This window comes from Nocardioides sp. WJ219 (genome assembly GCF_058559815.1).
The window spans coordinates 1-226206 of record NZ_JBZUJV010000001.1 but is presented as its reverse complement, the minus strand read 5'-3'; the positions used below and the strand labels follow the sequence as shown (position 1 = coordinate 226206).

General features: G+C 73.7%; 213 protein-coding genes, 4 tRNA genes and 1 other RNA gene (1 of these 218 only partly in view). 115 read left to right on the top strand and 103 right to left on the bottom strand.

The genetic code is table 11. The features are described 5' to 3' along the window. Positions 1–298 carry the end of an SDR family oxidoreductase gene (locus AC4MBH_RS01090; RefSeq protein ID WP_491792479.1) on the top strand. 413 nt of this gene lie to the left of the window's left edge, so the window shows 298 of its 711 coding nt (coding positions 414–711); its start codon lies beyond the left edge, outside the window; it ends in the stop codon at positions 296–298. A 10-nt stretch (positions 299–308) separates the two neighbouring features. Here the strand turns inward: AC4MBH_RS01090 and AC4MBH_RS01085 are convergent, their stop codons facing one another. Next, positions 309–842 (bottom strand): cysteine dioxygenase, encoded by a 534-nt coding sequence (locus AC4MBH_RS01085; protein WP_491792478.1) that lies wholly within the window; start codon positions 840–842, stop codon positions 309–311. Beyond that, positions 839–1738, bottom strand: coding sequence for an amidohydrolase family protein (locus tag AC4MBH_RS01080; protein ID WP_491792477.1), 900 nt, complete (start codon positions 1736–1738; stop codon positions 839–841). Before AC4MBH_RS01080 ends, AC4MBH_RS01085 begins: the two co-directional genes overlap by 4 nt. A gap of 59 nt (positions 1739–1797) precedes the next feature. Between AC4MBH_RS01080 and AC4MBH_RS01075 the strand changes: the two genes are divergently transcribed. After that, positions 1798–2568 carry a hypothetical protein gene (locus AC4MBH_RS01075; RefSeq protein ID WP_491792476.1) on the top strand — a complete coding sequence of 257 codons (771 nt, stop codon included), beginning with the start codon at positions 1798–1800 and terminating at the stop codon, positions 2566–2568. A 13-nt stretch (positions 2569–2581) separates the two neighbouring features. Here AC4MBH_RS01075 and AC4MBH_RS01070 read toward each other — a convergent pair whose 3' ends face one another. From AC4MBH_RS01070 to AC4MBH_RS01050, 5 genes are read right to left on the bottom strand one after another with little or no spacing between them, the layout of a single operon-like run. Next, entirely contained in the window at positions 2582–3592 is a 1011-nt protein-coding gene (locus AC4MBH_RS01070; RefSeq protein WP_491792475.1) for a M48 family metallopeptidase, read from the bottom strand. Positions 3593–3633: 41 nt separating this feature from the next. Beyond that, the gene (locus AC4MBH_RS01065) at positions 3634–4686 is read right to left on the bottom strand and encodes a sulfate/molybdate ABC transporter ATP-binding protein (RefSeq protein WP_491792474.1); all 1053 of its coding nucleotides are present in this window, start codon (positions 4684–4686) and stop codon (positions 3634–3636) included. Then, positions 4683–5465 carry an ABC transporter permease gene (locus AC4MBH_RS01060; protein ID WP_491792473.1) on the bottom strand — a complete coding sequence of 261 codons (783 nt, stop codon included), beginning with the start codon at positions 5463–5465 and terminating at the stop codon, positions 4683–4685. The genes AC4MBH_RS01065 and AC4MBH_RS01060 overlap by 4 nt, the downstream gene beginning before the upstream one ends. Further along, a complete protein-coding gene (modA, locus tag AC4MBH_RS01055) occupies positions 5465–6205 on the bottom strand; it encodes a molybdate ABC transporter substrate-binding protein (protein ID WP_491792472.1) in 741 nt (246 codons plus the stop codon). Before modA ends, AC4MBH_RS01060 begins: the two co-directional genes overlap by 1 nt. A gap of 14 nt (positions 6206–6219) precedes the next feature. Next, on the bottom strand, positions 6220–6615 hold the full coding sequence (locus tag AC4MBH_RS01050; RefSeq protein ID WP_491792471.1) for a TOBE domain-containing protein: 396 nt from the start codon (positions 6613–6615) through the stop codon (positions 6220–6222). A gap of 165 nt (positions 6616–6780) precedes the next feature. Here AC4MBH_RS01050 and AC4MBH_RS01045 point away from each other — a divergent pair, with 165 nt between their 5' ends. The 7 genes from AC4MBH_RS01045 (at position 6781) to AC4MBH_RS01015 (ending at position 15004) form a co-directional block, all read left to right on the top strand. Then, positions 6781–7905 (top strand): heme/hemin ABC transporter substrate-binding protein, encoded by a 1125-nt coding sequence (locus AC4MBH_RS01045; RefSeq protein ID WP_491792470.1) that lies wholly within the window; start codon positions 6781–6783, stop codon positions 7903–7905. Further along, entirely contained in the window at positions 7905–8999 is a 1095-nt protein-coding gene (locus AC4MBH_RS01040; protein ID WP_491792469.1) for a FecCD family ABC transporter permease, read from the top strand. Before AC4MBH_RS01045 ends, AC4MBH_RS01040 begins: the two co-directional genes overlap by 1 nt. Next, positions 8996–9796: a heme ABC transporter ATP-binding protein gene (locus AC4MBH_RS01035; RefSeq protein WP_491792468.1), complete on the top strand. Its 801-nt coding sequence runs from the start codon at positions 8996–8998 to the stop codon at positions 9794–9796. Before AC4MBH_RS01040 ends, AC4MBH_RS01035 begins: the two co-directional genes overlap by 4 nt. Beyond that, positions 9793–10959 carry a hypothetical protein gene (locus AC4MBH_RS01030; protein ID WP_491792467.1) on the top strand — a complete coding sequence of 389 codons (1167 nt, stop codon included), beginning with the start codon at positions 9793–9795 and terminating at the stop codon, positions 10957–10959. Before AC4MBH_RS01035 ends, AC4MBH_RS01030 begins: the two co-directional genes overlap by 4 nt. Then, positions 10956–12320 (top strand): hypothetical protein, encoded by a 1365-nt coding sequence (locus AC4MBH_RS01025; RefSeq protein WP_491792466.1) that lies wholly within the window; start codon positions 10956–10958, stop codon positions 12318–12320. Before AC4MBH_RS01030 ends, AC4MBH_RS01025 begins: the two co-directional genes overlap by 4 nt. Continuing rightward, entirely contained in the window at positions 12317–14239 is a 1923-nt protein-coding gene (locus tag AC4MBH_RS01020) for an Ig-like domain repeat protein (protein WP_491792465.1), read from the top strand. Before AC4MBH_RS01025 ends, AC4MBH_RS01020 begins: the two co-directional genes overlap by 4 nt. Positions 14240–14323: 84 nt before the next feature. Beyond that, on the top strand, positions 14324–15004 hold the full coding sequence (locus tag AC4MBH_RS01015) for a biliverdin-producing heme oxygenase (RefSeq protein ID WP_491792464.1): 681 nt from the start codon (positions 14324–14326) through the stop codon (positions 15002–15004). A gap of 16 nt (positions 15005–15020) precedes the next feature. Here AC4MBH_RS01015 and AC4MBH_RS01010 read toward each other — a convergent pair whose 3' ends face one another. Then, the gene (locus AC4MBH_RS01010; protein ID WP_491792463.1) at positions 15021–15398 is read right to left on the bottom strand and encodes a response regulator transcription factor; all 378 of its coding nucleotides are present in this window, start codon (positions 15396–15398) and stop codon (positions 15021–15023) included. Positions 15399–15557: 159 nt separating this feature from the next. On the opposite strand from AC4MBH_RS01010, the gene AC4MBH_RS01005 reads away from it, so the two are divergent. Next, a complete protein-coding gene (locus AC4MBH_RS01005; protein ID WP_491792462.1) occupies positions 15558–16313 on the top strand; it encodes a TetR/AcrR family transcriptional regulator C-terminal domain-containing protein in 756 nt (251 codons plus the stop codon). Here the strand turns inward: AC4MBH_RS01005 and AC4MBH_RS01000 are convergent. After that, complete coding sequence (locus AC4MBH_RS01000) at positions 16310–16543, bottom strand: hypothetical protein (protein ID WP_491792461.1); 234 nt, start codon at positions 16541–16543, stop codon at positions 16310–16312. The two genes, AC4MBH_RS01005 and AC4MBH_RS01000, sit on opposite strands and share 4 nt — an antisense overlap. Positions 16544–16776: 233 nt before the next feature. On the opposite strand from AC4MBH_RS01000, the gene AC4MBH_RS00995 reads away from it, so the two are divergent. The 6 genes from AC4MBH_RS00995 to AC4MBH_RS00970 all read left to right on the top strand — a co-directional run bounded on the left by AC4MBH_RS00995 (position 16777) and on the right by AC4MBH_RS00970 (position 21478). Beyond that, complete coding sequence (locus AC4MBH_RS00995) at positions 16777–18123, top strand: AAA family ATPase (protein ID WP_491792460.1); 1347 nt, start codon at positions 16777–16779, stop codon at positions 18121–18123. Between the two features lie 190 nt (positions 18124–18313). Then, positions 18314–18745 (top strand): hypothetical protein, encoded by a 432-nt coding sequence (locus AC4MBH_RS00990; protein ID WP_491792459.1) that lies wholly within the window; start codon positions 18314–18316, stop codon positions 18743–18745. After that, positions 18742–19077: a winged helix-turn-helix domain-containing protein gene (locus tag AC4MBH_RS00985; protein WP_491792458.1), complete on the top strand. Its 336-nt coding sequence runs from the start codon at positions 18742–18744 to the stop codon at positions 19075–19077. The genes AC4MBH_RS00990 and AC4MBH_RS00985 overlap by 4 nt, the downstream gene beginning before the upstream one ends. Beyond that, positions 19074–19568 (top strand): hypothetical protein, encoded by a 495-nt coding sequence (locus AC4MBH_RS00980; RefSeq protein ID WP_491792457.1) that lies wholly within the window; start codon positions 19074–19076, stop codon positions 19566–19568. The genes AC4MBH_RS00985 and AC4MBH_RS00980 overlap by 4 nt, the downstream gene beginning before the upstream one ends. A 184-nt stretch (positions 19569–19752) precedes the next feature. Then, positions 19753–20721 (top strand): glycoside hydrolase family 16 protein, encoded by a 969-nt coding sequence (locus AC4MBH_RS00975; protein WP_491792456.1) that lies wholly within the window; start codon positions 19753–19755, stop codon positions 20719–20721. 88 nt (positions 20722–20809) lie between these two features. After that, positions 20810–21478 carry a Type 1 glutamine amidotransferase-like domain-containing protein gene (locus AC4MBH_RS00970; RefSeq protein ID WP_491792455.1) on the top strand — a complete coding sequence of 223 codons (669 nt, stop codon included), beginning with the start codon at positions 20810–20812 and terminating at the stop codon, positions 21476–21478. 190 nt (positions 21479–21668) lie between these two features. Here AC4MBH_RS00970 and AC4MBH_RS00965 read toward each other — a convergent pair whose 3' ends face one another. The 3 genes from AC4MBH_RS00965 to hutH are packed head-to-tail and all read right to left on the bottom strand — an operon-like array spanning position 21669 to position 25602. Further along, positions 21669–22364 (bottom strand): GNAT family N-acetyltransferase, encoded by a 696-nt coding sequence (locus AC4MBH_RS00965; protein ID WP_491792454.1) that lies wholly within the window; start codon positions 22362–22364, stop codon positions 21669–21671. Positions 22365–22372: 8 nt separating this feature from the next. Beyond that, positions 22373–24040 (bottom strand): urocanate hydratase, encoded by a 1668-nt coding sequence (gene hutU / locus AC4MBH_RS00960; protein ID WP_491792453.1) that lies wholly within the window; start codon positions 24038–24040, stop codon positions 22373–22375. Continuing rightward, positions 24037–25602, bottom strand: coding sequence for a histidine ammonia-lyase (gene hutH / locus AC4MBH_RS00955; RefSeq protein ID WP_491792452.1), 1566 nt, complete (start codon positions 25600–25602; stop codon positions 24037–24039). The genes hutU and hutH overlap by 4 nt, the downstream gene beginning before the upstream one ends. Before the next feature lie 200 nt (positions 25603–25802). Between hutH and AC4MBH_RS00950 the strand changes: the two genes are divergently transcribed. The 4 genes from AC4MBH_RS00950 to AC4MBH_RS00935 all read left to right on the top strand — a co-directional run bounded on the left by AC4MBH_RS00950 (position 25803) and on the right by AC4MBH_RS00935 (position 33996). After that, positions 25803–27107: a choice-of-anchor P family protein gene (locus tag AC4MBH_RS00950; RefSeq protein WP_491792451.1), complete on the top strand. Its 1305-nt coding sequence runs from the start codon at positions 25803–25805 to the stop codon at positions 27105–27107. Between the two features lie 199 nt (positions 27108–27306). Continuing rightward, a complete protein-coding gene (locus AC4MBH_RS00945) occupies positions 27307–29859 on the top strand; it encodes a hypothetical protein (RefSeq protein WP_491792450.1) in 2553 nt (850 codons plus the stop codon). A gap of 113 nt (positions 29860–29972) precedes the next feature. Then, complete coding sequence (locus tag AC4MBH_RS00940; RefSeq protein WP_491792449.1) at positions 29973–33338, top strand: (Fe-S)-binding protein; 3366 nt, start codon at positions 29973–29975, stop codon at positions 33336–33338. Positions 33339–33402: 64 nt separating this feature from the next. After that, on the top strand, positions 33403–33996 hold the full coding sequence (locus AC4MBH_RS00935) for a hypothetical protein (RefSeq protein ID WP_491792448.1): 594 nt from the start codon (positions 33403–33405) through the stop codon (positions 33994–33996). A gap of 184 nt (positions 33997–34180) precedes the next feature. On the opposite strand, the gene AC4MBH_RS00930 is transcribed toward AC4MBH_RS00935, so the two are convergent. Together AC4MBH_RS00930 and AC4MBH_RS00925 are read right to left on the bottom strand one after the other, a co-directional pair. Beyond that, a complete protein-coding gene (locus tag AC4MBH_RS00930; protein WP_491792447.1) occupies positions 34181–34450 on the bottom strand; it encodes a hypothetical protein in 270 nt (89 codons plus the stop codon). Between the two features lie 13 nt (positions 34451–34463). Then, positions 34464–36179: a sodium:solute symporter family protein gene (locus AC4MBH_RS00925; protein ID WP_491793052.1), complete on the bottom strand. Its 1716-nt coding sequence runs from the start codon at positions 36177–36179 to the stop codon at positions 34464–34466. Positions 36180–36302: 123 nt separating this feature from the next. Between AC4MBH_RS00925 and AC4MBH_RS00920 the strand changes: the two genes are divergently transcribed. The 6 genes from AC4MBH_RS00920 to AC4MBH_RS00895 all read left to right on the top strand — a co-directional run bounded on the left by AC4MBH_RS00920 (position 36303) and on the right by AC4MBH_RS00895 (position 39614). Next, positions 36303–36647 (top strand): sigma factor, encoded by a 345-nt coding sequence (locus AC4MBH_RS00920; RefSeq protein WP_491792446.1) that lies wholly within the window; start codon positions 36303–36305, stop codon positions 36645–36647. After that, positions 36644–36811 (top strand): sigma factor-like helix-turn-helix DNA-binding protein, encoded by a 168-nt coding sequence (locus AC4MBH_RS00915; protein WP_491792445.1) that lies wholly within the window; start codon positions 36644–36646, stop codon positions 36809–36811. Before AC4MBH_RS00920 ends, AC4MBH_RS00915 begins: the two co-directional genes overlap by 4 nt. Beyond that, positions 36808–37875, top strand: coding sequence for a PASTA domain-containing protein (locus AC4MBH_RS00910; protein ID WP_491792444.1), 1068 nt, complete (start codon positions 36808–36810; stop codon positions 37873–37875). Before AC4MBH_RS00915 ends, AC4MBH_RS00910 begins: the two co-directional genes overlap by 4 nt. A gap of 70 nt (positions 37876–37945) precedes the next feature. Continuing rightward, on the top strand, positions 37946–38500 hold the full coding sequence (locus AC4MBH_RS00905) for a toxin-antitoxin system HicB family antitoxin (protein WP_491792443.1): 555 nt from the start codon (positions 37946–37948) through the stop codon (positions 38498–38500). 90 nt (positions 38501–38590) lie between these two features. Then, positions 38591–39415 (top strand): DUF4097 family beta strand repeat-containing protein, encoded by an 825-nt coding sequence (locus tag AC4MBH_RS00900; RefSeq protein WP_491792442.1) that lies wholly within the window; start codon positions 38591–38593, stop codon positions 39413–39415. A gap of 28 nt (positions 39416–39443) precedes the next feature. Next, a complete protein-coding gene (locus AC4MBH_RS00895; protein WP_491792441.1) occupies positions 39444–39614 on the top strand; it encodes a hypothetical protein in 171 nt (56 codons plus the stop codon). A 3-nt stretch (positions 39615–39617) separates the two neighbouring features. On the opposite strand, the gene AC4MBH_RS00890 is transcribed toward AC4MBH_RS00895, so the two are convergent. The 4 genes from AC4MBH_RS00890 to AC4MBH_RS00875 all read right to left on the bottom strand — a co-directional run bounded on the left by AC4MBH_RS00890 (position 39618) and on the right by AC4MBH_RS00875 (position 42341). Beyond that, a complete protein-coding gene (locus AC4MBH_RS00890; RefSeq protein WP_491792440.1) occupies positions 39618–40559 on the bottom strand; it encodes a siderophore-interacting protein in 942 nt (313 codons plus the stop codon). Between the two features lie 95 nt (positions 40560–40654). Further along, complete coding sequence (gene dcd / locus AC4MBH_RS00885) at positions 40655–41230, bottom strand: dCTP deaminase (protein ID WP_491792439.1); 576 nt, start codon at positions 41228–41230, stop codon at positions 40655–40657. Positions 41231–41286: 56 nt separating this feature from the next. After that, positions 41287–41724 carry a MarR family winged helix-turn-helix transcriptional regulator gene (locus AC4MBH_RS00880; RefSeq protein WP_491792438.1) on the bottom strand — a complete coding sequence of 146 codons (438 nt, stop codon included), beginning with the start codon at positions 41722–41724 and terminating at the stop codon, positions 41287–41289. Continuing rightward, positions 41721–42341 (bottom strand): DJ-1/PfpI family protein, encoded by a 621-nt coding sequence (locus AC4MBH_RS00875; RefSeq protein ID WP_491792437.1) that lies wholly within the window; start codon positions 42339–42341, stop codon positions 41721–41723. Before AC4MBH_RS00875 ends, AC4MBH_RS00880 begins: the two co-directional genes overlap by 4 nt. A gap of 51 nt (positions 42342–42392) precedes the next feature. Between AC4MBH_RS00875 and AC4MBH_RS00870 the strand changes: the two genes are divergently transcribed. Both AC4MBH_RS00870 and AC4MBH_RS00865 read left to right on the top strand, forming a co-directional pair. Then, on the top strand, positions 42393–43148 hold the full coding sequence (locus AC4MBH_RS00870) for an SGNH/GDSL hydrolase family protein (protein ID WP_491792436.1): 756 nt from the start codon (positions 42393–42395) through the stop codon (positions 43146–43148). 13 nt (positions 43149–43161) lie between these two features. After that, positions 43162–43237: transfer RNA gene (locus AC4MBH_RS00865), tRNA-Gly, on the top strand. A gap of 118 nt (positions 43238–43355) precedes the next feature. On the opposite strand, the gene AC4MBH_RS00860 is transcribed toward AC4MBH_RS00865, so the two are convergent. Beyond that, the gene (locus tag AC4MBH_RS00860) at positions 43356–43997 is read right to left on the bottom strand and encodes a sulfotransferase family protein (protein WP_491792435.1); all 642 of its coding nucleotides are present in this window, start codon (positions 43995–43997) and stop codon (positions 43356–43358) included. A 434-nt stretch (positions 43998–44431) separates the two neighbouring features. Here AC4MBH_RS00860 and AC4MBH_RS00855 point away from each other — a divergent pair, with 434 nt between their 5' ends. Next, positions 44432–45235, top strand: a complete 804-nt coding sequence (locus AC4MBH_RS00855) for a glycosyltransferase family 61 protein (RefSeq protein WP_491792434.1) — start codon at positions 44432–44434, stop codon at positions 45233–45235. 53 nt (positions 45236–45288) lie between these two features. Here AC4MBH_RS00855 and AC4MBH_RS00850 read toward each other — a convergent pair whose 3' ends face one another. Beyond that, positions 45289–46083, bottom strand: coding sequence for a class I SAM-dependent methyltransferase (locus AC4MBH_RS00850; RefSeq protein ID WP_491792433.1), 795 nt, complete (start codon positions 46081–46083; stop codon positions 45289–45291). Positions 46084–46243: 160 nt separating this feature from the next. Between AC4MBH_RS00850 and AC4MBH_RS00845 the strand changes: the two genes are divergently transcribed. Together AC4MBH_RS00845 and AC4MBH_RS00840 are read left to right on the top strand one after the other, a co-directional pair. Then, positions 46244–46951 (top strand): hypothetical protein, encoded by a 708-nt coding sequence (locus AC4MBH_RS00845; RefSeq protein WP_491792432.1) that lies wholly within the window; start codon positions 46244–46246, stop codon positions 46949–46951. A gap of 46 nt (positions 46952–46997) precedes the next feature. Continuing rightward, complete coding sequence (locus tag AC4MBH_RS00840; protein ID WP_491792431.1) at positions 46998–47654, top strand: DUF2461 domain-containing protein; 657 nt, start codon at positions 46998–47000, stop codon at positions 47652–47654. Here the strand turns inward: AC4MBH_RS00840 and AC4MBH_RS00835 are convergent. Both AC4MBH_RS00835 and AC4MBH_RS00830 read right to left on the bottom strand, forming a co-directional pair. Next, the gene (locus AC4MBH_RS00835; RefSeq protein WP_491792430.1) at positions 47641–48975 is read right to left on the bottom strand and encodes a hypothetical protein; all 1335 of its coding nucleotides are present in this window, start codon (positions 48973–48975) and stop codon (positions 47641–47643) included. The genes AC4MBH_RS00840 and AC4MBH_RS00835 overlap by 14 nt on opposite strands. Beyond that, the gene (locus AC4MBH_RS00830) at positions 48968–49504 is read right to left on the bottom strand and encodes a SigE family RNA polymerase sigma factor (protein ID WP_491792429.1); all 537 of its coding nucleotides are present in this window, start codon (positions 49502–49504) and stop codon (positions 48968–48970) included. Before AC4MBH_RS00830 ends, AC4MBH_RS00835 begins: the two co-directional genes overlap by 8 nt. Before the next feature lie 126 nt (positions 49505–49630). On the opposite strand from AC4MBH_RS00830, the gene AC4MBH_RS00825 reads away from it, so the two are divergent. After that, positions 49631–50083 (top strand): nuclear transport factor 2 family protein, encoded by a 453-nt coding sequence (locus AC4MBH_RS00825; protein ID WP_491792428.1) that lies wholly within the window; start codon positions 49631–49633, stop codon positions 50081–50083. Positions 50084–50129: 46 nt separating this feature from the next. Beyond that, entirely contained in the window at positions 50130–50939 is an 810-nt protein-coding gene (locus tag AC4MBH_RS00820) for a coiled-coil domain-containing protein (protein WP_491792427.1), read from the top strand. A 509-nt stretch (positions 50940–51448) separates the two neighbouring features. Here AC4MBH_RS00820 and AC4MBH_RS00815 read toward each other — a convergent pair. After that, positions 51449–51907 (bottom strand): RrF2 family transcriptional regulator, encoded by a 459-nt coding sequence (locus tag AC4MBH_RS00815; RefSeq protein WP_491792426.1) that lies wholly within the window; start codon positions 51905–51907, stop codon positions 51449–51451. A gap of 140 nt (positions 51908–52047) precedes the next feature. Here AC4MBH_RS00815 and AC4MBH_RS00810 point away from each other — a divergent pair, with 140 nt between their 5' ends. The 6 genes from AC4MBH_RS00810 to AC4MBH_RS00785 all read left to right on the top strand — a co-directional run bounded on the left by AC4MBH_RS00810 (position 52048) and on the right by AC4MBH_RS00785 (position 60113). Continuing rightward, entirely contained in the window at positions 52048–53769 is a 1722-nt protein-coding gene (locus tag AC4MBH_RS00810; RefSeq protein WP_491792425.1) for a PHA/PHB synthase family protein, read from the top strand. Next, complete coding sequence (gene phaZ, locus AC4MBH_RS00805; RefSeq protein WP_491792424.1) at positions 53759–54610, top strand: poly(3-hydroxyalkanoate) depolymerase; 852 nt, start codon at positions 53759–53761, stop codon at positions 54608–54610. The genes AC4MBH_RS00810 and phaZ overlap by 11 nt, the downstream gene beginning before the upstream one ends. Next, the gene (locus AC4MBH_RS00800; RefSeq protein ID WP_491792423.1) at positions 54607–55800 is read left to right on the top strand and encodes an acyl-CoA dehydrogenase family protein; all 1194 of its coding nucleotides are present in this window, start codon (positions 54607–54609) and stop codon (positions 55798–55800) included. The genes phaZ and AC4MBH_RS00800 overlap by 4 nt, the downstream gene beginning before the upstream one ends. 112 nt (positions 55801–55912) lie before the next feature. Further along, entirely contained in the window at positions 55913–57787 is a 1875-nt protein-coding gene (locus AC4MBH_RS00795; RefSeq protein WP_491792422.1) for an acyl-CoA dehydrogenase, read from the top strand. Between the two features lie 129 nt (positions 57788–57916). Further along, a complete protein-coding gene (locus AC4MBH_RS00790) occupies positions 57917–58423 on the top strand; it encodes a SigE family RNA polymerase sigma factor (RefSeq protein ID WP_491792421.1) in 507 nt (168 codons plus the stop codon). Next, the gene (locus AC4MBH_RS00785) at positions 58416–60113 is read left to right on the top strand and encodes a hypothetical protein (protein WP_491792420.1); all 1698 of its coding nucleotides are present in this window, start codon (positions 58416–58418) and stop codon (positions 60111–60113) included. Before AC4MBH_RS00790 ends, AC4MBH_RS00785 begins: the two co-directional genes overlap by 8 nt. A 13-nt stretch (positions 60114–60126) precedes the next feature. On the opposite strand, the gene AC4MBH_RS00780 is transcribed toward AC4MBH_RS00785, so the two are convergent. Next, positions 60127–61002, bottom strand: a complete 876-nt coding sequence (locus tag AC4MBH_RS00780; protein WP_491792419.1) for a LysR family transcriptional regulator ArgP — start codon at positions 61000–61002, stop codon at positions 60127–60129. Between the two features lie 70 nt (positions 61003–61072). On the opposite strand from AC4MBH_RS00780, the gene AC4MBH_RS00775 reads away from it, so the two are divergent. The 6 genes from AC4MBH_RS00775 (at position 61073) to pgm (ending at position 66963) form a co-directional block, all read left to right on the top strand. Beyond that, complete coding sequence (locus AC4MBH_RS00775; RefSeq protein ID WP_491792418.1) at positions 61073–61672, top strand: LysE/ArgO family amino acid transporter; 600 nt, start codon at positions 61073–61075, stop codon at positions 61670–61672. A gap of 29 nt (positions 61673–61701) precedes the next feature. Beyond that, positions 61702–62289 (top strand): DUF3824 domain-containing protein, encoded by a 588-nt coding sequence (locus AC4MBH_RS00770; protein WP_491792417.1) that lies wholly within the window; start codon positions 61702–61704, stop codon positions 62287–62289. Positions 62290–62326: 37 nt separating this feature from the next. Beyond that, on the top strand, positions 62327–63142 hold the full coding sequence (locus AC4MBH_RS00765) for a maleylpyruvate isomerase family mycothiol-dependent enzyme (protein WP_491792416.1): 816 nt from the start codon (positions 62327–62329) through the stop codon (positions 63140–63142). Further along, entirely contained in the window at positions 63139–64080 is a 942-nt protein-coding gene (locus tag AC4MBH_RS00760; RefSeq protein WP_491792415.1) for an oxidoreductase, read from the top strand. Before AC4MBH_RS00765 ends, AC4MBH_RS00760 begins: the two co-directional genes overlap by 4 nt. A gap of 41 nt (positions 64081–64121) precedes the next feature. Continuing rightward, complete coding sequence (locus tag AC4MBH_RS00755) at positions 64122–65141, top strand: LLM class flavin-dependent oxidoreductase (protein ID WP_491792414.1); 1020 nt, start codon at positions 64122–64124, stop codon at positions 65139–65141. 163 nt (positions 65142–65304) lie between these two features. Beyond that, positions 65305–66963 carry a phosphoglucomutase (alpha-D-glucose-1,6-bisphosphate-dependent) gene (pgm, locus tag AC4MBH_RS00750; protein WP_491792413.1) on the top strand — a complete coding sequence of 553 codons (1659 nt, stop codon included), beginning with the start codon at positions 65305–65307 and terminating at the stop codon, positions 66961–66963. On the opposite strand, the gene AC4MBH_RS00745 is transcribed toward pgm, so the two are convergent. Next, on the bottom strand, positions 66960–68804 hold the full coding sequence (locus tag AC4MBH_RS00745) for an FtsX-like permease family protein (RefSeq protein WP_491792412.1): 1845 nt from the start codon (positions 68802–68804) through the stop codon (positions 66960–66962). The genes pgm and AC4MBH_RS00745 overlap by 4 nt on opposite strands. Continuing rightward, a complete protein-coding gene (locus AC4MBH_RS00740) occupies positions 68801–69568 on the bottom strand; it encodes an ABC transporter ATP-binding protein (protein ID WP_491792411.1) in 768 nt (255 codons plus the stop codon). Before AC4MBH_RS00740 ends, AC4MBH_RS00745 begins: the two co-directional genes overlap by 4 nt. Positions 69569–69676: 108 nt before the next feature. Here AC4MBH_RS00740 and AC4MBH_RS00735 point away from each other — a divergent pair, with 108 nt between their 5' ends. Further along, on the top strand, positions 69677–70939 hold the full coding sequence (locus AC4MBH_RS00735; protein WP_491792410.1) for a sensor histidine kinase: 1263 nt from the start codon (positions 69677–69679) through the stop codon (positions 70937–70939). Further along, positions 70939–71610 carry a response regulator gene (locus tag AC4MBH_RS00730; protein WP_491793051.1) on the top strand — a complete coding sequence of 224 codons (672 nt, stop codon included), beginning with the start codon at positions 70939–70941 and terminating at the stop codon, positions 71608–71610. The genes AC4MBH_RS00735 and AC4MBH_RS00730 overlap by 1 nt, the downstream gene beginning before the upstream one ends. A 17-nt stretch (positions 71611–71627) precedes the next feature. On the opposite strand, the gene AC4MBH_RS00725 is transcribed toward AC4MBH_RS00730, so the two are convergent. Both AC4MBH_RS00725 and AC4MBH_RS00720 read right to left on the bottom strand, forming a co-directional pair. Continuing rightward, positions 71628–72869 carry a fatty acid desaturase family protein gene (locus tag AC4MBH_RS00725; RefSeq protein WP_491792409.1) on the bottom strand — a complete coding sequence of 414 codons (1242 nt, stop codon included), beginning with the start codon at positions 72867–72869 and terminating at the stop codon, positions 71628–71630. A 10-nt stretch (positions 72870–72879) separates the two neighbouring features. Continuing rightward, a complete protein-coding gene (locus AC4MBH_RS00720) occupies positions 72880–73992 on the bottom strand; it encodes a ferredoxin reductase (RefSeq protein WP_491792408.1) in 1113 nt (370 codons plus the stop codon). Positions 73993–74079: 87 nt separating this feature from the next. On the opposite strand from AC4MBH_RS00720, the gene AC4MBH_RS00715 reads away from it, so the two are divergent. The 3 genes from AC4MBH_RS00715 to AC4MBH_RS00705 are packed head-to-tail and all read left to right on the top strand — an operon-like array spanning position 74080 to position 77143. Further along, on the top strand, positions 74080–75303 hold the full coding sequence (locus AC4MBH_RS00715) for a PucR-like N-terminal domain-containing protein (RefSeq protein ID WP_491792406.1): 1224 nt from the start codon (positions 74080–74082) through the stop codon (positions 75301–75303). Next, positions 75300–76193: an SGNH/GDSL hydrolase family protein gene (locus tag AC4MBH_RS00710; protein WP_491792405.1), complete on the top strand. Its 894-nt coding sequence runs from the start codon at positions 75300–75302 to the stop codon at positions 76191–76193. Before AC4MBH_RS00715 ends, AC4MBH_RS00710 begins: the two co-directional genes overlap by 4 nt. 29 nt (positions 76194–76222) lie before the next feature. Continuing rightward, entirely contained in the window at positions 76223–77143 is a 921-nt protein-coding gene (locus tag AC4MBH_RS00705; RefSeq protein ID WP_491792404.1) for an SGNH/GDSL hydrolase family protein, read from the top strand. Positions 77144–77227: 84 nt separating this feature from the next. Here AC4MBH_RS00705 and AC4MBH_RS00700 read toward each other — a convergent pair whose 3' ends face one another. After that, complete coding sequence (locus AC4MBH_RS00700) at positions 77228–77431, bottom strand: cold-shock protein (protein ID WP_134738871.1); 204 nt, start codon at positions 77429–77431, stop codon at positions 77228–77230. A gap of 348 nt (positions 77432–77779) precedes the next feature. Here AC4MBH_RS00700 and AC4MBH_RS00695 point away from each other — a divergent pair, with 348 nt between their 5' ends. Further along, a complete protein-coding gene (locus tag AC4MBH_RS00695; RefSeq protein ID WP_491792403.1) occupies positions 77780–81691 on the top strand; it encodes an Ig-like domain repeat protein in 3912 nt (1303 codons plus the stop codon). Positions 81692–81767: 76 nt separating this feature from the next. Here the strand turns inward: AC4MBH_RS00695 and AC4MBH_RS00690 are convergent, their stop codons facing one another. The 3 genes from AC4MBH_RS00690 to AC4MBH_RS00680 all read right to left on the bottom strand — a co-directional run bounded on the left by AC4MBH_RS00690 (position 81768) and on the right by AC4MBH_RS00680 (position 85054). Next, on the bottom strand, positions 81768–82973 hold the full coding sequence (locus AC4MBH_RS00690) for a PASTA domain-containing protein (protein ID WP_491792402.1): 1206 nt from the start codon (positions 82971–82973) through the stop codon (positions 81768–81770). Beyond that, positions 82970–83476: a SigE family RNA polymerase sigma factor gene (locus tag AC4MBH_RS00685; RefSeq protein WP_491792401.1), complete on the bottom strand. Its 507-nt coding sequence runs from the start codon at positions 83474–83476 to the stop codon at positions 82970–82972. The genes AC4MBH_RS00690 and AC4MBH_RS00685 overlap by 4 nt, the downstream gene beginning before the upstream one ends. Before the next feature lie 72 nt (positions 83477–83548). Continuing rightward, a complete protein-coding gene (locus tag AC4MBH_RS00680) occupies positions 83549–85054 on the bottom strand; it encodes an amidohydrolase (RefSeq protein WP_491792400.1) in 1506 nt (501 codons plus the stop codon). A gap of 50 nt (positions 85055–85104) precedes the next feature. Here AC4MBH_RS00680 and AC4MBH_RS00675 point away from each other — a divergent pair, with 50 nt between their 5' ends. Continuing rightward, the gene (locus tag AC4MBH_RS00675; RefSeq protein WP_491792399.1) at positions 85105–85791 is read left to right on the top strand and encodes a hypothetical protein; all 687 of its coding nucleotides are present in this window, start codon (positions 85105–85107) and stop codon (positions 85789–85791) included. 25 nt (positions 85792–85816) lie between these two features. Here AC4MBH_RS00675 and AC4MBH_RS00670 read toward each other — a convergent pair whose 3' ends face one another. Next, entirely contained in the window at positions 85817–87349 is a 1533-nt protein-coding gene (locus AC4MBH_RS00670) for a serine/threonine-protein kinase (protein ID WP_491792398.1), read from the bottom strand. 41 nt (positions 87350–87390) lie between these two features. On the opposite strand from AC4MBH_RS00670, the gene AC4MBH_RS00665 reads away from it, so the two are divergent. From AC4MBH_RS00665 to acs, 5 genes are all read left to right on the top strand, one after another. Next, positions 87391–87984, top strand: a complete 594-nt coding sequence (locus AC4MBH_RS00665; RefSeq protein ID WP_491792397.1) for an RNA polymerase sigma factor — start codon at positions 87391–87393, stop codon at positions 87982–87984. Continuing rightward, positions 87981–89474 carry a M1 family metallopeptidase gene (locus AC4MBH_RS00660; protein WP_491792396.1) on the top strand — a complete coding sequence of 498 codons (1494 nt, stop codon included), beginning with the start codon at positions 87981–87983 and terminating at the stop codon, positions 89472–89474. The genes AC4MBH_RS00665 and AC4MBH_RS00660 overlap by 4 nt, the downstream gene beginning before the upstream one ends. A 904-nt stretch (positions 89475–90378) precedes the next feature. Beyond that, the gene (locus AC4MBH_RS00655; RefSeq protein WP_491792395.1) at positions 90379–90702 is read left to right on the top strand and encodes a DUF485 domain-containing protein; all 324 of its coding nucleotides are present in this window, start codon (positions 90379–90381) and stop codon (positions 90700–90702) included. Beyond that, positions 90702–92321 (top strand): monocarboxylic acid transporter, encoded by a 1620-nt coding sequence (locus tag AC4MBH_RS00650; RefSeq protein ID WP_491792394.1) that lies wholly within the window; start codon positions 90702–90704, stop codon positions 92319–92321. Before AC4MBH_RS00655 ends, AC4MBH_RS00650 begins: the two co-directional genes overlap by 1 nt. Before the next feature lie 133 nt (positions 92322–92454). Next, the gene (gene acs, locus AC4MBH_RS00645; protein WP_491792393.1) at positions 92455–94443 is read left to right on the top strand and encodes an acetate--CoA ligase; all 1989 of its coding nucleotides are present in this window, start codon (positions 92455–92457) and stop codon (positions 94441–94443) included. A gap of 35 nt (positions 94444–94478) precedes the next feature. On the opposite strand, the gene AC4MBH_RS00640 is transcribed toward acs, so the two are convergent. Both AC4MBH_RS00640 and AC4MBH_RS00635 read right to left on the bottom strand, forming a co-directional pair. Continuing rightward, a complete protein-coding gene (locus AC4MBH_RS00640; protein ID WP_491792392.1) occupies positions 94479–95612 on the bottom strand; it encodes an alpha/beta hydrolase in 1134 nt (377 codons plus the stop codon). 50 nt (positions 95613–95662) lie between these two features. Further along, positions 95663–96715, bottom strand: coding sequence for a WD40/YVTN/BNR-like repeat-containing protein (locus tag AC4MBH_RS00635; protein ID WP_491792391.1), 1053 nt, complete (start codon positions 96713–96715; stop codon positions 95663–95665). A 171-nt stretch (positions 96716–96886) separates the two neighbouring features. Between AC4MBH_RS00635 and nhaA the strand changes: the two genes are divergently transcribed. Continuing rightward, positions 96887–98182, top strand: coding sequence for a Na+/H+ antiporter NhaA (nhaA, locus tag AC4MBH_RS00630; protein ID WP_491792390.1), 1296 nt, complete (start codon positions 96887–96889; stop codon positions 98180–98182). A gap of 53 nt (positions 98183–98235) precedes the next feature. Beyond that, positions 98236–98688 carry a phage holin family protein gene (locus AC4MBH_RS00625; protein ID WP_491792389.1) on the top strand — a complete coding sequence of 151 codons (453 nt, stop codon included), beginning with the start codon at positions 98236–98238 and terminating at the stop codon, positions 98686–98688. Between the two features lie 19 nt (positions 98689–98707). On the opposite strand, the gene AC4MBH_RS00620 is transcribed toward AC4MBH_RS00625, so the two are convergent. From AC4MBH_RS00620 to nth, 4 genes are read right to left on the bottom strand one after another with little or no spacing between them, the layout of a single operon-like run. Next, complete coding sequence (locus tag AC4MBH_RS00620; RefSeq protein WP_491792388.1) at positions 98708–99907, bottom strand: MarP family serine protease; 1200 nt, start codon at positions 99905–99907, stop codon at positions 98708–98710. After that, entirely contained in the window at positions 99904–100632 is a 729-nt protein-coding gene (locus tag AC4MBH_RS00615) for an NUDIX hydrolase (protein ID WP_491792387.1), read from the bottom strand. Before AC4MBH_RS00615 ends, AC4MBH_RS00620 begins: the two co-directional genes overlap by 4 nt. Continuing rightward, complete coding sequence (locus AC4MBH_RS00610; protein WP_491792386.1) at positions 100629–101222, bottom strand: TlpA family protein disulfide reductase; 594 nt, start codon at positions 101220–101222, stop codon at positions 100629–100631. The genes AC4MBH_RS00615 and AC4MBH_RS00610 overlap by 4 nt, the downstream gene beginning before the upstream one ends. After that, a complete protein-coding gene (gene nth / locus AC4MBH_RS00605) occupies positions 101219–101875 on the bottom strand; it encodes an endonuclease III (RefSeq protein WP_491793050.1) in 657 nt (218 codons plus the stop codon). Before nth ends, AC4MBH_RS00610 begins: the two co-directional genes overlap by 4 nt. Positions 101876–102102: 227 nt before the next feature. Between nth and AC4MBH_RS00600 the strand changes: the two genes are divergently transcribed. Continuing rightward, entirely contained in the window at positions 102103–102780 is a 678-nt protein-coding gene (locus AC4MBH_RS00600; RefSeq protein ID WP_491792385.1) for a Crp/Fnr family transcriptional regulator, read from the top strand. A gap of 307 nt (positions 102781–103087) precedes the next feature. Here the strand turns inward: AC4MBH_RS00600 and AC4MBH_RS00595 are convergent, their stop codons facing one another. From AC4MBH_RS00595 to sp36, 5 genes are all read right to left on the bottom strand, one after another. Next, positions 103088–104002, bottom strand: a complete 915-nt coding sequence (locus tag AC4MBH_RS00595) for an endonuclease domain-containing protein (RefSeq protein WP_491792384.1) — start codon at positions 104000–104002, stop codon at positions 103088–103090. Positions 104003–104252: 250 nt separating this feature from the next. After that, entirely contained in the window at positions 104253–105074 is an 822-nt protein-coding gene (locus tag AC4MBH_RS00590) for an MBL fold metallo-hydrolase (protein WP_491792383.1), read from the bottom strand. Then, positions 105071–105943, bottom strand: coding sequence for an NUDIX hydrolase (locus AC4MBH_RS00585; protein ID WP_491792382.1), 873 nt, complete (start codon positions 105941–105943; stop codon positions 105071–105073). Before AC4MBH_RS00585 ends, AC4MBH_RS00590 begins: the two co-directional genes overlap by 4 nt. Positions 105944–105947: 4 nt before the next feature. Next, positions 105948–106427 carry a RidA family protein gene (locus AC4MBH_RS00580; RefSeq protein WP_491792381.1) on the bottom strand — a complete coding sequence of 160 codons (480 nt, stop codon included), beginning with the start codon at positions 106425–106427 and terminating at the stop codon, positions 105948–105950. Next, positions 106427–106582 (bottom strand): Sp36 family protein, encoded by a 156-nt coding sequence (sp36, locus tag AC4MBH_RS00575; RefSeq protein ID WP_491792380.1) that lies wholly within the window; start codon positions 106580–106582, stop codon positions 106427–106429. The genes AC4MBH_RS00580 and sp36 overlap by 1 nt, the downstream gene beginning before the upstream one ends. Positions 106583–106652: 70 nt before the next feature. On the opposite strand from sp36, the gene AC4MBH_RS00570 reads away from it, so the two are divergent. The 4 genes from AC4MBH_RS00570 (at position 106653) to AC4MBH_RS00555 (ending at position 111773) form a co-directional block, all read left to right on the top strand. After that, entirely contained in the window at positions 106653–107798 is a 1146-nt protein-coding gene (locus AC4MBH_RS00570; RefSeq protein ID WP_491792379.1) for a sensor histidine kinase, read from the top strand. Continuing rightward, positions 107795–108493 carry a response regulator gene (locus AC4MBH_RS00565; protein WP_491792378.1) on the top strand — a complete coding sequence of 233 codons (699 nt, stop codon included), beginning with the start codon at positions 107795–107797 and terminating at the stop codon, positions 108491–108493. Before AC4MBH_RS00570 ends, AC4MBH_RS00565 begins: the two co-directional genes overlap by 4 nt. Before the next feature lie 83 nt (positions 108494–108576). After that, positions 108577–109389 carry an ABC transporter ATP-binding protein gene (locus AC4MBH_RS00560; protein WP_491792377.1) on the top strand — a complete coding sequence of 271 codons (813 nt, stop codon included), beginning with the start codon at positions 108577–108579 and terminating at the stop codon, positions 109387–109389. Then, complete coding sequence (locus tag AC4MBH_RS00555) at positions 109386–111773, top strand: ABC transporter permease (RefSeq protein WP_491792376.1); 2388 nt, start codon at positions 109386–109388, stop codon at positions 111771–111773. The genes AC4MBH_RS00560 and AC4MBH_RS00555 overlap by 4 nt, the downstream gene beginning before the upstream one ends. Here AC4MBH_RS00555 and AC4MBH_RS00550 read toward each other — a convergent pair. Further along, positions 111742–113247 (bottom strand): amino acid permease, encoded by a 1506-nt coding sequence (locus tag AC4MBH_RS00550; RefSeq protein WP_491792375.1) that lies wholly within the window; start codon positions 113245–113247, stop codon positions 111742–111744. The two genes, AC4MBH_RS00555 and AC4MBH_RS00550, sit on opposite strands and share 32 nt — an antisense overlap. Positions 113248–113393: 146 nt before the next feature. Between AC4MBH_RS00550 and AC4MBH_RS00545 the strand changes: the two genes are divergently transcribed. After that, positions 113394–113732, top strand: a complete 339-nt coding sequence (locus AC4MBH_RS00545) for a TfoX/Sxy family protein (RefSeq protein WP_491792374.1) — start codon at positions 113394–113396, stop codon at positions 113730–113732. A 149-nt stretch (positions 113733–113881) separates the two neighbouring features. Here AC4MBH_RS00545 and AC4MBH_RS00540 read toward each other — a convergent pair whose 3' ends face one another. The 3 genes from AC4MBH_RS00540 to AC4MBH_RS00530 are packed head-to-tail and all read right to left on the bottom strand — an operon-like array spanning position 113882 to position 115921. Further along, positions 113882–114493: a dihydrofolate reductase family protein gene (locus AC4MBH_RS00540; RefSeq protein WP_491792373.1), complete on the bottom strand. Its 612-nt coding sequence runs from the start codon at positions 114491–114493 to the stop codon at positions 113882–113884. Positions 114494–114533: 40 nt separating this feature from the next. Then, complete coding sequence (locus tag AC4MBH_RS00535; protein WP_491792372.1) at positions 114534–115166, bottom strand: CoA transferase subunit B; 633 nt, start codon at positions 115164–115166, stop codon at positions 114534–114536. Beyond that, a complete protein-coding gene (locus AC4MBH_RS00530) occupies positions 115163–115921 on the bottom strand; it encodes a CoA transferase subunit A (RefSeq protein ID WP_491792371.1) in 759 nt (252 codons plus the stop codon). The genes AC4MBH_RS00535 and AC4MBH_RS00530 overlap by 4 nt, the downstream gene beginning before the upstream one ends. Before the next feature lie 56 nt (positions 115922–115977). Here AC4MBH_RS00530 and bagA point away from each other — a divergent pair, with 56 nt between their 5' ends. Then, the gene (gene bagA, locus AC4MBH_RS00525; protein ID WP_491792370.1) at positions 115978–116961 is read left to right on the top strand and encodes an ATPase BagA; all 984 of its coding nucleotides are present in this window, start codon (positions 115978–115980) and stop codon (positions 116959–116961) included. Between the two features lie 70 nt (positions 116962–117031). Next, on the top strand, positions 117032–118204 hold the full coding sequence (gene bagB / locus AC4MBH_RS00520) for an ATPase BagB (protein ID WP_491792369.1): 1173 nt from the start codon (positions 117032–117034) through the stop codon (positions 118202–118204). A 50-nt stretch (positions 118205–118254) separates the two neighbouring features. Here the strand turns inward: bagB and AC4MBH_RS00515 are convergent, their stop codons facing one another. Continuing rightward, entirely contained in the window at positions 118255–118551 is a 297-nt protein-coding gene (locus tag AC4MBH_RS00515; RefSeq protein ID WP_491792368.1) for a WhiB family transcriptional regulator, read from the bottom strand. A gap of 221 nt (positions 118552–118772) precedes the next feature. On the opposite strand from AC4MBH_RS00515, the gene AC4MBH_RS00510 reads away from it, so the two are divergent. After that, positions 118773–120935 carry a transglycosylase domain-containing protein gene (locus AC4MBH_RS00510; RefSeq protein WP_491792367.1) on the top strand — a complete coding sequence of 721 codons (2163 nt, stop codon included), beginning with the start codon at positions 118773–118775 and terminating at the stop codon, positions 120933–120935. Between the two features lie 18 nt (positions 120936–120953). Here the strand turns inward: AC4MBH_RS00510 and AC4MBH_RS00505 are convergent, their stop codons facing one another. Then, positions 120954–121418 (bottom strand): GatB/YqeY domain-containing protein, encoded by a 465-nt coding sequence (locus AC4MBH_RS00505; protein ID WP_491792366.1) that lies wholly within the window; start codon positions 121416–121418, stop codon positions 120954–120956. Positions 121419–121435: 17 nt separating this feature from the next. On the opposite strand from AC4MBH_RS00505, the gene AC4MBH_RS00500 reads away from it, so the two are divergent. The 3 genes from AC4MBH_RS00500 (at position 121436) to AC4MBH_RS00490 (ending at position 123389) form a co-directional block, all read left to right on the top strand. Then, complete coding sequence (locus AC4MBH_RS00500; RefSeq protein WP_491792365.1) at positions 121436–122356, top strand: metallophosphoesterase; 921 nt, start codon at positions 121436–121438, stop codon at positions 122354–122356. Between the two features lie 73 nt (positions 122357–122429). Beyond that, a tRNA-Pro gene (locus AC4MBH_RS00495) sits at positions 122430–122503 on the top strand. Between the two features lie 82 nt (positions 122504–122585). Further along, a complete protein-coding gene (locus tag AC4MBH_RS00490; protein WP_491792364.1) occupies positions 122586–123389 on the top strand; it encodes a hypothetical protein in 804 nt (267 codons plus the stop codon). 125 nt (positions 123390–123514) lie between these two features. Here AC4MBH_RS00490 and AC4MBH_RS00485 read toward each other — a convergent pair whose 3' ends face one another. The 7 genes from AC4MBH_RS00485 to ffs form a co-directional block, all read right to left on the bottom strand. Further along, complete coding sequence (locus AC4MBH_RS00485; protein ID WP_491792363.1) at positions 123515–124552, bottom strand: aspartate-semialdehyde dehydrogenase; 1038 nt, start codon at positions 124550–124552, stop codon at positions 123515–123517. 1 nt (position 124553) lies between these two features. Further along, positions 124554–125846, bottom strand: a complete 1293-nt coding sequence (locus AC4MBH_RS00480) for an aspartate kinase (RefSeq protein ID WP_491792362.1) — start codon at positions 125844–125846, stop codon at positions 124554–124556. Between the two features lie 91 nt (positions 125847–125937). Beyond that, entirely contained in the window at positions 125938–126525 is a 588-nt protein-coding gene (locus AC4MBH_RS00475; protein WP_491792361.1) for a DUF5063 domain-containing protein, read from the bottom strand. A gap of 20 nt (positions 126526–126545) precedes the next feature. Then, entirely contained in the window at positions 126546–127142 is a 597-nt protein-coding gene (gene recR, locus AC4MBH_RS00470) for a recombination mediator RecR (protein WP_491792360.1), read from the bottom strand. A gap of 27 nt (positions 127143–127169) precedes the next feature. Beyond that, the gene (locus AC4MBH_RS00465; RefSeq protein WP_491792359.1) at positions 127170–127541 is read right to left on the bottom strand and encodes a YbaB/EbfC family nucleoid-associated protein; all 372 of its coding nucleotides are present in this window, start codon (positions 127539–127541) and stop codon (positions 127170–127172) included. Positions 127542–127575: 34 nt separating this feature from the next. After that, positions 127576–129690, bottom strand: a complete 2115-nt coding sequence (locus AC4MBH_RS00460) for a DNA polymerase III subunit gamma and tau (RefSeq protein WP_491792358.1) — start codon at positions 129688–129690, stop codon at positions 127576–127578. Positions 129691–129784: 94 nt separating this feature from the next. After that, an RNA gene (ffs, locus tag AC4MBH_RS00455) (signal recognition particle sRNA small type) lies at positions 129785–129875 on the bottom strand. A gap of 55 nt (positions 129876–129930) precedes the next feature. On the opposite strand from ffs, the gene AC4MBH_RS00450 reads away from it, so the two are divergent. The 3 genes from AC4MBH_RS00450 to AC4MBH_RS00440 all read left to right on the top strand — a co-directional run bounded on the left by AC4MBH_RS00450 (position 129931) and on the right by AC4MBH_RS00440 (position 131605). Beyond that, positions 129931–130019, top strand: a tRNA-Ser gene (locus AC4MBH_RS00450). Between the two features lie 315 nt (positions 130020–130334). Next, complete coding sequence (locus AC4MBH_RS00445) at positions 130335–130820, top strand: hypothetical protein (RefSeq protein WP_491792357.1); 486 nt, start codon at positions 130335–130337, stop codon at positions 130818–130820. A 59-nt stretch (positions 130821–130879) separates the two neighbouring features. Further along, positions 130880–131605, top strand: a complete 726-nt coding sequence (locus AC4MBH_RS00440; RefSeq protein WP_491792356.1) for a GAF domain-containing protein — start codon at positions 130880–130882, stop codon at positions 131603–131605. Positions 131606–131626: 21 nt separating this feature from the next. On the opposite strand, the gene AC4MBH_RS00435 is transcribed toward AC4MBH_RS00440, so the two are convergent. Both AC4MBH_RS00435 and AC4MBH_RS00430 read right to left on the bottom strand, forming a co-directional pair. Next, on the bottom strand, positions 131627–132970 hold the full coding sequence (locus tag AC4MBH_RS00435) for an MFS transporter (protein ID WP_491792355.1): 1344 nt from the start codon (positions 132968–132970) through the stop codon (positions 131627–131629). Further along, entirely contained in the window at positions 132963–133952 is a 990-nt protein-coding gene (locus AC4MBH_RS00430; RefSeq protein WP_491792354.1) for a zinc-binding dehydrogenase, read from the bottom strand. Before AC4MBH_RS00430 ends, AC4MBH_RS00435 begins: the two co-directional genes overlap by 8 nt. A gap of 85 nt (positions 133953–134037) precedes the next feature. On the opposite strand from AC4MBH_RS00430, the gene soxR reads away from it, so the two are divergent. Further along, positions 134038–134475 (top strand): redox-sensitive transcriptional activator SoxR, encoded by a 438-nt coding sequence (gene soxR / locus AC4MBH_RS00425; protein ID WP_491792353.1) that lies wholly within the window; start codon positions 134038–134040, stop codon positions 134473–134475. A gap of 24 nt (positions 134476–134499) precedes the next feature. Here soxR and AC4MBH_RS00420 read toward each other — a convergent pair whose 3' ends face one another. Beyond that, positions 134500–134979 (bottom strand): MarR family transcriptional regulator, encoded by a 480-nt coding sequence (locus AC4MBH_RS00420; protein WP_491792352.1) that lies wholly within the window; start codon positions 134977–134979, stop codon positions 134500–134502. A gap of 83 nt (positions 134980–135062) precedes the next feature. On the opposite strand from AC4MBH_RS00420, the gene AC4MBH_RS00415 reads away from it, so the two are divergent. Continuing rightward, a complete protein-coding gene (locus AC4MBH_RS00415) occupies positions 135063–135992 on the top strand; it encodes an alpha/beta fold hydrolase (protein ID WP_491792351.1) in 930 nt (309 codons plus the stop codon). On the opposite strand, the gene AC4MBH_RS00410 is transcribed toward AC4MBH_RS00415, so the two are convergent. Further along, on the bottom strand, positions 135955–136485 hold the full coding sequence (locus AC4MBH_RS00410; protein ID WP_491792350.1) for a cupin domain-containing protein: 531 nt from the start codon (positions 136483–136485) through the stop codon (positions 135955–135957). The two genes, AC4MBH_RS00415 and AC4MBH_RS00410, sit on opposite strands and share 38 nt — an antisense overlap. A 121-nt stretch (positions 136486–136606) precedes the next feature. Here AC4MBH_RS00410 and AC4MBH_RS00405 point away from each other — a divergent pair, with 121 nt between their 5' ends. The 4 genes from AC4MBH_RS00405 to AC4MBH_RS00390 all read left to right on the top strand — a co-directional run bounded on the left by AC4MBH_RS00405 (position 136607) and on the right by AC4MBH_RS00390 (position 139911). Continuing rightward, complete coding sequence (locus AC4MBH_RS00405) at positions 136607–137089, top strand: MarR family winged helix-turn-helix transcriptional regulator (RefSeq protein WP_491792349.1); 483 nt, start codon at positions 136607–136609, stop codon at positions 137087–137089. An 82-nt stretch (positions 137090–137171) separates the two neighbouring features. Next, complete coding sequence (locus AC4MBH_RS00400; protein ID WP_491792348.1) at positions 137172–137942, top strand: SDR family oxidoreductase; 771 nt, start codon at positions 137172–137174, stop codon at positions 137940–137942. A 38-nt stretch (positions 137943–137980) separates the two neighbouring features. Then, positions 137981–138778 carry an alpha/beta fold hydrolase gene (locus tag AC4MBH_RS00395; RefSeq protein WP_491792347.1) on the top strand — a complete coding sequence of 266 codons (798 nt, stop codon included), beginning with the start codon at positions 137981–137983 and terminating at the stop codon, positions 138776–138778. Next, positions 138775–139911 (top strand): PP2C family protein-serine/threonine phosphatase, encoded by a 1137-nt coding sequence (locus AC4MBH_RS00390; RefSeq protein ID WP_491792346.1) that lies wholly within the window; start codon positions 138775–138777, stop codon positions 139909–139911. The genes AC4MBH_RS00395 and AC4MBH_RS00390 overlap by 4 nt, the downstream gene beginning before the upstream one ends. A 17-nt stretch (positions 139912–139928) precedes the next feature. Here the strand turns inward: AC4MBH_RS00390 and AC4MBH_RS00385 are convergent, their stop codons facing one another. Continuing rightward, entirely contained in the window at positions 139929–140237 is a 309-nt protein-coding gene (locus tag AC4MBH_RS00385; protein WP_491792345.1) for an STAS domain-containing protein, read from the bottom strand. Positions 140238–140379: 142 nt separating this feature from the next. On the opposite strand from AC4MBH_RS00385, the gene AC4MBH_RS00380 reads away from it, so the two are divergent. The 7 genes from AC4MBH_RS00380 to AC4MBH_RS00350 all read left to right on the top strand — a co-directional run bounded on the left by AC4MBH_RS00380 (position 140380) and on the right by AC4MBH_RS00350 (position 146431). Continuing rightward, positions 140380–141870 carry an ATP-binding protein gene (locus AC4MBH_RS00380; RefSeq protein WP_491792344.1) on the top strand — a complete coding sequence of 497 codons (1491 nt, stop codon included), beginning with the start codon at positions 140380–140382 and terminating at the stop codon, positions 141868–141870. Positions 141871–142015: 145 nt separating this feature from the next. After that, a complete protein-coding gene (locus AC4MBH_RS00375; protein WP_491792343.1) occupies positions 142016–142384 on the top strand; it encodes a hypothetical protein in 369 nt (122 codons plus the stop codon). A 139-nt stretch (positions 142385–142523) separates the two neighbouring features. After that, positions 142524–143510 carry a sensor histidine kinase gene (locus tag AC4MBH_RS00370; RefSeq protein ID WP_491792342.1) on the top strand — a complete coding sequence of 329 codons (987 nt, stop codon included), beginning with the start codon at positions 142524–142526 and terminating at the stop codon, positions 143508–143510. Next, entirely contained in the window at positions 143489–144187 is a 699-nt protein-coding gene (locus AC4MBH_RS00365; RefSeq protein ID WP_491792341.1) for a response regulator transcription factor, read from the top strand. The genes AC4MBH_RS00370 and AC4MBH_RS00365 overlap by 22 nt, the downstream gene beginning before the upstream one ends. 76 nt (positions 144188–144263) lie before the next feature. After that, positions 144264–144713, top strand: coding sequence for a UDP-N-acetylglucosamine--LPS N-acetylglucosamine transferase (locus AC4MBH_RS00360; RefSeq protein ID WP_491792340.1), 450 nt, complete (start codon positions 144264–144266; stop codon positions 144711–144713). Then, positions 144710–145228: a glycosyltransferase gene (locus tag AC4MBH_RS00355; protein WP_491792339.1), complete on the top strand. Its 519-nt coding sequence runs from the start codon at positions 144710–144712 to the stop codon at positions 145226–145228. The genes AC4MBH_RS00360 and AC4MBH_RS00355 overlap by 4 nt, the downstream gene beginning before the upstream one ends. 12 nt (positions 145229–145240) lie before the next feature. Further along, positions 145241–146431, top strand: a complete 1191-nt coding sequence (locus AC4MBH_RS00350; protein WP_491792338.1) for a sugar transferase — start codon at positions 145241–145243, stop codon at positions 146429–146431. 454 nt (positions 146432–146885) lie between these two features. On the opposite strand, the gene AC4MBH_RS00345 is transcribed toward AC4MBH_RS00350, so the two are convergent. Both AC4MBH_RS00345 and AC4MBH_RS00340 read right to left on the bottom strand, forming a co-directional pair. Beyond that, a complete protein-coding gene (locus tag AC4MBH_RS00345) occupies positions 146886–147785 on the bottom strand; it encodes a hypothetical protein (protein ID WP_491792337.1) in 900 nt (299 codons plus the stop codon). Positions 147786–147799: 14 nt separating this feature from the next. Beyond that, a complete protein-coding gene (locus AC4MBH_RS00340; RefSeq protein ID WP_491792336.1) occupies positions 147800–150361 on the bottom strand; it encodes a hypothetical protein in 2562 nt (853 codons plus the stop codon). 188 nt (positions 150362–150549) lie between these two features. Between AC4MBH_RS00340 and AC4MBH_RS00335 the strand changes: the two genes are divergently transcribed. Continuing rightward, on the top strand, positions 150550–152505 hold the full coding sequence (locus AC4MBH_RS00335) for a YveK family protein (protein ID WP_491792335.1): 1956 nt from the start codon (positions 150550–150552) through the stop codon (positions 152503–152505). Then, positions 152502–153437: a glycosyltransferase family 2 protein gene (locus AC4MBH_RS00330; protein WP_491792334.1), complete on the top strand. Its 936-nt coding sequence runs from the start codon at positions 152502–152504 to the stop codon at positions 153435–153437. The genes AC4MBH_RS00335 and AC4MBH_RS00330 overlap by 4 nt, the downstream gene beginning before the upstream one ends. Before the next feature lie 22 nt (positions 153438–153459). Here AC4MBH_RS00330 and AC4MBH_RS00325 read toward each other — a convergent pair whose 3' ends face one another. Genes AC4MBH_RS00325 through AC4MBH_RS00310 form a run of 4 tightly spaced genes read right to left on the bottom strand, consistent with a single transcriptional unit; the run spans position 153460 to position 160056 of the window. Next, entirely contained in the window at positions 153460–154707 is a 1248-nt protein-coding gene (locus AC4MBH_RS00325; RefSeq protein WP_491792333.1) for a hypothetical protein, read from the bottom strand. Further along, positions 154701–156092: a class I SAM-dependent methyltransferase gene (locus tag AC4MBH_RS00320; protein ID WP_491792332.1), complete on the bottom strand. Its 1392-nt coding sequence runs from the start codon at positions 156090–156092 to the stop codon at positions 154701–154703. Before AC4MBH_RS00320 ends, AC4MBH_RS00325 begins: the two co-directional genes overlap by 7 nt. Further along, positions 156092–158560 (bottom strand): oligosaccharide flippase family protein, encoded by a 2469-nt coding sequence (locus tag AC4MBH_RS00315; protein ID WP_491792331.1) that lies wholly within the window; start codon positions 158558–158560, stop codon positions 156092–156094. Before AC4MBH_RS00315 ends, AC4MBH_RS00320 begins: the two co-directional genes overlap by 1 nt. After that, the gene (locus AC4MBH_RS00310; protein WP_491792330.1) at positions 158557–160056 is read right to left on the bottom strand and encodes a hypothetical protein; all 1500 of its coding nucleotides are present in this window, start codon (positions 160054–160056) and stop codon (positions 158557–158559) included. The genes AC4MBH_RS00315 and AC4MBH_RS00310 overlap by 4 nt, the downstream gene beginning before the upstream one ends. A gap of 311 nt (positions 160057–160367) precedes the next feature. Between AC4MBH_RS00310 and AC4MBH_RS00305 the strand changes: the two genes are divergently transcribed. Further along, positions 160368–161144: an AfsR/SARP family transcriptional regulator gene (locus AC4MBH_RS00305; RefSeq protein WP_491792329.1), complete on the top strand. Its 777-nt coding sequence runs from the start codon at positions 160368–160370 to the stop codon at positions 161142–161144. A gap of 27 nt (positions 161145–161171) precedes the next feature. Here AC4MBH_RS00305 and AC4MBH_RS00300 read toward each other — a convergent pair whose 3' ends face one another. The 5 genes from AC4MBH_RS00300 to AC4MBH_RS00280 form a co-directional block, all read right to left on the bottom strand. Beyond that, a complete protein-coding gene (locus tag AC4MBH_RS00300) occupies positions 161172–162644 on the bottom strand; it encodes a type VII secretion protein EccB (protein ID WP_491792328.1) in 1473 nt (490 codons plus the stop codon). A 6-nt stretch (positions 162645–162650) separates the two neighbouring features. Further along, positions 162651–164024, bottom strand: a complete 1374-nt coding sequence (gene eccD, locus AC4MBH_RS00295; RefSeq protein ID WP_491792327.1) for a type VII secretion integral membrane protein EccD — start codon at positions 164022–164024, stop codon at positions 162651–162653. Positions 164025–164129: 105 nt separating this feature from the next. Then, entirely contained in the window at positions 164130–164423 is a 294-nt protein-coding gene (locus AC4MBH_RS00290) for a WXG100 family type VII secretion target (protein WP_491792326.1), read from the bottom strand. A 14-nt stretch (positions 164424–164437) separates the two neighbouring features. Continuing rightward, positions 164438–164746: a WXG100 family type VII secretion target gene (locus tag AC4MBH_RS00285; RefSeq protein WP_491792325.1), complete on the bottom strand. Its 309-nt coding sequence runs from the start codon at positions 164744–164746 to the stop codon at positions 164438–164440. Positions 164747–164833: 87 nt separating this feature from the next. Continuing rightward, positions 164834–166213, bottom strand: a complete 1380-nt coding sequence (locus tag AC4MBH_RS00280) for an EsaB/YukD family protein (RefSeq protein ID WP_491792324.1) — start codon at positions 166211–166213, stop codon at positions 164834–164836. Positions 166214–166380: 167 nt separating this feature from the next. Here AC4MBH_RS00280 and eccCa point away from each other — a divergent pair, with 167 nt between their 5' ends. Next, complete coding sequence (gene eccCa, locus AC4MBH_RS00275; RefSeq protein ID WP_491792323.1) at positions 166381–170403, top strand: type VII secretion protein EccCa; 4023 nt, start codon at positions 166381–166383, stop codon at positions 170401–170403. A gap of 22 nt (positions 170404–170425) precedes the next feature. On the opposite strand, the gene AC4MBH_RS00270 is transcribed toward eccCa, so the two are convergent. Beyond that, positions 170426–170890, bottom strand: a complete 465-nt coding sequence (locus AC4MBH_RS00270; RefSeq protein WP_491792322.1) for a nuclear transport factor 2 family protein — start codon at positions 170888–170890, stop codon at positions 170426–170428. A gap of 91 nt (positions 170891–170981) precedes the next feature. Between AC4MBH_RS00270 and AC4MBH_RS00265 the strand changes: the two genes are divergently transcribed. After that, complete coding sequence (locus AC4MBH_RS00265) at positions 170982–171158, top strand: hypothetical protein (protein WP_491792321.1); 177 nt, start codon at positions 170982–170984, stop codon at positions 171156–171158. Positions 171159–171167: 9 nt separating this feature from the next. On the opposite strand, the gene AC4MBH_RS00260 is transcribed toward AC4MBH_RS00265, so the two are convergent. Next, positions 171168–172760 carry a helicase HerA-like domain-containing protein gene (locus tag AC4MBH_RS00260; protein ID WP_491792320.1) on the bottom strand — a complete coding sequence of 531 codons (1593 nt, stop codon included), beginning with the start codon at positions 172758–172760 and terminating at the stop codon, positions 171168–171170. A 48-nt stretch (positions 172761–172808) separates the two neighbouring features. Between AC4MBH_RS00260 and AC4MBH_RS00255 the strand changes: the two genes are divergently transcribed. Both AC4MBH_RS00255 and AC4MBH_RS00250 read left to right on the top strand, forming a co-directional pair. Further along, complete coding sequence (locus AC4MBH_RS00255; RefSeq protein ID WP_491792319.1) at positions 172809–173117, top strand: type II toxin-antitoxin system VapB family antitoxin; 309 nt, start codon at positions 172809–172811, stop codon at positions 173115–173117. Further along, on the top strand, positions 173114–173632 hold the full coding sequence (locus AC4MBH_RS00250) for a LytR C-terminal domain-containing protein (RefSeq protein WP_491792318.1): 519 nt from the start codon (positions 173114–173116) through the stop codon (positions 173630–173632). Before AC4MBH_RS00255 ends, AC4MBH_RS00250 begins: the two co-directional genes overlap by 4 nt. Before the next feature lie 12 nt (positions 173633–173644). Here AC4MBH_RS00250 and AC4MBH_RS00245 read toward each other — a convergent pair whose 3' ends face one another. Further along, positions 173645–175138 (bottom strand): potassium/proton antiporter, encoded by a 1494-nt coding sequence (locus AC4MBH_RS00245; protein WP_491792317.1) that lies wholly within the window; start codon positions 175136–175138, stop codon positions 173645–173647. 111 nt (positions 175139–175249) lie between these two features. On the opposite strand from AC4MBH_RS00245, the gene AC4MBH_RS00240 reads away from it, so the two are divergent. After that, positions 175250–175681: an SRPBCC family protein gene (locus tag AC4MBH_RS00240; RefSeq protein WP_491792316.1), complete on the top strand. Its 432-nt coding sequence runs from the start codon at positions 175250–175252 to the stop codon at positions 175679–175681. Here the strand turns inward: AC4MBH_RS00240 and AC4MBH_RS00235 are convergent. After that, entirely contained in the window at positions 175678–176154 is a 477-nt protein-coding gene (locus AC4MBH_RS00235; RefSeq protein WP_491792315.1) for an NUDIX domain-containing protein, read from the bottom strand. The two genes, AC4MBH_RS00240 and AC4MBH_RS00235, sit on opposite strands and share 4 nt — an antisense overlap. A 72-nt stretch (positions 176155–176226) precedes the next feature. Between AC4MBH_RS00235 and AC4MBH_RS00230 the strand changes: the two genes are divergently transcribed. Both AC4MBH_RS00230 and AC4MBH_RS00225 read left to right on the top strand, forming a co-directional pair. Beyond that, positions 176227–177693, top strand: coding sequence for an FAD-binding protein (locus AC4MBH_RS00230; RefSeq protein WP_491792314.1), 1467 nt, complete (start codon positions 176227–176229; stop codon positions 177691–177693). Between the two features lie 81 nt (positions 177694–177774). Next, on the top strand, positions 177775–178941 hold the full coding sequence (locus tag AC4MBH_RS00225; RefSeq protein WP_491792313.1) for an aminotransferase class I/II-fold pyridoxal phosphate-dependent enzyme: 1167 nt from the start codon (positions 177775–177777) through the stop codon (positions 178939–178941). 16 nt (positions 178942–178957) lie between these two features. Here the strand turns inward: AC4MBH_RS00225 and AC4MBH_RS00220 are convergent, their stop codons facing one another. Beyond that, positions 178958–180271, bottom strand: a complete 1314-nt coding sequence (locus AC4MBH_RS00220) for a YncE family protein (RefSeq protein ID WP_491792312.1) — start codon at positions 180269–180271, stop codon at positions 178958–178960. Between the two features lie 105 nt (positions 180272–180376). On the opposite strand from AC4MBH_RS00220, the gene AC4MBH_RS00215 reads away from it, so the two are divergent. Genes AC4MBH_RS00215 through AC4MBH_RS00205 form a run of 3 tightly spaced genes read left to right on the top strand, consistent with a single transcriptional unit; the run spans position 180377 to position 183136 of the window. Further along, complete coding sequence (locus AC4MBH_RS00215) at positions 180377–180841, top strand: hypothetical protein (RefSeq protein WP_491792311.1); 465 nt, start codon at positions 180377–180379, stop codon at positions 180839–180841. Positions 180842–180860: 19 nt separating this feature from the next. Next, a complete protein-coding gene (locus AC4MBH_RS00210; protein WP_491792310.1) occupies positions 180861–181781 on the top strand; it encodes a hypothetical protein in 921 nt (306 codons plus the stop codon). After that, positions 181778–183136: a hypothetical protein gene (locus tag AC4MBH_RS00205; RefSeq protein ID WP_491792309.1), complete on the top strand. Its 1359-nt coding sequence runs from the start codon at positions 181778–181780 to the stop codon at positions 183134–183136. Before AC4MBH_RS00210 ends, AC4MBH_RS00205 begins: the two co-directional genes overlap by 4 nt. Positions 183137–183148: 12 nt before the next feature. Here AC4MBH_RS00205 and vanX read toward each other — a convergent pair whose 3' ends face one another. From vanX to AC4MBH_RS00190, 3 genes are read right to left on the bottom strand one after another with little or no spacing between them, the layout of a single operon-like run. Beyond that, the gene (gene vanX / locus AC4MBH_RS00200) at positions 183149–183757 is read right to left on the bottom strand and encodes a D-Ala-D-Ala dipeptidase VanX (RefSeq protein ID WP_491792308.1); all 609 of its coding nucleotides are present in this window, start codon (positions 183755–183757) and stop codon (positions 183149–183151) included. Next, complete coding sequence (vanA, locus tag AC4MBH_RS00195) at positions 183754–184794, bottom strand: D-alanine--(R)-lactate ligase (protein ID WP_491792307.1); 1041 nt, start codon at positions 184792–184794, stop codon at positions 183754–183756. Before vanA ends, vanX begins: the two co-directional genes overlap by 4 nt. Before the next feature lies 1 nt (position 184795). Beyond that, the gene (locus tag AC4MBH_RS00190) at positions 184796–185830 is read right to left on the bottom strand and encodes an NAD(P)-dependent oxidoreductase (protein ID WP_491792306.1); all 1035 of its coding nucleotides are present in this window, start codon (positions 185828–185830) and stop codon (positions 184796–184798) included. Between the two features lie 87 nt (positions 185831–185917). On the opposite strand from AC4MBH_RS00190, the gene AC4MBH_RS00185 reads away from it, so the two are divergent. Genes AC4MBH_RS00185 through mltG form a run of 3 tightly spaced genes read left to right on the top strand, consistent with a single transcriptional unit; the run spans position 185918 to position 188863 of the window. Further along, complete coding sequence (locus AC4MBH_RS00185) at positions 185918–186613, top strand: response regulator transcription factor (protein WP_491792305.1); 696 nt, start codon at positions 185918–185920, stop codon at positions 186611–186613. A gap of 10 nt (positions 186614–186623) precedes the next feature. Next, positions 186624–187718: a sensor histidine kinase gene (locus tag AC4MBH_RS00180; protein ID WP_491792304.1), complete on the top strand. Its 1095-nt coding sequence runs from the start codon at positions 186624–186626 to the stop codon at positions 187716–187718. Next, positions 187715–188863, top strand: coding sequence for an endolytic transglycosylase MltG (mltG, locus tag AC4MBH_RS00175; protein WP_491792303.1), 1149 nt, complete (start codon positions 187715–187717; stop codon positions 188861–188863). Before AC4MBH_RS00180 ends, mltG begins: the two co-directional genes overlap by 4 nt. 33 nt (positions 188864–188896) lie before the next feature. On the opposite strand, the gene AC4MBH_RS00170 is transcribed toward mltG, so the two are convergent. From AC4MBH_RS00170 to AC4MBH_RS00160, 3 genes are all read right to left on the bottom strand, one after another. Next, positions 188897–190294, bottom strand: a complete 1398-nt coding sequence (locus AC4MBH_RS00170; protein ID WP_491792302.1) for a vWA domain-containing protein — start codon at positions 190292–190294, stop codon at positions 188897–188899. Next, the gene (locus tag AC4MBH_RS00165) at positions 190291–191160 is read right to left on the bottom strand and encodes an AAA family ATPase (RefSeq protein WP_491792301.1); all 870 of its coding nucleotides are present in this window, start codon (positions 191158–191160) and stop codon (positions 190291–190293) included. The genes AC4MBH_RS00170 and AC4MBH_RS00165 overlap by 4 nt, the downstream gene beginning before the upstream one ends. 203 nt (positions 191161–191363) lie before the next feature. Beyond that, complete coding sequence (locus tag AC4MBH_RS00160) at positions 191364–192242, bottom strand: alpha/beta fold hydrolase (RefSeq protein WP_491792300.1); 879 nt, start codon at positions 192240–192242, stop codon at positions 191364–191366. A 90-nt stretch (positions 192243–192332) separates the two neighbouring features. On the opposite strand from AC4MBH_RS00160, the gene AC4MBH_RS00155 reads away from it, so the two are divergent. After that, a complete protein-coding gene (locus AC4MBH_RS00155; protein WP_491792299.1) occupies positions 192333–192860 on the top strand; it encodes a CGNR zinc finger domain-containing protein in 528 nt (175 codons plus the stop codon). On the opposite strand, the gene AC4MBH_RS00150 is transcribed toward AC4MBH_RS00155, so the two are convergent. Next, a complete protein-coding gene (locus AC4MBH_RS00150; RefSeq protein WP_491792298.1) occupies positions 192841–194664 on the bottom strand; it encodes a hypothetical protein in 1824 nt (607 codons plus the stop codon). The genes AC4MBH_RS00155 and AC4MBH_RS00150 overlap by 20 nt on opposite strands. A gap of 225 nt (positions 194665–194889) precedes the next feature. On the opposite strand from AC4MBH_RS00150, the gene AC4MBH_RS00145 reads away from it, so the two are divergent. Further along, positions 194890–196299 carry a DUF222 domain-containing protein gene (locus AC4MBH_RS00145; RefSeq protein WP_491792297.1) on the top strand — a complete coding sequence of 470 codons (1410 nt, stop codon included), beginning with the start codon at positions 194890–194892 and terminating at the stop codon, positions 196297–196299. Here AC4MBH_RS00145 and AC4MBH_RS00140 read toward each other — a convergent pair. From AC4MBH_RS00140 to AC4MBH_RS00130, 3 genes are read right to left on the bottom strand one after another with little or no spacing between them, the layout of a single operon-like run. Next, positions 196193–196837 (bottom strand): response regulator, encoded by a 645-nt coding sequence (locus tag AC4MBH_RS00140; protein WP_491792296.1) that lies wholly within the window; start codon positions 196835–196837, stop codon positions 196193–196195. The two genes, AC4MBH_RS00145 and AC4MBH_RS00140, sit on opposite strands and share 107 nt — an antisense overlap. Beyond that, the gene (locus AC4MBH_RS00135) at positions 196834–198006 is read right to left on the bottom strand and encodes a sensor histidine kinase (protein WP_491792295.1); all 1173 of its coding nucleotides are present in this window, start codon (positions 198004–198006) and stop codon (positions 196834–196836) included. Before AC4MBH_RS00135 ends, AC4MBH_RS00140 begins: the two co-directional genes overlap by 4 nt. Positions 198007–198036: 30 nt before the next feature. Continuing rightward, positions 198037–200127, bottom strand: a complete 2091-nt coding sequence (locus AC4MBH_RS00130) for an MMPL family transporter (protein ID WP_491792294.1) — start codon at positions 200125–200127, stop codon at positions 198037–198039. Between the two features lie 232 nt (positions 200128–200359). Here AC4MBH_RS00130 and AC4MBH_RS00125 point away from each other — a divergent pair, with 232 nt between their 5' ends. After that, the gene (locus tag AC4MBH_RS00125; RefSeq protein WP_491792293.1) at positions 200360–200800 is read left to right on the top strand and encodes a VOC family protein; all 441 of its coding nucleotides are present in this window, start codon (positions 200360–200362) and stop codon (positions 200798–200800) included. Between the two features lie 19 nt (positions 200801–200819). On the opposite strand, the gene AC4MBH_RS00120 is transcribed toward AC4MBH_RS00125, so the two are convergent. Next, positions 200820–201419: a helix-turn-helix domain-containing protein gene (locus AC4MBH_RS00120; protein ID WP_491792292.1), complete on the bottom strand. Its 600-nt coding sequence runs from the start codon at positions 201417–201419 to the stop codon at positions 200820–200822. Positions 201420–201539: 120 nt separating this feature from the next. On the opposite strand from AC4MBH_RS00120, the gene AC4MBH_RS00115 reads away from it, so the two are divergent. Both AC4MBH_RS00115 and AC4MBH_RS00110 read left to right on the top strand, forming a co-directional pair. Further along, the gene (locus tag AC4MBH_RS00115; protein WP_491792291.1) at positions 201540–202178 is read left to right on the top strand and encodes an SAM-dependent methyltransferase; all 639 of its coding nucleotides are present in this window, start codon (positions 201540–201542) and stop codon (positions 202176–202178) included. A 5-nt stretch (positions 202179–202183) separates the two neighbouring features. Continuing rightward, positions 202184–203743 (top strand): MFS transporter, encoded by a 1560-nt coding sequence (locus AC4MBH_RS00110; protein WP_491792290.1) that lies wholly within the window; start codon positions 202184–202186, stop codon positions 203741–203743. A gap of 93 nt (positions 203744–203836) precedes the next feature. Here the strand turns inward: AC4MBH_RS00110 and AC4MBH_RS00105 are convergent. Next, positions 203837–203926: transfer RNA gene (locus AC4MBH_RS00105), tRNA-Ser, on the bottom strand. 71 nt (positions 203927–203997) lie between these two features. On the opposite strand from AC4MBH_RS00105, the gene AC4MBH_RS00100 reads away from it, so the two are divergent. Continuing rightward, entirely contained in the window at positions 203998–204357 is a 360-nt protein-coding gene (locus AC4MBH_RS00100) for a VOC family protein (RefSeq protein ID WP_491792289.1), read from the top strand. Here the strand turns inward: AC4MBH_RS00100 and AC4MBH_RS00095 are convergent. From AC4MBH_RS00095 to AC4MBH_RS00085, 3 genes are read right to left on the bottom strand one after another with little or no spacing between them, the layout of a single operon-like run. Further along, positions 204354–204911, bottom strand: coding sequence for a TIGR03086 family metal-binding protein (locus tag AC4MBH_RS00095; protein WP_491792288.1), 558 nt, complete (start codon positions 204909–204911; stop codon positions 204354–204356). The two genes, AC4MBH_RS00100 and AC4MBH_RS00095, sit on opposite strands and share 4 nt — an antisense overlap. Before the next feature lie 31 nt (positions 204912–204942). Continuing rightward, positions 204943–205374, bottom strand: a complete 432-nt coding sequence (gene tadA / locus AC4MBH_RS00090; RefSeq protein WP_491792287.1) for a tRNA adenosine(34) deaminase TadA — start codon at positions 205372–205374, stop codon at positions 204943–204945. A gap of 20 nt (positions 205375–205394) precedes the next feature. Then, a complete protein-coding gene (locus tag AC4MBH_RS00085; protein WP_491792286.1) occupies positions 205395–205892 on the bottom strand; it encodes a tRNA adenosine deaminase-associated protein in 498 nt (165 codons plus the stop codon). Between the two features lie 68 nt (positions 205893–205960). Between AC4MBH_RS00085 and upp the strand changes: the two genes are divergently transcribed. After that, positions 205961–206602 carry a uracil phosphoribosyltransferase gene (gene upp / locus AC4MBH_RS00080; RefSeq protein WP_491792285.1) on the top strand — a complete coding sequence of 214 codons (642 nt, stop codon included), beginning with the start codon at positions 205961–205963 and terminating at the stop codon, positions 206600–206602. A gap of 26 nt (positions 206603–206628) precedes the next feature. Here the strand turns inward: upp and AC4MBH_RS00075 are convergent, their stop codons facing one another. The 8 genes from AC4MBH_RS00075 to AC4MBH_RS00040 are packed head-to-tail and all read right to left on the bottom strand — an operon-like array spanning position 206629 to position 214272. Then, positions 206629–207060, bottom strand: a complete 432-nt coding sequence (locus AC4MBH_RS00075; RefSeq protein ID WP_491792284.1) for an organic hydroperoxide resistance protein — start codon at positions 207058–207060, stop codon at positions 206629–206631. A 57-nt stretch (positions 207061–207117) separates the two neighbouring features. Beyond that, entirely contained in the window at positions 207118–208506 is a 1389-nt protein-coding gene (locus AC4MBH_RS00070) for an NAD(P)(+) transhydrogenase (Re/Si-specific) subunit beta (protein ID WP_491792283.1), read from the bottom strand. Then, positions 208506–208814 carry an NAD(P) transhydrogenase subunit alpha part 2 gene (locus AC4MBH_RS00065; protein WP_491792282.1) on the bottom strand — a complete coding sequence of 103 codons (309 nt, stop codon included), beginning with the start codon at positions 208812–208814 and terminating at the stop codon, positions 208506–208508. The genes AC4MBH_RS00070 and AC4MBH_RS00065 overlap by 1 nt, the downstream gene beginning before the upstream one ends. Next, positions 208811–209953 carry an NAD(P) transhydrogenase subunit alpha gene (locus AC4MBH_RS00060; RefSeq protein WP_491792281.1) on the bottom strand — a complete coding sequence of 381 codons (1143 nt, stop codon included), beginning with the start codon at positions 209951–209953 and terminating at the stop codon, positions 208811–208813. The genes AC4MBH_RS00065 and AC4MBH_RS00060 overlap by 4 nt, the downstream gene beginning before the upstream one ends. Before the next feature lie 30 nt (positions 209954–209983). After that, positions 209984–210553 (bottom strand): RNA 2',3'-cyclic phosphodiesterase, encoded by a 570-nt coding sequence (thpR, locus tag AC4MBH_RS00055; protein WP_491793049.1) that lies wholly within the window; start codon positions 210551–210553, stop codon positions 209984–209986. 11 nt (positions 210554–210564) lie between these two features. Continuing rightward, the gene (locus AC4MBH_RS00050) at positions 210565–211263 is read right to left on the bottom strand and encodes a hypothetical protein (protein ID WP_491792280.1); all 699 of its coding nucleotides are present in this window, start codon (positions 211261–211263) and stop codon (positions 210565–210567) included. A 28-nt stretch (positions 211264–211291) separates the two neighbouring features. Further along, positions 211292–212437, bottom strand: coding sequence for an acyl-CoA dehydrogenase family protein (locus AC4MBH_RS00045; RefSeq protein WP_491792279.1), 1146 nt, complete (start codon positions 212435–212437; stop codon positions 211292–211294). Between the two features lie 41 nt (positions 212438–212478). After that, entirely contained in the window at positions 212479–214272 is a 1794-nt protein-coding gene (locus AC4MBH_RS00040; RefSeq protein WP_491792278.1) for a serine/threonine-protein kinase, read from the bottom strand. 114 nt (positions 214273–214386) lie between these two features. On the opposite strand from AC4MBH_RS00040, the gene glgX reads away from it, so the two are divergent. The 4 genes from glgX to AC4MBH_RS00020 all read left to right on the top strand — a co-directional run bounded on the left by glgX (position 214387) and on the right by AC4MBH_RS00020 (position 222163). Then, entirely contained in the window at positions 214387–216594 is a 2208-nt protein-coding gene (gene glgX, locus AC4MBH_RS00035; protein WP_491792277.1) for a glycogen debranching protein GlgX, read from the top strand. A gap of 2 nt (positions 216595–216596) precedes the next feature. Next, the gene (treY, locus tag AC4MBH_RS00030; RefSeq protein ID WP_491792276.1) at positions 216597–218831 is read left to right on the top strand and encodes a malto-oligosyltrehalose synthase; all 2235 of its coding nucleotides are present in this window, start codon (positions 216597–216599) and stop codon (positions 218829–218831) included. Between the two features lies 1 nt (position 218832). Continuing rightward, on the top strand, positions 218833–220584 hold the full coding sequence (gene treZ / locus AC4MBH_RS00025) for a malto-oligosyltrehalose trehalohydrolase (RefSeq protein ID WP_491792275.1): 1752 nt from the start codon (positions 218833–218835) through the stop codon (positions 220582–220584). 85 nt (positions 220585–220669) lie between these two features. Then, a complete protein-coding gene (locus AC4MBH_RS00020; RefSeq protein ID WP_491792274.1) occupies positions 220670–222163 on the top strand; it encodes a sulfatase-like hydrolase/transferase in 1494 nt (497 codons plus the stop codon). Between the two features lie 20 nt (positions 222164–222183). Here AC4MBH_RS00020 and AC4MBH_RS00015 read toward each other — a convergent pair whose 3' ends face one another. Both AC4MBH_RS00015 and AC4MBH_RS00010 read right to left on the bottom strand, forming a co-directional pair. Further along, positions 222184–222579, bottom strand: coding sequence for a PLDc N-terminal domain-containing protein (locus AC4MBH_RS00015; RefSeq protein ID WP_491792273.1), 396 nt, complete (start codon positions 222577–222579; stop codon positions 222184–222186). Between the two features lie 90 nt (positions 222580–222669). Further along, positions 222670–224895 carry an MMPL family transporter gene (locus tag AC4MBH_RS00010; protein ID WP_491792272.1) on the bottom strand — a complete coding sequence of 742 codons (2226 nt, stop codon included), beginning with the start codon at positions 224893–224895 and terminating at the stop codon, positions 222670–222672. Positions 224896–224988: 93 nt separating this feature from the next. Between AC4MBH_RS00010 and AC4MBH_RS00005 the strand changes: the two genes are divergently transcribed. Next, positions 224989–226191, top strand: coding sequence for an IS30 family transposase (locus AC4MBH_RS00005; RefSeq protein ID WP_491793048.1), 1203 nt, complete (start codon positions 224989–224991; stop codon positions 226189–226191). Positions 226192–226206: the final 15 nt, after the last annotated feature.

Sequence of the window (226206 nt, the reverse complement as noted above, 5' to 3'; positions counted from 1 at the left end):
CGCCGACGCGGCCCTGCGCGAGAGCGGCCTCGACTGGACGATCGTGCGCCCGGGCCGGCTCACCCACGACCCCGCCGCCGGCCGGGTGCTCCTCGGCACCGAGGAGGAGGTCCCGCACGACGACCCGGCCCGGTCGAGCGACCCCGACAACGCCAACGGTGACGTCACCCGCGCCGACGTGGCCGCGGTCGTGGCCGCGGTGCTCGACGCCGACCACACGATCGGCGTGCAGACCGTGGTGGTCGGCGGTGACGTGCCGGTCGCCGAGGCGGTCGCGGCGCTGCGCCCGGCCGGCTAGGACCCGCGGCCTAGATCGGGCGCAGCTCGTCGGCGTAGGACACCGAGAAGCGGCGCATCACGCCGCTGTCGGAGATCGCGTACTGGCCCATCCGCCACAGCGGCGGCGAGTAGGCGTGGATCGACACCGACCCGTCGACCGCGCCGCCCATCCGGTGGATGTGGTCGGGCCCGAACGCGATCGTGCGGCCCTCGCGGACCGTCTTGACCACCGGCGTGCCGCCGAGCCGCGGGCGGCTCTCGGTGACCGCGCCGCGGGTCACCGCGACCGCACCCGAGGACGTGTCGTGGTCGTGCCACCCCGTGTCGTCCTCGAGGTTCCAGCACAGCAGCCAGACGTCGACGTCGGCGTCGCGGTAGAGCGAGACGTAGTGGCGGCCCTCGGCGTCGTGGCGCACGTGGCGCTCCCAGAGGTCGGGGCGCGCCGCGAGCTCGCGGACCCAGGTGCGCAGCTCGCGCGACGTCAGCTCGCGCCCGGGCAGGGCGGGCAGGTCGTCGGCGTCGAGGACGCACGCCGCAGGGGAAGGTACGGCTGCCGTGGTCATCGGGCTCCTCCGTTCAGCAGGTGGTGGGGGTTGGAGACGAACAGGGCGTGGGAGAAGGCCTCCCCCAGCCCGGGGTCGCGCGGTACGGCGTGGGGCCGGTCGGAGCCGTGCACGATCGGGTCGACGCCGACGACGCGCACCACCGCGTCGACGGCGCGCTGGCCGTAGGACGAGGTGTCGTAGTAGACGTGCCGGTCGACGGCACCGAAGGTGCCGCCCCGCGCAGCGAGCCGCTCATGGTGCAGCGGCGCCAGGCCGGCGAGCGCCACGAACGCGACGCGCAGGTCGGGCAGCAGCGACCGCCCGGCCACGTGCCAGGCGAACCACGCGGCCGTCAGCTGGGCGGTGTACGACGTCAGCGCCGGCCACCACCCGGGCACGTCGTCCGCGGCGGCGGGGGCCGGGCCCGGGTGCACCAGCACCGGCCGGTCGGCGGCCTCGACGACCGCCAGCACCGGCGCCAGCCGCTCCAGCGCGGCGGGGTCGAGCAGCGCGGTGGCGGGGACCTGCAGCCCGCACACCGTCGGGGCCGCGAGCAGGCGTCGCAGGTCGTCGAGGTCGGGCTCGACGACGTTGACCGCGGCCCACAACCCGTGCCCGGGTCCGACCTCGAGGGCCAGCGCGTGCCAGGCGTCCAGCAGCGGCGCCGCCTCCTCGGGCGGCAGCGACTCGATGCCCAGCGGGCTCGAGAGCGAGAGCAGCGTCAGGTCGATGTCGTCGCCGGCGTCGATGGCGCGCCGCTCGGCCAGGACGTGGTCGGCGGGCACCAGCGCACTGTCGGGCTCCCCGTCGAGGAGCAGCCGGTCGCCGACGATGCGGGGGCCGCGTGACCGGCGCCGCAGCGCCTCGACGAGCGCGTCCGGCCACACGTGCTGGTGGACGTCGACGCGGGGCATACTGGAGACTATAACTCTATCGAGTTAGTTCGGTTACCGGCGCCAGTAGCGTGTCGGGCATGCCGTCCACCCTCGCCTGCATCGGCCTCGACGTCGCCGGCCTCGACGAGCTCAACGCACACCTGTCCGCGATGCCGGCCGAGGTCGCGGGCCGCGTCGACGGCGTCGAGTCGATCCGCTACGGCGACGCCAGCGGGGCGCGCGTCGTCGTCACGATCGACGCCGAGGGCGAGACGCTCGACCTCGTCCCGTCGTACGACGCCCGCCCCGGCGCGCTGCTGGCCGACCTCGGACCGCACGGGCGGGTCACCGCGGCCGACGTGCTCGACGACGACCAGGCGCTCGCCACCCGGATGGCCGCCGACCTCGAGCAGCGTCCGCACCTGACCACGACGGTGTCCGGCCCGCTGCGTGCGTCGGTCGTCGCGCTGGGTCTGGAGATGTCGGTGCTCGCCGACGAGGCGGCGTTCCGGGAGTCGCCCGTCAGCGTGCTCGGCGAGCCCGAGCCGGGTGCCGAGCCGACCAGGTTCGCGGCGCAGTCGTTCCTGTCCTACGGGCTGTTCGGCGACCCGGCGGACGCCGAGCCGACTGCCTACCTGGCCGGCACGGTCCTCGAGGCGGCCACGCACACCCACGGCGTGACCGGCCAGCCCTTCCACGTCGTGCGCGCGCAGACCGCCGGCTTCGTCGTCACCACCTGCCTGCCGGGCTCGACCCACGCCACGACCCCCGAGCCCGGCAACGTCGTCGCCGGGTCGTGCTACCTCGTCGCCGACGTGCCGACGCTGTGGGTCGTCGAGCCGCAGCGCCGGCGGCGGCGCCGGCGCTGACTCCGACGGCCCCCTACTCCCCCTTGCGGAACCGGTCGTCGAGCCACAGCTTCATGCTGCCCGCGACGCCGGCGACGTCGTGGACCAGCTTGCCGAGCGCGTCCTGGGAGGACTCGAACGCGCTGGAGTAGGACTTCGCAGCCTCCTTGGCCGCGTCGGTGACGCCGGCGTCGTCGTCGTCGGCGCGGCGCGGGTAGGCGCCGCCGAGGATGGCGGCGTACTCACCGGAGTCGACCCAGCGCCGCAGCTCGGCGGCGCGGACGACGGCGAAGGGGTGGGTGGTCTTCTCGACCAGCATCAGCTTGAGCACGGAGTCGCGCAGGTCGCCGCTCTCGAGGTACTCCTGGCCCTGGGCCATGAACGTCGCCAGGTCGAGCTCACCCATCAGCCCGCCGCTGGCCAGCTGCATGTGGGCGCGGATCGCGGCGGCGGGTTCCTGGGTGGCCAGCAGGCCGGCCCGGTCGGCGGAGAGCTCCGACTTGCGCGACCACTCGTAGAGCGCCGCGATGATCGCGCGGATGCCGAGGCCGCCGAGCGGGATGGTGTTGAGGACGCCGGTCAGGTTGATCAGGCGGTGCAGGAGCGTGCGGTAGACGGCGTGGCCGCTGAGCGCGTGACCGAGCTCGTGCCCGATCACGAACCGCAGCTCGTCCTCGGCGAGCAGGTCGACCAGGGCGGAGTTAAGGACGATGATCGGCTTGTCGAGGCCGATGGTGACCGCGTTGAGGGTCGGGTCGGAGCGCACGAACAGCTCGGGCACCTCGTCGGCGTCGAGCACCCGGGCGGCGTCGCGCAACAGGAAGTGCAGCGTCGGGAACTGCCGCTCGTCGACGCGCACGGCGGTGCCCAGGTAGAGCAGCCGGGTGGTGCGCTCGTTGACGAGGCCCGAGATCGCCTTGAGCACCGTGTCGAAGCCCTTGAGCCGGCGCAGCGCGACGAGCGCGCCGCGGTCGGCCGGGTGCTCCCACGCGCGGGAGCTGATGCCGGTGAGGGTGGCCCGCGAGCGGGACGGCTGGGTGGTCACGCGGTCACTGTAGGCAGGCCCGTCCACCTCGGACCGTCGCGTCAGGCCCGGTAGACGTCGACCTCGGTGGCCTTGACGCTGAGGAACACCGCCAGCCCCGGCACCAGGTCGAGCTCGGCCGCCGCCTCGGGCGTGACGTCGGCGGCGAGCTCGCCGGCCCGCACCCGCACCAGGTCGCCCAGCAGCTCGACCGAGGTCACCGTCACCGGGACGACGTTGCGCGGGCTGCCGTGCGGCTCGTCGCGGTAGACCGCGACCGCCGAGGGGCGGAACACCGCGATCGCCGGGTCACCGTCGTCGACCCGGCCGCCCCCGGGCCGGCCGCCCAGCGACGTGCCGTCGGCGAGGACGACGCCGTGACCGCGCCACCGCCCGGAGACCAGGTTGAGCCCGGCCAGCCGGGCGGCGAACGCGCTGCGCGGCCGGGTCAGCACCTCGCGGCTCGGGCCCTCCTCGACGACCCGGCCGCCGTCGAGGACCACCACCCGGTCGGCCAGCAGCAGCGCGTCGAGCACGTCGTGGGTCACCAGCAGGCAGGTGCGCCCGGCCAGCACCGTGCGGAGCGTCTGCCGCAGCTCGGGCATGACCGCCACGTCGAGCGCCGCCATCGGCTCGTCGAGCAGCAGCAGCTCGGGGTCGGCGGCCAGCGCCCGCGCCACCGCCGCCCGCTGCGCCTGCCCGCCGGAGAGCTGCCCCGGTCGCCGCGACGCCAGGTCGCCGACGCCGACCTCGTCGAGCCAGCCCTGCGCGGCCCGGCGGGCGGCTCCCCGCGACGACCCCGCGCTGCGGGGCCCGAACGCGACGTTGTCGAGCGCGCTCAGGTGCGGGAAGAGCAGCGGCTCCTGCGCCAGCAGCGCCACCCGCCGGCGGTGCGGGGCCACGTCGACCCGCCGCCCCTCGTCGTACGACGCCAGCACGCGTCCGGCGAGCTCGACCCGGCCGCGGGTCGGGCGCAGCAGCCCGGCCACGACGGAGAGCACGGTCGACTTGCCCGCGCCGTTGGGGCCGAGCAGCGCGATCGTCTCGCCCTCGGCGACCTCGAGCGCCACCTCGACGTCGCGCCCGGCGACCTGCACGTCGACGACCAACGTCATCGCACGCTCCGACCCGGGCGCGCGAACCCGATCACCAGCACGGCGACCACGACGAGCACCAGCGCCAGCGCGATGGCGGCGTCGGGGTCGGTCTCGCGCTGGAGGTAGATCTCCAGCGGCAACGTCCGGGTGACGCCCTCCTGGCTGCCGGCGAAGGTGACGGTGGCGCCGAACTCGCCGAGCGACCGGGCGAAGGCGAGCACCGCCCCCGAGACCAGACCCGGCAGCGCGAGCGGGAGGGTGACCCGCCACAGCACCGTCGTGGGCCGGGCCCCGAGCGAGGCGGCCACCACCTCGTAGCGCTCCCCCGCCGTGCGCAGCGCCCCCTCGAGGCTGACCACGAGGAACGGCAGCGCCACGAACACCTGGGCCATCACCACCGCCAGCGTCGAGAACGACACCTCCTCGCCGACCACCTCGAAGGTGCGACCGACCAGGCCCCGCTTGCCGAACGTGTAGAGCAGGGCCAGCCCGCCGACGACCGGTGGCAGCACGAGCGGCAGCAGCACCAGCGAGCGCAGCACCCCCTGACCGGGGAAGCCGGTGCGGGCCAGCACCAGCGCCATCGGGACGCCCACGAGCACGCACGCCACCGTGCTCGCCGCCGACGTGCGCAGGCTCAGCCCGAGCGCCGCGCGGGACGACTCGGAGGTGACCAGCCCCCAGAAGTCCGTCCACTCGACCTGGACGACGATCGCGACCAGGGGCAGCAGCACGAACAGTGCGCCGACCGCGGCCGGGACGACGATCCACCGCGGCAGGCCGACCGAGCGCTCCACTACGGCGTCCCGAACCCTGCGTCGGCGAGGATCCCGCGCCCGGTCGCGGACAGCACGAGGTCGACGAACTCCTGGGCGAGGTCGGGGTCGGCGGCGTCGTCGAGGGTGGCGATCGGGTAGCGGTTGACCACGTCGGCCGCCTCCGGGACGTCGATGACGAGCACGTCGTCACCGGCGGCGAGCGCGTCGGTGACGTAGACCAGGCCGGCGTCGGCCTGGCCGGAGGTCACCTTGCCCAGCACGTCGGCGACCGACTGCTCCTCGCTGACGGGTGCGAGCTCGATCCCGGCCGCCTCGGCGACGCCCCGGGCCGCGGCACCGCACGGCACCTCCGGGGCGCAGACCACGAGGTCGATGTCGCCGGCGAGGTCGTCGATGCCCTCGATGCCGGCCGGGTTGTCGGGCGGCGTGACGACCTGCAGGGTGTTGGTGGCGAAGACCTGCGGGTCGCCGCCGAGGTCGTCGCCCGAGAGCTCGGCCATCGTGCGCTCGTCGGCGGTGGCGAGGACGTCGGCGTCGGCGCCGTCCTGGACCTGGGTGACGAGGTCGGACGAGCCGCCGAGGACCAGCTCGACCTCCACGCCCTCGTGCTGCTCCTCGAACTCCGCGGCGAGCTCCTCGAACGTCGCCCGCAGCGAGGCGGCCGCGAAGACCGTGACGGTCGTGTCGTCGTCGCCCCCGCAGGCGGTGAGCGCGGGGGCGAGGACGACGAGCAGGGCGACGGGGAGCAGGACGCGCACGGGGGCCTTCCGGGTCAGGGGGTCTCGACGACGACGTTGGTCGACTTGACCGACGCCACGATCCGCGAGCCGGGCGCGAGCCCCAGCTCGTCGGCGGCCTCGCTGCTCATCAGCGACACCAGCCGGTAGGGCCCGCAGATCATGTCGACCTGCGCCATCACGGCGTCCTTCTTGACCGCGACCACGATGCCGGCCAGGCGGTTGCGGGCGCTGACGTGGGAGGCGCGGGTGCCGTCGCGGTCGGGCTCGTCCGCGAGCGACCGCGCGAGCGCGGCCAGGTCGGTGCCGGCGACCTCGGTACGGCCGGACGCCGTGGACGCGGCCACGCGTCCGGAGTCGATCCAGCGCCGCAGGGTGTCGTCGCTGATGCCCAGCAGCGCCGCGGCCTCCACGATCCGGTACGTCGTCACCGGCCCATCATGCCGCAACTGCGGCTGGAATGCGCCGATTCTTCCGCACCTGCGTCTCTGCCGGATGCGCGCTCCACCGTCGCCGAGACTTATTAGGTTAGGCACACCTTATTTAGGTTAGTCTCACCTTGCTCACGCCGACTGCCTCCGAAGGACGACCCACCCATGCCCCGACGCCCGCGCCACCCCGCCGCCCCGGCCGCGGCCACGGCCGTCTTCCTCGCGCTCGTCGCGCTGGTCGTCTCCGGCTGCGGCCCGGTCGTCGGCGCGGACGACGCACGCAGCGACGACCGGCCCGTGACGGTCGTGCCGCGGCTGGCCGACGTCACGCCGCTCGACGACCCCCGCGCGTGGGAGGGCGTCGTCGACGTCAACCTGCCCGACGCGCAGATCGAGCCCGTCGAGGACGACCCCCGGCCGAGCCTGCCGGCGACCGTCACCGACGCGCAGGGCGAGCGGGTCACGGTCACCGACACCAGCCGCGTCCTCGCCCTCGACATCTACGGCACCCTGGCGCACACCGTCTTCGAGCTCGGTCTCGGCGACCACGTGGTCGGCCGCGACGTCTCGGCGTCCTTCCCCGAGATCGCCGACCGGCCCCTGGTGACCCAGAACGGTCACGAGCTCGACGCCGAGGCGATCCTCGCCCTCGACCCGACCGTCGTGCTCACCGACACCTCCCTGGGCCCCTACGACGTCCTCCTGCAGCTCAAGGACGCCGGCATCCCGGTCGTGGTCACCGACTCCCACCGCGGCCTCGACAACATCGCCTCCCTCACCCGGCTCGTGGCCGACGCCCTCGGCGTCCCCGAGGCCGGCCGCGAGCTCGGCGCCCGGCTGGAGGCCGAGGCCACCGAGGCGGCCGCACAGATCGCCGAGGTGGCGCCGTCCGACGTCACCGGCAGGCTGCGCACCGTCTTCCTCTACGTCCGCGGGCAGGCCGGCGTCTACTACATGTTCGGCGAGGGGTCCGGCGCCGACTCGTTGATCGAGGCGGCCGGCGGCTACGACGTCGCCGCCGAGATCGGCTGGAAGGGCATGAAGCCGGTCACCGACGAGGCGCTGATCGACGCTGCGCCCGACGTCCTGCTGATGATGAGCAAGGGTCTGGAGTCGGTCGGCGGTGTCGACGGCCTGCTCGAGCGGTTCCCCGCCCTGGGCAACACGCCCGCCGGCGAGCACGAGCGGATCATCGCCATGGACGACGACCAGGTGCTCGGCTTCGGTCCGCGCACCGCCGACGTCCTCAACGCGCTGGCCGTGGCGCTGTACGCACCGGACGCGCTCTGATGGTCGACCTGGCCCCGGGCACCTCGGTGCGGACGCTCCCGGCCCCCGTCGAGCGGACCCGCTCGGTGCGCACGCCGCTGTTCCTCGCGGCCCTGGGCATCGGCCTGGTCCTGGCCGCGCTCGCCGCGGCCGGGTCGGGTCAGCTGGCCGTCCCGTTCGACCAGGTGGTCGGGTCGGTGCTGCACCGGCTCGGCCTCGACCTCGGCACCATGCCCACCCACCCGCGCGGCGACGCCACCTTGTGGTCGGTCCGCTTCCCCCGCGTGGCGATGGCGGTCGTCGTCGGCGCCGCCCTCGCCGTGGCCGGCTCGCTGATGCAGGGCGTGTTCGGCAACCCGCTGGCCGAGCCCAGCGTGGTCGGCGTCTCGGCCGGCGCGGCCGTGGCCGCGGCCGCCTCCATCGTCTTCGCCTGGACCTTCGCCGGCGACTGGACCATCGCCGTCTGCGCGTTCGTGGGCGGCCTGGTCACCACGCTGGTCGTCTACGCGCTCTCCCGCGCCGACGGCCGGACCGAGGTCGTCACCCTCGTGCTCACCGGCATCGCGGTCAACGCGGTCGCCGGCGCCGCACTCGCCTTCTTGATGTTCGCCGGCGACACCCAGGCGCGCGAGCAGATCGTCTTCTGGCAGCTCGGCAGCCTCAACGGCAGCCGCTGGCAGTACGTGTCGGTCGTGGCGCCGCTGGCCGCGGTCGGCATCGTGGCGGCGCTCCTCAGCGCCCGCAGGCTCGACCTCCTGGCCCTCGGCGAGCGTCCGGCCCGCCACCTCGGGGTCGACGTCGAGCGGCTGCGCGTCGTCCTCATCGTCGTGGTCGCCCTGCTGACCGCCGCCGCGGTGAGCTTCTGCGGCATCGTCGCGTTCGTCGGGCTCGTCGTCCCCCACCTGGTGCGGATGGTGACCGGTCCGGCCCACCGGGTCCTGCTGCCGGCCTCGATGCTGGCCGGCGCCCTGGTCCTCGTCGTCGCCGACACCGCGGCGCGCTCCTTCGTCGCCAACGCCGACCTGCCGCTGGGCATGCTCACCTCGCTGGTCGGCGGACCGTTCTTCTTCTGGATGCTGCGCCGCACCCGGCGCTCGGCGGGGGGCTGGGCATGAGCGGCCGGGCCCCGGTCACGGCGCGCGGCGTCGTCGTCCGGTTCGGGACGACGACCGTCCTCGACGGCGTCGACCTCGACGTGCGGCACGGCGAGGTGCTCGCGCTGGTCGGCCCCAACGGCGCCGGCAAGTCGACCCTGCTCGCCGTCCTGGCCGGCGACCTGGCGCCGGACGCCGGCACGGTCGAGGTCCTCGGTCGGCCGCTCGCCGCGTGGCGGCTGCGCGACCTCGCCCGCGAGCGGGCGGTGCTCACCCAGGAGCACCGGATCGCCTTCCCGTTCCCGGTCGCGGAGGTCGTGCGGATGGGGCGCGCGCCCTGGCGCAACCGGCCGGAGGAGGACCACGACGACGAGGTGGTCGCCGCGTCGATGGCCGTCACCGAGGTCACCCACCTGGCCGACCGCGCGTTCGGCGTGCTCTCGGGCGGGGAGAAGGGCCGGGCGTCGTACGCGCGCGTGCTCACCCAGGCCACCGGCATCCAGCTCCTCGACGAGCCCACCGCCGCGCTCGACCTGGGGCACCAGGAGGCCGTGCTGGCCCGGGCCCGCGCCCGCGCCGACGCCGGCGACGCGGTCGTCGTCGTCCTGCACGACCTCAGCCTCGCCGCCGCCTGGTCCGACCGCATCGTGCTCCTGCACCGGGGCCGGGTCGCGGCGGAGGGGTCGCCCGCCGACGTCCTGCGGGCCGGCCTGCTGAGCGAGGTCTACGAGCACCCCGTCGAGGTGCTGCCCCACCCGGCCACCGGAGCGCTGCTCGTCCTGGCCGACCGCCGTACCGTGGCGGAGGCGAGCCCGTGATGCGCCGGCTCGTCGTCCTCGCCGTCGCCCTCGCCGTCGTCCTGGGGGCCGCGTCGACCGCCCCCGCCGCGGCCGACTCGACCGTCGAGGTCTCCAACGACCGGGGCGGCGCGCAGGCCGACGTCACCTATCGGACGGCGTTGACGATCCGGGGCAGCGGCTTCCAGGTCGTGCGCGGTGGGTTCGGCGGCGTCTACGTGATGTTCGGCTGGGTCCGCGACCCCGGCGGCGGGGCGTGGCGACCCTCGCGCGGCGGGCTGACCGGGCAGGACTACCGCTACATCCCCGACGCCGAGAGCACCGCGGACAGCCAGGGCTACCTCCGGTTCGTCGCCTTCCCCGGCAGCTCCACCGCCGGCGAGGCCGCGGCGGTGCTCTCGCCGTCGGGCGGCTTCACCGTCGACCTGACGATCCCCGGGCCGGTCTTCCAGAGCGTCGACCGCGACGGCGACGTCGCCGAGGTCGACTGCCGCGAGGTCACCTGCGGCGTCATCACGGTCGGCGCCCACGGCGTCGCGAACGCCGCCAACGAGTCCTTCACCCCGGTCCGCTTCGGCGACGTCTACGGCGCCGAGCCACCGCCGGCGGCCGGCCCCGCGGCCCCCGTCGAGCCGACCACCACGACACCCCCCACCGCGGCCGACCCGACCACGGCGGACGTCGGCACGCAGGCGACCCGCCCGGCGGGCCGCAGCGGCCCGGCACCGAGGACCGGGCTCGCCGTCGACCGCGCCACCGCGGTCGCGGGGCGCGCCCTGACCTTCTCGGCACGCGGCTTCACCCCCGGTGAGCAGGTGGTCGCGGTCCTCGACGACGGCATGGCCGCCCTGGGGCCGATGGTCGCCGGCGCCGGCGGCGAGGTCGCCGGCGTCCTGCAGCTGCCGCTCGAGACCCCCGTGGGCACCCACGCACTGCGGCTGACCGGCGCCGCCTCGGGCACCGAGCTGGAGCAGCGGTTCCCCGTCGCCGCGGGCCCGGCCGCCGCCACCCGTCCTGCCGCCGGGACCACGACGTCCGACGAGACGCCGGCGGCGACGCTCTTCCTCGGCGCGAGCGTCCTGGTGCTCCTGGTCGCGGCCCTCGGGTACGCCCGGGCGGCCCGGCGCCGCCGACGCCGGACGACCCCCGTCACGGGCGCGGTCACCCCGGTGGTGGCGCCGTGAACCGACGACGGCACGCCCTGGTCGGCGCCACGCTGACCGCCGCGGCGGCGTTCGCCCTGCCGGTGACCGCGCTCGGCGCCACCCCCGCGGCCACGTCACCGGCCACGTCACCGGCCACGTCACCGGCCACGTCACCGGCCGCGGACCCCACCACCCCGGCGGCAGGGGCCTTCGAGGTCACCGACGCCCAGCTGCGCTGGGGCCTCAACGACGAGAGCAACAACCGGGCGTTCGCCCCCGGCACCGTCAACTTCCTCTCCGCCGGCACGGTGCCCGACCCCGGACGCGGCGGCCAGACGGTGCGCGACGGCGTGTGGCAGGGCACCCGCACCCGCGCCTGGTGGGCCGAGCGGGGCGACGTCCGGATCGAGAAGCGGCGGCCCGACGGCGACCACGCCCTCGCCACCTTCGCCGGCCTGTCCACCACCGTCGACGGCGCACCGATGTCGGGCACCAACGGCCCGTTCTCGGGTCACCAGGTCGTCGTCGACGGCGGCACGGGCGAGGTCGACGCCGACGCGGGCACGGCGACGATCCGCTGGAAGGGGTCCTTCACGGTCCTCTACTACTCCGGCATGAACTTCTTCACCGTCAGCGATCCCGTGCTCAGCGTGACCCGCTCGCGGGCCACCCTGCGGGCCACCCTCGGCGGCTACGCGACGTCGATGGAGGACCAGACCCAGTGGTCCGCGGTGCGACCGGCGACCGTCGTCCTGGCCTCCCTGCCCCGGCCCGACCTGTCGTCCCCCGGCGGGTTCTCCTCGCAGCCGCACTACCGCGGCGTCCGCCACGACGCGCCGGCCGGCGGCGTCGACCAGGTCCGCACCGGGTCCTCCTGGGGCGCGTTCCCGGCCGACTTCCTCGCCTTCCAGCACCGGCTGGGGTCGGCCGCCTACTGGTACTCCAGCGGCGGCTCGGCCGACGCCCACAAGGTCCCGAGCCCCCTCACCGTCAGCTACGAGGCCGGCGACCCGATCGCCGTCCCCGACGAACCGGACCCGGAGTCACCCCCGGAGCCCACCGAGGTGCCCACCACCACGGAGAACCCGCCACCCCCTCCCCCGGTCCCGACCCAGCCACCGGCCCAGCCGCCGGCCCCGCCGCTGCCGGCTGTCGACCCGCCCGCGCCGCCGCCCGACCCGGCCCGGGACGTCCCGCCGCCGGCAGCCCCCGCGGCCACCCCGCTCACGACGGCCGTCGGCGCCGTCCCCACCGTCCACGCCCTGGCCTCGTCACCGACGACGTCGGGTCCGGATCCCGGTCCGTCACCGCCCGCCTGGCAGTGGTGGCTCGGGAGCGCGCTGCTGCTCGGGGCAGCCGCACTCACCCTGCTCAGCATCCGCTCGAAAGGAACCCCATGAACCGCCCACTCCGCCGAGGCGCCGCCGCCCTGACGTCACTCGCCGTGGCGACAGCCGGTCTCGCCCTCGGCGTCTCCACCGCCGCTCCAGCCCAGGCCGCCGAGGTGGCCGTCACCGACGCGACCTTCACCTGGGACCTCAACAACGAGGCCACCAGCGGTGCCTTCGCCCCCGGCACCTGGAACCTGATGTCCGCTGGCCGGATCGGCGACCCGGGGACGGGCGGCCAGACCCTCGCCGGACCCAACGGCGCCACCTGGCTCAACGGCGCGCCCGCCGGGTGGTCCGCGACGACGGGCAACGTCACCGTCGAGGACCTCCAGCCCGGCGGCGGCCACGCGCCGGCCACCTTCGCCGGCACCCGCACCAACACCCTCGGCGCCAACGCCAACACCAGCGGGGTGCGCGGCGAGACCCGTCTCGTGTTCTCCGAGGGCACCGGGACGGTCGACGCCGCGGCCGGCACCGCCGAGATCTCGTGGGACGGCGACGCGACGCTGCTCTTCTACTCCGGCATGACGTTCTTCTACCTCTCCGACCCCGAGCTGACCGTCGCCGCCGACGGCGGGGGCACGGTCACCGCCACGGTCGGCGGGTACGCCACCTCGATGGACGACCCCGACGCCTGGGAGGCGCTGCCCGAGACCGAGGTCACGGTCGCCACGCTGTCCGACGTCGACGTCACCGAGACCGGCATCGCCACCACCCCGGCGTACCGCGGGGTCACCTACACGGCGCCGTCGTCCGCGGTGCCCCAGACGACCACGGGTGCCAGCTGGGGCGCCTTCCCCCAGTCGTTCGTCGACTTCCAGCAGACCGTCGGCCAGGGTTCCTACTGGTACTCCAGCGGTGGCGCGGCCGACGCCCGCAAGGTCGCGAACCCGCTCGCGGTCGACTACGACGCGAGCCCCGAGCCCGCCGTGCCGCAGGTGACGGTCAGCGACACCGACCTCCTGCCGAGCGGGTCCTACGAGGTCGAGGTGGAGGGCACCGGGTTCGACCCGGCAGCCGTCACCGGGACCCGTCCTCCGCTGCTCGGGCGATCTGGTGGCACCTACGTCGTGTTCGGCAAGTTCGCCGAGGGATGGCGGCCCTCCCAGGGCGCGCCCGGGGCCTCGCGCAAGAACACCAGCCAGCGGTGGGCCGTGCGGGCCGAGGACATGACCACCGTCGGGGGCGAGGCCGCCGGCGCCGTCGAGCTGACCCCCGAGGGCACCTTCAGCACGACCCTCACCATCGACAAGTCCGCCATCGACGCCGCCGCGACGGACCCGTCCCTGGTCAACTACGGCGTCTACACCTACCCGGGCAGCGGTGCGGTCAACGCCGCGTTCGAGACGTACACCCCGATCACCTTCACCCCGGCCAGCCCCGCGCTGACGATCACGGCGCCCGCCACGAGGTTCGGCCAGGCCTCCACGGCGGTCGTCCGGGTCGCCAACGACGGCGCCGACGGCACCGTGACGCTCCAGCGGGGGTCGACCACCATCGGCACCGAGCCCCTGACCGGAGGCGCCGCGACGTTCGGGCTCGGCAAGCCCGGCGCGGGCGCCCACCTGCTGACCGCGACCTACTCCGGCTCGGTCAACGTCGCGGCCGGCAGCGGCAGCGCGACCCTGAGGGTCGGCAAGGCCACCAGCAGGACGGTCCTCCGGGTGCCCGGTAAGCCGACCCGCACCAAGGCGGGTCGCGCCGAGGTCACCGTGTCCTCGCCGACCACTGCCCCCACCGGCAGGGCCCGGATCCAGGTCACGAAGGGGGCCAAGGTGGTCCGCACGATCACGGCGGCGCTGCAGCGGGGCCGGGCCACGGTGCGGCTGCCGCGGCTCGCCGCGGGCGCCTACCGGGTGGTCGCCACCTACCCCGGCAACGCCAACGTGGCGGCGTCGGTCTCGAGGTCCCGCCTCACCGTCCGCTGAGCACGTCCTCCCAGCACCCCGGACGCCGGTCGCACCGGCCGGCGTCCGGGCACCCCACCCGCCACTCGCCCCACCAGGAGATCCATGACCATCGTCGACGACGCCCCGGCGTCCGTGAGCCTCGCGACCGCCATGCGCGAGGGCTCCAAGGTCGAGCACGAGGCGGCCGAGGGCTCCTCGTTCATGACCGAGCTGCTCGACGGCCGGCTCGACCGGGCCGGCTACGCCGCCTACCTGCTGCGCCTGCGGGTCGTCTACGCGGCGCTGGAGGAGGCGGTGCGCACCCACGCGAGCGACCCCGCGGTCGCCGCCGTCCACGACCCGGCCCTCGAGCGGCTGGCCCGCATCGACGCCGACCTGGCGCACTGGGCCCCCGGGGTCGTCGAGCAGGAGGTCCGCTCCCCTGCGGCCGCGGCGTACCGGGAGCGCATCCTCGCCGCCGGAGAGCAGGCCGCGGAAGGGTGGGGCGGGGCGCTGGTGGCGCACCACTACACGCGCTACCTCGGCGACCTCTCCGGCGGCCAGGCCATCGGTCGCATCCTCGACCGGACCTTCGGGCTCGACGGCGCAGGGGTCTCCTTCTACGCGTTCCCGGAGATCCCGAAACCCAAGCCCTACAAGGACCGCTACCGCTCCCGGCTCGACGCCCTGGGTCTCGGCGCGGACGACGTGGACCGCGTGGTCGCCGAGGTGAAGGTCGTCTTCAACCTCAACCAGGCCCTCTTCGTCGAGCTCGGTGAGCGGCTCCCCGAGTACCGCCGCTGACGAACGGGCCCGCCGTTCAGTCCGACCTGGGGTCCGAGCCGGCGTCCGACCCGGCGTCCGGGCCGTGGGCGCCGCCGTTGCCGCCGTTGCCGGCCAGGGCGTCGTCGTCGACGATCACGGTGACCCCCGGGATGTTCAGCAGCCCGTGCTGCACCGCCCAGATCACCGCCTGCGATCGGCTCCGCGCCCCGATCTTGCGGTAGAGCTGCCGGATGTAGGTCTTGACCGTGTTCACGCCGATGAACAGGCGCTCGGCGATCTCGTGGTTGTTGCAGCCGGCGGCGACCAGCTCGAGCACCGCGCGCTCACGGTCGCTCAGGTCCTCCACGCGACCTCTCATCGCCAGGCGGACCGGCGTGGGATCACGGTAGGGCGGCCCCTCGGTGCTTGTCATGGGATGCGCCTTCCGGTCTCGGGGTTTACAACATAAACCTGCCACCTCCCGGACGCCGCATCAAGGCGGCCGGGGCGGGAGGTGTCGGCCGGACCGGTGCTCGCCTACAGTCGGGGGCAACGACTTCCAGCGCCGCACGCCGGCACGATTCGAGGTGACGTGGTCGACCAGGCCGAGGCAGGGACGCTCGACGTCGACGCCGCGGTCGTCCGCGGCGAGCAGCCGCCCTCCAGGCGGGAGCCGCTCGACCGGGAGCGCATCGTGCGGGCCGCCGTGGCGTTCATCGACCGCGAGGGTCTGGCGACCCTGACGATGCGTCGTCTCGGCCAGGAGCTCGACGTCGAGGCGATGGCGCTCTACCGCTACGTGCCCGGGCGGGAGGACCTGCTCGACGCCGTCGCCGGGTTCGTCATCGAGGAGATGCAGGACGACGACGACGTGCACGACCACCCGCACGACGGCTGGCAGGACTTCCTCCAGCGCCTCGCGCACGGCGTACGACGGGTCGCGCTGCGCCACCCCAAGGTCTTCCCCCTCGTCGCGTCTCGGCCCCCCGAGGCGCCGTGGCTGCGGCCGCCGCTGCGCAGTCTCGACTGGGTCGAGACGTTCCTGGCCGGGCTCGAGGCCGACGGGTTCTCCGACGAGGCAGCGGTCGCGGCCTACCGCAGCTTCACCAGCTTCCTGCTCGGCCACCTGCTGCTCGAGGTCGCCAGCCACGGCGCCGACCTCGGACCGCTCGACGTGATCGAGGACGCGGAGGAGCCGCCGGCCCGCGAGCTGCGCGCCGAGTACGCCCACGTGACGCGGATGCGCGGACTGCTCACCGAGGACCACTCGTCCAGCGAGTTCGAGGAGGCCCTCGAGGAGCTGCTCAACCGACTGGCGCTGATGCTCCAGCTCGACGCGCGGCGCTAGGAGACCTCGGTCGCCACCTCGGGCCGACCCGGGGCCGCTGCCACCACCTCACCGGTGAGCCCGTCGATCCGCTGGGTCCCGCCGGCCGACGAGCGCAGGGCGTTCAGGGCGATGGCCCGACGGTCGAACGACTCCGTCTCGTCGTGGGGCCCCGTCCCGGCGAGGATCCCGCGGCGAGCGTGCCCGGCGCGCCGGGCCGACCACGCCCGCCGACGGCCCACGCCGCGCACCGCGCCACCCGTCCGCGCAGGCCGAGGCGATGCTGTCCGTCGTCCCGGGGATCAGGTCGGGCCACGGCGACGGCCGGCGTCGCGTGGGTGCGTGGGCCGCCGGAACCCGGTCGCCGCAGGTCGCCGGCCGGGATAGCGTCACGGCCGTGACCGAGGATCGGGGACCAGGGCTGTCGGACGTCGTGCGCGTGGGTCGGATGATCGTCGATCGCTGGGTGCGCCAGGCGCGTGCCATGGACCGGCCCAGCGTGCGCTCGATGGTGGCCGAGCACCTGGGGCGGGCGCCGGACGACCTTCCGGTGGTCGAGGACACGTGGCCGCCGTACGAGCACGTGAACGTCCAGCGCGCCCTGGATGCGTGGTTGGCCGAGCCCGGGCGCGAGCACGTGATGGTGGGGCTGACCGGCTACCGGCACCGCGGCGACTTCGGCCTGGCCGACCTGGTGGCCGACGACACCGAGATGGCGATGCACGGCCCGCGTCCGGGGAACCTGACCCGGGTCAGCCGCGCGGCCGGGCCCGGGGACGAGACCATCGACTGCCTGCGCGCCGCGCTCGTGCTGGTGACGGAGGGCCGGCGGCGGCTCGCGGTGCTGTTCCGCGGCCCCGACCGCGACGCCGACAGCGAGGGCGTCCGGGTCGAGGTCATCTCCACCGACGCCCGTGACGGTCGCCGGCTGACCGAGCAGCTGCGGACCAAGGCACTGGAGCTCAACGTCTACCGCGGCCAGGTCGTCTCCTTCGGCCACTCGATGTTCGGTGAGCGGTCCTCGCTGCTGCGCTTCCAGGAGCGCCCCCGGGTCGCTGCGGCCGACGTCATCCTGCCGACCGACACCTTCGACGACATCCGCCGCCAGGTGGTGGGGGTGGCCCGCAACCGCGACCGGTTGCGGGCCGCCCGGCAGCACCTCAAGCGCGGCCTCCTCCTGTACGGGCCGCCGGGGGCCGGCAAGACGCACACCGTCCGCTACCTCATCAGCGAGCTGACCGACACGACCATCGTCGAGCTGACCGGTGAGTCGCTCGGGCTGCTGCGCGAGGCCTGCTCCATCGCCCGCGCCCTCCAACCCGCGCTCGTCGTGGTGGAGGACGTCGACCTCATCGCCGAGCAACGTGACCACTACGGCGGCGAGACGCCGATGCTGTTCACCCTGCTCAACGAGATGGACGGGCTCGCCGAGGACGCCGACGTCGTCTTCCTGCTCACCACCAACCGCGCCGACCTCCTCGAGCCGGCGCTCGCCGCGCGGCCCGGACGCGTCGACCAGGCCGTGGAGGTCCGCCTGCCGGACGCCGAGGGCCGGCGCCGCCTGCTCGAGCTGTACCGCGGTGGGCTGGACCTCGACACCAGCCGCGCCGAGGAGGTGGTGGCCGCCACCGACGGCGTGACCGCCAGCTTCCTCAAGGAGCTGCTGCGCCGCGCCGCCGTGCTCGCCGCCGACCGCACCCCGGACGGCGAACCCGCGGACGCCCTCCACGTCAGCGCCGACGACCTCGAGCACGCCCTCGCCGAGCTGCTGGACACCCGCAACGCGATGACGCGGGCGGTCCTGGGAGCCGGCGCCGACCAGGCGACCTGAACGAGCCCGGGTGGAGGCGGCACCGCCACGAGGGTCGTGGTCCGGCTCAGGGATCCCAGTGGTCGACCAAGCCGGCGGCGTGCAGCGACTGCGTGATGCTGCCGTGCACGGCGACTCCAGGCATGGACATCGACACCCGGACGAAGGTACTTTCCTCATCGGAAAGTACTTCTCAGAGATCGGGACGGCGATGGACCTGACGCGACGCGACGCCGCGGCCTTGTTGGACGACGCAGCGGCGGTCGGGACGGCCGTACGCGCCAGGGCACCGCAGGAGCGTCCCCTCTACGTCGCGACGGGTCTCACGATCCTCCTCCTCGGCCTGGCCGTCGACCTCAACGGCGTGGGTGGGTTCGCCGGCGCCGTGGGGGCGATCCTCGTGCTGGTCGCCCTCGCCGTCACGGTGGCCACCCACGTCCCCTACCTGCGCCGGTACCAACGCGTACGGGCACGCAGCACCCCGGTCCGTGTCGAGTGGGCACTCGGGCTCTGGGCGGCCGCCGCCGTGATCGGCCTCGGCACCGTGCTCGACCCGACCCTCGACCTCGCCTTCACCGTCGGCGGCATCGTCGGCGCGGCGCCCTTCCTGTCCTGGGCCCGGCAGCTCCGGGACAGCGCATGACCACGCACCCGCGGGTCCGTCTCGACGACCTGGTCCACCAGCCGGTGCGCTTCTCCCTCCTGGCCGGTCTGGCCCAGGCAGACGAGCTCGAGTTCCGGTTCCTCCGCGACACCCTGGGGATCAGCGACTCCCTCCTGTCACGCCAGGCCTCGACCCTGGAACAGGCCGGGTACGTCGCCATCCGCAAGGGCCACGTCGGCAAGTGGCCCCGCACCTGGCTCAGCCTCACCCCGCAGGGCCGGACCGCCTTCCACGACCACCTCGACACGCTGCGCGAGATCGTCGGACCCGCGACCGCGACGGTCGACGCAGCCGAGGAGTCCACCCGATGACGCGGACGATCGCCGTGACCCAGACCGGCCTCACCGGCTCGTCGCTGGACCTGCAGGAGGCCGGCACACCCGAGGGCCGGATCGTGTTCAGCGGCCTCCTCAGGCGTTCGGCGCAGCTGGACCTCGGGCACCAACGGCTCACGTTCACGACGCTGGGCCTGTGGGGACGCACCGTGCGGGCCGACTCCCCTGGCGGCACCGTGGGCGAGCTCCGCCGGGCCGGCACCCGGGGCAGGGGGACCGCCGAGGTCCACGGGCGGCACTACCGCCTCACCACCAGCGGCGTGCTCCGGCGTCGCTACCACTGGGCCGCCGCCGACGACACCGAAGTACTGAGCCTGAGGCTGGGCGGCGTCCTCAGGACGACCGGCGCGATCGAGGTCTCCGACGTCGCCGTCCCCGACGACGTGGCCGTGCTGATCGGGCTCGGGCTGGTCGCTCGCCGCGCCTCGGAGGGCGACTCCGCCGGCGGGGCGGCCGGGGCAGGCTGACAGGACCACCCCGGTCCTGGACGGGTCAGGGCGAGGCGTCGCCTGCGTCGAGCCGGGTTGCCCCCGAGCCCTAGGGTTGCCCTCGACGTGGGACGTGACCCGCGGTCGGATCAGGCACCGCAGCGCCGCGTCACGCCCCGAGCTCCTCGGGCCGCGGCGTGCCGCCAACCGAACGGGAGAGACCATGACGCGCGTCCGCAGCACCGAGCGACGCCGAGCGAACCGCAGGACCGCCGCCGTCCTCACCGCGCTGGCCGCGGTCGCCGTGACCGCAGCCGGCGCCGGCGCGGTGCACGTGACCGCGTCCGAGCCCCCGACGGCGAAGACGGTCGCCAGCCCGGCGAGCGAACCGTTCTGGGCCGACGAGTTCACCGGGCGCTCCGGCACCCGCCCGGACGCCGGCACGTGGCACAGCGAGGTCGGCAACCGGCGCCAGCAGGGCTGGTGGAACAACGAGCTGCAGTACTACACCGCCCGGGCCGCGAACTCGGCGCTGAACGGGTCGGGCAAGCTGGTGATCAGCGCCAAGCGGGCGGGACGTCGTACGCACCTGCCGTGCTGGCCACGCGGCCGGTGTGCCTACACCTCGGCCCGGCTCACCACCGAGGGGACGGTGTCGCTGACCTACGGGCGCGTGGACGTCCGCGCCCAGATCCCCACCGGCAGGGGCCTGCTCCCGGCGATCTGGATGCTGGGCAACAACGGCCGGGTCTGGCCCAAGCAGGGCGAGATCGACATCGTCGAGGTCGTCGGCGGCGAGCCCCGCACCGCCTACGGCACGGCACACGGGCCGACCTACTTCAACGAGGACGGACTCGGCGGCACCGTCGACCTCGGCGGCCGCGCGAGCAGGCGTTTCCACCTCTACTCCGTGGTCAAGGAGCCGAGGCGGATCACCTGGCTGGTCGACGACGAGCCCTACTTCACCCTCACGCCACGGGACCTCCCCTCGAAGCGGGACTGGGTCTTCGAGCAGGACATGCACCTGCTGATGAACGTCGCCGTCGGCGGTGACTGGCCCGGCAGGCCGGGCCGGGCCACCAGGTTCCCCGCCGCGATGAAGATCGACTACGTCCGGATGTACGGCCAGGGCGTCGTCGACGGCGTCACGGTCCGGAGCCCTGACCAGGACGGCCGACCCGTCGGTCGATGAGTTCCTCCTGGTCGCCCGGTCTGGATCCACGTCCACCCGGGCTCCGGACGCTCGCTGCGCGTCAGGAGCGTCATCCTGAGGAGGCAGTGTGCGGCTTCTGCTCACGTCCGCCGGCGTCACGAACCCGAGCATCCGCGACGCGCTGACCGACCTCCTGGGCAGCCCGATCGGCGACTCCCGCGCCCTCTGCATCCCCACGGCGCAGTACGGGCATCCCGCGCTCACTCCCGAGGGGGCGTGGAGCTTCATCAGCGGTCAGTCCCCCCTCCCGATGTGCGGGCTGGGGTGGCGGTCCGTGGGGGTCCTGGAGCTCACCGCGCTGCCCAGCATCGCGGAGGAGCGCTGGGTCCCCTGGGTCCGGGAGGCAGACGTCCTGCTGGTGGCCGGCGGTGACGCCCTCTACCTGTGCCACTGGATGCGGGAGTCGGGGTTGGCGGAGCTGGTGCCGTCGCTGCGCGACACGGTCTGGGTGGGGCTGAGCGCCGGCAGCATGGTGCTGACCCCGCGGATCGGGCAGGGGTTCGTCGAGTGGGAGTCGCCCACCGGTGACGACCAGGCGCTGGGCGTCGTCGACTTCTCGATCTTCCCGCACCTGGCACCCGAGGGCCTACCGGGGAACACCATGGCCGAGGCGGAGCGATGGGCGGCCGCCATCCCGCACCCGGGATACGCGATCGACGACGAGACCGCGATCCGGGTGGTCGACGGAGCCGTCGACGTCGTCTCCGAGGGCAGCTGGCGGCTGTTCCCCGCCTGACCCCGCGAGGTCGTCGTGGCGATCCTCGGAGCACCGACACCTCGTCGTGCTCATCCGCCCGCACAGGACGGCACCGTCAGCCGTGCTCTCCCCACGGCCTCTCCGTCAGGAGCCGTTGCTGTCCCCAGCAGAAGCGGGACTCGGCGATGAAGTCCTCGACCCCGTCGGAGAAGACGTCCGGGCAGCGTCGCTAGGAGCCAGTGGGGTCGCGGTGGATCCCCAGGAACCGGCGCAGGACGTCGGCCCCCTCGACCGAGACCGGGCCGTCGGGGCGGACGAACGTAGCGGGCGTCACGACGACGCGCTGCTCGTCCACCCCGACCTTGCCCTGCCTGGTGTGCTGCACGATCCGGCGACGGCCGTTGTCGACGTACCCGGCCTTGCGGCTGACCGCTGCCGACGCGTGGTTGCCGACGATGAAGCCCGACTCGCACTGGACGGCGCCGAGCTCGTCGAACGCGAACCCGACCGCGAGCTGCCGCATCAGCGTGCCGGTCCCCCTCCCCTGGTGGGCTCTCCCCAGCCACGAGCCCGTCAGGACGACGCGCGTCTGGGCGAAGTCCTTCGCGTGCAGGTCCTGCACCCCGACGAGCTCGCCGTCGCGACGGACCACCAGGGCGAGGCGCCACTCGTCGGGTGTGAAGGTCGATCGCTGCGTCCACCACCACCTCAGCGACGTCGTCGGGAACCCGTCGGGCGAACCGGGTGCGAAGGGCTCCTGGTGCCACGCACTGAGGAACGGCATCGGCAGGTCCGAGCCCTCGATGCCGTCGCGGACGAGCTCGACGAGGGCGGGGAGGTCGTCGTCGCGAAGGACCCTGAGCTCCACGGGGCCACCGCGGATCCGCAGCGCGAACGGCGGGAACACGTCCTCCAGGGTGAGCACGCGCCTCCTCACCCCTCCCGCATCGGCACCCGGACGTCGCGCTCGTCGGCCACCTCGACCGCGCGGTCGTAGCCGGCGTCGACGTGACGGATGACGCCCATGCCGGGGTCGTTGGTCAGCACCCGCGCGAGCTTCTCCGCGGCCAGCGCGGTGCCGTCGGCGACGCAGACCTGTCCGGCGTGCAGCGACCGGCCGATGCCGACGCCTCCGCCGTGGTGGAAGGAGACCCACGTCGCGCCGGAGGCGGTGTTGACGAGCGCGTTCAGCAGCGCCCAGTCGGCGATCGCGTCGGAGCCGTCGAGCATCGCCTCGGTCTCGCGGTACGGCGACGCGACCGAGCCGCAGTCGAGGTGGTCGCGCCCGATCACCACCGGCGCCGAGAGCTCGCCGGAGGCGACCATCTCGTTGAACCGCAGGCCCGCGCGGTGCCGCTCGCCGTAGCCCAGCCAACAGATCCGGGCCGGCAGGCCCTGGAACGCCACGCGCTCGCCGGCCATGGTGATCCAGCGGCGCAGCCGCTCGTCATCGGGGAACAGCTCGAGGACCGCCCGGTCGGTGGCAGCAATGTCGGCCGGGTCGCCGCTGAGCGCGGCCCACCGGAACGGCCCGCGACCCTCGCAGAACTGCGGCCGGATGTACGCCGGCACGAACCCCGGGAACTCGAACGCCCGGTCGTAGCCGCCCTTGCGCGCCTCGTCGCGGATCGAGTTGCCGTAGTCGAAGACCTCGGCGCCGCGGTCCTGGAACTCCACCATGGCCCGCACGTGCGCGGCCATCGACGCCTGCGCGTCCTTGGTGAACCCGCCGGGGTCACGGTCGGCCGCGGCGTGCCAGTCGTCGACGGAGACGCCGACGGGCAGGTAGGACAGCGGGTCGTGCGCCGAGGTCTGGTCGGTGACGACGTCGATCGGGGCGCCCTGCTCGAGCAGCAGCGGGAACACCTCGGCGGCGTTGCCCAGCAGACCGATCGACAGGGGCCGCCGCTCGTCGCGCGCGGCGACCGCCCGGCGTACGGCGTCGTCGACGGAGTCGGCCTGCTCGTCGAGGTAGCGGTGCTCGATGCGGCGGGTGATGCGCTCCTGGTCGACGTCGACGCAGATGCAGACGCCGTCGTTCATGGTCACCGCGAGCGGCTGGGCGCCACCCATGCCGCCGAGCCCGGCGGTCAGGGTGATCGTCCCGGCCAGCGTGCCGCCGAAGCGCTTGTCGGCCACCGCCGCGAACGTCTCGTAGGTGCCCTGGAGGATGCCCTGGGTGCCGATGTAGATCCACGACCCCGCGGTCATCTGGCCGTACATCGTCAGCCCGAGGTCCTCGAGCCGCCGGAACTCCTCCCAGTTGGCCCAGTCGCCGACCAGGTTGGAGTTGGCGATCAGCACCCGCGGCGCCCAGGTGTGGGTGCGCATCACGCCCACCGGGCGGCCCGACTGCACCAGCATCGTCTCGTCGTCGGCGAGGGTGGTCAGCGTGCGCACCAGGGCGTCGTACGACGGCCAGTCGCGCGCCGCCTTGCCGGTGCCGCCGTAGACGACGAGGTCCTCGGGACGCTCGGCGTTGTCGGGGTCGAGGTTGTTCATCAGCATCCGCAGTGGGGCCTCGGTCTGCCACGACCGGGCCGTGAGGTCGCTGCCGCGTGCAGCGCGGATCGGCAGGCGAGGGTTGGCTTCGTGGGTCACTGGAGCTCTCCGATCTGGGTTTCGACGGCGGCGACGACGGCGCCGTCGGCGACGAGGTTCACGACGGCCTCGATCTCGGGGGCGAGGTGGCGGTCGGGACCGGGGCCGGCCACCCCGGCGCCGCGCAGGAGGGAGACGACCGCGGCCGTCGCCGGCGACGGCGAGAGCGGTGCTCTCAGCTCGAGGGCACGGGCGCCGGCGAGCACCTCGACCGCGACGACCCGGGTCAGCCCGTCCACGGCGCGACGCAGCTTGCGTGCGGCCGACCAGCCCATCGACACGTGGTCCTCCTGCATCGCGCTGGACGGGATCGAGTCGACCGACGCCGGCACCGCGAGCCGCTTGAGCTCCGAGACGATCGCGGCCTGCGTGTACTGCGCGATCATCAGCCCGCTGTCGACGCCGGGGTCGTGGGCGAGGAACGGGGGGAGGCCGTGGTTGCGGGCCTTGTCGAGGAACCGGTCGGTACGCCGTTCGCTCATCGAGGCGACGTCGGCCGCGGCGATCGCCAGGAAGTCGAGCACGTAGCCGACCGGGGCGCCGTGGAAGTTGCCGTTGGACTCGACCTGATCGCCCAGCACCACCGGGTTGTCGACCGCCGAGGCCAGCTCGCGGCCCGCGACCGTGGCGGCGTGCTCGACGGTGTCACGCGCCGCGCCGTGCACCTGCGGCGCGCAGCGCAGCGAGTAGGCGTCCTGCACCCGGTTGCAGTCGGGACCGCGGTGCGACGCGACGACCCCCGACCCGGCCAGGATGCGAGCCAGGTTGGCCGCCGAGGCCGCCTGCCCGGGATGGGGCCGCAGCGCCTGGAGCCCGGCCGCGAAGACCCGGTCGGTGCCGAGCAGCCCCTCGACCGACATCGCGGCGGCGACGTCGGCGGTGCGCAGCAGCAGCCGCAGGTCCTGCAACGCCAGCACCAGCATGCCGAGCATGCCGTCGGTGCCGTTGATCAGCGCGAGGCCCTCCTTGGCGGCGAGCTCGACCGGACGCAGGCCCGCGGCGGCGAGCGCCGTACCGGCCTCGACCAGCGCGCCGTCGGCGTCGCGCACCGGCCCCTCCCCGATCAGCGCCAGGGCACAGTGCGACAGCGGGGCCAGGTCACCGGAGCAGCCGAGCGACCCGTGCTCGTGGACCACCGGCGTGATGCCGTGCGACAGCAGGGCGGCCAGCAGCTCGGCGGTCTCGCGGCGTACACCGGTGTGGCCGGTCGCCAGCGTCGAGAGCCGCAGCAGCATCAGCGCCCGCACCACCTCGCGCTCCACCTCCGGCCCGGAACCGGCGGCGTGCGAGCGCACCAGCGACCGCTGCAGCTGGGCGCGCTGCTCGGGCGGGATGTGCCGGGTGGCGAGCGCGCCGAACCCGGTGGAGACGCCGTACGTCGGCGTCGGCCCGGCGGCCAGCGCCTCGACGACCGCGCGCGACCGGTCGATCGCGGCGAGCGCGTCGGGCCCGAGCTCGACCGCGGCGCCGTACCTCGCGACGGCGAGCAGGTCGGCGGGATCGACCGGTCCGGTGCCCACGACGACGGTCGTCGGTGGGGTGGTCGGGGGTGAGGTTGCCATGGGTCCATCCAACGCCGCGGGCACGCCGCGGGCCACCGCGGGCTTCGCTGGGTCGTGACCAGACCACGACTAGACCACCACAAGACAACTGCATCGGGCTCGCGCACGCGGGGTACTCCCCCCCACAGCATTCCGCTGCAACCCCCACCGCACACCGCTTCACCCCCCAGGAGCGCCTCTCCCCCGAAGGAGCCCCCACCATGCGCCGCACACTCCCCGTACTCCCCGCAGCGACCGCAGCGATCGCTGCTGCCGTCCTCTGCCTCAGCTCGTTGCCCGCTGCTGTTGCCGCCCCCACCGGCCCCGCCGACCGTCTCGCCGCCGCGGCCCCCGCCCCCGCGGCCAAGGTGCGCACCAAGTTCGCGCTCGCGGGTGCCGCCTACGGCACCCGGGTCGAGGGCGGCCAGCTGCCCGCCAACTCCGACGACACCGCCTACCAGCGGATCGGCTGCACCAACTTCGCCGGCGACAACCGCGTCAACTACGTGGCCGACCAGACCCTCCCCGGCCTCGGCAAGGTCGAGGGTGTCCGCTCCCGGGTCTGGACCGAGCGGCGCGGCGGCACCGTCTCGTCCTACGCGAGGCACTCGATCGCCAAGCTGACGATCGGCCTGCCGAGCCTCGGTGCGCTGGAGGTCACCGGCATCAAGTCGGAGAGCCGCGCGTTCAACCGCAACGGCAGGTTCGGCACCGCCGTCGACAACGAGATCGCCCGGATCACGCTGCGGGCCGCGGGCGTGCCCGCCCGGACGCTGGCCATCCCGGCTCCCGGCGAGACCCTGACGATCCCCGGGCTCCTGACGCTCTCGCTCGGCAAGAGCCGGAGGTCGGTCACCGGCAGCTCGGCCCGGATCGAGGCCAACGTCATCGACGTCAAGGTGCTCCCGCTCGGCACGCGTGCCCGGGTCGCCCGGACCTTCGCGCAGATCCAGGGCGGCATCCGCCAGGGCGTCTTCAAGGGCTACGCGGCCGGCCTGGAGGCCCGCGGCCTCGACGACAACCTCAAGATCGGCCGCAACCCGCTCGCGATCGTCCCGTGCCGCGGCAACGACGCCAAGCTCAAGAACACCGCCGGCGTCGACCTCGGCGACCTCGGCGCCGTGAGCGGTCTCGCGGCCGGCCACCGGACCAGCAACCGCCCGCGCGTGGCCACGGGCACCGCCGCCGGCCGCGTCGCCGGTGTCGAGCTCTTCGACGGCCGGATCAAGATCGAGGGCATCATCGGCGTCGCCACCGTCAAGCGCGACCGCGGGCGGCTCACCCGCAGCACCAAGGGCAGCACGGTCCTCGACATCACCCTCGACGGGCGCAAGCTGTCGTTCCCGGCGCTCGGCAAGATCACCATCCCCGGCCTGGTCGAGCTCGACGACCGCGTCGTCAAGCGCACCGCCAACGGCCTGCGCGTGATCGGCCTGCGGATCAAGGTCCTCGACGGCACCGGTGCCGTCGTCGACCTCGGCGTGGCCGAGCTCGGCATCCGTCCCGGGGTCCCCGCCGGCCGCTGACCCCTGCGACACCCCACGCTGACCCGTCGTACATGTACGACGGGTCAGCGCGTTTTCGACGTCGACCCGTCGTACCTGTACGACGGGTCGGCGCTTTCCCCACCTCTCGTGATCCGGCCCGGAGGGCGTCGGCGAGTCCTACGATGACCCGACGGCGGCCGCTGCGGTCCTCGTCTGCTCTCCCTCCGAGGTGGAACGCATGGACACCCAGACACCCCTCCGTCGCGTGGTGGCGGCGCTCGCCGTCGCCGTGGCCGTCGTCGTGACCGCCCTGGCGCTGCCGTCCTCCGCCGGCCGCCAGACGGCGTCCCTGCGCGAGGCCCACGAACAGGCCAAGGCCGAGGCCGGGGTCCCCCACACCGACCCGCCCGGCACCCCCGTCCACACCCACGACCCGCGCTACCAGAACGCCCTGGCCCGCAGCGGTGAGCGCGGCAAGGAGACCCGCGACCCCACGACCGCGGCGCAGGCCCGCGCCGCGGCCGCGTACGTCGCCTCCGAGCGCCGGCTGCCCGACCCCCGGCTGACCACGGTGCCGCCCGTCCAGACCCGGCGCGACGTCCCCCAGGACCGCTACGCCATGGCCGGCGGGTGCTACGTGCTCAGCCCGGCACCGGGCCGCTTCGTCCGGCGTACCGGTGCGGGCGTCCGGGTCGCCGCGGTCGGCACCCGCAGGGCGACGCGGTTCCGCTTCCAGGCCACCCGGCTCGGGTCCTACCTCCTCTACTCCCACGGCCGCACGTTCCTCGCCGGCAGCGACGGCCTCGGGGTCGACGCCGACCCCAGCCCCGACGCCGAGTGGACCGTGCGCCGCACCCGCGCGGGGTTCGTCCTCGGCCTGCGCGGCGGCCGCTACCTGCAGGTCCGCGGCTCGGCGGTGGGTCTCGGCGCCCGGCCCACGGCGTTCGCGCTGCGCCGCGTCGACCCCTGCGTGTCCTTCCCCGAGTCCCAGATCGACATCGGCGGCAACCCGCACGCCGGCGTGACCTCCTTCCAGGAGGTCCGCGGGTACGTCGACGCCCACACCCACGGGATGGCCTTCGAGTTCCTCGGCGGCCGGGCCCACTGCGGCCGCCCCTGGCACGAGTACGGCGTCGAGGCCGCGCTCGTCGACTGTCCCGACCACACCGTCACCGGCGGCAACGGCGCGCTGCTCGAGTCGGTCCTCTCCGGCTCACCGAGCCACGACCCCGTCGGCTGGCCGACGTTCAAGGACTGGCCCGCACCCGACTCGCTGACCCACGAGGGCACCTACTACCGCTGGATGGAGCGCGCCTGGCGCGGCGGCCAGCGCCTGTTCGTCAACCTGCTGGTCGAGAACAACAAGCTCTGCGAGATCTACCCGCTGAAGAAGAACAGCTGCGACGACATGGACTCCATCCGGCTGCAGGCCCGCCGGATGTATGAGTTCCAGAACTACATCGACGCCCAGTTCGGCGGGCCCGGCAAGGGCTTCTACCGGATCGTCCGCTCGCCGTTCGAGGCCCGCCGGGTGATCAACCAGGGCAAGCTCGCCGTGGTCATGGGCATCGAGACGAGCGTGCCCTTCGGCTGCACGTTCAAGGCGGTGCTCGGCTCCGACGTCCCCGCCTGCACCGCGGCCGACATCACCCGCCAGATCGACCAGATGCACCGCCTGGGCGTGCGGCAGATGGAGCTGGTCAACAAGTTCGACAACGCCCTCGGCGGCGTCGCGGGCGACGAGGGCCCGACAGGGGTGGCCATCAACGCCGCCAACTTCCTCGAGACCGGCACCTTCTGGGACATGCGCACCTGCTCGCCCGCCACCACCGAGAGCTCCGACCGCAACCAGGTCGCGCTGCCGGGCGGCGCCCCCGGCCAGGACGCCATCTTCGGCGCGATCGGACAGCTCTTCGGCGGGCTGCTCCCGGCCACGCCGCTCTACCCGCCGCCCAACCACTGCAACGCCCGCGGCCTGACGTCGCTCGGCGCGCACACCATCCGCGCCCTGGTGCGGCGCGACATGCTCTTCGACCCCGACCACCTCAGCGTCAAGGCCCGCCGCGCCGCGCTTGACGTCATCGAGCGGCTCGACCACCCGGGCGTGCTCTCGAGCCACTCGTGGTCGACCCCCGACGCCTACCCCCGCATCTACCGGGCGGGTGGCTTCATCGCCCCGTACGCCGGCGACTCCACGGGCTTCGTCGACAAGTGGCGCCGCCACATCGGCTGGGCCGACCCCCGCTACTACTGGGGCATCGGCTTCGGGGCCGACATCAACGGCCTCGGCGCGCAGGGCGCCCCCCGCGGCGTCGGCGTGCGCAACCCGGTGACCTACCCGTTCCGCGGACTCAACGGCATCAGCGTGCGCAAGCAGCGCGCCGGGAGACGGGTCTACGACATCAACCGTGACGGGGTCGCCCAGTACGGCCTGTACCCCGACTGGGTCCAGGACCTCACCAAGGTCGCCGGCGCCACCCGACCGGCCGACGGCCCGGCGATCCGCGACGACATGGCGCGGGGGGCCGAGGCCTACCTGCAGATGTGGGAGCGCGCCACCGGCATCGCCCCGGACTCCTGCCGCAACCCCGGCCTGCGCAAGAACGTCGGCCAGGTCTCCCGCCTCGTCCGCCGCGGGATGAGCACCACCCAGGTGATGCGTGCCGTGGGCCAGCCGTTCCGCCGGCTCGGACGCGACTACGGCGTCTGCGCGAAGGCTCCTGGCCGTCCCCGGGTGCTGGTGACGATCACGTTCACCCCCCAGGGTCGGGTGGCCGCGGTCCGCGCGTAGTTACCAGCCAGTAGGATCCTTCTCACGCCGGGAACCCGGCGTCCCTGCGCGGTGCGGCCCCTAGGCTGCGACCTGCCCGTGCCGCGCGGGCCGTGCCAGTTGGGAGTGCCGTCGTGCATCAGCTAGACCTCTGGGTCCGCCTCGTCGCCCTGCTCATGACGATCGTCGGGCTCGCCCTCGCCGGCAAGCGGATCGTGTTCCTGTTCCGCCTGATCACCGCCGGCGAACCCGCCCCCGACCGGATCAAGGGCGTGACCAGCCGGCTCGGCCTCGCGCTCAAGACCCAGCTGGTCGAGGTGGTCGGCCAGAAGAAGCTGCTCAAGTGGTCGGTGCCCGGCGCCGCCCACGCCTCGGTCTTCTACGCCTTCATCATCCTGGGCACGGTCTACCTCGAGGCGTTCGGCATCCTGATCTCCGGCAACGCCGCCTGGCACATCCCGGTCGTCGGCACGTGGGACGTCATCGGCTTCGCCCAGGACACCATCGCGCTGCTGGCGCTGCTCGGGATCCTCGCCTTCTGGCAGATCCGGATGAAGAACTCGCCCAACAAGCTCGGCCGCGACTCGCGGTTCTTCCGGTCCAAGCTCTTCGGCGCCTACCTGGTGCTGTTCTTGATCTTCAACGTCGTCTGGACGATGTTCTTCTTCCGGGGCGCCGCGGCGGCGATGGGAAACCTCCCCTACGGCAACGGCGCCTACGCCTCGCAGGGGGTCGGCAAGCTCCTCGACGGGTTCGGCGAGGGCACCCTCGAGCTGCTCGAGGGCATCGGCCTGCTGCTGCACATCGCCGTGATGTTCGTGTTCCTGGTCGAGGTGGTCAACTCCAAGCACCTGCACGTCTTCATCGCCCCGATCAACGTGCTGTTCGGACGACGTCCGGTCGCCCTCGGCGCGGTCAAGAACCTCATCGCCGACGGCAAGGTGCTGACCCTCGACGACATCGACGACGTCGACGAGGACACCAAGCTCGGCGTCGGCAGCGTCGAGGACTTCACCTGGAAGGGCACCCTCGACCTCGCGACCTGCACCGAGTGCGGTCGCTGCCAGAGCCAGTGCCCGGCGTGGAACACCGAGAAGCCGCTGTCGCCCAAGCTGCTGATCATGGCGCTCCGCGACGCGTCGTACGCCCGGGGTCCGCACACCATCGCCTCCGATGACAAGCGCGCGGCGCTGCTCGAGGGCAACGACACCCTGGTCAAGGAGCTCGACCGCCCGCTGGTCGGCGACACCGGCGACGACTGGTTCTACATGCCCGAGAACGGGTCGGCCGTGATCGACCCGGACGTGCTGTGGTCGTGCGTCAACTGCGGTGCCTGCGTGGAGCAGTGCCCGGTCGACATCGAGCACGTCGACCACATCGTCGACATGCGCCGCTACCAGGTCCTGGTCGAGAACAACTTCCCGGCCGAGCTCAACCAGCTCTTCAAGGGCATGGAGAACAAGGGCAACCCCTGGAACATGTCGGCCTCCGCCCGGATGGACTGGGCCAAGGACCTGCCGTTCGAGGTCAAGGTCGTCGGCGAGGACCTCGAGTCGCTCGAATCGGTCGACTGGCTGTTCTGGGTCGGCTGCGCCGGCGCCTACGAGGACCGCGCCAAGAAGACCACCCGCGCGGTGGCCGAGCTGCTCGACATCGCGGGCGTCTCCTTCGGCGTGCTCGGCAACAACGAGACCTGCACCGGTGACTCCGCCCGCCGGGCCGGCAACGAGTTCGTCTTCCAGGGCCTCGCCCAGCAGAACATCGAGGTGTTCAAGGAGTTCAAGGTCAAGAAGGTCGTCTCGACCTGCGCCCACTGCTTCAACACGCTCAAGAACGAGTACCGCGACTTCGGCATCGAGCTCGAGGTCGTCCACCACACCCAGCTGCTCAACCGCCTGGTGCGCGACGGCAAGCTGACGCCGGTCGCCGACGGCGCCGGTGCGCACCAGCGCTCGATCACCTACCACGACCCGTGCTTCATCGGCCGCCACAACGGCGTCTACTCGCCGCCGCGCGAGCTGCTGCAGGTGCTGCCCGGGGCGTCGTACGTCGAGATGGAGCGCAACTCCGAGCGGTCCTTCTGCTGCGGCGCCGGTGGTGCCCGGATGTGGATGGAGGAGACGCTCGGGTCGCGGATCAACGAGAACCGCACCGCCGAGGCGGTCGGCACCGGTGCCGACCAGATCGCGGTCGGCTGCCCGTTCTGCCGGGTGATGCTCTCCGACGGGCTCACCTCGATGCAGTCCGACGGCGGTGCCCGCGAGGAGGTCGAGGTCCTCGACGTCGCCCAGATGCTGCTGGCCTCGGTCAAGGGCGAGCAGGCCACCAAGCTCGCCCCCGGTGCCGGCGGCCAGAACGGGCAGTCCGCGCAGTCCGTGGCGACCAAGGCCGAGCCCGAGGCCGGCGACGTGACGATCACCGAGGACACCGTGGTCGCCACCGAGGACGCCGGTCCGGCGGCGAAGGCGTCGGGCGGCAGCTCGTTGTTCGACACCCCCACCGACAGCGCCGAGACCACCGCCGAGGACAAGACCCCGGCCGAGGAGGCCCAGGCCGCCAAGCCGGCCTCGAAGGGCGGGTCGCTGTTCGACCTGAGCGACGCCGGGGACGACGAGCCCGAGACCGAGCCCGCCAAGCCCGCCGCGAAGGCATCGAGCGGTTCGCTGTTCGACCTCGGCGGCGACGAGCCCGAGGCCGAGCCGACCGAGCCCGCCAAGCCCGCGGCGAAGGCATCCAGCGGTTCGCTGTTCGACCTCGGCGGCGACGAGCCCGAGGCCGAGCCCGCGAAGCCTGCTGCCGAGACCGAGACGAAGACCGAGACGAAGACCGAGACGCCGGCGAAGCCGGCGACCGACCTCGGCTCCGGCGGCTCGCTCTTCGACATCGGTGGTAACGAGCCGGAGCCGGAGCCCCAGCCCGCACCGACGGCCGCGGCGCCGGTCGAGACCGCGCCCGAGCCGCGGGCCGTGGCGCCGGCGGCGAAGCCCACCGTCGACCTGGGTTCCGGTGGTTCGCTGTTCGACATCGCGGCGCCCGAGCCCGAGCCCGAGCCCGAGCCGGCGGCTGCGGCCCCGGAGCCGACCCCCGAGCCGACCGCTCCGGAGCCCGAGCCGGCGCCGGAGGCAGCGGCGGCGGTGGAGCCCGCGCCGTCGGCTGCCCCGTCGGCCGAGATCCCGCAGGGCGGTTCGCTGTTCGACATCCCGGCCCCCGAGCCGGCGGCAGCGGCACCCCGGACGAGCGTCAGCACGCCCGAGCCCACCGAGCCGGAGGACACGGCCACCGAGACGTCGTCCAGCGACGAGGGCGCGCCCGGCACCCTGTCCGGCGGCGCCGCGGTCAGCGCGGCGGCCACCGCCGCGGCGGCCGACGACACCGAGCCCGATGCGTCCGAGTCCGAGGCCGCCGCGGAGGAGTCCGACCCGAAGCCGCAGGCCAGCGGTCCGGCCCACCAGCCGCGCACCGACGTGGAGATCGGCGGAGGCTCGCTCTTCGACCTCTGAGCCACCCGCACCGCACGTGGGCCGTCCCGGTCAACCCGGGGCGGCCCTCGTGCGTCGTCCGGGCATGACCCGGATCGCGCTGCTGCTGGCCACCCTCGCCCTGACGGCGTGCTCGACGCCGTCGCCCCCGAGCCCCCAGCGCTCCCCCGCCGCCAGCGCGTCGCCGAGCAGCGGGGCGCCCACGCCCCGTCCCATCCCCTCTGTCGAGCCGCCACGCCTGGTCGGCGTGCACGGGTTGCCCGAGGCGCAGCGCCGCGCGGCCGAGTCGTTCGTGGGGTTGGCCCGCGGCGGGCCGCCGCCGACGGCGTCGCGCCGGGTCCTGCTGCTCGTCGGCCACGAGGTGGTGGCGGTCGTGCGTCGGCACGCCGTCGGTGACCACAGGCGCTGGCGGGTCTGTCCCGCGGCGGGCACCTACGCCGGATGGATGTGCCCGTTCGACCTGCTCCGGCCGTTCGCCAGCGGACGGGTCACCCTCGGCACCGCCCCGCCCCGGCACCCCTGCCTCGCACCCGGTCCTCCGCTCCCGGCCGGCCTGGCCGGTCTGCGCGCGGTGACGCTGACCCGGGGCAGCACCTGCGTCGACCACGTCGCGGTCCGGCTGTTCCTCGACGACGCCGGCCGCATCGTCGCGGCCGACCTCCAGGCGTCCGAGCCGTGAGCCGTCGATGTTGCGCCGGCGCCGGGTCCTCGGACGTCGCGAGGTACCCGGGCGCCACGACCGGCCGCGGGGGTTCGGGGGGTCGTCCTGACGGTTCGCGGGCGAAGTTCTGCCCGCGGAGCGCGGGTTTCCCCGGTGCACCGGGGATCCATGCACCGGCCGCCCCACCACCGACCCCGAGCCGTCAGTGCTTCGGCGGCGGCAGGTCCTCGGGCGTCGCGACGTGCTCGGGCACCACGACCGGACGCAGCCGCGACCACAGCAGGAACCCGCCACCCACCAGGAGCAGCGCGAGCCCGGCCCAGAGGTTGGCGTTGACGCCCGTCGTCTTCGCCCCGCCCTCGTCGCCGGAGACCAGGCGGGTCACCAGCAGGATGACGCCGTACAGCGCGAGCAGCGCCCCGATCACGTTGCGGATGTCGAGCGCGCCGGCGGTGTGCTTCTTCTCGGCCATGTCTTCCTCCAGGTCAGAACACGAAGTTGAGCACGACGACCAACGCGAGCGCGATGCCGGCGAGCGGGAGCGTGCGGCGGTACCACGGGTAGCCGGCCTCGTGGGGGTCGACCAGGTCCTCGCGGGGCGTCTCGGAGTAGACGAGGCCCTTGAGCTCCGAGACCGGCTTGGGCGTGCCGGCCAACGAGACGACGATGCTGAGCACGATGTCGACGACGAACGCCGCACCCGCGGCCACGAACGAGGCGCCCTGGCCCTCGAGCGGCAGCACGCCGAGGCTGGCGGAGCCGAAGGCGTCCTCGCTGAGGAAGGCCACCAGCACCGCCGACAGGGTGCCGGCGACGAGGCCGACCCAGCCGGCGGTCGCGGTCATCCGCTTCCAGAACATGCCGAGGATGAACGTCGCGAACAGCGGTGCGTTGAAGAAGCCGAACAGGGTCTGGAGGTAGTCCATGATGTTGGAGAAGTTGGACGCCAGGCCGGCGGTGAAGATCGCGATGACCGTCGCCCCCACGGTCGCGAGCCGGCCGACCTTGAGGTAGTAGCCGTCCTCGCGGTCCTTGACGGCGTAGGACTGCCACAGGTCGTAGCTGAAGACCGTGTTGAACGCCGAGATGTTGGCGGCCATGCCGGCCATGAACGCCGCCATCAGGCCGGCGATCGCGATGCCGAGCAGACCGTTGGGCAGCACGTCGCGCATCAGGTAGAGCAGCGAGTCGTTGAACTCGACGTCCGCTCCGGTCGGGTCCTTGACGCTGCCGCCGCCCTTGACCTTGGCGATCTCGGCGACGAGGACGGCGGCGATCATGCCGGGCACGATCGTGATGAACGGGACGAAGATCTTGGGGAAGGCACCGATGATCGGGGTCTTGCGCGCCGAGGAGATCGAGTCGGAGGCCATCGCGCGCTGGACCTCGACGAAGTTCGTCGTCCAGTAGCCGAACGACAGCACGAAGCCGAGACCGAAGACGATCCCGATCACCGACAGCAGGTCGGAGTCGAAGCCGGTCAGGTTGGAGCCGGGCCAGCTGTTGAGCTGGGCGTCGGCCGCGGCCTGGTCGGGCGAGGCCTCGGTGATCTTGTCCTTGAGGCCGTTCCAGCCACCGACCTCGTTGAGCCCGATCAGGGTCAGCGGCAGCAGCGCGGCCACGATCACGAAGAACTGCAGCACCTCGTTGTAGATCGCGGCGCTCAGGCCGCCGAGGGTGATGTAGGCCAGCACGACCACCGCGGCCACGACCAGCGAGACCCACAGCTGCCACCCGAGCAGCGCCTCGATGATGCTGGCGAGCAGGTAGAGGTTGATGCCCGCGATGAGCAGCTGGGCGACGGCGAACGAGATCGCGTTGACCAGGTGGGCCGGCTTGCCGAACCGGCGGAGCATGAACTCCGGGACCGAGCGCACCTTGGAGCCGTAGTAGAACGGCATCATCACGACGCCGAGGAAGAGCATCGCCGGGATCGCGCCGATCCAGAAGTAGTGCACGGTCGGCAGGCCGTACTCCGCGCCGTTGGCCGACATCCCCATGATCTCGACGGCCCCGAGGTTGGCCGAGACGAACGCGAGCCCGGTGACCCACGCCGGCAGCGAGCGCCCGGAGAGGAAGAAGTCCACCGAGTCGCTCACCTGACGCCGCGCGAGCAGCCCGATGCCGAGGACGAAGGCGAAGTAGAGCGCGACGATCAGGTAGTCGACGACGTTGGCGTCGATGATCGTGTCCGCGGCCAGGGGCGGGGGTACGGCGACCATGGGATGTCCTCCCGAGCAGGAATGAAGCCTCCCGAACCTAGGACCTCGTCCTAGCGGTGCTCTCCACCCGTTAGGTCGTGGCCGAGCGGTGGGAACCGATGCATGCCCCGATCGGTCGAGGAGGGTGAGGAGGTGGCCGTGGACTTCGACCAGTACGTCGCCGCACGCCGAGCACGGCTGGTACGCACCGCCGTGCTCCTCGGCTGTCCGGTCGCCGACGCCGAGGACGTCGTCCAGGTGGCCCTCCTGCGTTGCTACCGGTCGTGGACGCGTGTGGTGCGGGCCGACCGGCCCGACGCCTACGTGCACCGCGTCCTGGTCAACGTGCTCTCCGACGCCCGGGCCCGCCGGTGGACGGGCGAGCGGCCGACGGCCGACCTCTCCGAGGAGGCACGCAGGTCGACCTCGCGCTCGGCCTGGCCGTGCGCCAGGCGCTCGCCTCGATGACCCCGGACCACCGCCAGGTGCTGGTGCTGCGGTTCTACGCCGACCTCTCCGAGCGCGACACCGCTACGGCGCTCGGCGTGGCCCCCGGCACCGTCAAGAGCCGGACGTCGCGGGCACTCGCCGCGCTCGGCGCCAGCCACCACCTCCAGGACGTGACCCCGTGAACGAGACCCAGGCCCGCCGACTGCTCGACGCTGCGGCCGAGACCATCGAGGTCGGCCCGTCCGGACCGCTCCGCGACGTCGCCGGCCGACGCCGTCGGTGGCTGCGTCCGACGGCCGCGGCCGCGGTCGCCGCGGTCGCCGCCACGGTCACGGTCGCGTCCACGGGGAGCGACGACGGTCCGGTCGCGCCGGCGACGAGCACGACGGCGGCCCGTGGACCCACCTCGGGCGCCTGGCCGCTGCCGGGCGTCGCGGGCCTCCGCGAGGCCCAGGCCCGCGACCTCCTCGAGGGCAGGGGCTACCAGGTGCGCGCCGAGGGTACCGGCTTCGTCGGCTGCGGGCTCCGTGACGGCGACGCCTTCGCCACCACCCCCGCCGTGGGCACGGTGGTCGACCCCGGGGCGACGGTGACGCTCCGGGTGGCCGGCGACCGGGTCAGCCGTCGGGGCAGCTCGCTCGGCACCCTGGACTGCGTCGCCGACCACCAGGAGCTGCCCTACCGGCTGCTGGCCTTCGCCCGTGGGGCCGGGCCCGCGCTGTCGGTCGCCGGCGAGGTCGTCCTCGAGACCCCGGCAGGGCGCACCACCATCTCCGCGGCCGAGGCCGCCGACCCGAGGGCGTGGCAGGTCTGCCGCGACGACGTGTGCCGTCGTCCGCTCGACGCGCTCGTGGCGCTCGAGGACCTCCTCGGCCGCACCGGCACCCTGGGTCTGACCGACGGCGCACCCGGTTGGTCCGACCGTTGTGCGCGCCGCCTGGAGCGACCCGGTCCGCCGTTCGTCCTCGGCACGCCGCCGCAGACCCGCCGAGATCCCCGCTCGTGCGGCGTGGTCGACGTCTACCTCGACGAGGACCGGCGGATCACCGCCGTCGAGCTGGCCGACGGTCCGCCTGCCGCGGCAGCGCCCGACGTCCGCGGCGCGGCGGTCGGCGTCGCGTCGGAGGCGCTGCGCCTGACCGGGGCCGACGTCGTCGTGCAGCGCGACGACACGTGCACCGGGGACGTCGTGGTCGCCCAACGCGCCTCGGCCACGACGACGGTGCTCACCGCCTGCACCGGGTGACACCACTCGGCGTCAATGGTGACGTCAACGCGCCTTGACGTGACACCACGATGATGTCATCGTGGTGCGCATGGACCTCACCCCCTACGTCGACCACCTGCGCCGCGACCTGCTCGCGGCCGCCGACGGGGCGGGCGACGAGCTGCGGGCGGCTGCCGAGCGGCTCGGGTTCGCCCTCGACCCGGCCGCCCGGCTGGCCCTGATGGAGGCGATCAGCCAGGCCTGCTCGGAGATCACCGCCGAGATGCCCGCCGGCGGCGTCGACGTCCGGCTCGACGGCCGCGAGCTCGCGTTCGTCGTCGACCAGCCCGTCGCCGGCCCGCCTGCCCCGCCCGCTCCCCCGGCCCCGCCGCTGCCGCCGTCCCCGCCCGACGACGTCGACGACGGCGGCACCGCCCGGATCACCCTGCGGCTGCCCGAGGCCGTCAAGGGCAAGGCCGAGGACGCCGCCGCGGCCGCCGGCCAGTCGCTGAACACGTGGCTGGTCAACGTGGTGCGCGGCGCGACCCGCGGGTCGGGCGAGGCCGCCATCAACGTCGACATCGACCTGTCCAACCTGCCGTTCTTCGGCGGCCCCAACCCCTTCCCCAGCCGCGGCCAGCGCCGGATGACCGGCTGGATCTGACCGACCCGCACCACCCCACTCCCTCCACCCGGGACCGGCGCCAGGCCGGCCCCGCGGACGAGCACACCCACCACCACCTCGAGGAGCGCCATGACCGACCACCAGTTCGAGACCCACGAGCCGATCGAGCTCTACGTCGAGAACGGCAAGGGCCTCGTGGAGGTCCGCGCCGTCGACACCACCGAGAGCCGGGTCGAGCTCCACGGCCCCGACGCCGAGGAGACCCAGGTCGAGCTCGACGGCCGCACCCTGCGCGTGGTCGCCCCCAAGCACCGCGGCGGGTTCCTCGGCGGCGAGCGGCGACTGGAGGTCGTCGTCACGCTGCCCACCGGCAGCGACCTGGTGACCAAGGTCGGCAGCGCCGACGTGCGCACCACCGGCCGGGTCGGCAACGTCCAGGTGCGCAGCGGGTCGGGCGACGCCTCGTTCGAGACCCTCGGCGGCGCCTCGCTGGTCGAGACCGGGTCGGGTGACGTCACCGTCGAGCGCGCCGAGCAGCAGCTGCGGGTCAAGAGCGGGTCGGGCGACGTCGTGGTCCGCACCGCGCTCGCCGCGGTCTCGGTCTCGACCGGGTCGGGCGACGTCCAGATCGACGACGCCGGCGGCCCCACCGCCGTCAAGACCGGCTCGGGCGACCTGCGCATCGGGCACGCCCACGCCGACGTCGGGCTGACGACCGGCGACGGGGACCTCCGGATCGAGTCCGTCTCGGCCGGCCGCGTGCAGGTCAAGGCCGCCTCGGGCGACGTCCGCGTCGGCGTGCCGGCCGGCGTCCCGGTGTGGACCGACATCACGACGGTCTCGGGCCACATCCACTCCACCCTCGAGGGCGTCGGGGAGCCGGAGCCCGGCGCCGACTACGTCGAGCTGCTGGCCAAGACGCTCAGCGGCGACATCGTCCTTACCCAGCACTGACCGACAGACATCGCGAAGGAGCACCACCATGAACGACGCCAACGAGCTGCTCGCCTACGAGCTGCGCCGCAACCGCTCCGCGCCGACCCTCAACCGCGCGACCCGCCACCGCACCGCCCTGGCGACCGCCCGCCGACGCGACCGGCGGCAGCGGCTGGCCGACCGGGTCCGCTCGGTCGCCGACCGGCTGGAGGCCTGAGGGTCAGGACCTCATCGCGACGCCGAGGCGCCAGTAGCCCATGAACGCGACCTGGTGACGGTCGATGCCGAGGTCCTTGACCAGGGCCCGCCGCAGGCCGGTGACCACCTTGGACTCCCCGGCGATCCAGGCGTACAGCCCGTCGACGTCGTGGCCCACCGGACGGTAGGGCGCCTCGACGTCCTCCCCCGACGAGGAGTAGGCCGGGGTCTCCCACAGGTCGGGGTCGACCTCGTCGTCGTCGACGCGGATCGGCGCGGGCCGGGTGCCGAGGTGCTCCAGGACCGCCGCCTGCATCGCCTCCCCGCGCGGCGCACCGTCACGCGGCAGCCACCGCACCTGCATGCCGGCCGGGTGCTGCAGCGGCAGCACGTCGCCGGAGACCGGGACCTCGAGGAACGCCGTGCCCTGCGCGTCGGGGTCGAGCTGCTCGAGGATCGCCGAGATGGCCGGCACGGCGGTCTCGTCGCCCACCAGCAGCAGCGTCCGGGCGTCGTCCGGGACGAACTCGATGCCGCCGTAGGGCACACCGGCGCGCGGCGCCATCATCAGCAGCCGGTCACCGACCGCGGCGGTCGCACCCCAGGAGCCTCCCGGCCCGCAGTCGCCCTCGTGGACGATGAGGTCGACCACGACCCGGGTCTGCTCGCCCGCGCCGCGGACGGTGCGGATCGTGTAGGTGCGCATGTGCCCGCGCTCCTCGACCGGCCGGTCGAGCCAGGTGCCGAACCACGACTCGTCGACGCCCTCGAGCGACGGCAGCGAGCAGCCCTCGTGCGGGAAGATCAGCTTGATCCGCTGGTCGTAGAACCGCCCCTCGACGCCGAGGTCCTTCAGCGCGGGCGAGGCGAGCTCGACCCGCACGAAGCTCGGCGAGAGCCGCTCGACGCTCACGCACTCGACCTCCTCCAGCAGCAGGGGCAGGCCGGCGGTGGTGCTGGTCATCGGTGTCCTTCGGGCTGAGGTCAGGCTTACTTAGGCTGACCTTACCTCGCGGGGACGTGTCGGGTTACCCGGTGCACCGGGGAAACCTGCACCCGCTAGATCGGCGTCCGGTGGAAGCTCTGGTACGACCGCGACGGCGTCGGCCCCCGCTGGCCCTGGTAGCGCGAGCCGTACTTGGCCGAGCCGTAGGGGTGCTCCGACGGCGAGGAGAGCCGGAAGAAGCAGAACTGCCCGATCTTCATGCCGGGGTAGAGCTTGATCGGGAGCGTCGCGACGTTGGCCAGCTCGAGCGTGACGTGGCCGGAGAAGCCGGGGTCGACGAAGCCGGCGGTGGCGTGGGTGAGCAGGCCGAGCCGGCCCAGCGACGACTTGCCCTCGACCCGGGCGGCGATGTCGTCGGGCAGCGAGACCACCTCGTACGTCGACCCCAGCACGAACTCGCCGGGGTGCAGGATGAACGGCTCGTCACCCTCGGGCTCGACCACCCGGGTCAGGTCGGACTGGTCGGCGGCGGGGTCGATGTGCGGGTAGCGGTGGTTCTCGAAGACCCGGAAGAACCGGTCGAGCCGTACGTCGATCGACGACGGCTGCAGCATGCCGGGGTCCCAGGGCTCGAGCGCGACCCGTCCTGCGTCGATCTCGGACAGGATGTCGCGGTCTGACAGCAGCACGCACGCACCCTACCGGCGCGGTGGCACACCGCCGGTCGGATGCCCGCGGGCGGCCACTACGACAGCCGGTCCATCACCTCGGCCAGCTCGGTGAGCGCGGCGACGACCTCCCGCGCCCGGTCGGCGCCCAGCTCGGCGACCAGCCGTTCCGCGGCCACCCGGTGCGCCGGGTCGATGCGGCGTACGGCGTCGAGGCCGGCCGGCGTGACGACGACCAGCTTGGCGCGCGCGTGCGCGGGGTTGTCGGCGTACTCGGCGAGTCCGCGGTCGACGAGCAGGTCGGCGATGCGCTGGACGCTCTGCCTGGTCAGCCCCATCGCCCGGGCGATGCCCGAGACCGGCAGCGGCTCGGCCAGCACCGCGCCGAGCACCTGCCACCACGCGGCGGTGAGGCCGGCCGGGCGGGCGAGGTCCTCGGCGAGGGCCAGGAAGCGGCCGTTGAGCCGGAACGACGTCAGCGCCGCCGTCGCCAGCACCTCCTGCTCGGGCGTCACGCGGGCTCGAGCTCGAAGTACCCCGCCGGGTCGCGGTCGGCGAAGAGCTTGGTCCACGAGGCCAGCACGGCGTCGTCGTGCGAGCCGAGCCGCGCGAAGACCGCGGCTGCGAAGTGCACCGGGGCCACCGAGGAGGCCGTGACCAGGTCGCCGTCGACGACGACCGGCTCGGCGACGTAGTGCCCGGCGCCGGCGTACCCCGACGAGGCGAGGTAGCCGGGGTCGTTGCTCGTGTGGGGGCGGGCGTCGAGCAGGCCGCCCGCCGCGAGCGCGTACGTCGCCCCGCAGATCGCGGCGACCGGCGTGCCGGCCAGGAGGAACCGGCGCGCGGCGCCGACGAAGCCGTCGAGCTCGCCCGACTCCCAGGTCGCGGCGCCCGGCAGCACGAGCATCGCGCTGGCGGCCGGGTCGAGGTCGGCGAGGGCGAGGTCGGGCTGCACGGTGAGCCCGCCCATCGTGGTGATCGGGGTGCGGTCGAGACCGACGGTCGCGACGGCGTACGCGCCGGGGTGGCGCTGGTAGGCGCCGTTGCGGAGGTAGGCGGTGAGGTAGCCGATCTCCCAGTCGGCGAGCGTGTCCGGGACGGCGACGTGGACGGTGTGGTCGGTACTGATCATGACAGGAGACTGTCATGAATGACAGTGTCCTGTCAATGGAACCATGGGCGCGTGACCCACCCCTACCGCCGCTTCGTCGCCCTCGGCGACTCCTTCACCGAGGGCGTCGGCGATCCCGACCCGACCCGGCCCCACGGCGTCCGCGGGTGGGCCGACCGCGTCGCGGAGGTGCTCGGGCGCGACGTGCCCGACTTCGGCTACGCCAACCTGGCGATCCGCGGACGCAAGCTGCGGGGCGTCGTCGACGAGCAGGTCGGTCCGGCCGTCGCGCTCCAGCCCGACCTGGTCACCGTCTACGCCGGCGCCAACGACATCCTGCGCCCGCAGGTCGACCTCGACGACCTGGTCGCGGCGTACGACGTAGCCCTGGGCGAGCTGGCCGCCACCGGCGCGCGGCTGCTCGTCTGGACCGCGTTCGACCCCGGCGGCTCGGCGACGTACCGGCTGCTGCGCGGCCGGTTCGCGCTCTACAACGAGCTGGTGCGCGAGAGCGCCGACCGGCACGGTGCGGACGTCGTCGACTTCTGGCGGATGCGGGAGTACCGCGACTGGGGCTACTGGGACCCCGACCGCATGCACATGGGCCCGGCCGGCCACCAGCACATGGCCGCCGCCGTCCTCGACCTGCTCGACGTGCCCCACGACCTCGAGCCCGTCGTGCTCGCCGACCCGGCCCCGACGACGGTGCGCGACCACCTCACCTGGGCGCGCACCTCCGCCGCCCCGTGGGTGCACCGCCGCCTCACCGGCCGCTCCTCCGGCGACGGCCTCGACCCGCGCCACCCGACGTACCTGCACCTGGGCTAGCATCTGCCCCACTGCGGATGTAGCTCAGTTGGTAGAGCGCGACCTTCCCAAGGTCGATGTCGCGAGTTCGAGTCTCGTCATCCGCTCCACGGGGTCCAGGTCAGCGACCCCCACCCACGCACCCTCACCAGAGCGCGACACTCCCTCGAGTTCGAGTCGCGAGCTCGAGTCGCGAGCTCGCGTCTCGTCACCCGCTCCATCAGCTCGTCAGAACGTGTAGTGCAGCGCGTCGACGCTGCGGGCGAACAGGTCGCCCACCTTGCGTCGTCCCGCGTCGTCGTACATCTCGCGGTAGTGGACCTGCGAGGGACGGACACCGCTCTTGGCTCGCGGCAGCTCCGGCGTGCCCGGCAACCCCAGGAGGGACCAGACCTCCGCGATGTCGCTCTCCAGGTTCTCGTACCTCAGCACGCGATCGACGGCGACCTTGCCGTGGATGTGCCACGTGCCGTAGTTCTCGATGGCCAGCTTGACGACCTCGGGCCCGTTCAGGAAGTCCTCGAACGACTCGTGACGTCCACCCAGCCGGTTGACCCAGTAGAACAGTGACACCACCGCGTCCCACGGGTTCCGCTCGACGACGAACCGGTAGTAGGACCAGAAGACCTCCGGCCCCGTGGCGCGGAGACACCGCCGCGCGCCGGAGTGCTGCTGCACGGGGACCACCAGCGGCGGGGAGCCGTTGTTCTGACGACCTCGTCCCCCCAGCTCGACACGTCTCCGCTCGTCGGTCGCGCCCATGCCCGTGATCACGTCGTCGGGTCCACACCAGCGCGACAGCGCCATCTCGATGCTGGAACCGGCCGTCTTCTTCGTCTTGAGGAAGATGAAGCGATGCTGATGGCTCACGATCATCTCGCAGAACTCCTCATCGGTCGGCTGACCGGACCCTAGGGGTCCCGCCAGGAGGTTGGCGACTTCCGACATCGCGCGCGTCCCCGGCGGATTCCCGCTCCGACGCCACGTGGGCCGCACCCGGACCGGGTCAGCGCGAGCCGCGGCGGCAGCGAGGTGCGCGGCGCCCTTCGTCGCCCGCCGAGGGCGCTGCATAGAGTTCGGCCATGAGCTGGGCCGTGCCGTCGTCCCCGGGGGCCGCCCCACCCGCTCCCCTCCAGCGGCTCGTGGTGGAGGACGCAGTGCTGACGCGCTGCGAGCGCGGTCGTCTGCACCTCCACGAAGGTGCCCCTGGTCCTCGGCGGTGGATGACGGGGGCCGTGCACGACGCCTCGGGGCGCCTCGTCGAGGCGTCCGTGCGAGGTTGGGCGGGCGATCGTGCTGCGCCCGTGGCGGTCGATCCCGCCGAGATCGCGCTACCCCGTCAGCCGCAGCTGCTCGAGGGCGACTGGCGCTACGCAGGCAACTGGACCGACCACTTCGGACACTTCTTCCTCGAGGTGCTGACGACCCTGTGGGGCGAGGTCGATCCGCGTGGACGACTGCTGCTCCACGCCACCACCCGCGCCAGCGGCCAACGAAGGCGCCCGCTCCGACAGGTCGAGCTGACCACCTGGCAACGGGACCTCCTCCGTCTCGCGGGTCTCGCCGACCCCGAGGTGCTGGTCGTCCGTGGCAGACCGGCGCGTGCCGAGCGACTCCTCGTGCCAGCACGACCGGTCCTGCTGAAGTCGTGGGCGGCCCCGGAGGCCGTCGAGGTCTGGAACCGCGTGTCCGAGGCCGTGGGCGAACGCGGGGACGCAGCACGTGTCTTCCTGTCGCGCTCGGCGTTCAACCAGTCCGACCAGAGGACACACCGACGCATCCGGAGCGAGGCGGGGTGGGACGCCGCGCTGGACGCCGTGTTCTCGAAGGCCGGCTTCAGCGTCGTGCACCCCGAGCGCCTGCCCATCCACGAGCAGATCGCCATCGTGCGCGGCGCCCGAGTAGTCGCAGGCTCCAGCGGTTCCGCACTTCACCTGTCGGCGTTCGCCCCACCGGGCACCCGGGTCATGGAGATCGGGGACGAACGATCCCCCGACGGCCCGATGGCGGCCCAGCGAGTGATCGACGCGGCCTGCGGACACCTGTCCACGTTCGTCCCCCACCGCGACAAGAAGGCACTCAAGCACGCCCTCGCCCACCTGGGGTGAGTCCCCCGGCACGAGCCGACGTCGCTGGGCAACCTCGGCGGCGCCGGTCCTGGTCAGGTGGCCTGGTGGGGTCGGAGGTACCGTCCGTTCGGCTTGTTGAACGTCGTGCAGTGCTGCGCGAAGGCGCGGCTCAGCTCCGCGCTGTAGTGCTCGTCCATTACTGCTTGCACCTTGGCGACCACGTCCTCGGGGATCTTGCGGGTCAACGTCCAGGGCAGGGCGAGGGCGTCGAGCGCGATCTGCTCGATCCGGTCGGCCGGCAGGTCGAGCGAGACCGCGAAGAGGTTGCCGCCCCCGGAGGTGAACACCTCGCGGTGGGACTCCGGGAACTGGTCGAAGAGGAACTTCGGACCCACCCCGCGCCCGTTCGGCTGCCGCCGGAACAGGGTGAGGTCGTCCTGCAGGACCAGTCGCGGGCCGGACAGCACGACGTTGACACACAGGGTGTCGATGAGGGGCCACGGGTGCACGTGACCACCGTCGACGAGCGCCATGTCGAAGGTGCTGCCCGACGCCACCACGTCTGCCGACGTCCACCCGGTCCGGCGCTCGACGGCAACCTTCCCGCCCGGGTAGGCCAGGGGGATCACGAAGCCGGCCTCCTTGGTGGGGTCGGCGTAGAAGTGGTCCAGGAGGTCCACGGTCAGCAGCCGATCGCCACCGTGCTCCTCCAGCATGTGCGCGATGACCGCGGCTGACAGGCCTGAGGCCGTCCCGATCTCGAGGAACGACCTCGGCCTGTGGGTCGCCACGAGCTTCTCGATCGAGACGAGGTCCTCGACGGACATGGTCCCGAAACCGGGCTGCCGATGAGCGTCACGGATGCTGGCGATGTTGTCTCGGTCCACCGCCAGACCTTAACCACCACGGGTCCGCGGACGTCGCCGTCGGGCACCCTGTCGCACTTAGGCAGCGAGCACGAGCCCCGATCTCGGGTTGGTCCACGACGCTCTCGGTCACCGGCCCGGACGACCGTGGGGTGCGGGGCGGCGGGCCCATACTGACGACGTGAGCGAGCAGGACCCCTCGAGCGGTACTCCGCCGTACGTCCGCCCGGCGCCAGACCCGCGGCCGGTGCGGAGACGCACCGGACTGCTCCTCGGGATCGCCGCCGCGCTGCTGGTCGCCGCCGTCGTCGCCGTCACCCTTGCCGTGACCTCGGGCGACGACGACCGGGACGACGGCCCGGAGGCGGCGCGCAGCGAGACCCCCGCCAGCGCTGCCGGGAGGACCGGCAGCACGGCTGGGTCCGAGCGGGACAGGGTCATCGGGGACGGCTACACGTTCGAGCGGCCCAGCGGCGAGTGGACGAACACCACGCTGGAGGCGCGAGGGCCGGATGCCCTGACCCTTGATCTGGCCCTCGCGCTCGGCCCCTCCCACGAGCAGGCCAAGGGCCACATCATCGTCACGGCGCACAGCGCCCGCGGGGCCGACTCGGCGGCGGAGCTCGAGGAGACGTGGAGACGGAGCATGCGCAGCCCCGACGGCGGATCTTCGACCCCGACCGAGGAGATCACCATCGACGGCGAACGAGCGATCGGAGCGCGCATCGATGGCCGGGTCGACGCTGCCGGCGACCCGCTCGTCCTGCTCGCGTACCTCGCGGTGCACACCGGCGGTCAGTACACGATCATCGGGTCGTTCAGGGCGCGCGACGACGTGACCGAGGGCGACTTCCGGAAGGTGCTCGCGAGCTGGCGCTGGAACGCCTGAGCAGCCCGGACCGACCCGGACCCACCCCCGACCGTAGGGTCGGGACGTGCAGTTCCAAGGCTTCCCCGTCGCCGCGCTCGACTTCTACGACGACCTCGAGCTCGACAACACCAAGGCGTTCTGGGACGCGCACAAGACCGTCTACGACGAGGCCGTCAAGGCACCCTTCGTCGCCCTGTGCGCCGCGCTCGAGCCGGAGTTCGGGCCGGCCAAGATCTTCCGGCCCTACCGCGACGTCCGGTTCGCCAAGGACAAGACGCCGTACAAGACGCACCAGGGCGCGTTCGTCGCGAGCGGCCCGTCCATGGGCTGGTACGTCGAGCTCTCACCGCGGGGGGTGCGCGTCGGCGGCGGGTTCTACGAGGCGTCGGGCGCCCGCCTCGGCGCCATCCGCGACGCCGTCGCCGACGACAAGACCGGGCCTGCCCTGCGCCGCCTGCTGACCAGGCTCGGGAAGGCCGGCTTCGAGATCGGCGGCGAGCAGCTCAAGACGACGCCCCGCGGGTACGACGCCGACCACCCGCGGATCGACCTCCTGCGGCACAAGCAGGTCATCGCCAGCCGCAGCTACGGGTTCGAGAAGGTCATCCACACCCCGGCCGTCCAGACGCTGGTCCGCGACGACTGGCGCGCGCTGAAGCCACTGGTGACGTGGCTCCAGCGCGCGGTCGCCGGCGTGCCGGAGGACCTCAGGATCCGTTGAACCACACGGGGTCGAGCGCGATCTCCCTCAGCTGCGCGACGCCCAGCACCGGGTCCTCGCCCACCGTGGGCACGCCGTCCTCGTCGGGGGCGTTGTAGGCCGTGAGGCTGACCTGGCCGCCGTCGGGCCGGAACAGCGTGACCTCCAGGCTGACGATGTCGTCAGGGCTCTTGCCGCGCGGGTCGTCCTCGTAGGACGAGGCCCCGACCCAGGAGCCGTCCGGCAGCTCCTCGCAGCTGATGGTCATGGTGCTGCAGGTCTCGAGATCCTCCTGCGTCACCCGTTCCTCGGGCTGGGCCTCACCGCTGACCAGCGCCGTGACGCGCCCGCCGTCCCACACCACCGCACCGCCCTGGTAGAAGCCCCGCGGGCCCCAGTGGGCCGTCAGCGGCACCTCGACGACACCCCGGGAGGAGCGCATCCGCGAGACGTCGGCGGGCCACACGGTCGGCGACCCGACGTCGCCCGCGGGCAGCAGCGAGGTCAGCACGTCGGCCATGTCGTCGCGCTCGACGTCGGTCCACGGGTCGTTGTAGGTGTGGACGTCGACCTCGGTCGACGCACCGACACCCTCCGGACTGGTGAACCAGACGCGGCTGGTCGCGATCTCCTCGAGCCGGTCGACGGAGATCGGGGGCTCGGGTGTGACGAGCGGCGCCTCCTTGCCCTCGGCGGCGTTGTAGGACTGCGCGGTGACGACGTAGCCGTTCACCCACGCCGAGACGCTCTGCGAGGTGACCCCGTCGTGGTGCGCGGGTCCGTGGGTCAGGATCTGGACGCCCTCGCTGATCGTGCAGGTCGCCTCCGTGGACTCGCGGTCCTGGGCGGGGCACTCGGCGAGCGCGTCGGCGCGCTCGGCGACGAACGTGGTCAGCGTGCCGTCGACGAGGAAGTGCGCGACCCGGTGCGTCGCCTCGTCCACGAGGGGGTACGACGGGTCCTGCTTCAACGGTCCGACCGTCGCCTCCGGCAGGAGGTCGGCGAACGTGGCCGGCACGTCGGCGGCGGCGACGGCGAGGTCGGCCGACGCGACCCCGGCGGGACCCGAGACCTCGGGCGCGGACGACGGGGGATCGGACGTCGCCGCGTCCCCGGCGAAGGTGGGCTCGTTGCCGGGACCGCCTCCCGACGGCCAGGTGGTCACGCTCGCCGCGGCGCCGACGACGCCGACCACGGCGACCGCGGCGAGCGTGGTCCGGGCCCGACGGCGGCGTACGGCGCGACCGCGGGCGACGCCGTCGCGCACGAGTCGGTCGACGTCGGCCGGCAGCTCGTCGGTGGCGTCGCGCAGCAGGCGCGAGGCCGAGGAGTGGTCAGTCATGGGTGGTGCCTCTCTCGGGGTGGACGGTGAGCGAGACGTCGAGCAGCGGCCGCAGCCGGTCGAGGGCGCGCATCGAGCGGTTGCGCACCGCTCCCGGCGAGACCCCCATGCGCTGGGCGGTCTCGTCGACGCTGAGGTCCTCGAGGTAGCGCAGCACCAGCACGACGCGGTCGGCCGGGGCGAGCCCCTCGAGCGCGTCGAGCAGCGCCATCCGCGTCTCGGCGCCGACCGTGCCGTCGCCGACGGGACGGTCGGGCAGGTCGGCGTACGGTCGCTCGCTGCTGCTGCGCCGGCGGCGGTTGCTCAGGAACGTGCGCGTCAGCGCCGTCTGGGCGTAGGCCACCGGGTCGTCGATGCGGCTGCGCAACGGTGCGTGCCACCGGACGTAGACCTTGGCCAGGGTGTCCTGGACCAGGTCCTCGGCGAGGTGGGTGTCACCGCACAGCAGCCAGGCCGAGCGCAGCAGCACGGGAGTCCGCGCCCGTGCGAACTCCTCGAACTCCCCGGGCTGCAGCCCCTGCTTCGACATCTCACTCCTGGTTCGGTCGGCGTCACCCCCAAGGACGCCGGTCGGGCCGGACACGTCACACGCCGGTACCGGATTTCTCGCACTTGGAACTAGAACGCGTTCCAATTTCGACCGTACGATGCCTCCATGATCACCTCCGACGCCGTCACCTGGCTCGCGGCCGACGACCCGCACCCCGCACGGACGGCGAGCCAGCGGTCCTACTCCGCCGTCGCCAAGGGTGACCTGGCCGAGTGGCTCACGGTGTACGCCGAGGACGCCGTGCTCGAGGACCCGGTGGGCCCGTCGATGTTCGACCCCGAGGGCCGCGGCCACCACGGCCACGCCGGCATCGCGGCGTTCTGGGAGCAGGCGATCGCCCCCATCGCGACGTTCGCGTTCACGATCACCGAGTCGTTCGCCAACCCGGGCAGCAACACCTGCGCCAACCTCGGCAGCATCCGGACGTCGTTCGCCGACGGCTCGTCCACCGTCACCGACCTGGTCATGGTCTACGTCGTCGACGACGATGGCCGGGTGCGGTCGATGCGGGCGTTCTGGGAGCCCGAGCGCACGATGGCATCGTTCACCCAGGCCTGACGCTCCCGTCACCACCCGCTCACCTCCGCGTGCCACCGTGGAGGGCGTGCCGCGCCGCGCCTACCTCCACGTCGGACTCGACGACGGGTCGGGCGACGTCCTCCCCACCGCCCTGACCTCCCACTCCCACGCACTGCTCGACCTGCACGTGCGTGGCGCCGGGGATCCCGCCGCGACCTTCCGCGCGGCGCTCGACGTCCTCGGCGTCCACGACGAGTGGGGCTACGCCCGTGACGAGGTCGCCGGCGCCTGGGACGAGCTGGTGCGCCGGGCGCGCGCCGGACGCGACACGATCGTGGTGAGCCAGTCGCTGCTGGCCCGGGCGGACGCCGGGCGGGCGCGCGCGGTCGTCGACTCGCTCGACGGCTTCGACGTGCACGCGGTGGTCACCGCCCGCGCCCCCGACGCCTGGGTGCGAGCCGGTGACCCCGGGCGCGACCTCACCGAGGTGCTGCCCCGCTGGGCCGGCGCGGTCGGGGCGGCCGACCGGGTCCACGTGCTGCTCGGCGACCCCGCCAGCACCTGGCGGGCCCTGGGCCGGGTGGCCGACTTCGGCACCAAGTCCCTGCGCGTCCCCGACCCGCACGGCCCGCCCCCGCTGCCCACCGACCCCAGCCTCGCCGCGGCCTGGCGCGAGCTGCTCGGCTGCTCGTCGTACGACGTCGTCGGCGACGTCACCGCCCTCGACCCCACCCCGCTCCCCGACGACCCCCTCACCACCGCCGGCCGCGCCCTGACCGAGTCCCGGCACGAGGTCGAGCGCCTCCGCCACCGCAACGAGGAGCTCGAGCAGCGCCTCGCCAAGGTCGAGCGCAAGCGCCGCAAGCTGAAGCGCCGGCTGTCGGAGCTGTCGTAGCGCTCGCGGCGTGGTCTCGAGACGGTTCCTAGCGGAACCTCCTCGACCAGCGTGGGTCACCCAGGTGCGCCAGCCTCGCCGGGTCTCGCCCGGCTCGACCAGCGTGGGTCGCCCAGGTGCCCAGCCTCGCCGGTGGTCTCGAGACGGTTCCTAGCGGAACCTCCTCGACCAGCGTGGGTCACCCAGGTGCGCACCTGACAGGAGCTCTCGCAGCGTGGGTCGCCCAGGTGCCCAGCCTCGCCGGTGGTCTCGAGACGGTTCCTAGCGGAACCTCCTCGACCAGCGTCGGTTACCCAGAGCGTCAGCCTCGCCGGCGCTCGCCCGGCTCGACCAGCGTCAGCGAGCGAAGGTGCCGAGCCGTAGGCCGCCAGACCACCGGAGCCACCGCAGACGCCAACCGCGGCGCGGCAGCGCGGCGGGCCGGCGTGACGCGGCCGACGACAACCGCAACCACGAGCGAACGCCACCGGCCGCGACACGGCAGGGCCCGACGCGCTCGCGCCATCCAGCTAGTGCGGCTGCCAGGCGTCCTCGTCAGCGGTCCGGGAGGTGACGGCCTTGGGGAGCTTGCCGTCGGAGAGCTGCTGGATGGAGACCTGCTCGAAGACCTCGCGCAGGGAGCGGCGGGCGGCGATCCAGACGTGCTGGAGGACGTCGGCCTTCTCGTTGTAGCTGACGGACTCGGGGCGCAGGCCGTAGACGGAGACGAGGGGGCCGTCGACGGCGCGGATGACGTCGGCGACGGAGACGTCGGAGGCGGCGCGGCCCATCCGCCAGCCGCCGGACTGGCCCCGCTGCGACATCACGATGCCGGCGCGGCGGAGGTCGGCGAGGATGGCCTGGAGGAAGCCGTGCGGGATCTCCTGCAGCCGGCCGAGCTCCTCGGCGCTGACCGCCTTGCCGTCCCCGCGGTCTGCCATCTCGATGAGAGCCCGCAGGGCGTAGTCGGACTTGGCGGAAACTCGCATGAGGCCAGTGTGTCAGATATGTCGCCTCGGACACTGGACCAACGCGACCCCGGCGGCCGCCCCGGTTTGTCACCCCGTGGCACGGTGGCTGTGGCGGCCGTCACACCCGGTCGTCCCGCCCGCGCCCTCTCGGAGCCACCATGCCTGACGCGCACGACGCCGACCACGACTCCGACCACGACGGGCCATCGGCGGCCTCCGCGGCCTCGGCGCCGCTCGACCTGCTGCTGGCCGACGCCGCCAGCAGTCCGCTGCGCCGCTTCCTCCCGGGCATGTCCGGGGTCCGGTTCGCCGGGCGCCTGGCCCGGCACCCCGGCACCGTGGCGCGTCGTACGGCGTCGCTCACCGCCGAGCTCGGACGCGTCGTGGTGGGCCGGTCGGACCTGGCGCCGCACCCCAAGGACCGGCGGTTCGCCGACGACGGCTGGAGCAAGAACCCGTTCCTGCGACGCACCCTCCAGGGCTACCTGGCCACCGGGGAGGCGGCGCGGGGCGTCGTGGCGGACGCCGGGCTGGGTTGGGGCGACGGCCAGCGGATCGAGTTCATCGTCGACAACCTGGTCGAGGCCTCCGCGCCGAGCAACAACCCGCTGCTCAACCCCAAGGTCCTCAAGCGGATCGTGGACACCGGGGGCGGCAACCTGGTCGAGGGCGGCCGTCGCTTCGTGCGTGACTTCGCCACGGCCCCGCGGGTGCCGTCGATGGTCGAGCCGGACGCGTTCACCGTCGGCGAGGACCTCGCGATCACCCCCGGCGCCGTCGTGCACCGCACCGACGTCTTCGAGCTGATCCAGTACACGCCGCAGACCCCCCGGGTCCGCACGGTGCCGTTGCTGATCGTGCCGCCGACCATCAACAAGTACTACGTCATCGACCTCGCCCCGCAGCGCAGCCTGGTCGAGCACCTGGTGGGTCAGGGCCAGCAGGTCTACTGCATCTCGTGGCGCAACCCCGACAAGCGGCACGCCGACTGGGACCTGGACACCTACGCCGCCGCGATCCTCGAGGCCATGGGCGTCGCTCAGGACATCTCGCGTCAGGAGCAGGTCGCCCTGCTCGGCATCTGCTCCGGCGGCATGATCGCGGCGATGACGCTCGCCCACCTCGCCGCGACCGGCGGCCTCGAGCAGGTGGCGGCGTTCAGCCTCGCGGTCACGGTGCTCGACCAGGAGCACGCCGGGCTCCCGAGCGCGCTGCTGTCCCACAAGGCGGCGGCCGCCTCGACCCGCGCGTCGGCCGAGAAGGGCTACCTCGACGGTCGTGCGCTCGCCGAGGTCTTCGCCTGGCTGCGTCCCAACGACCTGATCTGGAACTACTGGGTCAACAACTACCTGCTGGGCCACGCCCCCAAGGCGTTCGACATCCTCTACTGGAACGCCGACCCGGTGCGGATGACGGCAGCGATGCACCGCGACTTCATGGACCTGGCGATCCGCAACGCCCTCCCCCAACCGGGCGCCGCCACCGTCCTCGGCACCGAGGTCGACCTGGGCGCGGTCGACACCGACAGCTACGTCGTCGCCGGCATCGCCGACCACCTGTGCGCCTGGGAGTCCTGCTACCGCACCACCCAGCTGCTGGGTGGCCGATCACGCTTCGTGCTCTCCACCAGCGGCCACATCGCCGCCATGGTCAACCCGCCCGGCAACGCGAAGGCGAGCTACCAGACCGCGCCCGACAACCCGCCGGACCCGGCCGCGTGGCTGGCGTCGGCCACGAAGAGCTCCGGCAGCTGGTGGGACGACTACGCCGCCTGGCTCGCCGACCGCACCGGGCCCGAGCGCGGCCGGCCGCGTCGTCTGGGATCCGCGCGGCACGAGCCGCTGTGCGACGCACCGGGCACCTACGTCCATGACCGGTGAGCCCGACCGGTTGCGCACCGTCGTCGTACGACGCATCCCCGTGCGCGTCTCGGTGCGGCCCGCGAGCGGCGCTCTCGCCGCCGACCCGCCCCTGCTGCTGTGCAACGGGATCGGCGCCTCGCTCGAGGCGCTGCAGCCGCTGGTCGACGCGCTCGACCCGGGACGCGGGGTGGTCCGGTTCGACGTGCCCGGCGTGGGCGGCTCGCCGCTGCCGCCGTCCCCCTACACGATGCCCGGCCTGGCCTCGTGGCTCGCCGCCGTGATGACGACGCTCGGCCACGGCACCTTCGACGTCCTGGGCCTGTCCTGGGGCGGTGGCGTGGCCCAGCAGCTGGCCTTCCAGTCCCGTCGCCGCGTACGCCGCGTGGTGCTGGTCGCCACGGGCACCGGGTCGCTGATGGTGCCGGCCCGGCCCGACGTGCTCGGGATCATGCTCACCCCGCGCCGCCACCGTGATCCCGACTACGCCGCCCGGGTCGCCGCGAGGATCTACGGCGGCTCGATGCGCACCGACCCCGCCCGCGGTGCCCGGCTGCTGCACGCGACCACCAGGTCCGGTCCCAAGCGCGGCTACTACTACCAGCTCCTCGCCGGCGCGGGCTGGTCGAGCCTGCCCGGGCTGCCGTTCCTGCGCCAGCCGGTGCTGGTGCTGGCCGGCGACGACGACCCGATCATCCCGCTCGTCAACGCCAGGGTGATCACGCGCCTCGTCCCCGACGCGACACTGCACGTGTACCAGGGCGGCCACCTCGGCGTACTCACCGAGAGCGACGAGCTCGCCCCCGTCATCGAGTCCTTCCTCTCCGCCGAGACCCGCCCGACCGCCCAGGAGCCCGCATGAGCACCGACACCGACCCCGACGAGACGCCGTTCTCCGACTTCCTCGGCATCGAGCTGCTCCTGGAGGAGCAGGACCGCGCGCTGCTGAGCCGGGTCCGGGCCTTCATGACCCGCGAGGTCGAGCCGGTGATCAACGACTACTGGACCCGCGCCGCGTTCCCGCACGACCTGCTGCCCGGCCTGGCCGGCCTGGGCATCGCCGGACTGACGTACGACGGCCCGGGGTGCCCGGCCCGCGGCGCCCTGGTCAACGGGCTGGTCGCCATGGAGATGAGCCGCGTCGACTCCTCGATCGGCACCTTCGTCGGGGTGCACGGCGGGTTGGCGATGGGCTCGATCATGCTCTGCGGCTCGGAGGAGCAGCGCGAGCGCTGGCTGCCGGCGATGGCACGGATGGAGCTGATCGGGGCCTTCGGGCTCACCGAGCCCGAGACCGGGTCGGCGATCTCGCAGGGGATGACCACCACGGCCCGCCGCGACGGCGACGCGTGGGTGCTCAACGGGCGCAAGAAGTGGATCGGCAACGCCACCTTCGCCGACCTGGTCGTCATCTGGGCTCGCGACGAGGACGACGGCCAGGTCAAGGGCTTCGTCGTCCCGGGCGACGCCGCGGGGTTCACGGCGACCAAGCAGGAGGACAAGATCGCCCTGCGGGTCGTCCAGAACGCCGAGATCGACCTGGTCGACGTCCGGGTGCCCGAGGCCGACCGCCTGCAGCGTGCCGACAGCTTCAAGGACACCGCGCGGGTGCTCCGCGTGACCCGGATGGACGTCGCCTGGCAGGCCGCCGGCTGCGCCCGCGGCGCGTTCGAGCACGCGCTGCGCTACACCAAGCAGCGTCAGCAGTTCGGCCGCCCGATCGCGTCGTTCCAGCTGGTGCAGGACCTGCTGGTCAAGATGCTCGCCAACGTCACGGCGTCCACGACGATGAACGCCCGTGCCTCGCAGCTGCAGGACGCGGGCCGGCTGCGCGAGGAGCACGCGTCGCTCTGCAAGGCCCACAGCACCGTGCGGATGCGCGAGACCGTCGGGTGGGCACGTGAGGTCCTGGGCGGCAACGGCATCCTGCTCGAGCACCACGTCGGCCGGTTCGTGGCCGACGCCGAGGCCATCTACTCCTACGAGGGCACCCGCGAGATCAACACCCTCATCGTCGGGCGGGCGATCACCGGGGAGAGCGCCTTCGTGTGACCAATGCCGTGTTGCCTCGGCGGGCCGGCCCCCTTACCATTAAGTTACTGGTCGGTAGTGTCGCTTCGCGAGACACCGGGCCTCGAGAACACCGACGAGATCAAGGACCGCCGTGAGCCACTACAAGTCCAACCTGCGCGACATCGAGTTCAACCTCTTCGAGGTGCTCGGTCGCGACGAGATCCTGGGCACCGGCCCGTTCACCGACATCGACGCCGAGTCGGCGCGCTCGATCCTCGGCGAGGTCGAGCGCCTCTCCCGCGAGGACCTCGCCGCGTCGTACGAGGACAGCGACCTCAACCCGCCGGTCTTCGACCCGGCCACCCACACCGCGCCGCTGCCCGAGTCGTTCAAGAAGAGCTACCAGGCCTGGATGGACGCCGAGTTCTGGCGCCTGCAGATCAACGAGGACCTCGGCGGCACGCCGGCGCCCTCGTCGCTGGTGTGGGCCACCGCCGAGATGGTGCTCGGCGCCAACGCCCCGGTGTGGATGTACGCCGCCGGCCCGGCGTTCGCGCAGGTCGTCCACCGCAACGGCAACGAGCGCGACCAGCGCATCGCCCAGATCATGGTCGAGCGGCAGTGGGGCTGCACGATGGTGCTCACCGAGCCCGACGCCGGCTCCGACGTCGGCGCCGGCCGCTCCCGGGCCACGCTCAACGACGACGGCTCGTGGAACATCGAGGGCGTCAAGCGCTTCATCACCTCGGCCGAGCACGACATGAGCGAGAACATCATGCACCTGGTGCTCGCCCGCCCCGTGGGCATCGAGGGCGTGGGCGGTCCGGGCACCAAGGGCCTCTCCCTGTTCCTGGTGCCCCACCACCACTTCGACCACGAGACCGGCGAGCTGACCGGCGAGCGCAACGGCGTCTACGTCACCAACGTCGAGCACAAGATGGGCATCAAGGTCTCCAACACCTGCGAGGTGACGTTCGGCGACACCTCCGTCGGCGGCGGCGAGCCGGCCAGGGGCTGGCTGCTCGGCGAGGTCCACCACGGCATCGCGCAGATGTTCCAGGTCATCGAGAACGCCCGGATGATGGTGGGCACGAAGGCGATCGCGACGCTGTCGACCGGCTACCTCAACGCCCTCGAGTACGCCAAGGAGCGCCAGCAGGGTGCCGACCTGACCCAGTCGGGCGACAAGACCGCGCCGCGCGTCACCATCACCCACCACCCCGACGTCCGCCGCTCGCTGATGGTGCAGAAGTCCTTCGCCGAGGCGATGCGCTCGCTGGTCCTCTACACCGCCACCTGGCAGGACGAGATCCAGCTCGCCGAGCACGCCGGCGAGGCGCAGAGCGAGCGGACCAGGCTCGCCAACGCCGTCAACGACCTGCTGCTCCCCATCGTCAAGGGCTACGGCTCCGAGCGCTCCTGGGTGCTGCTCGGCACCGAGTCGCTGCAGACCTTCGGCGGCTCGGGCTTCCTGCAGGAGTACCCGCTCGAGCAGTACGTGCGCGACGCCAAGATCGACACCCTCTACGAGGGCACGACCGCGATCCAGGGTCAGGACTTCTTCTTCCGCAAGATCGTCAAGGACCAGGGCAAGGCCCTCGGCCTGATCGCCGGCGAGATCCAGCAGTTCATCGACTCCGAGGCCGGCAACGGCCGGCTGAAGACCGAGCGCGCCCTGCTCGCCACCGCGCTCGAGGACGCCAACGCCCTGGTCGGCCACATGATCAACGACCTCATGTCGGCCCAGGAGGAGATCCGCAACATCTACAAGGTCGGCCTCAACACCAGCCGCCTGCTGATGGTGCTCGGCGACGTCGTGTGCGCCTGGCTGCTGCTGCGCGGCGCCGAGGTGGCGCTGACCAGGCTCGGCGGCGAGGTCTCCGCCAAGGACAAGGCGTTCTACGAGGGCAAGGTCGCCGCGGCCCAGTTCTTCGCGCTGCACAACCTGCCGAAGATCTCCGCCGAGCGCGCCATCGCCGAGGCCACCGACCTCGCGCTGATGGACCTCGACGAGTCCGCTTTCTGATCCACCCCCACGCTGACCCGTCGTACGTGTACGGCGGGTCAGCGTCGTTTTTCGCCTCGCTGACAACCCTCGGACGCTCCCGACCGCTTTGTGACAGCGGGAGGGAGCGTGACGGTGGAGGCTGTGCGGGTGCGCGACGAACCGGCCGAGCGGGTCGACGGCTTCGACGCGTTCGTGCACGCCCGCGGCGACGCCCTGTGGCGCTCCGCCTGGCTGCTGACCGGTGACGCCCAGCTGGCCGAGGACCTCGTGCAGACCGCGCTCGCCAAGTGCTACCGCGCCTACGACCGGGTCGGCCCGAGCGGGTTCGAGGCCTACGTGCGGCGCACCCTGTTCACGACGTACGTCGCGTGGTGGCGGCGCAGGTGGAACGGCGAGCGTCCGGCCGCATCGCTGCCGGAGCCGGCCGTCGCCGTGGGGGACCCGGGCCTGCGCCACGACCTGCTGGCCGCCCTGGCAAGGCTGCCGCGGGGCCAGCGGGCGGTCCTCGTGCTGCGCTACTTCGAGGACCTCACCGAGCGCCAGACCGCTGACCTGCTCGGCATCTCGGTCGGCACCGTCAAGAGCCAGGCGTCCCGCGGCCTGACCTCCCTCCGCGACTCACCGCTGCTGCGACCGGAGGATCTCGATGACTGACGAGGACGCCTGGCGCGAGACCTTCGCCGACGTCGTGCCGGCCCCGCCGCCCACGCCCGATCGCGCCGCGGGTGCCCGCGCCCGCGCGCAGCGCTCGCGCCGGCGGCGTACGGCCGGAACGGTGCTGGCCGCCGCGGCCGCGGTGGCCGCCGTCGCGGTGGTGCCCGGCTTCGTGGGCGGTGAGGGCGGCGTGCCCGGGCCACACTCCCCGTCGAGCCCGGCGGGCCGCGCCGCCGAGCCGGTCTGCCCGGCCGTGCGGGTCGACGTCGCGCAGGACGGACCCACCGAGGTCGGCGACGACGTGGTCGGCGCCCGGCTCTGCTCGGGACCGGCGTCCGGGTTCGTCGCGCCCGACGTGGTCATCGGCGCCAGCGACGCGGCCGACCTCGCCGAGCAGGTCGACCGCCTCGACCCGCTCCCTGTCGGGATTGTGTGCACGCAGGAGGCCCCCCGCCCGTACGTGATCGTCTTCGCCCTCGCGGACGGCTCGGCGCAGACCGTGCACGGCGACACCAGCGGTTGCGCCGTCGTCACCGTCGGCGGCCTCGAGCGGCGAGGGGCCGACGCGCTCCTCGAGACCACCCTCGCCACGGCGCGGGGCTCCGAGGCCAGGTCGGCGGATCCCACCTGCCCCGTCGACAGCCGGGCCGACGCGCTCACCGGGCCGCCCGAGGTCGCGGCCGGGGCGGTCGTCGCGCGGCTCTGCCAGGGTCCGGGCCTCCCGGTCCACGCCCCCCTCGACGCGCTGAGGACCGACGTCGACGACCTCGTCGCGCTGGTCAACGGCGCCCCGGTGCGCGAGGGCACGAGCTGTCTGCGCGACGGCGGCCTGGGGTACTCCCTCGTCCTCGGCTACCCCGGCGGCGCCACGCAGACCGTCACCGGCGAGCTGCGCGGGTGCCGCGCGCTCACGGTCGGCGGCGTCATGCGGGAGGACCCCCAGCGGGTGCTCGATGCCTACGTCGACCTGCTCCGCGCGCAGCGCGAGCCGCTCGACGTCCTCCACGACGCCCCCACGCCCACGTGCCCCGGCGACGAGGAGGGCGAGTCGGTCGTCGGCGAGGTCACCGAGATGACCGACGCCGTCCTCTGCGTCCAGTACGAGCCCGACCGGCCCCGACCCGACCGGTCGGTGCCGGTCAGCCCCGAGGAGCTGCAGGTGCTGCTCGCCGACCTCGACCGGGAGGGCAGCCGCGACCGGCCGATGGGCGGCTGCGGCTTCCCCCCGGCGATCTCCCTCATCGGCACCACCGCGTGGGGCGACCGGGTGGTCCTGCGCGACTACTGCGGCACCTGGGTCGTCGGCGACACCTTCGTGCCGCGCAGCACCGAGGCCCACCAGGTCCTCGAGCGGCTCCAGGACGAGGCCGGTGGCGACCCGCCGCCCCGGGTGAGCGCCGAGACCTCCCCCGAGGCGCTGGTGCCGGCGTACGTCGACCTGCACCACCTCGGCCTGCACGACGAGGCGCGCGCCCTGTGGCTCGATCCCGACGACGCCGGCATCGCCCCGCCCGGCACGCGGGTCCGGTTCGAGCTCCTCGACGCCGTGGCCGTCGAGGTCGAGGCCTGGCGCGACGCCGCGGCGGTGACGGGCACCTACCGGGAGGGCGAGGGCGCGGCCCGGGAGGTCACTTTCGTCGTGGTGCGCGACTCGTCGGACGAGCCCTACCGGATCCTGCGCCTCGCGTGAGGACCGCCCGGGCTCAGCGCGGCCGCTGCAGCACCCGGGCGTCCGCACGCACGGCCTCGCTCAGCCGCGCCAGCGTCGGGGAGTCGAGCCGCCACCGCTGCCAGAACAGCGGTACGTCGACGTGGTCACGTGCCGACAGGAGCACGAGCGCACCCGAGGCCAGGTCGGGGTCGAGCTGGGGGGAGGGCAGCAGCCCCCAGCCGAGGCCGAGGCGGACCGCCTCGTGGAAGTCGGCGGACGTCGGCACCCGGTGCACGGCGGGCGGCGGCCCGAGGCCCCGGGCCACCAGCAGGTCGTGCTGGAGCGCGTCCTTGTCGTTGAAGACGACCACCGGCATCCGCGCCCAGTCGTAGCCGCGTCCCTGCCGCCACCGGTCGGCGAAGCCGGGCGTCGCGGCCGGCCGGTAGCGCATCGACCCGAGCGGCTCGACGGAGCAGCCCTGCACCGCGACCGGGTCGGAGGTGACCGCTGCCAGCACGTCGCCCCGCCGGAGCAGGTCGGCCGACCAGGCCTGGTCCTCGACGTGCAGGCGCAGCGTGACGCCGTCCCAGGCGGCCACCTGGGCCAGCACGCCACGGAACCAGGTCGCCAGCGAGTCGGCGTTGACGGCGACCGGGAGGTCGAGCACCGCGCGGGTGGCGACGTCGAGCTCGGCGCTCGCCTCGTCGCGCACCAGCGCCCACTGCCGCGCCAGCCGGACCAGCCGCTCGCCCGCCGGGGTCGGCACGCACGGGGTCGACCGGCGTACGAGCACCTGCCCGGCGGCCGACTCCAGGGCACGGATGCGCTGGCTCACCGCACTGGTGGTCACGTGCAGGTGCCGCGCGGCGGCCTCGAAGGTGCCGTGCTCCACGATCGCGGCGAGGGCGGCGAGCTGGTCGGGCTGCATGAAGCAATGCTAAACGCTGTGCAGATAGTTGCGCTGGCCTGAACCCCACCGAGGCGCCTACCGTCGTCCCGTGCTCACCTCCGCCGCCGCCGGCCTGCTCACCGGCCTCACCCTGATCATCGCGATCGGCGCCCAGAACGCCTTCGTGCTGCGCCAGGGGCTCGCCCGTCGGCACGTCGGTCCGGTGGTCGCGGTGTGCGCGATCAGCGACCTGGTGCTCATCGTCGGCGGCGTCGCGGGCATCGGCACGATCATCGAGCGCGCCGGGTGGGTGATCGACGTCGTGCGGTGGGTCGGCGTCGCGTTCCTGGCCTGGTACGGCGTCATGGCGCTGCTGCGGGCGCGTCGCGCCGAGTCGCTGCAGGCGGCCACCGGTGACTCCGCGACCCTCGGCCGGGCGCTGCGGACGGCGTTCGCCCTCACCTGGCTCAACCCGCACGTCTACCTCGACACCGTGCTGCTGCTCGGCTCGATCGCCAGCACCCACGACTCGCGCTGGTGGTTCGCAGCGGGTGCCGGGGCCGGCAGCATCATCTGGTTCACCGGCCTGGGCTACGGCGCCCGGCTGGCCCACCGCGCCCTCTCGACCCCCCGCGCCTGGCGGGTGCTCGACGTCGTGATCGGGCTGACCATGCTGGCGATCGCGACGGGCCTGGCACTCGGGGGTTGAGCCGCGCCTCGGGAGGCAACAATGCGCACATGTCGCAGCAACCGCCGTACGGCTCCGAGGACCCGAAGCAGCACCCCTCCCAGCCCTACCAGCCCTACACGCCGTACTCACCGGGTGGCTACCCCAACCCCTACCAGGCCTACCCGCAACGGCAGGACCACACGACGCGCAACGTCCTGCTCGCCGTCGGGGGCACCATCCTCCTCGTGTGCGGCGGGATCCTCGCGTTCTTCGTCTGGGGCGTCTCCAACATCGACAGCTCGTTCGACAACGACTACCCCGGCTCGGAGGACGACCCGCTCACGGTCGCCGAGGGCGCGGCGTTCGAGATCCGCGGCTTCGACTACGACGAGGGCTGGACGGTCACGACGGCCCCCGACGGGAGCGTCGAGATCACCGGCGTCCGCGCCACCAACAACCGGGACGACGAGGACTCCGAGTCGACCAGCGTGAGCTTCCGCTTGTACCAGGGCAACGAGCAGCTGGCGACCGTCGACTGCCGGGGCGGGGTGCGCGTGGCGCACGGCCGGAGCGTGACCCTCGAGTGCTCCACCTACGACGAGGACGTCACCGGGTTCGACGAGATCGAGGTCTACGACTCGTCCTGGTCGGAGTGACGCCACCGCTCCCCGCCACCGCCCTAGAGTCACCCGCATGACCGACGCGGAGAGACTGGCGGGCTACGTCGAGACCTGGTGGCAGGCGGTGCAGGACCTGGTCGCGGTGCTCGAGCAGGTGCCCGACGCGCAGTGGGCGTCCCCCACCGACCTGCCGGGCTGGGACGTCCGGGCGTGCGCCGCCCACACCGCCCACCTGGAGGGCGTGCTGGCCGGCAACCCGGAGGAGACGGCCGAGGTCGGCGAGCCGGCGCACGTCACCGGCCTGATGGGGCTCTACACCGAGATCGGGGTGCACAACCGCCGCGACCACTCCCCCGCCCAGATCGTCGCCGAGATCCGGGAGGTCACCACGAGGCGCCACGAGCAGCTGGTCGCCGACCCGCCCACCGACCCGGCCGGCCGGCCCCCGGTCATCTTCGGCGGGGTCCCGTGGACGTGGGAGGTGCTGCTGCGCAACCGCCCCCTCGACGTCTGGATGCACGAGCAGGACGTACGCCGCGCCGTCGGGCTGCCCGGCGGCCTCGACTCGCGTCCCGCCCGGCACACCGCCGACTACCTCACCGAGAGCTTCGGCTTCGTGGTGGCCAAGAAGGCCGGCGCCCCCGCCGGCACCACGGCCGTCCTCGACGTCGCGGGCAGCCCGACCCTCGCGTTCTCGGTCAACGACGCCGGGCGCGGCGAGCGGCTCCCCGACGTCCCGGCCGACCCGACGCTCACCGTGCGCACCGACCGCGAGTCGTTCGTGCTGCTCGCCGGCGGCCGTCGTACGCCGCCACCGGGGTCGGTGGTCGTCGAGGGCGACACCGCCCTGGGTGAGCGCGTCGTCGCGGCGATGGCGACCACGCCGTGACCGCCCCGGTCGACCCCTGGACCGTGGCCGACATCCCCGACCAGGCCGGGCGGACCGCCGTCGTCACCGGTCCCTCGATCGGCGGGCTCGGCCACCACACCGCGCTCGAGCTCGCGCGCCGAGGCGCACGGGTGGTCCTGGCCGGACGCACCGTGGCCAAGCTCGACGAGACGACCGAGGCGATCACGGCCGAGGTGCCGGCCGCGCAGGTCGAGCAGCTCGTCGTCGACCTCTCCGACCTCGACTCGGTCCGCAGCGCGGGCGCGGCCGCCGCCCGCCTGGGCGCGATCGACGTCCTGGTCAACAACGCCGGCGTGATGGGCACCGCGCGGCGTCGCACCACCGACGGTCTCGACCTGCAGCTGGCCACCAACCACTTCGGCCCCTTCCTACTGACCGGCCTGCTGCTGCCCCAGCTCGTCACGAGCGGCGCGGCCACCGTGGTCACGGTGTCGTCGGTCTACCACCGCTACGCCGGCCGCGCGCCGCTCGGCGACCCGACCGCCGCCGGGCGCGGGCCCTACCGGAAGTGGCGGGTCTACGGCCAGTCCAAGCTGGCCAACCTGCTGTTCACCCTCGAGCTCGACCGCCGGTGCCGCGAGGCCGGCGTACCGGTCAAGGCGCTGGCGGCGCACCCCGGCTTCGCCGGCACCCACCTCGCGGCCAACGGCCAGTACGGCCGCTCCTCCGGCGGCGTCGCCTCGGTGCTCGACGCCGGGATCAGGGCCGTGTCGCAGCCCGCGGCCCACGGCGCCTGGCCGAGCCTGATGGCGGCGACGGCCGACCTGCCCGGTGGCTCGCTGGTGGGCCCCAGCGGGCCCGGCGAGATGGGCGGACTGCCGCAGGTCACCACCGGCACCCGCGCCTCCCGCGACCCGGACGCCGCCCGGGCGCTGTGGGAGCTGAGCGAGCGGACCACCGGCATCTCCTACCCCTGACCGCCGGGAATGGTTGATCCGTCAACTAGGTTGGGAGGGTCATGAAGAAGATCGGGTTCCTCAACTTCGGCCACTGGACTCCCTCGCCGCACTCCCAGGTGCGCACGGCGTCCGACGCGCTGCTCCAGTCGATCGACCTCGCGGTCGCGGCGGAGGAGCTCGGCGTCGACGGCGCCTACTACCGGGTGCACCACTTCGCCCGCCAGCTCGCCTCGCCGTTCCCGCTGCTGGCGGCGATCGGTGCCCGGACCAGCCGGATCGAGATCGGCACCGGCGTCATCGACATGCGCTACGAGAACCCGCTCTACATGGCCGAGACCGCCGGCGCGGCCGACCTGATCTCGGGCGGACGGCTGCAGCTCGGCATCAGCCGCGGGTCACCGGAGCAGGTCATCGACGGCTACCGCTACTTCGGCTACCAGCCCGCCGAGGGCACCGACCACGCCGACATGGCCCGCGAGCACACCCGGGTGCTGCTCGAGGCGCTGCGCGGCGAGGGCTTCGCCGAGCCCAACCCGCGGCCGATGTTCCCCAACCCGCCGGGCCTGCTGCGGCTCGAGCCGCAGTCCCCAGGCCTGCGCGAGCGGATCTGGTGGGGCGCCGGCACCCGCGCGACCGCCGAGTGGACCGCCGAGCAGGGCATGAACCTGATGAGCTCGACCCTGCTCGGCGAGGACACCGGCGTGCCGTTCCACCAGCTGCAGGCCGAGCAGATCGCGAGGTTCCGCTCCGCGTGGACCGCCGCGGGTCACGACCGGGAGCCGCGGGTCTCGGTCAGCCGCAGCGTCTTCCCGATCGTCAACGACCTCGACCGCGCCTACTTCGGCGGCGAGTCGCGCAGCCAGGACCAGGTGGGGATCATCGACGGCGGCACCGCCCGCTTCGGCAAGACCTACGCCGGCGAGCCCGACCAGCTCGTCGCCGCCCTCGCCGAGGACGAGGCCATCGCCGTCGCCGACACCCTCCTGCTCACCATCCCCAACCAGCTCGGCGTCGACTACAACGCGCACGTGCTGGAGTCGGTGGTCGAGCACGTCGCGCCGGCGCTGGGTTGGCGCTGAGCGTGGGGCGGTGGTCTCGAGACGGTTCCTAGCGGAACCTCCTCGACCACCGTGGCTGACGGTGGTCGAGGGAGGCGCGCCAGCGCCTGTCTCGAGACCACGCGGCCCTCACGGGGGCGAGGTCGTGCCGACACCGTGACCCGGAGGTGGTTCGATGGCGGCCATGGCCGACCCCCGCGCTGGACAGCCCGCCGACCCCGCCGACCTGGTCGACGTCGCCCACCTGGTGACGGCGTACTACACTGGCGTCCCCGATCCGGGGGGCGAGGACTGGGTCGACCAACAGGTCGCGTTCGGCACCAGCGGCCACCGCGGCTCGTCGTTGCGCACGTCGTTCAACGAGACCCACATCCTCGCCACCACCCAGGCGATCTGTGACTACCGCGCGCAGCAGGGCTACGACGGGCCGCTGTTCATCGGCCGCGACACCCACGGGCTCTCCGAGCCGGCCTGGGCGACGGCGCTGGAGGTGCTGGCGGCCAACGACGTGACGGTGCTGGTCGACTCGCGCGACGCCTACACCCCGACCCCGGCGGTCTCGCACGCGATCATCCGGGCCAACGCCGGGAAGACCTCCGGGCTGGCCGACGGGATCGTGGTGACGCCGTCACACAACCCGCCGGCCGACGGCGGCTTCAAGTACAACCCGCCCCACGGCGGGCCCGCCGACTCCGACGCGACGTCGGTGATCGCCGCGCGGGCCAACGAGCTCATCCGCGCGGGGCTCGACGGCGTGCGCCGCACGCCGTTCACGCGCGCCCGTCGGGCTGCGGAGTCCTACGACTTCCTCGGCTCCTACGTCGACGACCTCCCGTCGGTGGTCGACCTCGCCGCGATCAGGGACGCCGGGGTGCGGATCGGCGCCGACCCGCTGGGCGGGGCGTCGGTGCACTACTGGGGCGAGATCGCCGACCGGCACGGGATCGACCTGACCGTGGTCAACCCGCTGGTCGACGCGACCTGGCGCTTCATGACGCTCGACTGGGACGGCAAGATCCGGATGGACTGCTCCTCCCCCGACGCGATGGCCTCGCTGGTGGCCCGGCGCACCGAGTTCGACATCGCCACCGGCAACGACGCCGACGCCGACCGGCACGGCATCGTCACCCCCGACGCGGGGCTGATGAACCCCAACCACTTCCTGGCCGTCGCGATCCAGTACCTGTTCGGCGGCGCCCGTCCCGGGTGGCCGGCCGGCGCCCGGATCGGCAAGACCCTGGTCTCGTCGTCGATGATCGACCGGGTCGCCGCCGGCCTCGGCACCCCGATGGTCGAGGTGCCGGTCGGGTTCAAGTGGTTCGTCCCCGGCCTGATCGACGGGTCGTTCGGGTTCGGCGGCGAGGAGTCGGCCGGCGCGTCGTTCCTGCGCACCGACGGCTCCACCTGGACCACCGACAAGGACGGCCTGCTGCTCTGCCTGCTCGCCTCGGAGGTCCTGGCCATGACCGGCCGGACGCCGAGCGAGCACTACGCCGACCTGGTCGCCCAGCACGGCGAGCCGGCGTACGCCCGGATCGACGCGCCGGCCACCCGCGAGCAGAAGGCGGCGCTGGCCGCCCTGTCCGCCGACGCCGTCACCGCCACCTCCCTCGCCGGCGAGCCGGTCACGGCCAAGCTCACCGAGGCCCCCGGCAACGGCGCCCGCATCGGCGGGCTCAAGGTCACCACGGAGTCCGCGTGGTTCGCCGCCCGTCCCTCCGGCACCGAGGACGTCTACAAGATCTACGCCGAGTCGTTCCGCGGCCCGGACCACCTCGCCGAGGTGCAGGACGCCGCCCGCGAGGTCGTCGGCGCCGCCCTCGCCGCCGGCCAGGACGGCTAGGCACCCGCGGGGGCGACAGCCCGGCGCGACCCGACCAGGGCGGCCACCAGCGTGAGCGCCACGCAGGTCGCGACGATCGCGCCGAGCGGCAGCCAGGGCACGGTGAACGGCTGCTCGGCCACGTCGGCCGAGGTGGCCGACCGGACCGTCCAGCCGACCACGGCGGTGATCGCACCGCCGACGAGCAGCGCCGCGGCACCCACCAACCCGGCCTCCCACAGCGCCATGCGCCGCAGCTGCTCGCGGCTCGCGCCCAGCAGTGCGACCGTGCGCAGCTGGGCGCGGCGTTGGGACGCCCCGACGAGCACCGAGTTCACGATGGCGATCGCGGCGTACAGCCCGGCCGGGCCGAGCAGCACCCACAGCCCCAGGTCGTTGCTCGCCCGGGTCTCGGCGTCGCGCTCGTCGATCCAGGCGTCGGCCGTCAGCGCCCGGGCGTCGGTGCCGGCCAGCAGTGCCGTGAGGTCGTCGGCGCCGGGGTCGACGAAGTACGCCTCGGGCACGGTGTCGCGCAGCCCCTCGGGGACCAGGGCACGCCCGACGAGGATGTCGGCGTAGAGGTCGGGCGCGTCGGGGACGACCGCGACCACGCGGCCACCGAGCAGCCGGTCGCCGAGGTCGACGCCGGCGTCCGTCCTCCAGCTCTCGGTGACGGCGACGCCACGGTCGAGCCCGGCGAGGTCGCCGCGCACGGCGACGAGCCCGCGGGCGGGCCCGGCGGTGTCCGGGTCGACGACCTCGACGACCTCCTCGATCTGCTCCGCACCCACGGGCATCGAGACCGTGACGCGCGCGTCCACGAGCGGCAGCCCGGCCAGCCGGTCGCCGACCGCCGGGTCGCCCCCGGCGTCCACGACGTATGGCGCCGCCAGCCGCTCGCGGTCGAGGCCGACCACCCAGTCGGCGGTGAGGCTCAGGGTCAGGATCATCGACCCGGCCACGGCCGAGATCGCCAGGATCGGCGCCGCCAGCGCGACCGGCGTGCGCACCGCGGTGCGCACGTGGTCGCGGGCCAGCCGCGCGGACACGTCGCGGCCGACGAAGGGCCGGCCGAGGAGCCCGGCCAGCGCCGGGAAGATCCAGCCGCCGAGGCAGTAGAGGCCGAGCACGACGAGCTCGGGGACGAGGACGGCGCTGACCAGGGCGAACACCGGGCTGGCCTCCCGCACCACCACGAGGGCGACCGCCGAGCCACCGAGGGACACGGTGCCGACCACGAGCTGCCAGGCGCTCGGCCGGCGCCGCTCGACCCCGGCCTCGGCGAAGGCGGCCACCGGTGAGACCCGCGAGGCGCGCTTGGCCGAGCGCCGGGCGCCGAGCAGCGCGACCACGACGCCGCTCGGGGCGGCGATCGACCAGGGCAGCCAGGGTGCGGGCATCGTCAGGTCGACGGGGACCAGCCCCTGTGACCGCACGAGCGCCACGAACGCCGGTGCGGCCACCGTGCCGACCAAGCAACCGAGGACCGAGGCGACGACGGCCACGATCGCCGACTCGCCCTGCACCATCCGCCGCACCTGGCGCGGCGTGGCACCGACCAGCCGCAGCAGCCCGAGCTCGCGGCGCCGGGTGGCGACGACGAAGCCGAAGGTGCTGCCCACGACGAAGACCGCCATGAACACCGCGACCCCCGACATGATCCCGAACAGGCTGGTCAGGTCGGCCAGCGCGAGGCGCTCGGCCTCGGTCACCCGGCCCTCCTGGCTGGTGTCCTCGACCGCGACCCCGACCGTGATCGACATCGTCAGCAGCGCCACCCCGAGCGCGAGGGCGACCAGCGCCCCGACGTACGGCGGCCACGAGCTGCGGACCGTCTGGCGGCTCAGCCGCAGCATCATCATCGCTCGAGGTCGTTCATCGTGGCGGCGATGGCGGCGGCGTCGGCGCGGTCCAGCCGGCCGACGACGACGCCGTCCTCGAGGAACAGCGTGCTGTGCGCGTACGACGCCGCGAGCGGGTCGTGGGTCACCATCACCACCGTCTGGCCCCAGGTGTCGGAGGCCTCGCGGAGCAGCTCGAGCACCCTGCGACCGGACGTCCGGTCCAGCGCACCCGTCGGCTCGTCGGCGAACAGGACGTCGGGACGCAGGTGCAGGGCCCGGGCGATCGCCACGCGCTGCTGCTGGCCGCCCGACAGCTCCGGCGGCCGCCGCCGGGCCTTGTCGTCCAGGCCCACCTGGGCCAGCGCGCCCAGCACCGCGGCCCGCTCGACCCGCCGCCCCGCGAGCCGGGCCGGCAGCGCGACGTTGTCGAAGGCGGTGAGCGCGTCGAGCAGGTTGTAGGCCTGGAAGACGAACGCCATCGACGTACGTCGCAGCCGGGTGAGCTCGGCCTCCCCGAGGCGCCCGAGCGGCACGTCCCCGACGACGACCTCGCCGCGCGTGGGCCGGTCGAGACCGGCCGCGACCTGGAGCAGCGTCGACTTCCCGGAGCCGGACGGGCCCATCACGGCGGTGAAGGTGCCGCGCAGGAAGGTGTGGGTGATCCCCCGCAGCGCGTCGACGTCGCCGGCGCGCGAGCGGTAGGTGCGGGAGACCCCGTCGAGGGCGACGGCGACGGACGGGGCGGCGGGCGGGGAGGCGAGGGGCGCGACAGCGAGGTTCATGCCTTCTAGGAAACCGCCGCGCCCACTCCCGGGCACTGGCCCGCGCGCGACGTCGGGGTAGCGCGTGCGCTACCCCGGGCGTGCCTCCCAACGTCTAGCCTCGGACCCGTGGCCGTCGGCATGCAGAACGCGCCCGACGCGTGGTCGGCGCTGCGCGACCGGCCCTGGCGGTTCCTCGCCTCGTCCTGGCCCTGGCGCGCGCTGGGCTACCTCGTCACCAGCGTCCTGGTCGGGCTGCCGGTGCTGGTCGTGCTGTTCTGCACGGTCCTGGTCGGCGGGCTCACCGTCGTGGTCGTGGTCGGGGTGGTGGTGCTGGGGTCGGTGCCGCTGCTCGCCGGGCTGCTCGGCGTCCTGGAGCGGCGGCGCCTGGCCCTGGTGCAGGCGCGTCCCGCCTCCGGCCTGTCCTGGCGCGAGCGCTGGCGGGCCGGCCGCCGGCTGCCCGTGTCGTGGCCCGAGGTCGGCTACGCCTTCCTGCTCGCGGTCGTCCTCTGGCCCCTCGACCTGCTGCTGCTGATGCTCGCGCTGACGCTCCCGACGGTCCTGCTCCTGGCCCCGTGGCTGACCACCGTCGACGACCTGGCGCTGCTCGGCTGGCACGTCGGCCCGGGCCCGGAGGCCTGGCTGGCCACGCTCGTCGGGGTCGTGGCGCTGGCCGCGACGGCGTACCTCCTCACGCTCGCGGCGTCCGCCCAGGGTGCGCTGGCCCGGCTGCTGCTCGACCCGCGCGAGGCCGCGCTGACCGCGACCGTCGCCGACCTCCGGCGGTCGCGGGTCGACCTGGTCGACGCCTTCGAGACCGAGCGGCGCCGGATCGAGCGCGACCTGCACGACGGTGTCCAGCAGCGGCTCGTCGCGCTGACCATGACCCTGGGCCGGGCCGAGCTCGACGTCGCCGAGGGGCCCGGGCTGGACGCCGTCCACGACGCGCACCGCCAGGCCGAGCAGGCGCTGGAGGACCTGCGCGGCACGATCCGCGGCATCCACCCCCGGGTCCTCGTCGACCACGGGCTGGTCGCTGCGGTGCGCGAGCTCGCCGACCGCTCCGAGGTGCCGGTCTCGGTCGACGTCCGGCTCGCCGAGCGGCTGCCGCCACCGGTGGAGCAGGCGGCGTACTTCGTGGTGAGCGAGGCGCTGACCAACGTGGCGCGCCACGCACGGGCCCGGCGGGTCGGCGTGCACGGGTGGGTGCGCGAGGGGATGTTCGTGCTCACCGTGGTCGACGACGGCGTGGGCGGTGCGTCCCTCGACGGCGCCGGCACCGGCCTCGCCGGGCTCGGCGTCCGGCTCGAGGCCCTCGGTGGGCGACTGCGGGTCAGCAGCCCGCCCGGCGGACCCACCGAGGTCAGGATGGAGTGCCCGTGCAGCACGTGATGCGGCCGTTGCGGATCGTGCTGGCCGAGGACGCCGCCCTGCTCCGCGAGGGGCTGGTCGGGATCCTGGAGCGCGCCGGGCACGACGTCGTCGCCGCGGTCGAGGACGCCGAGGCGCTGCTGGCGTTCACGGCACGGCACGCCCCCGACCTGGTCGTCACCGACATCCGGATGCCCCCGACCCACACCGACGAGGGGCTGCGCGCCGCCGCCCGGATCCGCCGCGAGCAGCCGGGCACCGCGATCATGGTGCTCTCGGCGTACGTCGCCGAGGCCTACGTGCCCGAGCTGCTCGACGCGACCGCCGGGCCACTACCCGGGGAGCCGTCCGCCGGCGTCGGCTACCTGCTCAAGGACCGGGTCGGCCACGTGCGGGAGTTCCTGGCCAGCGTCGACCGGGTGGCGGCCGGCGAGACCGTCATCGACCCGGAGGTGGTCCGGCAGCTGCTCGGCCGCCGCCGCGACGACGGCCCGCTCGGCTCGCTCACCGACCGGGAGCGCGAGGTGCTGGCGCTGATGGCCGAGGGCCGCACCAACGGTTCGATCGCCGAGGTGCTCATGGTCAGCGAGGCCGCCGTGCGCAAGCACGTCGGCAGCATCTTCGCCAAGCTCCGCCTCGACCCGGCGTCGGACCGGCGGGTCTCGGCGGTGCTGGCGTACCTGCGCGGCTAGGCCTCAGGCCTCGGAGCTCAGGCGGCCTGCTCGGCCTTCTGGCGCTTCTCCAGCTGCTGCAGCCGGGCCTGGGCGGCGCGCCGGATCTTGGGCCCCTTGGTCGACATCGCCCAGAGCAGCTTGGCCTGCGCCGGGAGGTTCTTCGGCGTGGTCGTGGCCAGGAAGCCGTTGGGCAGCGAGAGGCGCACGACGCGGTGCCAGGCGCTGGCGACCTGCTGCGGCAGCGGGGCGGAGTGGTAGTTGAGCTCGTACTTGTCGAACAGGTCCTTCACCCGCGGGGCGACCTCGGCGTAGCGGCTGCTCGGCAGGTCGGGGAAGAGGTGGTGCTCGATCTGGTGGCTGAGGTTGCCGGTCATCAGGTGCATCGCCTTGGACCCGGAGATGTTGGCCGAGCCGAGCATCTGGCGCAGGTACCACTGGCCGCGGGTCTCGTCGGCCGGGATCGACTTGCGCTCGAAGGTCTCGACACCCTCGGGGAAGTGGCCGCACATGATCACCGAGTGCGACCACAGGTTGCGCACCAGGTTGGCGGTGAAGTTGGCGGCGAGCACGGGCAGGACCGCGCCGAACGGCAGGCCGAGCGCGGGGTGGACGACGTAGTCCTTGGTGGCCTGCTTGCGGATCTTGGCCAGGGTCTTGCGGGCGTTGGACTTGAACTCCTCGGAGCGCTTCTCCTTGGGCACCGAGAGGTTCTTGCCGAGCTCGAGGTCGTAGACGGCGATGCCGTACTCGAAGAAGCAGGCGTTGATGAAGTTCCACAGCGGCTGCCCGAGGTGGAAGGGGTGCCAGCGCTGGTCCTCGTCGATGCGCATGATGCCGTAGCCGAGGTCGTTGTCCTTGCCCACGATGTTGGTGTAGGTGTGGTGGACCTCGTTGTGGCTGTGCTTCCAGCCCTCGGCGGTCGAGGCGTTGTCCCACTCCCAGGTGGTCGAGTGGATCTTGGGGTCACGCATCCAGTCCCACTGGCCGTGCATCACGTTGTGCCCGATCTCCATGTTCTCGAGGATCTTGGCGACGCTGAGACCGACGGTGCCCAGCACCCACAGCGGCGGCAGCGCCGAGCCGAGGAGGACGGCGCGCGAGCCGAGCTCGAGCTTGCGCTGCACGTCGACGACCCTGCGGATGTACGCCGCGTCCTTCGCGCCGCGCGAGTCGAGCACGTCCTGGCGGATCGCGTCGAGCTCGACGCCGATCTGCTCGACGTCCTCGGGGGTGAGGTGCGCGGTCGGGTTGACGGGCTGCTTGGTGATGACAGTCATGTCGATCTCCTCAGATCTTGATCGTGCAGGGGCCGGCGGCGGCGTTGATGCAGGTCTGGATGGCGATGCCCTCGGGTCCGGTCTCGCCGGGGACGGCGACGGTGATCGCACCGTTGCGCAGGTCGCGGACGGCGCCCGCCTGGAGCGGCACGACGCAGCCGAAGCAGACGCCGATGCGGCAGCCGCTCGGCATCAGGACGCCGACGGACTCGCCGGCGTCGAGGATCGGGGTGGCGCCGTCGGCGTCGACGACCTGGCCGGAGGCGAACGACACGGTGCCGCCCTCGCCGGTCTCGCCGAGGACGACGGGCCGGAACCGCTCGGTGGTCAGCGCGAGGCCGCGCTCGGCGTGGTGGGCCTCGAGCGCGTCGAGCAGCCCGGCCGGCCCGCACGCGTAGGCGAGGCGCTCGTCGAGGTCGGGGACGATGCTGGCCAGCTCGGCGACGTCGAGCATCCCGTCGCGGTCGTCGTAGCGCTCCACGAGCCGGAGGTGCCCGGCGGCGGCGTGGGCGCGCAGCTCGTCGCGGAAGATCGCACTGTCCTTGGTGACGTTGACGTGGACGAGGGTGATGTCGGTGGCCGGGGCGGTGGCGCGGGAGTAGAGGTTGCGCAGCATCCCGATCACCGGGGTGATGCCGGAGCCGGCGGTGACCAGCAGCAGCCTGGCCGGCAGCGGGTCGGGCAGCACGAAGTCGCCCTCGGCCTGGGCGAGCTGGATCATCTGCCCCGCGCGGGCGCGGCGGACGAGGTAGCCGGAGACGACGCCGTCGGGGATCGCCTTGACCGTGATCGAGATGCAGCCGTCGGGACGCGGGCCGTGGGTCAGCGAGTAGGTGCGCCACAGCCGGACGCCGTCGACGTCGACACCGACGCGGACGTACTGGCCGGGCACGTGGCCGGCCCAGTCCTTGCCCGGCTTGACCACCAGGGTCGCGGAGTCGGCGGTCTCGGAGCGGACCTCGACGATCCGGCCGCGCAGCTCGGTGCCGGAGCGCAGCGGGTGGAAGACGTCGAGGACGTCGTCGAGGTCGAGAGGGGTGACGGCGGCATCGGCCAGGCGGCGGAGCCGCTGGCGCAGGCCACGGCGGGCTGCGGGCGCGGCGTACAACGCGGAGCTGGTCATGGGTTCCAGTATGTCGGTTCCGGGCGATAACATCCTGTCGTAAGCACGTGAAGATCCCCGTCCCATTTGTTCGCAGGAGACAAAAAGATGCCCCCTCGGCGCCACGGAGCCGCGCGACTGCCGCGACAGACGGCCGCCCACGGCGTCGTGCTGCCGGCGGCCGTGGTGACCGAGATCCGCGAGAGCCTCCCCCGGGTGGCCGACGCGGTGGTCGGCGCGATCGTCGTGGAGGTCCCCACCTACACCGAGGCCTTCGACGGCCAGATGGGCGAGACGATCCGCAGTGCCGTGCAGATCGCCTTGGGCGGGTTCCTGTCGCTGGCGAGCGGCCGCCGCGGCGCCGACCCGCGCACGCCGGCCGCCCCCGCGGTCGACGGCGCCTACCAGCTCGGGCGCGGCGAGGCCCGCAGCGGCCGGTCGACCGACGCGCTGCTGTCGGCCTACCGGATCGGCGCGCGGGTCTCGTGGCAGCAGATGGCCCAGGGCGCGGTGCGCGCCGGGCTCGACGCCGCCACGCTGGCGTCGTTCGCCGCGCTGGTCTTCGCCTACATCGACGAGCTCTCCGCGGCCAGCGTCGCCGGGCACGCCGACGAGCTGGCCACCACGGGCCGGGTGCGCCAGCGGCGGCTCGAGCGGCTCGCCCACCACCTGGTCACCGGCGCGACGGAGGAGACCGTGCGCGCCGCCGCCGAGCGCGCCGACTGGGCCGAGCCGACGACGCTGACCGCCGTGGTCGTGCCCGAGGCGCAGGTCCGGCCGCTGCTGGCCGTGGTCCCCGCCGCGACCCTGCAGGCAGCCGACCCGCCCGGCCTCGACGACGGCGTCCTGCTGCTGGTGCCCGACGCGCACGGGCGCGACCGGGCCCGGCTGCTGCGCGCCGTCGCCGAGCGCGGGGGCACCGCCGGCCCGAGCCGGCCGTGGCTGTCGGTGCGGACGTCGTACGAGCGGGCGCTGCGGGGGGCTGCCCTGGGGCTCGGCCACGACACCGAGGAGCACCTCCCGCGGCTGGTGCTCACCGCCGACCCCGAGGCACTGGCCGACCTGCGCGTCCGGGCGCTGGCGCCGCTCGCCGACCTGCGCCCCGGCACCGTCGACAAGCTCACCGAGACGCTGCGGCTCTGGCTGCTGCTGCAGGGCCGGCGCGACGACGTCGCCGCGGCGCTGTTCGTGCACCCCCAGACCGTGCGCTACCGCATGGGCCAGCTGCGCGAGGCCTACGGCGACGCGCTCGACGACCCCGAGACGGTGCTCGCCCTCGTCGTGGCGCTCGCGGTGCCGATGGACGACGCCCCCGTAGCCTCGGCCGAGTGATCCGTCGTGCCTGCGCCGCCGCTGCGCTCGCCCTCGTCCTGACCGCCTGCTCCGACGGCGACGAGCCGACGTCCGGGTCGACGTCCGAGGCCACCCCCGAGGCCACCTCCGAGGCCACCTCCGAGGCCACCTCCGGGCCGACGTCCGAGGCCACCTCCGCCCCGGAGGCCGGTGCGCAGTACGTCGCGCTCGGCGACTCCTACGCCGCCGCGCCCGGCGTCCCACCGACGTCCGCCGCCGACGGCTGCTACCGCTCCGGGGCCAACTACGCCCAGCTGCTCGCGGCGGCCGAGGACCTCACGGTCACCGACGTCACCTGCAGCGGGGCGACGTCGGAGACGGTGCTGGCCGACCAGCTCCCCTCGGTCGGTCCCGAGACCGAGCTGGTGACGCTCGGGATCGGCGGCAACGACTTCGACCTGTTCACCGACCTGCTCACCACCTGCCTCGGCGCGGCCGGTCCTGGAGGGACGCCCTGCAGCGACGGGCTCGGCCCCGAGACCCGCGAGACCCTCCCGCAGATCTCCGACAACATCGGCGAGCTCCTCGACGCGGTGGTCGAGGCCGCCCCCGGCGCACAGGTCGTCGTCGTCGGCTACCCGACACTGCTGCCGCCGTCGGGTTCCTGCCCCGACCGCGTGCCGCTGGCGCCCCGCGACTACCCGTTCGTCAACCAGGTGACCCAGGGCCTCTCCGACGCGCTGCGGGAGCAGGCCGGCGAGCGCGACCTCGAGTTCCTCGACCTGGCCGGGCCCAGCCGGGGCCACGACATCTGCTCCGACGACCCCTGGGTCAACGGGGCCGACGTCGCCCCCGACGGCACGATCCCGTTCCACCCGCTCGCGGCCGAGCAACGGGCCGTGGCCGGGATGCTCGCGGGTTTGCTGTAGGCGTCGGGCGACCTCGTACCCTGTCACCCGTGCTCGCTCGCCCCCTCGCTGCCGCGCGCCTGCTCCTGGCGTCCGCGCTGGTCGTCCTCGTCGCCGGCTGCGCCGCCGAGGCCGGGTCGGGCGAGCGTCCCGCCGAGCCGGACCGTCCCGAGGCCGTGACCGGCACCGACGACGTCGACCGCTACGTCGCGATGGGCGACTCCTACACCGCGGCGCCGCTGTTCCCGCTCGACGACGACCTGGTCATCGACGACTGCCTGCGCTCGGACCAGAACTACCCGACGCTGGTGGCCACCGAGCTCGACGTCGAGGTCGACGACGTCAGCTGCTCGGGGGCCTCGACGCGCCACGTCTTCGCGCCGCAGCGGTTCACCAGCACGACCCAGCCGCCGCAGCTCGAGGCACTGACGCCCGAGACCGACCTGGTCACTGTCGGCATCGGCGCCAACGACTTCACCTTCTTCACCCAGATGATCTTCGACTGCCTCGAGGTGGCCGACCGCGACGTGCAGGGCGCCCCGTGCCGCGAGGCCAACACCAACGCCGCCGGCCGCGACCGCCTGCACCGCCACCTCGGCAAGATCCGCGCCAACGTCCGCGAGGTCGTCGCCGCGATCGCCGATCGCGCGCCCGGTGCGCGCATCCTGCTCGTCGGCTACCCGCAGATCCTCCCGAGCGAGGGCACCTGCCGCCCCCGCCTGCCACTGGCCGTGGGCGACTACGCCTACACCCTCGACCTCAACCTCCGCCTGGCCAAGGCCGTCCGGACGGGCGGCACGGCCGCCGGCGCGGAGTACGTCGACCTCGTCGCCGCCAGCCAGGGCCACGACATCTGCGCCGAGGAGCCCTGGGTCGCCGGCATCCGCGGCAAGGACAACCGCGCCGCCGGGCTGCACCCCTACCCCGCCGAGCAGACCGCCGTCGCCGAGCTGGTGCTCGCCGCGCTCTGAGCGCGTGGGCGCGCCGGGCGTCCGGTTCGGGGCCCGGACGCACGAAGGGCCCCGACCGCAGCGCGGTCGGGGCCCTTCATCGCGTCAGGAGACGCGGACGTTCTCAGCCTGGGGACCCTTGGGGCCCTGGGCGAGGTCGAACTCGACCTTCTGGTTCTCGTCGAGCGACTTGTAGCCGCTGGTCTGGATCGCGGAGAAGTGGACGAACACGTCCTCGCCGCCGCCGTCCTGGGCGATGAAGCCGAAGCCCTTCTCAGCGTTGAACCACTTGACAGTGCCCTGAGCCATGATGTGTTCCCTTCTTAGGTTCCGGGAGCACTGTGCTCCCGGGGTGCTGAAGACATCCACCGTGCTGATGTCCAGCGAACCGAAGACCAGGAGTACGAGATACAAGCCGCGAATTTGTGCGCGGCGAGGACGACCCGAGAGCCGTCCCTTCAACAAGACCGAGCGTAGTACATCCCCGGAGGAAACGCAGTTTCGGGGGGTCATGTCCGCCCTCGGCGGCGGCTCCGGCCGCCCGGCTAGACCAGTGCGGGGAGTTTTGACGGTTCCCGAGCAAAAGTCCCGCCCCCGGCACGATGATGATCGGAAGTTCTGTGTGATCGCCGTCACTACCGCGGAAGGGCGTCCGACGTGTCCTCATCTCTGACCCAGCAGTCATCGCGAGGGAGCCGCCTCCGGCGGCTGCTCGCCGGCGGGCTGGCCGTCGCCCTCGCCACCGGGATGGCCGCCGCCACCCCGGCGTCCGGTGCCGCGGCCGCCGCTCCCGAGGAGCGCCGAGCCGCCGCCGGGACGATCTACGAGGCGGAGGACCAGGTCCTGACCGGTGTGACGGTGCAGACCGAGCACGCCGGCTACAGCGGCAGGGGCTTCGTCGGCGGGTTCGGCATGGTCGGCAACAGCGTGCTCGCCGGGGGCGTCACCGCCGAGGCGACCGGGACCCACGACCTCATCCTCCGGTACGCCAACGGCGGGGGCGGCAAGACGCTGACCCTCAAGGTCAACGGCGTCGCCCGGCAGATCACGTTGCCGGGCACCGGCGCCTGGAACGCCTACGGCATGGTCTGGGCCCCGATCGACCTGCAGGCCGGCTCCAACGTCGTCGAGCTGCGGCGCGAGGCCTCCGACACCGGCCAGCTCAACCTCGACTACCTCCGGGCCGCGCCCCTCGTCGGGGTGCGCCACGAGGCCGAGAACGCCACGCTCACGGGCGGCGCCAGCGTGGCGAGCGACCACGCGGGCTACACCGGCACCGGCTTCGTCGGCGGGCTCACCGGCCCCGGCGCGACCGCCACGTTCACGGTGAACGCCACCGAGACCGGCAACCACCCGGCCACGCTGCGCTACGCGGCCGGGCCCAACCCGTTCACCGGCCCGAAGAAGGTGACCCTCACCGTCAACGGCAAGTCCCAGCCGATCGTCCTGCCCGGGTTCACGAACTGGAAGTCCTGGGCCGACTTCCCCCTCGACCTGGCCCTGACCACCGGTCCCAACCAGGTCGCGATCAGCTACACCTCGGGTGACGACGGCAACGTCAACCTCGACCACCTCGACGTCGGCCAGCCCGCACCTCCCGTGTGCGACCCCGCGCTCGACGACGACGACGGCTTCGACGGCACCGCGCTCGACCGGTGCCGCTGGACGACCGTCCTCAACGAGGACACCACCGGCTACCGCGTGGCCGACGGCGCCCTGCGCATCGACGCCAAGCCCGGCGACCTCAGCGGCGGCGTGACGAACGCCAAGAACGTCGTCCTGCAGCCGGCCCCGGCCGGCGGCACCTGGATGACCGAGACCACCGTGTCGATCGACGGCACCGACGACTACCTCCAGGCCGGCCTCGTCGTGTTCGGCAACGCCGCCAACTTCGGCAAGGTCACGGTGATCAGGACCCCGGCCGACGGCTGGAAGGTCGAGCTGGGTCGCGTCACCAGCAACAGCCTGCAGTTCACCGGCTCCGCCACCCTGCCGGCCGACGCCCAGACCGACGTCCGCCTGCGCCTGTGGTCCCTCGGCGGGGTCCTGCGCGGGTCCTACTCCCTCGACGACGGAGCCACCTGGACCGTGGTCGGCAACGGCTACAGCACGACCGGCCTCAGCGACCCGCTCCTCGGGCTCGCCGCCTTCAACGGCACCGGCGCCGAGACCGCGCGCTTCGAGTCCTTCACCGTCGGCGACCCGGTCCTGGTCGAGCCGACCGTCACCGTGACGAGCGACCCCGCAGCGGTGCAGACCGGTGAGGGCTCGACCGTGACCGTCCAGGTCAGCGCCCCGGGCGTCACCCCGACCGGTCAGGTCACCCTGCAGGACGACGGGGTCGAGGTGGGCAGCGCCACGCTGGTCGCCGGCGCCGCGACCTTCGAGGTCGGGCCCTACACCGGTGCGGGCACCCGCGCCCTCACGGCCTCCTACGCCGGCGACACCGCGGTCACCCCCGGCACCGGCACCGGCTCGCTGACCGTCACGGCGCCGCCGGAGCCCGGCGAGTCCACCGTCGCCATCACCGCCAACCCCGGCGCCGTGCAGGTCGGCGAGACCTCGACGGTCACCGTCACGGTCCTCGCCGACGGCGTCACCCCGACCGGCGACGTCACCCTGCAGGACAACGGGGTCGACGTCGGCAGCGCCACGCTGGTCGACGGTGCCGCCACCTTCACCGTCGGGCCGTACGACGCCGCCGGCACCCGCACGCTCACCGCCACCTACGCCGGCAGCACCACCGTCGCCGCCAGCACCGGCACCGGCTCGCTGACCGTCACCCCGGCACCCGAGCCGGTCGCCTCGACGGTCACCGTGACCGCCAACCCCGGCTCGGTCCAGGTCGGCCAGACCTCGACGGTCAGCGTCTCCGTCGCCGCCCAGGGCACCACGCCCACCGGCGAGGTCACGCTGCGTGACAACGGCGAGGTCGTCGGCACCGCCAAGCCCCTGAGCAACGGCACCGCCACCTTCACCGTCGGTCCGTACACCGGGACCGGCACCCGCACCCTCACGGCCACCTACGCCGGCAGCAGCACCGTCGCCGCCGGCACCGGCACCGGCTCGCTGACCGTCACCCCGGCACCCGTCGCGTCGACGGTCACCGTGACCGCCAACCCCGGCTCGGTCCAGGTCGGCCAGACCTCGACCGTCACCGTCACCGTCGCCGCCCAGGGCACCACGCCCACCGGTGACGTCACCCTGCGTGACGGCAACCAGGTCGTCGGCGCCGCCAAGCCGCTGAGCAACGGCACGGCCACCTTCACCGTCGGGCCCTACACCGGGGCCGGCAGCCGCACCCTCACGGCCAGCTACGCCGGCAGCAGCACCGTCGCCGCCGGCACCGGCACCACCGCGCTGACCGTCACCCCGGCACCGGTCGCGTCGACCGTCACCGTCACCGCGAACCCCGGCACGATCCAGGTCGGCTACACCTCCCAGATCAGCGTCACGGTCACCGCCCAGGGCACCACCCCGACCGGCATGATCACCCTGCGCGACAACGGCGAGGTCGTCGGCACCGCTCCCCTGGTCAACGGCACCGCGCTCTTCGAGGCCGGGCCGTACACCGCGGCGGGGACCCGATCGTTGGCCGCCAGCTACGCCGGCAGCAGCACCGTCGCCGCCGGCAACGGCACCGGCACGCTGACCGTCGTCCCGGTCCCCGAGCCGGTCGCCTCGACGGTCACCGTGACCGCCAACCCCGGCTCGGTCCAGGTCGGCCAGACCTCGACCGTCACCGTCACCGTGTCCGCCCAGGGCACCACGCCCGCCGGCGAGGTGACCCTGCGCGACGACGGCGACGTCGTCGGCACCGTCCAGAACCTGGACAACGGCACCGCCACCTTCACCGTCGGGCCGTACACCAAGGCGGGCACCCGTGAGCTCACCGCCAGCTACGCCGGCAGCAGCACCGTCGCCGCCGGCAACGGCACCGCCACCCTGACCATCACGGACGTTCCCGACCCCGACCCGGTGGCCTCGACCGTCACCGTCGTGGCCGAGCCCGGCACCGTGCGGGTCGGCGACCGGACCGCGGTCACCGTCACCGTCACCGCCGAGGGCCACACGCCCACCGGTGAGGTCACGCTCTCCGACGGCGACCGGCAGTGGGTCGGCACGCTCGTCGACGGCAGCGTCACCCTGCAGGCGGGCCCCTGGGCCACGGCCGGTGGGCGCACGCTGACGGCGTCGTACACCGGCGACGACGAGGTCGCCGCCGGCACGGGCACCGCCCGTCTCGTGGTCCGGCCCCGGCCGCGTCCCGCGGTGCAGGTCGTGCCCAAGGTCGTCGACGCGGCGGCCCACCGCCGCCACGGCGTGGTCCGGATGACCTGCGGCCCCGCGGGCGTGCGGTGCGAGGGCACCGTCAAGCTCCGGGTCGGCGGTCGCCTGCTCGGCCAGGGACGCATCGCGGCCAGGGGCGGCCAGTCGCCCGTCGTCAAGATCTGGCTGACCGCGCAGGCGCGTCAGCTGCTCAAGAAGCGCCCGCAGGTGCAGGCCGACCTGACGATCGCGCTCGAGGGCGGCGACCGCAAGGTCGTCGAGGTGAGGCTCACCCGCTGACCACCTCCCACCACCGCCTCCGGCGCGCGTCGCTCACCCGCGACGCGCGCCGGAGTCGTCTGCGGGGACGGCCCCGTCAGGCCGCCACCTCCACCGTCACCGTCGCGAGGCGGAGCGGCCGACCGTCGACCTCGATGGACAGCTGGACCGTCGTGGTGCCGGGTCGGACGGCGTTCCACGAGCTGGGGTAGTTGGGACCCTCGACCCAGCCGTCGACCTCCAGCGCCCCGCCGGTGGTCGCCGTGGCGAAGGTCTGCGACCGCTTGCCGTGGGCGTAGGCCCAGAGTCGGTCACCGACCCGCAGCCGGACGGTCGGGTCGGTCCGGAGCCGTTCGTCGGACAGGTCGACCGACTCCGCCCCGCGCTCACCGGCCATGCCCAGCACGACCTCGTCGCCGGGACCCGCGGGCTCGGCGACCACGGTCACCGTCACGGTCGTGCCGGGCTCGACGACGGTGCCCGGGCTCGGGACCGCGTCGAGCACGTAGCCGGGCGGGGCCCCGCGCTGCACCTCCGTGCGCACCTCGACGTCCAGCTCGGCCGCTCGGAGCGCCCTGGCGTACGCCGCCCCCGAGCCGCCCTGCCGGGCGGACGCCAGGACCGAGAAGCCGGGGACGGCGACGTCGCGGTCGAGGAGCGCCACCCGGCCGAGGATCTCGGAGAGTGCCTGGCGTCCGCGGCTCGACTCGGCCTCGACGACGACGTCGCGCTCGGGCAGGACCAGGACCTGGCGGCACACCGCGGGCTGGAACCCGTCGGCGTCGCTGCACTCGACCGGACCCAGCAGCGCGCGCTCGCCGTCGACGTCGGTCTCGGTGTAGTCGTCACGGTCGTCGATCGGGTAGCGGGGCCGGACCTCCACCGCGCTGGTCCGGGGCGGGAAGGGGACCAGGGCCTGGCAGATCGCGCCCTGGTCGACGATCGCGGTGTCGCGCTGCGGCGTCCCGCACTGGAGCGCGTTGGTCGCCCAGCCGTCGGGCACGGCCACGACCACCTGCCCGTCCCCCACCCACCGGAAGCCCGGCGGTGGGGCGTCGGCGTCCGGGGACGGTGCCGTCGCCGTCGCGGCCGGCGGGACGCCGTCCCGGTCCGACGGGCGGGAGTCGCTCACGACCGCGACCGCCCCGGCTCCCAGGGCGACCGCGGCAGCGGCACCGACGGCAGCCCGTCGGCCCCTCCGGCGGCGGGCGGCGGTGCGGTGGATGGCGGCCAGCGGCGGTGCGCCGACGGGCTCGTCCAGCACGCGCTGGTGGAGCAGGTCGGGCAGGCGTTCCTCGGTCACGTCGTGCTCCTCAGGTCGGCGAGCTGCGGGTCGTCGGCGAGCCGCGCGAGGGCCCGGGAGAGCCGGCTCTTGACGGTGCCGGGCGCGACGTCGAGCACGGCTGCCATCTGCGTCTCGGACAGGTCGAGGTGGTAGCGCAGGACGATCGCGACCCGCTGGTCGGCCGTCAGCGCCGCCAGGGACCGGTCGACGACCTCGCGCTGGTGCACCTGCGCGGTGCCGTCGGCCGCGACGACGTCGGGCAGCTCGGCGGTGGGCTGCTCCCCGTGCCAGCGCCGTCGGCGGCTGTCGATGAAGGTGTTGACCACCATCCGGTGCACGTAGGCGTCGCGGTCGTCGGCCCGGCGGACCCGGCCCCATCGGAGCAGGCACTTGGTGAGGGCGGTCTGGACGACGTCCTCGGCCTCGTGCGGGCTGCAGCCGAGCAGGATCGCGGCGCGGACCAGCCGTGCCCAGCGCGCGACGACGAAGTCGTCGAACTCAGCGACCTGCCGACCGTCCACGGCGCACCCCCTCACTCCTGCGACGAGGTGGTCCCGACGTCCGGTTCCCGGCCCGTTGCCGCGCCGGGCGGACTACGACGCCCGGTGCACGACCCGTCCCCCGACCACCGTCAGGGCGACCGACACCCGACGCAGCGCGTCGGCGGCCTCCCGGGCCGAGGACGTGGGGGCCAGCGGGTCGGCGTCGAGCAGCGCGAGGTCGCCGACCGACCCGACGCCGACCGTCGGCTGCTCGTCGACCGAGGCGGCCAGCGCCTCCTGCGGGGTCAGGGCGTGCTCGGGGTGCCAGGCGTCGCGGTCATCGGCGCTGCGGTGCACCGCGGCCGCCATCGCGAGCCAGGGGTCCAGCGGCGACACCGGGGCGTCGGAGCCGAGCACGAGCCGGACGCCGGCGTCGAGCATCCACCGGAAGGCGAAGGACCGGTCGCCGCGGCCCGGCCAGATCAGCTCGGTCAGGTCGCGGTCGTCGAGCAGGTGGGCCGGCTGCACCGAGGCCCGCAGCCCCAGCGCGGCGATCCGGGGGACGTCGTCGCGGGCCACCAGCTGGGCGTGCTCGACCGAGCCCAGGGCGCCGGTGGTGGTGTAGGCGTCGAGGGCCGCCCCCACCGCCGCGTCGCCGATCGCGTGCGTGGCCACGTGCAGCCCCGACATGTGGGCCCGCGCGAGCAGCGCCGACAGCTCGTGCGGGGGCAGGTTGGCGGCGCCGGTGGGGTGCGCGAGGCGGTCGCCGTCGGCGTACGGCTCGCAGCACCAGGCGGTCCGCGTGTTGAGCGAGCCGTCGCTGATGATCTTCAGCGACCCCATCACCAGCCGGTCGTCGCCCTCCACGAGCGGGGCGCCGGTGCGCAGCCCGGCCGCGATCACCGACTCCAGGCGGTCGGCGTACGACGCCATCCGCACGCGCAGCAGGTCGCAGCCCGCCGCCCAGCGCGCCCGCCAGTCCTCGACGCCGCCGGAGAACTCCAGGTCGGCCAGCCCGACGACGCCCAGCGCCGCCGCGTCCTCCAGCGACGACCGGTAGGCCTCCGGCCCGTCGCCGGCCTCGCCGGTGAGCCGGGTCAGCAGCTCGTACGCCGCGAACCACTCGTTCTCGCGCACCACCTCGTCGCGCGCCCCGAGGCCGAGCCCGGCCAGCGCGGCGCTGTTGAGCCAGGCGTGATGGGCGTCGCCGGCGATGAGCACCACCGGCGTCACGCCCGAGACCTCGTCGAGCTCGGCGACGGTGACCTCGCGGGTCCAGGTGCCGGGCCGGTGTCCCCACCCGATCACGGGCCGTCCCGGCGCCTCGGCGACGCGGGCGGCGACCAGGGCGCGAGCCTCCTCGGGGGTGCGGACCGCGGCGGTGTCGACCCGCTGACGGCTCAGCGTCCACTGGCCGAGGTGGACGTGCTGGTCCCAGAGCCCGGGCACCAGCCAGCGTCCGGCCCCGGCGACCTCCTCGACGCCGTCGGGGCGCTCGACGCCGGCCCCCACGGCGGTGACCACGCCGCCGGCGACGAGCACGTCGACCGGCTCGCCGGCACCGGGCGGACCGGTCAGCGGCACGATCCGGACGTCACGCAGCAGCAGGTCCCCCACACGCCTGACCGTAGCCAAGCCGCGCGCCGCGCTGACATAGGGTCACGGCTGTGAAGGCCCGGGTCGCGCTCGCCGTGCTCGTGGCGCTCGTGCTCGGGGCCGCGGGAGGCTGGGCCGTCGCCGCGTCGCAGGACGACCCGTCCTCGTCCCGGGCGCGGTTCGACGACCCGGCCCAGGTGAGCGCGTCCGACCCGAGCCTCCCGGTCCTCGAGCTCCAGCCGGACCCGGACGACCCGGCGCTCCCGCTCGAGGTCGAGCTCGAGGAGCAGGAGCTGGTCGTGCCCGACGCCCTCGGGCGCAAGACCGCCCGCAAGGTGACGGTCCCGGCTCCCGCCGACTGGGACCGCACCTACGTCGCCCCGCTCGACGCCGACGACCCCGCCCGCTGGCAGTACCGGGTCGACGGCAACGACGAGAACAGCTTCGGGCTCCGCGTCGACGTGTTCCGCGGGCCCCCGATCACGGTCGAGCGGGCCGTCGGCTCACGGCAGTCGGCGATGCGGTCGGCACGGGTCGACGGCAACTTCGTCGACCTCGAGTTCACCAACGAGACCGCGGACGGGTTCGTCGCGACCTACGTCTCCCAGGGGTTCCAGCGGGTCTCGATGGAGAGGTTCTTCTCCGGGCCCGACCCGAGGGTCGCCTACGCCACCATCAGCGTGTACGGGCGGATGAAGGACCAGCCGGGGATGGAGGCGCTCCTGGAGGAGATGTCGATCGGGCTGCGCACCGGCTGAGTCGGAGCGGAGCGCCGGCGGCGAGTCAGCCGAGCACGCTCACGTCGAGGGTCTCGACCACCTCGGTGGCCGTCGCCTGGTCGGGGGCCCGGACCTGCACCCACAGCAACCGGCCGGCGTCGACCTGGACGATCCGCTCGACGAGCACGTCACCCCGGTCGCAGCCGGAGAAGACCACGGTCACCGTGGGACCCAGCGGGTCGTCGGGCCGGGGCCTCGGGGCGGACGCCGAGTCGCACTCCCCGTCGTGCTGGGGCACGGTGTCGGGCAGCTCGGTCCCGGGGAGCAACCCGGCGAAGATCCCCTCCCCCTCCTCGGCCCATACCTCGGAGGTCCCGACCGACAGGGCCGGGAACGACTCGCCCTGCGCGTTGGGTGGCTGCCACTCCACGACGGACTCGGTGTCCCACTCGGGCGGCACCGTCACAGCAAGCGTGCCGGTCTCGTCGGAGACGTCGACAGGCGCGGCGACCGGCTCGTCCTCGAGCCCCTCCTGCGCGAAGTAGCCCACCCCCAGTCCGACCCCGAGCGCCAGCACCACGGCCGCGGCGCCGACGAGCCGGGCCCGACGACGCGGACGCACCGGCGACAACCGGTCGCCGGTCGGCGCCTCGTCCCGCGACGTCACCGCTGGTCGCGGACCCGGCTGGGTCAGGTGCGGGTCGACCGGCAGGGCCCGGGAGCCGGCCGCGGCCGGACCGCCCCGCGTCGCCTCGATCGCGGCGGTCAGCGCCTCGACGTACGCCGTGACCGACGGCCACCGCTGCTGCCGGTCGTGGGCCAGCGCGCGGCGGACCACCTGCTCGAGGGCGTCGGGGAACTCCCGGTCGGGTGCCGACAGCGCCGCGGGCTCCGAGGGCGCGGCGGCGGCCGGCAGGCTGGCGTGCTGCCACGGCAGCCGGCCGCTGAGCAGCAGGAAGGTGAGCACCCCGAGGGAGAACTGGTCGGCCCGGGCGTCGGGCGGCTCCCCCTGCGCCTGCTCCGGCGCGACGTAGGCGGGCGTCCCGGCGATCATGGTCAGCCGCGACGACACGTCGAGGGCCTTGCCGAGGCCGAGGTCGCCGACCATCGCGCGGACGCCGTCGGGCCCGGCGCCGGGGTCGACGGTCCGGAAGAGCACGTTGGCCGGCTTGACGTCGCGGTGCAGGATGCCGCGGTCGTGCAGCGCCTGCAGACCGGCACCCACCTGCGCGACCACCTCGAGCGCCTGCGGCACGGTCACCCCGCCGCTCTCGAGCCGGTCGGCGAGGGTGCCCTGGTCGGCGTAGGCCATCACCAGGTAGGGGCGACCGTCGTCGAGCGTGCCGGCGTCGTACACCGGGACGACGTGGGGCGACTCGACCCGCCGCAGGTAGCGCCCCTCCTCGACGAACCGGGTGCGCACCTCGTGCTGCTCGGACCAGTTGTCGGCGAGCACCTTGACCGCCACCGGGGCGTCGAGGCGCTCGTCGTAGCCCAGCCAGACCGTCGCGAACCCACCGCTACCGATGCGGCGCCGCACGGCGTAGCGGCCGAGGTGGCTCGGGCCGCTCGACGGCGGCGGCGGGGAGTCGGGCACGGGTGCATTATCTTCGACCCGACCTGGGAAGGGTGGGGGGCATGGCTGTGCAGACACACGGACGGGCCGACGGCGCCGATCCCACCCCCGACGAGATCGACGACCTCGCCCGCCGCGCGCGCGACGGCGACCAGGCCGCGCTCGAGGAGGTGCTCACGGCCATCCGCCCCCGCACCCTCAACGTCTGCCGCGGGGTGCTCCCCTACACCCCCGACGCCGAGGACGCCTGCCAGGAGGCGCTGCTCAACATCGCCACCAAGATCGGCTCCTGGGGCGGCCGCGGGCGCTTCACCACCTGGACCCACGTCGTGGCCGTCAACAGCGCCCGCACGACCTACCGCCGGATGAAGAACCAGGCCACGGCGTACGACCCCACCGAGCACAACGCGCTCAGCGAGAAGCCCGACCCGCGCACCACCAGCGTCATCGCCGGCACCCGCCTCGACCTGCTCGAGGCGATGGAGACGATCGAGCGCGACCACCCGCAGTACGTCGAGCCGCTGCTGCTGCGCGACGTCTACGGCATGGCCTACGACGAGATCGCCGAGCTGGTCGGCGTCCCGCTCGGCACGATCAAGGCCCAGATCCACCACGGCCGCAAGCTCGCCCGCCCGCTGCTGCGGGGCCAGGAGTGACCCGCCGGGCCCGGCACGGGCTCGCGGGCGCGCTGCTGGTCGCAGCCGTGCTCGCCGGCTGCGGCGACGACGACCGGGGCGGGCCGGCCCCGTCGCCGTCCGAGCCGTCGTCCGAGCCGTCGTCCGAGCAGTCGTCCGGGTCGACGGCGCCGTCCGAGACCCCCGACGCGCCCGACGACCTCGACCTCGCGGTCAGCGAGCCGGTCGAGGACTCCGTCTACCCCGACGTCGGCGACCCCGGCGTCGACGCGCTGCACTACGACCTCGACCTCACCTGGGACCCCGAGACCGACACCCTGACCGGCGTCGAGACCCTGACCTTCCGCTCCACCGAGGACGACGACGGGTTCCAGCTCGACCTCGGCGAGCCGCTCGAGGTCGACAGCGTCACCGTCGACGGCGACGAGGTCGACTTCGACCACGACGGCAAGGACCTGCTCGTCGACCACCCCGTCGTCGCCGACGAGCGCTACGAGCTGGTCGTCTCCTACGCCGGCACGCCCGAGCCCGTCGCGGCGCCCACCACGCGGGGCGACTTCGGGACGGTGGGCTTCACGATCGACGCCGAGCACCAGACCTGGACGATGCAGGAACCCTTCGGCGCCCACACCTGGTACGCCGTCAACGACCAGCCCTCCGACAAGGCGCTCTACGACTTCACCCTGCACGTCCCCGCGCCGTGGACCGGGGTCGCCAACGGCGAGCAGGTCGGCGACGAGGAGGCCGACGGCGTCCACACCACGTCGTACCGCCTGGCCGAGCCGGCGGCGTCGTACCTGGTCACGCTGGCGTTCGGCGACTACGAGAAGACCGAGGACACCGGGCCCGGCGGGGTGCCGATCACCTACTGGACCTTCCGCGGCACCCCGGTCGACGCGGGCCTGCGCAGCACGCCGGCCGCGATGACGTGGCTCGAGGAGCGCCTCGGGCCCTACCCCTTCGACACCGCCGGCATCCTGCTGGTCGACTCCCAGAGCGGCATGGAGACCCAGACCATGATCACGCTCGGCACCACGTCGTACGCCACGAGCCCGGCCGTGGTGCTCCACGAGCTCGCGCACCACTGGTGGGGCGACCAGGTCACCCCGGCCGACTGGCGCGACCTGTGGATGAACGAGGGCATGGCCACCTACCTGCAGCTGCTGTGGGAGGCCGAGCAGCAGGGCGTCCCCGACGACGCCTACCTGGAGTCCTACGTCCGCTCCGAGGCCGACTACCGCGCCGAGTCCGGCCCACCGGGCGCCTACGACCCGGCGGAGTTCGCCAGCTCCAACGTCTACTACTCCGGCGCGTTCCTGTGGCACGAGCTGCGCCAGATGGTCGGCGACGACGTCTTCTGGGAGGTCGCCCGCGGCTGGCCGGCCGAGCAGGACAACCGCAGCAGCGATCGCGAGACCCTGCTGGCCTTCCTCGAGGAGACGACCGGCGAGCAGCTCGACGACTTCTACGACGCCTGGCTCCTCGGCGAGACCACACCCCCACTCTCCTGACCGCCACCCACGCAGGTCGAGGAAGGCGAGCCAGCGCCTGTCGCGAAACCCCGCGCCAGCCCACCGTCACCGACGCTGGTTGAGGAAGGCGCGCTAGCGCCTGTCTCGAAACCCCCGCAGCCAACCCACCGACGGTGAGCCCCACCCTGGTGGTTTCGAGACGGCCGCGGCCGGCCTCCTCAACCACCGTCAGCCACCCCACCCATCCCGTGGCCTGCCTCCTCAACCACCGTCGACCGCCGTCACCCACGCTGGTTGAGGAAGGCGCGCTAGCGCCTGTCTCGAAACCCCCGCAGCCAACCCACCGACGGTGAGCCCCACCCTGGTGGTTTCGAGACGGCCGTGGCCGGCCTCCTCAGCCACCGTCAGCCACCCCACCCATCCCGTGGCCGGCCTCCTCCACCACCGTCGACCGCCGTCACCCACGCTGGTTGAGGAAGGCGCGCTAGCGCCTGTCTCGAAACCCCCGCAGCCCACCCACCGGCGGTGAGCCTCACCCCTGGTGGTTTCGAGACGGCCGTGGCCGGCCTCCTCAACCACCGTCGGCCGCCGTCCCCGCGCTGGCTGGTTTCGAGACGGCCGTGGCCGGCCTCCTCAACCACCGTCGGCCACCCCACCCATCCCGTGGCCGGCCTCCTCAACCACCGTCGACCGCCGTACCCATCCCGTGGCCGGCCTCGTCGCCCAACCCACCCCATCCCGTGGCCGGGCTCCTTCGGCTGGCCCAGGGGTCGCCGTTCGTCGCTCGATTCGCACCGCTCACCGCAGCGGCGTCCCCGCCCGGCGCAGGGACGTCGTCCGGCGCTGACGGGTCGCGGGGGTCACTCCTAACGTGACGGGCGTCACGACCGACCCTCGAAAGGCGCCGACCCCGATGGCGAAAGACACCCACCCTCCGCACGACGTGGCGGCACGCCACGACCCTGTCTACGACTCCCTGCAGGCCTCGGCGGACTTCATCGAGCTCCGCCGCCGCTACCGCTCGTTCGTGCTCCCGGCCACCGCGGCGTTCCTCGCGTGGTTCCTGCTCTACGTCGTGATGTCCAACTGGGCCAACGACTTCATGGGCACCAAGGTCGTCGGCAACGTCAACGTCGCGCTGGTCTTCGGGCTGCTGCAGTTCGTGACGACGTTCCTCATCGCCTACCTCTACAGCCGCTACTCCACGGCGCGGCTCGACCCGCTCGCCGAGAAGCTCAACGCCGAGTACGAGGAGGGCAAGCGCTGATGGACGACCAGGTGCTCACCACCGTCTTGTTCCTCGCCGTCGTCGCGCTGACGATCGGCATCACCGTCCGGGCCAGCCGGACGACGTCCGGCACGTCCGACTTCTACGCCGGCGGGCGCTCGTTCTCGCCGCTGCAGAACGGTCTCGCCATCGGCGGCGACTACATGTCGGCGGCGTCGTTCCTCGGCATCTCCGGCATCATCGCGCTCTCCGGCTACGACGGCTTCCTCTACTCCATCGGCTTCCTGGTGGCCTGGCTCGTGGCCCTGCTGCTGGTCGCCGAGATGCTGCGCAACGCCGGCCGGTTCACGATGGCCGACCAGCTGGCGTTCCGGATGAAGCAGAAGCCGGTCCGGATGGCGGCGGCCACCTCGACCGTCGTGGTCTCGATCTTCTACCTGCTCGCCCAGATGGTCGGTGCCGGCACCCTGGTGGCGCTGCTCCTCGGGGTCGAGAGCCAGGCGATCAAGAACATCGTGATCTTCGGCGTCGGTGCGCTGATGATCTTCTACGTCACCGTCGGCGGCATGAAGGGCACGACCTGGGTCCAGATCGTCAAGGCCGTGCTGCTGATGACCGGGTCGGCCCTGATCGTGGTGCTGGTGCTGGCCCAGTTCGACTTCAACCTCTCGAGCCTCCTGGGCGCCGCCGCCGACAACAGCGGCAAGGGCCAGGCGTTCCTCGAGCCGGGGCTGAAGTACGGCGCCACGCTGACCAGCAAGCTCGACTTCATCAGCCTCGGCCTCGCGCTGGTGCTGGGCACCGCGGGCCTGCCGCACATCCTCATCCGCTTCTACACCGTCCCCACCGCGCGGGACGCCCGCAAGTCGGTGCTGTGGGCCATCGGCCTGATCGGCGTGTTCTACCTCTTCACGCTGGTGCTCGGCTTCGGTGCGGCCGCCCTGCTCGACACCGGCACGCTCGACAAGTCCGGCAACCTGGCCGCTCCCCGCCTCGCCGAGGAGGTCGGCGGTGGAGCCGGCTCCACCGGCGGCGCGATCCTGCTGGCGCTGATCGCGGCGGTCGCCTTCGCGACCATCCTCGCGGTGGTGGCCGGGCTGACGCTGACGTCGTCGGCCTCGGTGGCGCACGACGTCTACAACAACGTGATCAAGAAGGGGAAGGCCACCGAGAAGGAGGAGATCAAGGTGACCCGCTACGCGGCCGCCGCCATCGGGCTGGTCGCCATCCTCCTGGCGATCCCCGCCCAGAGCCTCAACATCGCCTTCCTCGTGGCGCTCGCCTTCGCGGTCGCGGCCTCGGCCAACCTGCCGACGATCGTGCTCAACATGTTCTGGCGGCGCTTCAACACCCGCGGGGCGCTCTGGAGCATCTACGGCGGCCTGATCTCGGCCGTGGGGCTGGTCATCTTCTCGCCGGTCATGTCGGGCAAGGGGGTCGACCCCGAGACGGGTGACAACCTCTCCCTGCTGCCGACCAGCATCGACATCTCGTGGTTCCCGCTGGAGAACCCCGGCCTGGTCTCGATCCCGCTCGGCTTCCTGCTCGGCATCATCGGCACGCTCTCCAAGCGTGAGCCGGCGGCCGAGGACCGCTACACCGAGCTCGAGGTCCGGGCCCTGACCGGCGCCGGGTCCGAGAAGGCTGTCGCGCACTGACCCCGCGACGTCGGCCCGTCGCTGCGGCGGCGGGCCGACGTCGTCCGTCCGGCCCGGCCGGACCCCGCCACCGGGGTCGTCAGGCCGGGCCGGTCGCCCTACTGTGAGAACGCCCCGAACCGGAGGAGACACCGTGAGCGAAGAGACCCTCTCGAACCTGTTGCAGGAGGACCGGCGCTTCGAGCCGCCGGCCGAGCTGGTCGCCGAGGCCAACCTCAAGGAGGAGGCCTACGAGCGCGCCGCGTCCGACCGCGAGGCGTTCTGGGCCGAGCAGGCCGAGCGGCTGACCTGGGCGACCAGGTGGGACCGCGTCCTGGACTGGGACGACCCGCCGTTCGCGAAGTGGTTCGTCGGCGGCCGCCTCAACGCGGCGTACAACTGCGTCGACCGGCACGTCGAGGAGGGACGCGGTGACAAGGTCGCCTTCCACTTCGTCGGCGAGCCCGTCGGCGACGAGCGGACCATCACCTACGCCGACCTCAAGGACCTCGTCTCCCAGGCGGCCAACGCGCTGACCGACCTCGGCGTCGCGACCGGTGACCGGGTGGCGATCTACATGCCGATGATCCCCGAGGCGATCGTGGCGATGCTGGCGTGCGCCCGCATCGGCGCCCCGCACACGGTGGTCTTCGGCGGGTTCTCCTCCGACGCCTTGTCCTCGCGGATCGTGGACTGCCAGGCCAAGGTGGTCGTCACGGCCGACGGCGGCTACCGGCGCGGCGCCCCGTCGGCGCTGAAGCCGGCCGTCGACGAGGCGCGCGCCAAGACCGCGGCCCAGGGCCACACGGTCGAGAAGGTGCTCGTGGTCCGGCGCACCGGCCAGGACCTCGGCGACGGCGGGTGGGACGACGCCGTCGACGTGTGGTGGCACGACGCCGTCGAGTCGGCCTCGACCGAGCACACGCCCGAGGCGTTCGACTCCGAGCACCCGCTCTACGTCATGTACACCTCCGGCACCACCGGCAAGCCCAAGGGCATCCTGCACACCACGGGCGGCTACCTGACCGGGGCGGCGTACACGCACTGGGCGGTCTTCGACCTCAAGCCCGAGACCGACGTCTACTGGTGCACCGCCGACATCGGGTGGGTCACCGGCCACTCCTACATCGTCTACGGGCCGCTGGCCAACGGCACCACGCAGGTGCTCTACGAGGGCACCCCCGACAGCCCCGAGCGGGGCCGGTGGTGGCAGGTGATCGCCGAGAAGAAGGTGTCGATCTTCTACACCGCCCCGACCGCGATCCGCTCGTTCATGAAGCAGGGCCGCGAGATCCCCGACCGCCAGGACATGTCGAGCCTGCGGATCCTCGGCTCGGTCGGTGAGCCGATCAACCCCGAGGCCTACGTCTGGTACCGCCACGTCATCGGCGGCGACCGCACCCCCGTCGTCGACACCTGGTGGCAGACCGAGACCGGGATGATCATGATCAGCCCGCTGCCCGGCGTCACCCACGGCAAGCCCGGCTCGGCGATGATCCCGATCCCCGGCATCGCCGCCGACGTGGTCACCGAGGAGGGGCAGTCGGTGCCCGACGGCTCCGGCGGCTACCTCGTGCTCACCGAGCCGTGGCCGGCGATGCTGCGCACGATCTGGGGCGACGACGAACGCTTCAGGGACACCTACTGGTCGAAGTACGCCGAGCAGGGCTGGTACTTCGCCGGCGACGGGGCCAAGAAGGACTCCGACGGCGACCTGTGGGTCCTCGGCCGCGTCGACGACGTCATGAACGTCTCGGGCCACCGGCTCTCCACCACCGAGATCGAGTCGGCCCTGGTGTCCCACCCCAAGGTCGCCGAGGCCGCCGTCGTGGGCGCCAAGGACGAGGACACCGGCCAGGCCGTCGTCGCGTTCGTGATGCTCCGCGACGAGGCCGGAGACGGTGGCGCCGACATCGTCGAGGAGCTGCGCGCCCACGTCCGCACCCAGATCGGCCCGATCGCCAAGCCGAGGCAGATCATGATCGTCCCCGAGCTGCCCAAGACCCGCTCCGGCAAGATCATGCGCCGCCTGCTCAAGGACGTCGCCGAGCACCGCGAGGTCGGCGACGTCACCACCCTGGCCGACTCCTCGGTGATGGACCTCATCTCCTCCGGCCTCGACCGGGGCAAGGGCGAGGACTGACCGGCGACGGGAGGCGGGCCGCCACCGGCCGACCCTCAGCGGAGGGCGGCGAGGAGCTGGGGGGCGGCCCAGCGGAGCGGGCGGTTGAAGTAGTGCCAGTTGTGGGAGCCGCCGACCATCACCCGAGCGCGGTAGGGGACACCGCGGGTGGTCAGCTCCTGCAGGAAGGTGCGGTGCGTCTCCCAGAGGTTGCGCTCCATGGTGCCGCTGTGGGTGCCTGACCCGCCGCTGAAGCCCGTGCCCGAGGTGATCAGGACCTTGACCCCCTTCAACCGGCCGGCCAGCCTGGCCGGGTTGTGCCGGTCCCAGTTGGCGCGGTCGAGCACCGGGTCTCCCCACACCCGTCGCGGATCGGGCCCGGCGGCGCCGAGGATCGGGGCGAGGAGCTCGGGCCCGACCGCGCGGGTGGCCATCGCGGTGGTGTCGAGGGCGCCGGAGATGCTGAGCACGACCTTGAACATGCGCGGGTGGTGGGCGGCGTAGTTGATCGCCCCGATGCCGCCCATCGAGGCACCGGCGATGCCGCGGGCGCCCTTGACGGTGCGGAAGGTCCGGTCGACCCACGGGACGACGACCTTCGTGTGGAAGGTCTCCCAGTCCCAGGTGCCGTCATGCCAGTCGGTGAACATCCCGGCGTGGCGGCCCTTGCCGCCGGCCGGCATCACCAGGATCGCGGGCCACCGCCGCGACATCGCCACGATCTCGGACTTCTCGGCCCACCCGTCGTAGGAGCTGAGGGCACCGTTGAGGAGCATCACCACCGGGTAGCGGCGACCGGCGTTGCGGGGCCGGTGGTAGCCGGTGGGCAGCAGCACCCGGACCAGGTTGCTGTTGACCTTCACCCCCGCCGGCACCGGCACCCGCCGGTTGACGCAGCGGTCGGGCGGGCACGCGTCCGCGCCGGTCTCGCGCGGCGCCCTGCTGACCGGCTGGACGCCGTTGTCGACGGACGGGATCGTCATCAGCCGCGCGTACGACGTCAGCGCCCCGACCGGGTCGCGGGCGGGGTTCACGTCGACCGTGGTGACCGGACCCTCGTCGGGACGGTCCGGCGCCGCCGACCGCACACCGGCACCGGCACCGGCGGCCGGCGGGCCGACCGACGCCGCCACCAGGCAGACGAGCGCGAGGACGGTGGCGGCGGCTGTGGCGCGGGGGTTGGGACTCACACGGACCGAACGAGCCGGGACCCGGCGGGGTTACGGCGCGGTGCGGCTCGTCAGCGGCGCAGGGCCACGACCGCGACCCGCCCGCCGCCACCGGCCGCCCAGCAGGCGTCGCCCTCGCAGTCGAGGGTGTGGAAGCCGGTGTCGGTGAGGTGGCGCCAGGTGCGGCCGCCGTCGGCCGACCAGCTGGTGCCGGCCACGTCGCCGGACTCGCCGGTGGCCAGCACGACGCCGCGCACGTGGGCCGCGTCCTCGGCGAGGTGGGTGAGGTCGCCGCCGTTGACCCACCGGTCGCGGCGCAGGTAGGCCGTGGCGTCGGTGCCGTCCGTCGGTGCCTCGAAGTCGCCGCCCACGGCCAGCGCCGTGCCGCCACGCACGAGGAGCCCGAAGACGCCGGCGGCCGGGCCGGCCGGGATCGTGGAGTCCTCGGCCTCCCAGGTCAGGCCGCGGTCGGTGGAGCTGAAGACGCGCGACCGCTCGCCGCCGGTGCCGAACCACGCCGTGCGCCCGGAGACGACCAGGCAGTCGCCGCTGGCGGCGAAGTTGGCCTCCCCCGTCGAGTCGGGCATGCCGGCGGTGGGCAGCACCCGCCAGGTGGCGCCGCCGTCGTCGGTGCGGGCGATCCGGAAGCGCCCGTCGACGGGGTCGCTCACCGCGAGCCCGGTGCGGCCGCCGGGGTAGAAGTCGAGGCAGTTGTAGAACGCCGCCGGCTCGGCGTTGCGGAACGTCTCGGTCCAGGTCGAGCCGGCGTCGGTGGTGCGGAAGACCCGTGAGTCCTCACCCGGGCCGATCGCGAGCACCACCGCCGTGCGGCGGTCGAGCACCTCGACGTCGCGCAGCGCCAGGCCCTCGGTGCCGGGCGGGGTCACGTCGAGCCAGGAGCGGCCGCCGTCGGCGGTGCGGAACACCCGGCCGGCGCCGCCGGTGACGCTGCCGCCGGTGACCCACGCCGTACGCCGGTCGAGCGCGTCGAGCCCCCGGAAGCCCTGGTCGGCGTCGACCACCGTGGTCCGGACCTCCAGGTGCCCCGGTCGGTCGGGCTGGTGGCCGGCGCCGGGCGGTGCGCCCAGCAGGGAGAGCGCGGCCCCCGCGGTCAGGGCGGTCACAGTGGTCAGGGTCCCGAGAAGTCGTCGCATGCACGGCAGCCTGCCGAGGCGGCACGGTCCCTGTCCAGGGGTCCGGAGGCGCCCGTGGTGGACCGGCCCTGGGCGGGTACCGTGTCCCGCGGTGCGCCGGGAAGTCTGGTCGGCAGTCCCGTCACCGACCCTTGGAGCACCATGTCGCTGCCCTCCCCGACCCGCCGCCTGTTCCAGCGCGGCAGCTGGCCCGAGGCGTCCCGCGTCGCCGACATCGTGCGCGCCGAGACCACCGGCGGGATGCTGCTCATCGCCGGTGCGGTGCTGGCGCTGGTGTGGGCCAACAGCCCGTGGTCGTCGTCGTACGCCGACCTGCGCGCGGTGACCGTCGGCCCCGCCGACCTGCTCGGCCTGCACCTCGACCTGAGCCTGGCCACCTGGGCGGCCGACGGCCTGCTCGCCATCTTCTTCTTCGTCGCCGGGCTCGAGCTCAAGCGCGAGTTCGTGGCCGGTGACCTGCGCGACCCCGCACGGGCCGCCCTGCCGGTGGCGGCGGCCTTCGGCGGGGTGGTCGCCCCCGCGCTGGTCTACGTGGCGTGGAACGCCGCCCTCGACGGCCGGTCGGAGGGTTGGGCGGTCCCCACCGCCACCGACATCGCCTTCGCGGTCGCCGTCCTCGCCGTCATCAGCACCCACCTCCCGGCCGGGCTGCGCACGTTCCTGCTGACCCTCGCGGTGGTCGACGACCTGATCGCCATCACCCTGATCGCCCTGTTCTTCACCAGCGACCTGAGCCCGGGTCACCTGCTCCTGGCGATGGCGCCCGTCGCGCTGTTCGGCCTCCTGGTGCGCTTCCGCATCCACCACGCGGCGCTGCTGGTCCCGCTCGCGGTGGTGGCCTGGGCGCTGGTGCACGAGTCGGGGGTGCACGCGACCGTGGCCGGCGTCCTGCTCGCGTTCACCGTGCCCGTACGCCGCCGCGACGGCGACGAGGACAAGCCCGGGCTGGCCGAGCACCTCGAGCACCTCGTCCGGCCGCTCTCGGCCGGCGTCGCCGTCCCCGTGTTCGCGTTCTTCGCCGCCGGCGTCACCGTCGGCGGGTTCGTCGGTCTGGGCGACGCCCTGTCCGACCCGGTCGCGCTCGGCGTCGTGCTGGGTCTGCTGGTGGGCAAGCCGGTGGGCATCGCCGGGTCGACGTGGCTGCTGTCGCGGTTCACCCGGGCCGACCTCGACGACGACCTGTCGTGGGTCGACGTGATCGGCATGTCCATGCTCGCCGGGATCGGGTTCACGGTCTCGCTGCTCATCGGCGAGCTCGCCTTCGGCACCGGGACCCAGGCCGAGGAGCACGTCAAGGTGGGCGTGCTCGTGGGCTCCCTGGTGTCCGCGCTGCTGGCGACCGCCGTGCTGCGCACCCGCAACCGCGAGTACCGGCGGTTGTGCGAGCTGGAGAGTGTCGACGACGACCACGACGGGATCCCCGACGTCTACCAGTAGGGTCCCTAGCGTTCGCCAGTCGTACCGCACCCCCGAGCCACGAGGACCCACCCATGGTCAACCCCGACCTCACCAAGCAGCCCGCCACCCAGGGGTCCGGGCGAGCCGTCGTGCCGCCCTCCCCCGACGAGCCGACCATCGGCCGCCTGGTCAACGACGCGACCAAGGACATCTCCACGCTGGTCAAGAAGGAGATCGAGCTCGCCAAGTCCGAGCTCAAGGTCAGCGTGAAGTTCGGCCTCACCGGCGTGGGTCTCTTCGTCGCGGCCGCGTTCCTCGCGCTGCTCGCGGTGATCATGCTGTCGGTGGCCCTGGCCTACCTGATCCACTGGAACGGCGACGGCCTCGACCTGCACTGGGCCTTCCTCATCGTCTTCGCGCTCTACGTCCTCCTCGCCGGCCTGCTCGCCTTCATCGGCGTCAAGAAGGTCAAGAAGGCCGGCCCCCCGGAGAAGGCGATGCGGCAGGGCAAGCAGATCCCCAAGGCGTTCAAGGGCCAGAAGTAGCCCGGGCCGCCCTCCCCGCTCAGCCGGCGCAGCCGCCGGTCGAGACCTCGCCGGAGGCCGACACACCGTCGGCCGCGGCGTCGGCGACCTGCTCCCAGGTCAGCGCGTAGCCGGTGTCGTCGTCGGTGACCGAGGCGGCGAAGACCACGCCGGCGACGTGGCCCTGGGTGGTCACGATGGGTCCGCCGGAGTTGCCGGGACGGACCAGGCCGCGCAGCGAGTAGACCTCGCGGATGACGCTGCCCTTGCCGTAGATGTCGGGCGACTCCAGCTGCCGCTCGTCGCGCACCCGCCCGCGCTGGACGTCGTACGGGCCGTCCTCGGGGTAGCCGAGGATCGCGACGCCGTCCTTGGCGCCGACCACGGACCGCTCCTCCTCCTCGTTGCTGTCGACGAGCGGCAGCGCGTCGCGGCCCTGGTCGTCGAGGCGGAGGACGGCGACGTCGAGGTCCGGGTTGTAGTAGACGACGTCGGCGTCGACCCGGACGTCGCCGACCTCGACCGTCGGGTCGTCGACGCCGGCGACGACGTGGGCGTTGGTCATCAACCGGTCGTCGGAGTAGAGGAAGCCGCTGCCCTCGACGCCGCGGCCGCAGCTGTTGTTGCCCAGCACCTTGAGCACGCTCCCCTCGGCGTCGGCGATGTCGGGGTCGGACAGCAGCCGTTGCGCACCCGGGCTCACCTCGCGGATCTCCTCCTCGGCGAAGGGCTGCAGGTAGCGCGGGAAGAAGCTGGTGCCGACCACGTTGTTGAAGCCCTGCAGCACGGTGGGGGCCGAGGCCGGCAGGGCGTCGTTGACCGTGCGCAGCACCGTCGACTCGCGCACCATCGCGGTCAGCGACCCGATCCGCGACCCGGTGACGGCGACCCCCAGCGCCCAGGCGACCAGCAGCACCGCGAGCGCGCTGAGCGCCGCGCCGCCGACGGCGTCGACGGCGCGCGCCGGCTGCCAGGTGATCTGGTCGCGGATCTTGCTGCCCGCGAACTGCAGCAGCGCCTGGCCGAGCGAGGCACCCACGATCACGATGAACAACGCGCCGAGCGAGACGGTGAGCGACGGGTCGGCGTCGCCGAGGATCTTCGGGGCCAGCCAGATCCCGACCAGACCACCGAGGAGGAGCCCGGTCGTCGCGAACGCGCCGGTGACGAAGCCCTGCCAGTAGCCGGACAGGGCATAGGCGAGGACGAGCAGGACCAGCAGCCAGTCGAGCAGGTTCATCGGCGGCGGCGCTCCTCGAACTCGGTGTTGGGCGGCACGTCGACGGTGGCCGGCGCGCGGCCGCCCAGCATGTACGCCGGCAGCTCGCGGCCGGGCGCGTCGGGAAGGTCCTCGATCCAGCCGAGGTACTCGAAGAGGCGGGCGACCACGCCGCCGGTGAAGCCCCAGAGGATGACGTCCTTGGCGTCGCCGATCAGGAAGCCGGGTGAGCGCCAGCCGCGCGGGCCGAGCACCGTGATCCGGTGGGCCGGGTCGCGCAGCTCGCTGATCGGCACCCGGTAGACCTCGTGGACCTCGTCGGGCGAGAGCACCGAGACCGGGCTGTCCTCGCGCCACCAGCCCAGCACGGGCACGACGGCGAAGTTGCTCGGCGGCAGCCACAGCTCGGGCAGCTCGGCGAACACCTCGACGCCCGACGGGTCGAGGCCGGTCTCCTCCTGGGCCTCGCGCAGCGCGGTCTGCTCCGGCGTCTCCCCCGGGTCGATGGTGCCGCCGGGGAAGGAGACCTGGCCGGGGTGGGAGCGCATGTGGTGGGCGCGCTCGGTGAGCAGCAGGTCGGGGCCGTGCTCGCCCTCGCCGAACAGCATCAGCACGGCGGAGCGGCGTACGCCCTCGGCGTCGTCGGGCACCATGAACCGGGTCAGGTCGTGCACGGTGATCGAGCGGGCCGCCGCCTCGACGGGCCGCAGCCAGTCGGGCAGCCCGGGGTGCTCGTCGAAGGTCACAGGTCGACCCCGAGCTCGGCCTCGACCAGGTCCTCCACCTCGGCGGCGGTCTCGACGCCGCCGGCTTCCTGGTGGACGACGTCACCGTCGGCGTCGACGAGGATGAACTGCGGGAGACCGGGCTTGATGAGCAGCTCGTCCTGGCTGTAGAGGGCGCCGCCGGGGTCGGCGACGCTCGGGTAGGTGGCGCCGCTGCGGGCCGCGAGGTCGAGCGCGGCCTCGGGATAGGTGTCCACGACGTCGATGCCGAGCACCCCGACCTGGTCGCCGTGGCGCGCGTAGAACTCCTGCAGCGCCGGCATCTCGCGGACGCACGGGCCGCAGTTGGAGGCCCACAGGTTGACCACCAGCGGGCCGGTCAGCGTGGACAGGTCGACGTCGGGGCCGCCGCCCAGGCACGGCAGGGTGAGCGAGGGCAGCTCGCCGTCGCCGTCACCGGGCGCGCAGTCCTCGATGCCGGCGTCGGCCTTGACCTCGCGCAGCTGCGGGGTGTCGACGTCGATGTCGCTCTCCCCGGGCGGCGTGGCTCCGCCGCCCTCGCAGCCGGTCAGCAGCACCAGCGCCGCGAGCGCGGCGAGCGCCTTCCTCACGCCGGGCCCTGGGTCTTGAGCAGGGCGGCGGCGACCTCGGGGTCGGTCGGGCCCTCGCCGAAGGAGGGGCACCACCGGGCCACCGGGCAGGCGCCGCACGCCGGCTTCTTGGCGTGGCAGCAGCGGCGGCCGTGCCAGATGACGTAGTGGCTGAGCATGGTCCAGTCGCGCCGGGGGAACAGCGCCCCCACGGCGTGCTCGGCCTTGACCGGGTCGGTCTCCTCGGTCCAGCCGAAGCGGCGTACGAGACGGCCGAAGTGGGTGTCGACGGTGATGCCCGGGACGCCGAAGGCGTTGCCGAGCACGACGTTGGCGGTCTTGCGGCCCACGCCGGGCAGGGAGACGAGGTCGTCAAGGCGGCCGGGGACCTCGCCGTCGAACCGCTCCACGATCGCGGCGCTCAGCTTGAGCAGCGACTCGGTCTTGGCGCGGAAGAAGCCCAGCGGGCCGACGATGCCCTCGAGGGTCTCGCGGTCGGCGGCGGCCATCGCGGCGGGGTCGGGGTAGGCGGCGAAGAGCGTCGGCCGGACGGCGTTGACCCGGCGGTCGGTCGTCTGGGCGCTCAGGACGGTGACCACGAGGAGCTCGAAGGCGTTGTCGAAGTCGAGCTCGGCGTGGGCGTCGGGGTAGGTCTCGGCCAGCACCCGGTGCATCTTGCGGGCACGGCGCACCAGCGACGTCGGGGGGCCAGCGGGCGGCACGGCGGGCGTCACGGCGGTCGGCACGCGGGTCAGCCTACGGTCCGGCGCCGACACCGCGGCGACCGGCGACGCACGACCTGGGGTGGCCGATCGGCCATTCGCTTTCTCTGTGAGGTCGCACACCCTCTAGGATTCGGCTCACGGGCGCTGCGCCCGACTCACCCCCTCCAGGAGGATCCGTGGACACCGAGGTACTCCGCCAGGCCCCGCTGTTCAGCGCGCTCGACGACGAGGCCGCCAGCGCGCTGCGCTCCTCGATGAGCGAGACGAAGCTGCGCCGCGGCGACGTGCTGTTCCACGAGGGCGACTCGGGCGACAAGCTGTACATCGTGCTCGACGGCAAGGTGAAGCTCGGCCGCACCTCCGCCGACGGTCGCGAGAACCTGCTGGCGATCCTCGGCCCGGGCTCGATGTTCGGTGAGCTCTCGCTGTTCGACCCCGGCCCCCGCTCGGCCACCGTCACCGCCGTCACCGACGCCGAGTTCGCCTCGCTGTCCCACGAAGACCTGCTGCGCTGGCTCGAGGGACGCCCCGTCGTGGCCCGCGGCCTGCTCTCCCAGCTCGCCGGCCGCCTGCGCAAGGCCAACGACGTCGTCGCCGACCTGGTCTTCTCCGATGTCCCCGGCCGCGTCGCCAAGGCCCTGCTCGACCTCGCCGACCGCTTCGGCCGCACCGCCGACGACGGCGTCCACGTCCACCACGACCTCACCCAGGAGGAGCTCGCCCAGCTGGTCGGCGCCTCCCGCGAGACGGTCAACAAGGCCCTCGCCGACTTCGCCTCCCGCGGCTGGCTCCGCCTCGAGCCCCGCTCGGTCGTGATCATGGACGTCGAGCGGCTCGCCCGCCGCGCCCGCTGAGCGCTGCGCTGGAGGACTGCTCGGCGGAGGACTGCTCGGCGAAGGACTGCTCGGCGCTGAGCCGGCGTTCTTGGGTGCCGGCGTCGCGCTGTCCTGCCGTTGCCGCGCGATCGAACGGGAACGGCAGTTTTCGTCCCGCTCGATCTGCCGTTTCCGCGCGATCGAACGGGAACGGCAGTTTTCGTCCCGCTCGACCTGCCGTTTCCGCGCGATCGAACGGGAACGGCACATTGCCACGTCCACGAACTGTCATTGCCGTTCGATCGAACGGCAATGACAGCTCCAGGGGTGACGCACGCGCCGTGAGTCAGGCGGCGAAGTGGTCGCGCCACGCAGGCGCGAGGGGTGGGACGTTTCCCCAACCCCGCAGCAGGAGCTGTCGGCGGACGCGCTCGAGGGTGCGTTCGGGTTCCTGGAAGATGCCCTTCGCCGTGACCACGATGATCCGGTAGCCCTCGTCGTCGAACTCCTCGCGCCGCTCGAGGTCGTGGTGCCACTGATCGGGGTCCTCGGCGTGTTGGCGCCCGTCGTACTCGACGATCAGCTTGATGCTGCGGTAGCAGAGATCGAAGCGGCGCCGCCAGGTCCCGTCATCGTTGTAGATGCGCAGGTTGACCTGCGGCTCGGGCAGCCCGGCGAGCACGATGAGCATCCGCAGGCGCGTCTCCATCGGCGAGTCGACGCCGTCGCGCACGTAGGAGGCTCCGATCCGAGCCCGCCCCGCGTAGTAGTCGGTACTGGCGTCGCACGCGCGTCGTATGTGCTCGGCCTTGACGCGGTACTTGCGGCAGATCGCGTCCCCCAGGATCACCAGGTCGACCAGCCCGAGGTGGCCGGCGCACTGGATGAACGTCGTGATCGGGTCGGTCGTCCGCAACCCGTCCACGACGATGACCCGGCGCTCGCGCTTGGTCACGTGAGGCTTGATCTGCGGACGGAACCGGCGGTCCTCGTGACGGCGAACGGTGACGTGGGCGAACGGGTGGTCCGGGACTGGTAGCTCGAGCAGCGCGGCCGCACTGAAGTGGCTCGCGTGGGCCGACGCGGGGTGGATCAGCAGGGCCGCCCTGATCAGCGTCTTGCGATCTACGGCGGACGCGAGGACCCAGACCCCCTTCACCACCTGGACGAACTCCTTGTGGCGCAGACGAGCAACGTCCTGACCGGCGAGTCTCATCGACCGGCGGGTGAACGGGTGCTGCGGGTTCCATGACTCCGACATGCCAGGAGGGTGCACCGCCGCGGGCCGCTGCGCGAGACCCCACGTGCGTTGTCCACAGGCGGCGGTTCGCGAGCTCGGGGGCCGACCTTGCTGTTGCCGCGCGATCGCACGGCAACGGCAGATTTCGACCGCCGAAATGTGTCGTTCCCGTTCGATCGCGCGACAACGACAGGTCCCGCCACCGGGCCGCCGACGAGCCTCCGAACAGGCCGCGCCGTCACACCAGGCGCGTTCGGGCCGGCGGCGGGTGTCAGGAGGAGTCGCGCAGGTAGGCCAGCTGGGCGCGGACGGACCACTCGGCGGCGTCCCACAGCGCCTCGTCGACGTCGGCGTAGACGATCTCGACCACGCGGCGGGGCAGCTCGTCGGCGGCGAAGCCCTCGGGGAAAGGCTGGTCGGCGAGCTGGGCCATCGCGGCGCGGACCTGGTCGAGGCGCTCGCGGCGGTGGGCGACGTAGAAGTCGAGGACGGCGCCGGCCTCGTCGACGACCGGGCCGTGCGCGGGCCAGATCGTGGTGACGTCGCCGGACGCGACGAGGGCGCGCATCCGCTCGAGGGAGTCGAGGTAGGGGCCGAGCTGGCCGTCGGGGTGGGCCACGACGGTGGTGCCGCGGCCCAGGACCATGTCGCCGGTGAGCAGCACCCGCTCGGCCGGCAGCAGGAACGAGACGGAGTCGGCGGTGTGGCCGGGGGTGGCGACGACCTGGAGCCGCAGCCCGTCGACCTCGAGCACCTCGTCGTCGACGAGCGGGTCGGCGCCCACGCAGTGGTCGGGGTCGAGCGCGCGGACGGCGCAGCCCTTGCGCTCGGCGAGCTCGGCGGCGACCTCGGAGTGGTCGACGTGGTGGTGCGTCAGCAGGACCAGCCCGACGTCGCCGGTGGTCTCGTCGAGCAGGTCGAGGTGGCCGTCCTCGACGGGCCCGGGGTCGACGACGACCGCGGTCGAGGAGCCGGGCTCGCGCAGCACCCAGGTGTTGGTGCCGTCGAGGGTCATGATGCCGGGGTTGGGCGCCAGCAGGCAGTGACCGCGCTCGCCGTGGTCGCCCCCGCGCCAGGGCTCGGGGGCGCTCATCGGCGGCGCTCCGCGACCAGCGGGCGCAGCCGGTCGGGCATCGACAGCGTGAAGCCGTCGTCGAGCGGCTCGACGTCGGGGGTGAACATCTCGGCCCGGCGCGAGGCCGCCTCGGCCAGGACGTCGGCAGGCGTCTCGAAGGTGCCGACCTCCATCGAGGTCAGGTAGGTCGGCGGCATCATCGCCAGCGCTCCGGCGTCGGCCTGGTCGGCGGCCGCGCGAGCCGGGAGCCAGACCACCGACGACGACTCGGAGGAGACGTCGCGCGTGCGCTGGCCCTCGGGCAGCGCGGCGACGAAGAACCAGGTGCGGTAGCGCTTGGGCTCGAAGACCGGGGTGAGCCAGGCGTCCCAGACGCCGAGCAGGTCGGTGCGCAGCACCAGGCCACGGCGGAGCAGGAACTCGGTCATCGACAGCGCGCGCGACTCCAGCGCGACCCGGTCGGCCTCCCAGTCCTCGGCCGTCGTGTCGGCCACGACCTCCGAGGCAGAGGGCCCGGCGAGCAGCACGCCCGACTCCTCGAACGTCTCGCGCACCGCCGTGCACACCAGCGCCCGGGCGGTCTCCTCGTCGCAGCCGAGCCGCGCGGCCCAGTCCTGTGGGGAGGGTCCGGCCCAGGCGACCTCGGTGTCGAAGTCGCGGGGGTCGACGCCGCCGCCCGGGAAGACCGCCATCCCGGCGGCGAAGTCCATCGAGACCTGGCGGCGCATGTAGTAGACCTCGGGGCCACCGCCGACCGACGACGGCCGCATCAGGACGACGGTCGCGGCGTTGCGCGGCTCGACCGGCTCGCGGGTGCCGTCGGCGTACGCGCGGGCGGTCTCGACCAGGTGCGCGGGCAGCGGTACCGGCGGCAGCGGGATCTGCACCGCGTCAGGCCCCGGCGGCGATCTCGACGACGACCTCGACCTCGACCGGCGCGTCCAGCGGCAGCACGGGCACGCCGACCGCCGACCGGGCGTGCACGCCGGCGTCGCCGAAGACCTCGCCGAGCAGCTCGGACGCGCCGTTGGCGACCCCGGGCTGGCCGGTGAAGTCGGGCGCGGACGCGACGAAGACCACGACCTTGACGACCCGCGCGACCAGCGCCAGGTCACCGACCTCGGCCCGGACCGCGGCGATCGCGTTGAGGGCGCACTGCTGCGCGCAGGCGTAGCCCTCCTCGGCGGTCACCTCGCGCCCGACCTTGCCGGTGGCAAGCAGCTCGCCGGCACGCATCGGCAGCTGGCCCGAGGTGTAGACGTGGGCGCCCGAGCGCACCGCCGGCACGTAGACGGCGACGGGCGCGGGGACCTCGGGGACCGCCAGGCCCATCGACGCGAGCCGCTCGTCGGGGGTGCTGCCCTTGGCCATCAGGCGGCCTTGGCCCGCTTGAGGAACGCGACCAGGCCACCCTGGGCGTTGGTGTGGATGGCGACCAGCTCCCAGCCGTCCTGCCCGAAGTTGTTGAGCATCAGTGCCTCGTTGTGGAGCGGGATCGGCGCCACCTGGTACTCCCAGATCGTCATGCCCGGCACCTTACCCACGTCATCCCGTGGTCTGACGTGCCGCGGGCCACGTCGCCCTACCGTGGACGTCGTGCACCCACCCGACGGCCTGCGCCAGCCGTGGCGCCTCGGAGAGCGCCAGCGGCGGTGGTTCGACGTCGCGCTCGTCGTGGTGCTGGTGCTGCCCGCGCCGTTGTACGCCATCGCCGACGCCCCCGCGGGCGTGCCCCTGGTGGTGCTGCAAGCGGTGCCGCTGCTGTGGCGGCGCACCCGGCCCGACCAGGTCTTCGCCGCGGTCGCGGCGTCGAGCGCGCTGCAGGCCGTGCTGATGGGGACCCCCATCCACACCCAGGTGGCGTTCCCGATCGCGGTCTACTCCGCCGCTCGCTTCTCGACCGCCCTCGCCGGCCTGGTGGCCCTGGCCGTGGGCGAGGTGGCCGCGGTGGTCGCCTCGCTCGACTGGATCCTCGGCTTCGACGGCGAGCTGACGCTCTCGGCCTTCTCCTCCTACTTCCTCACGATCTCGGCCTTCGTGGTCACCGCCTGGGCCCTCGGCACGCTGGGCCGCACCCGGGCGGCCTACGTCGCCGCGCTGGTCGACCGCGGCGAGCGGATCCGCCTCGACGCCGAGCAGCGGGTCGCCCTGGCCGCCGCCGCCGAGCGCGCCCGGATCGCGCGCGAGATGCACGACGTGGTCGCGCACGGCCTGACCGTGATGGTCGTGCAGGCCGACGGGGCCAGGTACGCCGCTGCGACCGACCCGGCGGTGGCCACCGAGACGCTGGAGCGGATCGCCGGCACCGGCCGCGAGGCGCTCACCGACATGCGCCAGCTGCTGGGGCTGCTACGGGCCGAGGAGGAGACCGGGCGCTCCCCGCTGCCCGGGCTGCCCGACCTGCCGGCGCTGCTCGACGGCGACGAGGTCGACGCGGACCTGGCCGGGCTCGAGCGGCCGGTGCCGACCGCGGTCGGGCTGACGGCGTACCGCGTGGTGCAGGAGGCGCTCACCAACGTCCGCCGGCACGCCGGCCCGGGCGCGCGGGCCACGGTGCGGGTCGACGTGGGCGACCGGGTGGAGCTCGAGGTCGTCGACGACGGGCGCGGTGCCGCCGCCCCGGACACCGGCGGGCACGGCCTCACCGGCATGCGCGAGCGCATCGACGTGCACGGCGGCACCCTGGTCACCGGGCCCCGCCCGGGCGGCGGCTGGGGCGTGCACGCGACCATTCCCCTGTGAGCACCTCGGCGAGCGGGCAGCCGGGCGACCCGGTGCGGGTCGTCCTGGTCGACGACCAGCAGATGGTCCGCGCGGGCTTCCGGATGCTCCTGGAGAGCCAGCCCGACCTGCGCGTCGTCGGCGAGGCCGGCGACGGCCGCGCGGCGGTCGACCTGGTGGGCCGGCTCGGCCCGGGCGGCTGCGACGTCGTGCTGATGGACGTGCGGATGCCCGTGCTCGACGGCGTGGCCGCCACCGCCGAGGTGGTCGCGCTGCCCGGGGCGCCGCGGGTGCTGGTGCTGACGACGTTCGACCTCGACGAGCACGCGTTCGCCGCGATCCGGGCCGGGGCTGCGGGCTTCCTGCTCAAGGACGCGCCTCCCCAGGACCTGCTCGCGGCCGTGCGCACCGTGCACGCCGGCGATGCCGTGGTCGCCCCCAGCACCACCCGGCGCCTGCTCGACCACCTGGCCGCCTCGGCCTCCGGCCCGGCCCGCGCCGACGCCGACGACCCGCGGCTGCGCCACCTCACCGACCGCGAGCGCGAGGTGCTCGTGCTCGTGGGCCGCGGCCTGTCCAACCACGAGATCACCGCCGAGCTCGTGGTCGCCGAGGCCACCGTGAAGACCCACGTGAGCCGGCTCCTGGCCAAGACCGGTTCGCGCGACCGCGTGCAGCTGGTGGTGCTCGCGCACGAGGTCGGCCTGGTGGGTTGAGGAGGCGTCATCCCGCCGGATGACCACCGGACCATCCCGTCGCCTGACGACCGGGAGGGTCCCGGATTCCTAGCGTGGCGGTCATGTCCACTCCCTTCCCGACCCCCGCTGTCGACCCGCTGTCCGCGACCCTGCCACCGACCACCGACAGTCCCGTCGCGCCGGCCGCGCCGGCGGCGAGCGCCCGCGGCCTGAGCCGCGTCTACGGCCGCGGCGAGCACGTCGTCCACGCCCTGCGCGAGGTCGACCTCGACCTGCCGGCCGGCCGGTTCACCGCCGTGATGGGTCCGTCGGGCTCCGGCAAGTCGACCCTGATGCACTGCCTGGCCGGCCTCGACACCCCCACCGGCGGCACCGTCACCGTGGCCGGCCGAGAGCTCGCCGGGCTCGACGACACGGCGCTGACGCTGTTCCGCCGCGAGCACCTCGGGTTCGTGTTCCAGGCGTTCAACCTGCTGCCGATGCTCACCGCCGAGCAGAACATCCTGCTCCCGCTCGAGCTCAGCGGTCGTCGCGCCGTCACCGCCGCGCGGCCGCACGTCGACACCGTCATCGACGTCCTCGGGCTGCGCGACCGGTTGCGGCACCGTCCCTCGGAGCTCTCGGGCGGCCAGCAGCAGCGGGTGGCGATCGCCCGGGCGCTGGCCTCGTCGCCGGCGATCGTGTTCGCCGACGAGCCGACCGGCAACCTCGACAGCACGGCCTCGGCCGAGGTGCTCGACTTCCTGCGCCGCTCGGTGCGCGAGCTCGGCCAGACCGTCGTGATGGTCACCCACGAGGTCGAGGCCGCGGCGTACGCCGACGACGTCGTCGTCCTCGCCGACGGCGCCGTGCGCGCCCACCTGGTCGACCCCAGCCGCGACCGCCTCGTCGACACCCTGGCCGGCCGCCGATGAGGACCGTGCTGCTCGCCTCGCTGCGCACCCACACCCGCCGCTACGTCTCGGCCGCGCTGGCGGTGGTCATCGGCGTCGCCTTCGTGATCGTGACCGCGGGTCTGTCCTCCGCCGCCCGCGAGGGGCTGACCTCCGGTGTCGGTGCGCCGTACGTCGGGGCCGACTCGGTGCTGACCGGCGTCGACGGCACCCAGGCCGACCGCCTGGTCACCGAGGCGGCCGCGCAGGGCGCGGAGGCCTCGGTGCTCGGGTGGGCGGTCGAGGCGCTGCGGCGCGACGGCGCGGTCGTCGACCGCGACGCCGACGTCGGGGCGATCACCACCGGCGACCTGCGCTGGCAGGTGCTCGTCGAGGGCGAGCTGCCCGACGCGACCGGCGAGGCGGCGATCGACTCGGCCACCGCGCGCGAGCACGACCTCGACATCGGCGACGTCCTCGAGGTCGGCGGCGGGCCCGAGGCGGTCACCGTCACCGTCAGCGCGGTCGTCGACTCGCCGTCGGCGTTCGTGTCCGGGTCGGTCTACCTCACCTGGGCCGACATGCGTGCCCTCGCCGACCGGATGTACGTCGACAGCGTCGCGTGGGCCGGGCCGGCCTCGCTGGCCCGCGAGCTCGCACCCGACGCGACGGTCGAGGACCGCGACGCCTACGTCGCCGACCTGCAGACCGAGGTGAGCAACGAGATCGACGTGCTGACCATCCTGCTGCTGCTCTTCGCCACCATCGCCCTGGTCGTCGGGGTGCTCGTCATCGCCAACACCTTCGCCATCCTCTTCGCCCAGCGCCGCCACGACCTCGCCCTGCTGCGCTGCGTCGGCGCCACCCGTCGCCAGCTGCTGCGCTCGATCCGGGCGGAGGCGCTCGTGCTCGGCCTGGTCGCGACCACGATCGGCCTGGTCGCCGGCTCGCTCGGTGCCCGCGCCGTCGTCGCGCTCGTCGTCGACCGCTGGCCCGAGAGCCGCCTGGGCGAGGCCACCGTCTCCCCCGCCTGGTACGCCGGCGGGCTCGCCGTGGGCATGCTCGTGACGCTCGCCGCGGCCTGGTTGCCGACGCGCTCGGCCACCCGTGCCGACCCGCTCTCGGCGCTGCGGCCCGACGCCGACGTCGACGCGCGGTCGTCGGCGGGCCGGGTGCGGCTCGCGCTCGGCGCGCTCCTCGTGGGCGGCGGCGTCGCGCTGCTGGCCGCCGCGGTGGCGACCGAGACCCTCCCGCCGATGCTCGCGGGCGGCGTCGCGTCGTTCGCCGGCGTGCTGGTGCTCGGGCCCTGGCTGGTCCCCGCTCTGGTGGCCGCGGTCGGCGGCCTCGTCGGCCGTGTCGGTGGGCCGCCGGTGCGGCTCGCCACCGGCAACGCCCGCCGGCACCCCAAGCGCACCGCCACGACTGCGGCGTCGCTGCTGGTCGGCGTCACCCTCACCACCGCCGTCCTCACCGGGATGGCCAGCTCCCGCGGTGCGCTCGCCGACGAGATGGACGTGCAGCACCCGGTCGACGCCGTCGTCACCACCGAGCGCCCGGTCCCGGCCGCCGCGCTCGACGACGTCCGCTCCAGCGACCAGGTGGCCGGCGCGACCCCGATGTCCGGGGTGACCGCCCGGCTCCCCGACGTCGGCGAGGTCGTCGTCCTGGCTGTCGAGGACACCTCGACGGCCCGCGACACCACCCACCTCGTGCCGCGTGAGGGGCAGGTGCTGCTCCCCTTCGACCTCGCGTCGCGACAGCGCACGACGCTGGCGGTCGGTGACCGCGACGTCCGGCTCGAGGTGCTCGGCGGCGAGGGGTTCGGCGACGCCGCCCTCGTCACCCCGGCCACCCTGGAGCGGCTGACCGACGCGCCCCAGACCCGCGGCCTGTGGGTCCGGGGCGCCGCCGACGCCGAACCCGACCTCCTCGAGGCCGACCTGCTCGCCGCCACCCAGTCCTCTGGCGGCACCGTCGAGAACGGCCTGGCCCAGCGCGCCTGGGTCGAGCAGCAGCTCGACGTCCTCACCGCGACGGTCGTGGGCCTGCTCGGCGTGGCGGTCGTCATCGCGCTCATCGGGATCGCCAACACCCTGGGGCTCTCGGTGCTCGAGCGCGGCCGCGAGCACGCGCTGCTCCGGGCCGTCGGGCTGACCCGGCGCCAGCTGCGCGCGACCCTCGCCTTCGAGTCGGTGCTGCTGTCGGTCGTCGCGACGGTCCTCGGCACCGTCCTCGGCGTGGCCTTCGGGTGGGTCGGCATCCAGGTGATGGTGCGCTCCGCGGTGGAGGACGCACCCGTCGTCCTCCCCTACGGCCAGCTGGGCATCGTCGTCGCCGTCTCGGCCGTCGCCGGGCTGCTCGCCTGCCTGCTGCCCGCGCGCCGGGCCGCCCGGGTCAGTCCCGCTTCGGGGCTCGCTCTGGACTGACGTAGCCCTCCTTGCCCAGCCGGCTGTGGCGGCGCCCGTAGAGGAAGTAGACGACCACGCCGAGCAGCATCCAGATGCCGAACCGCTCCCACGTCTCGCCGGTCAGGTTGAGCATCAGGTAGAAGCACATCAGCACGGCCAGGGTCGCGACGACCGGGGCGAGCGGGGTGCGGAACGCCCGCGGCAGGTCGGGACGCGTGCGACGGAGCACGAGCACGGCGATGCTGACCAGGATGAAGGCGAACAGGGTGCCGATGTTGACCAGGTTGGCGAGCGTCGCGAGGTCGACGAAGCCCGCCAGGGCGGCGATCGCGACACCGGCGATCAGCGTGATCCGGTGCGGGGTGCCGTACTTGGGGTGCACCCGCGCCAGGGAGGTGGGCAGCAGGCCGTCCCGCGCCATCGCGAAGGCGACGCGGCTCTGGCCGAGCATCAGGATCATCGCCACGACCACGAGCCCGATGCAGGCGCCGATCGCCACCAGGTTGCCCATCCAGCCCACCCCGGCGGCGTCGAAGGCGGTGGCGAGCGGGGCGCCGTCCTCGGGGTCGATGTCGGAGTAGCTCTGCACCCCGGTCACCACCAGGCTGACCGCGGCGTAGAGGAGGGTGACGATGGCCAGCGAGCCGAGGATGCCGATCGGTACGTCGCGCTGGGGGTTCTTGGCCTCCTCGGCCGTGGTGGCGACGATGTCGAAGCCGATGAAGGCGAAGAACACCACCGCCGCACCCGAGATCACGCCGGCGACCCCGAAGATGGCGGGCTCGATCCCGAAGATGCTGGTGATCAGCGGCAGGTCGCCGAACCCTCCCTCGGCGTCAGGCACGGGCTTCGACTCCGGGATGAACGGCGTCCAGTTGCCGACGTCGACCAGGGTGATGCCGACGACGATCACCGCCGCGACCACGACGAGCTTGATCGCGACCACGACCTGGTTGAAGCGGCTGGAGAACTTGGTGCCGATGATCAGCATCCACATCACCAGCAGCGAGATGATCACGGCGGGCAGGTCGACGAACCCGTCGGAGGCCGAGGAGATCGACGTGGGCAGCGTGACGTCGACGATCTCGAGGACCTGCTTGAGGTAGCCGGAGAAGCTCGACGCCAGCGCCGCCGACCCGATGGTGAACTCCAGCACCAGGTCCCAGCCGATGATCCAGGCCACCAGCTCGCCGAGGGTCGCGTAGCTGAACGTGTAGGCGCTGCCGGCCACCGGCACCGTGGACGCGAACTCGGCGTAGCAGAGCCCGGCCAGGGCGCACGCCAGCGCGGCGATCATGAAGCTCAGCGCGAGCGCCGGACCCGAGTTGGACGCCGCCACCGTGCCGGTGAGCACGAAGATGCCGGCGCCGATGATCACGCCGACGCCGAAGACGGTCAGGTCGAGGGCGCCGAGGTCCTTGCGCAGCTTGGTGTCGGGGTCGTCGGTGTCCTGGATCGACTGCTCGATCGACTTGGTGCGGAACAAGCTCATGACGGATGAACTTGCACCCTCGCGGCGCCGCCGTCAAACATCTCGTGGCGCGAGCTCGTGGGGAGCGAGCGCCGACACCACCGCCGTCGCTGCGGTGGACGGCACAGCCCTTCCCGACGCGACGCCGGCTGGGCCACACTCCCCCCATGGCGTACGACGAGGAGCTGGCCGCGCGGGTGCGCGACGTGCTCGAGCCAGAGGGGCCGGTCGAGGAGAAGCGGATGTTCGGCGGCCTCGGGTTCCTGGTGGGCGGGCACATGCCGGTCTGCGTCAGCGGCCAGGGCGGGCTGCTGGTGCGCCTGCCCGAGGCCGACGGCGCGGCGCTCGTGTCGGCCGACGAGGACGTCGAGTGGATGACGATTGGCGGGCGCACCGCCCGCACCTGGGTACGCGTCGCCGGCGCGGCGCTGGCCGCCGACGCCGACCTCGAGGCGTGGGTCGGGCGCGGGATGGCCGTCGTCCGGACGCTGCCGCCGAAGCGCTGACCCCGCGGCTCGACCACCCCTGACGCTGGTCGAGACGGGCGAGCGCCAGCGAGCCGAGTCGAGACCCGGCGGGGTGCGCACGCTGTGGTGGTTTCGAGACGGTTGCCAGCGCAACCTCCTCAACCAGCGGTGGTGACGGGCCGCCGCGCCTAGCGCGCAGGACGCAGGACGCAGTACCGCACGTGCGTGGCCCAGCGCGAGGTGTGCACCGAGAGCACCTCGAGGTCGAGGTCGTGCTCGAACCCGTCGAAGAGGCGCTTGCCACCGCCCAGCACGACCGGGGCCGTCGAGATGGCCAGCACGTCGACCGCGCCGGCCGCCAGGCCCTGGCGGATCAGGCTGGCGCCGCCGGAGAGGGACACGTCCGCGTCGCCGGCCACGTCGCGCGCCGCCGCGAGCGCTGCGTCGAAGCCGTCGACGAACCGGAACCCCGCGGCCGGGTCCGGCTGGTCCTCGACGCGGTGCGTCAGCACGACGAGGGGGCCGGGGAAGGGGTTGGTGCCGCCCCAGGCGCCGGCGGCGTCGTACATCCCACGGCCGCAGACGCCGCCGCCCACGTCGGCGACGAGCTCGTCGTAGTACTTCCGGTCGGCGCCCGTCATGCCGTCCGGGTCACGCGGGGAGTCGTAGGTCCACGGCCCGCCCATCACCCAGTGGTGGAGCCGCTCGCCCCCCGTGCCGAGCCCGTTGCCCGGGCCGTCGTCCGGTCCGGTGACGTAGCCGTCGACGGAGGTGGTGATCGCGGCGATGACCTTGCCCATGCCGGTGCAGACCGGCGGGGCCGGCCGGAGTCATCGAGGGTCAGTCGGCGAGCACCTCGGGCTCGGTCTTCTCGCGCACCTCGTCGAGGGTGACGCCGGGGGCGAGCTCGACGAGCCGGAGGCCGTCGGCCGTGACGTCGAGGACGCCGAGGTCGGTGATGATGCGCTCGACGACGCCGCGGCCCGTGTAGGGCAGCGAGCACTCCTCGACGATCTTGTAGGACCCGTCGCGCGCGACGTGCTCCATCAGCACGATCACCCGCTTGGCGCCGTGGACCAGGTCCATCGCGCCGCCCATCCCCTTGACCATCTTGCCGGGGATCATCCAGTTGGCGATGTCGCCGGCGCGGGAGACCTGCATCGCACCAAGGATCGCGGCGTCGATCTTGCCACCGCGGATCATCCCGAACGACGTCGCGGAGTCGAAGAACGACGCCCCGGGACGCAGCGTCACGGTCTCCTTGCCGGCGTTGATCAGGTCGGCGTCCTCCTCGCCCTCGAACGGGTAGGCGCCGGTGCCGAGGACGCCGTTCTCCGACTGCAGCACCAGCTCGACGTCGTCGGCGACGTAGTTGGGCACCAGGGTCGGCAGCCCGATCCCGAGGTTGACGTAGGACCCGTCGGTCAGCTCGGACGCCGCCCGCGCGGCCATCTCCTCGCGTGTCCAGCTCATCGGGGCCGCACCGTCCTCTTCTCGATCCGCTTGTCCGCCGCCTGCTCCGGCGTCAGCGCGACGACCCGCTGCACGAACACACCCGGGGTGTGCACGGCGTCGGGGTCGAGCTCGCCGGGCTCGACGAGGTGCTCGACCTCGGCGATCGTCGTGCGTCCGCACATCGCGGCCAGCGGGTTGAAGTTGCGCGCCGAGGCGCGGTACACGAGGTTGCCGTGCCGGTCGCCCTTCCAGGCCCGCACCAGCCCGAAGTCGGCCACGATCGCCTCCTCCAGCACGTACTCGCGGCCACCGAAGTCCCGCGTCTCCTTGGGCGGCGAGGCCACGACGACGTTGCCCTCGGCGTCGTAGCGCCACGGCAGACCGCCCTCGGCGACCTGGGTGCCACCACCGGTCGCGGTGAAGAACGCCGCGATCCCCGACCCGCCGGCCCGCATCCGCTCGGCCAGCGTGCCCTGCGGCGTCAGCTCGACCTCCAGCTCACCGGAGAGGTACTGCCGGGCGAACTCCTTGTTCTCCCCGACGTACGACGACACCATCCGCCGCAGCCGGCCGTCAGCGAGCAGCCGCCCCAGGCCCCAGCCGTCGACGCCGGCGTTGTTGGAGACCGCCTGCAGGTCACCGACCCCCGTCGCGTGCAGCGCCTCGATCAGCACCGCCGGGATGCCGCACAACCCGAAGCCGCCGACCGCGATGGTCGAGCCCGACCCGATGTCGGCGACCGCCTCGGCCGCCGACGAGACCACTTTGTCCATGGCCCGACCCTAGACGCCCCCACGAGGTGGCGAGCGATCCAATACCCTCGCTCCTCATGACCGACTGGCCGCAGGTGCGCCTGCACGTCGTCACGGGCAAGGGCGGCACCGGCAAGTCGACGGTCGCGGCGGCGCTGGCCCTGGCCCTGGCCACCCGGGGCAAGAACGTGCTGCTCTGCGAGGTCGAGGGCCGCCAGGGCATCGCCCGGATGTTCGACGTCGACCCGCTGCCGTTCGAGGAGCGCCGCCTCACCACCGGCCTGCCCGGCCCCGACGGGGAGCCGGGCGTCGTGCACGCGCTGCACGTCGACCCCGAGTCGGCGCTGCTGGAGTACCTCGCGCTCTACTACAAGCTCGGCCGCGCCGGCCGCGCGCTCGACAAGTTCGGCGTCATCGAGTTCGCCACCACGATCGCGCCGGGCGTGCGCGACGTGCTGCTGACCGGCAAGGTCTTCGAGGCCGTGCAGCGCAACAGCCGCAACAAGGGCGCGATCCAGTACGACGCCGTCGTGCTCGACGCGCCGCCCACGGGGCGGATCGTGCAGTTCCTCAACGTCAGCAACGAGCTCGCCGGCCTGGCCAAGGTGGGGCCGGTGAAGTCGCAGGCCGACACGATGATGACGCTGTTCCGCTCGCCGCGGACGGCGGTGCACCTGGTCACGGTGCTGGAGGAGATGCCCGTGCAGGAGACCAGCGACGGGATCGCCGAGCTGCGCGCGGCCGACCTGCCGGTGGGTGGCGTGGTGGTCAACCTGGTCCGGCCCCAGGACCTCACCCCCGACCAGCTCGCCACCGTCGACCCGGCGCGGGTCGCCGCCGACCTGCGCGACGCCGGCGTCGAGGCCGAACCCGACCTGGTGGCCGGCCTCACGGTCGAGGCCGCCGAGCACGCCGAGCGCCGGGCGCTCGAGGCCGGCCAGCGCGCGCTGGTCGCCGGCCTCGACGTGCCGTCGTACGAGCTGCCGCGGCTGCCGCTGGGCGTCGACCTCGGCGCCCTCTACGAGCTGGCCGCGACGCTGAGGGAGCAGGGACTGGCATGAACCGCACCCCAGGACGTCCTTCGTCTCCCCCGCTCCGCTCCTCCGCCGACCAACGCCCCGGGGACCCCGCATGAACCAACCACCCCGGGTCGGCCCGACCACCCGCACCCCCGCACCGCCGCTCGACGTCGACGCCCTCCTCGACGACCGGTCGGTCGGCATCATCGTGTGCTGCGGCTCGGGTGGGGTCGGCAAGACCACCACGTCGGCCGCACTGGCGCTGCGGGCCGCCGAGCGCGGGCGCCGGGTCGTGGTGCTCACCATCGACCCCGCCCGGCGCCTCGCCCAGGCGATGGGCATCGAGGCGCTCGACAACACCCCGCGCCCGGTCACCGACGTCGACGCCTCGGCCGGCGGCACGCTCGACGCGATGATGCTCGACATGAAGCGCACCTTCGACGAGGTGGTCGAGAGCCAGGCCAGCCCCGAGAAGGCGCGCCAGATCCTCGAGAACCCGTTCTACATCGCGCTGTCGAGCTCGTTCGCCGGCACCCAGGAGTACATGGCGATGGAGAAGCTCGGGCAGATCCACGCCGACTCGGTGGCCCCTGACGGCGACGGGCGCTACGACCTCATCGTCGTCGACACCCCGCCCTCACGCTCGGCGCTCGACTTCCTCGACGCACCGGAACGGCTCTCGAGCTTCCTCGACGGCCGGTTCATCAAGCTGATGCTCACCCCCGCGAAGGGTCCGATGCGGCTGATGGGGGCGGGCTTCTCGATCATCACCAACGCGCTGACCAAGATCCTCGGCGCCCAGGTGCTCAAGGACCTGCAGACCTTCGTGGCCGCGATCGACACCGTCTTCGGCGGGTTCCGGCAGCGGGCGACGAAGACCTACGCGCTGCTGCAGGCCCGCGGGACGGCGTTCCTGGTCATCGCCGCGCCCGAGCCCGACGCGCTGCGCGAGGCGGCGTACTTCGTCGAGCGGCTCAGCGCCGACCGGATGCCGCTGGCCGGGCTCGTGGTCAACCGCGCCGGCAAGGCACCCGAGGGCCACCTCGCGGCCGACGAGGCGATGACCGCCGCGGCCAGGCTGCGGCGCGCCGACCCGACCTCGGTGACCGCCGGGCTGCTGCGGCTGCACGCCGACCAGGTGCGGCTGGTCAAGCGCGAGGCACGGCTGCGCTCGCGGTTCGCCGCCGCCCACCCGCAGGTGCCCACAGCCGTCGTACCGGCGCTCGCCACCGACGTGCACGACCTCGACGGCCTGCGTCGGGTCGGCGACCTCCTGGCCGACTGAGCCGCCAGGACGCACGGCGGCCCGTCGTCGACGACGACGGGCCGGGGTGGTCAGGCGGTGACGGACTCGCGGGCCGCGACGGTGGCGTCCTTGCGGGCGGTCTCCAGGAGCGTGCGCCACGAGGCGGCGGGCTTGCGGCGCAGCAGCGCACGGCGCTCCCGCTCCGTCATGCCGCCCCAGACACCCCACTCGATCTGGTTGTCCAGCGCCTCGGCGAGGCACTCGGTGCGCACCGGGCACCCCTGGCACAGCGTCTTGGCCTTGTTCTGCTCCGCGCCTCGCACGAACAGCTTGTCCGGCTGCTCGGCCTTGCAGGCAGCCCGCGGCGCCCAGTCCTCAACCCACATGATGATGTCCCCATACTGTTTCCGAGATCGAGCGACATCCCCATGACGCCGTCCCTGTCCCATCTCTGAGTCCTAAAGGTAAAGATCGGCGGCGATCGGGACCAGACTCATTCGACCCAACTTCCGTAGTCCCGAATGACTAGTCCGGTCTGACTACTCCGGCCCTGGGGTCGCCCGCCGATGATTCCTGGAGGGTCCAGGGCCTCACGTACATTGGGGCGGTGTCCAGGCCCAGGTCCGAACGACCCCGACCCACCACCGTCCTCTCCCACGTCGGGGTGATGGTCGCCGTGTCCGTCGTCCTCGGTGTCGTCGTGTCCGGCCTCGCGATCCCCTTCGCCGGCGTCCTCGGCTTCGCGGCCAAGAGCACCGCCGACTCCACCGACGACCTGCCGCTCGAGCTCGAGTTCGGCGCGCTGCCGCAGAAGACCACCATCCTGGCCGGCGACGGCAGCGTGCTGGCGACGGTCTTCGACCAGAACCGGATCAACGTCTCGCTCGACCAGATCTCGCGGACCATGATCGAGGCCCTGGTCTCCATCGAGGACTACCGCTACTACGAGCACGGCGCGCTCGACGTCAAGGGCACCCTGCGCGCCCTGGTCAGCAACCTCGGGTCCGGTGGGGTCGTCCAGGGCGGCTCGTCGATCACCCAGCAGCTGGTCAAGCAGACGCTGTTCAACGCCGCCACGACCAAGAAGGAGCAGGCGGCCGTCATCGACGACACCTACGCCCGCAAGCTCAAGGAGCTGCGCTACGCGATCGCCCTGGAGAAGAAGTACTCCAAGGACCAGATCCTCGAGCAGTACCTGAACACCGTCTACTTCGGCGACGGCGCCTACGGCATCCAGGCCGCCGCCAAGCACTACTTCAACGTCAACGCCCGCCGGCTCAACCTCAACCAGTCGGCGATCCTGGCCGGTCTCGTGCAGAACCCCTCCGCGTTCGACCCCACCAACCACCCGAGCCGGGCGCTCGAGCGGCGCGACGTCGTCCTCGACCGGATGGCCGGGCTGGACGTGATCACCCAGCGCGCCGCCGACCGGGTCAAGGCCAAGCGGCTCAAGCTCGACCCGCAACCCCGCGGGAGCGGCTGCGTCTCCAGCCGCGCGCCGTTCTTCTGCAACTACGTCCTGGAGTACCTGCTCACCAAGAAGGAGCTCGGACGCAACAAGGAGGAGCGCGACCGGCTGATCAAGTCCGGCGGACTCACCATCGGGACCACCATCGACCTGACCTACCAGCAGGCCGCCGACGACGCGACCGCCGCCAACGTGCGGCCCACCGACCAGGCCATCGGAGCGCTGGCGATGGTCGAGCCCGGCACCGGCGCGGTCAAGGCACTGTCCCAGTCGCGACCGATGGGCCGCGACAAGGCCGCCGGTCAGACCTACCTCAACTACACCGTGCCGTCGCAGTACGGCGACGCCAACGGGTTCCAGGCCGGCTCGACGTTCAAGGTCTTCGTGCTGGCCGACGCGATCCAGAAGGGCACCGCGCTCAGCGACACGTTCCCCGCGCCGAACGAGCAGTTCTTCGACCAGGCCGACTTCGAGAACTGCCCCGACTCGCCCCCGTTCGGTGGCACCGGCACGCTGCCCAACTCCGTGCAGTCGGGGGGTGTGGAGAACCTCTACACCGGCACCCGCAACTCCATCAACACCTTCTTCCTCAACCTGGAGAAGGACGTCACGGGCGTCTGCGACCCGTTCAACCTGGCCAAGGCGATGGGCATCCGGCTCACCTGCCCCGAGGAGGACAGCTGCCCGAACGTCTCGCTCGAGCGGACCATCAACTGGTTCCTCGGCGTGGCCGACGTGAGCCCGCTCGAGATGGCCGAGGCCTACGCGACGTTCGCCGCGCGGGGTGAGCACTGCGAGGCCCGCCCGGTCACCACGATCAAGGACGCCAACGGCACCCTGCTCAAGGAGTACGAGCCGCGCTGCACCCAGGTGATGTCGGAGACGACGGCCGACGCGGTCAACGACATCCTCCGCGGCGTCATCGAGGGCGGTTTCGCCGCCGAGGAGGCGCTCTCGGTGCCGGCGGCCGGCAAGACCGGCACCACCGGCACCCAGTCGATCTCGCCGTCGGTGTGGTTCGTCGGCTACACACCCCAGGTGGCGACGGCGGCGGCGATCGCGGCCGCCGACGACTTCGGCAACCCGATCGGCCTCGACGGGCTGATCATCAACGGATCGTCCGTGAGCGCGTCCGGGTCGCGGCTGGCCGGGCCGATGTGGGGCGACGCCATGAAGGTCATCGACGACAACCTGGAGTACGAGGACTTCGTGCCACCGACCACCGTCGACGGCTACGGAGCCGAGTCCGTCTACGTCCCCCCGCCGCCCAGCAGCGGGGACAACGACGGCCGGCGCCGGTAGGGCCGGGGGCCGGGCGGACTAGCCGAGCTGGCGGCGTACCTCGGCGGCCACGGCGCCGCCGTCGGCGCGCCCCTTGACCTGCGGCTGGACCACGCCCATCACCTTGCCCATGGCGCGCATGCCCTCACCGGCAGCGCCGGTCTGCGCGACGGCTGCGGTCACGATCTCGGCGATCTCGGCGTCGGTGAGCTGCTCGGGCAGGTAGTGGGCGATCACCTCGGCCTCGGCGCGCTCCTTCTCGGCGCTCTCGGGCCGGCCGCCGTCGGCGAACGCGGTGGCGGCCTCGCGCCGGCGCTTGGCCTCGGACGTCAGCACGCCGACCACCTCGTCGTCGCTGAGCTCGCGCGCCGCCTTGCCGGACACCTCGGCGTTGGTGACCGCGGTCAGCACCATGCGCAGCGTGGAGGAGCGCAGGCTGTCGCGCGCCTTCATCGCCGCGGTGAGGTCGGCGCGGAGCTGCTCCTTGAGGGTCATGTGACTCATTGTGGCAGCCTGGCGCCGTGATACGGACCGGGTTTGCGACGAGGCTGCTGGGCGCCGGTGCGCTCGCCGGCGCCGGCGTGACGGCGTACGCCGCCTGCGAGGCGCGGCGCTACACGCTGCGCCGCGTCGAGGTGCCGCTGCTCCCGCCGGGCGCCCGGCCGCTGCGGGTGCTGCACCTCAGTGACCTGCACCTGACGCCCGGGCAGCGCCGCAAGCAGGACTGGGTACGCCGGCTCGGGGCGCTGCAGCCCGACCTGGTCGTCGACACCGGCGACAACCTCGCCCACCGCGACGCGGTGCCGTGGGTGGTCGACGCGCTCGGCGGGCTGCTCGACGTCCCCGGCGTGTTCGTGCACGGCTCCAACGACTACTTCGAGCCGAGCATGCGCAACCCGCTGCGCTACCTGCTCCCCGACGACGGCCGCCGGCACACCGACACCAGGCAGCTGCCGTGGCCCGAGCTGTCGCGGCAGTTCACAGACGCCGGCTGGCTCGACCTCACCAACCGCCGCGGCACGCTGACGGTCGGTGACCTGCAGCTGGCGTTCGCCGGCGTCGACGACCCGCACCTGACCTACGACCGCCTCGACGAGGTCGCGGGTCCGGCCGACGAGGCGGCCGACGTCCGGCTGGGCGTCGCGCACGCGCCGTACCTCCGGGTCCTCGACCAGTACGCCGCCGACGGCTACGACGCCGTCCTGGCCGGCCACACCCACGGCGGCCAGGTCTGCCTGCCCGACGGACGGGCGCTGACCACCAACTGCGACCTCGACCCCGCCCGCGCCCGCGGGCTGCACCGCCACCCCGCCGCCTCGAGCCCGGGTGACCCCGGCTCCGCGTGGCTGCACGTGTCGGCCGGCCTCGGGACCAATCCCTACGTCCGGCTCCGGCTGGCCTGCCGCCCCGAGGCGACGCTGCTGACCCTCGTGCCGGCCTGATACCGATTGGGGACGGCCGGACCGCCTCCGGTATGCTCCGATGCTGGTGGGCAGGCCCCGGTCGGCACACCATCGGGCTGTGGCGCAGCTTGGTAGCGCGCTTCGTTCGGGACGAAGAGGCCGCAGGTTCAAATCCTGTCAGCCCGACTCTTCACAGCAGCACGACGACCCCGGTCCGGATCCGTCCGGACCGGGGTCGCGTGCGTCCCGGCCGTGCGAAACTGCTGTCATGGCCGACGACGAGACCGAGCGCCCCAGCCTCGAGGCGCCCCAGCTCTTCCGCCGCCGCCGCAAGGCTGACCGCCGTCCCGTCGAGAAGCCCGCCGAGCCCACGAGCGAACCGGCCGCTCGACGGAGCGTCGCACCGGCCCCCGAGCCCCGCCAGCCCCCCGCGCCGGCCGCCGACACCCGCGTCTTCGAGGACTCCGGCCTCGACATCACCACTCCCCTGCCGACCGCCGACGACGCACCCGTCGAGGAGGACCGCCCCGCGCCGGCCGCCGCCCCGCGCCGCAGCCTCCGGCTCCGTCGCGGCTCGCGTCCCGCGGGCGCGACCCAGGTGCTCGACAACGACCTCGACGACGACCTCGACGACGCGCCGGCTGACGTCGACGACGAGGCCCCGGCCCGGCGTCAGCCCCGGCGCCCGTTGCCGCTGCCGTCAGGCCCCGCCGCAGCGGCACTGACCGGCGTCGTGGTCGGGCTGTCGCTGGTGGGACTGACCTGGCTCGGGTTCCGCGGCTGCGAGGCGGCCCGTGGCACCAGCTCGTGCGGCACCGGTCCCGGCATGGCCGCCCTCGTGCTCATCATGGTGCTCGCGATCGTCATCGGCGGGGTCCTGCTGTCCCGCTTCGGCGTGCCCGACCCCGGCTCGACCAGCTTCCTCGGCACCGGCCTGACCGGCGTCATCTGCCTGCTGTTCCTGGTCGAGCACCTCGACGCCTGGCCGATGGTGTTCGTCATCCCGGCCATCACCGCCCTGACGTTCCTCGGCTCCTGGTGGGTCACCACCAGGTACGTCGAGACTGACTGAATTGTCGTCCGGACGGGCGGATTGCGTCCGCCGTCGGCGACAGCGTCAGCGACGGACCGGGAGCACGGCCGACGCCGGCCGCAAGCAATACCGCCCGCCGGACGACGTGCCCGTCCGGACGACCATCAGCGCAGCAACAGCTCGGCGATCTGGACGGTGTTGAGGGCGGCGCCCTTGCGGAGGTTGTCGCCGGAGACGAACAGGGCGAGGCCGCGCTGGCCGTCGACGCCCTCGTCCTGGCGCAGGCGGCCGACGTACGACGGGTCCTGGCCGGCGGCCTGCAGCGGCGTCGGCACGTCGCTGAGCTCGACGCCGGCGGCGCCGGACAGCAGCTCCCGGGCGCGCTCGACGGGCATCGCCCGGTCGAACTCGGCGTTGATCGCCAGCGAGTGGCCGGTGAAGACGGGGACCCGCACGCAGATGCCGGAGACCCGCAGGTCGGGGATGCCGAGGATCTTGCGCGACTCGTGGCGCAGCTTCTGCTCCTCGTCGGTCTCACCGAGACCGTCGTCGACGATCGAGCCGGCCATCGGGAGCACGTTGTAGGCAATGGTGCGCACGTACTTCTGCGGCTCGGGGAACGCCACCGCGGCCCCGTCGTAGGCGAGCTCGCGGGCCTTGTCGCCCGCGGCCGAGACCTGGGTGGCCAGCTCGTCGACGCCGGCGACGCCGGAGCCCGAGACGGCCTGGTAGGTCGACACCACGAGGCGCGCCAGCCCGGCCTCGTCGTGCAGCGGCTTGAGCACCGGCATCGCGGCCATGGTGGTGCAGTTGGGGTTGGCGATGATCCGGCGGCCGCCCTCGCGCACCGCGAGGTCGATGTCGCCGGGGTTGACCTCCGAGACCACGAGCGGGATCTCCGGGTCGCGGCGGAACGCCGAGGAGTTGTCGACCACGACGACCCCGGCCTCGGCGAACGCCGGCGCCAGGGCGCGCGACGTCGTGGCCCCGGCCGAGAACAGCGCGATGTCGAGCCCGGACGGGTCGGCGGTGGCGGCGTCCTCGACGACGACCTCGCCGCCGGCGAACGGCAGCACCGTGCCGGCCGAGCGGGCGGAGGCGAAGAAGCGGACCTCGTCGGCGGGGAACGCCCGCTGCTCGAGGATCTGGCGCATGGCGACGCCCACCTGCCCGGTGGCGCCGACGATCCCGATGCTGGTCATCTCAGCGCCCCGATCCGCCGTAGACGACGGCCTCGACCTCGGTGGCGTCGAGGTCGAACGCCGTGTGGGTGGCCGCGACGGCTGCGTCGACGTCGACCTCGTCCACGATCACCGAGATCCGGATCTCGGAGGTAGAGATCATCCCCAGGTTGACGCCGGCGTCGGCGATCGCGGAGAAGAACTTGGCGGTCACGCCGGGGTGGGACCGCATCCCGGCGCCGATCAGCGAGACCTTGCCGATCTTGTCGTCGTAGAGCAACGACTCGAAGCCGATCTGCGCCTGGAGCCCGGCCAGGGCCGTCATCGCGGTCTGCCCGTCGGTGCGCGGCAGCGTGAACGAGATGTCGGTCAGGTTGGTGGCCGCGGCCGAGACGTTCTGGACGATCATGTCGAGGTTGATCTGCGCCTCGGCCAGGGCCGTGAAGATGCGCGCGGCCTCGCCGACCTTGTCGGGGACGCCGACGACGGTGATCTTGGCCTCGCTGCGGTCGTGGGCGACGCCGGCGATGATCGCTGCTTCCATGCTGCTGCCCTCCTGGGCCTGGTGGTTCTCGTCGTTGATCGACCCGCGCACGATGGTGCCGTCGAGGTGGCTGAACGACGACCGGACGTGGATCGGGATGTCGTAGCGGCGGGCGTACTCGACGCACCGCAGGTGCAGGATCTTGGCGCCGCAGGCGGCGAGCTCGAGCATCTCCTCGTAGGTGACGCTGTCGAGCTTGCGGGCCGCCGGGACGATCCGCGGGTCGGCGCTGAAGACGCCGTCGACGTCGGTGTAGATCTCGCAGACGTCGGCCTCGAGCGCGGCCGCCAGGGCGACGGCGGTGGTGTCGGTGCCACCGCGGCCCAGGGTGGTGATCTCCTTGGTGTCCTGGGAGACGCCCTGGAACCCGGCCACGATCACGATGTGGCCCTCGGCGATGGCCGACTGGATGCGTCCGGGCGTGACGTCGATGATCTTGGCCTTGCCGTGCACCGAGTCGGTGATCACGCCGGCCTGGGACCCGGTGAACGACCGGGCGCTGTAGCCGAGGTCGGAGATGGCCATGGCGACCAGCGCCATCGAGATCCGCTCACCGGAGGTGAGCAGCATGTCGAGCTCGCGCGCCGGCGGCTGCGGGCTCACGGCGCGGGCCTTGTCCAGCAGCTCGTCGGTCGTGTCGCCCATCGCGGAGACCGCGACGACGACGTCGTGGCCGGCCTTCTTGGCCTCCACGATCCGTCGGGCGACCCGCTTGATCGCGTCGGGGTCGGCGACCGACGATCCGCCGTACTTCTGCACGACAATGCCCACCGGGCTCACTCCTGGGTCGGGGATGCGTTTGCGGTGACCGATTCTACGGACGCGCGACCCTCGGCCCGGGCGGGCGACAAGGGGTGGATGCTCAGGACGGCTTGGTGGTGCTGCCGTCGAGGACCGCCGCGGCCGCCTCGATCTGGTGGAGCTCCTCGTCGTTGTCGACGTCGAGCCGGTCGTGGGCGACCACCGAGAGCAGCGCGTTCAGCGCGGCGCCGGCGAGGTTGCCCCAGTTGTTGACGTAGGAGAACTGCCACCACCACAGCGCCTCCTCGACGTGGCCGAGGCGGAAGTGCCGCAGCCCGTTCTCCAGGTCGAGGGCGATGCTGGCCAGGTCGTCGGAGAGCTGGCTGGCCACCACGTCGGGCACGTAGGGGTCGAACACGAAGGTGTAGGTGTCGACGTTGCCGAGCATCTCGGCCAGGCGCAGCCGCATGTCGTCGACGTCGGCCTCGGGGCCGACGTCGGGCTGGTACTCCGCGCGCGGCACGAAGTCGTGCTGGACGCCGAGCCGGGCGCCGGCGAGCAGCACCTGGCTGATCTCCAGGAGCAGCAGCGAGATCGCGCGACCCCCGTCGGCCTCGCGGGCGATCTCGCGCAGCGCCAGCAGGAAGCTCGACACCGAGTCGGCGATCTGCTGGGCGAAGTCCTCGGTCTCGCTGTCGGGTGGGGTCACGGTCGGGTCCTCGGTCGGGGTCACGGGGCGGCCTGCCTTCCTACGAATGCTCGTCCGAGGGTGACCTCGTCGGCGTACTCGAGGTCACCTCCCACCGGGAGTCCACTCGCCAGCCGGGTGATGCGCAACCCGAGGGGTCGCAGCTGGCGGGTGAGGTAGGTGGCGGTGGCCTCGCCCTCGAGGTTGGGGTCGGTGGCGAGGATGATCTCGCCGATCTGGTCGTCGGAGAGACGGGTCATCAGCTCGCGGATGCGCAGCTGGTCGGGCCCCACGCCGTCGATGGGCGAGATCGCGCCGCCCAGCACGTGGTAGCGGCCCTTGAACTCACGGGTGCGCTCGATGGCGACGACGTCCTTGTACTCCTCCACCACGCACAGCACCGACGGGTCGCGGCGCGGGTCGACACAGATGCGGCACTGCTCGGCCTCGGAGACGTTGAAGCAGGTGGCGCAGAACCGCACCCTCGCCTTGACCTCGATCAGGACGTCGGCGAGGCGGCGTACGTCGGTGGGGTCGGCCTGCAGCAGGTGGAAGGCGATCCGCTGGGCGCTCTTGGGACCGACACCCGGCAGCCTGCCGAGCTCGTCGATGAGGTCCTGGACGACGCCTTCGTACACGCCTCGAACACTACGGGCAGGCCCTGCTCAGAAGCCGAGCGGTCCCGGCGCGGCGCCCCCGCCACCCAGACCGGGCAGGCCGCCCGCGAGGGGGCCGAGCGCCTGGGCCGCGGCGTCGTCGGCGTTGGCCTTGGCGTCGCGGTAGGCCGCGACGATGACGTCGCCGAGGTCGGTGAGCGACTCGGGGTCGTCGCCGTCGACGACGCCGGGCCCGATCTCGACCCCGACGACCTCGCCGGTGCCGGAGACCTTGACCGTCACCCCGGCCGCGCTGCCCTCGACGATGGTGTCGGCCAGCCGCTCCTGGGCCTCCATCAGCTGGGACTGCATCGCCTGGGCCTGCTCCAGGAGGGCGTTCATGTCGAAGCCCCCGGCTCCGCCGAGCGGGTTGTCGGTCATGGTGTGGGCCTTCCGGTCGGGGTGGGTGGGACGGTCACTGGTGCGGGATCTCCTCGATCACCGTGGCGCCGAGGTGGTGGGCGAGCAGGTCGTCGGTGCCGAGCTGGTCGGAGTCGGCGTCGAGGTCGTCGGGGCTCACCTCGGCGTCGGCATCGGCCAGCGACGGGCCGGTCGGCGCCGGGGCCTCTCCGACGGGGCGGGTCTGCCGGATCGCCTCGCGGGCCGCGGCCTGCGGGGGCGCCGGCTCGGGCTCGTCGGTGGCCCACGGAGGCGGTTCGTCGGGAGGGGGCGGGGCGGCCGCCGCGGCCTCGCGTGCCGGCGCCTGCTCGGGCTCGCGGCGGGCCGGCGGAGCGTGCGCCGCCTGCGGCGGTGCGAGGTCGGGGTCGGCGCCGGGGTCGATGATCGTCTCGATGCGCCAGTCGGCGCCGATGACGTCGATGACCGCCTGCCGCACGATCTCGGGGCTGCCCCCGGCGTCGAAGGAGTCGCGGGCGCCCGCGTTGGCGAACCCCAGCGTCAGCGTGGAGCCGTCGACCGCCACGACCTGGGCGTTCTGCGAGAGGTGGATCCAGGTGATCCGGCGGCGCTGCTTGGTGGCCTCGATGATGTCGGGCCAGAGCCGGCGTACGTCGACGAGCGTGAGTCCGCCGCCGCCCACGGGGGCGGGGTCCGGCGCCGCTGCGGGTGCGGGTGCGGGCTCGGCGGGCGCGGCCGGCGCCTGGGCCGGCTCGGGCGACGGCTCGGGCTCGGGCTGGGACTCGGGCTGGGGCGCCGGCTCGGGCTGGGGCGCCGGCTCGGGCGGCGGCTCGGGTACGGACTCGGGTACGCGGGGTGGCAGCGGCGGGGCCGGTGGGGCGGCGGGGGCCGGGGCGGGGACCGCCACCGGCGGGGTGGGCGCGGGCGCCGGCTCGACCACGGCGACCGGCGCCGCGGCCTCGACGGCCACCGTGGCCGGCGCCGGCGCGGCGGACGCCGCCGGGGCGATCGAGGCGCGGCGCTCGAGGCGGTCGAGGCGGGCCTGGACGCCGTGGGTGGTGTGGTCGGCGCCCGGCAGCAGCACGCGGGCGCAGATCAGCTCGAGCAGCAGCCGGGGCGCGGTGGCGCCGCGCATGTCGGTCAGGCCGGCGGCGACGAGGTCGGCGGCCCGGCTCAGGTCGGCCCGGCCGAACCGGGCCGCCTGGGCGACCAGCCGCTCGCCCTGGTCGTCGGCGACGTCGATCAGACCGGTGGCCGGCGCGTCGGGCACCGCGGCGACGATGACGAGGTCGCGCAGCCGGCGCAGCAGGTCCTCGGTGAACCGGCGGGGGTCCTGCCCGGTCTCGATGACCTTGTCGACGACGCCGAAGACCGAGGCACCGTCGCCGGCGGCGAACGCGTCGACCACCTCGTCGAGCAGGGTGTCGGGGGTGTAGCCGAGCAGGCCGCTGGCGAGGTCGTAGGTGACGCCCTCGGGACCGGCGCCGCCGAGGAGCTGGTCGAGCACCGACAGGGTGTCGCGCGCCGAGCCGGCGCCGGCACGCACCACCAGCGGGAGCGCGGCGGGCTCGATCGAGACGCCCTCGCGCTCGCAGAGCTCGGTGAGGTAGGCCGAGAGCATCCGCGGCGGGATCAGCCGGAACGGGTAGTGGTGGGTGCGCGAGCGGATGGTCGGGATGACCTTCTCGGGCTCGGTGGTGGCGAAGATGAAGCGCAGGTGCGGCGGCGGCTCCTCGACGAGCTTGAGGAGCGCGTTGAACGCCGCCGGCGTGACCATGTGGGCCTCGTCGATGATGTAGACCTTGTAGCGGTCGCGGACCGGCGCGAAGAACGCCTTCTCGCGCAGGTCGCGGGCGTCGTCGACGCCGTTGTGGGACGCGGCGTCGATCTCGATGACGTCGATCGACCCCGACCCGCCCCGGGCCAGCTCGCGGCAGCTGTCGCACTCGCCGCACGGGTCGGCCACCGGGGCCACCGCGCAGTTGAGGGCGCGGGCCAGGATGCGCGCCGACGTCGTCTTGCCGCAGCCGCGGGGTCCGGAGAACAGGTAGGCGTGGTTGACCCGGTTGTTGCTCAGCGCCGACCGCAGCGGCTCGGTCACGTGCTCCTGCCCGATGACCTCGGCGAAGGTCTCGGGCCGGTAGCGGCGGTAGAGCGCGAGCGGTGAGTCCACGAGCCCGACCCTAACCACCGACACCGACACCGACACCCGCCTACGGCAGACCAGCCCTCCCCGAGCGCGGCCGGACGGACCGGGCCGGGGATGCAAAGGCCCCCCGCGCACCCGGCAGAGCTCACTTACCCTTGCTGCCTTCCGGCCCTGGGGGAGTTGGGCGAGGTGCCGCCACACGGGGGGTTGCCCCGAGCATAGGCGATTGGTCGCCGCGGTCTGCCGACAGGTAGTCTCCTCCGCGGAGGATTCGCCTAGTGGCCTATGGCGCTCGCTTGGAAAGCGGGTTGGGTTAACAGCCCTCAGGGGTTCGAATCCCCTATCCTCCGCCACCGCTGGCCAGCGCAGACGCCGGTTCCAGGCCCTCGGGCCCGGGACCGGCGTCCGGCCTCACGGACGATCGCGTCGCGGTGGACGGCGCCGCTGGCCGCGCCGAGCCGCGAGCAGTGCTCTCAGACGCTCGCCCGGTCCGCCGGGCAACACCACGGAAGCCGCGGGTGTCCCCCCACCGCCGGTCCCGGGCACTGCGGTCACCATGCGCACATCCTTGCCGCGGGTCCCCGGCCTGACCGTGGCCGCCTTCGAGGCCTGGTACGCCCGACCTTGGGGTGAGACGTGACCGCGATCACCGGCCGTACGGTCCCCTGATGAGGCTGCCCGTACCGGACCCCCGTGAGATCGCCAGCCTGCTGCCCCGCGCGTTGCGCCTGGTCAGCGACGCCGAGGACCTGCTGGTCACGGTCCGCGCCCTCGTCGCCCGCATCGAGACGACCCGGGTCGCCGCCGACGACGCGATCGTCCGCATCGACGCGACCGCGGCCCGAGCGGACGCGCTCGTGGTGCTGCTCGAGCCCTCGGTCGTGAGCCTGGCGCCGGTCCTGGAGAGGCTCGCCGACACCGCGAGTCCCGCCGAGGTCGACGCGCTGGTCGGGCTCCTCGACGCGATGCGCGCGCTGGTCGATCGGTTGCAGGACGACGTGCTGCCGGTCCTCGACAGCCTGTCCTCGGTCGCCCCGGACCTCGGCGACCTGCTGCTGGCGTCCCGCGAGCTCAACGAGCTGCTGGGCGGCCTGCCCGGGATGGGCCGGGTCAAGAAGCGCGTCGAGGAGGCCATGCAGGACGAGGCCAGCTGACGGGTCGCACCACCCCTCCAGCGCGGGCGCCGGCCCGTCGTCCGGGGTACCGCAGGGGCATGGAACCCATTCCCGAGACCCGGGTGGCCGTCGAGGAGCTGGCGGAGCTCACGGACGACGACGACCTGCTGGACTACCTCCACCGGTGCGCCAGCCTGGTCCGCCAGGTCGTGCCCGACTGCGTCGGCATCACCCTGGCCACCACCCACGACGGGCTCGCCTACACCCTCGTGGCCACCGACGCGGAGACCGCGGCCCTCGACGGTGCGCAGTACCTCGACGACGGCCCCTGCGTCACCGCTGCCCGCGACGGCGAGCGGCACTCCTACCACGCGGACGACCCAACCGACGAGGACCGCTGGCACCTGTTCGCCAAGGCCACCGCTGCGCGCGGCGTGGCCAGCACGCTCACCCTGCCCATCGTCGAGGGCGGCGTCGTCACCGGCACCGTCAACCTCTACGCCGCCTCCGCGCACGCCTTCGACGAGCACCACGACGCCGTGGCCCGCGTCTTCGGCGCCTGGGCTGCGGGCGCGGTCGCCAACGCCGACCTGGGGTTCGAGTCCCGCCGCGCCGCCCAGCGGGCTCCCGAGACCCTGCGCCGCAGGATGGTCGTGAGCCGTGCCGTCGACCGGCTGCTGGCGATCAGGGAGATCGCCCCGGCCGCGGCGCTCGCCCTGATCAGCGACGCCGCGCGCCGAGCCACGCTCGGCGTCGACGACATGGCCGCCCTGGTCCTGGCGGCGTACGGGACCGGGACCGGCGGCGAGACCGATGATCGCTAAGCCGGGCCCGGCGTCCGGTCCTCAGCCGGCCGACGACCCGTCGCGCAGCGGGTGCGCGAGCTCGTCGGCCGGCAGCCGGGCGGCCACCGTGGCCACGACCGCCGCCACGCCCGGCACGAGCGCAGCGATGTAGAAGGTCGTGCGCAGCCCGATGGCGCCGGAGACCGGGCCCACCAGCGCCATCGAGACCGGCATCAGGCTGATCGAGACGAAGAAGTCGAGCGAGGCGACGCGGCCCAGCAGGTGCGCGGGCACGCGACGCTGGAGCAGCGTCCCCCAGATGACCATGGGCGCGGAGAACATCACGCCCAGCACGAAGGCGGCCACGACCACCATCCAGACCGCCGTCGCGACCCCCATCACCAGGAACGGCAGGCACCCCACGCCCCACACCAGGTTCATCACGGTGAGGTAGCGCCGCGGCATCGGGAACGACGCCATGGCCAGCGAGCCCACCGCGCCGCCGATGCCGAACGCCGCGAGCACCTGGGCGTGGTCCGACGGCCCGCCGCCGAGCCGGTCCTTGACCAGGAAGGGGACCAGCACCTGGAGCGGTCCCATCATCGCCAGGATCATCACCGACGCGAAGAGCAGCGTGGCGAGCAGCCACGGCGTGCCCACCATGTAGGCGAAACCCTCGCGGATGTCGGCGAGCGCGGTCGCCACCGCCGGGCGCGGCTGGTCCGACGCGTCGGGGTCGCGGCGTACCGGCGTCCTCGGCACCGCCGTCAGGGCGAGCAGTCCCAGCGCGGCGGCGAGCGCCGCGACGCCGATCGCGGCGCTCGAGCTCGCGACACCGACGGCGACACCGGCCACCCCCGGTCCGACCGCGCTGCCGATGGTCGGGCGCACCATGCCCTCGAAGCCGTTGACCGCCATCAGGTCGGCCTGCGGCACGAGCGCCGGCAGCCAGGCGGAGTACGCCGGGTAGTAGAAGGCCGTGCCGACGCCTGCGACGAACGTGACCGCGGCCAGGTGCCACAGCCGGGTGAGGTCGGCGACGGAGAGCAGCCCGACGAGGCTCATGCAGGCGAGCTCGAGGGTCGCGACACCGAGCAGGATGGTCTTCTGGGGGACCCGGTCGGCGACCACCCCGGCCAGCAGCGCCGGCAGCAGCACCCCGACCGCGCCGGCGGTCGTCACGACCGAGAGCTGGCCCGGCCCGCCACCGATCCGGATCACCTCCCACACCAGGGCCACGACCCACACCCCGCTCGCGAAGGTGGTCAGGACCAGCGCCACGGCCAGGCGACGGTAGGCCGCGTGCCGGAACGGCGTCAGCGCCCGGGGCCACCGGCGGGTGGGCCCGCTCGACCCGGGGTCGGGCTGCGAGGGGTCCGGGTGGAGGGTCGCCTGGTCAGTCATCGCGCGCCCAGGTCTCCAGGACGACCTTGCCGAGTGCGCGCCGTCCCTCCAGGTCGGCGTGCGCCCGGGCCGCCTCGTCCAGCGGGTACGTCGTGGTCAGCGGTCGCCACTCCCCCGCGGCCACCTTGGCGAGCGCTCGCCCCGCGAGCCCGGGGATGCCGCCGGGCAGGGCCGCCATCCGGGCGCCCAGGCTCCAGCCGACGTTGATCCCGCGGGAGACCACGTCGCCGCTGTCGAAGGGGGTGGGGGCGCCGGCCGAGAAGCCGAACATCACCTGCCGCCCGCCGGGGCGCAGCAGCTCGAGCGCCGCCCGCCCCACCTCGCCGCCCACGCCGTCGTGGACGAGGGTGACGTCGCCGACCGTCTGCCTGACCCGGTCGTCCCAGCCGGCCTCCGCGTAGTCCGCCACGACCACGTCGCCGAGCGCGGCGAGCCGCGCGACCCGATCGGGTCCTCCGGCCGCGGCGACGACGGTCGCCCCGGCAGCCAGCGCCGACTGGGCGAGCAGCCAGCCCAAGCCACCGGCCGCCGACAGCACCAGCACGACGTCGTCGTGGCCGACGGGCTCCAGCTCGACGACGCCCAGCGCCGTGCGGCCGGTCCCGACGGCGGCCACGGCGTCGGGGAACGAGACCCGGTCCGGCACCGCGAAGAGCGTGCCCTCGGCGGTCACGGCCTGCTCGGCGTAGCCGCCGGGCACCATCCCGAGGTGGGCGACGACCCGCTTGCCCAGCCAGGTCGGGTCGGCGCCGTCACCGACGAGGTCGACGACGCCGGCCACCTCGCGCCCCGGGACGGTCGGGAGCTCCGGCAGGGCCATCGGCCCGCCCGGCTCCCCCCGGCGCAGCGCCGTGTCGAACAGGTGGACGCCGGCGGCCGCGACCGCGATGCGCACCTGGCCGGGGCCGGGCGTGAGGTCGGGGAGCTCGTCGAGCACCAGGTGGTCGGGTGGGCCGAAGGCGTGGAGCCGGATCGCGTGCACGGGACCAGTGGACTAGCTCAAGCGAGGTTGAGGTCAAGTGGTCCTCGCACTTGAAGCTTTCTTCAGCTTCACCAATGCTGGAGCCGTGACGCAGCTGACCATCGGACACCTCGCCGAGCGCGCGGGGGTCGCGCCGTCGGCGATCAGGTTCTACGAGGCGCGCGGGTTGATCCACTCGGTCCGCACCACCGGCAACCAGCGACGCTACGAGCCCCACACCCTGCGCCGGCTGGGCTTCATCCGCACCGCCCAGAAGATCGGGCTGAGCCTGGAGGAGATCGCCGCCGCGCTGGCGACCCTCCCCGAGAACCGCACCCCGACCAAGGCCGACTGGCACCGGCTGAGCAGGTCGTGGCGGCCCCGCCTGGACGAGCAGATCCGCCGCGTCGAGCTGCTGCGCGACCGGTTGGACGGCTGCATCGGCTGCGGCTGCCTGAGCATGAGGAGCTGCGCCCTGCTGAACCCCGGCGACGAGGCCGCCGAGCACGGCACCGGCGCCGTCTGGCTCGAACCCCGGCGGTGAGTGGCGCGGCGCCGTCCGCGACCGCTAGACCGGCTCGCCCAGGTCGCGCGCCATCCAGCCCGGGGTGTCGAGGCGGACGGGGGCGCCGCCGAGCAGTGCCGCCAGGTTGGCCTCGAGCGCCTCGAGCTCGTCCCGACCGATCTGCTGCTGCCACTGCGCGCGCAGCTCGTCGAAGATCTGCTCGCCCTGCCGCAGGACGTCGAACCCGAGCTCGGTGACCTGCAGCAGCTTGCGGCGGGCGTCGTCGGGGTCCGGGTCGCGGCGTACGTAGCGGCGCTGCTCCAGCACCGCGACGGTCTGGGCGGCCGCCTGCTTCGAGACCGCCATCCGGCGGCCGAGCTCGGAGGTGGTGCTGGCACCCGCCGCGATGGCCCGCATCGCGAAGTCGTGCACGGGGCGCACGTCGTCGTAGCCGCGCGCCGCGAGCTCCTGGGTCGCCGAGTCGACCAGGGAGCGGAACCCCCCGAGCAGCAGCAGGGCGAGGTCGGCGCCGGATCGCGACATGGGCGAAGGCTACGACGCATTGATCTCGACAAGGAACCTGTCTACAATCGACAATAACATTGTCGAAACGAACGAGGTCCACCATGCTCACCGCACCACGGGGCGCCACCATCCCGGGCGCCACCCACCACCGCGTCGAGGTCGGCGGGACGACCCTGCACCACGTCGCCGCCGGCGCGAGCGGGCCGCCCGTCCTGCTGGTGCACGGGTTCCCGGAGACCTGGTGGGCCTTCCACCGGGTCATCCCCCTGCTCGCCGCCCACCACCGGGTCCTCGCCGTCGACCTCCGCGGCTTCGGCGACTCCGACGTCGCACCCAGCGACCACGACAGCGCCCGCGCGGCCGAGGACCTGCACCACCTCGTCGCGCACCTCGGGGTCGGTCCGGTGCACCTCGTCGCGCAGGACATCAGCGGCGCGACGGCCTTCCGGCTCGCCAGCACCCACCCGCAGGACGTCGCCAGCCTGACGGCCGTCGAGATGGGCCTGGCCGGGTTCGGCCTGGAGGCGCTGGCCGACGTCACCCGGGGCGGCAGCTGGCACATCGGCGTCCTCGCCGCACCGGGCGTCCCCGAGCTGCTCCTCACCGGCCGGGAGCGGGAGCTCCTGGGCGAGCTCGTGGCTCCCCCGATGACCTCGGTCCCCGGCGCCGTCACCGACGCGGACGTCGACGAGCTCGCTCGCGGCTACTCGCGCCCGGGCGGGTGGCGGGGCGCGGCCGGCCTCTACCGGTCGATGCTCCGGGAGGGCCCCGAGATCGTGGCCCTCGCCGAGGCCCACCCCCTGCGCGTGCCCATCCTCGCCGTCGGTGCCGGCGGTGGCCCCTTCACCGCGGCCACCATGACCGCGACCGGCGCCTCCGACGTCACCTCGGTCGAGCTCCACGGCGTCGGCCACCACGTCGCGCTCGAGTCACCCGCCCGCCTGGCGGCCGCCATTGCCGACCACGTCGCCCGCGTCGATGACGGAGCCCAGGTCAGAGCAGCTCGGTCCGGTACTCCTCCGCGAGGCTGACGGCCAGCGCGCGGCGCTCGGCCTGCTCGGCGGGGGTGAGGTCCGGGGCCGGGGCGTCCCAGCCGGCGACGACGTCACCGACGCGGAGGAAGAACTCCTCCTGCCCCGCCGGGGTGCACATGCACAGCATCCGCGCAGGTGCACCCGAGGTGTTGCGGAAGAAGTGCGGGGCGTTGGCCGGGATGTTGACGGTCGAGCCCGCGGGGACCACGTGCTCGGCGCCGCGGAACGTGAACGTGATCTCGCCCTCGAGCACGGTGAACATCTCCTCGAAGTCGTGCCGGTGCGGCGGCGGCCCGCCGCCGGCGGGCACGTGCATGTCGATGAGGGTGTACCGGCCGTCGGTCTGCGCGCCGGAGACCAGCACGGCGTAGGTGTTGCCGACGAGCGAGATGAAGGTGAGGTCGTCGTCGGACGGGTCGACGACGACGAGGGATCGCGTGGGGTCGTCGTCGGGCAGCGGCGTCGAGCCGGTGGTGCCGGTGATCGTCATGGGTGCTCCTGTGGTCGGGGATTTACCTGCTCGAACAGGTAATGCCGGGAATCCATTCCCCCAGGCCCTTCCTGCCGACGAGTCCCTCGCCGCCTGCTCGGGCAGGGATAGGGTCGGGCCCATGCCCGCAGGACCAGGTCACACCCCGGCGACCGGTGCCGCCGCCGGCGGACCCGTCAGCCACGCGATCTTCCGGGTGGCGCGGCTGCACAAGATGCTCGCCGGCCAGCTCCTGCGGGAGACGGGGCTCTACCCCGGGCAGGAGCTGCTCATGATGCGGCTGTGGGACGACGGGCCCCAGCGCCAGGCCGACCTCGTCAGGACCCTCGACTCCGACGCCGCCACGATGACGCGGACGGTCCGGAGGCTGGAGCACGCCGGCTTCGTCCGCCGCTCGCCGGACCCCACCGACCGGCGTGCGTCCCTCGTCGAGGCGACGCCTGCCAGCCAGGGCCTGCGGTCCCAGGTCACCCGGATCTGGCGCGACCTCGAGTCGCTCACGGTCGGCGGGATGCCGGCCGAGGAGCGCTCGGCGACCCTGGAGGCGCTGCGACGACTCGAGGCCGTCCTCGTGGCGGCCGAGCGCCGCCGACCGGGAACCTGACCCTCCGCGACACCCTGGGTGCCGCGCACCCAGGATCCGCTCGACCTCCCTCCGGCCCGCCGCGACGTCCAGCCTGGGAGGCATGACCACCACCGACACACCCACCACCACCCCCACTACCGCCCATGACCCGAAGGTCGTCCTGGTCACCGGCGCCACCAGCGGCATCGGCGCGGCCGTCGCGCACCACCTGGCCTCGCGGGGTCACCAGGTCGTGGCGACCGGGCGACGGACCGACCGGCTCGCGTCGCTCGCGAGCGGGAGCGACGTCGCCGACGGCCCCGCCATCGACGCCCGGCCCCTCGACGTCACCGACCGGCACGCCTACGCCCGCCTCGTCTCGGACGTCGTCGCCGACCACGGTCGGCTCGACGTCCTGATCGGCAACGCCGGGGCGATGCTGCTCTCCCGGCTCGACGCCGGCCTGGTCGAGGAGTGGGACCGGATGATCGACATCAACGTCCGCGGGCTGCTGCACGGCATCGCCGCGACCCTGCCCGTCTTCCGCGACCAGGGCTCCGGGCACGTGGTCACGGTGGCCTCGATCGGGGCCCACCAGGTCTCCGAGACCGCGGGCGTCTACTGCGCCACCAAGTACGCCGCGTGGGCGCTGACCGAGGCCCTCCGGCTGGAGTCCGACCCCAGCCTGCGAGTGACCACGATCTCGCCGGGCGTCGTGGAGTCCGAGCTGGCCGCCCACATCACCGACCCGTACGCCGCCGGGCTGATGACCGGCTACCGCGCCGTGTCGATCCCGCCCGTCGCCATCGCCCGCGCCGTCGACTACGCGATCTCGCAGCCGGCCGACGTCGACGTCAACGAGATCGTGGTGCGCCCCACCGGCCAGCGCTGAGGCCGCCCGCCGGCAGCGGGGGCGCTAGCATCGCGAGCGTGTCAGCGGTCGAGCGCCATCGCATCTCGGTCTCGGGACCCGCGGGCGCCACGCCCATGCTGTTCGCCCACGGCTTCGGGTGCGACCAGTCCATGTGGCGGCTGGTGGCCCCGGCGTTCGAGCGCGACTTCCGCGTGGTGCTCTTCGACCACGTCGGGGCGGGCGGGTCCGACCTCACGGCGTACGACGCCGAGGCCTACGCCACGCTCGACCGCTACGCCCAGGACGTGCTCGACATCTGCCACGAGCTCGACCTGCGCGACGTCGTCCTCGTCGGGCACTCCGTCTCGGCCATGATCGGCGTCCTGGCGCAGGTCGCGGAGCCGGAGCGCTTCTCCCGGCTCGTGCTCCTCGGTCCCTCGGCGAGGTACATCGACGACGGCGACTACGTCGGGGGGTTCAGCGAGACCGACATCGCCGAGCTGCTCGAGCTGATGGACGGCAACAACCTGGGGTGGCAGCAGCCGCTGGCCGGGATGGTGATGCCGGGTCTCGAGCTGGACGACGAGCGGGCCGAGCTCGACGCCAGCTTCTGCCGCACGCGCCCCGACATCGCCCGGCGCTTCGCCGAGGTGACGTTCCGCGGTGACAACCGCGACGACCTCGCCCGGGTCTCGGTCCCCACGCTCGTCCTGCAGAACCGCCACGACTCCATCGCCCCCCTCCCGGCGGGCCGGTTCGTCCGCGACGCGGTGCCGGGGGCGACCATGCAGGTGCTCGAGACCAGCGGGCACTGCGCCCACCTGAGCGTCCCGGACGAGACGATCGCGGCCATCGACGCCTTCGTGCGCTCGTGACCGCCGATCCGGCCGCGCTCTACGACCACGCGCCGGCCGCCTACGTCGTCCTCGACCGCGACGACGGCCGGATCCTCGAGGTCAACCTCGAGTTCCTGCAGCTGGTACGCCGTCCGCGCGCGGAGGTGCTCGACCGCGCCCTCCCCGGCCTGCTCGCCGTCGCCGGGCGGATCTACCTCGAGACCCACCTGATGCCGATGCTCGACCTCAACGGACGCGTCGACGAGGTCGCCCTCGAGGTCGTCGCGGCCGACGGCGACCGAGTCCCGGTGCTCCTCAACGCCAACCTCGACCGCTCCGGCGCGCGCCCCGTCGTCCGGATGATCCTGTTCCGGGCCAACGAGCGACGGCGCTACGAGACCGAGCTGCTCCGCACCACGCGGGCCGCCGAGGAGGCCCGCCGGAAGGCCGTGGAGCTGGCCAGGAGCCTGCAGCGCACCCTGATCCCACCGGTGCCGCCCCGGATCCCACGCCTGGGCATCTCGGCCGTGTACCGGCCGGCCGGGGTGGGCGACGAGGTCGGCGGCGACTTCTACGACGTCTTCAACGTGGCCGCCGCGGAGTGGGTGGTCGTCCTCGGCGACGTCGCCGGCAAGGGGATCCCGGCCGCCACCGTCACCTCCTTCATCCGGCACACGGTGCGCGACCTCGCCATGCAGGTCGTCGACCCCGCCGACCTCCTGCACGCGCTGGACCGCGCCCTCAAGGCCCAGCCGACTGACAAGTTCTGCACGGTCGTGGTGCTCCGCCTCGTCGAGACCGTCGAGGGCTGGACGCTCGCCGGCGCGGCCGGCGGCCATCCCCTTCCCCTGCTCGGCACCCGCAGCGGCAGCGTGACCGAGCTCGGCGCGCCCGGGTCGTTGATCGGGATCGTCGACGACCCGCACTACGTGACCTTCCGCCACCGGTTGGCCGCCGACGAGTTCGTCACGCTCTTCACCGACGGCGTCACCGAGGCGCGGCGGGGCGACCAGTTCCTCGGTGACGAGGCGCTGCACCGGCTGGTCCGGGCCGCCGCGCACAGTCCCGGCACGCTCAGCGAGACCCTGGCCGAGGCGGCGGTGGCCTACCAGGAGGGCCTCCCCAGCGACGACATCGCGGTGCTGACGCTGCACCCGTCGATGCGGTCGTGACGCCCGGCGGCGCAGGGTCAGGCGGTGCGGTGGGGCAGCGCGCAGACCGTCAGGACCCGGCGGGCGATGGTGTCCTCGGCCGCGAGCAGCTCGACCACGTGACCGCCGGCCGAACCGTGCCGCATCGCTGCCGCGAGCACGCCGACGCCGGCGCTGGGGAGGAAGGAGACGCGGGACAGGTCGACCACGAGCGGACGCGCGTAGCCGCCGGTCCCCTTCTCGATGGCGTCGCGGAGCGAGACCGCGCCCGCCTCGTCGACCTCACCGGCGACGACCAGCGTCTGCGAGGACTCGTCGAGCTCCGCTTCGAATCGGCCTGGCTGCACGGCGTCACAGTACCGTGATCCCACCAACCCAGCGGGTGTGTCTGGCACCCACCGCACTCTGACATCGTGAACGTGGTCGCGCAGGACTCGGGGCGCGTCCACCACGGCATCCGGCGAAAGAGGCTTCGTGTACGACGATGACTTGGACGAGTCCCTCCCGGCACTGCACGACGCCGTCCTGCCGACGGCGCTCCCGGTGCTGCCGACCGTCGACCTCGCCGCCCGGTTCGGCGTGCCCGGCGACACCGGCGGCTCGACCGGCGCGTGGTTCGACGCCGTGGTCCTGCCGTCCGGACGGCTCGCCGTCGTCGTCGGCCAGGTCCCGGGCACCGGAGCCGTCCCGCCGGTCACCGCCGGTGGCCTCAACGCGGTGATCCGCACCAGCCTGCTGGGTCACGAGGACGTCGCCACGGCGCTGGGCCTGGCCGACCTGCACGCCCGGCACTCGGCCCCGGCGCGCGGCACCTCGGTGGCGCTGGGGATCATCGACCCCTCCGACGGCAGCCTGACCTACGCCACCGCGGGCCACGAGGCCCCTGTCGTGGCCGTGGCCGGCGGGGCCGCCGCGTCGCTGCCGCCGTCCGGAGGTGGCCTGCTCGGCGCCGGGGAGCGGCCGCCCGCCGGCCGGCACCCGTTGGGCACCGGCGACCTCGTCCTGTTCGGCTCACGGTCCGGGCCCGCGGCCGGCTCGTCCGACCACGAGACCGACCTGACGACGCTCGCCGACCGGGAGCGCGTGGTGGGCGACGTCGACGCCACCTGCGCCGCGATCGCCCGGCCCGTCGAGGGGGCCCTCGCCCACGGTGCCTTCACCGTCGTCGCGGCAGAGCTGCGCGCGACCCCGGTGGCCGACCTCGACGTCGAGCTCGCCCTGGACGCCGACACGGCGCGGGAGGCCCGCGGCGAGCTCGAGCGCTGGCTGGAGCAGCTCGGCGCACCGCGGATGGACACGCTCTCGCTGGTCCACGCGGCCACCGAGCTCGTGACCAACGCCGTCGAGCACGCCCACGCCGGCCCCCAGGGACCCGGGTCGTCGCACGGCACCGCGCGGCTGCGCGCCAGCTACGCCACGACCGGCGAGGTCGTCGTCGACGTCACCGACCACGGGCACTGGCGCCCCTACTCCCACGACGTCGCGCGGGGTCGTGGTCTGGCGATGGCGGCCGGGCTGGTCGACGACCTGGGCGTGACGACCGACGACCGCGGCACGCGCGCCCGGCTCCGGCAGCGGCTCTCCCGTCCCGTCGTCGTCGAGCGAGCCGATTCCCCTCGACGCCGACAGTCCGCCGACCAGCTCGAGATGAGCCACGACTACTCGGGCTCGGTCCGGATGAGCGGCAGCTTCCGGGAGGACGAGGTCGACCAGATGACCTACGCCCTGCTCCTCGCCTCGCGCGGCGGCACCCAGCCGATCACCATCGACCTTTCCGAGGTCACCGAGCTGTCCGCCGGGGGGCTCCGCCTGCTGGGCGAGCTGGTCGAGCGCTCCGCCGACGGGTCCCCGAGCCGCGGCGACGTCGTGCTGCACGCCGGCGCCGGGTCGGTCGCCCAGACCGAGCTGGAGCGGGCCGGCATCGCGCACCGCGTCACCGCGGCCGTGCACGGGCCCCGCCTGGGCTTGCGGAATCCTTGAGGATCGCGGCCCTCCGCACCCGCCGGACCACCTCGGACCGTCCCGAGGTGTCCGAGAACAGTCAAGTCCGGGAAACAGTTGTCGACCACGAGACGGCCGTAACAGTTCCGTGATCTGCTGGATCATCCTCGGACCTGGAGCCCACGTGTTGACGGACGACCTCTCTTGCAGCGAGCGCGAGCTCACCCTGCTCTCCCCGCTCGACCAGCTCGCCGCGCCGCTCCGCGTCGCGGTGACGCGGTGGCTGTGGGAGCACGACGTCGCGCCGTCCTCGCTCGCGATCGGCATCCCGGTCGAGCGCGACGACGCCCGCGGCGTGCTGGTCTGGCGTGAGCAGCAGCCCGACGGGGAGGTCACCAAGCGCTGGCGGTTCGCGGCGCACGACGGGACGTCGCCCTGGCCGGCCCCGTTCCCGGCCGAGCTGACGGCCGCCGAGCTGCGGCGACGGGCCTCCCACACCCCCGTCGGCGGCCGACCCGCCGGCCCGCAGCCGGAGCAGCGCCATACCCGCTGAATCGGCGTCTATGCATCGGGCAACACGCTGAAATCGTTGTCAACATCCGTCATTGCCCCGGATTTCACGATTGCTTGACGAAAACTTGCGTTTGGTGGACGAAGATAAGTCCACGATTCGAATCCATGGGGGGACCAGAATGCCGGACGACCACGATCGACCAGACCATCACGACCGATCACGAGAGCACCGTCCTCGGCCCGCGCCGCCCGGACGGACGCAGCGTCGGCTGGACGGGCTCGCCCTGGCCACCGGTACGGCGATCCTGGTCCTGGCGCTGGCCCTCAGCATCGGGCCGCGCCTGGTCGTCGTCGGACTCGCGGTGACGCTCGCCGGCGTCGGCATCGTCGTCCGCACCCTCGCATCGCGCCGCATCCGGGCCGAGCAGGCCGGCTTGGTCTACCTCCTCGGGGCCCGGCTGGCCACGGCCGAGGCGGCCCGGCAGCGCAACGCCGAGATCATGCACGAGCTCCGCTCGACCGTGCAGGGCGTCAGCAGCGCGTCCCGGCTGCTCACCGAGCGCAGCGACGAGCTGTCCACCGAGATCGCCGAGCGCCTGGAGTCGATGCGCCAGGCCGAGCTCGCCCGCCTGGAGCGGATGCTCGCCGCGACCGGCCCGACCAGCTCCGGCTCGGTCTCGATCGACGACGTGGTCGCTCCCCTCGTCGACTCGATCGAGCTCCGCGGCCACCACATCGTGTGGCGGCCCAGCGGCCTGACCGCGCTGGGTCGCGCCGACGAGGTGGCCGAGGTCGTCCACGTGCTGCTCGAGAACGCCGTCCGGCACGCGCCGGGCAGCCAGATCCGCCTCGCGGTCGACCGCACCGCCGACCGCGTGACCGTCACGGTCTCCGACACCGGGCCCGGGGTGCCGGCCGGGCTGCGCGACCGGGTCTTCGACCGCGGCGTGCGCTCGGCGACCTCCGTCGGGCAGGGCATCGGCCTCAACGCCGCCCTCCGCCTGGCGCGCCAGATGGACGGCGACCTGCGCCTGGCCGAGTCGCCGACGTCGGCAGGGGCCACGTTCGTCCTCGACCTGCCGCCCACGCCCACCGCGGTCCCGGCGTCGATGGACCAGTCGATGGAGCAGTCGATGGAGCAGTCGTGGCACGCTCGCTCGGCCTGACCCGCGTCGCCATCGTCGAGGACCACCAGCTCCTCGCCGAGTCCATGGAGATCGCCCTCTCCCTCGAGGGCCACGACGTGCACCGCATCCCGATGCCGTCGGGCCGCAACGCCAACGACGCCCTGCTGGCCGCGATCTTGAAGGTGCGCGCCCAGGTGGCCCTCCTCGACCTCGACCTCGGGACGGCCGGGTCGGGCGTGCCGCTGATCCGTCCGCTCGCCCGCTCGGGCGTCGCGGTCGTCGTGGTCACCAGCGAGACCGCGGAGGTCCGCCAGGGCGAGTGCCTCGACCAGGGGGCGCGGATCGTGCTCGACAAGGGCGAGCCCCTCAACACCATCCTGGCCACCGTGCGCCGCGTCAGCGAAGGACGCTCGCTCGTGCCCCCCGACGAGCGCGCCCGGCTCATCGCCCGGTTCCGCGCCGAGCACGACGACGGGCGCGTCACCCGGGCCCGGCTGGCCGAGCTCACGCCGCGCGAGCAGGAGGTCCTCGCCCACCTGATGCTCGGCCGTCCGGTCAAGGACATCTCGCACGCGTTCGTCGTCTCCGAGGCCACCGTGCGCACCCAGGTCAAGTCGATCCTCGCCAAGCTCGAGGTGAGCTCGCAGCTGGCCGCCGTGGGTGCTGCCCACCGCGCTGGCTGGCGTCCGCGGGTCGGCGACGGATCATCGATTTGAGGCATGCCCCGGCCCCTCGACCGTCCCTAGGGTGACAACACGTCGTCAAACAGGGACGGTCCAAGGGGGGAGCACGGTGAAGGTCCTACTCGTGTGCTCCTCGGGCGGCCACCTCGCCCAGCTGCTGCAGCTGGAGGACTGGTGGGTCGACCACGAGCGCCAGTGGGTCACCTTCGACACCGACGACGCCGTGAGCAAGCTGGCCGACGAGGACGTCGTCACCGCGCACCACCCGACCACCCGCAGCCTGCCCAACCTGGTCCGCAACACCGTGCTCGCCTGGCGCACGCTGCGCGCCTTCCGTCCCGACGTCGTGGTCACCACCGGCGCCGGCGTGGCGGTGCCCTTCTTCTGGTTGCGCCGCATCGTCGGCGCCCGTTCGGTCTACCTCGAGGTCTACGACCGCGTCGACAGCCGCACGCTCACCGCACGCCTGTGCCGCCCCGCGACCGACCTGTTCCTGGTCCAGTGGCCCGAGCAGCAGCGCCTGTACCCCTCCAGCGTCCTGCTGGGAGGCGTGTGGTGACCGCCGCGCCAGCCCCGCTGGTGGCGGTCTTCCTCGGTACCGACCACCACCCGTTCACCCGCCTGGTCTCGTGGGTCCAGGCGCACGCCGCCGACGGTCGCACGTCGTGGTTCCTCCAGCACGGGTCGAGCTCCCGTCCCGCCGACGTGCCCGGCGCGCCGCTGCTCGCGGCCGACGAGATGGCCGACCTGCTCGCCCGCGCCGACGCCGTGGTGACCCACGCCGGGCCCGGCCTGATGATGGACGCGATCACCGCCGGCCACCGGCCGATCGTGGTCCCGCGCCAGTCCCGCCTCGGCGAGCACGTCGACGACCACCAGGTGCGCTTCGCCCGGCGGATGGGCGAGAGCGGCGCGGTCGTCGCGGTCGACGACGTCGCCGACCTCGACGACGCCCTCGCCGTCGTCCTCCGCGAGGGGCGCACCTCCCGCGCGGTCACGGACCCGCGTCCCGCGCAACGCGCGACCGTGCAGCGCTTCGGCGCACTCGTCGACGACCTCGTGCGCGGAGCCTGAGGTGAGGACCCCGTGACGGCGACGCCCCTGGCGCCGCGGACCGGCCGGGCGCCCGGCCCCCAGCCCGCGACGACGACCACCCGGACCGCCCGGACCACCGGCGACGACCACGGCCGCGCCGCCCGCACCCCGACCGACCCGACCACCACGGTGGTCGCCCCCGACCGACCGGCCGCCCGGCGCGCCGCCCGCGCCTGGGGCACGCTCCGCCGCGCCGAGCCGCGCCGGCTGCTCGTCGTCGGCCCCCGGGCGGCGGCGCTGCGCGTCGTCCGCGAGCTCGAGGCCGGACCGACGCGTGACGTCGAGGTGGTCGCCGTCTGCCTGCCCCGCTCCGCCCCCACCGAGGGCTTCGCGGTGCCGGTGCTGAGCGGCTTCGACCGGGTCGCGGGCTCCGTCGAGCAGCACGACGTCGACGCCGTCCTCACGCTCCCCGGCCGCCAGCTCGACCCCGTCTGGGTACGCCGCCTCGGCTGGCGCCTCGAGGGCACCGGGGTCGACGTGCTCGTCGGTCCCGGGCTGCTCGACGTCCGGCCCAGCCGGACCCGGGTGCGGACCGTCGGCGACCTGTCCGTCGTCGAGGTCCGCCACGCCGACCCCAGCGGCGTCCGGCGCCTCGTCAAGAGCCTCTGGGAGCGGTGCGCCGCGGCGCTCCTGCTCGCCGTCGTCTGGCCCCTCCTGCTCGCCGTGGCGATCCTGGTCCGGCTCGACTCCCCCGGCCCCGCGCTCTTCCGGCAGGAGCGGGTCGGCCGCGACGGTCGCCGGTTCATCATCTTGAAGTTCCGCACCATGACCGTGGGCGCCGAGCAGGCCCTCGACGACCTGATCGACCACAACGACGCCGACGGGGTGCTGTTCAAGATGCGCACCGACCCCCGGGTGACCCCCCTCGGGCGGGTGCTGCGCCGCTACTCCCTCGACGAGCTGCCCCAGCTGGTCAACGTCGTCCTCGGGTCGATGTCGCTGGTCGGCCCCCGCCCCGCCCTCGCCCACGAGGTGGCCTCCTACACCGGGGTCACGCGCCGCCGGCTGGCCGTCAAGCCCGGCCTCACCGGCCTGTGGCAGGTCTCGGGACGCTCCGACCTCCCGTGGGAGCAGTCGATCCGCCTCGACGTGCAGTACGTCGACAACTGGTCGCTGCGCGGCGACCTCCGGATCCTGGCCCGCACCGCCGGCGCCGTGCTCAGCGGCCGCGGCGCCTACTGACCGACCCCCGGCGGGCCGAGGCACCCTGCGGGAGTGGTCTCGAGACGGCCGTGGCCGGCCTCCTCGACCAGCGTCGGGGACGGCAGGTGCCTACCTTGCGGGGGTCTCGACTCGCGGAGACCTCGTCCCCGCGGCTCGACCACCGACGGTGATCGGTCGTCGTACGACGGCCTGTCGGCGACCCACGCTGGTCGAGCCGGGCGAGCGCCAGCGAGCCCGAGTCGAGACCCGGCGAGCCGAGGCACCCTGCGGAATCGGTCTCGAGACGGCCGTGGCCGGCCTCTTCGACCACCGTCGGTGACGGCAAGTGCCGACCCTGCGGGGGTCTCGACTCGCGGAGACTTCGTCCCCTCGGCTCGACCACCGTCGGTGATCGGTCGTCGTACGACGGCCTGTCGGCGACCCACGCTGGTCGAGCCGAGGCACCCTGCGGGGATGGTCGAGCGGCGGCAGGTCAGCCGACGGCGACGAAGACGTTGTCGACGAGGCCGTCGAACGGGTCGGGCTCGGACTCGACGACGACGCCGTCGGTGCCGGTCTTGGCGCCGATCGTGAGCGGGGTGTCGGCCGGGACGGCGATGGGGCCCAGCGGGCCCTCCGAGATCCACGAACCGACCGGGGCCACGGCGCCGTCCGCGTCGAGGGTCGAGAGGGTGAGGGTGACGCGGGGGCCCTGACGGCCGCACACCGCGCGGTACCACTGGCCGGGCAGGATGCGCTGGTCGGCCGTGGCGGCGACGCTGCCGTCGGTGCCGACCAGGTGGCACGACGGCACGTCGCGGTCGACCTGCAGCTTGTACTGGGCGGGGGCGTCGTACAGGCCGCGCTGGACGAGGATGTCGCCGGCGTCCTGGGGCCCGGCCTCGCGGTCGACGCGGAAGTCGGCACCGAACTCGAAGGGCAGCGCCCCGGGGGATAGGCCGTCGGCGCCGGCGACGTCGACCACCACGGCGGCAGCGGGCACGGCGGTCACCTGGCCCAGGCCCCCCGCCGCGGGCGGAGCGGCGGCGGAGACGTCGAACCGGGCGGCGGTGCCGTCGAGGCCCTCCTCCCGGCGGACCCGGGCGCCGCCCGCGGTGGCGACGCTCGTGCGCACGGGCGCCGTCCCGACGCTGTCCGGCGACGCCATCACCGAGCCGTCGGGTCCGAAGGAGTCGTCGAAGTCGATCCACAGCGCGGCGGTCGCAGGGTCCGGCACGCCGTCGATGGCGGCGATGAAGCCCTCCTGCGCGCTCTCACCCGTGGTGGACGCCGCCACCGTGAGCTGCTGCGGCTCCTCGGCGGTGCACGCGGTCACTGCGGCCAGCGTCGCCAGGGACGCCAGCGCGGGGAGCAGGCGACGGCGTCGACGCACGGCGGGCACCGACCTCACGAGGTCCCGAGGACGACGCTGAGCGCGACGGAGCGCACCGCGGCCGCCGAGGTGGCCGCCGAGGCGTGCGGGCCGGCGGGGACGCCGCGCCCGGTGTCGACGAGCAGCGAGGTGAGCCGCCCGCCACCCGTGCCGGCGCCGGTGCCGCGCACGGTGGTGCCGGCAGGCGCCTGCCAGGTGACCTCGGTCGAGGTCTTGGCCACCCACTGGGTCAGCACCCAGGAGCCGGACCGGGCGGCCGTCACGGCGGGCGCCTCGTGCTGGGTGAGGGCGGAGGGCTCGACGTAGGCGGCGTGGTCGGTGACCGTGACGTCGCCGCCGCCCGTGCCGCGGTAGGCCTGGACGGAGATCTCGCCCTTGACGATGTCGGACGCCGTCGCGGTGAGCACCCGGCCGGCGTCGGCGTCGGTGGCGGTGCGGGTCCACGACCGGCCGGCGATACCGGTCAGGGCCACCGAGTCCAGCGCCGTCCAGCCGGCGGGGGCGGTGGTGGAGACGTCGGACCGGTTGAGCGCGAGGGTGAGGACCAGCGCGTCACCGGCGCGGACCGCTGCCGGCACGGTGACCTGGTGCGCCGTCGCGTTGGCCGAGGCACGCGCGCCGGCCGCGTAGGTCACCTCGGACGTCGCGGGCACCTCGGCCGGCCCGCCGCTGTAGGACTGGTAGAGGAACATCGCGCGCCCGCCCCAGGTGGCGCCGTCGACGCCGGGACCGGAGACCACCTCGGCGGCACCGGTCGGGCGGCCGCTCCGGCCGCCCCGCTCCCACGGCTGACGCCGCAGCTCGCCGGAGGTGGTGGCCCAGTAGACGTGCGTCCGGTCGACGAACATGCCGCGCGCCTGGGCGGGGTTGAGCCCGCCCGCGGGGGCGGCCTCGACCGAGTGGCGCTGGGCGCCGACGATGCCGCTGTGCGGGCTGAAGTAGCGGTAGTACAGCGTGCCGCTGTCGGAACGCGTGAAGTAGATGCGGCCGTCGTCGTAGAACATCGACGTCGCCATCCGCACGTCGGTGCGCCAGGAGCTGAGCGGGACGATCTGGTCGGCGCCGTCGACCGGGGTGGTCGCGGCGTAGGTGGTGCCGTTGAAGCCGCGGCGGTCGAAGGTGCCGTCGGTGCGACCGACGTACATCACGCCGTTGACCATGAACGCGCTGGTGACCTGGCGCCAGTCGAGGTCGCCGGTGGGTGCGGCGGCGGCCGGGGTCGGGGCGGAGCCGACCGCGAGGCGTCGCCGGGTCAGGGCGCCGGTGGAGGCTGCGGTGTAGACGTCGTTGGGCAGCACGGTGGACCGCTGCGCGGGGATCGCGGCACCGCCGGTCGGGAGCAGGGCGATGCGGCCGCGGTACTGGTAGTCCCCGATCCGGTCGGTGTCGGAGGCGACCCACAGACCGCGGTCGTTGACCAGGAAGTCGAAGACCCCGACGCCCTTGGCCCGGCCCGGGTTCCACCGCAGCGGGAGACCGTTGGTCGGGTCGAGCGCGGCGATGCCCTCGCGGGAGACCGCGCCCTCGCCGGCCCGGTCGCCGGCGAACGGGTTGTTCCACCACCGGTTGTGCCCGCCGACGTAGACCACGGTGTCGGTGATCTCCACGGCGTGCAGGGTGTCGCCGCCGGTGTAGTCGACCCACGAGGGGACGACGTCGTCACCCGTGGCGCCGGACTCGAAGCGGGCCGCGGTGTCGCAGGGGCCCGTGCTGCCGCCGTAGGCGCCGGTGGTCGTGACCACGAAGAAGCTGCCGTCCGGCGAGAAGTCGACGTCGCGCACGTAGCTGTCGAACGAGGACGAGCACGTCGGGGTGTAGAAGCGCGTGACGAGCGCGCCGGGCACGGCGGAGGCGCCACTCAGGTCGAGGGTGAGCAGCTGGCGCCGCTCGGAGCCGGCGAGGGCGGCGAAGTTGCCGACGGCGGCGAGACGGCGGCCGTCGGAGGTGATGTCGAGCTTGAGGACCTGGGTCACCCCCCGCCCCTTCAGGGTGCCGTTGACCACCAGGGACATGTACGGCGTGACCGCGCCGCTGGTCGGGTTGACCGTCGCCAGCGCGGCCTGGGCGCGGCCGCCGACGTGGGTGAACGCGCCGCCCAGCCACAGCCGTCCGTTGCTGAGCGCGGCGTCCTTGACGGCGCCGGAGACCGTGCCGGCGTTGAACGTCTCGACGACCGACCCGTCGGCGACCCGGATCCGGGCGACCCGCTGCCGGGCGACACCGCCGATCGTGGTGAACGTGCCCGTCACGTAGACGGTGGACCCGTCGCCGGCGGACAGGACCTTGGTGACCTCGCCGTTGGGGTTGGGCTGGAAGTCGGGCTTGATCTTCCCGGTCGTCTTGTCGAAGGCGAGGAGCCGCTGGCGCGACTGGGTGGCGACGTTGCCGCTGTCGTCGCGGGCCTGGGTGAAGGTGCCGCCGAGCAGGATGGTGTTGCCGACCTCGGCGATGGTCAGCACGCGGCCGTCGAGGACGTGGGGCGTGCCGGCCGCCGCGACCTCGGAGACCAGCTGCCCCGCCGGGGTGTCGGCGGCCGCCGGAGCGGCACCGGAGAGCCCGACGGACAGGGTCGTCACGACCAGGCTCGAGACCAGGGACACGAGGACAGACCGACGCATGCTGCTTCCCCCCAGGGAACGAACGAGGACCCGACGGGTCCCGGAGCTTGCAGCGTAGGAGCGCCGACACGCCCGACGAGCGGCGTCGGCGAGAGTTCACCGATCTTGGTGACGGCACGGGTGCGCCGGACCGGTTGAGTGGTTCCATGCCCCTCCCCACGGGTGCGGTCGTGCCCCGGGCGCCCGTTCCGGCCGTCCCTGCGCGGGGCAGCTCCGCGCACTGGCCGCTCACGGTGCTGCTCGCGGGGCTCCCGCTGTGGTGGGTGCTCGGCCTCGACTCGGTGCTGCCCGTGCTGCTCGCCGTACCGATGGCCGCACGGCTGCTGCGCCGGCGGGTCCGGGTGGTGCCGCGCGGCTTCGGCTGGTGGCTGCTGTTCCTGGTGTGGGTCGGGCTGGGCATCACCGTGCTGGGGGCCGACGCGCCCGGCGCCGTGCCGGGGGGCGACTCCTCGCGGCTGCTCGTCTACGGCTACCGCGCCGTGTGGTACGCCGCCTGCACGGTCGTCCTGCTGTGGGCGGCCAACGTGTCGCGGGCCGACCTCCCCGACGAGCACGTCCGTCGCCTCGTCGCCTGGCTGTTCGTGGTCGCCACGGCCGGCGGTCTCCTCGGCCTGCTCGCACCCGACTGGGAGGTGCGCTCGCTGGTGGAGGTGCTGCTGCCGGGTGACCTGGCCGGCACCCCGTTCGTCTCCTCGCTCGTGCACCCGCAGGCCGCCGACGTGCAGGAGGTGCTGGGCCGGGCGGAGCCACGACCCAAGGCGCCGTTCCCCTACACCAACACCTGGGGCAGCTGCATCGCGCTGAGCCTGGTCTCCCTGGTCGCGCTCGACCTGCGCCGGTTCCCCGCGCTGCGGGTCGGCCGGGTCGTGGTGATCGGCGCCGCCCTGGTGCCGGTCGCCTACTCCCTCAACCGCGCCCTGTGGGCCACGATCGCCGTCTTCCTGGTCGTGCTGCTCTGCCTGGCGCTGGTCCGCGGACGGACCGCGCGGGTGGTGCCCGGCGTGGTCGTGGGCGTCGTGGCCGTGGGCCTCCTCGCCGTGGGCCCGCTCGGCGGCCTGGTCCAGGACCGCCTCGACAGTCCGCACAGCAACGACCGGCGCGGCAGCCTCGCGGTCGCGACCACCGAGTCGGTCACCGAGGGCGCGCCGCTGGTCGGCTTCGGGAGCACCCGCGACGTGCAGGGTGGCTTCGGCTCCATCGCCGCGGCCGACTCCCCCGACTGCCCCGCGTGCGGGGCGCCCCCGCTGGGCACCCAGGGCCTGGGCTGGACCGTGCTGTTCGCGCACGGCTGGACCGGCCTGGCCTTCTTCCTCGCCTTCGTCCTGCTCGCGCTGGCCCGGTCGTGGCGGTGCCTGACGACCACGCAGGCGGTCGCGGCCTTCACCGTCACAGCGATCGCGCTCCAGCTGCCGTTCTACGACACCCTCGGCCTGCCGCTCTACCTGGTGATGCTGGCCGTCGGGCTCGCCGCTCGTGAGCACGCCGGCCCCGACCCCCGCCCCCGGCTGCCCGGGCCGCTGTGGCGGGTGGGCCACCGGCTCGGACGGCGCCGGGCCCTGGCCGCGGTCCTCGTCCCGGTGGGCCTCGGCACGGTGGCCGGCGCCGCCTGGCCCGCGCTCGCCGAGCCGTCCTACGCCGCCACGACCGTGGTCCAGCTCGCCCCCCGCGCCGACGCCCTGACCCCGAGCACCATCGACACCCAGGCGGCGCTGGTGCTGGGTCGGGACAATCTCGACCGCGCCGCCGTCCGCGCCGCCACCACCCCCGAGACCCTCCAGGAGTCCACCGCAGTGACCGCCCGCCCCGGCACCGACGTCCTCGACGTCACCGTGACCGCCCCCGACGCCGACTCGGCCAGGCGACGGGCCGACGCCGTCGTCGAGAGCCTCCCCCAGACCGACCCGGCCGGGGTGCCCGTCGTCCTCCGCTCCGCCGAGGTGCACCCCGTCGCCCGGCCCTGGGCCGTCGCGACCGCCTCCGGGCTCGGCCTGGGGCTGCTCGCCGGGCTCGGCCTGCTCCGGCTGCTCGACCGCCGGCCGCTGCACGGCCCGGCCCGGGCCGCCGCTCCCCAGCCGGCCGTGCTGACCGGGAGCCGCCGGTGAACGCCGTGCCGCCGGACTCCGCGACCCACCCGCCGGTCGACGTCGTCATCGCCACCCACCAGCGCCCCGAGCAGGTGCGCGAGGCCATCGCGGCCGTGCTCGCCCAGACGTACGCCGGGACGATCCGCTGCCTGGTCGTGCACGACCGCGCCGACCCCGACCCCACCCTCGTCGAGGCGCCGTCGGGTCGGCCGCAGCGCTCGGTCGACGTGCTGCGCAACCACCGCACCCCGGGCCTGGCCGGGGCCCGCAACTCCGGCATCCTGGCCGGCGCGGCCCCGCTCGTCGCGTTCTGCGACGACGACGACGTCTGGCACGCCGACAAGCTCGAGCACCAGGTCGGCCGCCTGCTCGACCGCGGCGCCTGCACCTCGGTCACCGGGATCGTGGTCGCCATCGACGACCGCCGCCACGTACGGGTGCCCCGCCAGGAGGAGATGACGGCCGAGGCGCTGCTGCGCCACCGGGTGATGGCCGCGCACCCGTCGACGGTGCTGGTCCGGCGCGACGCGCTCGACCGGATCGGGCTGGTCGACGAGGAGATCCCCGGCGGCTACGGCGAGGACTACGACTGGATCCTGCGCGCCGTCGACGCCGGCGGGCTCGACGTGGTCCCGCGGCCACTGGTCACCGTGCACTGGGGCGGGTCGCAGTTCGCCCGCGACTGGACCACCATCAACGCCGCGCTCGAGCACCTGCTCGACAAGCACCCCGGCTTCCACGACGACCCCAAGGCGCTGGCCCGGGTCCGTGGCCAGCAGGCGTTCGCCCTGGCGGCCGACGGGCAGCGCCGGGCGGGCCTGGCCGCGGCCGGGCGCACCGTGCGGGCCTCGGTCCGGGAGCCGCGGGCCTACCTGGCCCTCGCGGTCACGGCGGGCGTTCCGGCCGGCCGCATCCTCGACGCCCTCAACCGCCGGGGCCGGGGCATCTGACCCGACCCCCGTCGCCGACCGGCTAGCGCACGTCCTGGCGCGTCAGCGCGAGCCGGTCCTCGAGCACCTGCAGCATGCACAGCCCGTGCGAGGTCCCCTGCCGGCTCGGCGAGGCCTCGGCCAGCGTGAGGTAGCGGACGGTGATGGCCAGCAGGTAGAGGTCGGCCAGCAGCGACTCGAGCGAGTCATCGGTCCCGGGCAGCGCGGCCGCCACGGTCCGCGGGTGCATCCCGAAGCGGCTCGTGCTCAGGTTGACGGCGTAGTGCAGCCGGTCGAGGCCGGCGGGCACGCCCACCTCGAAGCGCTCCCAGTCCCACAGCCGCACCGGACCCCGACCCGCGGCCATGTTCCACGGCGACCAATCGCCGTGCCAGGCCGAGACCCGCAGCAGCCGGTTGCCGGCCCGGTCGCCCAGCACGGCCAGGCACTGCTCCAGCCGGTGACGCGTGGGCTCGTCACCGAGCAGCTGGGCGCCGGCGCGCTGCCGGGACCACCAGGCCAGGTTGGTCACCCGTGCGACCCCGGTGTCGAACGCCGCGGCCAGCTCGTCCATGGCGGCGACCGGCAGCCGGCGCGCGTCGTGCCGCGCCTGCCCGGGTCCGTTGGCCAGGGCGGAGACCACGAGCACCGACAGGTCGCGCCAGGTGCTCTGGTCGAGCACCCGGGGGGCCTCGAGGTGCTGCCACTCGTGCTCGGCGACCCGGTGCAGGGCCGAGCCCTCGGCGGCGACGTCGGCCACCGACCGCGGGGTGTCGCCGATCTTGGCGAAGCCGAGCACGTGGCCACGCTCGTCGAACAGCTGCAGCACCGGCTTGCGGTTGACCCGCGGGGTGCCCACGCCGAGGCTGGCGGCGACCGGCGTGCCGAGCCGCTCGGAGAGGTGGGAGAGCATCGAGTCGTGACCGGCGCCGGCCACGACGATCCGGTCGGACAGGTAGCCGCGGCTCACCCGGGCCAGGGCCGACGCGGTCCCCCGGACGATGCTGTCGCGGTAGGACGAGGCGACGCTGAACCGGCGCATCGACCGCGACGCCGCGGCGCCCGGCACCAGCGGCACCAGCAGCCGCGGGTCGCCGAAGCCGGGGACGACGGCGTAGGAGACCCGCGCGGGGTCGCGCACCGGCGCACGCGCGCCGATGCGGATCTCGCCCTCGGGGTAGAGCAGGGCCAGCGTGTCGACCAGCGCCACCAGGGCGAGCGCGCTCTCGGGCGCCACCCCGGCGGGCAGACCCGTGCCCCGGGCCGGCGCCTTCTCGGGAGTGGTCACCATCGCACGCACGCGAACAGGTGACGGCTGTAGTTGCCGGCGTAGGCGCCGACGCCGTCCTCGTCGGGCCCCAGGTCGATGATCTCGTCGAACGTCGTGTGCTCGCGCAGGAACTCCTGCACGTGCTGGTGGTCCCACTCGGGGAGGATGTCGCGGAACCACTCCTCGTTGGCCTGGCCGGTGTCGAGGAACAGCACCCGCCCCGCGGCGCGGTCGAGGAGCCGGACGAACTCGGCTCCGCCGGCCGGCCCCTCGTCGCGGACGATGTGGTGCAGCAGGCTGAAGCAGGAGACGACGTCGTAGCGGCCGGGCTCGGTGTCGCGCAGGAAGCCCTGCGCGTCGCCGGTGTGGACGTGGGTGGCATCGAGGTCGTAGACCACCGACCCCAGGAACGCGCCGAGGCCGTCGCGCTCGACCCCCTGGACCGCGAAGCCGCGCTCCCTCATCTGGGCGAGGAACCAGCCGTAGCAGCTGGCGACGTCGAGGTAGGACGGCGCCTGCACGTCGGCCGACTCGAGGTGGGCCGTGGCCGCCTTGGCCAGCCCGAGGTCGTCGAGCACCCGGTCCATCTTCTCGAGCCGGTCGGTGCACTTGCGCACGACGTGCCAGGACTTCTCGAGCTCGGGCGAGGTGACGGGCTGGTAGAGCTCGCGCTCCCCGCCGATCCAGGACATCTCGTCGAGCACGTCCTGCAGCGGCGTGCTCACCGGCACCCGGCGCACCCGGGCGCGGACGCCCACGGCGCCGGCGGCGGCGTACGCCGCGAGGCGGTGGTGGCCGTCGACGACCTGGTAGCAGTCGGAGTCACGGATCGGCGCGAGCAGCACCGGCGAGCCCGCCTTGCTCGCGTGGGGCCGCTCGGGCGCCGCCTCGGGTCCGGTCTCGGCCGCCACCTCGGCGGCCACCTCGATGCCCCAGGCCAGGAACTGGCGGGCCTGGTCGACGATCCCCTGGTCGTCGCGGGCCGCGAAGTACTGCCCCGACGTGGCGATCGCCGCTCGGGCCAGCTCGCCGTAGGACGAGCCGAGGATCTCCTCGTCGCTCAGCCGGACGTGGCGCGCCGCACGCAGCAGCTCGGCGTGGGGACCGTCGACGACCCGGCGCGACGGCCACAGGTGGTCGCCGGTGGCCTCCGCGAACTCCGCGGCCGTCATGCCGTTCTGCCCGCCGAGCAGGATGGCGCGCAGCGGCACCGAGTGCAGGCCGGGCCGCCACAGCACGGTCCTGGAGAGGGCGTGGCGCACGGGCGCCGGCATCGGCGTCCTCCGGGCGACGCCGAGGGCGCTGCCGGGCAGGCGGCGGCGCAGCTGGCGCCCCTGCCGGCGGGCGGACCGCTGCGCGGTGCGCGCCGCCGAACGCCACGAGGGTGCGGATCGCTGCAGGTTCATCATCGGACTTCCTCCTTGGCCCGCCAGGACGGCGGTTGACCGAGCACCGCCGCGAGGGCGGCGTCATGCGGTTCGTAGTGCTCCAGCAGCCGGCGCCGGAGGTCCTCCGGCACCGGGCGGGACGGACGGGCGTTCCAGGCATCGACCTGGGACGGGACGACGACAGGGAGCCCGAGCTCCTCCTGCAGCCGTACGTACTCGTGCGCCGGGTCGGCGAAGAACCGGTCGGCGTCGATGACGTGCACGCGGTCGGCGCCGAGCTCGTCGGTGAACCGACGGATCTGCTCGGCGTACTCGCCGCGCTGGACGTAGGCGTGGTGCCGGTGCTCGGCGCTGCGGTAGCCGGGCTCCTCCGCCATCAGGCGGAGCTCGCCGGCGGTGCGCACGCCCTCGGCCTCGATGGCCTCCACCAGCGGCAGGGTCTCGAAGCCACGGGCCAGCTCGTGGGCGTGGGCCGAGCGCGCGCGCTCGACCGGGTCACGCACCAGCACGACGACGTGCACGCCGGGGAGGTCCCGGGCGATGCGGCGCGCGGCCAGTGGGTGCGGCAGGTAGTAGCCGCTGACCTCGAAGGTGCGGCGCCGGCCGGACCGACCGCCCGGGCGCTTGAGCGGGAAGTGGCCGCGGTACCAGCGGGGCCCGCGGTCGTACTCGTCGTCGAAGTAGCTGGTGCCCTTGGTCAGGGTGGGCCGGACCAGCGCCGGGTGCTCGCTGAGGAGGCGGAAGAGGGTGGTGGTGCCGCAGCGCTGCGCGCCGACCACGATGATCTCGGGGGTCATCCGCCACGACGCGGTGCACCGTCCCCACAGCTGGGCCAGGGCGCGGACGCGACCCTGGGCGGGGCCCGACAGGCGTCTCCCGACGGTGCGGACGGACGGACGTGGTGACACGGGGACCTCCGGGGTGACAGGGGCGGCGACCGGCTCGCGCGACGGCGTACGACGCGACGAGGTGAGGGCCGCGGAGAGGACGTCGATCCCGAGCGGTCGGCGCAGGGCGAGCAGGGCGGCGGCGTAGGCGACGCCCGAGACGACGAGTGCCGGGACGACCAGCCCCCGGCCACCGAGGCCGCCGAGGCCGACCAGGGCGACCGGCGCGGCGCACACCACGGGCAGGGCGCCGGCGGCCCAGGCCGGGAGCCCGGCGGGCGTGGTGGAGCGCAGGTGGGGGCGGACCGAGCGCACCGTCAGCGCCGACCTGAGGACGAGCGCGATCGACCAGGCGACGGCCGCCCCGGGGATCCCCCAGCGGGGCACCAGCAGGAACAGACCGGCCAGGTCGACGGTGACCACGACGAGGGTGATCGACATGCTCACGCCGCTGCGCCCGAGCATCAGCAGCAGGGTGTCGACCGGTCCGCACGCCACCGCGCCCATCGTCGCGAGCGCCATCAGCCAGACCACGAGCTCGGCCTCGCCGGTGCGGTAGGAGTCGCCGAACAGGCCGAGGTAGGTCTGGGGCAGGCAGGCGACGACGAGCAGCGCCGGCCAGACCAGCAGGATCGCCCATGTCGTGCCGGCGCGGAACACCGTGTGCAGGGTGTCGCGGTCGTCGGCCACGAGGATGGCGGTGAACCGGGGCTGCAGCACCTGGGTGATGGCCAGGTTGACCAGCTGCCCGACGACGACGAACCGGGTGGCGACGGCGTACACGGCGGCGTGGGCGGGCGTCAGCAGGGCGGCGACGATGACGATGTCGGCCTTCTGCACCACGACCTGGGCCAGCTGCGCCACGCCGCGGGGGGCCGTGAACGACCAGAAGACCCGGGAGAGCCCGGCGTCGCCCTCCTCGTGGGTGCCGGGCGCGCGCTCGGCGACCACGCGGGCGAGCACCGCCGCGGCCACGGCGGCGCTGACGACGTAGACGCCGGCCCAGGCGGCACCGACGGTGGCGAGGCCGGCGCCGGTGAGCAGCGCCACGAGCACCGCGACGGGTTGCAGGCACGACCGCAGCAGCCGGTCGACGACGACCGTGTCGAGGATCCGACCGAAGCCGCGCGTGCCCGAGAGCAGCAGGTCGGTCCCGACCGCGCAGGGCAGGGCGACCAGCACGACGACGACGAGTGTCTCGCCGTGGCGGCCCAGGCCGAGCAGCGAGGACAGCGGCCCGGCGAGCGCCACCCCGACCACCGCCAGCAGCAGCGCGAGCGCGACGGGCGGGAGCAGCGCCACCCGCAGGAGGCGCCGCAGGTCGGCGTCGCGGCGGGACGCCTCGAGGCGGAGCATGAAGCGCCCGAGGCCGGCGTCGACGCCGAGGGTCGAGGCCGCGGCGATGACGCCGAACAGCGCGACGACGGCCAGGAACGAGCCGGCGTCCTCGGTGCTCATGCCGCGCGAGACGACGACGGTCAGCGCCACGCCGCCCAGCCCGGCGCACGCGGCGCCGATCAGCGAGAGCGCGCCGCCGCGGGCGACCTGGACGAGCTGGGTGTCGGGTCGGTAGGGCGCGGGATCGGTCGTGGTCGTCACACCGACACCACGGGAGGCAGGTCCAGGACCGGTCCCCTGTCGCCCGGCAGCACCAGGACCGTGCGCACGACGCCGGCCCCGAGCTGCCCCAGCATCGTCGCCGCGCCGTCGAGGTCGTCGAGCCGGACCTCCCCCGGCGTGACCGCCATCAGGACGACGTCGGCCGCGGCGGCGAGCGCCTGCGTGCGGGCGCTGCCGGGCTCGCCCGAGGTCAGCACCACGACGTCGTGCTCCTCGCGGAGCTGGTCGACCAGGGCGGTCATCTCCGGCGACGCGGCCAGGTCGTCGAGCGCGGCGGGGTCGTCGCCCGCGCCGAGGAACTGCAGGTAGGGACCGACGCGGAGCACGACGTCGTCGAGCACGTCGGGGTCGGTGAGCACCTGGGTCAGCCCGGGCCGCGGGCCACCGGCACCGGTGACGTCGACGACCATCGTGCGCAGCCGCGATGCCGCGCACTGCACCGCGAACGTGCCGGTCAGCCCGCCGCCGACGTCCTCGCGGGTCCGGGGCACGTCGGGGGGCACGGGCACCTGGGGCGCGGCCTCGACGACCAGCACCACCGTCGGCAGCTCGCGGTAGAGGCTGAGCACGGAGGCCCGCAGCCACGTGGTCGACGGGTGACCGGCCGGGAGTGCCGGCAGGACGCCGAGCACCGGCGTCTCGGCGCGCGCGAGGTCGTCGGCGGTGTGCACCACGTCGCCCAGGCGGCGCGCCAGCACGACCGCGGCGGCGCCCAGGAGCGCACCGGCGAGGAAGCCCAGCCCGGCGAGGGCGAGCAACCCGCCGGGGACGCCGTCGTCGACGGCGGCCGGCGTGACGACCCGGCCCGGGTCGGTGGGCGTCGCGCGCAGCTCGCCGATCTCGGCACGCAGCTCGTCGACGCGGGCGGTGGCCGCGCTGCTCTGCTCGGTCAGCTGCGCCGCGCGGGGCCCCGGGACCGCGGAGCCGGCCAGCTCGTCGGCGATGCGCTGGGCCTCGCGCTCGAGGGCGACGACCTCCTCGGTCAGGGTCGCGGCGCGGTCGAACAGCGCGGACTCGGCGACCGAGCGGCGGTAGTCGAGGTAGGTGGCGGCGAACGCCTCGGCGACCTCCCGGGCGGTGGCGGCGTCGTCGCCCGGCGTCGTGATCTCGAGGAGCTGGGTGTTCTCGGGGACCTCCACGCGCACGCCGTCGAGGGTCTCGGTGACCGGCGCGCCGGTGCCGAGCCGGCGCCCGACCTCCTCGCCCACCGTCTCGGAGACGGCGAGCTGGGCCTCGGTCTGGAGGTCGACCAGGTCGTCGGAGGAGCCGGTCGCGGCGTACGGGTTGCCGTAGAGCGGGGTGACCAGCACGACCACGCGGGCCCGCTCGGTGCCGGACGAGGCCTGGTGCCAGGCGACCCCGGCGGACGCGCCCAGCAGGCCCAGCAGGACGACGACCCCGACCGCCACGAGGGTTCGCCGGGAAGCCACTGGCCGGCGGTCGCCGACGTCGTAGCTGGTGCGCCGCCCGAGCATGGGGCTCCCTTCGTCCGGTCCATTCTGGGGCGCACCGGGGGGCCCGGACCGCCCCGAGCCCCAAGGTCACTCACTTTGGGGATGCCTCACCCTTCCGGAGGGACGAGCGTTGCTCTCGTCGGGCCACACCCCCCGGTCCGATGGGCGCCCGTCGGCGCACCGCTCGAGCGATCGGGCGGGCGTCGGCGGGCTCGCTCGTGGTGCGCGGGCCGGGGACCCTCGGCCACCGCAGCCGGGTCGCCCGTGCCCTAGCATGACGACCGCTGTCGGGGAGGGCGGCGGGCCACCAGACGTCGTGGCGGGGGGATCGCATGTCGGAGGAGCAGGAGAGCGACGGCCGGGCCGTCACGCTGCGGCTGCTCGGCACCCTGACCATCGAGCGCGGCGACACCGGCCCGGTCCCGCTCACCGCCTGGCGCAGCGGCAAGAGCCTCGACCTGCTCCGGCTGCTCGCCCTCGACAGCGGGCTGCCCGTGCGGGCGGCCTCGGTGGCGGCCGCGCTGTGGCCCACCGCCGCCCCCCAGCGCGCCGCGGCCAGCCTCCGGACCGCCGTCAGCGAGGTACGCCGCAACCTCGGCGCCGACACCGTCGCCCGCCAGCTGGACTCGCTGGTGCTGACCGGGGTCTGGGTCGACGTCGTCGAGTACCGCCGGCTCGCGCTGCTGGTCCACCTCGCCGCCCGCGAGGACCGCTGCGACGACGTGCTCGAGGCGGGGCGGGCCGCCGCGGGGCTCTACCGCGGCGACTTCCACGCCCACGACGACGACAGCGCCTGGTGCGAGGCCGAGCGCGAGTCGCTGCGCCAGACCCACGGCGAGGTCCTCACCGAGACCGCCACCTGCGCCCTCCACGTCGAACGCTTCCGCGAGGCCCGCGACCTCGGTCGCGCCGCCATCGAGTGGGCGCCGTCGTCGGAGCAGGCCCACCGCACCCTGATGGGCGCCCACGCGGGGCTGGGCGAGGTCGCCGCCGCCCTCCACGTCTTCGAGGGCTACCGCGCCCGCCTCGCCGAGGAGCTCGGGGCCGACCCCTCGGTCCAGACGCGTGAGCTGCACCTGCGCCTGCTCCGCGGCCTCGACCCGGGCTGACCCGGGCTGACCCGGGCTGACCCGGCGTCACGAGCAGGCCGGCTCGTCCTCCGGGGACGGCGGGCACCGGGCCGCCTCGACGGTCAGCGCGGGACCCGGTCGGAGCAGGTCGACCCAGGGCTCGGGGACGACCACGTCGTCGACGCCGGCATAACCCAGGTTTCCGGCCTCGGGACCGGTGCCGACGGGGTAGGCGTAGCCCTGGTCGTCGACGAGCACCGGGTCGCCCGCGTCGTCGGCCGACCACCCGCCCGCCCGCACGAGCGCGCCCCGCCCCGGCTCCACCGAGACGTCGACCTCCTCGGCGGGCACGCCGGCAGCCGAGGCGTCGGTGTCGTCGTCGGTCGTCGCGAGCAGGACGCCGGGCCGCCCGCCGTCGGTGTCGAGGACGGCGCACGGCTGCGCGGCCGGCGGGGCGGTCTCGACGACGGCGTCGGGCCAGGAGGTGCCGGGCAGCGGGTCGGTCATGACGTCGCCCTCGGGCAGCCGCGCCGCGGCGTAGGTCACCAGCGGGTCGCCGCGGGGGAACGACAGCTGCTCGTAGAGGGCGGCGGCGAACGCGGTGAGGGCCCGGGGTCCGGTGGTGGTGAGCAGGTAGGAGCGGCCGTCGACCTCGAGCAGGTCGCCGACCTCGGCCGCCTCGCGCCCGGCGGCGTCGTCGAGCCCGGCGCGCAGCGACCACGCGTCGTCGAGCGCGGCGTCGTCGATGCCGAACCGCGCGCGCTCCAGCGCCCCGCCGTCGGGCAGGAGCGTGACCCAGGAGTCGGGGACGGTCACGGCGAGGTCCTGGTCGGTGCCGGCGACGGCGTCGAGGACCGGGTCGGTGCGGCCGCCGTCGGGGACGGGGTAGGCGTGGGCGCGCTCGTCGTCCCGTCCCGCGGACCCGGCGTGGGCGACGAGGTGGAGGTCGCCCGAGACGGTGCGGACCAGGAACGCCGCGCTGGGGTCCGGGGTGACGTCGGGGCGGTCGGCGACGCGGACCCGCACCCCGCTCGGGCCCCCGGTGGCGGTGGCGCCGGTGCAGGCCGACCAGCCCGTGGCGACCAGGTCCGAGGCGCGTGGCGGTGTGGCCGGCGCGCCCAGGATGCCGATCGCCGCACCGCGCGGCCGGTCGTCGAGCTCGTCGCGGGCGACCTCGGTGGGCGAGGTGTCAGCGCCGAGGAGCAGCATCGCCGAGGTGAGGTTGGCCAGGCGCCGCACCTCGGTGTCGTCCTCGTCGTCGTCGGTGGCCGCGGTGCGCAGCACCAGGAAGTCGGCGCCGGTCTCGCGCTCGGTGACCAGGCCCTCCTCCGTCCAGTCCACCGTGGACGGCGACCGCACGACGCCGACCACGGCGGCGCCCGCCACGAGGAGCACGGCGAGCGCCAGGCCGGCCACGATCGTGCGCCCGGGTCGGGCCGGCTCGACCTCGCGCCCGCCGGGCGCGCCGGAGACGAACGCCGTCACCAGGCGCCGGCGGTTGAACGCGTGCGCCTCGACCAGGTCCTTCTTGGTGGCCACGGCGACTCAGGTGGGCAGCACGTCGACCAGGCCGGTGGCCAGGACGAGCAGCGGGACGAGGGCCACCAGCGCGACGGTCTCGAGGACGTCGCCGAACCGGCCGCGGCGCACCGAGGGCGCGGACGGGACCAGGGTGAGCGCGAGCAACCCGGCGCCGGTGGCGGCCAGGACGACGGCGACCGTGGGCTGCCAGTCAGGCTGGCGCACGAGCAGCGCGACCACGACGGCCACCAGGCCGGCGATCCCCGAGCCGAGCCCCACCAGGACCTCGGCGCCGGTGCGGTACTGCCGGGTGCGGAGCATCACCACCAGGCAGGCGACGACGGCGAGCAGCGTGCCGGCCAGGCCGAGGTCGACGGCGAGCGGAGCGGTGACGACGAGGAGGAGCCCGACCGTGGTCGAGATCGCGACCAGGATCTCGTGGGCCACGCGGGCGTCGGCCGCCACCCGGGCGGCGTCGACGCGGGTCGGCGCGGCCGACCCCGCCGACCCGGCCGGCCCTGCCGCGTCGGGGGACGGGTCGACCTGGTCGACCCGGGTGCCGGCCACCCCCAGGGCCAGCCAGGGGAAGACGCTGCCGACGAGGACCACGAACGTGGTCACGCAGGTGATCAGCACCTCGGGTTCCGCTCCGCTGCTCTCGACCACGAGCCCGCAGGCGGCGAGGACCGCGCCGGCGACGACGGCCGGGAGCAGCAGCGTCCGTCCGGCCCCGAGCCCGACCACGCACACCACCCCGGCCGCGGCCAGCGCGCTGCCGGCGACGGCCAGCCGGTGGCCCAGGAGGGTCTCGGTGTCGGCGACGACCAGGCCGGCGGTGGCGGCGTAGCCCGCGCCGATCCAGGCGACGGTGACGGCGGCCTCCGGCTCGCGCTGGACCCGCGAGAGCACCACGGCGCCCACGACGAGCGCGGCCGAGACCGCGGCCGCCACCACCGCCGCGACGCTCGTGGACTGGTCGAGCAGGGCCACCGCGCCGAGGGCGAGGAGCAGCGTCGCCGCCGCGAGCGCCGTACGACGGCCCGACGCGGGCGTCCACGGCACTAGCTCGCGCTCGACCACGTCGGCCATGGCCTCGACCACGTCGTCGTACACGGGTGGGACGGGGTCGTCGACGCGGGCCGCCACGGTGATCAACGACCCGTCCTCGACGCCCTGCACGACGAGCCCGGCGTCGGCAGTGAGCCGTCGTCCCTGCGAGGTCACCAGGCGGTAGCCCCCGTGGACGGTGGCGGGGTCGAGCAGGCCGACGCTGCGCGCCAGCTCGGGCACCAGCTCGGCGACCGGGACGGCGCCCGGCAGGACCAGGTCGACGCGGCGGGTGCCGGAGGCGACGGTGACACGCACCAGCCCGGAGGTGCCGACCGGCGCCTGGCTCATCGTCGCTCCCGTCCGTGCTCGCGTACGTCGCGGACCATCATCGCGGGTCGGGCGCCCCAGGGGCCGGAGGGGCCGGGACCGGGCGGGTCCCGGCCCGCCCGGCCGTCACCCGAACTGGGCCGCTCCGCGCCGGTCGGCGTCCTGGTAGGCCAGGTTGGACTGCCGCACCGCGACGTGGGTCTCGGTGAGCAGGTCCTTCAGCTGCTCGACCGCCCGGTCCCAGCGCGCCTGGGCGACGGCGTAGGACTGCTGGGCGCGGCCGGACCAGTCGCTGCGCAGCGGGCCGAGGTCGGTCTCCAGGCGCTGGAGCCGCTCGCCGATCTGCCGGACCGTGACCTGCAGGTCGGCGGAGGCGCGGTCGAGCGCGACGTGGTCGACGCGGATGCCGTCGAGGCTCATCGGACCCCCGCCCCTCAGCCGAGACGACCCGCGAGGCGACCGAAGCCGGCGCCCTGCTCGTCGTCGGTGGTCACGTTGGTCCGCTCGGTCGCGCCCAGCGACCGGGCGAGGTCATCGAGGGCGTCGACGATGACCGCCTGCTTCTCCGTCCAGGTCCGGTGCAGGACGAAGAACGCCGCGGCGCCCTGCCCGCCCCACGCCCCGCGCAGGCCCGCGACCTGGTCGGTCATCCGGGCGCTGATCCCGTGCAGCTCCGCGCGGGCGTCGGTGACCAGGCCTGCGGCCCGGCTGAGGGTGCCGTCACCCTGTCCGTACTGGTGCATGTCGTCATCTCTCTTCGTCCTTTGTCGACCCGCCCCCGGTGGACGGGCTGCCGAGCCGGGTACCCGGGCGGCCGACGGCGGCAAACGTCAGCTCGTCGTCGTCCACAGGGCGTGGACGAGACCGGCCGCGACGACCACCGACCCGAGCGCCAGGACGCCGCACAGGGTCTCGGCGACGTCGGCCGCCCGCGACCACCACGCCGAGCGGAGGCCGCGTCCGACGGCGACGCCGACCGGCACCAGCAGCACCCCGGCACCGATCGCGGCGTAGGCGAGGAGGTCGGACCGGTCGCCGACGCCGGACCCGAGGACGACGGCCAGCAGCGCCAGCCCGCAGGCGAGCCCGGCGACCCGCAGCAGGGCCCGGGCGGCCGCGTGCCGGTGGCTGCGGGCCGCCAGCAGCAGCGCGGCGCCGACGAGCCCGACCTCGAGCCGGGCGCCGAGGTCGTCGATCCACAGCCCGTCCTCCCGCAGCAGCGCGGCGGCGGCGAACGCCGTGACGGCGAGGACGCCGGCGCACGCGGCCACGACCGTGCGGCCCGCCCGTTCGGCGACCTCGGCGACGCCCCGTGGCGCGACGGCCCGGCGGCCCGGCGCGGCAGGGGTCGCGTGGGCGGTCCACGCGGTGGCCGCGAGCCGGTCGAGGTCGAGCAGCTCGTCGTCGGGGGCGTCGACGGCCAGCTGGGGCACGACGCGAGCGGCGAGCATGGCGGCCGCCAGCAGCACCGCCCACACCACCCGGTCGGCGACGTCGGCGAGCGTGCCCGCGAGGACCGTCGCGGCCACCGCGGCACCGCCGATCACCCAGACGCGCAGCACGTCGCGGCTCCCCCGGTCGCGGGCTCGGACGGCCGGCCAGGCCACGGCCGCGGTGGCGGCCGCGGCCAGGCAGCCGACGCCGACCACGAGCGGGAGCCGCCCGGGCTCCCAGGCGATCGCCCACGCCGCGGCCCCGGCGTACGCCGGCGCGACCAGCACGCGCTGGCCCGCGAGCGGGCCCAGCGGCACGACCCCGACCGCCGCACCGGCCAGCAGCAGCACCACCACCACGGGACGCAGGTCGGAGCCGTCGGGCAGGCCGGTGGCGGCCCACCCCGCCAGCACCGCGGCCGCCAGCGCGACGGCGCACCACAGGCCCGACAGCGCGCCGGGCACGAGGCGGCCTCGTGCGCGGGTGCTGCCGAGCGCGGGGGGCGGCGGGCCGGAAGGGGCCGGAAGGGTGCCGGGAGCCGTGGCCACCAGGACGGTGCCCGTGACGACGCCGGCCGCGGCGAGCGTGACGTCGTCGGGCAGCGGCTGCCCGCCCGGGGTGCACAGCGCGGGCACCTCGCCGAGCGCGGCCTGACGGGCGTACTCGCGGGCGACGTCGGCGCCCGACGCGGCGGCCGGGACGCGGAGGTCGAGCACGCCCGCGGGGCCGTGGACGCTGACCGAGAGGGCGTCACCGGCGCGCGCCGTGCGGCTCACCGGACCTCCCGGACGTCGAGACGGAGGGCCGGGCGGCCGGCCCCGTGGGCAGCAGGGTAGTCGGCGGGCGCCGGGCGTCCGCAGGTCCCGGCACGTCGTCCGCCGGCGCTCTATCATCGCCCAGACCGCGGCGTCTCGGACCGCGACCACGACGCGACGGGGGCCCGATGACCACCCAGGCGCAGCCCACGCTGCGGGGTCGGCGCGTCGAGCGGCCCGAGGTGCCGAGCGGCCAGGTGGTGCTCAAGCCGCCGCCGCCGCTGCGCCCGAGCGAGGGTGCCGCCGGGGTGGCGCTGACGGCGATCCCGATGCTCGGCAGCGTCGGCTCGATCGTGCTGGTGGCGACCATCTCCCGCGGCGCGGGCACCGACAGCTCGATCGGCACCCGCAGCCTGCTTGCGGCCGGGATGTTCCTGCTCGCGACCCTCGGCTTCCTGGTGCTGCAGGTCGACCGGCAGCGCAAGCAGCGCAGCCAGCAGGTGGGCGGCTCGCGCACGGCCTACCTGCGCTACCTCGCAGGCGTGCGCACCCTGGCCCGCGACGCCGCGACCCAGCAGCGCCGCGCCCTGACCTGGCAGCACCCCGAGCCGGCGGCGCTGCCGGCGCTGGCCGAGGAACGCACCCGGGTCTGGGAGCGCGGCGCGGGTGACCCCCGGTGGCTGCAGGTGCGCTGGGGCACCAGCGACCAGCCGCTCGCGCTCGACCTGGTGCCCCCCGACGGCACCCCTGCCGACGACGCCGACCCGGCCGCCGAGTCGGCCCTGCACCGCCTGCTGGCGGTGCACCGCGTGCAGCCCGACCTCCCCGCGGCGTTCGACCTGCGCGCCTTCGACCGCGTCGAGCTCAGCGGCGAGGCCGAGCACGCCCGGGCCCTGGCCCGGGCGATCGTCTGCTCGGCGACCGCCTTCCACTCCCCCGACCACCTGGTCGTCGCGGTGCTCGCCGCCGAGGAGCACCTGGCCCACTGGGACTGGGTGAAGTGGCTCCCGCACGCCTCGAGCCGCGAGCAGACCGACGCGGTCGGCCCGATGCGCATGGTGAGCACCTCGCTGGCCGACCTCGCCGCGCTGCTGCCGCCCGGGCTCGGCGACCGCCCGCGCTTCGGCGCCGACGAGCGGCCGGCGTCCCCGCACGTGCTGCTGGTGACCGACGGTGCCGACCTGCCCCCGGGCAACCACGTCGTCCCGCCCGACGGGCTGCACGGCGTGACGGTCCTCGACCTGCCGGGTCGGTGGACCGACCCGGTCGACGCCGACCGGCTGCACCTGCGGCTGACCGGCGAGCGCGACGCCGACGGCCGGGTCGCGGCCGAGGCGCTGCGCCGGCACGAGACGCCGTCCGCCGGCCGTGCCGACCAGTGCGACCTGGCGACCGCCGAGGCGTTCGCCCGCCGCCTCACCCCGCTCCTCGACGTCGCGGTCGCCGGCGCCGGGGACGCCGCGACCCCCGGCGACCTGGCGGGGGCCGTCGACCCCCTCGACCTGCTCGGGCTCGGCGACGCGCACACCCTCGACCAGCAGGCGGCGTGGCGGACCCGGCCGGCCCGCGACCGGCTGCGGGTGCCGATCGGGGTCGGCGAGCACGGCGTCCCGGTGCACCTCGACCTCAAGGAGTCGGCCCAGCAGGGCATGGGGCCGCACGGGCTGGTGATCGGCGCGACCGGCTCCGGCAAGTCCGAGCTGCTGCGCACGCTGGTCCTGGGGCTGGCGATGACCCACCCGCCCGACCAGCTCACCATGGTGCTCGTCGACTTCAAGGGCGGCGCGACGTTCGCCGGGATGGCGCCGATGCCGCACGTCTCGGCGGTGATCACCAACCTCGCCGACGACCTGACCCTGGTCGACCGGATGCAGGACGCCCTGTCGGGCGAGATGGTCCGGCGCCAGGAGCTGCTCCGGGCGTCCGGCAACGTCGCCTCGGTCCGCGACTACGAACGGGCGCGCGCCGCCGGCGAGGACCTGGCGCCCCTGCCGTCGCTGTTCATCGTCGTCGACGAGTTCTCCGAGATGCTGGCGGCCAAGCCCGAGCTGCTCGACCTGTTCGTCGCCATCGGCCGGCTCGGCCGCTCGCTCGGGCTGCACCTGCTCCTGGCCTCGCAGCGGCTCGACGAGGGACGGCTGCGCGGCCTGGAGTCCCACCTGTCCTACCGGGTCGGGCTGCGCACCTTCAGCGCCCAGGAGTCACGGGCGGTGCTCGGCGTCCCCGACGCCTACGAGCTGCCCGCCGTGCCCGGGCTCGGCTACCTCAAGCCCGACCCCACCACCCTGACCCGGTTCAAGGCGGCCTACGTCTCCGGCCCGCCGACGACCGCGCGGGCCGTCGTCCGCCGCGACGAGGGCGGGCACGTGCGCGGCATCCTGCCGTTCACGATCTCCGAGGTGCTCACGCTCGACTCCGAGCCGGCGCTCGGACCCGAGCCGGCCACGCCGGCGCCCTCCGGAGCACAGGAGTCGCTGCTCGACCTGGCGGTGGGCCGGATGCGGGGGCTGGGGACGCCGGCGCACCGCGTCTGGCTGCCGCCGCTCGCCGACCCCGACCCGCTCGACCGGCTGCTGGGCGACCTCGCCCCTGACCCCACCCTCGGCCTCGTCTCGCGGCGGTGGCGGGCGCTCGGCGGGCTCGTCGTCCCGCTCGGCACCGTCGACCGCCCGCGCGAGCAGCGCCGCGAGACCCTCACCCTCGACCTCGGCGGGTCCGCCGGCCACGTCGCGGTCGTCGGCGGCCCCCGCAGCGGCAAGAGCACGCTGCTGCGCTCGCTGGTGGCGAGCCTGTCGCTGACCACGACGCCGCTCGAGAGCCAGTTCTTCGTGCTCGACTTCGGCGGCGGCACGTTCGCACCGCTGACCTCCCTGCCGCACGTCGCCGGGGTCGCCACCCGCGGCGAGCCCGACGTCGTACGCCGCGTGGTCGCCGAGGTGCAGGGCGTCGTCGACCGGCGCGAGGCCTACTTCCGGGCCCAGGGCATCGACTCGATCGAGACCTACCGCGCCCGGCGGGCCGAGGGGCGCGCCGACGACGGCTACGGCGACGTGTTCCTCGTCGTCGACGGCTGGAGCACGCTGCGCTCCGACTTCGACGACCTCGAGCTCGCCCTGCAGGTGCTGGTCTCGCGGGGCCTGACGTTCGGCCTGCACCTGCTGGCCGGCGCGTCCCGGTGGAACGACTTCCGCGCAGCGGTGCGCGACGTCTTCGGCACCCGTCTCGAGCTGCGGCTCGGCGACCCCGTCGACTCCGAGATCGACCGCAAGCAGGCCGCGCTGGTGCCGAGCGGGCGCCCGGGGCGCGGCCTGGTGCCGGGCGGGCTGCACTTCCTGGCCGCCCTGCCCCGAGTCGACGGCGTCGCGTCGGCCGCCACGCTCAGCGACGGCGTCGACGACCTGGTCGCCCGGTCGCGGGCCGCGTGGACCGGGCCGGCCGGGCCCAAGGTGCGGCTGCTGCCCGAGCGGGTCGGGCTCGACCGGGTCCTCGAGCTGGTCGGCGGCGCCGGCCGGCCGGGCCGGCTCTACCTCGGCATCGACGAGCGGGAGCTGGCACCGGTGGGGACCGACCCCGACACCGAGCCGCACCTGCTGCTCCTCGGCGACGGGGGTTCGGGCAAGAGCGCCTTCCTGCGCGCGCACTGCCGCGAGGTGGTGCGCACCCGGACGCCGCAGGAGGCACAGCTCGTCGTCGTCGACTACCGCCGCTCGCTGCTCGGCGAGGTGCCCGAGGACTACCTGCTCAACTACCTGACCTCCGCGGCCCAGGCGCAGCCGGCCCTCAAGGAGCTCGCCGCCTACCTCGAGAGCCGCATCCCCGGACCCGACGTCACCCCCGAGCAGCTGCGCAACCGCTCGTGGTGGACCGGCGCCGAGGTGTTCGTGGTCGTCGACGACTACGACCTCGTCGCCACCCAGCAGACGTCGCCCGTCGCGCTCCTGGCGCCGCTGCTCCCGCAGGCCCGCGACGTCGGCCTGCACCTCGTGGTGGCCCGCCGCTCCGGCGGTGCGTCCCGAGCGCTCTACGAGCCGGTCCTGCAGGCGGTCCGCGACCTCGCGATGCCGCAGCTGCTGCTGTCGGGCTCACCCGACGAGGGTCCGCTGGTCGGCAGCCTGCGCCCCACCCCGCTCCCGCCCGGCCGCGGCCGGCTGGTCACCCGCGAGCGCGGCGTCGAGGTCGTGCAGACGGCCTGGACCGAACCGAGGCTGTAGGTGACGAGCCGCCGGCGGTGGCTCAGTGCAGGTGCTCGCCGGGACCGGTGACCTTGAGGTGCGGCAGGTCGTCGAGGTGGTGGTGGAGCTCGTGGGTGCGCCGGTAGCCGGTGTGGCTGACCCGCCAGCCCTGCGGCGTACGGACGTAGCGGTCCTCGTAGAACGACGCCCCCTCGAGCATGAACCTGAAGGCCTCCACGACGACGCGGTCCTGGAGGTACCAGCGCCCGACGGCGGTGTCGCCGTCGACGGTGATCTCGGGGTGGTGCACCTGGTGCAGGGTCAGCATCCCCTCGCCGAGGTTCTGGCGCATGTAGTCGACCAGCGCGGCCCGGTCGGCGAAGGCCAGGCCGTTGTAGTCACCGGTGGCCTCCGGCACGAAGCAGTCGGCGAACGACGTCCAGTCCTTGGTGTCGAGGGAACGCAGGTAGCGGTACTTCAGCTGGCTGATGTCGTGGGTCGCGATGAGGTCGTCGAGGGAGGTCACCGGAGCAATGTAAGCGGGATCACCCCAGGGTGAGACGCGGATGTAACCCGGGGTCAACCTCCCGGAAGAGTTGCTGCCGGAGGCTCTCCCCATGACCGAGAAAGAGATGCAGGAGGCCCAGACGCTCGATCAGCGTCGCGCCGCCCGTGCTGCCCTGAAGACCCGCCACTCCCAGAGCGTCGTCAAGCTCATGGACGAGCGCACCGACCTCCGCGGCGTCCACCCCCTGGCCGACTTCGTCGACGAGAGCGTGCGCTGGACGGCGTGACCCGAGGGGCTACCGCCGCCCGGTCTTGAACATCCCGCGCACGATCTCGCGGGCGGCGGTGCGCATCACGTCCTTGAAGGCCGTCGACGTCACGATGTCGTGCACCATGCCGGGGTCCTCCCGCGGCGCCGGCTTCGCCTTGGCCCTGGGCCTCCTCGGCGCCGGCACCTTCTTCTCGGCCGCCTCGTCGGCCGCCTCGTCGGCCGCCTTGGCCGCGCCGGCCTCGAGCCGGGCGGCGAGCCGCTCGCGGGCGCTGTCGCGGTCGACCGCCTGGCCGTACGTCGCCTGCCGCGGGCTGGCCGCCACGGTGGCGGCGACCGCGGCCGGGTCGCTGGGACCCATCAGCGACTCGGGGGCACGCAGCCGAGTCCACGCCACCGGCGTGGGGGCGCCGCGCTCGTCCATCACCGTGACCACCGCCTCGCCGATGCCGAGCGACGTGAGCACCGCGCCGAGGTCGTCGTAGCCGCCACTCGGGTAGGTGTCGACGGTCGCCCGCAACGCCTTGGCGTCGTTGGGGGTGTGGGCACGCAGCTGGTGCTGGACGCGCGAGCCGAGCTGGGCGAGCACCTCGTCGGGCACGTCGGTGGGGCGCTGGGTCACGAAGAACACCCCGACCCCCTTGGACCGGATCAACCGCACCGTCTGGGCGATCTGGTCGAGGAACGCCTCGGAGGCGTCGTCGAACAGCAGGTGCGCCTCGTCGAAGAAGAAGACCAGCCTGGGCTTGTCGACGTCGCCGACCTCGGGCAGGTCGTGGAACAGGTCGGCCAGCAGCCACATCAGGAACGTCGAGAAGATCGCCGGCCGGTCCTGCAGGTTCGGCAGCTCGACCAGCGAGATCACCCCCCGCCCGTCGTCGGTCGTCCGCAGCAGGTCGGCCGACTCGAACTCCGGCTCGCCGAAGAACGCGTCGGCGCCCTGGTCGGCCAGTCCGATCAGCTCGCGCAGGATGACGCCGGCGGTGGCCGAGGACAGGCCCCCGAGCGCCTTGAGCTCGGGCTTGCCCTCGTCACTGGTGAGGTGGGTGACGACCGCCCGCAGGTCGGCGAGGTCGAGCAGCGGCAGGCCGGCCCCGTCGGCGTAGTGGAACACCAGGCCGAGGCTCGACTCCTGGGTCTCGTTGAGCCCGAGGACCTTGCTCAGCAGGACGGGACCGAACGCCGACATCGTCACCCGCAGCGGCACGCCCGCACCCTCGCCGCCCAGGGCGTAGTACTCGACGGGGAACCCGGTCGCCGTCCACGTCTGCCCGACCGAGGCGGCTCGTGCCGCGACCTTCTCGCCGCCCTCGCCGGGCGTCGCGAGACCGGACAGGTCGCCCTTGATGTCGGCGGCGAAGACGGGGACGCCGGCCGTGCTCAGCTGCTCGGCGAGCAGCTGCAGCGTCTTGGTCTTGCCGGTCCCGGTGGCGCCGGCGACCAGGCCGTGCCGGTTGAGCATCGCCAGCGGGATACGCACCGGCACCGGGCTGAGCGTCTCGGCGTCGAGCATCAGGCTGCCGAGCTCGAGCGCCGGGCCGGCGAAGGCGTAGCCCGCCGCGACGGCCGCCTCCAGGGGGCTCTGCTCGGTGGGCGCTGCCGCGTCGGGGGTGCCGGTCATGCTCAGGAGGATAGGGGTGGGCCGCGGGCGCGCGTTTACACTCCCGACGTGATCTTCAAGCGCGTCGGTGAGGGGCGTCCCTACCCTCCCCACGGACTCAGCTCCGCCGCCTGGGCCTCCGTGCCCCCGCGGCAGGTGCGTCTCGACGAGCTGGTCACGACCAAGGACACCCTGCAGCTCGCGGCCCTGCTCGACGAGGACTCCACCTTCTACGGTGACCTCTTCGCGCACGTCGTCGTCTGGCGCGGCGAGCTCTACCTCGAGGACGGCCTGCACCGCGCGCTCCGCGCCGCCCTGCACCAGCGCAACGTGCTGCACGCGCGGGTCCACCGCCTCGACCCGGAGGTGGCACGGTGACCACTCGCTCGCTCGGCCACGTGCGCACCGCGGCGACGCTCGTCGTCCTGGTGCTCCTGCTCGGCTTCGCCGTCGCGCGCGGCCTGGCCTCGGTCACCGAGCCGTTCCCGGAGCGTGCCGACCCCCCGATCTGCGTCGAGAGCGCGGTGACCCAGGGCGACATCCTCCGGCCCGGGGGCGTGACCGTCAGCGTGGTCAACGCCGGCGGGACCAACGGGCAGGCCCGCAAGACCCGCGACGCCCTCGTCGACCGGGGCTTCGACCCGGGCGAGGTGGCCAACCAGCGCGACGAGAAGGTGACGACGGCCCAGATCCGGGTGGCCGGCGGGCGGTCGCCCGCCGTACGCCTCCTGCGCACCTACCTCGGCGGCCAGGTCGAGGTGGTCAGTTCCGAGGCCGGCTTCGCGGGCATCACGGTCGTCGTCGGCGACGAGTTCCCCGGCGTGCGTGCCGGCCGCGCGCAGCTCAAGGTCACCGACGACGCCACCGTCTGCGGTCCCCCGGCGCTCAGCTGAGCGTCCCGCGGCTCAGTCGGTCAGCCACTGGGCCAGCCGGCCCCTCGCGCTGACCTGGCGCAGTCGCTCCTCGGTGCGCTCGCGCATCCGGCGCGGGGTGACGACGAGCAGGTCGTCGCCGTGGCGCAGCACCGTACGGCGTTCGGGCACCAGCGTCTCGCCGTCGCGGATCACCAGCGACACCGACGCGCCCTGGGGGAGCCGCAGCTCGCCCACCTCGACGCCGTGCAGGCGCGAGACGGGACTGATCGTGATCTGCAGGAGGTCGGCCTGCACCCGGTCGAGCGGCGCCGCCTCGAGGTCGAGGTCGCGGGGCTCGGAGCGGCGCGTCACCCGCAGCAGCCGGGCGACCAGCGGCAGCAACGGAGCGGTGATCACGGTGTAGACGATGACCATCACGAAGACGATGTCGAAGAGTCGCTCGGCGTCGTCGACCCCCTCGCTGAGGGGGATCGTGGTGAGCACGATCGGGACGGCACCGCGCAGGCCGGCCCACGACAGGAACGACAGCTCGCGCCACGGCATCGGTCTGACGACGCTGCTCACCGCCACCGACACCGGTCGCGCGACGAGGGTGAGCAGTAGCCCGGCGGCCACGGCGGTGCCGACCGTCCCGAGGCTGATCCGTCCCGGCGAGAGCAGCAGCCCGAGCATCACGAACAGCCCGATCTGCGCCAGCCACGCGATGCCCTCGGCGAACGAGCGGGTGGTGCCGCGGTGGGGCAGGTCGGAGTTGCCCAGCACCAGCGCGGCGACGTACACCGCTGCGAACCCGCTGCCGTGCAGGTAGACCGAGGCGCCGTAGGCCAGGAAGGCCAGGCAGATGACGGCCAGCGGGTAGAGGCCCGACGACGGCAGCGCGACCCGCCGCATCATCCAGGCCCCGCCGAACCCGACGCCGAGCCCCATCGCCACCCCGAGCGCCAGCTCGAGGACGATGATGCCGCTCATCCCGAGCACCCCGTGCTCGGCGACCGCGCCGGTCGAGATCAGGGTCACCAGCACGACGGTCGGGGCGTCGTTGAGCCCCGACTCGGCCTCCAGCGAGCCCACCAGCCGCTGCGGGAGGGGGACGACGCGGAGCACCGAGAACACGGCCGCGGCGTCGGTGGGCGAGCAGACGGCGCCGAGCAGCACCGCCAGCTCCCACGGCAGCCCGAGGAGGTAGTGCGCGCCGACCGCCACGATGGCGACCGAGACGGCCACCCCGAGGGTCGCCAGCGACAGGCCCAGCCGGAACGACGGTCTCGCCTCGCGCCAGCTGGTCGTCAGTCCGCCCTCGGCCAGGATGATCGCGAGCGCCCCGAAGCCGAGCGCGTGGGCCACCTCGGCGTTCTCGAACTGGATGCCCAGGCCGGCCTCGCCGAGGACGACGCCCATCAGCAGGTAGATCAGCAGGCTCGGCAGGCCCGCACGGCTGGAGAGCCGCACCGCGAGGATGGCCGCGAGGGTGACCGCGGAGCCCACCAGCACGAACGTGTCGAGCTGGTGGACGTCGAAGCTCATGTCACCTCGGGGGTGTCGGGGTGGCGGGATCTGAGTCTACCGGCCGGCGTCCGCCGGCCCGCCCCGTGCGTATCACCCGGACGGGTCGGGGGTCCCGGGGTACCGGGCGGCATGCCTCAGCTCGTACGCAGCATCTACACGTCCCGCCCGCTGGAGTTCGTGTGGAGCTTCCTGTCCGACTTCACGACCACCGAGCAGTGGGACCCGCCGACCCAGCGGACCCGCCGCGTCGAGGGCGACGGCGGCGTCGGCACGGTCTACAAGAACGTCTCGAGCGTCCGCGGTCGGGAGGTGCCGATCACCTACACCGTGGTCGAGCACACCCCGCCGCACCGGCTGCAGCTGCGCGGCGACGCCGGCCGCGTGCAGTTCGTCGACACCATCGACCTGCAGCCGCTCGGCGACGAGGTCCGGGTGCGCTACACGGTCGACTACCGGTTGCGCGGCCCGGCCGTCGTGGCCACCCCGCTGTTCACGCGGGCCCTCAACCGGATCGCCGACGACGCCGCGGTGCAGATGGGGACGGTGCTCGACGAGCTCTAGGTGCTCGAGGGACCGGACGGGGACGGCAGGCCCTGCCGCTCGCGCACGGCCGCGAGCGCCAGGTCGACCACCGCGGAGCGGCTCGGCTGGTCGGCCACCTCGGCCAGTGGCACCCACTGCGCGAAGTCGGTGGAGCCGCCGACCTCGGTGGTGCCGAGCTCGCCGCCCACGACCGTGGCGTCGAAGAGGATCCGGACGGCGCGGAACGGGCGGCCGCTGACCCGCGACGCCGCCCCGTGGAAGGTGTCGACGAGCAGGGGCGCCCCCACCTGCACGTCGTACCCGGCCTCCTCGCGGACCTCCCGCACGAGCCCCTCGACCACGGTCTCGCCGTAGTCGACGCCGCCCCCGGGCAGGCTCCACGCGGGTGTCGCGTGGCCCTCGCCGTTGTACCAGGTGAGCAGGATCCGGTCGCGGTCGTCGAGGAGCACGGCGTACGCCGCGACCCGGGTGTCGTAGTCGGTGTAGTGCACCGCCCGAACCTAGGACATCCCCGGCACGCCCCGCCGGTCGCCAAGAACTGGAACATGTTCTAGATTTGCCGCGTGAGCACCGGCACCGTCATCCCCGAGACCGTCCCGGCCACCTCGGTCCCGGCCGACGCGCCGTCGTATGACGTGGTCGTCGTCGGGTTCGGGATCGCCGGCGGCTGCGCCGCGCTCGAGGCGGCCCGGGCCGGCGCGCGGGTGCTGCTCCTCGAGCGCGCGGCCGTGCACGGCGGCACCTCGTCGATGTCGGGCGGCCACTTCTACCTCGGTGCCGGCACCGCGGTGCAGCGGGCGACCGGGCACGACGACTCCGTCGAGGCGATGTACGACTACCTCGTCGCGGCCGCCAAGGAGCCCGAGCACGACAAGATCCGGGCCTACTGCGAGGACTCGGTCGAGCACTTCGACTGGCTGGAGTCGCTCGGCTTCGAGTTCGAGCGGTCCTACTACCCCGAGAAGGCGGTCATCCAGCCCGGCACCGAGGGGCTGATGTTCACCGGCAACGAGAAGGTGTGGCCGTTCAAGGAGCTGGCCACGCCCGCGCCGCGCGGCCACAAGGTGCCGGTGCCGGGCGACACCGAGGGCACCAGGATGGTGATGGACCTGCTGCGCGACCGGATCGTCGAGGCCGGCGTCGAGGTCCGCTACGAGACCGGCGCGACCAACCTCGTCGTCTCCGACGCCGGCGAGGTGACCGGGCTGGCGTGGCGCTCCTTCGACGAGACCGGCTTCGTCCTCGCCCCCGCCGTGGTGATCGCCGCCGGCGGGTTCGTGATGAACCCCGACATGGTCGCCGAGCACACCCCGGCCCTGGCCGAGAAGCCCTTCACCCTCGGCTCGACGTACGACGACGGCCTCGGCATCCGCCTCGGTGCCTCCGTCGGCGCCGAGCTCAAGCACATGGACGAGCCCTTCATCACCGCGCCGTTCTACCCGCCGTCCACGCTGATGTTCGGGTTCCTGGTCAACAAGCGGGGCGAGCGGTTCTGCAACGAGGACGGCTACCACTCACGCACCTCCCAGCACGTGATGGAGCAGCCGGACCACGCGGCCTACCTGGTGGTCGACAGCGAGCACGTGGAGTACCCGAAGTTCCCGCTGGTGCCGCTGATCGACGGCTACGAGACGATCGAGGAGCTCGAGACCGCGCTCGACCTGCCGGCGGGATCGGTGCAGAAGTCGCTCGAGCGCTACAACGAGCTCGCCGCCGCCGGCGACGACGTCGACTTCCACAAGGGCCCGGAGTGGCTGGCGCCCCAGGCCACCGGGCCGTGGGCGGTCTTCGACCTCACCCTCGGCACCGCGATCTACGCCGGCTTCACCCTCGGCGGCCTGCGGGTCAGCGTCGACGGCGCGGTGCAGCGCCCCGACGGCTCCACCGTCCCCGGCCTGTACGCCGCCGGCGCCTGCGCCTCCAACCTCGCCCAGGACGGCAAGGGCTACTGCTCGGGCACCCAGCTGGGCGAGGGGTCGTTCTTCGGCCGGCGGGCCGGGAAGGCCGCGGCCGCGCGCAGACCGGCCTGACCGCCTCCTCGACCACCGCTGGTCGAGGAGGTTGCGCTAGCAACCGTCTCGAGACCACGGCCGGTGACTAACCTCGCCTGGGTGAACCGCCTCCAGGCCGCCCAGCGCGCCAACGTGCCGCCGTTCCACGTGATGGACCTGCTGGCGGCGGGCGCCGAGCGCCGGCGCACGCACGACGACCTGCTCGACCTGCTGGCCGGGCAGCCGAGCACGGGCGCGCCGAGGGCCGTCAACGACGAGGCGGTCCGGCTGCTGCAGAGCGGCGACCCGCTCGGCTACACGCCGGCCACCGGCATCCGCGAGCTCCGCGAGGCGATCGCCGGGCACCACCGCCGCGCCCACGGCGTCGAGGTCGACCCCGACGAGGTGGTGGTGACCACCGGCAGCAGCGGCGGGTTCCTGCTGGCGTTCCTGGCGGCGTTCGAGGTCGGCGACCGGGTGGCGATCGCGCGCCCCGGCTACCCGTGCTACCGCAACGTGCTCGCGGCGCTCGGCTGCGAGGTCGTCGAGATCCCGACCGGCCCCGAGACCCGCTTCCAGCCGACCGTCGACCAGGTCGCGGCGATCCCCGACCTGCGGGGGCTCGTGCTGGCCAGCCCCGCCAACCCGACCGGCACCATGCTGCTGCCGAGCGAGCTGGCCGCGCTGGCCCGCCACTGCGACGACGCCGGCGTCCAGCTGATCAGCGACGAGATCTACCACGGCATCGAGTACGCCGAGCCGCGCCTGGCGCGCAGCGCCTGGGAGACCAGCCGCGAGGCCGTCGTGTTCTGCTCGTTCTCCAAGTACTTCTCGATGACCGGCTGGCGGATCGGCTGGATGCTGGTGCCCGAGCGGCTGCGCCGCGCGGTCGACGTCCTCGCCGGCAACTTCACGATCTGCCCGCCGGTGCTCGCCCAGCGCGCCTGCCTGGCGGCGTTCAGCGACGACGCCTACGCCGAGCTCGACGGCCACGTCCGCCGCTACGCCGGCAACCGGCGGCTGCTGCTCGACGGCCTGGCCCGCCTCGGCGTGACCGGCCTCGCGCCCGCCGACGGCGCGTTCTACGCCTACGCCGACGTCGGCCACCTGACCACCGACTCGATGGGCTTCGCCCACGAGGTGCTGGCCCGCACCGGCGTCGCCCTGGCCACCGGCGTCGACTTCGACACCGTCGACGGCGGCCGGTTCGTGCGCTTCTCCTTCGCCGGCCCCGGCGCCGTCATCGAGGAGGCGCTCGAGCGGCTCACCCCGGTGCTGAGGCCGTAGCGCTGGTCGACCAGCGTCAGGGGCGCTCCCACGCCGTCGGGTCCGTCGTACGACGGGGCGCGGAGGAGTCGGCGAAGCCGATGCCGCGCAGGTAGGAGCGCTGCACGAACCCGTTGCGCACCCGCTGCGGGTGGTCGCCGACGCGGGTCGTCGAGACGATCCGGGCGGTCTTGTAGGAGATCCGCGAGACGGTGTCGGAGCCGCTCCACGAGACGTAGCAGTACCGGCCGTCCCAGCTCGGGGTGACCCAGTAGGGCTTGAGCCCGCCCTTGAGGAGCCGGGTGTGCCCCCACCGGCGACCCGGCACGACCATGGTGGCGTAGTCGCTCATGGTGCCGGCGACGCAGATCCGGGTGCCCTTCGGGTTCATCGCGATCCCGTGGTGGGCGGAGTCGAGCAGGTAGAGCGGACGGGGCGTGCGCGGGACCAGGTTGGGCAGCCGCTTCACGCGGGTGATCCGGCCCGTCCGCCGGTCGAGCTCGACGAACCCGTGGAAGAACGACAGCTGCAGGTAGAACTTCTCCTCGCCGGGCGAGATCGTCATCGGCCGCACCGAGATGCTGACGTCGTCCATCCCGCGCGCGTCGAGTGCCTTGCGCAGGTCGTAGCGCCGCTCCACCTCGAACGTCTTGGCGTTGACGACCTGCAGCACGCGATCGCCCTCGAGCGGGTCGGGGATGCCGGGCTCGTCGAGCGGGCTGTAGACCGTGCCGATACTGGCGTGCAGGATGCGCTTGCCGCCGTCGATGAAGGTGCTCTCGTGCGGCGAGCCGCCCGAGGCGAAGCGGCCCACCTGCTTGCCGTCCCTGATCCGCAGCACGTGGACGACGTTGCCGGTCGAGGCGCTGACGACGACCCGGCGCCCGTCGGGCGAGACGGCCATGTGGTCGGAGCGGACGCCGGCGACCGGGAAGCGCCACACGATCTTCTCGGTGCGCAGGCTGATCGCGACGACGTCGGCGAACGACGGCCGCGAGATGACGACCAGCTTGCCGTCGTTGGACGAGTACATGTCGTCGACGAACTGGTCGTTGCCCTCGCCGATCAGCGCGCGGATCGCCAGGAAGTAGGCCAGCCGGTAGGGGTTGGTGGCGATCTCCCGCATCCGCTGCTCGTAGTCGGGGACCACGTCGATCGACCCGAGCCGGCGGAAGGTGCGGGGGTCGAGCAGCGTCGCCGTGCCCTCCCAGTTGTCGCCGACGAGGACGACCCGGCGCACCGGCGGGGCACCGGGATCCTCGGCCTGCGCGGCCGGTGCGCTCAGCAGGCCGGCGCCCGCGACCAGGACGCCGGACAGGCCCAGCGTGACGAGACGACGTACGAACCCCATGTCCACACTCCTTCGTGACGGACCCATCTTGCCCGCTGCGGGGTTTCGCGTCTGCACAAGTGGGAAGGCCACACCTGGATCGGACCGATTCCGGGAGGACTTCACATGTACGGCGAGCCCGACGTGCTGCGGCGCCGCGTCGACGAGCTGCGCGAGCAGGCCGTCGACGTCCGCAGCCTCGCCGACCGGCTGGTCGCGCAGACCGAGGCCATCGGGTGGAGCGGTCGCGCGGCCGACTCGATGCGGGTCCGGGTCACCGAGCGCGCCATGCACCTGCGCCGCGCCGCGGCCCAGCACGAGACGGCAGCCGACTCGCTCGACCGGCACCTGCAGGAGGTCGAGCACCTGCAGGAGCAGATCGCCGACGTCGAGCGGCGCGCCGCCGACCTCGTCGCCGAGGCCCGCACCCGCACGGCCGACGCCGAGCGCCGCAACGAGGCGGCCCGGTCGGCCGACCCGGGCGCTGCGATGATCGAGCCCGACCCCGACGACGTCGTGCTGGGTGCCTTCGAGCCCCCGCCCACCGGCCACCGTGACTGGCTCCGCGTCGAGCTGCCCGGGCTGACGTGACCACGACGAGGAGGGCACCGTGACCACCATCGACCTGAGCACGCCGACTCCCCCGCCGACCTCGCTGCTCGACGCACTCCCCCGCCGGGTGGCGCTCACCCTTCCCGAGCTCACGCTCGTCGCCGAGCGCGCCGGCGGCGCCCCCCTGCCGTTCGACGTCACCGCGCCGGGCGGGTCGTCGGCGCTCGAGAGCCGGCTCGGAGCGAGCCGCGGCACCACCGAGGACCAGGCCTACCTCGCCGCGCTGGCCTCCCTCCACGACCCGGTCACCGCCCTGACCCGCCGGGGCCTGCTCGTCGACGGGACCCTCGACGACGGCCTGGCCGGCGCCGTGGGTCTGCTCGCGACGCCGTCGTACGCCGTGGAGATCGACGTCGCGGTCGACGGCGTCCGGGTCAAGGCCTGGCACCGGGCCGACGGCGACGCGGTGGCCACCCTGGCCACCAGCGACGGCATCGTCTTCGAGCTGTCGTGGTTCCCGACGTCGGCGTGGCCGGCCGAGCTCGCCCGCGTCGGCGTGCTGCCCGAGGACCTCACGCTCCGCGAGTCCCGGGTGCCGGCCCTCGTCGACCTGCCCTACGAGCTCGCCGACGCCGCCGTCGAGACCGGCGGCCGCACCGACCTGCTGGCCGCGCTCGCCGCGCAGCACGCCGGCTCCGTGCTCGACGGCGACGGACGTCCGGTCTTCGCCGCCGAGATCCCCGGGCTGCTGCAGGCGATCAGCGCCGAGGCGCAGGGGCGGCTGCGCGTGCTGGTGGCCGACGTCTCGCGAGCCCCGGCCACCGTGGTCGGGGTGCGGTCGTGGGTGCTGGTGGCCGACGGGTGGCGGGCGATGCGGCCCCACCACGAGCGCGGGGCGGCGCGGGTCGAGCTGCGGACCGTCGAGCCCGGCGACCTCCCCGCCGACCTGGCGCCGGTGCTCGCGGAGGTGTCGTCGTGACCCGACCCGACCAGGAGTCGGTGGTCGCCGCGGCCGCCGCCGAGGAGCGTCGTACGCCGGCCACCGAGGCGGAGGCGGCCGACCTCGCCGACAAGTACGACCGGATGATGCGGCTCGCGGCGCTCTTCGACGACTCGGGCGAGGAGATGCGCCGACGGGCCGGCCTCGGCGCCGACGTGGTCGCCGACCCCGCGTTCACCGAGTCCCAGCCGCTCTCGCCGGCCACCTACGCCGAGGCCGAGGACGACGTCCGCGCGGCCACCACCGGCAAGCACGGCCTGCTCACCCGCTCGATCGAGCTCGACGCCGACGCACTGGTGCTGCGCGCCACCGTGCTCACCTACCGCTGGATCGACGAGCTGCAGGCGGCGGCGTACAAGACGCTCGGCTCGATCGCCGGCCGCGCGATCGGCTACCTCGCGCCCGAGGTGGCGCTCGGCGGCGCGATCGTCTCGGCCGGGCTGATCGAGACCGACGCCCTCGACCGTGACAGCGTCGCGGCCTACCTCGACGAGCTCGCCGGGTCCAACCCCGAGCTGATGGAGCACGTCACCAGCGGTGGCGGCGGGCTGCTCGACGGGCTGCGGATGCGGTCCCTGCTCACCGCCGGGGTGCTCTCGGGCGACCAGGGCCGCCTGGCCGGCCAGGGCGGGCTCCGGGCGATCGGGGTGGCGCCGTTCAGCGACGGGTTCGACGCCGCGCTGCGCGACGTCGCCGGCGGGCTCGTCGACGAGGCCCCCGTGCCCAGCGCGCCCGACCCGCTCGCCGCCGACGCGGCGCCGCGCAACCTGACCGACCTGCTCACCACCCTGTCGCGGACGACCGCGAGCGTCTCCGTACGACGGGTGGCCGACAGCCGCTACGTCGCCTACCTCCCGGGGCCCGGCGCCAACGGTCACGGCCGCCGGCTGCGCCTGGTCGGCGGTGACCAGTCGACGTACGCCGAGCATGTCGTGCGCACCATCGAGCAGGCCGTCGCCGGCGACGAGGGGGCCCGGGTGCTCCTGGTGGGCGCGGCCCAGGGCGGTGTCGCCGCCGCCGAGGTCGCCGCCCACGAGGGCTCCCCCCGCTTCGTCGTCGACCAGGTCGTCACGGCCGGTGCGCCGTCGGCGCACGTGCCCCGCATCCCGGCGCCGACCCGCGTGCTCTCGCTCGAGGACCGGTCCGACCCCATCGCCCTCCTGGGTTCGCTGATCGGCTCCGGCGGCACCGACAACCGGGTCACGGTCGTCTACGACGGCGGCCGCGAGGGCTACGTCGAGGGCGGCCGGGCCGCCGACTCGGCCTCCCACCCGGCGCTGCGGCGTGAGATCGACCGGCTGGTCGGGCTCGGCTACCTCGCGGGCCCGGACTGACCGTCCCGCCCGTCAGACCACCGGGAAGTCGAAGTAGGTGTCCGGGTACGGCTCGTCGCAGAGCGTGTAGTGCCACCACTCGCGCTCGTAGGCGCTGAACCCGGCGTCCTCCATGAGGGAGCGGAGGAGCGCCCGGTTGCGCGCCGCCTCGGCCGGGACCCCGCCGGCCCCGTGGTGCGAGAGCGGGTCCATCAGGTCGTGGTCGCCGCCCATGTCGACCAGCTCGGCGGAGTCGAGGCGGTAGAGCGTCAGGTCGACGGTGCTCCCGCGGGTGTGGCCCGACTTCTCGGCCACGTAGCCGCGCGCGAACATCTCGGGCCGGTCGAGGTTCGGGTAGTGGCGGGTCTTGGTGCGACCGTCCTCCGGTTGTCGCGACCAGCGGACGAAGCAGTCCACCGCGCGCTGCGGCCGGTAGCCGTCCCAGACGAGCAGCCCGAGGGACTGGGACTCCGCCGCCCGCCGGGCCCGCTCCAGGGCCCGGCACAGCGCCATGGTGCCGACGATGCGGTTGGCGTGGTAGCCGTCGACCGGCTTGCCGGTGAAGTTGTCCCAGGTGGCGTACTTGCCGTCCCACCGGATGCCGGGCACGTGGTCGTCGACGAAGACGAAGTCGGCGTTCATCGGTGCTTGCCCGCGATCGTCAGCGACACCAGCCGGTCGAGGAGCTCGCCGAGCGGGACGCCGGCGGCCGCCATCATCCGCGGGTAGCGGCTGTACGACGTCAGCCCGGGCATGGTGTTGACCTCGTTGAGCACCACCGTCCCGTCGTCGGTGAGGAACATGTCCACGCGCGCCAGGCCGGTGCAGCCCAGCGCCCGGTAGATCCGCTTCGCGGTGTCCTGGACGACCGCGCGGGTCTCGGCGGGGATGTCGGCCGGGACGATGGCGGTGGAGTTCTCCGAACCGGTCTCCGGCGCGTCCTCCTGGTGGATCCGGAAGAACCCGTGGGAGAGCGCGATCCGGTCCACCTCGCCCGTCACCAGGCCGAAGCGCTCGCCCAGGACCGCGCACCCCACCTCGCGGCCGGCCACGGCGCCCTCGACGAGCACCTTGGCGTCGAACTGCCGCGCGAGCGCGACGGCGTCTGCCAGGTCCTCGGGCCGCGACACCTTGCTCACGCCGAAGGACGAGCCCGACCGTGCGGGCTTGACGAACACGGGGTAGGTCAGCGAGCCCGGGTCGACGACGCCGTCCGGCGGGACCGTCGTGCAGCGCGGGGTGGCGATGCCGGCGCTCGCCGCGACGACGTAGGCCAGCGACTTGTCCATGCAGAGCGCCGAGCTCTGGACGTCGCACCCCACGTAGGGGATGCCGGACAGCTCCAGGAGGCCCTGGACCGCGCCGTCCTCGCCGAACCTCCCGTGCAGGACGGGGATCACCACGTCGAGGTGGACGACCTCGTGGCGGTCCGGGTGCAGGACGACGAGGCCGTGGGTGCTCCGGTCGGGCGACAGCACCACCGGACGACCGGGCGCGGACTCCCAGTCCGCAGCCGGCCCGCCGCAGAGGCGCCACTCGCCGGCCTTGGTGATGCCGATCCAGAACACCTCGTACCTGGTGGCGTCCAGGTGCGCGGCGACCTCCCGCGCGGACTTCACCGAGACCGGGTGCTCCTCGGAGCAGCCGCCGAACACGACGCCGACCTTCAACCTGCTCATCTCACTCATCTCGTGTCTCGCTCTCGAACCGCATGCAGTTGACGATGGATCTCTCGACCGAGTCACGCAGGGCGTGATCGGTGTAGAACGCGGTGTGCGGCGTGAGCAGCGCGTGCGGGAGGCGCTGCAGCTCGAGCAGCGGTCCGTCCCGCGGCGGCGTGGCGCGGTGGTCGGCGTAGAAGACGCCCTCCTCGCCCTCGACGACGTCGAGCGCCGCGCCGCCGATCGCCCCCCGCCGTAGCGCGGCGCAGAGGGCGTCGGTGTCGACGAGTCCGCCGCGTCCGGTGTTGACGACGTACGCGCCGGGCTTCATCCGGGCGATGCGACGACGGTCGAGGAGGTGGTGGGTCCCCCCGTCCAGCGGCGTGTGCAGCGTGACGACGTCGCTGACGCGCAGCAGCTCCTCCAGCGACACGTGCTCGGCGGCCGTCCCGGGCACCGTGTCGAAGGCGACCACGCGACCTCCGAAGCCCCGCAGCCGGTCGATCACGGCACTCCCGATCCGACCGGTCCCGACCACGCCGACGACCAGGTCGCGCAGCTCCCGACCGCGCGACTCGTGGAGCCGGTAGTCGTGGACCTCGGACCGGAGGACGACGGACTTCATGTTCCGCACCGCCATCAGGATCAGCATCAGCGTGAAGTCGGCGACGCTGTCGGGGGAGTACTCGACGTTGCCCACGGTGAGGCCGAGGCTGCGGGCGTGGTCGAGGTCGACGTGGTTGTAGCCGATGCTGCGGGTCGAGACGTACTCGACGCCGGCCTGGCGGAGCGCGGCGAGCGTGGCGTTGGTGACGCGGGTCTTGTGTCCGATGCTGATGCACCGGCTGCCCACGGCGAGGCCGACGTTGCTCTCGGAGAGCGGCGCCTCGCTGAGGACCGGCAGCACGCCGTGGGCGGGCGCCACGCGGCGGAACAGGTCGGCCTCGTCCGGGTCGCACCCGTAGATCGCGAGCCGGTGCGTCGTCCCGGCCGGGACGGACGGTCGGGCTCCTCGGGTGCGGGACGGTGCTCTGGCCGGTGCGCTTCGGGTCATGCGCCCAGCCAAGACAGGTCGGTGTTGCCAGCGGGTATGCGGTTTTGGATACGCCGGCGATAGGTGGCGTCTCCCTACATTGGTCCCATGCGGGTGCTGATCGTGGAGGACGAGCCCTTCCTGGCCGAGGCCGTCCGCGACGGGCTGCGCCTCGAGGCGATCGCGGCCGACATCGCCGGCGACGGCGACACCGCCCTGGAGCTGCTGGGCGTCCACACCTATGACATCGCCGTCCTGGACCGCGACATCCCGGGTCCCTCGGGCGACGAGATCGTCACCAGGATCGTCGCCTCCGGGTCCGGCATGCCGATCCTGATGCTCACCGCCGCCGACCGGCTCGACGACAAGGCCTCGGGGTTCGGGCTGGGCGTCGACGACTACCTCACCAAGCCCTTCGAGCTCCGCGAGCTGGTGCTCCGGCTCCGGGCGCTCGACCGCCGGCGCGCGCACAACCGGCCACCCGTGCGGGAGATCGCGGGCCTGCGGCTCGACCCGTTCCGCCGGGAGGTCTACCGCGACGACCGCTACGTGGCACTGACCCGCAAGCAGTTCGCCGTGCTCGAGGTCCTCGTCGCGGCCGAGGGCGGGGTCGTCAGCGCGGAGGAGCTGCTGGAGCGCGCGTGGGACGAGAACGCCGATCCCTTCACCAACGCGGTGCGGATCACCGTCTCCGCACTGCGCAAGCGTCTCGGCGAGCCGCAGATCATCGCCACGACCGCCGGCGTCGGGTACCGGATCGACACCGGCGCCGTCGTCGGCCACCCGGGAGGAGCCCGTGGATAGAGCACGCGGGATGAGCGCCCGCCTCCGGCTCACGCTCAGCTACGCGGGCTTCCTGGTGGTCGCCAGCACCCTGCTGCTCGCCGCCGTCTGGGTCTTCCTCCTGCGCTACGTGCCCGACCGCGCCTTCCTCAGGGACGCCACGGACCGTGACGTCCTGAAGGTCTTCCCCATCCGGTCCAACCTCGTCGAGGTGTTCGCCCCGAGGGCGGCAGCGGTCCTGGTCCTCGTGCTGCTGATCGGTCTCGTGGGCGGCTGGCTCCTGGCCGGCCGGATGCTCGCGCCGCTCGACCGGATCGCCGACGCCGCACGGATGGCGACCAGCGGCTCGCTCTCGCACCGCATCGCCCTGGCCGGGCGCACCGACGAGTTCCGCGAGCTGGCCGACACCTTTGACAGCATGCTCGGCCGGCTCGAGGCCCACGTGGGCGAGCAGCAGCGGTTCGCCGCCAACGCCTCCCACGAGCTGCGCACCCCCCTGGCCGTGATGCAGACGCTCCTCGAGGTCGCCCGCAAGGACCCCACCAACGACATGGGCGAGGTCCTCGACCGGTTGTCGGCCGTCAACACCCGCGCCATCGAGCTGACCGAGGCCCTGCTCCTGCTCAGCCGCGCCGAGGCCCGGTCGTTCCACCGGCAGCAGGTCGACCTGTCCCTGGTGACGGAGGAGGCGGCGGAGTCCCTCCTCCCGCTCGCCGAGAAGCGGGGGGTCGCCCTCCACCTCGACGACGAGGCGTCGTCGACGATCGGCTCGCCGGCCCTGCTGCTGCAGCTGGTCACCAACCTCGTGCACAACGCGATCGTCCACAACCGCGGCGGGTCGGGCGGCGTGTGGGTGACGACGGGGACCTACCCGGGCGGTGCCCGGCTCAGCGTCGAGAACACGGGCGAGGAGCTCTCGCAGGAGCTGGTCGCCACCCTCGTCGAGCCGTTCCGGCGCGGCACCGAGCGCGTGCACGCCGACCACGTCGGCGCCGGCCTCGGCCTGGCGATCGCCGGCAGCATCACCCGGGCGCACGACGGCGACCTCCACCTCGCGCCGCGCCCGGGCGGGGGGCTGTGCGTCACGGTGCGGCTCCCGGCGACCCCACCTCGTGACGACACGTGAGCGGGCACGAGCCCGGCCCCCGTCCGAGGCGGCGCGAGGCGCGCAACCACCTCAAGACGCTCCTGGCGGTGACCGTCGTGGCGCTGCTCGGCTGGTACGTCGTGCTCGAGGGCGTCGGCGACCGCCGGTCGGTGGTGGAGTACGTCCAGGACCGTCTCGACGGCATGGTCGGTGGGGACGACGAGGACTACCCGGGTCCCGGCAGCGGCTCGGTCGTCTTCGAGGTGCAGGCCGGCGACAGCGCCGCGGTGATCGGCCGGCACCTCGAGGAGCAGGGCGTCGTCGCCTCGGCAGGGGCGTTCGTCGAGGCGGCTCGCAGCGACCCGCGGTCGCGGCGCATCCAGGTCGGCACCTACGAGCTGTCGGAGCGGATGCGCGCCGCGGACGCCCTGGAGGTGCTCCTCGACCCGGCCGGTGCCGTGATCAGCAGGGTCACCGTTCCCGAGGGCCTGCGGGTCGTCGAGATCGTCGGGGTCCTGGCCGCGGCCACCGGGGTCGCGCCCGCCGCGTTCCGCCAGGCGCTGCGGCGTCCCGGGGCGATCGGCCTGCCCGACCAGGCGAACGGCGACGCCGAGGGCTACCTGTTCCCCGCGACGTACGACTTCCCGCCGGGCACGACCGCGCGGGAGATGCTCACCGCGATGGTGGACCGCTGGCGGCAGGCCGCCGACGCGCTCGACCTCGACGTCGCCGCTCGCCGGCTCGGCTACACACCCGCCGAGCTGATGACGGTGGCGAGCCTGGTGCAGGCCGAGGGACGTGGCGACGACATGCCCAAGATCGCCCGCGTCATCTACAACCGGCTCGAGGTCGAGCCCAACCCGAGTGCCGGCTACCTGCAGGTCGACGCGACGGTCAACTACGCCCTGGACCGCTCGTTGGTGGCGGTCCCCACCCTCGACGACCTCGAGGTCGACTCGCCGTACAACACCTACGCCCACCGGGGCCTGCCCCCGGGGCCGATCGAGGCACCGGGCACCGAGGCCATCGAGGCCGCCCTCCGCCCCGCCCGGGGCGACTGGTTCTTCTACGTCACCGTCGACCTGGGCACGGGCGAGACGCGCTTCACCGACGACTACGACGAGTTCCTGTCGTTCAAGCAGGAGCTGCGCGACTACTGCGCACAGGAGTCCGACCGCTGCTGAGAGCACTGCTCACGCTGTGCCCGGCGGGGCCGGCTAGCGCGCGAGGTCGTGCACGAACTCCGCGAGCTGGGTGAGGTTGCGGCACTCGACCATCGGCACGATGTCGCCGTACGTCGCCGCGGCGGAGTCACCGGTCCCCCAGTGGCGGCGGTGCTCGGGGTTGAGCCACCAGGCGTGCCGGGCGGTGCCGGCGAGGTCGCGGAGCACCTGCTCGTGCAGGTCGCTGTAGTTGGACCGGGCGTCGCCGAGCACCAGCAGCGACGTCCTGGGGCCGACGGCGTCGGGGTGCGCCTCGACGAACTTCGTCAGTGCCCGGCCGTAGTTGGTGCGACCCCAGAGCGCCGCGTGGGCGGTGGAGGCGGCCAGGTCGGCCATCACGTCGACGACGTCGGCGCCGGGCGTGAAGTGGTGGGTGACCTCGTGGACGTGGTCGACGAACGTGAAGGCCCGCACCTTCTGGAACTGGTCGCGCAGGGCGAAGACCAGCAACAGCGTGAACTGCGCGAAGCTGGCGACCGACCCGCTGACGTCGCAGAGCACGACGAGCTCGGTGCGGTGGGGCCGCTTCGGTCGGTGGTGGGTGGTCAGCGGCACCCCGCCGGTCGACATCGAGGCGCGGACGGTGCGCCGGAAGTCGAGCGGACCGCGCCGTCGCGCGTGGTGCTCCTTGGCCAGCCTGGTCGCGAGCCGGCGGGCGAGCGGGTAGATCTCGCGCCGCATCTCCTCCAGGTCGGCTCGGCGGGCGGCGGTGAAGTCGAGCCGGTCGATGCTCGGGCGCAGCGCGACGTTGGCGACGTGCTCGGCGCCCTTCTCCTCCGCGATCCTGCGTCGGGCATCGGCCTCGACCTGCCCGGTGAACGCGCCGATGCGGCGCCCGGCACCGCGCTCGGCCTCCTCCTCGGTGAGCCCGGATCCCAGCAGGGCCGAGACGATGCGGTCGACGAGCTCGGTCGGCGCCACCCGCTGCAGTGCCGTGTACGCCGACCACGACGACAGGCCGGGACCGCGGCCGGGCATCGCGCCGAACCGGCCGACCATCTCGGCCGCGAGCTGCTGGAGCAGCCGCTCGTCGCCGGCCTCGAGCGCCTCGGCGAGCCGCTCGCGGAAGTCCTGGAGCGCAGCGGCGTTGTCCCGGACCGGCGACGGGTCGGCGGCGTCGGTCTCGTCGGTCTCATCGGCCAGCGCCGCCACGCCCCCGCCGACCAGGCGCGGGAAGTAGAGGTCGAACAACGCCTCGAACGTCGGGCGCTGGGCCTGCCGCTTGACGAGCGTGGCGGCGTACCCGTCGCGGACCTGGGTGCGGTCGGTCCAGTCGAGCGCGGTGAGCGCGGCGACGGCGTCGAGGTCCTCGGCCAGCGAGACGGGCAGGCCGGCACCGCGCAGCGCCTCGAGGAAGGCGATGTGGCGGTCGACCAGGCCCGACCGGCTCATCGTCGGTCCAGCTTGAGCTCCTTGACCGCGCGGTCGTGGTCGGAGCGGTGCTTGAGGATGACGCCGAGGGTGGCCGAGATCGCCTCGTCGTCGAGGTCGCCGATCTCGAGGGCCACCAGGGTGCGCGCCCAGTCGACCGACTCGGCGATCGAGGGTGCCTTCTTCAGCTCCAGCTCGCGCAGCCTGGCGATCGTCGCCACCAGCTGGGCGGTGACCCGGTCGTCGAGGCCGGGCACCTGCGAGGCGACGATCTCGCGCTCGCGCTCGGCGTCGGGGTAGCCGAGGTGGAGGTAGAGGCAGCGGCGCTTGACGGCCTCCGACAGCTCGCGGCTCGCGTTGCTGGTGAGCACGACGTACGGGCGCCGGGTCGAGCTGATGGTGCCGAGCTCGGGGATCGTCACCTGGAAGTCCGACAGCACCTCCAGCAGCAGCCCCTCCACCTCGATGTCGGTCTTGTCGACCTCGTCGATGAGCAGCACCGTCGGCTCCTCGCGGCGGATCGCGGTCAGCAGGGGGCGGGTGAGCAGGAACTCCTCGGTGAAGATGTCGTCGTGGGTCTGGTCCCACTCCCGGCCCTCCGAGGCCTGGATGCGCAGCAGCTGCTTCTTGTAGTTCCACTCGTACAGCGCCCGCGCCTCGTCGAGGCCCTCGTAGCACTGCAGCCGCACCAGCTCGGCGCCCGTCGCCCGGGCCACGGCCTTGGCCAGCTCGGTCTTGCCGACGCCCGCGGGCCCCTCGACCAGGAGCGGCTTCTCGAGCGCGCCGGCGAGGTAGGACGTCGTGGCGGTCGCCGGGTCGGCGAGGTAACCGGCGTCGTGGAGGCGCGTCGAGGCGTCGGCGGGCGAGGCGAACCAGGTCGAGGACACCTCGGCATCCTCGCAGGCTGCCGGCGGGGCGTCCGGACCGCCGGGGACGGCGCCGTGTCGTGCGTCATACCGACGTGACCTCGCGGAGCCGGCCTCGTTGAACGGTCATCTCGGGTGCCTGGCGAGCTACCCACGATCCGACGGGTCGGCCGGTCCATGGGGGGTCGGCCGGCCCGTCGCCCGTGGGGGACGCACCGCGGTCCTCAGCCGCGCGGTCCGCGCCCGACGCGCTCGGCGAGGAACGTGCGGATGCGGTCCGCGACGTCGTCGACGGCGCTCTCGAGGAGGAAGTGCCCGCCGGGCAGCAGGTCGATCCGGGCGTCCGGGAGGTCGGCGGCAAAAGCCCGGGCCCCGTCGGGGCCGAAGATCTCGTCGTTCTCGCCCCAGACAGCCAGGAGGGGCACCTGGCTGTCGCGGAAGTACTGGTGGACCCGGGGGTACATCGCCACGTTGCTGGCGTAGTCGCGGAACAGGGCGAGCTGGACGAGGTCGTTGCCGGGGCGCGAGACGAGGGCGTGGTCGTGCACCCAGGTCTCCGGGTCGACCACGGTCGGGTCGTCCACGCCGTGCAGGTACTGCCAGCGGATGGCCTCGACGTCGAGCGCCGTCCGCATGGCCGCCTCGGTGACGGCGTCCTGCACGTCCTGGTAGGCCAGCACCGGCGCCCAGAAGTCCTCGACGAAGCCGGCGTCGTAGGCGTTGCCGTTCTGGGTGACGATCGCGGTGATCGCCTCGGGACGGCGCAGGGCCAGGCGCCAGCCGACGGGGGCGCCGTAGTCCTGCACGTAGACGGCGTAGCGGTCGACGCCGATGTCGGCCAGCAGCGACTCCGTGAGGTCGGCCAGCAGGTCGAAGCCGTAGTCGACCTCGTCGACACCAGGAGCGTCGGAGAACCCGAAGCCGAGGAAGTCGGGCGCGACCAGGTGGAAGTCGTCGGCGAGCAGCGGGATCAGGTTGCGGAACATGAACGAGCTCGTCGGGTAGCCGTGCAGGAGGACGAGGGTCGGCGAGTCGGGGTCGCCGGCCTCCCGGTAGTAGAGGCGGTGCCCGTCGACGACGCGGTAGCGGTGGTGGATCGGCATGTCTAACTCCTCGAGGGGGCGTGGTGTGGTTAGGCACCACGATGCCACACCTAACCGCTGAACCACGACTCAAGGGGTTAGGATGGGTCCATGACCCCCCAGCCCGACGACGAGGACCTGCTGCTCGCGCTCCTCAACAGCGCCCCCGTCGACGCGGGCACGGTGCACGACGCGCTGGCTGACGACGGCGCCGCGGGGGCCTGGCTGCGCGAGCACGGCGCGACGGGCACCGCCGCCGAGGCACGACGCGTCCGCGGCGCGCTGCAGGCCGTCGTCCGCGGCGACGACGACGCCGCCGCGCTCGCACCGTTCCTCGCCGACGCCGCGCTCGTGCCGTCCCTCGACTCGGGCCGGCTGACCTGGCGGCTGCGGGCCGACGACGAGCTCGCCGCACGCGTGGTCCTCGCCTGGGCCCACGTCGCCGAGGAGATGCCCGGCCGGCTGCGGGCGTGCGGCAACCCGGAGTGCCAGCGGTTCCTCCTCGACCGCAGCAACGGCAACCGGGCCCAGTGGTGCTCGATGGCCGTGTGCGGCAACCGGATGAAGGCGCGCCGGCACTACCAGCGCAGGCAGGCCGGCGACGGCCGGCCCGGGCAGGTCAGCGGACGACGAGCGTGAACGTCTTGCCGCCACCCACGACGTGGGCCTGCGGCGCCGACGTCACGGTCTGCACGAACGAGTACGGGCGGCGCGGGCCCCGGAACTCGACCTCCACGTCGGGGTAGTCCTCCTCGACCCGGTTCGGGGTGCCGACCTGGACCCGCACCTGGTCGTGGCGCAGCTGCTTGGCCAGCGCGCTGCGCACGCCGCGCACCCCGCCGCCCGAGCCGCCCGAGCCGTCGGGGCCCTCCGACTCGTCGCTGAACTCGGACCAGTAGTTGTCGCCGCCGCTGGCGGCGAGGAAGAGCCGGCCCTTGGCGCGCTTGCGCAAGGTGAACGGCGCGAGCGTGACGAGCTTCTTGCCCGCGGTGCCGCCGAGCACGACGCGCAGGCGCACCGTCGACCCGGCGCGGGCCTGGGCGGGAGCCTTCCGGGTGACCCGGACCCAGGCCCCGCGCCGGAGCTGCTCGACCCCCACGATCGTGCTGCGCCGCAGGTCGTCGGTCACGTCGGCCGTCGCGGTCACCGAGGCGAGGGTGACTCCCTCGAGGGACCCGAGGTGGTCCACGAGCCCGGCGACGCCGTAGGCCGGCTCCTCGGAGAGGTAGCTGCCGGTGAAGCGGTCGGTGTAGGTGAGCCGGAACGGCTTGCCGCGGTCGGTGCCGGCGATCTTCCAGGTCAGCACCTCGGTGCCGGTCGAGGGGCCGTCGACGACGCGGTCCTGGTTGGCGATCAGCTGGTAGAAGGTGACCTCGGCGGCCGCGGCCGGCACGAACACGCGCGTGCTGCCCTCGCGGGTGCGGTCGCCGTAGGTGACCTCGGAGGTGACCTCCAGCGACTCCGGCACGGCACCGAAGGCGCCGGTGATGCCGGCGAGCCGGTCCTCGGTCACCGAGCCGACCGCGGGGGCGATGTTGGCGACCTTGAAGGGCGACGACAGCGAGTCGGGCTGGACGTAGACGGCCTCGGCGGGGTGCAGGCCGAGGGTGGTCGAGCCGAGCAGCGAGAGGGGGTGGCCGAAGCCGACGACCCGGCCGTCGCACACCGAGGTGACGGTGCCGACCCCGGCCATCGTGATGTCGCCGGAGGACAGCGAGGCGGCCATGTTGCCGCCCGCGACCATGGTCTCCGCGCCGGCGTCGGCGGCGCCTGCACGACCGAGGACGTAGCTGCCCTTCTCGGCGTACCGCGACTTCTTCGACTGCAGGTCCCCGAGCCGGCGCGGCGTGATCCCGCTGATGCCCATCGGCATCGGGAGCTCGCGGAACCCGCGCGCGGCGTCCGCCGTGCTGATCCCGGCCCGGGCCGCGACGGTGCGGGCGTCTGTCGGCGCCAGCGGGACGGTGCGCTCGACCGGCGCCTCGTCCGCGCCGGCGAGGTAGTTGTCCATCTCGGCGTACGGCGTCACGCCCGCGATCGGGGACGGCCCGTAGCTCAGGCCGTAGGCGACGGCGCCGATGAGGCGGCCGTCGGCGGCGTACACCGGCGAGCCCGACATGCCCTGCCAGATGCCGCCGGTGCGGGCGAACTCCGGCATCTGGAGCTCGACCATGATCATGTCGACGTCGAGGGAGATGCCGTCCTCGATGACGCCCAGCACCTCGCCGGTGAACCCGGTGGGCGTGGTGCCGCGGGTGACGCTCATCCCGGTGACGTCGTCGCCCGTGGCGAGCTCGTCGACCGGGAACGCCTGGACGCAGTCCTCGACCGGGTCGGCCGAGCGGGCCGGCGACGCGACGAACGTCGTCGCGGCGGCCGGCATGACGAGGGCGAGGGTGGTCGCGGCCACGGCCAGACCACGTCGACGGTGCAGAGCGGGCATGACAGGTCTCCCCCGAGCTAGGTGCGACGTGACCCGTGTCCCGCGCTGAGCGCAGCGTAGGCAGCGGATCGGCCGCAGCACCCGGAAACGGCGGAACTAGTACCGCTGCGGCCTGCCCTCCTGGTCGTAGCGCTCGTCCCGCGGGTGCGACGTCGAGGTCGGCCGTGGTGAAGGCGAATGCCGACCCGACCCGGACTGTCGGTGGACGTCTCTACAATCGAACACATGATCGAGACCGAGGTGGATGCCGCGAGGACGCTGACCCAGCGCCTCGCCACGGCGTCCCTCGATCTCGACGACACCGCCCGCGTCGACCTGATCCGCGCCCTCGAAGACCTGAAGAACGCCGCAGCCGCCACCCAGGCCTGCGTCGCCGCCGACCTCGACACCTCGACCCGCGCCGCCGACGCGGGTCGCGGCGTCCCGGCCGCGCGCCGAGGCCGCGGGGTCGCGGCGCAGGTCGCCCTGGCCCGCCGCGAGTCGGTCCACCTCGGCCAGCAGCACCTCGGCCTCGCCACGATCCTGCGCGAGGAGATGCCCCACACCATGGCGGCGTTCCGCTCCGGCCGCATCACCGAGTGGCGCGCCACGCTGCTGGTCCGCGAGACCGCGTGCCTCTCCCGTGAGCACCGTGCCGTCGTCGACCTCGTCCTGGCAGGTGATCCCGCGGGCGTGGAGGCGATGGGCGACGGGGAGATCGTCGCCGAGGCCAAGAAGCTCGCCTACCGGCTCGACCCGGACGCGTTCGTCGACCGCCGCGCCCAGGCCGAGGCCGACCGCGGCGTGTCCGTCCGCCCTGCACCTGACGTGATGACCCACCTCTCGGCCCTGCTGCCGGTCAAGGACGGCGTCGGCGTCTACGCCGCCCTCAGGGCCGCCGCCGAGTCCGCGATCGCCGCCGGCGACGGACGCACCCGGGGCCAGCTCATGGCCGACTTCCTGGTCGCCCGCGTCACCGGACAGTCCGACCCGGTCGAGCCCGACAGCGCTGGGCCCGGCATCAGCGTCACGGTCGACGTCGTCGTGCCCGACACGGTGCTCACCGGCCAGAGCGACGAGGCTGCCCACGTCGACGGCTACGGCCCGATCCCCGCCGACCTCGCCCGCGAGCTCGCAGCCCAGGCTCCGTGGCTACGCCGCCTCTACGCCACACCCGCCACCGGCGCCCTGGTCGCCATGGACTCCGTCGCCCGCACCTTTCCCGACGGCCTCAGGCGCTTCCTCCGCCTGCGGGACCGCACCTGCCGCGCCCCCTGGTGCGACGCCCCCATCCGACACACCGACCACGCCCACGACGCCGCTGCGGGTGGCCCCACCACCGCCACCAACGGTCAAGGACTGTGCCAGGCCCACAACCACGCCAAGCAGGCCCACGGCTGGCAGGCCCGACCCCGCCCCGGGCCCCGCCACACCGCCGAGATCACCACACCCGCCGGCCACACCTACGCCTCGAGCGCGCCACCGGCCCGGAACCCCGGTACGCCCAGACCAGACCCGGCGTCTGGACCCTCACCGCCTGACGCCGGGCCTAGGGGAGCCCGGCTTCGTACGCGGCGATCACGAGGTGGACCCGGTCGCGAGCGCCCATCTTCGCGAGGATGCGGCCCACGTGAGTCTTGGCCGTCAGCGGGCTGAGGACCAGGTCGTCCGCGATCTCCTGGTTGCTTCGGCCCGCGGCAACCAGCCGAAGCACCTCGCGCTCACGCGGCGTCAGGCTGGCCAGCCGCTCAGGCGCAGGCGCGTCCGGACGACTCAGGGCACGCGTGATGACCGCCCTGGTCGCGCCGGGCGACAGCAGCGCCTCCCCCGCCGCGACGGTGCGGATGGCGTCCAGCAGCGCGTCCGGACGGGTGTCCTTGGGCAGGAACCCGCACGCCCCCGCGCGAAGGCCGCGCATCACGTTGGCGTCTGTCTCGAACGTGGTCAGGATCAGCACCTTGCTACCGCTCGGCCCATCGGCAGCGACGATCTGCTGGGTCGCCTCGATGCCGTCGGTGCTCGGCATCCTGATGTCCATCAAGACGACGTCGGGGCGCAGGTCCCGGGTCAGCGTCACCGCCTCGTCGCCGGTGCCGGCCTCCCCGACGACCTCCATGTCGTCAGCCGAGCTGACCAGCAGCGCGAACGCGCCGCGCACCAGAGCCTGGTCGTCTGCGAGCAGGACCCGGATCACGACGGCACCCGCCAGAACTCCGGCAGCGGCAGGCTGGCCCGAACCTCGAATCCTCCGGACTCCCCGGGCCCGGCGGACAGCTCTCCGCCGACGGCCCGCGCCCGGCCCGTCATTCCGACGATCCCGAAGCCGGCCGATGTCACCATCGAGGCCGGTCGCGCGGGCCCGCGATCGACGACTTCGATCCGCAGCCGGTGGCCGTCCTGGTCGAGTCGGACCGTCGCGTGCGTGGCCGTCGAGTGCCGAACGACATTGGTGAGCGACTCCTGGATGATCCGGTAGGCCACGACGGACACCGTCGACGGCAGCTCGTCCGGCAGCCCCTCGGCCTCGACGTCGACCCGGACATCGGCTGCCTCGGCCGCCTCCACCAGACCTTGCAGCTCGCCGAGGTGGGGCGCCGGCTCGGTGGGCTCGCCCTCGCCACCGTGCAGCACGTCGAGGACGGCACGCAGCTCGTGCAGCGTGGCCCGGCTCGTGTCCGACAGGTTGTGCAGCGTGCTGGACAGGTCTCGCAGCGACGCATCGCCCTGTCTCGGCAGCTGGTCGATCAGGTGCGCAGCGACGGACGCCTGGACGTTCGCGACCGCGAGGCCGTGCGCCAGGACGTCGTGCAGCTCGGCAGCGATCAGTACCCGCTCCTCGGCGACCCGCCGCTCGACCTCGTCGGCACGCTCCTGCTCGAGCCGCGCGGCGACGGCGGCCTTCCAGTCTTGATGGAAGCGGACCGCCAGCCCGGCGACGAAGGCCATGAGCAGCCAGCCGACGCCGAGGAGAGCATCACCAGGTGTCCCTGACGCCTCGTCGGCGAGGACCGGCACGGTCACCGCGCCCACCGCCACCAGGGCTGCGACGGCCCGACGCTCTGGCTCGCTGTAGCGCGCCGCCGCGAACGCCGCCACCAGTGAGGCCGGGATCGTGGCCTCATGGGGATAGTCGAGGAGGTGGTACGGCGTCGACACGGCGAGGACCGCGAGCACGACGGCGATCGGCCAGCGCCGGCGGACCAGCACCGGCGCCGACATCGCGCCCAGGAGCGCGATCGCCCACACATCCACGCTTCGCTCGCCGTCGTGGTCGACCGCCTGGAGCGTGATCGCGGCGACGACACCGAGCACGAACGACGCCGCCGCCAGCAGCCGGTCGGCTACTGGCGGACGGAGCGCCATCATCGTTCACACAGGGACATCGACACGGTCCTATCTCGTGCGCCAGAGCTTGCTGGGCCACCACATCCGCGAACCCAGCGACATCGTCAGAGCGGGAACCACGATGGACCGCACCAGCAAGGTGTCGATGAGCACGCCGACGGCGACCAGTATCCCGATCTCGACGAGCATGACGAGCGGCAGCGAGGCGAGCACCGCGAACGTCGCCGCCAGCACGACGCCGGCCGAGGTGATCACGCCACCTGTCACTGCCAGGCCACGCTTGGTGCCCTCGACCGTGCCGTGCCGGACGGCTTCCTCACGTACCCGGGTCATCAGGAAGATGTTGTAGTCGACACCGAGCGCGACCAGGAAGAGGAACCCGATCAGGGGCACCGACGACTCCATCCCGGAGAACCCGAGCACGTGGTCGAACACCAGGTTGCACAGTCCGAGGGCTCCGAAGTAGGACACCACGACGGTGGCGACGAGCACCAGCGGAGCCACGATCGCCCGCAGCAGCAGTCCGAGGATGGCCAGCACCACCAGCAGGATCAGCGGCATCACCAGGTTGCGGTCGGACTTGTTGGTCTCGGCCTCGTCGAGCATCTCGGCACTCGGACCGCCGACCAGGGCGTCCTCACCGGCGACCTCGCGCAGGTTCTCCCGCAGCTGCTTGATCGTTGCCGTCTCCCCCGCACTTTGTGGAGCGTCGACCGGGAGCGCGGAGATCTCCACCCAGTCGTCGCTGGCGCGGCCGATCTCGGCTCGGGCGACCCCCGGCGTCCCTTCGACGGCGGCCAGGACCTCGTCGCCCTGGTCGGGCCGACTCATCACGGTGAGCGGCTGACCGCTCTCCTCGGGGTAGCGCTCCGTGATCAGCTTCGCCCCGACCACCGAGTCCGGTGTCGAACGGGCGAACTGGTCCAGCTGCGGAAGCGAGGTGCTGACACCCACCGTGCCCAGCGCGAGACCGCCCAGGACCACCATCGGCACCACGCAGCTGACGACGCGGCGGCGCGCGACCAGCTCGCCGAGTCGAACCCACCCAGATCGGGGTCGGTGCGCCTGACCCCCGAGTCGCGGGACGAACGGCCAGAAGACCCGGCGCCCGAGCACCACCAGCAGGGCCGGGAAGAGCGTCAGCATGACCAGCAACGAGGCCACGATGCCCGCCGCCCCCACCGGGCCGAGACTGCTGATGCTGTTGAGGTCCGCGGCCAACAGGCACAGCAGGCCGGCGACCACCGTCGCCGCCGAGGCGAGGATGGCCGGGCCGGCCCCACGCAGCGCCGCCAGCATCGCGTCGATCGGCCGCTCGTGGCGGTGCAGCTCCTCGCGGTAGCGGGACACGAGGAGCAGGGCGTAGTCGGTGCCTGCGCCGAAGACCAGCACGATCAGCAGCGCTGAGCTCATGCTCGTGATGGTGAAGCCGAAGACCTGGGTGAGGGCGTAGACGGTACCCATCGACGTGATCGCCGCGACCCCGACCGCGGCGAGCGGGACCAGCCACAGCAGCGGACTGCGGTAGGTCAGGATCAGCAGGATCGCCACCACCACGGCAGTGGCGAGCATCAACGTCGCGTCGACCGCATCGAAGACCTCGTCCATGTCTGCCCCCAGCGCGGTCGGACCGCTGACGTAGGCGTTCAGGCCGCTCGGCCGGTCGTCGAGGAGGGCACGCGCATCCGCGGTGGCACCGGCCTCCTCGGCGACCGCGTCACGGTCGAGCGGAAGCGCGTACAGCACGGCCGTGCCGTCGTCGGAGACGACCATCTCGGGCAGTGCGTCGGCGTCGTTGCCGAATCGCTCCACCAGCTCGGACCGGCCGCGGTCGACCGCCTCCCGATCGCCCGGTCGGAGGCCGCCCGGTCGTTCGTGCACGACCATGAGCAAGCCGTTCTCGCCGCCGGGCAGACCGGCCTCGGCCTGGAGCACCTTGGTCGACTGGGCGCTGGCCGGCAGGTAGTCGGCCTGACCATCGCGGGTCACCGAGTCGAGCTTGCCGGCGAGTGAGTAGCCGCCCACCACCAGCCCGATCCACACGGCCAGCACGAGCCACGGCAGCACGGTCCTGGTCCGTGATCTCGTCGGTCTGGTATCGGCACCGGAGTGGTCGGGCGCCTTGAGCTCAGAAGTCATGGCGATCACGCTGTCAAGCAGGCGGGGTCGACGCGTCCGGCCACGGCAGGCACTTCGTCGTACTCCGCGCGGCGTACGACGGACGGCTGGGGCAGGCCGCCAGGGCGGGCGGCTACGGCGGACGACAGAAGCCTCCCGAAGCGCCCGACGACTCGTCCCTGGGCATGTCGAGAAGCGGCCCCCACCTCCGTCCCAGGTGCAGAACAGCACCCACGAGCAGAGGATGGATCCCATGACCCACGTACGACGCCTCGACCACATCGGCATCACCGTCGCGGACCTGGAGGAGGTGACGGCGTTCTTCGTCGGGCTGGGCCTCGAGGTCGAGGGCACCGGCTCCGTGCAGGGCGAGTTCGTCGACACCGTCTGCGGCATCCCGGGCGCGCACTGCGAGATCACGATGCTGCGCCTGCCCGACGGCGGGACGCGGCTCGAGCTCGCGCGCTTCGTCACGCCCGACCACCTGCCCGGCTCGCCCGCCGCGATGGCCAACGAGCTGGGCCCGCGCAACGTGTCCTTCGAGGTCGCCGACCTGCAGGCGGCCGTCGACGCGGTCGCTGCGGACGGGTACGGGCTGGTCGGCGGGATCGGCGAGTACGAGGGCAGCGTGCGCATGGCCTACGTGCGCGGGCCGGAGGGGATCGTCGTGTCGCTGTTCGAGCAGCTCGGCTGACGCCAGCGTCGTGCCCGGCTCAGCCGGAACCGGAACTCGACCTCGGCGCGACTCGGACGTGGGCGCGTTGCCCCTGCCTGCCGATGAGGCTGAGGAACTCCACGGGACCCGCGGTGGTGGCTCCGAACCAGTGGGGGGTCCGGGTGTCGAACTCGACGACCTCCCCGGGGTCGAGGACGAGGTCGTGCTCGCCGAGGACCAGGCGGAGCGTCCCGTTGAGGACGTAGGCCCAGTCGTAGCCCTCGTGGGTGCGCAGCTCGGGCGTGGAGTCGTCGCGGGCAGCCGGGAGGACGAACTTGTAGGCCTGGATCCCCCCAGGACGTCGGGTGAGCGGGATGACGGTGGACCCGTCGCCCGCGGCGACGGGGCGGAGGTTGATCCGCGGGTTGCCCGTGGGCGGTGCGTCGACGAGGTCGTCGAGCGTGAGGCCGTACGCCCGGGCGAGCGGGAGCAGCTGCTCGAGCGTCGGCCGGCGTAGCCCGGCCTCGAGCCGCGACAGGGTGCTGGCGGAGATCCCGGTGTCGCTCGCGAGGTCGGTGAGGGTGAGGTTGCGGCTCGCGCGCAGGTTCTTGAGCCGGGGGCCGACCGCGTCGAGGGCGCGACTCATCGCTTCGTCCATGCCGACCACCGTACGCGCAGTTTTCCGTTCGGCAACGTGGCGTGCGTATCGGCCAACCTCGGGTCACGCTGGTGGAACCGCCCGCCCGCCCCGGTCGAGCGGACCCACAGGAGAGGCGTCATGACCGAGCAGATGGACAAGGACTACTGGGAGTCGCACTGGCAGGCGCGCGAGCGGGGAGCCGGCGCGGCGATGCCCGCCCACCCGTACCTCGCCGAGGAGACGAGCACCCTGGAGCCCGGCACGGTCCTGGACGCCGGCTGCGGCGAGGGTTCCGAGGCGATCTGGCTCGCGTCGCGCGGCTGGTCGGTGACGGCGGCGGACATCTCGTCCGAGGCCCTGGCACGGGCCGCCGAGCGCGCCGCGCAGGCCGGCGTCGCCGACCGGATCCGGTTCGTCGAGGCGGACCTGGGCGTGTGGGAGCCCGCCTCGCGGTTCGCCCTCGTCACCACCCACTACGCCCACCCGGCGACGTCGCAGCTGGCGTTCTACGAGCGGCTCTCGCAGTGGGTCGCCCCCGGCGGGACCCTGCTCGTCGTCGGACACGGACACGGACACGGACATGGGCACGGACACGGGGACGAGGACGGGCAGCCGCCGCAGGAGGTCGTCGTGACGGCGGCGAGCGTCGCCGCCACCGTCGACCCGACGCGGTGGGACGTCGTCACCGCCGCCGAACGGGTCCGCTCGGTCACCAAGCCGGACGGCGGCTCGGTCGAGCTGTACGACGTGGTCGTGCGCGCGACCCGGCGCCCCTGACCTCCATGACCGTCCCGTCTGCCCGCACACCCGGCTCGACCGACCCGACCATCCACGACCCACGACGGCGCCGGGCGGTCCTGGTCGCGGTCTGCATCGCGTTGATGGCCGTCATCGCGTCGGTCTCCGGGCTCAACGTCGCCCAGCCCCAGGTGGCGCTCGCGTTCGACGCCTCCCAGAGCACGGTGCTGTGGATGATCAACATCTACACCGTCACCCTCGCCGCGCTGCTGCTCCCGTTGGGCGCCCTCGGGGACAGGTGGGGGCGCAAGCCCGTGCTCGTCACCGGTTTGGTGGTCTTCGGCGCCGCCAGCCTGGTTGCGGGCCTGGCGCCCTCGACCGAGGTGATGCTCGCCGCCCGGTTCGTCACGGGCGTCGGCGCGGCGATGATCATGCCCGTCACCCTCGCCGTGATCACCTCGACGTTCCCCGACGAGGAGCGCTCCAAGGCGATCGGGGTCTGGACCGCCGTCGCCGGAGGAGGCGGCATCCTCGGCATGTACCTGTCCGCGCTGCTCGTCGACGTCGCCAGCTGGCGGTGGTTGTTCGCGCTGCCCGTCGTCCTCGTCGTCGCCGCCGTCGTCCTGGCGCTGCGCGCGGTGCCGAACTCGCGGGAGGTGGCCGAGCACGGGTTCGACGTGGTCGGCTCCGCCACGTCGGTCGTGGCGCTCGTGGGGTTCATCCTGGTCCTGCACGAGGGCGTCGAGCGAGGTGTGACCGCACCCGTGACGCTCCTGAGCCTGGCGGTGGGTCTGGCGGGTGCGGCCGCGTTCGTGGTGTGGGAGCTGCGCGTCCCGGCACCCCTGCTCGACCTGCGCCTGTTCGGCGAGCGTGGCCTCGCCACCGGGTCGCTCACCCTGCTCGTCGTGTTCGGTGTCCAGGCCGGGATCTTCGTGGTCCTGTTTCCCTACCTCCAGGCCGTGCTCGGCTGGTCCGGGCTGAGCGCCACCGTCGCGCTGATGCCGATGGCCCTGGTGATGATGGTCGCCGCCGGCCTCGCCCCGCGGGTCGCGGCCCGAGCCGGCGCCCGCGCCACCATGTCGCTCGGGATCCTCCTCGGCACTGTCGGTCTGCTCCTGATGGCGGTGCTGGTGTCCGTGGACGGCGGCTACCTCTCCGTGCTGCCCGGCATGGTCACGATGGGCCTCGGGATGGGCCTGTCGATGACCCCGTCGACCGAGGCCATCACCTCGGCCCTGCCACGGGACCGGCAGGGCGTGGCCTCGGCGCTCAACGACGTGACCCGCGAGCTCGGCACCGCCCTCGGTGTCGCCCTCCTCGGCGCGGTCCTCACCGCCGGGTACCGCAGCGCCATCGACACCCGGCTGGACGGCGTACCGCCCGGCGCCGCGGGCACGGCACGGGAGGGGGTGGCCAACGCGATCGGCGTCGCCGACAACGCCGGGACCCGGTCGGGCGCGCTCGTCCGCGCCGCGCAGGACTCCTTCGTCGACGGCTGGCAGCGGGCGATGTGGGCCGGGGCCGTCGTCATGGGTGTGCTGCTCGTCGCCGTGCTCCTCCGGGGCCCCGACCACCACGCGACGGCACCCGACGCACGGCGGTGAACGCCGCGGGGCCGGTCGCGCCGGGCGGCACCCGAGAAGCAGGAAGTCGCCCCGAGGTCCCGATCTCTCGGGCCTGGGGCGACTGCCTGTGACTGGCGGTGGCGGAGGGATTTGAACCCTCGGTGGGCTTGCACCCACAAACGCTTTCGAGGCGTTCTCCTTAGGCCGCTCGGACACGCCACCGCGGGAGAGGTTACCGGAGGCGGGGTGCCGCTCCGAATCGGGTTGTCGGTGGTCGGGTCTAGCGTGCCGCCATGACATCGACACTCGGCATGGTCACCTGCGACACGACGGATCCGCTCGCCCTCGGCACGTGGTGGGCGGCCCAGACCGGGGGCGAGGTCGTCGACCCCTTCGGCGGCAGCTACGTGATGGTGGTGGGCGGGCCGGTGCGGCTCGCCTTCCAGATCGACGACGCACCCACCCCCGGCAAGAACCGGCTCCACCTCGACCTCACGGCCGACGACCTCGAGGCGGAGGTCGACCGGCTCATCGAGGCAGGCGCCGGGCTGGTCGAGCGGCGCGGCGACGACAACTTCCGGTGGGTGACGCTCACCGACCCCGCGGGCAACGAGTTCTGCGTGGCCGAGGCGTCCGAGGCCGGCGAGCTCTAGGAGCCCGGGCGCCAGGCCGGGTCGCGTCCGGTCAGGCCGACCAGCCGACTCAGCGGGTCGGCGTCGACCGCCACGGGCACCGGCGGACCGAACAGCCCGCCGTCGTCGGCGGGTCCGTCCGGCGGCGGCTCGAACGCCAGGACGAAGGACGTGCAGGCCTCGACCGCGGCCGGGTCGGCGGCGTACGGCTGGCCCGTCGCGACAGCGAGGTCCCAGCCGTGGACGACGACCTCGTCGAGGGCGACGAGTGCGGCCTCGGCGGCGGGCAGCTCCACCGGGCCGGCCATCGTCAGGCCGTCGTACGCCGCCGGCTCGGCCCAGACCGCCGCCAGCCGGTCGAGACCGGCGGTGACGTCGGCCGGCTGCGCGCCGGAGAGCGGCTCCTTGGTGGCGGCGTGGATGAACGCGACCGTGAAGCCCTGCACGTGCTCCACCAGGTCGGCGACCGTGTAGTCCAGGCACGGCGTCGGGCCGCCGAGCTGGTCGGCACGGATCCCCCGCACCACGCGGGCCAGCTCGCGGGTGGACGGGGCGAAGTCGATCGGGTCGGTCATGACGGGTGCAGACCCGGCACGGCCGGTGTCGTCATCGGTGGGCGCGGAAGAAGTCCTCGAGCAGCCGGGCCGACTCGGGGGCCAGCACCCCGGTGACGACCTCGGGCCGGTGGTTGAGGCGGCGGTCGCGGACGACGTCCCACAACGACCCGACGGCCCCGGCCTTGTCGTCGTGGGCACCGAAGACCACGCGCTCGACCCGCGCCAGCACCGCGGCGCCGGCGCACATGGTGCAGGGCTCGAGCGTCACCACCAGCGTGCACCCCTCGAGCCGCCAGCCGCCGCCGGCGCGCGCAGCCTGGCGCAGGGCGACGACCTCGGCGTGGCCGGTGGGGTCGTGCTCGGCCTCGCGCACGTTGCGGCCGCGGCCGACCACGACGCCGTCGGGGTCGAGCACGACCGCGCCGATCGGCACGTCGCCGGTCGCGAGCGCGGCGCGCGCCTCGTCGAGGGCAGCCCGCATCGGCTGCTCCCAGGCCCCCCTCACGCGGAGGTGAGACCGAGCGCGTCGTCGAAGACCTGCCCGAACCCGACCCGGCGGGCGATGTCGGAGAGCAGCTCCTCGGGGTAGAGGTCGGTGTCGTCGAGCATCCCGCCCAGCTCGATGGCGGGCAGGCCGAGGTCGTCGAGGAGGTCGAGGTCGCCGGCCGGGACCTGGTCGTCGTCGGCCTCGGGGAACGGCAGGCCGAGGAAGGCGACCGCCGACCCGGCGAGCTCCCACTCGTCGGCGGCGCTGATGTCGGAGAGCAGCACCCGGGTCTGCGCGCCGGCGACCACCCGCACGATCACGAAGAAGTCGTCGTCGAGCCCGACGAGGGCGAGCGCGCCGCCGTTGCCGGCGAACCGGCGCAGCGCGTGGGCGAGCGCGTCGACGTCGGCCTCGAGGTCGTGGGCGAGCTCGTGCACCACCCACCCACCCCCCGCCCCGTCGTCGCGGTAGGCGGCGAGCGCGAAGTCGACGTCGTCGAGCAGCTCGGCCATGTGTTCCAGAGTTCCCGGTGGGTCGCGCGCGGTCAAGTGGCTTGTCGGGCGGGCACTACTGTCCTGCCATGCGCACCCACGTCGTCGACCACCCGCTCGTGGCCCACAAGCTCACCGTGCTGCGCGACGAACGCACCGACTCCCCCACGTTCCGGCGGCTGGCCGACGAGCTCGTGACGCTCCTCGCCTACGAGGCCACCCGCGAGGTGCGGGTCGAGCCGGCCGACGTGGTGACGCCGGTGGCCCCGATGACCGGCACCGCGCTCGCCAACCCCAAGCCCCTGGTCGTGCCGATCCTGCGCGCCGGGCTCGGCATGCTCGACGGCATGATGCGGCTCCTGCCGACGGCCGAGGTCGGCTTCCTCGGGATGGTCCGCAACGAGGAGACGCTGGCGGCGTCGACGTACGCCGAGCGCCTGCCCGACGACCTCAGCGGCCGCCAGTGCTACGTGCTCGACCCGATGCTCGCCACGGGCGGCACGCTGGCCGCGGCCATCCGGTTCCTCACCGACCGCGGCGCCGACGACATCACCTGCATCACCCTGCTCGCCGCGCCGGAGGGCTGCGCCAACCTCGAGGCCGGCCTCGAGGGCCTCACCGTGCCCGTCACCGTGGTCACCGCCGCCATGGACGAGCGCCTCAACGAGAAGGGCTACATCGTGCCGGGGCTCGGCGACGCCGGCGACCGCCTGTACGGCGTCGCCGGCTGACGCCGAGCGGGGCTGCGTGGGACTGCTCAGGCGCCCTTGCCGGTCACGGTGACCGGCACGTTGCCGCGGGTCGCCTTGGAGTACGGGCACACCTGGTGGGCGGCCTCGACGAGCTCCTGGGCCTGCGCGTCGTCGACGCCGGGGATGGTGGCGGTGATGTCGGCGGTGATCGCGAACGACTCACCCTCCGGGCCGAAGCCCACGGCGACGTCGACCACGGAGCCCGAGGCGTCGACGCCGGCCTTCTTGGCGACCAGGCCGAGCGCACCCTGGAAGCAGGCGCCGTAGCCGACGGCGAAGAGCTGCTCGGGGTTGGTCCCGGTGCCGGGACCGCCGGTCTCCTTCGGCGCCGTCAGGTCGAGGTCGAGGATCCCGTCCTCGGACGTCGCGTGCCCGGCGCGACCGCCGGTGATGGAGGCGCGGGCGGTGTAGACGATCTTGTCCGGTGTGTTGGTCATGCAGATCTCAACCGGCGGGCGTGGCGCGCTGTTCCGTGCTGAGGGGTGAAAGCCGGCTCAGAGCGCCTTGACGGCCGTGAGCAGCTTGCCGAGGGTGTCCTTGGCGTCGCCGAAGAGCAGCGTGGTCCGGGTGTCGAAGAGCAGCTCGTTCTCGATGCCGGCGAACCCGGGCCGCATCGACCGCTTGAGGAAGACCACCTGGCGCGCCTCGTCGACGTCGAGGATCGGCATCCCGTAGATCGGCGCGGACGGCGTCGTGCGCGCGGCCGGGTTGACGACGTCGTTGGCCCCGACGACGAGCACCACGTCGGTCTGGCGGAACTCGCCGTTGATGTCGTCCATCTCCTTGAGGTGCTCGTAGGGCACCTGCGCCTCGGCGAGCAGGACGTTCATGTGCCCGGGCATCCGGCCGGCGACGGGGTGGATCGCGTAGTCGACCTCGGTGCCGCGCTGCTCGAGCACCTCGACCAGCTCGCGCAGCGTGTGCTGGGCCTGGGCGACCGCGAGGCCGTAGCCGGGCACGATGATCACCTTCTCGGCGTAGCCGAGCAGGATCGCGACGTCGTCGGGACCGGCGCTGCGCACCGGCCGGTCGGACGCCTCGCCGGCGCCGAGGGTGGAACCGCCCTTGAGCGCGCCGAAGAGGATGTTGGGCACCGAGCGGCCCATCGCGCCGGCCATCAGCAGGGTGAGGAACGTGCCGGAGGCGCCGACGAGGGTGCCGGCCACCAGCAGCACGGTGTTCTGCAGGACGTAGCCACCCGCGGCGACGGTCAGGCCGGTGAAGGCGTTGAGCAGCGAGATCACGATCGGTACGTCGGCGCCGCCGACCGGCAGGACCAGCAGCACGCCGAGCGTGAGCCCGAGCGCGGCGAGCATCAGCCCGGCCCAGAGCACCGGGTCGGCGACCACGATGCCGGCCATCGCCAGTGCCGCCACGAAGCCGCCGCCGAAGGCGAGGGGCAGCCCGGGGAAGACCACCGGCCGGGAGGTCATCAGCTCCTGCAGCTTGGCGAAGGTGACGATCGAGCCGGAGAACGAGACCGCCCCGACCAGGATCGTGAACGCCGTCGCGACCAGGTAGGCGGCCTCGACGTCGGCACCGGCCGTGGTCGCCTCGGCGAAGTGCTCGAGCTCGAGCAGTGCCACCAGGGCCGCGGCGCCGCCGCCGACGCCGTTGAACAGCGCCACCAGCTGCGGCATCTGCGTCATCTGCACGCGCTGCGCCCCGACGGCACCGACGGCCGTGCCGACCGCGATCGCGACCAGGATCAGGGCGACGTTGTCGAGGTCGGCGTAGAAGAACGGCACCACGCACGCGACCACCGCGGCCGCGGCGCCGATGAGGTTGCCGACCCGGGCGGTGCGGGGTCCGGACAGGCCCTTGAGCGCCAGGATGAACCCGACGGCGCAGAGCAGGAAGACGAGCTCGGCCCAGGTCGGCATCAGCGGTCGGCCTGCTTCGCCGAGGCCCGGGCGGGCTTGCGGGTGAACATCTGCAGCATCCGGTCGGTGACCACGAACCCGCCGACCATGTTGACCGCCGCCAGCACGACGGCGACCAGCGCGACCACCAGGGCGACGCCGTCGGCCTCGCCGGCGACCAGGATCGCGCCCAGCAGGATCACGCCGTGGATGGCGTTGGCGCCCGACATCAGGGGCGTGTGCAGCGTGGAGGAGACCTTGGCGATCACCTCGATCCCGACGAAGACGCTGAGCACGAAGTAGGTCAGCCAGGTGACGTCGTTGTTCATGCCGGAGGTCCTTCCAGGGCGAGCCGAGTCGGAACGTGTCGGACGGCACCGTCGTGGGTGACGCAGGCGCCGGCCACGATCTCGTCGTCGAAGTCGGGGTCGAGGCGCGGCGGGCCGTCGTCGCCGGTGCGGGTCAGCAGGGCCACGATGTTGACGATGTTCTGGGCGTAGAGCCGCGACGCCGGGCCGGGCATCTGGGCTGGCACGTTGCGCCCGCCCCACACCTGGGCCCGGCCGATGCGCACCACCTCGCCCGCGACGACGCCCTCGACGTTGCCGCCGCTGTCGGCGGCGAGGTCGACCACCACCGACCCGGGGCCCATCTGCTCGACCATCTCGCGGGTCACCAGCACCGGCGCCTGCCGGCCCGGCACCGCGGCGGTGGTGATCAGCGCGTCGGCGGCAGCGACGTACGGCGTCAGCAGCTCGCGCTGCAGGGCGGCCCGCTCCTCGCTCATCTCGCGCGCGTAGCCGCCGGCGCCGTCGAGCGTGGGCAGGTCGAGCTCGATCGCCCGGGCGCCCATCGAGCGGATCTCCTCGGCCGCGGCCGCGCGGACGTCGTAGGCCCGGACGACGGCGCCGAGCCGCTTGGCCGTGGCGATCGCCTGCAGCCCGGCGACCCCGGCACCGAGGACGACGACCTCGGCCGGCTGCACCGTGCCGGCCGCGGTCATGTTGAGCGGGAAGAACCGGCGCAGCAGGCCCGCGGCGACGACCGCGCAGCGGTAGCCGCTGACCAGGCTCTGCGAGCTGAGCGCGTCCATCGACTGGGCGCGCGAGATGCGGGGCACCAGCTCCATCGCCAGGCTGGTGATGCCGAGGTCGCGCAGGTCGGCGACCAGGCCGAGCTCCTGGGCGACCGGGAGGAACGACAGGGTCGTGGCGCCACGCCGCAGCCGGCGTACGTCGTGGGGTGCGAGCGGCTGGACGGAGACGACGAGGTCGGCCGCCTCGAGCGCCTGCGCCTCGACCGTGGCGCCGGCGGCCACGTAGTCGTCGTCGGTGGCGAGGGCACCGTGTCCGGCGCCGGGCTCGACGAGCACCTCGTAGCCGAGGGCGGTCAGCTTGCCGACCAGCTCGGGCACCACCGCGACCCGCGTCTCGCCGTCGCGGGTCTCCCGTGCCACTGCGATCCTCACGCCGAGGAACCTAGCCGAGCATGACCTCCGTCACGTCGATGCGCGCCCGAGCGGGAGCTCGCCGACCACCTCGTGGCGCGGCCGCCGGCGCGGTCCCTCGCCGAGGTGGGAGTGCACGAGGGTCAGCCGGTCGACGGTCCAGGGCGGGCCGGCGTAGGCGTCGAGGAGCCGGACCCACCGGGTGACCTCCTGGGGCCGCCCGAGCCGCGCCACCGTCACGTGCGGCCGGAAGCGGGTGCCGTCGACGGCGATGCCGGCCCGGCCGGCGGCGGCCCGGGCCCCGGTGGCCAGCCGGTCGAGCTCGGCGTGCGCGTCGCTGGAGAGGTCGAGGCCGGCGTGGAGCACCTTGGCGTGGGCGGGGTCGGGGAACGCCCCGCCGCCGGCGACCCGCGCCTCGAACGGCGTACGACGCGCCGCCCCGCGCTGCAGGTTGTCGACCAGCGCGTCGAGCGAGCGCTCGGGCACCTGCTCGAGGAAGGCGAGCGTCACGTGCAGGTGCTCGGTGGCCGACCAGCGGAACGCGCCGTGCTCGCGCCGGGGCTCGAGGAACTCGTCGAGGTGCTCGGCCACCTCGGTCGGCGGCACCACCGCCACGAACATCCGCACCGGCGTCAGCCCGCGGGCCCGTCGAGGAACACGGTGGTGCGCACGTGCCCGGCCTCGACCAGCAGCAGCTCGCGCATCAGGTCGTCGGCCCGCTGGGTGACCACCGAGACCGTCGCACCGCGCTCGGCGGCCTCCTCCTCCAGCGCGGCGAGGGCGGCCCCGGTCTCGACCTCGGTCACCAGCAGCACCGGCCCGCCCGGGGAGTAGACCGGCGGCGCGGGCACCAGCCGCCCCCGGGCCCCGGGGGTGCTGAGCTCGACGCGGTCGGACTCGCCGCGCACCTGCACCAGCGGGAGGTCGCGGTGCCACCACGTCTCGGCGGCGCGCAGCCCGACCGCCTCGGCCGCGGCGCGGCGCTCGGTCTCGGCCACCGGCGCGACGAACCGCACGGCCTGCGTCGAGGCGAGGACGGCGCGCAGCAGCGCCACGCCGTCGTCGGACCACGCGTCGTCGGGCACGACCATGTCGTCGACCACCCGGCGCGCGTCGTCGCCGACGGCCACCAGGTAGCCGCGGTCGGTGCGCAGCGTCAGCGTCGCCGGGTCGTCGACCTGGTGGGCCAGGAACGCCCGGTGCCGCGCGGTGGCGTCGGCCGCCGGGCGCCAGAACCTCGGCGCGTACGACGCCAACCGCTCGCGGCGGTCACGGGTGAGGCCGACCACCCAGTCGAGGTCGTCGGGGGTCAGCGGGGAGACGTCGGGCACGCAGCGATCGTCGCAGGTCGGCGTCGGGTCACAGACCGAGGTCGCGGCCGATGAGCTCCTTCATGATCTCGTTGGACCCGGCCCAGATCTTCGAGACGCGGGCGTCGCGCCAGGCGCGGGCGACGCGGTACTCGTTCATGAAGCCGTAGCCGCCGTGCAGCTGGACGCAGTGGTCGAGGACCTCGTTCTGCACCTGCGAGCTCCACCACTTGGCCTTGGCGGCCTCGACCGGCGTGAGCTCGGCCTTGTCGTGGGCGATCACGCACTGGTCGATGTAGGCCTGGGTGACCTCGATCTGCGTGTACAGCTCGGCGAGCAGGAACTTGTTGTGCTGGAAGGAGCCGATCGAGGAGCCGAACGCCTGGCGGTCCTTGGTGTACTGCAGCGTCTCGTGCAGGATCTGCTGGGCGTGCGCGACGTTGGAGATCGCGCAGCCGAGGCGCTCCTGAGGCAGCTTCTGCATCATGTGGATGAAGCCGCCGTCGAGCTCGCCGACGACGTGCTCGTCGGAGAGCCGCACGTTCTCGAAGAACAGCTCGGCGGTGTCGGACTCGTCCTGGCCGACCTTGTCGAGCTTGCGGCCGCGGCTGAAGCCCTCGACGTCGGAGGGGATCGCGAACAGCGTGATGCCGCGGGCCTTCTTCTCCGGGCTGGTGCGGACCGCGGTGATCGTCAGGTCGGCGGAGTAGCCGTTGGTGATGAACGTCTTGGATCCGTTGATGACCCAGGTGTCGCCGTCCTTGACGGCGGTGGTCTTGAGCGCCGCCAGGTCGGAGCCACCGGAGGGCTCGGTCATCCCGATCGCGAGCAGGACCTCACCGGACGCGACGCCCGGCAGCCAGCGCTGCTTCTGCTCCTCGGTGCCGAGCTCGACCAGGTACGGCGCGGTGATGTCGGCGTGGATGCCCCAGCACGAGCCGAGAGCGGCGTTGACCTTGCTCAGCTCCTCGGCCATCACGGCGTTGAAGCGGTAGTCGCCGGCCCCGGCGCCGCCGTACTCCTCGGGGATCTCCAGACCCAGGAAGCCCTGCTTGCCGGCCTCGAGCCAGAAGCCCCGCGGGATCGCCTTGGCCGCGGCGTGCTCCTCGACCTCGGGGATGACCGACCGCTCCAGGAACTCGCGGACGGAGGAGCGGAACGCCTCGTGGTCCTCGTCGTAGATCTCGCGCTTCATGCGGCGATCCTACTGGTCGGTAACGGGTGCGTCAGCCGCCGTCAGCCGAACGACGGGTCGGCCGGGTCGACGACCTCGTCGTCGGGCGGCGCCGAGACCGAGAAGTCCGCGTCGAACTCGGAGAAGGTGAAGGAACCGGCGTCGGCCTCGGACTGCAGCTTGACGACGTAGTGCGGCTCGCCGACGGCCACGAACGCCGTGACGTCGTCGTCGCCGGTCTCGAGGACCTCGACGACACGCTCGCCCTCGACCTCGGTCACTCCCTTGTTCTCGAAGCCGGGATCGGCCTCGCCGCCGTCGCCCTCCAGCAGCTCGTCGATGTCGCAGAGGTCGGTGAAGCTCTCGGCGTCCTCCTCGCTGCCGAGGATCCACCGGTCGCCGACCAGGGCCGTGAACGCCGACGCGGCCGCCTCGGTCTGGCCGCTGGCCACGAGGAACTGCTCGTCGGGCTTGAGGTAGGCGGTGCCGTCGACCTTGCGCAGCAACGCCCTGCCGTCGCCACTGCGCAGCTCGCCGTCGCAGTCGCCACGGGAGGTGATCACGATGTTCGCGGTGGTCTCCTGACCGTCGGTCACCACCGTGCCGTCCAGTCGGACCGACTGCAGGACGGCCATCTCCTTCTCCGCCGCGTCGACGATCTCCTGCCCGTCGGAGTCGACGAACTCCTGCTCCTCGGCCGTCAGCCCGCTCGGACCGCCGTCGTCGCCACCCCCGCCGTCACCCCCGCCGGCGACCACCGCGGCGACGGCGCCGCCGCCGACGGCCAGGACCGCCACCGCGGCCACGCCGGCCCACAGGGCGCGCCGGGACCTCGGTGGCGGGCCCGCCGGCTGCGCGCCGTGGGGCGGGGTCGGCGGCCGGTGCTGCTGGACCGGCGTCGGGTGACCCGGCGCCACGGTGGCGGCGAGCGGCGTGGGTGCCGGCGCGGGCGCGGGCACCGCTCCGGGCGCGGCCGGGGTGGCGAGCTGGTGCCACGTCGGGTCGTCGGTCATCAGGGCGACCTGGCGCAGCTCGTCGCGCAGCTCGAGCGCCGAGCGGTAGCGGTGGCCGGGCTCCTTGGCCATCGCGGTCCGCAGGGCCCGGTTGAGCGCGTCGACCACCGGGGACGACCCGGCCAGCTGGGGCACCGGCTGGGAGACGTGGGCGCCGACGATCTCGAACGCGCTGGCGCCGCCGTACGGCGGGCGGCCGGTCAGTGCCACCCAGAGCAGGCACCCCACGGAGTAGAGGTCGGTGGAGATGCCGGCCGTGGCGCCGCCGTGCAGCTCGGGCGCCATGAACGACGGCGTGCCGATCGCCGCGGCACCGACGCGGGTGGCCTCGGCGTCGACGCGGCGGGCGATGCCGAAGTCGCCGAGGTAGGCGTGCACGGTGGTGGTGCCGCGGCGACGCACCAGGACGTTGGCCGGCTTGATGTCGCGGTGCACCAGGCCCGCGGCGTGGGCGTCGGCGAGCCCGCTGGCGACCTGCTCGATGAGCTCGGCGGCCTTGCCGTGCGGGGCCGGGCCCCAGCGGGCGATCATCTGGCCGAGGTCGCCGTCGGGGACGAGCTGGGTGGCGATGTAGAGGTAGCCGTCCTCCTCGCCGTGGGCGTAGACCTGGACGACGTGCGGCGAGTCGAGGGCGGCGAGGGCGCGGGCCTCGTTGCTGAACCGGGAGCGGAAGTCGGGGTCGTCGGCGTACATCGGGGAGATGACCTTGAGCGCGACGCGGCGGTCGAGGTTGACCTCCAGCGCGTCGTAGACGACCCCCATGCCGCCGGCCCCGAGCTGGGCGAGCACCCGGAAGCGACCGAACTGGTGACCGGGTGCGGGGAACGAGGCGGCCACAGTCATGTTCTACCTGACGCGCTACACCCTTGGGAGGCTCCCGGAGGGATTGGTGGCTGTGCTTGGATCGTTCCAAGTCCTGCGTGCCCTGCAGGCGACCCTCGACGCACCGGAGTGACCGTGACCGACAGCCCCCTCGACTCCCCGGCCGTCTGGCCGGGCCAGCCCTACCCGCTGGGAGCGACCTTCGACGGCACCGGCACCAACTTCGCCCTGTTCAGCGAGGTGGCCGAGCGGGTGGAGCTGTGCCTCTTCGACGGCGAGGGCGGCGAGACCCGCGTCGAGCTGACCGAGGTCGACGCCTACATCTGGCACTGCTACCTCCCCCAGGCGCAGCCCGGGCAGCGCTACGGCTACCGGGTGCATGGCCCGTGGGACCCCGCCCAGGGCCTGCGCTGCAACCCCGCCAAGGTGCTGCTCGACCCCTACGCCAAGGCCACCGCCGGCGACATCGACTGGGACCAGAGCCTGTTCGGCTACACCTTCGGTGACGAGGACTCGCGCAACGACGACGACTCGGCCGCGCACATGACCCACGGCGTGGTGATCAACCCCTTCTTCGACTGGGAGGGCGACCGCCGGCTCAACTACCCCTACAACGAGTCGGTCATCTACGAGGCGCACGTCAAGGGGATGACCCAGCTGCACCCGGAGGTGCCCGAGGCGCTGCGCGGCACGTACGCCGGCCTCGCCCACCCCGCGATCACCGACCACCTGACGCGGCTCGGCATCACCGCCATCGAGCTGATGCCGGTCCACCAGTTCGTCCAGGACAGCACCCTGCTCGACAAGGGGCTGCGCAACTACTGGGGCTACAACACCCTCGGGTTCTTCGCCCCGCACGCCGACTACGCCGCCAACGGCCGCCTCGACGGCCCCGGCCAGCTCGGCCAGCAGGTCCAGGAGTTCAAGGCCATGGTCAAGGCCATGCACGCCGCCGGCATCGAGGTCATCCTCGACGTCGTCTACAACCACACCGCCGAGGGCAACCACCTCGGCCCGATGCTGAGCATGCGCGGCATCGACAACCAGGCGTACTACCGCGTGGTCGAGGACGACGCGAAGTTCTACATGGACTACACCGGCACCGGGAACTCGCTCAACGTCGGACACCCGCACGCCCTGCAGCTGATCATGGACTCGCTGCGCTACTGGGTCACCGAGATGCATGTCGACGGCTTCCGCTTCGACCTCGCCTCCACGCTCGCGCGGGAGTTCTACGAGGTCGACCGCCTCGCGACGTTCTTCGAGCTCGTGCAGCAGGACCCGGTGGTCTCGCAGGTCAAGCTGATCGCCGAGCCCTGGGACATCGGCCCGGGCGGCTACCAGGTCGGCGGCTTCCCGCCGCAGTGGACGGAGTGGAACGGCGCCTACCGCGACGTCGTCCGCGACTTCTGGCGCGGCGAGCCGGCCCTGGGTGAGTTCGCCTCGCGGGTGGCCGGGTCGTCCGACCTGTACGAGCACAGCGGACGGCGTCCGGTGGCGAGCATCAACTTCATCACCGCCCACGACGGGTTCACGATGCGCGACCTCGTGTCCTACAACGAGAAGCACAACGATGCCAACGGCGAGGACAGCCGCGACGGCGAGGACCACAACCGGTCCTACAACCGCGGCGCCGAGGGGCCCACCGACGACCCGGAGATCCTGGCGGCGCGCTCGCGCGCCCAGCGCAACCTGCTCGCGACGCTGCTGCTGAGCCAGGGCGTGCCGATGATCCTGCACGGCGACGAGCTCGGCCGCACCCAGCACGGCAACAACAACACCTACGCCCAGGACTCCGAGATCGCCTGGATGGAGTGGGTCGACGTCGACCAGCCGCTGATGGACTTCACCGCCGCGCTCGTGCGACTGCGGCGCGACCACCCGACGTTCCGGCGCAAGCGGTTCTTCACCGGCCGCACGGTCCGCATCGGCGAGGCCGGGGAGGACCGCCTCAACGACATCGTCTGGCTGCACCTCGACGGCCGGCCGATGGAGGACGGCGACTGGGAGGGCGACACGCAGGCGCTCGGCATGTACCTCAACGGCAACGGCATCGCCGGTCGCGACGCCCGCGGCGAGGACATCACCGACGACCACTTCCTGCTCTACTTCAACGCCGACGGCCCGGCCCAGATCACCCTCCCGCCCGAGGAGTACTCCGCCGCCTGGGACGTCATCATCAACACCGGTGGCGACGCCGACGCGGCGCAGACCTGCGCCGCGGGGTCGACGTTCGCCATCGAGAGCACCAGCGTGCTGGTCCTGCGCGAGCACCGTGAGCCCGAGGCCCAGCCCGACCACTCGGTGGCGGCCTCGGTCGCCGCCCAGACCCGCGTGAGCTGATCGTGACCCCATCCGGCAAGACCCCCGTCCCGACCAACACCTACCGGCTGCAGGTCCGGGAGTCGTTCGACCTCCACGAGGCCGCCCGGCGCCTGCCGTACCTGCGTGACCTCGGTGTCGACTGGGTCTACCTCTCGCCGCTGCTCGAGGCCGAGCCGGGCTCGGACCACGGCTACGACGTCGTCCGCCACGACCGCGTCGACCCCGCGCGCGGCGGGGCCGAGGGCCTCGCTGTCTTCTCGGCCGAGGCCCGCCGCCTCGGGCTCGGCGTGCTCGTCGACATCGTGCCCAACCACGTCGGCATCGCGACCCCCGAGGCCAACCCCTGGTGGTGGGACCTGCTCGCCCACGGCCGCGACTCGGCGCACGCCGACACCTTCGACGTCGACTGGGACGCCGGCGGCGGGCGCGTGCTCGTGCCCGTGGTCGGTGACGACGACGAGTCCGCGATCGTGCACGGTGAGGACGGCGTCCGCTACCACGACCACCGCTTCCCGACCGGCGACGGCTACGAGCTGGTGCCGTGGCGCGCCGCCGACGACCGGCTCAACTGGCGGCGCTTCTTCGCCATCAACACGCTGGCGGGGGTGCGGGTCGAGGACCCGGCGGTCTTCGACGCCACCCACGTCGAGATCGCCCGGTGGTTCGCCGAGGGCCTCGTCGACGGCCTGCGGGTCGACCACCCCGACGGGCTGCGCGACCCCGAGGGCTACCTGCGCGACCTCGCCGACCTCACCGGCGGCGCCTACGTGCTCGTCGAGAAGATCCTCGAGCCCGGTGAGGAGCTCGCCACGACGTGGGCGACCGCCGGCACCACCGGCTACGACGTCCTCGGTCTCGTCGACCGGGTGCTCACCGACCCGGCGGCCGAGCCTGCGCTGCCGGGCGCCTACGGCGGCTACCCCGAGATGGTGCACGACACCAAGCGCGCCGTCGCCGACGGGATCCTCGGCTCGGAGGTGCGCCGCGTCGTCCGCGAGCTGCCGCAGGCCGTGCGCGACCTCGAGGGCCACGACCGGCTGGTCGACGCCGTGGCCGAGGTGGCCGCGTGCTTCCCGGTCTACCGCTCCTACCTGCCCGCGGGACGCGAGCACCTCGAGCACGCCGTGGCGGCCGCCCGGCTCGGCCGGCCGGGACTGGGCAGCACGTTCGACGCCCTCGCGCCGGTGCTGGCCGACCCCCGGGAGCCGGCCGCGCTGCGCTTCCAGCAGACCACCGGTGCCGTGATGGCCAAGGGGGTGGAGGACTGCGCGTTCTACCGCTTCAACCGGCTCACCTCGCTCAACGAGGTGGGCGGGGACCCCGACCACTTCTCGGTGGGCGTCGACGAGTTCCACGCTGCCATGGCCCACCGACAGTCCACGTGGCCGCACGCGATGACCACGCTGACCACCCACGACACCAAGCGCAGCGAGGACGTGCGCGCCCGGATCACCGCGCTGTCGGAGGTGCCGCAGGTCTGGGTCGAGGGCTTCGAGCGCCTGCAGGCGCTCGCACCCGTGCCGTCCACCTCGTTCGCCGCGCTGCTGTGGCAGGCCGTCGTCGGGGCCTGGGACGGCGACGACCCCGCCCTGCGCGACCGGCTGCACGCCTACGCCGAGAAGGCGATGCGCGAGGCCGGCGACCAGACCACCTGGTCGGCGCCCGACGCCGGCTTCGAGGCGGCCGTCCACGCGGCGGTCGACGCCGCCTTCGACGACGCCGAGGCGCACGCCGTGGTGCAGCGGCTGCTCACCGAGGTCTCGGGCCCGGGGCTGACCAACTCGCTGGCGGCCAAGCTGCTCGCGCTGACCGTGCCGGGGGTGCCCGACGTCTACCAGGGCACCGAGCTGGGCGACTACTCGCTCGTCGACCCCGACAACCGGCGCCCGGTCGACTTCGACCTGCGCGCGGCGGTGCTGGCCGGAACGCGCCCGCACCCCGAGCGGCCCAAGCTCGAGGTCACCACCACGGCGCTGCGGTTGCGCCGCGACCGGCCCGAGCTGTTCACGACGTACACGCCGGTGGCGGTGAGCGGTCCGGCCGCCGCCCACGTGCTCGCCTTCGACCGCGGCGGGGCGATCACCGTGGTGACCCGGCTGCCCGTCGGCCTGCAGGCGCGCGGCGGCTGGGACGACACCCACCTCGCGCTGCCCGAGGGCACCTGGCGCGACGCGATCTTCGGGGCGACGACCGACGGCCCGGTCGAGCCCGTGCTCGCCGCCGCCGGCGTCGCGCTCCTGGTGAGGGAGGACTGAGATGACGACGCGTGGACCCTTCGACGTGTGGGCGCCCCGGGCGCGACGGCTCCGGTTGTCGGTGGGCGATGCCACCGTGGCGATGCACCAGACGGACGGCGGGTGGTGGACCCCGTCCGAGCCCACCCCGGACCCGGCGAAGGGAGACGTCGACTACGGCTACCTCATCGACGACACGGACGCGCCCCGACCCGACCCGCGGTCGCGGCGCCAGCCGGCGGGCGTCCACCAGCGCTCGCGAACCCACCGCCCCGAGGACTTCTCGTGGAGCGACGACACCTGGCGCGGTCGCCAGCTGGCCGGCGCGGTGATCTACGAGCTGCACGTCGGGACCTTCACGCCCGAAGGGACCTTCGACTCGGCGCTCGAGCGGCTCGACCACCTGCGCTCGATCGGCGTCGACCTCGTCGAGCTGATGCCGGTGAACGCCGTCAACGGCACCCACAACTGGGGCTACGACGGCGTCCTGTGGTCCGCCGTGCACGAGCCGTACGGCGGGCCCGCCGGCTACCAGCGCTTCGTCGACGGCTGCCACGCGGCCGGCCTCGGCGTCATCCAGGACGTCGTCCACAACCACCTCGGACCCTCGGGCAACTACCTGCCGGAGCTCGGGCCCTACCTCAAGCAGGGTCGCAACACCTGGGGCGACCTGGTCAACCTCGACGGCGAGGGCTCGGCCGAGGTCCGGCGCCTGATCCTCGACAACGTGCGGATGTGGTTCACCGACTACCACGTCGACGGGCTGCGGCTCGACGCCGTGCACGCGCTGCAGGACGAGTCGGCGACCCACCTGCTGGAGGAGATGGCGATCGAGGTCGCCGCGCTCTCGGCCCACCTCGGCCGGCCGCTGACGCTGATCGCCGAGTCCGACCTCAACGACCCCCGGCTGGTCACCCCCCGCGAAGCCGGTGGGTTCGGGCTCGACGCGCAGTGGAGCGACGACTACCACCACGCCGTCCACGTCGCGCTGACCCGCGAGACCGCCGGCTACTACGCCGACTTCGAGCCGCTGGGCGCGCTGGCCAAGGTGGCCGAGCGCGGGTTCTTCCACGACGGCACGTTCAGCTCGTTCCGGGGGCGCGACCACGGCGTCCCGATCGACACCGCGACGATGCCGACCTGGCGGCTGGTGGTCTGCAGCCAGAACCACGACCAGATCGGCAACCGCGCCGTCGGTGACCGGATCACCGAGGTCCTCGACGACGACCAGCTGGCCTGCGCCGCGCTGCTCACGCTCACCGGCCCGTTCACGCCGATGCTGTTCCAGGGCGAGGAGTGGGGCGCGGCCACGCCGTTCCAGTTCTTCACCTCCCACCCCGAGCCCGAGCTCGGCAGGGCCACGGCGGAGGGCCGGATCGCGGAGTTCGCCGCGATGGGGTGGGACCCGTCGGTGGTGCCCGACCCGCAGGACCCCGCGACGTACGAGCGCTCGAAGCTCGACTGGTCCGAGACCGAGGGACCGCGCGGCGCGCGGCTGCTGCAGGTCTACCGCGACCTGGCGCGGCTGCGGCGCGCGCTGCCCGAGCTCACCGACCCGGCCTTCGCGAGCACCTCGTGCCGCGTCGACGAGGCCGCCCGCCTGTTCTCGATGCGCCGCGGCGCGGTCGAGGTCCTGCTCAACCTGGGCGACCAGGAGGCCGCCGTCGACGTCGGGGACGCCGAGGTGCTCTTCGCCACGCCGTCGGGTGTCGAGGTCACCGGCGGCAGCGCCCGCCTGCCGGCCCACGCGGGGGCGCTCGTCCGCCACCGGTGAGCGAGCACCCGGGTCGCTGATGCGGTGCCCGCCACGTCCGTTACGTATCCTGACGGCCCCGAGAACGGACAGGATGTGGCGCGGCGTGCGAGCGAAGCTCATGGCTGCGGTGCTCGCCGTGGTGCTCCTGGCGACCGGCGCGTGCCAGCCCGACGACGACGGACCCGACCCCGAGTCGTCGACGAAGAGCGCCCGGGGGCCACTGCCCGCCGTCGACCTCAACGTGGTGGTGGTCGTCGTCGACGACGCCTCCGACATCAAGTGCTCCCAGGTCCAGCGCTACCTCCCGAAGACCGCCCGGCTGCTGCGCGACCAGGGCACCTGCTTCGAGCACGCGACCGTGACCAGCCCGGCCTGCTGCCCGTCCCGGGCGGTGCTGCAGACCGGCCAGATGGGCCACAACAGCGGGGTCACGCGGCAGATCGACGCCTCGAAGCTGCGCGTCGAGGACACCGTCCAGGACGACCTCACCGACGCCGGCTACGAGACCTACGGCACCGGCAAGTTCTTCAACGGCGTCAGCCCGTGGCTCTTCGAGTCCGGTGAGCGCTCCAGCGGCTTCCTGAGCTCCGACTTCTGGGCGGGGTCGCAGTACTACGACTACGACCTGTGGGACGACGAGGCCGGCGAGCCGCGGGTCTCGGCCCCGGGCGTGCACGCCACCACCCAGACCGGGGAGTTCCTGCGCGAGTTCATCCGCGGGCAGGCCGGTTCGGAGCGCCCGTTCTACGCCTACGCCGCGTTCAAGGCCCCGCACACCGACAACTCCGCGCCCAACGAGGCGCTGCGCCTCCCGGTGCCGACCCCGGCCAACCGCGACCGCCCGGTCCCGCCGTTCCGCTGGAACCCCGAGGTCGACCGGCGCGACAAGATGCCGATCTTCCGGCACCAGCTGGCACCGCGCCGCTACTTCGAGCGGTTCCACGAGGCGCGCACCCGCTCGATGTACGACGTCGACGACGAGATGGGCAAGACGTTCGACCTGCTGCGCAGCGAGGGCATCCTCGACGAGACGGCCGTGGTCTTCACCAGCGACAACGGCTACCACCTCGGCGAGAACGGCTGGGAGACCAAGGGCGACCCCTACCAGGCGTCGATGGACGTCCCCCTGCTCGCCTGGCTGCCGTCGGCGTTCGCCGCAGGCGAGGTCGACAAGCGCCCGGTCGGGCTGATCGACCTCGCACCGACCATCTACGACCTGCTCGACGTCACCCCCGAGCACGTCCACGACGGGCGCTCGCTGCTCGACGGGACCGAGCGCCGGGGCACCTACCACGAGCTGCAGAACGAGAAGTCCCGCGTGCTGTTCAAGGAGGCCGGCTACGCACCCGGCCGGGTGCCGACGTGGGCGATGTACCGCTCGGGGACCCGCTCCTACATCGAGTTCTACGACAACCGCGGGCGGCTGCTGCGCTCGGAGTTCTACACCGACCCGCAGTTCAAGAGGAACCTGCTGTGGCCCGGCTACCGGGCCCAGCGCCCCTCGGCCAGGGTGCTCGCCGGCTTCCGCGCGAAGCTGCGCGCGGGCCGCACCTGCGCGGGCGTGGCAGGCACCAGCGCCGCCAACCCCTGCCCGTAGCTCGCTGGTGACCCCGTCGGTCAGGCCGGCTCGGTGGAGGGACCCTCGCGCTCGGCCTCCCGGCGACGGCGCTCCTGCTCGTGCCGGCGCCGCTGCTCCTCGGCCCGCTCGCGCACCTGGCGCAGGAAGGCCTCGTCCTGCTCGGGGTCGACGGCGGCGGACCGGCCGGGCCGGTCGTACTCGGGGAACTGCGGCGCCGGCCGCTCGTGTGCCGACGTACGACGCGGGCCGCGGCTGGGGCGGCCGGCGGCCAGCCAGGCCACGGACCCCACGAACGGGAACAGCAGCACCAGCACGAGCCACCAGAGCTTCGGCAGGTGGCGGACGTCGCCGTCGGACGTCGAGATGACGTCGACCAGCGAGTAGACCCACAGGCAGAAGACGACCACGCCGAAGAACAGCTGCAGCTTGAGCACGCGCACAGTCTGGAGGCGCGCGCGACCCGTCGTCCAGGAAACCGGAAGAACGGCGACCGGGCCCGTGGGAGGACGAGCCCGGCCGCCGGGTCACACCCCGGCTGGCGCCGGGGCGGTGTCCGGCTCTCCGGTCGTGGCAACGACCGGGCCGGTGGGCTCGTCGCCGCCCTCGCGGAAGCCGTGGCGCTCCCACCAGCGGGCCAGCGGGCCGGGCGCCCACCAGTTCCAGCCGCCGAGGAGCTTCATGGTGGCGGGCACCAGGAGCGCCCGGACGATGGTGGCGTCGATCAGCAGCGCGACGAGCATCCCGATGCCGAGCATCTTCATGAACACGATGCCGCTGGTGCCGAAGGCGCCGATCACCACGCCGAGCAGGAGGGCGGCACTGGTGATGATGCGGCCGGTCTTCTGCAGCCCGGTCGCCACCGCGAGGTCGTTGTCGGGCTTGCCGGCCGCGACCGAGCGGTCCCACTGCTCCCGGACCCGTGACAGCAGGAACACCTCGTAGTCCATGGACAACCCGAACAGGATGGCCAGCATCAGGATCGGGTTGGTGGCGTCGAGGAACCCCTGCGACTCGAACCCGAGGAACCCGGCGAGGTGACCGTCGCTGAAGATCCAGGTCACCACGCCGAACGACGCGGTGATCGAGAACAGGTTCATCACCACCGCCTTGACCGGCAGCACGACCGAGCCGAAGGCGACGAAGAGCAGCACCAGCATCACGACCACGACGATCAGGCCCATCCACGGCAGGTGGGCGCCGACGGAGCCGACGAGGTCGACCGTCTCCGCACTCAGCCCGCCGACCAGGGCGTCGCCAGCGCCGGGGTCGACGTCGCGCAGGTCGGCGACGATCGCCTGCGACCGCTCGGTCTGGCTGTTGCCCGCCCAGCTGGCCCGCAGCAGGGTCACGTCGCCCTGGCGGCCCAGCTCGACGACGCCGGTGATCCCCTCGACGTCGGTGACCGCGCTGCGGTAGGCCGCGACCTCCTCGGCCCCGGCACCGTCGAGCAGCAGGCTGGCCGTCGACGTCTCGGGACCGAACTCCTCGACGAGCACGTCGGCCGCCTGGTGCGCGGGCGCGTCCTCGGGCAGCACGCGGTGGTCGACCGAGCCCCACTTGACGCCCAGGAACGGCGAGGCCACGGCGAGCAGGACCACGACCGTCGCGGCCACGACCAGCACCGGCCGCCGCATCACCGCCCGGGCGAGCGCGGCCCACCGGCCGTGGGCGTCCTCGACGCCGACCGAGCGGCCCCGCCGCCAGGGCAGCCGGCCGGCGTCGACCCGCCGGCCGAGCAGCACCAGGGCCGCCGGCAGGACGGTGAGCGCGGCCAGCATGGCGATCAGCACGGCGGCGACGCCGCCGTAGCCCATGCTGCGCAGGAACGCCTGCGGGAAGACGAGCAGGCTCGCCATCGCCGCGGCGACCGTGAGCCCGGAGAACATCACCGTGCGCCCGGCGGTCGCCATGGTGCGGCGGATGGCGACCCGGGGCGCTGCCGGGTCGTCGGCGGGCAGCGCCGCGAGCTCCTCGCGGAAGCGGCTGATCACGAACAGCGCGTAGTCGATGGCCAGGCCGATGCCGATCAGCGAGACCACGTTGACGGCGAAGACGGACACCTCGGTGAACAGCGTGAGCACCCGCACGACCGCCAGCGCGCCGACCATGGCCACCAGTCCGACGAGCACGGGCATCGAGGCCGCGACCAGGCTGCCGAAGATGAGCAGCGCCAGGAGCAGGACGACGGGCATCGAGATCAGCTCGGCCCGCTCGAGGTCCTCGGAGGTGATCTCGTTGACGTCGTGGTAGACCGCGAACGACCCGGCGAGGTCGGTGTCGAGCCCCGCGCCCGGCTCCTCGAGCACCGGCGCGACCACGTCGTAGCTCTCCAGGTAGTCGTCCTGGCTGTCGCCGGCCAGGGAGACCAGCACCTGCGCCGACCGCCCGTCGTCGCTGACCATGCCCTCGGCCTGGGCGCGCTCGGCGGCGTAGTAGGGCACCACCGAGGCGACCGCGTCGTCGGGCAGCGCGTCGACGACGTCCTCGACGGCCTGCCGGAACTCGCCGTCGTCGGCCGCCAGCTCGTCGCTGGAGTAGATCGCCACCACGTCGACGGTCCGGTTGCCGAAGACCTCCCGCTCCAGGCGCAGCTCGCGTGCGGCCTCGGAGCCGGGGTCGTCGAACCCGCCCTGGCTCAGGGCGCCGAAGACGCCGAGGCCGTAGGCGGCGGCACCCACGGTGACCAGCAGCCCCAGCACCAGCACCCGGCCCGCGCGACGCGCGACGTAGGCGCTCCACCGCTCGATCATGCGGCCTCCCGCGATCGTCCGTCAGGAAAGTAAACGCTGTAAACCGGCGGTCTCTAGGTCCCAGTGCAACACCTTGATCTGGGGGTGTTGAGGGTGCCGCATGGTGTGGCTGTTGGGGGCGTGGTCCGCGAGGCGTTCTGGGGGTTGCTCAGGGCGGGTGTTCATCCCGATGCCGCGGCGTTGGAGGTGGGTGTGTCGGTGTGGGCTGGGCGTAAGTGGCTGGCTGATGGTGGCGGGGTGATTCCTCCACCTTCACGGGCCGGGCAGCCCGGGCGCCGCTATCACCGTCTGAGCGCGGAGCAGCGCGAGACGATCGGATTGATGTCGGCTGCTGGCCGCGGGGACGCCGAGATCGCGGTGGCCGTGGGCTGTGACCGGTCCACGGTGTGGCGTGAGCGGCGCCGCAACGCCAACGCCGGCGGGGACTATCGTCCCTCCACGGCACAGCGCAAGGCTGAGGCCCGGGCGTCGACCACGCACCGCACGACCTCAAAGCTAGCCACGCCGGGGCCGTTACGTGACTACGTCATCGCCGGGCTGCAGGCGTTGTGGTCACCACAAGAGGTCGCGGCAAGGATCAAGATGGACCACCCCGAAGACCCCGCGATGAGGGTTTGTGCCGAGACGATCTACCAGTCGCTGTTCGTCCAGGCCCGCGGCGGCCTCAAACGCGAGCTGACCGTCCACCTGCGCACCCAACGCCAGCGCCGCACGCCCCGGGCCAGGTCCAGCCACGACGAACGGCGCGGGAAGCTGGTCGAGACGATCCCCATCAGCCAACGCCCCGCCGAGGCCATCGACCGAGCCGTCCCGGGCCACTGGGAGGGCGACCTCATCGTGGGTCGCGACAACGGCTCGGCCATCGGGACCCTGGTCGAGCGCGCCAGCCGCTACGTGCTGCTGATCCACCTGCCCGGACGCCGGACCGCCCAGGCGTTCTACGACGCGATCGTGCCGACCATCAACACCCTGCCCACCGAGCTGAAGCGATCCCTGACCTGGGACAACGGCAAAGAGATGGCCATGCACCGCCAGATCACCCTGGCCACCGACATGGCCGTCTACTTCGCCGACCCCCACTCACCGTGGCAACGCGGCTCGAACGAGAACACCAACGGCCTGCTGCGTCAGTACTTCCCCAAAGGAATCAGCCTGCGCCAGTTCGACCCCGACCACCTCGCCACCGTCGCCCGCCAACTCAACGGCAGACCCCGCCAGACCCTGGACTGGCGAACCCCAGCCGAGACCCTCAATGACATGCTCGGCCGACCGTTCGAACCACCGGTGTTGCGTTAGGACCTAGAGACCGCC

Excerpts from the sequence above, each read along its gene's own strand:
- AC4MBH_RS00085 (WP_491792286.1), bottom strand. The coding sequence starts at position 205,892 with ATGGCCGAGCTGCTCGACGACGTCGACTTCGCGCTCGCCGCCTACCGC.
- AC4MBH_RS00780 (WP_491792419.1), bottom strand. The coding sequence starts at position 61,002 with ATGCAGCCCGACCAGCTCGCCGCCCTCGCCGCGATCGTGGAGCACGGC.
- AC4MBH_RS00400 (WP_491792348.1), top strand. The coding sequence starts at position 137,172 with ATGACCACCACCGACACACCCACCACCACCCCCACTACCGCCCATGAC.
- AC4MBH_RS00785 (WP_491792420.1), top strand. The coding sequence starts at position 58,416 with ATGACTGACGAGGACGCCTGGCGCGAGACCTTCGCCGACGTCGTGCCG.
- AC4MBH_RS00410 (WP_491792350.1), bottom strand. The coding sequence starts at position 136,485 with ATGACGATCACCGGCACCACCGGCTCGACGCCGCTGCCCGACGACGAC.
- AC4MBH_RS00405 (WP_491792349.1), top strand. The coding sequence starts at position 136,607 with ATGCCCGCAGGACCAGGTCACACCCCGGCGACCGGTGCCGCCGCCGGC.
- AC4MBH_RS00170 (WP_491792302.1), bottom strand. The coding sequence starts at position 190,294 with ATGAGCCGGTCGGGCCTGGTCGACCGCCACATCGCCTTCCTCGAGGCG.
- eccCa (WP_491792323.1), top strand. The coding sequence starts at position 166,381 with ATGACCACCCAGGCGCAGCCCACGCTGCGGGGTCGGCGCGTCGAGCGG.
- AC4MBH_RS00435 (WP_491792355.1), bottom strand. The coding sequence starts at position 132,970 with ATGACTGACCAGGCGACCCTCCACCCGGACCCCTCGCAGCCCGACCCC.
- AC4MBH_RS00190 (WP_491792306.1), bottom strand. The coding sequence starts at position 185,830 with ATGACCCGAAGCGCACCGGCCAGAGCACCGTCCCGCACCCGAGGAGCC.
- AC4MBH_RS00920 (WP_491792446.1), top strand. The coding sequence starts at position 36,303 with ATGCCCCGATCGGTCGAGGAGGGTGAGGAGGTGGCCGTGGACTTCGAC.
- AC4MBH_RS01035 (WP_491792468.1), top strand. The coding sequence starts at position 8,996 with ATGAGCGGCCGGGCCCCGGTCACGGCGCGCGGCGTCGTCGTCCGGTTC.
- pgm (WP_491792413.1), top strand. The coding sequence starts at position 65,305 with ATGGCCGACCCCCGCGCTGGACAGCCCGCCGACCCCGCCGACCTGGTC.
- AC4MBH_RS00535 (WP_491792372.1), bottom strand. The coding sequence starts at position 115,166 with ATGAGCTGGACACGCGAGGAGATGGCCGCGCGGGCGGCGTCCGAGCTG.
- AC4MBH_RS00665 (WP_491792397.1), top strand. The coding sequence starts at position 87,391 with ATGGCTGTGCAGACACACGGACGGGCCGACGGCGCCGATCCCACCCCC.
- AC4MBH_RS00765 (WP_491792416.1), top strand. The coding sequence starts at position 62,327 with ATGACCGACGCGGAGAGACTGGCGGGCTACGTCGAGACCTGGTGGCAG.
- AC4MBH_RS01080 (WP_491792477.1), bottom strand. The coding sequence starts at position 1,738 with ATGCCCCGCGTCGACGTCCACCAGCACGTGTGGCCGGACGCGCTCGTC.
- AC4MBH_RS00515 (WP_491792368.1), bottom strand. The coding sequence starts at position 118,551 with ATGTGGGTTGAGGACTGGGCGCCGCGGGCTGCCTGCAAGGCCGAGCAG.
- AC4MBH_RS00875 (WP_491792437.1), bottom strand. The coding sequence starts at position 42,341 with ATGATCAGTACCGACCACACCGTCCACGTCGCCGTCCCGGACACGCTC.
- AC4MBH_RS00730 (WP_491793051.1), top strand. The coding sequence starts at position 70,939 with ATGCGGCCGTTGCGGATCGTGCTGGCCGAGGACGCCGCCCTGCTCCGC.
- AC4MBH_RS00130 (WP_491792294.1), bottom strand. The coding sequence starts at position 200,127 with ATGACTTCTGAGCTCAAGGCGCCCGACCACTCCGGTGCCGATACCAGA.
- AC4MBH_RS00815 (WP_491792426.1), bottom strand. The coding sequence starts at position 51,907 with ATGCGAGTTTCCGCCAAGTCCGACTACGCCCTGCGGGCTCTCATCGAG.
- AC4MBH_RS00545 (WP_491792374.1), top strand. The coding sequence starts at position 113,394 with ATGGCGTACGACGAGGAGCTGGCCGCGCGGGTGCGCGACGTGCTCGAG.
- AC4MBH_RS00180 (WP_491792304.1), top strand. The coding sequence starts at position 186,624 with ATGAGCGCCCGCCTCCGGCTCACGCTCAGCTACGCGGGCTTCCTGGTG.
- AC4MBH_RS00220 (WP_491792312.1), bottom strand. The coding sequence starts at position 180,271 with ATGGGGTTCGTACGTCGTCTCGTCACGCTGGGCCTGTCCGGCGTCCTG.
- AC4MBH_RS00560 (WP_491792377.1), top strand. The coding sequence starts at position 108,577 with ATGTCCACTCCCTTCCCGACCCCCGCTGTCGACCCGCTGTCCGCGACC.
- AC4MBH_RS00800 (WP_491792423.1), top strand. The coding sequence starts at position 54,607 with ATGAGCACCGACACCGACCCCGACGAGACGCCGTTCTCCGACTTCCTC.
- AC4MBH_RS00745 (WP_491792412.1), bottom strand. The coding sequence starts at position 68,804 with ATGATGATGCTGCGGCTGAGCCGCCAGACGGTCCGCAGCTCGTGGCCG.
- AC4MBH_RS00415 (WP_491792351.1), top strand. The coding sequence starts at position 135,063 with ATGCTCACCGCACCACGGGGCGCCACCATCCCGGGCGCCACCCACCAC.
- AC4MBH_RS00240 (WP_491792316.1), top strand. The coding sequence starts at position 175,250 with ATGCCTCAGCTCGTACGCAGCATCTACACGTCCCGCCCGCTGGAGTTC.
- AC4MBH_RS00135 (WP_491792295.1), bottom strand. The coding sequence starts at position 198,006 with ATGGCGCTCCGTCCGCCAGTAGCCGACCGGCTGCTGGCGGCGGCGTCG.
- AC4MBH_RS00155 (WP_491792299.1), top strand. The coding sequence starts at position 192,333 with ATGACCCCCCAGCCCGACGACGAGGACCTGCTGCTCGCGCTCCTCAAC.
- AC4MBH_RS00115 (WP_491792291.1), top strand. The coding sequence starts at position 201,540 with ATGACCGAGCAGATGGACAAGGACTACTGGGAGTCGCACTGGCAGGCG.
- AC4MBH_RS00590 (WP_491792383.1), bottom strand. The coding sequence starts at position 105,074 with ATGAGCGCCCCCGAGCCCTGGCGCGGGGGCGACCACGGCGAGCGCGGT.
- AC4MBH_RS00150 (WP_491792298.1), bottom strand. The coding sequence starts at position 194,664 with ATGCCCGCTCTGCACCGTCGACGTGGTCTGGCCGTGGCCGCGACCACC.
- AC4MBH_RS00650 (WP_491792394.1), top strand. The coding sequence starts at position 90,702 with ATGGACGACCAGGTGCTCACCACCGTCTTGTTCCTCGCCGTCGTCGCG.
- AC4MBH_RS00445 (WP_491792357.1), top strand. The coding sequence starts at position 130,335 with ATGAGGCTGCCCGTACCGGACCCCCGTGAGATCGCCAGCCTGCTGCCC.
- AC4MBH_RS00370 (WP_491792342.1), top strand. The coding sequence starts at position 142,524 with ATGCCGGACGACCACGATCGACCAGACCATCACGACCGATCACGAGAG.
- AC4MBH_RS01085 (WP_491792478.1), bottom strand. The coding sequence starts at position 842 with ATGACCACGGCAGCCGTACCTTCCCCTGCGGCGTGCGTCCTCGACGCC.
- AC4MBH_RS00905 (WP_491792443.1), top strand. The coding sequence starts at position 37,946 with ATGGACCTCACCCCCTACGTCGACCACCTGCGCCGCGACCTGCTCGCG.
- AC4MBH_RS00725 (WP_491792409.1), bottom strand. The coding sequence starts at position 72,869 with ATGACTGTCATCACCAAGCAGCCCGTCAACCCGACCGCGCACCTCACC.
- AC4MBH_RS00095 (WP_491792288.1), bottom strand. The coding sequence starts at position 204,911 with ATGACCGACCCGATCGACTTCGCCCCGTCCACCCGCGAGCTGGCCCGC.
- AC4MBH_RS00620 (WP_491792388.1), bottom strand. The coding sequence starts at position 99,907 with ATGAACCTGCTCGACTGGCTGCTGGTCCTGCTCGTCCTCGCCTATGCC.
- eccD (WP_491792327.1), bottom strand. The coding sequence starts at position 164,024 with ATGAGCCAGGCGCCGGTCGGCACCTCCGGGCTGGTGCGTGTCACCGTC.
- AC4MBH_RS01040 (WP_491792469.1), top strand. The coding sequence starts at position 7,905 with ATGGTCGACCTGGCCCCGGGCACCTCGGTGCGGACGCTCCCGGCCCCC.
- vanA (WP_491792307.1), bottom strand. The coding sequence starts at position 184,794 with ATGAGCAGGTTGAAGGTCGGCGTCGTGTTCGGCGGCTGCTCCGAGGAG.
- AC4MBH_RS00900 (WP_491792442.1), top strand. The coding sequence starts at position 38,591 with ATGACCGACCACCAGTTCGAGACCCACGAGCCGATCGAGCTCTACGTC.
- AC4MBH_RS00185 (WP_491792305.1), top strand. The coding sequence starts at position 185,918 with ATGCGGGTGCTGATCGTGGAGGACGAGCCCTTCCTGGCCGAGGCCGTC.
- AC4MBH_RS00835 (WP_491792430.1), bottom strand. The coding sequence starts at position 48,975 with ATGACTGACCACTCCTCGGCCTCGCGCCTGCTGCGCGACGCCACCGAC.
- AC4MBH_RS00995 (WP_491792460.1), top strand. The coding sequence starts at position 16,777 with ATGGACCGGCCCAGCGTGCGCTCGATGGTGGCCGAGCACCTGGGGCGG.
- AC4MBH_RS00075 (WP_491792284.1), bottom strand. The coding sequence starts at position 207,060 with ATGACCAACACACCGGACAAGATCGTCTACACCGCCCGCGCCTCCATC.
- AC4MBH_RS00040 (WP_491792278.1), bottom strand. The coding sequence starts at position 214,272 with ATGACTGTGGCCGCCTCGTTCCCCGCACCCGGTCACCAGTTCGGTCGC.
- AC4MBH_RS00930 (WP_491792447.1), bottom strand. The coding sequence starts at position 34,450 with ATGGCCGAGAAGAAGCACACCGCCGGCGCGCTCGACATCCGCAACGTG.
- phaZ (WP_491792424.1), top strand. The coding sequence starts at position 53,759 with ATGACCGGTGAGCCCGACCGGTTGCGCACCGTCGTCGTACGACGCATC.
- AC4MBH_RS00160 (WP_491792300.1), bottom strand. The coding sequence starts at position 192,242 with ATGCCGATCCACCACCGCTACCGCGTCGTCGACGGGCACCGCCTCTAC.
- AC4MBH_RS00740 (WP_491792411.1), bottom strand. The coding sequence starts at position 69,568 with ATGAACCTCGCTGTCGCGCCCCTCGCCTCCCCGCCCGCCGCCCCGTCC.
- AC4MBH_RS00125 (WP_491792293.1), top strand. The coding sequence starts at position 200,360 with ATGACCCACGTACGACGCCTCGACCACATCGGCATCACCGTCGCGGAC.
- hutH (WP_491792452.1), bottom strand. The coding sequence starts at position 25,602 with ATGGCAACCTCACCCCCGACCACCCCACCGACGACCGTCGTCGTGGGC.
- AC4MBH_RS00485 (WP_491792363.1), bottom strand. The coding sequence starts at position 124,552 with ATGACCAGCATCGGGATCGTCGGCGCCACCGGGCAGGTGGGCGTCGCC.
- AC4MBH_RS00755 (WP_491792414.1), top strand. The coding sequence starts at position 64,122 with ATGAAGAAGATCGGGTTCCTCAACTTCGGCCACTGGACTCCCTCGCCG.
- AC4MBH_RS00555 (WP_491792376.1), top strand. The coding sequence starts at position 109,386 with ATGAGGACCGTGCTGCTCGCCTCGCTGCGCACCCACACCCGCCGCTAC.
- AC4MBH_RS00950 (WP_491792451.1), top strand. The coding sequence starts at position 25,803 with ATGCGCCGCACACTCCCCGTACTCCCCGCAGCGACCGCAGCGATCGCT.
- AC4MBH_RS00595 (WP_491792384.1), bottom strand. The coding sequence starts at position 104,002 with ATGTCGGAGTCATGGAACCCGCAGCACCCGTTCACCCGCCGGTCGATG.
- AC4MBH_RS00830 (WP_491792429.1), bottom strand. The coding sequence starts at position 49,504 with ATGTCGAAGCAGGGGCTGCAGCCCGGGGAGTTCGAGGAGTTCGCACGG.
- AC4MBH_RS00550 (WP_491792375.1), bottom strand. The coding sequence starts at position 113,247 with ATGAGCTTGTTCCGCACCAAGTCGATCGAGCAGTCGATCCAGGACACC.
- AC4MBH_RS00530 (WP_491792371.1), bottom strand. The coding sequence starts at position 115,921 with ATGGACAAAGTGGTCTCGTCGGCGGCCGAGGCGGTCGCCGACATCGGG.
- AC4MBH_RS00285 (WP_491792325.1), bottom strand. The coding sequence starts at position 164,746 with ATGCACCAGTACGGACAGGGTGACGGCACCCTCAGCCGGGCCGCAGGC.
- AC4MBH_RS00310 (WP_491792330.1), bottom strand. The coding sequence starts at position 160,056 with ATGCTCGGGCGGCGCACCAGCTACGACGTCGGCGACCGCCGGCCAGTG.
- AC4MBH_RS00810 (WP_491792425.1), top strand. The coding sequence starts at position 52,048 with ATGCCTGACGCGCACGACGCCGACCACGACTCCGACCACGACGGGCCA.
- AC4MBH_RS01045 (WP_491792470.1), top strand. The coding sequence starts at position 6,781 with ATGCCCCGACGCCCGCGCCACCCCGCCGCCCCGGCCGCGGCCACGGCC.
- AC4MBH_RS00100 (WP_491792289.1), top strand. The coding sequence starts at position 203,998 with ATGACATCGACACTCGGCATGGTCACCTGCGACACGACGGATCCGCTC.
- AC4MBH_RS00120 (WP_491792292.1), bottom strand. The coding sequence starts at position 201,419 with ATGGACGAAGCGATGAGTCGCGCCCTCGACGCGGTCGGCCCCCGGCTC.
- AC4MBH_RS00825 (WP_491792428.1), top strand. The coding sequence starts at position 49,631 with ATGATCACCTCCGACGCCGTCACCTGGCTCGCGGCCGACGACCCGCAC.
- AC4MBH_RS01075 (WP_491792476.1), top strand. The coding sequence starts at position 1,798 with ATGCCGTCCACCCTCGCCTGCATCGGCCTCGACGTCGCCGGCCTCGAC.
- AC4MBH_RS00935 (WP_491792448.1), top strand. The coding sequence starts at position 33,403 with ATGACCCGGATCGCGCTGCTGCTGGCCACCCTCGCCCTGACGGCGTGC.
- nth (WP_491793050.1), bottom strand. The coding sequence starts at position 101,875 with ATGCACCGGGTGCTGGCCGAGACCTACCCCGACGCCCACGCCGAGCTC.
- AC4MBH_RS00945 (WP_491792450.1), top strand. The coding sequence starts at position 27,307 with ATGGACACCCAGACACCCCTCCGTCGCGTGGTGGCGGCGCTCGCCGTC.
- vanX (WP_491792308.1), bottom strand. The coding sequence starts at position 183,757 with ATGAACGCCGACTTCGTCTTCGTCGACGACCACGTGCCCGGCATCCGG.
- AC4MBH_RS00245 (WP_491792317.1), bottom strand. The coding sequence starts at position 175,138 with ATGAGCTTCGACGTCCACCAGCTCGACACGTTCGTGCTGGTGGGCTCC.
- AC4MBH_RS00325 (WP_491792333.1), bottom strand. The coding sequence starts at position 154,707 with ATGGTGACCACTCCCGAGAAGGCGCCGGCCCGGGGCACGGGTCTGCCC.
- upp (WP_491792285.1), top strand. The coding sequence starts at position 205,961 with ATGCGCACCCACGTCGTCGACCACCCGCTCGTGGCCCACAAGCTCACC.
- AC4MBH_RS00720 (WP_491792408.1), bottom strand. The coding sequence starts at position 73,992 with ATGACCAGCTCCGCGTTGTACGCCGCGCCCGCAGCCCGCCGTGGCCTG.
- treZ (WP_491792275.1), top strand. The coding sequence starts at position 218,833 with ATGACGACGCGTGGACCCTTCGACGTGTGGGCGCCCCGGGCGCGACGG.
- AC4MBH_RS00625 (WP_491792389.1), top strand. The coding sequence starts at position 98,236 with ATGGTCAACCCCGACCTCACCAAGCAGCCCGCCACCCAGGGGTCCGGG.
- AC4MBH_RS00215 (WP_491792311.1), top strand. The coding sequence starts at position 180,377 with ATGTACGGCGAGCCCGACGTGCTGCGGCGCCGCGTCGACGAGCTGCGC.
- AC4MBH_RS00010 (WP_491792272.1), bottom strand. The coding sequence starts at position 224,895 with ATGATCGAGCGGTGGAGCGCCTACGTCGCGCGTCGCGCGGGCCGGGTG.
- AC4MBH_RS00990 (WP_491792459.1), top strand. The coding sequence starts at position 18,314 with ATGGACCTGACGCGACGCGACGCCGCGGCCTTGTTGGACGACGCAGCG.
- AC4MBH_RS00490 (WP_491792364.1), top strand. The coding sequence starts at position 122,586 with ATGGCCGACGACGAGACCGAGCGCCCCAGCCTCGAGGCGCCCCAGCTC.
- AC4MBH_RS00290 (WP_491792326.1), bottom strand. The coding sequence starts at position 164,423 with ATGAGCCTCGACGGCATCCGCGTCGACCACGTCGCGCTCGACCGCGCC.
- AC4MBH_RS00065 (WP_491792282.1), bottom strand. The coding sequence starts at position 208,814 with ATGAACAACGACGTCACCTGGCTGACCTACTTCGTGCTCAGCGTCTTC.
- AC4MBH_RS00260 (WP_491792320.1), bottom strand. The coding sequence starts at position 172,760 with ATGACCGGCACCCCCGACGCGGCAGCGCCCACCGAGCAGAGCCCCCTG.
- AC4MBH_RS01015 (WP_491792464.1), top strand. The coding sequence starts at position 14,324 with ATGACCATCGTCGACGACGCCCCGGCGTCCGTGAGCCTCGCGACCGCC.
- AC4MBH_RS00505 (WP_491792366.1), bottom strand. The coding sequence starts at position 121,418 with ATGAGTCACATGACCCTCAAGGAGCAGCTCCGCGCCGACCTCACCGCG.
- AC4MBH_RS00335 (WP_491792335.1), top strand. The coding sequence starts at position 150,550 with ATGCCCCTCCCCACGGGTGCGGTCGTGCCCCGGGCGCCCGTTCCGGCC.
- AC4MBH_RS00440 (WP_491792356.1), top strand. The coding sequence starts at position 130,880 with ATGGAACCCATTCCCGAGACCCGGGTGGCCGTCGAGGAGCTGGCGGAG.
- AC4MBH_RS00070 (WP_491792283.1), bottom strand. The coding sequence starts at position 208,506 with ATGCCGACCTGGGCCGAGCTCGTCTTCCTGCTCTGCGCCGTCGGGTTC.
- AC4MBH_RS00915 (WP_491792445.1), top strand. The coding sequence starts at position 36,644 with ATGACCCCGGACCACCGCCAGGTGCTGGTGCTGCGGTTCTACGCCGAC.
- bagB (WP_491792369.1), top strand. The coding sequence starts at position 117,032 with ATGAACCAACCACCCCGGGTCGGCCCGACCACCCGCACCCCCGCACCG.
- AC4MBH_RS00985 (WP_491792458.1), top strand. The coding sequence starts at position 18,742 with ATGACCACGCACCCGCGGGTCCGTCTCGACGACCTGGTCCACCAGCCG.
- AC4MBH_RS00420 (WP_491792352.1), bottom strand. The coding sequence starts at position 134,979 with ATGTCGCGATCCGGCGCCGACCTCGCCCTGCTGCTGCTCGGGGGGTTC.
- AC4MBH_RS00890 (WP_491792440.1), bottom strand. The coding sequence starts at position 40,559 with ATGACCAGCACCACCGCCGGCCTGCCCCTGCTGCTGGAGGAGGTCGAG.
- AC4MBH_RS00045 (WP_491792279.1), bottom strand. The coding sequence starts at position 212,437 with ATGAAGCGCGAGATCTACGACGAGGACCACGAGGCGTTCCGCTCCTCC.
- AC4MBH_RS00265 (WP_491792321.1), top strand. The coding sequence starts at position 170,982 with ATGACCGAGAAAGAGATGCAGGAGGCCCAGACGCTCGATCAGCGTCGC.
- AC4MBH_RS01065 (WP_491792474.1), bottom strand. The coding sequence starts at position 4,686 with ATGACGTTGGTCGTCGACGTGCAGGTCGCCGGGCGCGACGTCGAGGTG.
- thpR (WP_491793049.1), bottom strand. The coding sequence starts at position 210,553 with ATGTTCGTGGCGGTGGTGCCGCCGACCGAGGTGGCCGAGCACCTCGAC.
- AC4MBH_RS00770 (WP_491792417.1), top strand. The coding sequence starts at position 61,702 with ATGTCGCAGCAACCGCCGTACGGCTCCGAGGACCCGAAGCAGCACCCC.
- nhaA (WP_491792390.1), top strand. The coding sequence starts at position 96,887 with ATGTCGCTGCCCTCCCCGACCCGCCGCCTGTTCCAGCGCGGCAGCTGG.
- AC4MBH_RS00465 (WP_491792359.1), bottom strand. The coding sequence starts at position 127,541 with ATGACCGACAACCCGCTCGGCGGAGCCGGGGGCTTCGACATGAACGCC.
- AC4MBH_RS00700 (WP_134738871.1), bottom strand. The coding sequence starts at position 77,431 with ATGGCTCAGGGCACTGTCAAGTGGTTCAACGCTGAGAAGGGCTTCGGC.
- AC4MBH_RS00110 (WP_491792290.1), top strand. The coding sequence starts at position 202,184 with ATGACCGTCCCGTCTGCCCGCACACCCGGCTCGACCGACCCGACCATC.
- AC4MBH_RS00320 (WP_491792332.1), bottom strand. The coding sequence starts at position 156,092 with ATGAACCTGCAGCGATCCGCACCCTCGTGGCGTTCGGCGGCGCGCACC.
- sp36 (WP_491792380.1), bottom strand. The coding sequence starts at position 106,582 with ATGACGATCTGGGAGTACCAGGTGGCGCCGATCCCGCTCCACAACGAG.
- AC4MBH_RS01020 (WP_491792465.1), top strand. The coding sequence starts at position 12,317 with ATGAACCGCCCACTCCGCCGAGGCGCCGCCGCCCTGACGTCACTCGCC.
- AC4MBH_RS00975 (WP_491792456.1), top strand. The coding sequence starts at position 19,753 with ATGACGCGCGTCCGCAGCACCGAGCGACGCCGAGCGAACCGCAGGACC.
- AC4MBH_RS00715 (WP_491792406.1), top strand. The coding sequence starts at position 74,080 with ATGCCCCCTCGGCGCCACGGAGCCGCGCGACTGCCGCGACAGACGGCC.
- AC4MBH_RS00540 (WP_491792373.1), bottom strand. The coding sequence starts at position 114,493 with ATGGGCAAGGTCATCGCCGCGATCACCACCTCCGTCGACGGCTACGTC.
- AC4MBH_RS00145 (WP_491792297.1), top strand. The coding sequence starts at position 194,890 with ATGATCGAGACCGAGGTGGATGCCGCGAGGACGCTGACCCAGCGCCTC.
- AC4MBH_RS01010 (WP_491792463.1), bottom strand. The coding sequence starts at position 15,398 with ATGACAAGCACCGAGGGGCCGCCCTACCGTGATCCCACGCCGGTCCGC.
- bagA (WP_491792370.1), top strand. The coding sequence starts at position 115,978 with ATGACCGACTGGCCGCAGGTGCGCCTGCACGTCGTCACGGGCAAGGGC.
- AC4MBH_RS00895 (WP_491792441.1), top strand. The coding sequence starts at position 39,444 with ATGAACGACGCCAACGAGCTGCTCGCCTACGAGCTGCGCCGCAACCGC.
- AC4MBH_RS00305 (WP_491792329.1), top strand. The coding sequence starts at position 160,368 with ATGTCGGAGGAGCAGGAGAGCGACGGCCGGGCCGTCACGCTGCGGCTG.
- AC4MBH_RS00980 (WP_491792457.1), top strand. The coding sequence starts at position 19,074 with ATGACGCGGACGATCGCCGTGACCCAGACCGGCCTCACCGGCTCGTCG.
- AC4MBH_RS00580 (WP_491792381.1), bottom strand. The coding sequence starts at position 106,427 with ATGGCCAAGGGCAGCACCCCCGACGAGCGGCTCGCGTCGATGGGCCTG.
- tadA (WP_491792287.1), bottom strand. The coding sequence starts at position 205,374 with ATGCGGGCTGCCCTCGACGAGGCGCGCGCCGCGCTCGCGACCGGCGAC.